195 protein-coding genes and 14 tRNA genes (2 of these 209 only partly in view) are annotated in these 230686 nt (G+C 53.4%); 85 read left to right on the plus strand and 124 right to left on the minus strand.

All coding sequences use genetic code 11. From position 1 onward, the window contains the following. Together pabB and HZS79_RS06760 are read left to right on the plus strand one after the other, a co-directional pair. Positions 1–1354 carry the 3' portion of an aminodeoxychorismate synthase component I gene (pabB, locus tag HZS79_RS06755; RefSeq protein ID WP_179927409.1) on the plus strand. Its footprint begins 5 nt before the window's first position, so the window shows 1354 of its 1359 coding nt (coding positions 6–1359); the start codon falls outside the window, past its left edge; its stop codon occupies positions 1352–1354. 115 nt (positions 1355–1469) lie between these two features. Beyond that, positions 1470–2090, plus strand: a complete 621-nt coding sequence (locus HZS79_RS06760; protein ID WP_162219368.1) for a phosphoadenosine phosphosulfate reductase domain-containing protein — start codon at positions 1470–1472, stop codon at positions 2088–2090. 90 nt (positions 2091–2180) lie between these two features. Here the strand turns inward: HZS79_RS06760 and cysB are convergent, their stop codons facing one another. Beyond that, positions 2181–3155, minus strand: coding sequence for an HTH-type transcriptional regulator CysB (gene cysB / locus HZS79_RS06765; protein ID WP_162219369.1), 975 nt, complete (start codon positions 3153–3155; stop codon positions 2181–2183). 283 nt (positions 3156–3438) lie between these two features. Here cysB and trxA point away from each other — a divergent pair, with 283 nt between their 5' ends. Then, the gene (trxA, locus tag HZS79_RS06770) at positions 3439–3822 is read left to right on the plus strand and encodes a thioredoxin (RefSeq protein WP_162219370.1); all 384 of its coding nucleotides are present in this window, start codon (positions 3439–3441) and stop codon (positions 3820–3822) included. Between the two features lie 142 nt (positions 3823–3964). Here the strand turns inward: trxA and HZS79_RS06775 are convergent, their stop codons facing one another. Continuing rightward, positions 3965–5059 carry an AI-2E family transporter gene (locus HZS79_RS06775; protein ID WP_162219371.1) on the minus strand — a complete coding sequence of 365 codons (1095 nt, stop codon included), beginning with the start codon at positions 5057–5059 and terminating at the stop codon, positions 3965–3967. A 238-nt stretch (positions 5060–5297) separates the two neighbouring features. Here HZS79_RS06775 and HZS79_RS06780 point away from each other — a divergent pair, with 238 nt between their 5' ends. Next, a complete protein-coding gene (locus HZS79_RS06780; protein WP_179927410.1) occupies positions 5298–6128 on the plus strand; it encodes an SIMPL domain-containing protein in 831 nt (276 codons plus the stop codon). On the opposite strand, the gene serS is transcribed toward HZS79_RS06780, so the two are convergent. Beyond that, positions 6067–7344 (minus strand): serine--tRNA ligase, encoded by a 1278-nt coding sequence (gene serS / locus HZS79_RS06785; protein ID WP_162219373.1) that lies wholly within the window; start codon positions 7342–7344, stop codon positions 6067–6069. The two genes, HZS79_RS06780 and serS, sit on opposite strands and share 62 nt — an antisense overlap. Before the next feature lie 259 nt (positions 7345–7603). Here serS and HZS79_RS06790 point away from each other — a divergent pair, with 259 nt between their 5' ends. Together HZS79_RS06790 and ydiJ (HZS79_RS06795) are read left to right on the plus strand one after the other, a co-directional pair. After that, complete coding sequence (locus HZS79_RS06790) at positions 7604–8194, plus strand: DUF4202 domain-containing protein (RefSeq protein ID WP_162219374.1); 591 nt, start codon at positions 7604–7606, stop codon at positions 8192–8194. Positions 8195–8281: 87 nt separating this feature from the next. Further along, positions 8282–11383: a D-2-hydroxyglutarate dehydrogenase YdiJ gene (ydiJ, locus tag HZS79_RS06795; RefSeq protein WP_179927411.1), complete on the plus strand. Its 3102-nt coding sequence runs from the start codon at positions 8282–8284 to the stop codon at positions 11381–11383. A gap of 163 nt (positions 11384–11546) precedes the next feature. Here ydiJ (HZS79_RS06795) and HZS79_RS06800 read toward each other — a convergent pair whose 3' ends face one another. Both HZS79_RS06800 and HZS79_RS06805 read right to left on the minus strand, forming a co-directional pair. Next, positions 11547–12455 carry an amidohydrolase family protein gene (locus HZS79_RS06800; protein WP_246311427.1) on the minus strand — a complete coding sequence of 303 codons (909 nt, stop codon included), beginning with the start codon at positions 12453–12455 and terminating at the stop codon, positions 11547–11549. A 3-nt stretch (positions 12456–12458) separates the two neighbouring features. After that, on the minus strand, positions 12459–13379 hold the full coding sequence (locus HZS79_RS06805) for an alpha/beta hydrolase (RefSeq protein WP_179927412.1): 921 nt from the start codon (positions 13377–13379) through the stop codon (positions 12459–12461). 102 nt (positions 13380–13481) lie between these two features. Between HZS79_RS06805 and HZS79_RS06810 the strand changes: the two genes are divergently transcribed. Beyond that, positions 13482–14450 (plus strand): GlxA family transcriptional regulator, encoded by a 969-nt coding sequence (locus HZS79_RS06810; RefSeq protein ID WP_179927413.1) that lies wholly within the window; start codon positions 13482–13484, stop codon positions 14448–14450. Between the two features lie 37 nt (positions 14451–14487). On the opposite strand, the gene HZS79_RS06815 is transcribed toward HZS79_RS06810, so the two are convergent. The 5 genes from HZS79_RS06815 to HZS79_RS06835 form a co-directional block, all read right to left on the minus strand. After that, positions 14488–15330, minus strand: coding sequence for a nitrilase-related carbon-nitrogen hydrolase (locus tag HZS79_RS06815; RefSeq protein WP_179927414.1), 843 nt, complete (start codon positions 15328–15330; stop codon positions 14488–14490). A 101-nt stretch (positions 15331–15431) separates the two neighbouring features. Continuing rightward, a complete protein-coding gene (locus HZS79_RS06820; RefSeq protein WP_179927415.1) occupies positions 15432–16313 on the minus strand; it encodes a glycine betaine ABC transporter substrate-binding protein in 882 nt (293 codons plus the stop codon). A 37-nt stretch (positions 16314–16350) separates the two neighbouring features. After that, the gene (locus tag HZS79_RS06825) at positions 16351–17094 is read right to left on the minus strand and encodes an ABC transporter permease (RefSeq protein ID WP_179927416.1); all 744 of its coding nucleotides are present in this window, start codon (positions 17092–17094) and stop codon (positions 16351–16353) included. A 4-nt stretch (positions 17095–17098) separates the two neighbouring features. After that, entirely contained in the window at positions 17099–18259 is a 1161-nt protein-coding gene (locus tag HZS79_RS06830) for an ABC transporter ATP-binding protein (RefSeq protein ID WP_179927417.1), read from the minus strand. A 41-nt stretch (positions 18260–18300) separates the two neighbouring features. Then, a complete protein-coding gene (locus tag HZS79_RS06835) occupies positions 18301–18966 on the minus strand; it encodes an ABC transporter permease (protein ID WP_179927418.1) in 666 nt (221 codons plus the stop codon). A gap of 377 nt (positions 18967–19343) precedes the next feature. Between HZS79_RS06835 and ydiJ (HZS79_RS06840) the strand changes: the two genes are divergently transcribed. Beyond that, complete coding sequence (gene ydiJ / locus HZS79_RS06840) at positions 19344–22445, plus strand: D-2-hydroxyglutarate dehydrogenase YdiJ (RefSeq protein ID WP_179927419.1); 3102 nt, start codon at positions 19344–19346, stop codon at positions 22443–22445. A 99-nt stretch (positions 22446–22544) separates the two neighbouring features. On the opposite strand, the gene HZS79_RS06845 is transcribed toward ydiJ (HZS79_RS06840), so the two are convergent. The 6 genes from HZS79_RS06845 to HZS79_RS06870 form a co-directional block, all read right to left on the minus strand. Then, positions 22545–23108 (minus strand): metal-independent carbonic anhydrase family protein, encoded by a 564-nt coding sequence (locus HZS79_RS06845; RefSeq protein ID WP_162219376.1) that lies wholly within the window; start codon positions 23106–23108, stop codon positions 22545–22547. Positions 23109–23253: 145 nt separating this feature from the next. Beyond that, entirely contained in the window at positions 23254–23961 is a 708-nt protein-coding gene (locus tag HZS79_RS06850) for a response regulator transcription factor (RefSeq protein WP_162219377.1), read from the minus strand. Positions 23962–24002: 41 nt separating this feature from the next. Continuing rightward, complete coding sequence (locus HZS79_RS06855; protein ID WP_179927420.1) at positions 24003–25592, minus strand: sensor histidine kinase; 1590 nt, start codon at positions 25590–25592, stop codon at positions 24003–24005. 123 nt (positions 25593–25715) lie between these two features. Next, positions 25716–26519, minus strand: a complete 804-nt coding sequence (gene trpC, locus HZS79_RS06860; protein WP_162219379.1) for an indole-3-glycerol phosphate synthase TrpC — start codon at positions 26517–26519, stop codon at positions 25716–25718. A gap of 8 nt (positions 26520–26527) precedes the next feature. After that, positions 26528–27547 (minus strand): anthranilate phosphoribosyltransferase, encoded by a 1020-nt coding sequence (gene trpD / locus HZS79_RS06865; protein WP_179927421.1) that lies wholly within the window; start codon positions 27545–27547, stop codon positions 26528–26530. 36 nt (positions 27548–27583) lie between these two features. Then, on the minus strand, positions 27584–28156 hold the full coding sequence (locus HZS79_RS06870; RefSeq protein WP_162219427.1) for an anthranilate synthase component II: 573 nt from the start codon (positions 28154–28156) through the stop codon (positions 27584–27586). Positions 28157–28562: 406 nt separating this feature from the next. On the opposite strand from HZS79_RS06870, the gene HZS79_RS06875 reads away from it, so the two are divergent. After that, positions 28563–29477, plus strand: coding sequence for a metal ABC transporter solute-binding protein, Zn/Mn family (locus HZS79_RS06875; RefSeq protein WP_179927422.1), 915 nt, complete (start codon positions 28563–28565; stop codon positions 29475–29477). A gap of 8 nt (positions 29478–29485) precedes the next feature. On the opposite strand, the gene HZS79_RS06880 is transcribed toward HZS79_RS06875, so the two are convergent. Then, on the minus strand, positions 29486–30157 hold the full coding sequence (locus HZS79_RS06880) for a phosphoglycolate phosphatase (protein WP_179927423.1): 672 nt from the start codon (positions 30155–30157) through the stop codon (positions 29486–29488). 171 nt (positions 30158–30328) lie between these two features. Here HZS79_RS06880 and HZS79_RS06885 point away from each other — a divergent pair, with 171 nt between their 5' ends. Continuing rightward, on the plus strand, positions 30329–31627 hold the full coding sequence (locus HZS79_RS06885; protein WP_179927424.1) for an NAD(P)/FAD-dependent oxidoreductase: 1299 nt from the start codon (positions 30329–30331) through the stop codon (positions 31625–31627). Positions 31628–31636: 9 nt separating this feature from the next. Here the strand turns inward: HZS79_RS06885 and rpe are convergent, their stop codons facing one another. Next, complete coding sequence (gene rpe / locus HZS79_RS06890; RefSeq protein ID WP_162219384.1) at positions 31637–32338, minus strand: ribulose-phosphate 3-epimerase; 702 nt, start codon at positions 32336–32338, stop codon at positions 31637–31639. Positions 32339–32545: 207 nt separating this feature from the next. Between rpe and cysP the strand changes: the two genes are divergently transcribed. The 5 genes from cysP (at position 32546) to HZS79_RS06915 (ending at position 37101) form a co-directional block, all read left to right on the plus strand. After that, a complete protein-coding gene (gene cysP / locus HZS79_RS06895) occupies positions 32546–33583 on the plus strand; it encodes a thiosulfate ABC transporter substrate-binding protein CysP (RefSeq protein ID WP_162219385.1) in 1038 nt (345 codons plus the stop codon). A 9-nt stretch (positions 33584–33592) separates the two neighbouring features. Continuing rightward, positions 33593–34447 (plus strand): sulfate ABC transporter permease subunit CysT, encoded by an 855-nt coding sequence (gene cysT / locus HZS79_RS06900; protein WP_162219386.1) that lies wholly within the window; start codon positions 33593–33595, stop codon positions 34445–34447. Then, the gene (gene cysW / locus HZS79_RS06905; RefSeq protein WP_162219387.1) at positions 34447–35274 is read left to right on the plus strand and encodes a sulfate ABC transporter permease subunit CysW; all 828 of its coding nucleotides are present in this window, start codon (positions 34447–34449) and stop codon (positions 35272–35274) included. Before cysT ends, cysW begins: the two co-directional genes overlap by 1 nt. Further along, complete coding sequence (locus HZS79_RS06910; protein ID WP_162219388.1) at positions 35271–36365, plus strand: sulfate/molybdate ABC transporter ATP-binding protein; 1095 nt, start codon at positions 35271–35273, stop codon at positions 36363–36365. Before cysW ends, HZS79_RS06910 begins: the two co-directional genes overlap by 4 nt. Before the next feature lie 142 nt (positions 36366–36507). Further along, complete coding sequence (locus tag HZS79_RS06915; RefSeq protein WP_179927425.1) at positions 36508–37101, plus strand: YajG family lipoprotein; 594 nt, start codon at positions 36508–36510, stop codon at positions 37099–37101. A gap of 74 nt (positions 37102–37175) precedes the next feature. Here HZS79_RS06915 and HZS79_RS06920 read toward each other — a convergent pair whose 3' ends face one another. The 3 genes from HZS79_RS06920 to HZS79_RS06930 all read right to left on the minus strand — a co-directional run bounded on the left by HZS79_RS06920 (position 37176) and on the right by HZS79_RS06930 (position 38874). Continuing rightward, on the minus strand, positions 37176–37808 hold the full coding sequence (locus tag HZS79_RS06920) for a thiopurine S-methyltransferase (RefSeq protein ID WP_179927426.1): 633 nt from the start codon (positions 37806–37808) through the stop codon (positions 37176–37178). Between the two features lie 16 nt (positions 37809–37824). Next, positions 37825–38460, minus strand: coding sequence for a TIGR04211 family SH3 domain-containing protein (locus tag HZS79_RS06925; RefSeq protein ID WP_179927427.1), 636 nt, complete (start codon positions 38458–38460; stop codon positions 37825–37827). 84 nt (positions 38461–38544) lie between these two features. Continuing rightward, positions 38545–38874: a DUF1820 family protein gene (locus tag HZS79_RS06930; RefSeq protein ID WP_162219392.1), complete on the minus strand. Its 330-nt coding sequence runs from the start codon at positions 38872–38874 to the stop codon at positions 38545–38547. Between the two features lie 213 nt (positions 38875–39087). Here HZS79_RS06930 and HZS79_RS06935 point away from each other — a divergent pair, with 213 nt between their 5' ends. The 3 genes from HZS79_RS06935 to HZS79_RS06945 are packed head-to-tail and all read left to right on the plus strand — an operon-like array spanning position 39088 to position 43163. Beyond that, complete coding sequence (locus HZS79_RS06935) at positions 39088–40311, plus strand: ATP-grasp domain-containing protein (protein ID WP_179927428.1); 1224 nt, start codon at positions 39088–39090, stop codon at positions 40309–40311. 30 nt (positions 40312–40341) lie between these two features. Continuing rightward, entirely contained in the window at positions 40342–42372 is a 2031-nt protein-coding gene (locus tag HZS79_RS06940; RefSeq protein ID WP_179927429.1) for a hypothetical protein, read from the plus strand. 38 nt (positions 42373–42410) lie between these two features. Continuing rightward, the gene (locus HZS79_RS06945) at positions 42411–43163 is read left to right on the plus strand and encodes a TlyA family RNA methyltransferase (protein ID WP_179927430.1); all 753 of its coding nucleotides are present in this window, start codon (positions 42411–42413) and stop codon (positions 43161–43163) included. A gap of 39 nt (positions 43164–43202) precedes the next feature. Here the strand turns inward: HZS79_RS06945 and mscK are convergent, their stop codons facing one another. Further along, on the minus strand, positions 43203–46511 hold the full coding sequence (gene mscK / locus HZS79_RS06950) for a mechanosensitive channel MscK (protein WP_179927431.1): 3309 nt from the start codon (positions 46509–46511) through the stop codon (positions 43203–43205). A gap of 219 nt (positions 46512–46730) precedes the next feature. On the opposite strand from mscK, the gene HZS79_RS06955 reads away from it, so the two are divergent. The 4 genes from HZS79_RS06955 (at position 46731) to HZS79_RS06970 (ending at position 48862) form a co-directional block, all read left to right on the plus strand. Next, positions 46731–47753 carry a phospholipase A gene (locus HZS79_RS06955; protein WP_179927432.1) on the plus strand — a complete coding sequence of 341 codons (1023 nt, stop codon included), beginning with the start codon at positions 46731–46733 and terminating at the stop codon, positions 47751–47753. A gap of 80 nt (positions 47754–47833) precedes the next feature. Beyond that, positions 47834–48166 (plus strand): ElaB/YgaM/YqjD family protein, encoded by a 333-nt coding sequence (locus tag HZS79_RS06960; protein ID WP_162219398.1) that lies wholly within the window; start codon positions 47834–47836, stop codon positions 48164–48166. Then, positions 48166–48570, plus strand: a complete 405-nt coding sequence (locus HZS79_RS06965; RefSeq protein WP_179927433.1) for a phage holin family protein — start codon at positions 48166–48168, stop codon at positions 48568–48570. The genes HZS79_RS06960 and HZS79_RS06965 overlap by 1 nt, the downstream gene beginning before the upstream one ends. Next, complete coding sequence (locus tag HZS79_RS06970) at positions 48545–48862, plus strand: YqjK family protein (protein ID WP_162219400.1); 318 nt, start codon at positions 48545–48547, stop codon at positions 48860–48862. Before HZS79_RS06965 ends, HZS79_RS06970 begins: the two co-directional genes overlap by 26 nt. A 58-nt stretch (positions 48863–48920) precedes the next feature. On the opposite strand, the gene HZS79_RS06975 is transcribed toward HZS79_RS06970, so the two are convergent. Further along, complete coding sequence (locus HZS79_RS06975) at positions 48921–50105, minus strand: BaiN/RdsA family NAD(P)/FAD-dependent oxidoreductase (protein ID WP_179927434.1); 1185 nt, start codon at positions 50103–50105, stop codon at positions 48921–48923. A 199-nt stretch (positions 50106–50304) separates the two neighbouring features. On the opposite strand from HZS79_RS06975, the gene HZS79_RS06980 reads away from it, so the two are divergent. Next, positions 50305–51372, plus strand: a complete 1068-nt coding sequence (locus tag HZS79_RS06980) for an efflux RND transporter periplasmic adaptor subunit (protein ID WP_162219402.1) — start codon at positions 50305–50307, stop codon at positions 51370–51372. Further along, positions 51372–54512, plus strand: coding sequence for an efflux RND transporter permease subunit (locus HZS79_RS06985; RefSeq protein WP_179927435.1), 3141 nt, complete (start codon positions 51372–51374; stop codon positions 54510–54512). The genes HZS79_RS06980 and HZS79_RS06985 overlap by 1 nt, the downstream gene beginning before the upstream one ends. A 149-nt stretch (positions 54513–54661) precedes the next feature. On the opposite strand, the gene HZS79_RS06990 is transcribed toward HZS79_RS06985, so the two are convergent. Then, on the minus strand, positions 54662–55090 hold the full coding sequence (locus HZS79_RS06990) for a DUF3617 domain-containing protein (RefSeq protein ID WP_179927436.1): 429 nt from the start codon (positions 55088–55090) through the stop codon (positions 54662–54664). 139 nt (positions 55091–55229) lie between these two features. Between HZS79_RS06990 and HZS79_RS06995 the strand changes: the two genes are divergently transcribed. After that, on the plus strand, positions 55230–55439 hold the full coding sequence (locus HZS79_RS06995; RefSeq protein ID WP_179927437.1) for a zinc ribbon domain-containing protein: 210 nt from the start codon (positions 55230–55232) through the stop codon (positions 55437–55439). Between the two features lie 7 nt (positions 55440–55446). Here HZS79_RS06995 and HZS79_RS07000 read toward each other — a convergent pair whose 3' ends face one another. From HZS79_RS07000 to HZS79_RS07015, 4 genes are all read right to left on the minus strand, one after another. Next, positions 55447–56289 carry an ABC transporter permease subunit gene (locus HZS79_RS07000; protein WP_218927959.1) on the minus strand — a complete coding sequence of 281 codons (843 nt, stop codon included), beginning with the start codon at positions 56287–56289 and terminating at the stop codon, positions 55447–55449. Further along, positions 56286–57197 (minus strand): ABC transporter permease subunit, encoded by a 912-nt coding sequence (locus HZS79_RS07005; RefSeq protein ID WP_179927438.1) that lies wholly within the window; start codon positions 57195–57197, stop codon positions 56286–56288. Before HZS79_RS07005 ends, HZS79_RS07000 begins: the two co-directional genes overlap by 4 nt. 23 nt (positions 57198–57220) lie before the next feature. Beyond that, entirely contained in the window at positions 57221–58405 is a 1185-nt protein-coding gene (gene potA, locus HZS79_RS07010) for a polyamine ABC transporter ATP-binding protein (RefSeq protein ID WP_179927439.1), read from the minus strand. Positions 58406–58499: 94 nt separating this feature from the next. Beyond that, positions 58500–59603 carry an extracellular solute-binding protein gene (locus tag HZS79_RS07015; protein ID WP_162219408.1) on the minus strand — a complete coding sequence of 368 codons (1104 nt, stop codon included), beginning with the start codon at positions 59601–59603 and terminating at the stop codon, positions 58500–58502. Between the two features lie 338 nt (positions 59604–59941). On the opposite strand from HZS79_RS07015, the gene ahpC reads away from it, so the two are divergent. Both ahpC and ahpF read left to right on the plus strand, forming a co-directional pair. After that, entirely contained in the window at positions 59942–60505 is a 564-nt protein-coding gene (gene ahpC / locus HZS79_RS07020; protein ID WP_179927440.1) for an alkyl hydroperoxide reductase subunit C, read from the plus strand. 212 nt (positions 60506–60717) lie between these two features. Then, entirely contained in the window at positions 60718–62274 is a 1557-nt protein-coding gene (gene ahpF / locus HZS79_RS07025) for an alkyl hydroperoxide reductase subunit F (RefSeq protein ID WP_179927441.1), read from the plus strand. A 114-nt stretch (positions 62275–62388) separates the two neighbouring features. Here the strand turns inward: ahpF and HZS79_RS07030 are convergent, their stop codons facing one another. From HZS79_RS07030 to hemA, 5 genes are read right to left on the minus strand one after another with little or no spacing between them, the layout of a single operon-like run. Continuing rightward, positions 62389–63156 carry a HesA/MoeB/ThiF family protein gene (locus tag HZS79_RS07030; protein ID WP_162219411.1) on the minus strand — a complete coding sequence of 256 codons (768 nt, stop codon included), beginning with the start codon at positions 63154–63156 and terminating at the stop codon, positions 62389–62391. A gap of 4 nt (positions 63157–63160) precedes the next feature. Further along, on the minus strand, positions 63161–63661 hold the full coding sequence (locus tag HZS79_RS07035) for an Lrp/AsnC ligand binding domain-containing protein (protein ID WP_162219412.1): 501 nt from the start codon (positions 63659–63661) through the stop codon (positions 63161–63163). Positions 63662–63683: 22 nt separating this feature from the next. After that, on the minus strand, positions 63684–64541 hold the full coding sequence (gene prmC, locus HZS79_RS07040) for a peptide chain release factor N(5)-glutamine methyltransferase (RefSeq protein WP_281373468.1): 858 nt from the start codon (positions 64539–64541) through the stop codon (positions 63684–63686). A 14-nt stretch (positions 64542–64555) separates the two neighbouring features. Then, positions 64556–65644 carry a peptide chain release factor 1 gene (gene prfA / locus HZS79_RS07045; RefSeq protein WP_162219413.1) on the minus strand — a complete coding sequence of 363 codons (1089 nt, stop codon included), beginning with the start codon at positions 65642–65644 and terminating at the stop codon, positions 64556–64558. Beyond that, positions 65641–66951 carry a glutamyl-tRNA reductase gene (gene hemA / locus HZS79_RS07050; protein WP_179927443.1) on the minus strand — a complete coding sequence of 437 codons (1311 nt, stop codon included), beginning with the start codon at positions 66949–66951 and terminating at the stop codon, positions 65641–65643. Before hemA ends, prfA begins: the two co-directional genes overlap by 4 nt. Positions 66952–67180: 229 nt before the next feature. Here hemA and HZS79_RS07055 point away from each other — a divergent pair, with 229 nt between their 5' ends. The 9 genes from HZS79_RS07055 to HZS79_RS07095 all read left to right on the plus strand — a co-directional run bounded on the left by HZS79_RS07055 (position 67181) and on the right by HZS79_RS07095 (position 74513). Further along, positions 67181–68974, plus strand: coding sequence for a tetratricopeptide repeat protein (locus HZS79_RS07055; protein WP_179927444.1), 1794 nt, complete (start codon positions 67181–67183; stop codon positions 68972–68974). A 55-nt stretch (positions 68975–69029) separates the two neighbouring features. Beyond that, positions 69030–69683 (plus strand): lipoprotein insertase outer membrane protein LolB, encoded by a 654-nt coding sequence (gene lolB, locus HZS79_RS07060; RefSeq protein WP_179927445.1) that lies wholly within the window; start codon positions 69030–69032, stop codon positions 69681–69683. Between the two features lie 17 nt (positions 69684–69700). After that, positions 69701–70555, plus strand: a complete 855-nt coding sequence (ispE, locus tag HZS79_RS07065) for a 4-(cytidine 5'-diphospho)-2-C-methyl-D-erythritol kinase (protein ID WP_162219417.1) — start codon at positions 69701–69703, stop codon at positions 70553–70555. A 31-nt stretch (positions 70556–70586) separates the two neighbouring features. Then, positions 70587–70661 (plus strand) — tRNA-Gln (locus HZS79_RS07070). Between the two features lie 58 nt (positions 70662–70719). Next, positions 70720–71661, plus strand: a complete 942-nt coding sequence (locus HZS79_RS07075) for a ribose-phosphate diphosphokinase (RefSeq protein WP_179927446.1) — start codon at positions 70720–70722, stop codon at positions 71659–71661. Positions 71662–71756: 95 nt separating this feature from the next. Then, positions 71757–72398, plus strand: a complete 642-nt coding sequence (locus tag HZS79_RS07080; protein ID WP_162219418.1) for a 50S ribosomal protein L25/general stress protein Ctc — start codon at positions 71757–71759, stop codon at positions 72396–72398. A gap of 177 nt (positions 72399–72575) precedes the next feature. Beyond that, on the plus strand, positions 72576–73157 hold the full coding sequence (gene pth / locus HZS79_RS07085) for an aminoacyl-tRNA hydrolase (protein ID WP_162219419.1): 582 nt from the start codon (positions 72576–72578) through the stop codon (positions 73155–73157). Positions 73158–73265: 108 nt separating this feature from the next. Then, positions 73266–74357 carry a redox-regulated ATPase YchF gene (gene ychF, locus HZS79_RS07090; protein ID WP_162219420.1) on the plus strand — a complete coding sequence of 364 codons (1092 nt, stop codon included), beginning with the start codon at positions 73266–73268 and terminating at the stop codon, positions 74355–74357. Between the two features lie 79 nt (positions 74358–74436). Further along, positions 74437–74513 (plus strand) — tRNA-Met (locus tag HZS79_RS07095). Positions 74514–74578: 65 nt separating this feature from the next. On the opposite strand, the gene HZS79_RS07100 is transcribed toward HZS79_RS07095, so the two are convergent. Continuing rightward, complete coding sequence (locus tag HZS79_RS07100; RefSeq protein ID WP_162219421.1) at positions 74579–75883, minus strand: M18 family aminopeptidase; 1305 nt, start codon at positions 75881–75883, stop codon at positions 74579–74581. A gap of 139 nt (positions 75884–76022) precedes the next feature. Between HZS79_RS07100 and HZS79_RS07105 the strand changes: the two genes are divergently transcribed. Beyond that, positions 76023–78101 (plus strand): carboxy terminal-processing peptidase, encoded by a 2079-nt coding sequence (locus HZS79_RS07105; protein ID WP_179927447.1) that lies wholly within the window; start codon positions 76023–76025, stop codon positions 78099–78101. Positions 78102–78170: 69 nt separating this feature from the next. Here the strand turns inward: HZS79_RS07105 and HZS79_RS07110 are convergent, their stop codons facing one another. The 4 genes from HZS79_RS07110 to HZS79_RS07125 all read right to left on the minus strand — a co-directional run bounded on the left by HZS79_RS07110 (position 78171) and on the right by HZS79_RS07125 (position 79028). Further along, positions 78171–78533, minus strand: coding sequence for a metalloregulator ArsR/SmtB family transcription factor (locus HZS79_RS07110; RefSeq protein WP_340159014.1), 363 nt, complete (start codon positions 78531–78533; stop codon positions 78171–78173). Between the two features lie 160 nt (positions 78534–78693). After that, positions 78694–78769: transfer RNA gene (locus HZS79_RS07115), tRNA-Asn, on the minus strand. A gap of 39 nt (positions 78770–78808) precedes the next feature. Then, positions 78809–78884: transfer RNA gene (locus HZS79_RS07120), tRNA-Asn, on the minus strand. 68 nt (positions 78885–78952) lie between these two features. Further along, a tRNA-Asn gene (locus HZS79_RS07125) sits at positions 78953–79028 on the minus strand. Between the two features lie 198 nt (positions 79029–79226). Here HZS79_RS07125 and miaB point away from each other — a divergent pair. The 5 genes from miaB to lnt all read left to right on the plus strand — a co-directional run bounded on the left by miaB (position 79227) and on the right by lnt (position 84708). Beyond that, positions 79227–80570, plus strand: a complete 1344-nt coding sequence (gene miaB, locus HZS79_RS07130) for a tRNA (N6-isopentenyl adenosine(37)-C2)-methylthiotransferase MiaB (protein ID WP_162218514.1) — start codon at positions 79227–79229, stop codon at positions 80568–80570. An 87-nt stretch (positions 80571–80657) separates the two neighbouring features. After that, the gene (locus HZS79_RS07135) at positions 80658–81749 is read left to right on the plus strand and encodes a PhoH family protein (protein ID WP_162218515.1); all 1092 of its coding nucleotides are present in this window, start codon (positions 80658–80660) and stop codon (positions 81747–81749) included. Next, positions 81746–82207, plus strand: coding sequence for an rRNA maturation RNase YbeY (ybeY, locus tag HZS79_RS07140; RefSeq protein ID WP_162218516.1), 462 nt, complete (start codon positions 81746–81748; stop codon positions 82205–82207). Before HZS79_RS07135 ends, ybeY begins: the two co-directional genes overlap by 4 nt. 112 nt (positions 82208–82319) lie before the next feature. Further along, positions 82320–83213 (plus strand): CorC family transporter, encoded by an 894-nt coding sequence (locus HZS79_RS07145; protein WP_162218517.1) that lies wholly within the window; start codon positions 82320–82322, stop codon positions 83211–83213. Positions 83214–83250: 37 nt separating this feature from the next. Further along, on the plus strand, positions 83251–84708 hold the full coding sequence (lnt, locus tag HZS79_RS07150; RefSeq protein WP_179927449.1) for an apolipoprotein N-acyltransferase: 1458 nt from the start codon (positions 83251–83253) through the stop codon (positions 84706–84708). Positions 84709–84987: 279 nt separating this feature from the next. On the opposite strand, the gene HZS79_RS07155 is transcribed toward lnt, so the two are convergent. From HZS79_RS07155 to prmB, 6 genes are all read right to left on the minus strand, one after another. Continuing rightward, on the minus strand, positions 84988–86469 hold the full coding sequence (locus HZS79_RS07155) for a metal-dependent hydrolase family protein (RefSeq protein ID WP_246311428.1): 1482 nt from the start codon (positions 86467–86469) through the stop codon (positions 84988–84990). A 529-nt stretch (positions 86470–86998) separates the two neighbouring features. Further along, entirely contained in the window at positions 86999–88852 is a 1854-nt protein-coding gene (gene phaC, locus HZS79_RS07160; protein ID WP_179927450.1) for a class I poly(R)-hydroxyalkanoic acid synthase, read from the minus strand. Positions 88853–88947: 95 nt separating this feature from the next. Continuing rightward, entirely contained in the window at positions 88948–89358 is a 411-nt protein-coding gene (locus HZS79_RS07165) for a phasin family protein (RefSeq protein ID WP_162218520.1), read from the minus strand. 155 nt (positions 89359–89513) lie between these two features. Next, complete coding sequence (locus tag HZS79_RS07170) at positions 89514–89924, minus strand: hypothetical protein (RefSeq protein ID WP_179927451.1); 411 nt, start codon at positions 89922–89924, stop codon at positions 89514–89516. Between the two features lie 60 nt (positions 89925–89984). Then, complete coding sequence (gene aroC / locus HZS79_RS07175; protein ID WP_179927452.1) at positions 89985–91076, minus strand: chorismate synthase; 1092 nt, start codon at positions 91074–91076, stop codon at positions 89985–89987. 13 nt (positions 91077–91089) lie between these two features. Then, positions 91090–92049 carry a 50S ribosomal protein L3 N(5)-glutamine methyltransferase gene (prmB, locus tag HZS79_RS07180; protein ID WP_179927453.1) on the minus strand — a complete coding sequence of 320 codons (960 nt, stop codon included), beginning with the start codon at positions 92047–92049 and terminating at the stop codon, positions 91090–91092. 168 nt (positions 92050–92217) lie between these two features. Here prmB and HZS79_RS07185 point away from each other — a divergent pair, with 168 nt between their 5' ends. After that, positions 92218–92781, plus strand: a complete 564-nt coding sequence (locus tag HZS79_RS07185; protein WP_179927454.1) for a Smr/MutS family protein — start codon at positions 92218–92220, stop codon at positions 92779–92781. 18 nt (positions 92782–92799) lie between these two features. Here HZS79_RS07185 and HZS79_RS07190 read toward each other — a convergent pair whose 3' ends face one another. Beyond that, positions 92800–93840, minus strand: coding sequence for a patatin-like phospholipase family protein (locus HZS79_RS07190; RefSeq protein WP_162218525.1), 1041 nt, complete (start codon positions 93838–93840; stop codon positions 92800–92802). 34 nt (positions 93841–93874) lie between these two features. Next, positions 93875–94753, minus strand: coding sequence for an alpha/beta fold hydrolase (locus tag HZS79_RS07195; protein WP_179927455.1), 879 nt, complete (start codon positions 94751–94753; stop codon positions 93875–93877). Between the two features lie 388 nt (positions 94754–95141). Here HZS79_RS07195 and HZS79_RS07200 point away from each other — a divergent pair, with 388 nt between their 5' ends. Together HZS79_RS07200 and HZS79_RS07205 are read left to right on the plus strand one after the other, a co-directional pair. Further along, positions 95142–95552: a LexA family protein gene (locus HZS79_RS07200; RefSeq protein ID WP_179927456.1), complete on the plus strand. Its 411-nt coding sequence runs from the start codon at positions 95142–95144 to the stop codon at positions 95550–95552. Beyond that, positions 95549–96895, plus strand: coding sequence for a Y-family DNA polymerase (locus tag HZS79_RS07205; protein WP_179927457.1), 1347 nt, complete (start codon positions 95549–95551; stop codon positions 96893–96895). Before HZS79_RS07200 ends, HZS79_RS07205 begins: the two co-directional genes overlap by 4 nt. Here the strand turns inward: HZS79_RS07205 and HZS79_RS07210 are convergent. After that, positions 96857–98320: a sodium-dependent transporter gene (locus tag HZS79_RS07210; protein ID WP_179927458.1), complete on the minus strand. Its 1464-nt coding sequence runs from the start codon at positions 98318–98320 to the stop codon at positions 96857–96859. The genes HZS79_RS07205 and HZS79_RS07210 overlap by 39 nt on opposite strands. A 158-nt stretch (positions 98321–98478) precedes the next feature. Between HZS79_RS07210 and HZS79_RS07215 the strand changes: the two genes are divergently transcribed. The 3 genes from HZS79_RS07215 to HZS79_RS07225 all read left to right on the plus strand — a co-directional run bounded on the left by HZS79_RS07215 (position 98479) and on the right by HZS79_RS07225 (position 103263). Next, a complete protein-coding gene (locus HZS79_RS07215) occupies positions 98479–99762 on the plus strand; it encodes a M20/M25/M40 family metallo-hydrolase (protein WP_179927459.1) in 1284 nt (427 codons plus the stop codon). A 931-nt stretch (positions 99763–100693) separates the two neighbouring features. Beyond that, the gene (locus HZS79_RS07220) at positions 100694–101488 is read left to right on the plus strand and encodes a MipA/OmpV family protein (RefSeq protein ID WP_340159015.1); all 795 of its coding nucleotides are present in this window, start codon (positions 100694–100696) and stop codon (positions 101486–101488) included. Between the two features lie 116 nt (positions 101489–101604). Beyond that, entirely contained in the window at positions 101605–103263 is a 1659-nt protein-coding gene (locus tag HZS79_RS07225; RefSeq protein ID WP_179927460.1) for an alpha/beta hydrolase, read from the plus strand. A gap of 47 nt (positions 103264–103310) precedes the next feature. Here HZS79_RS07225 and HZS79_RS07230 read toward each other — a convergent pair whose 3' ends face one another. The 4 genes from HZS79_RS07230 to HZS79_RS07245 form a co-directional block, all read right to left on the minus strand. Further along, positions 103311–105293: a TRAP transporter permease gene (locus HZS79_RS07230; protein WP_179927461.1), complete on the minus strand. Its 1983-nt coding sequence runs from the start codon at positions 105291–105293 to the stop codon at positions 103311–103313. A 104-nt stretch (positions 105294–105397) separates the two neighbouring features. Continuing rightward, entirely contained in the window at positions 105398–106390 is a 993-nt protein-coding gene (locus HZS79_RS07235; RefSeq protein WP_179927462.1) for a TAXI family TRAP transporter solute-binding subunit, read from the minus strand. Between the two features lie 465 nt (positions 106391–106855). Then, a complete protein-coding gene (locus HZS79_RS07240) occupies positions 106856–107542 on the minus strand; it encodes a type 1 glutamine amidotransferase domain-containing protein (RefSeq protein ID WP_179927463.1) in 687 nt (228 codons plus the stop codon). Positions 107543–107650: 108 nt separating this feature from the next. Then, a complete protein-coding gene (locus tag HZS79_RS07245; protein ID WP_162218535.1) occupies positions 107651–108388 on the minus strand; it encodes a MauE/DoxX family redox-associated membrane protein in 738 nt (245 codons plus the stop codon). A 157-nt stretch (positions 108389–108545) separates the two neighbouring features. Between HZS79_RS07245 and HZS79_RS07250 the strand changes: the two genes are divergently transcribed. Continuing rightward, on the plus strand, positions 108546–109331 hold the full coding sequence (locus HZS79_RS07250; RefSeq protein ID WP_179927464.1) for a CLCA_X family protein: 786 nt from the start codon (positions 108546–108548) through the stop codon (positions 109329–109331). 344 nt (positions 109332–109675) lie between these two features. On the opposite strand, the gene HZS79_RS07255 is transcribed toward HZS79_RS07250, so the two are convergent. The 15 genes from HZS79_RS07255 to HZS79_RS07325 form a co-directional block, all read right to left on the minus strand. After that, positions 109676–109978: a type II toxin-antitoxin system RelE/ParE family toxin gene (locus HZS79_RS07255; RefSeq protein ID WP_162218537.1), complete on the minus strand. Its 303-nt coding sequence runs from the start codon at positions 109976–109978 to the stop codon at positions 109676–109678. After that, a complete protein-coding gene (locus HZS79_RS07260) occupies positions 109966–110223 on the minus strand; it encodes a type II toxin-antitoxin system Phd/YefM family antitoxin (protein ID WP_162218538.1) in 258 nt (85 codons plus the stop codon). The genes HZS79_RS07255 and HZS79_RS07260 overlap by 13 nt, the downstream gene beginning before the upstream one ends. A gap of 147 nt (positions 110224–110370) precedes the next feature. Beyond that, a complete protein-coding gene (locus HZS79_RS07265) occupies positions 110371–110787 on the minus strand; it encodes a hypothetical protein (protein ID WP_162218539.1) in 417 nt (138 codons plus the stop codon). Positions 110788–111258: 471 nt separating this feature from the next. After that, positions 111259–111346 (minus strand) — tRNA-Ser (locus tag HZS79_RS07270). A gap of 93 nt (positions 111347–111439) precedes the next feature. Next, the gene (locus HZS79_RS07275; protein WP_162218540.1) at positions 111440–111958 is read right to left on the minus strand and encodes a YiiD C-terminal domain-containing protein; all 519 of its coding nucleotides are present in this window, start codon (positions 111956–111958) and stop codon (positions 111440–111442) included. Positions 111959–111971: 13 nt separating this feature from the next. Further along, positions 111972–112532, minus strand: a complete 561-nt coding sequence (locus tag HZS79_RS07280) for a nitroreductase family protein (protein ID WP_162218541.1) — start codon at positions 112530–112532, stop codon at positions 111972–111974. A gap of 47 nt (positions 112533–112579) precedes the next feature. Further along, the gene (queF, locus tag HZS79_RS07285; RefSeq protein ID WP_179927465.1) at positions 112580–113413 is read right to left on the minus strand and encodes an NADPH-dependent 7-cyano-7-deazaguanine reductase QueF; all 834 of its coding nucleotides are present in this window, start codon (positions 113411–113413) and stop codon (positions 112580–112582) included. Positions 113414–113495: 82 nt separating this feature from the next. Next, positions 113496–114269, minus strand: a complete 774-nt coding sequence (locus HZS79_RS07290) for an ABC transporter permease (RefSeq protein ID WP_179927466.1) — start codon at positions 114267–114269, stop codon at positions 113496–113498. Continuing rightward, positions 114266–115228: an ABC transporter ATP-binding protein gene (locus tag HZS79_RS07295; RefSeq protein WP_179927467.1), complete on the minus strand. Its 963-nt coding sequence runs from the start codon at positions 115226–115228 to the stop codon at positions 114266–114268. Before HZS79_RS07295 ends, HZS79_RS07290 begins: the two co-directional genes overlap by 4 nt. Before the next feature lie 243 nt (positions 115229–115471). Further along, a tRNA-Gly gene (locus tag HZS79_RS07300) sits at positions 115472–115546 on the minus strand. A gap of 47 nt (positions 115547–115593) precedes the next feature. Further along, positions 115594–115669: transfer RNA gene (locus HZS79_RS07305), tRNA-Glu, on the minus strand. Positions 115670–115690: 21 nt separating this feature from the next. Beyond that, positions 115691–115765, minus strand: a tRNA-Gly gene (locus HZS79_RS07310). A 27-nt stretch (positions 115766–115792) separates the two neighbouring features. After that, positions 115793–115868, minus strand: a tRNA-Glu gene (locus tag HZS79_RS07315). A gap of 21 nt (positions 115869–115889) precedes the next feature. Beyond that, positions 115890–115964, minus strand: a tRNA-Gly gene (locus tag HZS79_RS07320). A 25-nt stretch (positions 115965–115989) separates the two neighbouring features. After that, positions 115990–116065 (minus strand) — tRNA-Glu (locus HZS79_RS07325). A 254-nt stretch (positions 116066–116319) separates the two neighbouring features. On the opposite strand from HZS79_RS07325, the gene msrB reads away from it, so the two are divergent. The 4 genes from msrB (at position 116320) to htpX (ending at position 120084) form a co-directional block, all read left to right on the plus strand. Continuing rightward, the gene (gene msrB / locus HZS79_RS07330; RefSeq protein WP_162218545.1) at positions 116320–116718 is read left to right on the plus strand and encodes a peptide-methionine (R)-S-oxide reductase MsrB; all 399 of its coding nucleotides are present in this window, start codon (positions 116320–116322) and stop codon (positions 116716–116718) included. A 113-nt stretch (positions 116719–116831) separates the two neighbouring features. After that, positions 116832–117785, plus strand: coding sequence for a ribosome biogenesis GTPase YlqF (gene ylqF, locus HZS79_RS07335; RefSeq protein WP_179927468.1), 954 nt, complete (start codon positions 116832–116834; stop codon positions 117783–117785). 56 nt (positions 117786–117841) lie between these two features. Then, positions 117842–119089 carry a pyridoxal phosphate-dependent aminotransferase gene (locus HZS79_RS07340; protein WP_162218547.1) on the plus strand — a complete coding sequence of 416 codons (1248 nt, stop codon included), beginning with the start codon at positions 117842–117844 and terminating at the stop codon, positions 119087–119089. 89 nt (positions 119090–119178) lie between these two features. Then, entirely contained in the window at positions 119179–120084 is a 906-nt protein-coding gene (gene htpX, locus HZS79_RS07345; protein WP_179927469.1) for a protease HtpX, read from the plus strand. 81 nt (positions 120085–120165) lie between these two features. Here htpX and pdxB read toward each other — a convergent pair whose 3' ends face one another. Further along, on the minus strand, positions 120166–121338 hold the full coding sequence (pdxB, locus tag HZS79_RS07350) for a 4-phosphoerythronate dehydrogenase PdxB (RefSeq protein ID WP_179927470.1): 1173 nt from the start codon (positions 121336–121338) through the stop codon (positions 120166–120168). Positions 121339–121422: 84 nt separating this feature from the next. Here pdxB and HZS79_RS07355 point away from each other — a divergent pair, with 84 nt between their 5' ends. Then, positions 121423–121704 (plus strand): WGR domain-containing protein, encoded by a 282-nt coding sequence (locus tag HZS79_RS07355; protein WP_162218550.1) that lies wholly within the window; start codon positions 121423–121425, stop codon positions 121702–121704. A gap of 22 nt (positions 121705–121726) precedes the next feature. On the opposite strand, the gene HZS79_RS07360 is transcribed toward HZS79_RS07355, so the two are convergent. Both HZS79_RS07360 and rlmKL read right to left on the minus strand, forming a co-directional pair. After that, on the minus strand, positions 121727–122062 hold the full coding sequence (locus HZS79_RS07360) for a glutaredoxin family protein (RefSeq protein ID WP_179927471.1): 336 nt from the start codon (positions 122060–122062) through the stop codon (positions 121727–121729). An 18-nt stretch (positions 122063–122080) separates the two neighbouring features. Beyond that, entirely contained in the window at positions 122081–124303 is a 2223-nt protein-coding gene (rlmKL, locus tag HZS79_RS07365) for a bifunctional 23S rRNA (guanine(2069)-N(7))-methyltransferase RlmK/23S rRNA (guanine(2445)-N(2))-methyltransferase RlmL (RefSeq protein ID WP_179927472.1), read from the minus strand. Between the two features lie 341 nt (positions 124304–124644). On the opposite strand from rlmKL, the gene rmf reads away from it, so the two are divergent. Then, positions 124645–124854, plus strand: a complete 210-nt coding sequence (gene rmf / locus HZS79_RS07370; RefSeq protein ID WP_009722578.1) for a ribosome modulation factor — start codon at positions 124645–124647, stop codon at positions 124852–124854. A 68-nt stretch (positions 124855–124922) separates the two neighbouring features. Here rmf and HZS79_RS07375 read toward each other — a convergent pair whose 3' ends face one another. The 5 genes from HZS79_RS07375 to HZS79_RS07395 all read right to left on the minus strand — a co-directional run bounded on the left by HZS79_RS07375 (position 124923) and on the right by HZS79_RS07395 (position 133849). Next, positions 124923–125936, minus strand: coding sequence for a quinone-dependent dihydroorotate dehydrogenase (locus tag HZS79_RS07375; protein ID WP_162218553.1), 1014 nt, complete (start codon positions 125934–125936; stop codon positions 124923–124925). Positions 125937–126177: 241 nt separating this feature from the next. Then, the gene (locus HZS79_RS07380; RefSeq protein WP_179927473.1) at positions 126178–131001 is read right to left on the minus strand and encodes an NAD-glutamate dehydrogenase; all 4824 of its coding nucleotides are present in this window, start codon (positions 130999–131001) and stop codon (positions 126178–126180) included. A gap of 175 nt (positions 131002–131176) precedes the next feature. Continuing rightward, positions 131177–132289, minus strand: a complete 1113-nt coding sequence (trmA, locus tag HZS79_RS07385; protein WP_179927474.1) for a tRNA (uridine(54)-C5)-methyltransferase TrmA — start codon at positions 132287–132289, stop codon at positions 131177–131179. Between the two features lie 98 nt (positions 132290–132387). Beyond that, on the minus strand, positions 132388–133194 hold the full coding sequence (gene murI / locus HZS79_RS07390) for a glutamate racemase (RefSeq protein WP_162218556.1): 807 nt from the start codon (positions 133192–133194) through the stop codon (positions 132388–132390). Positions 133195–133303: 109 nt separating this feature from the next. Beyond that, positions 133304–133849, minus strand: a complete 546-nt coding sequence (locus tag HZS79_RS07395; RefSeq protein ID WP_162218557.1) for a hemerythrin domain-containing protein — start codon at positions 133847–133849, stop codon at positions 133304–133306. 268 nt (positions 133850–134117) lie between these two features. Between HZS79_RS07395 and HZS79_RS07400 the strand changes: the two genes are divergently transcribed. Continuing rightward, positions 134118–135452 carry a replication-associated recombination protein A gene (locus HZS79_RS07400; protein ID WP_179927475.1) on the plus strand — a complete coding sequence of 445 codons (1335 nt, stop codon included), beginning with the start codon at positions 134118–134120 and terminating at the stop codon, positions 135450–135452. Positions 135453–135516: 64 nt separating this feature from the next. Here HZS79_RS07400 and lolA read toward each other — a convergent pair whose 3' ends face one another. Beyond that, the gene (gene lolA / locus HZS79_RS07405) at positions 135517–136170 is read right to left on the minus strand and encodes an outer membrane lipoprotein periplasmic chaperone LolA (RefSeq protein WP_162218559.1); all 654 of its coding nucleotides are present in this window, start codon (positions 136168–136170) and stop codon (positions 135517–135519) included. Between the two features lie 194 nt (positions 136171–136364). Continuing rightward, positions 136365–139727, minus strand: a complete 3363-nt coding sequence (locus HZS79_RS07410) for a DNA translocase FtsK (RefSeq protein ID WP_179927476.1) — start codon at positions 139725–139727, stop codon at positions 136365–136367. A 118-nt stretch (positions 139728–139845) separates the two neighbouring features. Here HZS79_RS07410 and aat point away from each other — a divergent pair, with 118 nt between their 5' ends. The 3 genes from aat (at position 139846) to infA (ending at position 141750) form a co-directional block, all read left to right on the plus strand. Then, positions 139846–140598, plus strand: a complete 753-nt coding sequence (gene aat / locus HZS79_RS07415; protein WP_162218561.1) for a leucyl/phenylalanyl-tRNA--protein transferase — start codon at positions 139846–139848, stop codon at positions 140596–140598. 60 nt (positions 140599–140658) lie between these two features. Then, positions 140659–141393 carry an arginyltransferase gene (locus HZS79_RS07420; protein ID WP_162218562.1) on the plus strand — a complete coding sequence of 245 codons (735 nt, stop codon included), beginning with the start codon at positions 140659–140661 and terminating at the stop codon, positions 141391–141393. Between the two features lie 138 nt (positions 141394–141531). Further along, complete coding sequence (infA, locus tag HZS79_RS07425; protein ID WP_007111068.1) at positions 141532–141750, plus strand: translation initiation factor IF-1; 219 nt, start codon at positions 141532–141534, stop codon at positions 141748–141750. A gap of 173 nt (positions 141751–141923) precedes the next feature. Here infA and clpA read toward each other — a convergent pair whose 3' ends face one another. The 3 genes from clpA to HZS79_RS07440 form a co-directional block, all read right to left on the minus strand. Beyond that, the gene (gene clpA / locus HZS79_RS07430) at positions 141924–144203 is read right to left on the minus strand and encodes an ATP-dependent Clp protease ATP-binding subunit ClpA (protein ID WP_162218563.1); all 2280 of its coding nucleotides are present in this window, start codon (positions 144201–144203) and stop codon (positions 141924–141926) included. Positions 144204–144341: 138 nt separating this feature from the next. After that, positions 144342–144713 carry an ATP-dependent Clp protease adapter ClpS gene (clpS, locus tag HZS79_RS07435; RefSeq protein ID WP_179927477.1) on the minus strand — a complete coding sequence of 124 codons (372 nt, stop codon included), beginning with the start codon at positions 144711–144713 and terminating at the stop codon, positions 144342–144344. Between the two features lie 238 nt (positions 144714–144951). Continuing rightward, on the minus strand, positions 144952–147189 hold the full coding sequence (locus HZS79_RS07440; protein ID WP_162218565.1) for an NADP-dependent isocitrate dehydrogenase: 2238 nt from the start codon (positions 147187–147189) through the stop codon (positions 144952–144954). Positions 147190–147478: 289 nt separating this feature from the next. On the opposite strand from HZS79_RS07440, the gene HZS79_RS07445 reads away from it, so the two are divergent. The 9 genes from HZS79_RS07445 to HZS79_RS07485 all read left to right on the plus strand — a co-directional run bounded on the left by HZS79_RS07445 (position 147479) and on the right by HZS79_RS07485 (position 156224). Then, the gene (locus HZS79_RS07445) at positions 147479–148081 is read left to right on the plus strand and encodes a pseudouridine synthase (protein ID WP_162218566.1); all 603 of its coding nucleotides are present in this window, start codon (positions 147479–147481) and stop codon (positions 148079–148081) included. Beyond that, entirely contained in the window at positions 148078–148554 is a 477-nt protein-coding gene (locus tag HZS79_RS07450; RefSeq protein ID WP_246311429.1) for an NUDIX hydrolase, read from the plus strand. Before HZS79_RS07445 ends, HZS79_RS07450 begins: the two co-directional genes overlap by 4 nt. A gap of 73 nt (positions 148555–148627) precedes the next feature. Then, complete coding sequence (gene mnmA, locus HZS79_RS07455) at positions 148628–149776, plus strand: tRNA 2-thiouridine(34) synthase MnmA (RefSeq protein WP_162218568.1); 1149 nt, start codon at positions 148628–148630, stop codon at positions 149774–149776. Next, entirely contained in the window at positions 149773–150411 is a 639-nt protein-coding gene (gene hflD, locus HZS79_RS07460; RefSeq protein WP_162218569.1) for a high frequency lysogenization protein HflD, read from the plus strand. Before mnmA ends, hflD begins: the two co-directional genes overlap by 4 nt. Before the next feature lie 64 nt (positions 150412–150475). Continuing rightward, a complete protein-coding gene (gene purB, locus HZS79_RS07465) occupies positions 150476–151861 on the plus strand; it encodes an adenylosuccinate lyase (RefSeq protein WP_179927478.1) in 1386 nt (461 codons plus the stop codon). A 21-nt stretch (positions 151862–151882) separates the two neighbouring features. Beyond that, complete coding sequence (locus tag HZS79_RS07470) at positions 151883–153064, plus strand: cupin domain-containing protein (RefSeq protein WP_179927479.1); 1182 nt, start codon at positions 151883–151885, stop codon at positions 153062–153064. Further along, entirely contained in the window at positions 153064–153489 is a 426-nt protein-coding gene (locus HZS79_RS07475) for a GNAT family N-acetyltransferase (RefSeq protein ID WP_179927480.1), read from the plus strand. Before HZS79_RS07470 ends, HZS79_RS07475 begins: the two co-directional genes overlap by 1 nt. Positions 153490–153871: 382 nt before the next feature. Next, positions 153872–155470 (plus strand): isocitrate lyase, encoded by a 1599-nt coding sequence (locus tag HZS79_RS07480; RefSeq protein WP_179927481.1) that lies wholly within the window; start codon positions 153872–153874, stop codon positions 155468–155470. Between the two features lie 286 nt (positions 155471–155756). Next, on the plus strand, positions 155757–156224 hold the full coding sequence (locus HZS79_RS07485) for an outer membrane lipoprotein (RefSeq protein WP_162218574.1): 468 nt from the start codon (positions 155757–155759) through the stop codon (positions 156222–156224). Between the two features lie 144 nt (positions 156225–156368). Here the strand turns inward: HZS79_RS07485 and HZS79_RS07490 are convergent, their stop codons facing one another. After that, positions 156369–156650, minus strand: coding sequence for a hypothetical protein (locus HZS79_RS07490; protein ID WP_162218575.1), 282 nt, complete (start codon positions 156648–156650; stop codon positions 156369–156371). A gap of 178 nt (positions 156651–156828) precedes the next feature. Here HZS79_RS07490 and HZS79_RS07495 point away from each other — a divergent pair, with 178 nt between their 5' ends. Next, complete coding sequence (locus HZS79_RS07495) at positions 156829–157311, plus strand: FKBP-type peptidyl-prolyl cis-trans isomerase (protein WP_162218576.1); 483 nt, start codon at positions 156829–156831, stop codon at positions 157309–157311. A 57-nt stretch (positions 157312–157368) separates the two neighbouring features. On the opposite strand, the gene nikR is transcribed toward HZS79_RS07495, so the two are convergent. Beyond that, the gene (gene nikR / locus HZS79_RS07500) at positions 157369–157773 is read right to left on the minus strand and encodes a nickel-responsive transcriptional regulator NikR (RefSeq protein WP_162218577.1); all 405 of its coding nucleotides are present in this window, start codon (positions 157771–157773) and stop codon (positions 157369–157371) included. Positions 157774–157878: 105 nt separating this feature from the next. Here nikR and HZS79_RS07505 point away from each other — a divergent pair, with 105 nt between their 5' ends. The 5 genes from HZS79_RS07505 to HZS79_RS07525 are packed head-to-tail and all read left to right on the plus strand — an operon-like array spanning position 157879 to position 162681. Next, positions 157879–159468 (plus strand): ABC transporter substrate-binding protein, encoded by a 1590-nt coding sequence (locus HZS79_RS07505; protein WP_179927482.1) that lies wholly within the window; start codon positions 157879–157881, stop codon positions 159466–159468. Then, entirely contained in the window at positions 159459–160439 is a 981-nt protein-coding gene (locus HZS79_RS07510) for an ABC transporter permease (RefSeq protein WP_340159016.1), read from the plus strand. The genes HZS79_RS07505 and HZS79_RS07510 overlap by 10 nt, the downstream gene beginning before the upstream one ends. Then, a complete protein-coding gene (locus tag HZS79_RS07515; RefSeq protein ID WP_162218621.1) occupies positions 160436–161236 on the plus strand; it encodes an ABC transporter permease subunit in 801 nt (266 codons plus the stop codon). Before HZS79_RS07510 ends, HZS79_RS07515 begins: the two co-directional genes overlap by 4 nt. A 19-nt stretch (positions 161237–161255) precedes the next feature. Then, positions 161256–162080 carry an ATP-binding cassette domain-containing protein gene (locus HZS79_RS07520; protein WP_162218579.1) on the plus strand — a complete coding sequence of 275 codons (825 nt, stop codon included), beginning with the start codon at positions 161256–161258 and terminating at the stop codon, positions 162078–162080. Next, positions 162073–162681 carry an ABC transporter ATP-binding protein gene (locus tag HZS79_RS07525; RefSeq protein WP_162218580.1) on the plus strand — a complete coding sequence of 203 codons (609 nt, stop codon included), beginning with the start codon at positions 162073–162075 and terminating at the stop codon, positions 162679–162681. The genes HZS79_RS07520 and HZS79_RS07525 overlap by 8 nt, the downstream gene beginning before the upstream one ends. Here HZS79_RS07525 and HZS79_RS07530 read toward each other — a convergent pair. From HZS79_RS07530 to HZS79_RS07545, 4 genes are all read right to left on the minus strand, one after another. Then, positions 162678–163868, minus strand: coding sequence for an MFS transporter (locus tag HZS79_RS07530; RefSeq protein ID WP_162218581.1), 1191 nt, complete (start codon positions 163866–163868; stop codon positions 162678–162680). The two genes, HZS79_RS07525 and HZS79_RS07530, sit on opposite strands and share 4 nt — an antisense overlap. 34 nt (positions 163869–163902) lie before the next feature. After that, positions 163903–164541: a C40 family peptidase gene (locus HZS79_RS07535; RefSeq protein WP_162218582.1), complete on the minus strand. Its 639-nt coding sequence runs from the start codon at positions 164539–164541 to the stop codon at positions 163903–163905. Between the two features lie 106 nt (positions 164542–164647). Then, a complete protein-coding gene (locus HZS79_RS07540; protein ID WP_179927484.1) occupies positions 164648–167113 on the minus strand; it encodes a DUF1266 domain-containing protein in 2466 nt (821 codons plus the stop codon). 243 nt (positions 167114–167356) lie between these two features. Next, entirely contained in the window at positions 167357–167599 is a 243-nt protein-coding gene (locus tag HZS79_RS07545; protein ID WP_162218584.1) for a GlsB/YeaQ/YmgE family stress response membrane protein, read from the minus strand. A gap of 118 nt (positions 167600–167717) precedes the next feature. On the opposite strand from HZS79_RS07545, the gene HZS79_RS07550 reads away from it, so the two are divergent. The 4 genes from HZS79_RS07550 to HZS79_RS07565 are packed head-to-tail and all read left to right on the plus strand — an operon-like array spanning position 167718 to position 171309. After that, the gene (locus tag HZS79_RS07550; RefSeq protein ID WP_162218585.1) at positions 167718–168587 is read left to right on the plus strand and encodes a D-hexose-6-phosphate mutarotase; all 870 of its coding nucleotides are present in this window, start codon (positions 167718–167720) and stop codon (positions 168585–168587) included. A 60-nt stretch (positions 168588–168647) separates the two neighbouring features. Then, positions 168648–168839, plus strand: a complete 192-nt coding sequence (locus HZS79_RS07555; RefSeq protein ID WP_162218586.1) for a hypothetical protein — start codon at positions 168648–168650, stop codon at positions 168837–168839. 56 nt (positions 168840–168895) lie between these two features. After that, entirely contained in the window at positions 168896–170278 is a 1383-nt protein-coding gene (locus HZS79_RS07560) for a YcjX family GTP-binding protein (RefSeq protein ID WP_179927485.1), read from the plus strand. Continuing rightward, on the plus strand, positions 170275–171309 hold the full coding sequence (locus HZS79_RS07565) for a YcjF family protein (protein WP_179927486.1): 1035 nt from the start codon (positions 170275–170277) through the stop codon (positions 171307–171309). The genes HZS79_RS07560 and HZS79_RS07565 overlap by 4 nt, the downstream gene beginning before the upstream one ends. A 68-nt stretch (positions 171310–171377) precedes the next feature. Here the strand turns inward: HZS79_RS07565 and HZS79_RS07570 are convergent, their stop codons facing one another. From HZS79_RS07570 to HZS79_RS07635, 14 genes are all read right to left on the minus strand, one after another. Beyond that, positions 171378–172499 carry an ABC transporter ATP-binding protein gene (locus HZS79_RS07570; RefSeq protein WP_162218589.1) on the minus strand — a complete coding sequence of 374 codons (1122 nt, stop codon included), beginning with the start codon at positions 172497–172499 and terminating at the stop codon, positions 171378–171380. A gap of 184 nt (positions 172500–172683) precedes the next feature. Next, positions 172684–173562: a carbohydrate ABC transporter permease gene (locus HZS79_RS07575; protein ID WP_162218590.1), complete on the minus strand. Its 879-nt coding sequence runs from the start codon at positions 173560–173562 to the stop codon at positions 172684–172686. Beyond that, positions 173555–174469, minus strand: coding sequence for a carbohydrate ABC transporter permease (locus HZS79_RS07580; RefSeq protein WP_162218591.1), 915 nt, complete (start codon positions 174467–174469; stop codon positions 173555–173557). Before HZS79_RS07580 ends, HZS79_RS07575 begins: the two co-directional genes overlap by 8 nt. Positions 174470–174549: 80 nt before the next feature. Continuing rightward, the gene (locus HZS79_RS07585; RefSeq protein WP_179927487.1) at positions 174550–175845 is read right to left on the minus strand and encodes an ABC transporter substrate-binding protein; all 1296 of its coding nucleotides are present in this window, start codon (positions 175843–175845) and stop codon (positions 174550–174552) included. 165 nt (positions 175846–176010) lie between these two features. Then, positions 176011–177483, minus strand: coding sequence for an ATP-binding protein (locus HZS79_RS07590; RefSeq protein WP_162218593.1), 1473 nt, complete (start codon positions 177481–177483; stop codon positions 176011–176013). Continuing rightward, on the minus strand, positions 177480–178205 hold the full coding sequence (locus tag HZS79_RS07595; protein ID WP_179927488.1) for a response regulator: 726 nt from the start codon (positions 178203–178205) through the stop codon (positions 177480–177482). The genes HZS79_RS07590 and HZS79_RS07595 overlap by 4 nt, the downstream gene beginning before the upstream one ends. A 120-nt stretch (positions 178206–178325) precedes the next feature. Continuing rightward, positions 178326–179123 (minus strand): HAD family hydrolase, encoded by a 798-nt coding sequence (locus tag HZS79_RS07600; protein WP_162218595.1) that lies wholly within the window; start codon positions 179121–179123, stop codon positions 178326–178328. 127 nt (positions 179124–179250) lie between these two features. Continuing rightward, positions 179251–181947, minus strand: a complete 2697-nt coding sequence (locus tag HZS79_RS07605; RefSeq protein WP_179927489.1) for a beta-N-acetylhexosaminidase — start codon at positions 181945–181947, stop codon at positions 179251–179253. A 17-nt stretch (positions 181948–181964) separates the two neighbouring features. Then, positions 181965–183371, minus strand: coding sequence for an OprD family outer membrane porin (locus HZS79_RS07610; protein ID WP_179927490.1), 1407 nt, complete (start codon positions 183369–183371; stop codon positions 181965–181967). Between the two features lie 192 nt (positions 183372–183563). Further along, positions 183564–185276, minus strand: a complete 1713-nt coding sequence (gene nagE / locus HZS79_RS07615; RefSeq protein WP_179927491.1) for an N-acetylglucosamine-specific PTS transporter subunit IIBC — start codon at positions 185274–185276, stop codon at positions 183564–183566. Between the two features lies 1 nt (position 185277). Beyond that, on the minus strand, positions 185278–187857 hold the full coding sequence (gene ptsP / locus HZS79_RS07620) for a phosphoenolpyruvate--protein phosphotransferase (protein WP_179927492.1): 2580 nt from the start codon (positions 187855–187857) through the stop codon (positions 185278–185280). Between the two features lie 29 nt (positions 187858–187886). Continuing rightward, entirely contained in the window at positions 187887–188906 is a 1020-nt protein-coding gene (locus HZS79_RS07625; protein ID WP_179927493.1) for an SIS domain-containing protein, read from the minus strand. Continuing rightward, entirely contained in the window at positions 188897–190021 is a 1125-nt protein-coding gene (gene nagA / locus HZS79_RS07630; protein WP_179927494.1) for an N-acetylglucosamine-6-phosphate deacetylase, read from the minus strand. The genes HZS79_RS07625 and nagA overlap by 10 nt, the downstream gene beginning before the upstream one ends. Before the next feature lie 8 nt (positions 190022–190029). Beyond that, a complete protein-coding gene (locus HZS79_RS07635; protein WP_162218602.1) occupies positions 190030–190764 on the minus strand; it encodes a GntR family transcriptional regulator in 735 nt (244 codons plus the stop codon). Positions 190765–191018: 254 nt separating this feature from the next. On the opposite strand from HZS79_RS07635, the gene HZS79_RS07640 reads away from it, so the two are divergent. Next, a complete protein-coding gene (locus HZS79_RS07640) occupies positions 191019–192959 on the plus strand; it encodes an exoribonuclease II (RefSeq protein ID WP_179927555.1) in 1941 nt (646 codons plus the stop codon). Between the two features lie 123 nt (positions 192960–193082). Here the strand turns inward: HZS79_RS07640 and HZS79_RS07645 are convergent, their stop codons facing one another. From HZS79_RS07645 to sdhC, 11 genes are all read right to left on the minus strand, one after another. Further along, the gene (locus HZS79_RS07645) at positions 193083–194219 is read right to left on the minus strand and encodes an extracellular catalytic domain type 1 short-chain-length polyhydroxyalkanoate depolymerase (RefSeq protein WP_179927495.1); all 1137 of its coding nucleotides are present in this window, start codon (positions 194217–194219) and stop codon (positions 193083–193085) included. A gap of 38 nt (positions 194220–194257) precedes the next feature. After that, complete coding sequence (locus HZS79_RS07650; protein WP_009722521.1) at positions 194258–194674, minus strand: ribbon-helix-helix domain-containing protein; 417 nt, start codon at positions 194672–194674, stop codon at positions 194258–194260. 278 nt (positions 194675–194952) lie between these two features. Further along, positions 194953–195825: a succinate--CoA ligase subunit alpha gene (gene sucD / locus HZS79_RS07655; protein ID WP_162218605.1), complete on the minus strand. Its 873-nt coding sequence runs from the start codon at positions 195823–195825 to the stop codon at positions 194953–194955. Then, positions 195825–196991 carry an ADP-forming succinate--CoA ligase subunit beta gene (sucC, locus tag HZS79_RS07660; RefSeq protein WP_009722517.1) on the minus strand — a complete coding sequence of 389 codons (1167 nt, stop codon included), beginning with the start codon at positions 196989–196991 and terminating at the stop codon, positions 195825–195827. Before sucC ends, sucD begins: the two co-directional genes overlap by 1 nt. Positions 196992–197141: 150 nt before the next feature. Beyond that, on the minus strand, positions 197142–198581 hold the full coding sequence (gene lpdA, locus HZS79_RS07665; protein WP_162218606.1) for a dihydrolipoyl dehydrogenase: 1440 nt from the start codon (positions 198579–198581) through the stop codon (positions 197142–197144). Positions 198582–198695: 114 nt separating this feature from the next. Next, a complete protein-coding gene (odhB, locus tag HZS79_RS07670) occupies positions 198696–200255 on the minus strand; it encodes a 2-oxoglutarate dehydrogenase complex dihydrolipoyllysine-residue succinyltransferase (RefSeq protein WP_179927496.1) in 1560 nt (519 codons plus the stop codon). A gap of 38 nt (positions 200256–200293) precedes the next feature. Further along, positions 200294–203128, minus strand: coding sequence for a 2-oxoglutarate dehydrogenase E1 component (locus HZS79_RS07675; RefSeq protein ID WP_162218623.1), 2835 nt, complete (start codon positions 203126–203128; stop codon positions 200294–200296). Positions 203129–203464: 336 nt separating this feature from the next. Further along, entirely contained in the window at positions 203465–204175 is a 711-nt protein-coding gene (locus HZS79_RS07680) for a succinate dehydrogenase iron-sulfur subunit (protein ID WP_162218608.1), read from the minus strand. Positions 204176–204202: 27 nt separating this feature from the next. Beyond that, entirely contained in the window at positions 204203–205978 is a 1776-nt protein-coding gene (sdhA, locus tag HZS79_RS07685; protein ID WP_162218609.1) for a succinate dehydrogenase flavoprotein subunit, read from the minus strand. Positions 205979–205981: 3 nt separating this feature from the next. Then, positions 205982–206329: a succinate dehydrogenase, hydrophobic membrane anchor protein gene (gene sdhD, locus HZS79_RS07690; protein ID WP_162218610.1), complete on the minus strand. Its 348-nt coding sequence runs from the start codon at positions 206327–206329 to the stop codon at positions 205982–205984. After that, on the minus strand, positions 206323–206700 hold the full coding sequence (gene sdhC / locus HZS79_RS07695; protein ID WP_338017236.1) for a succinate dehydrogenase, cytochrome b556 subunit: 378 nt from the start codon (positions 206698–206700) through the stop codon (positions 206323–206325). The genes sdhD and sdhC overlap by 7 nt, the downstream gene beginning before the upstream one ends. Positions 206701–207188: 488 nt before the next feature. Between sdhC and gltA the strand changes: the two genes are divergently transcribed. Continuing rightward, positions 207189–208475, plus strand: a complete 1287-nt coding sequence (gene gltA / locus HZS79_RS07700; RefSeq protein WP_179927497.1) for a citrate synthase — start codon at positions 207189–207191, stop codon at positions 208473–208475. Positions 208476–208609: 134 nt separating this feature from the next. Next, positions 208610–209491, plus strand: a complete 882-nt coding sequence (locus HZS79_RS07705; protein WP_179927498.1) for an NAD(P)-dependent oxidoreductase — start codon at positions 208610–208612, stop codon at positions 209489–209491. A 422-nt stretch (positions 209492–209913) separates the two neighbouring features. Here the strand turns inward: HZS79_RS07705 and HZS79_RS07710 are convergent. The 3 genes from HZS79_RS07710 to gltX all read right to left on the minus strand — a co-directional run bounded on the left by HZS79_RS07710 (position 209914) and on the right by gltX (position 211721). Next, positions 209914–209989: transfer RNA gene (locus HZS79_RS07710), tRNA-Glu, on the minus strand. A 51-nt stretch (positions 209990–210040) separates the two neighbouring features. Continuing rightward, positions 210041–210116 (minus strand) — tRNA-Ala (locus HZS79_RS07715). Positions 210117–210242: 126 nt separating this feature from the next. After that, positions 210243–211721, minus strand: coding sequence for a glutamate--tRNA ligase (gene gltX, locus HZS79_RS07720; protein WP_179927499.1), 1479 nt, complete (start codon positions 211719–211721; stop codon positions 210243–210245). 288 nt (positions 211722–212009) lie between these two features. Between gltX and HZS79_RS07725 the strand changes: the two genes are divergently transcribed. Then, positions 212010–212534 (plus strand): helix-turn-helix domain-containing protein, encoded by a 525-nt coding sequence (locus HZS79_RS07725; protein WP_162218615.1) that lies wholly within the window; start codon positions 212010–212012, stop codon positions 212532–212534. A gap of 7 nt (positions 212535–212541) precedes the next feature. On the opposite strand, the gene HZS79_RS07730 is transcribed toward HZS79_RS07725, so the two are convergent. Further along, positions 212542–213141 carry a hypothetical protein gene (locus HZS79_RS07730; RefSeq protein WP_162218616.1) on the minus strand — a complete coding sequence of 200 codons (600 nt, stop codon included), beginning with the start codon at positions 213139–213141 and terminating at the stop codon, positions 212542–212544. A gap of 400 nt (positions 213142–213541) precedes the next feature. Here HZS79_RS07730 and dusA point away from each other — a divergent pair, with 400 nt between their 5' ends. Further along, the gene (dusA, locus tag HZS79_RS07735; RefSeq protein ID WP_162219502.1) at positions 213542–214567 is read left to right on the plus strand and encodes a tRNA dihydrouridine(20/20a) synthase DusA; all 1026 of its coding nucleotides are present in this window, start codon (positions 213542–213544) and stop codon (positions 214565–214567) included. Positions 214568–214621: 54 nt separating this feature from the next. Here dusA and HZS79_RS07740 read toward each other — a convergent pair whose 3' ends face one another. Both HZS79_RS07740 and HZS79_RS07745 read right to left on the minus strand, forming a co-directional pair. Then, positions 214622–216076, minus strand: coding sequence for a catalase (locus HZS79_RS07740; RefSeq protein ID WP_179927500.1), 1455 nt, complete (start codon positions 216074–216076; stop codon positions 214622–214624). Positions 216077–216271: 195 nt separating this feature from the next. After that, on the minus strand, positions 216272–217303 hold the full coding sequence (locus tag HZS79_RS07745) for a succinylglutamate desuccinylase/aspartoacylase family protein (RefSeq protein ID WP_179927501.1): 1032 nt from the start codon (positions 217301–217303) through the stop codon (positions 216272–216274). A gap of 210 nt (positions 217304–217513) precedes the next feature. On the opposite strand from HZS79_RS07745, the gene HZS79_RS07750 reads away from it, so the two are divergent. Both HZS79_RS07750 and HZS79_RS07755 read left to right on the plus strand, forming a co-directional pair. Continuing rightward, a complete protein-coding gene (locus tag HZS79_RS07750; protein ID WP_162219499.1) occupies positions 217514–218125 on the plus strand; it encodes a TetR family transcriptional regulator in 612 nt (203 codons plus the stop codon). A gap of 63 nt (positions 218126–218188) precedes the next feature. Beyond that, on the plus strand, positions 218189–219121 hold the full coding sequence (locus HZS79_RS07755) for an alpha/beta fold hydrolase (protein ID WP_162219498.1): 933 nt from the start codon (positions 218189–218191) through the stop codon (positions 219119–219121). 42 nt (positions 219122–219163) lie between these two features. On the opposite strand, the gene HZS79_RS07760 is transcribed toward HZS79_RS07755, so the two are convergent. The 8 genes from HZS79_RS07760 to HZS79_RS07795 all read right to left on the minus strand — a co-directional run. Continuing rightward, on the minus strand, positions 219164–219838 hold the full coding sequence (locus HZS79_RS07760) for a hypothetical protein (protein WP_179927556.1): 675 nt from the start codon (positions 219836–219838) through the stop codon (positions 219164–219166). A 202-nt stretch (positions 219839–220040) separates the two neighbouring features. Beyond that, the gene (locus HZS79_RS07765; protein WP_179927502.1) at positions 220041–223232 is read right to left on the minus strand and encodes an efflux RND transporter permease subunit; all 3192 of its coding nucleotides are present in this window, start codon (positions 223230–223232) and stop codon (positions 220041–220043) included. Then, positions 223232–224509, minus strand: coding sequence for an efflux RND transporter periplasmic adaptor subunit (locus tag HZS79_RS07770; protein ID WP_179927503.1), 1278 nt, complete (start codon positions 224507–224509; stop codon positions 223232–223234). The genes HZS79_RS07765 and HZS79_RS07770 overlap by 1 nt, the downstream gene beginning before the upstream one ends. Positions 224510–224586: 77 nt before the next feature. Further along, positions 224587–226062, minus strand: a complete 1476-nt coding sequence (locus HZS79_RS07775; RefSeq protein ID WP_162219505.1) for a TolC family outer membrane protein — start codon at positions 226060–226062, stop codon at positions 224587–224589. A 743-nt stretch (positions 226063–226805) separates the two neighbouring features. Beyond that, positions 226806–228293 (minus strand): xylulokinase, encoded by a 1488-nt coding sequence (gene xylB, locus HZS79_RS07780; protein ID WP_162219494.1) that lies wholly within the window; start codon positions 228291–228293, stop codon positions 226806–226808. Then, positions 228293–229780, minus strand: coding sequence for a mannitol dehydrogenase family protein (locus HZS79_RS07785; protein WP_179927504.1), 1488 nt, complete (start codon positions 229778–229780; stop codon positions 228293–228295). The genes xylB and HZS79_RS07785 overlap by 1 nt, the downstream gene beginning before the upstream one ends. Before the next feature lie 37 nt (positions 229781–229817). Continuing rightward, positions 229818–230438, minus strand: coding sequence for a nucleoside/nucleotide kinase family protein (locus tag HZS79_RS07790; RefSeq protein ID WP_179927505.1), 621 nt, complete (start codon positions 230436–230438; stop codon positions 229818–229820). A 7-nt stretch (positions 230439–230445) separates the two neighbouring features. Then, positions 230446–230686: the final stretch of an L-iditol 2-dehydrogenase gene (locus HZS79_RS07795; protein ID WP_179927506.1), read on the minus strand. 545 nt of this gene lie beyond the right edge of the window; the window shows 241 of its 786 coding nt (coding positions 546–786); its start codon lies off the right edge, out of view; it ends in the stop codon at positions 230446–230448.

The raw sequence follows: 230686 nt of genomic DNA on the forward strand, positions 1-230686 counted from the left end.
ATCGGCGTTGACCATTAAAGCCCTGCCCTACTCTCCTGACCCACTGGAGACGTTTTCCTGTTTGCGACAACGCCCAGGGGCAGTACTGCTGGATAGCGGTCGCCCAACAGCGAATGGGCGCTACGACATCATTAGTAGTGATCCGCTAGCCACACTGGAAGTTATGCCTGACGGCCAAACCAACTTCACGTCAGCGCAGCTTGAGCTCCCTGCGGCACTTACTGGCGATATGACCGCCCAGCAACAGTGGATGCTTGAGCAGTTGCCCAGCGCAGACATACCCAGCGAGCTACCATTTTTAGGTGGCCTGATTGGCTACTGGAGCTATGACCTGGGACGCAATAACCTCGCGATTCCTAGCCGTCACCCCAACGTGACCAATCTGCCATTAGCACGCCTGGGGCTTTACGACTGGTGCATTACCTTTGATCACGAAATGCAAACCGCGTGGCTCATAGCGCCAACGACTCGCCAGCAAGCGGTTTTAAAATGGCTTGCTCAGCCTTCTACAAGTCCCTATAAAAGCTTTCAATTAACCAGTTCCTTCCAGGCTGAACTTAGCCAAGCGGATTACACCGAACGCTTTGATGCTGTTCAGCGCTACATTCGCGCTGGCGACTGCTATCAAATCAACCTTGCCCAACGGTTTACAGCGCGCTACGAAGGCGATGAATGGCAGGCATACCTACGCCTACGAAAAGCAACACCGACGCCCTTCTCAGGCTTTATGGCATGGAAAAACCAGGCGGTGCTCTCGCTTTCCCCCGAGCGCTTTATTCAATGCCGAGACGGGCTGGTGGAAACCCGTCCAATCAAAGGCACACGGCCAAGGGGTAAGTCGCCGGAAGAAGATATCGCCCTAGCAGAACAGCTATTAAGTAGCACCAAAGACCGCGCGGAAAATGTCATGATTGTAGATTTGCTGCGCAATGACTTAGGGCGGGTATGCGCTCCAGGGTCTATCCGTGTGCCGCAGCTGTGTCAGTTAGAGAGCTACCCTAACGTGCATCACCTGGTGAGCGTGGTACAAGGGCAGCTTGCCAAGCATCGCTCGCCACTTTCCCTGCTAACGGCAGCTTTTCCCGGCGGCTCTATTACTGGCGCGCCCAAAGTACGCGCCATGCAGATAATCGATGAACTCGAACCCTGCCAGCGCAGTGTCTATTGCGGAAGCCTGGGCTACATTGATACACGGGGCAGTATGGATACGTCGATTGCAATACGTACCATGGTGGCAGATGCAGGTACGTTACATGTATGGGGCGGTGGTGGACTGGTCGCCGATTCCAAGGCAGAAGAAGAGTACACAGAGACGCTGGATAAAATTTGCCACCTTATTGGCGCTTTGGAATAAAGAATAAAATTCTTAAATCAAAAAGAAATATAAAAGCCAAACCAAACGGTATTGGGGCTGAGCCCCTTCCCTTTGATAGCCTAGTGTCATACTCGACCTTGTAACAGGAGTCAGCATGTCCTCAGCGCTTGACAATATTAACCGCGATTTTGCCAATAACCCCCAAGAACTTATTAAGTGGGCGTTTAGCCAAGGTGAGCGCCCCATCTGCACGACCAACTTCCGGCCATTTGAGGCGGTGATCCTTCACATGGTGACCCAGGTACGCCCAGACACACCGATCGTGTGGATGGATAGTGGCTACAACACGGAAGCCACCTATCAATTCGCCGATGCTTTAATCCAGCGGCTGAATCTAAACATGGTGAGCTTTATTCCTAAGCGAACCCGTGCTCACCGTGAAGCGTTAGAGGGGCCAATGCCAAGCATTGACGACCCACGCCACGCTGCCTTCACGCAAGAAGTAAAGATTGAGCCGTTCGAACGCGCCTTACGGGAAATGCGGCCGGATGTCTGGTTTACCGCGTTACGGGCAGAGGACACTCCAGAGCGGGCCAAAATGCAGCCTGCCAGCCGTAACAGCGATGGCCTTTTAAAAGTTGCACCACTACTACAGTGGACAGCAAAAGATATGTACTACTACTTAGAAGCTCACGACCTACCTAATAATTTCGACTACTTTGACCCCACCAAGGTGGAAGATAAGCGTGAGTGCGGATTGCATTTACAACACTAAACGTGACACCTAGGTGGTAAATGATGAATAGCGCGCAAGCTCAACCACGCTAATGCGCTATTCATCTAACGCTCTTGGGGAAACTTCCGATTAGTACTCTGGGAGCTCCACGCCCTCAAATAGCTCGTGCTCATAACGCGGCCCGGCTGTCAGCGCCTCATCGACACGATCGCGAGTTAAATGCGGAGCAAAACGCGTCAGAAAGTCGTACATATAGCCGCGCATAAAGGTGCCACGGCGGATACCAATTTTGGTCGTTGAGCTAGCAAACAAATGGCTGGCATCCAGCGCGATCAGGTCTTCATCCAACACTGGGTCAACCGCCATATGGGCAACGATGCCAACCCCCATACCCAGTCGCACGTAGGTTTTAATCACGTCGGCATCGGCGGCTGTTAGTACCACATTAGGTGTCAACCCCTGCGCCTTAAATGCATCATCTAGCTGCGAGCGCCCGGTAAACCCAAACACATACGTGACCAACGGGTGTTCGGCCAATGCTTGCAGCGTTAGCGGTTTATCAATTGATGCAAGGGGGTGATCTTTGGGCACCAAAACGCAGCGATTCCAACGGTAACAAGGTAGCAATACTAAATCGGTGAACAGCTCTAACGACTCGGTGGCAATGGCAAAATCAGCCTGGCCTTCGCTCACCATCTGGGCAATTTGCTTTGGTGTTCCCTGCTGCATATGCAATGCAACATCAGGATATTTAAGCGTAAACTCACTAATAATGGGCGGCAGCGCATAGCGGGCCTGGGTGTGGGTAGTAGCAATTGACAAACTTCCTCGGCGCTCATCGCTATGCTCTTGGGCGACTTGTTTTATATTTTCGGTCAGCTTTAATACCTGTCCTGCCAACTCAATGATCGACAATCCCGCGGGGGTGACCCGGGTTAAATGCTTCCCACTACGCGCAAAAATCTCAACGCCGAGCTCATCTTCCAGCAAGCGTATTTGTTTAGAAATACCTGGCTGCGAGGTAAATAAACTCTGTGCGGTGGCCGAGACATTCAAGTTATGTCGATTGACTTCCCAGATATAGCGAAGTTGCTGTAGCTTCATATCCTCACCTTATTATCTATGCAGGAAGCACGTTGACGCGCATCCTCGCGCCACTACCAATTCGTAACACCCCAACAGCACACTGGGCTGACACGCATCAAGGACACTATTTTGAATAAAAAAACATCTTATAATTCACTTATAGTATAAAAAATAGGCGTTACGGACACCCCTTAATTTTTTATCATCGTTGTCAAAACGCCATAGGAAATTTGCCAGCAACCTCCGCGCCCGCTAACATCTGCCAACTTGGCGCGGTGAAAGTGCGCTAGTAAGTCGCGTAATGACCGTTGCTCCATTTGAGGCAACGAACCAGCAAGAGCAACGCAAACGGGAGAAACAAATGGCTAACAATGTTGATGTCACCAACGCCAATTTTGAGCAAGAAGTCCTCAACGCCGAACAGCCTGTCCTGCTGAAGTTTTGGGCCCCCTGGTGCGGTCCCTGTAAAGTAATGGCACCTGTGGTTGATGAAGTAGCCGCCGAACGCGGTGACAACTTAAAAGTGGTTAGTGTGAACGTTGACGATGCACCTGAAATTGCAGCAGAGCAAGGTGTACGCGGCGTTCCAACAGTGATGCTGTTCAAATCTGGAACAAAAGTAGCCTCACTGGTGGGTGCTCAGTCGAAATCGCAGTTGACCCAGTTTATCGATCAAAACGCTTAAACTGCGTTGGGGTTACCGCTGAAAACCAGCGGTAACCCACTGTGATATTTTAGCCATCCAGTCTCACTCCACAGCTATTTCTTCACGGTAACCTCTTTACAACCATCTCCTTACAACCACCTCCCCATAACCCTCTCCGTTTTCACTCCCGCTCTAATGGGGGACGGCTTGCATCTCCAGTGCTTGCTTTACTCTGCCCACCAGGTCCAAGCAAGTGAGCAATCCAGCGGGTTTGCGGGTGGCTATCCAGAGCAATTTTCAATGTCATCGTCAATACCACCGACAGCAGCATGCCGACGGCCCCAAAAATCCACCCCCAAACGACCAGCGAAAGAAACGCCACAAAGGTAGATAGCCCTAACGCCCGCCCCATCACTCGCGGCTCGATCAAATTCCCCAACACAAAATTAATCACCAGATAGGCAGAGGCCAGTAACAGGGCCTGCAATGCACCACCATCCTGGGAAACCAGCAACAAAAGCACCGGCGGTATCGCCGCCAACGCAGAACCAATATTGGGAATAAAGTTAAGCGCAAAGGCCAGTACCGCCCAAAGTAGTGGAAACTGCACGCCCACCGCCAAGCATGAAAGCCACACCAACACCGCCGTTGCCAAGCTAATCACTGTTTTAACTGCCAAGTAGCGTTTCAGCGTTAAGCTAAATTCGCTAAAGCGCTTGAGGCTGGGGGCAGGGTTTTCCAGGGCAAGCGACACTTTCTCCCGGAAATTCAGTGTTTCAAACAGCATAAAAATCACTAACAGTGCCACAATGCTGCCCTGCATAAAGAGACTACCAAGCTCCCCTAGCAATTTTGTCACCCACGATCCGTCGTCCTCCATGGCAAATAAATTACTTAGCTGTTCAGGGTTGATGGCCAACCCACTATTGGCAAGCGCATTCAAAACATCTCTATAGTGCTCATACAAACGCGCCTCAATATCTGGTAGCGCCTCAACAAAGGTGCTAAAGCTATTCACTACCAGCAAACCAATCAAAGAGACAAACCCAACGAGCACCATCAATGCTAAGAAAGCCGAGGTTCGCATCCCTAAACCGTGCCGATGCAGCCATTGAATAGGCGATGTGCACACCACCGCGATAAAAACAGCCAACAGCAATGGCACGATTAAATCAGCTCCTGCCTTCATGCCAGCGACAATCACCACCAAGGCAGCAAGCGCCAAGGTCGCGTTTAAGGGGATACTTCGGTAGTCATCATCCGACAATTTAGACATCGCCTTTTCCCTAGCTTTTATCTATACAGCATGGTCGCTCGGTTGATATTGCACAAACTCTGGCAATAGTGATCCAACTATGAAATTAGCACGCAAACTATGGAAATAGTGAGCAATTGCTTTTTACCACCACTTTGTGAGTGAACTTTACACTGCCTTCCCCTTCAAAGCGGTGTTCTCAGTAACCAGCTAACTTTCAGCTCGCTAGTCGAGCCCCAAAATAGTAAGGAAAGGATTTATGAACACACCCTCGAACTATCTGCAGCGACTTCGTTATAGCATGCTAGGAGGCGCACTACTCGCGCTGCTCGTCGCGCCTTCTGCGCAAGCAGCCCCCGCGCACCCTAGCCTACATGTTCAAGCACAGTCGTGGGTGGAAGTTGAACCCGACAAAGCGACTCTCTCTGCACGGCTGTGGGAAAATACGCCAGCGGTTTCCAACCTTGAGGATACCGACAAAGACGCGCTAAGCGCTGCCCGCGAGCAACTTGAGAATCGTGCCAGCGAGCTGATTAAAGCCATGGAAGACATCGGCATTGAACAACGTGCCATCAATGCTGGATCGCTCAATGTTTATCCTGAACATGTGGCTGGCCCGCGCAATGATGACGGTGAACGGGAAACGCTAACGCGCACCCGCCTAGAGCGCCCATTCAGTGTTGAGCTAACCAATATAGACCAATTGGGCGAGGTGTTTGATGCAATGATAAGTGCGGGCGTGAACACGCTGGACGGTGTTCAGTTTGATCTCCAGGACCGCGACGCCGCTACCGATGAAGCACTTACTAAAGCACTAGAAAAAGCCCGCCACAAAGCGGACTTGATGGCCAGCACACTGGGCGTAAGCATTGGTCAGGTTCAGCGCATTGAAGAAACCCAATCGCCTATCTTTCAACCCCGCATGATGGCCGTACGCGCTGAGAGCGATGCCATGAGCAGTGGTTCTGCTAGCGACTATCGCCCCGGCACCATTCGTATCGATGCCGAGGTCAACGTTGAGTGGGCTCTTAAAGGACAAGACGCTCAAGACCACCCAGGTAGCGTTGAAGAGGAGCAGGAACAGCAATAGAGCCATCCGCCTGCTGGTGGTTTTCAAGCACCGCCAGCAGGCACCGACCCACTGCCAGACCCGAGCCATTCAACGTATGCAGCAACTGTGGCTTTTTAACGTCAGGATGGCGGAAGCGGGCTTGCATGCGCCGCGCCTGAAAATCTTCACAGTTCGAGATTGACGAAATTTCCCGATACGTTTCCTGGCTAGGCAACCACACTTCCAAATCGTAGGTCTTCGCCGCCCCAAAGCCCATATCGCCGGTACACAGCGTGACTACGCGGTAAGGCAACGCCAGCGCCTGCAGAATGGCTTCAGCATGGCCGCGCATCTCTTCCAGAGCTTCATAACTCTTTTCTGGCTCGACAATCTGCACCATTTCTACTTTATCGAACTGATGCTGACGAATCATGCCGCGGGTATCGCGTCCGTGAGAGCCCGCTTCACTGCGGAAACACGGCGTGTGAGCCGTCAACTTCATCGGCAGCGCTGCTTGATCCACAATCTCATCACGCACAAAGTTAGTTAACGGCACTTCCGAGGTGGGAATCAGGTGATACTCGCGCTCATCATCCAGCTTGAATAAGTCTTCGCCAAATTTTGGCAGCTGGCCGGTACCCATTAGCGAATCGCGATTCACCATGTACGGCACATAGCACTCTTCATAGCCATGCTGCTCGGTTTGAGTATCCAGCATAAACTGCGCTAGAGCGCGGTGCAGGCGCGCAATCGGCCCACGCATTACCGCAAAACGCGCGCCGGTCAGCTTAGCCGCCAGCTCGAAATCGAGATAACCCGACTTCTTGCCCAAATCAACGTGATCCAACACCTCAAAATCAAACTCACGAGGCGTACCCCAACGGTGAAGCTCAACGTTATCGTCTTCGCTCTTACCTTCCGGCACGCTTTCATGAGGAAGGTTGGGAATACCACTGATAGCGTCATCCCACTCTTCCTGCACCTCGGCCAGTTCTTTCTTGGCTTTATCCAGGCGCTCACCTAAATCGCTCACCTCATCCAGCAACGGCTGAATATCTTCACCGCTAGCCTTCGCCTTACCAATCGCTTTTGAACGCATATTACGTTCGTTTTGCAGCTGCTCGGTTTGGGTTTGCAACTCACGACGGCGCGATTCCAGCGCTTGCAGTGCCGCTTTATCAAGTTCGAAGCCCCGCCGGGCCAGTTGTTGCGCAGCCGCATCAAGATCACCGCGCAGCAGTTTCGGATCGAGCATGAGTTATCCCTTGGCCTGAAATCAGTGGAACACGGCGTACACCGCCCGTGATGAAAGAGGCCTATTGTAGGCAAAAGCACGGCGTGGAGCTATGGGTGGCTTAATGGGGAGTGATGGCTTGTATGAAGTAAGCATTTTGCTATGGCAAAAGTGAATATTGCTTTAGCGCCTGCCGCCTTTATGTAGCAGGCGCTTTTTTATGGCCTGCCGCTAACCTGCTAGCATGTCGTTAATTTCCCCTAATCATGCGAACTCTCTTATGACTTCTGCGTTTGAACAGACCCTAACGGCCATTGATACGCTTCACGCTCAAGATCCGCGCCAAACCACCCTTGACGATGGTACTACCCTGCCCCAGGAACTTGCCTACGCCCAGCGTATGAGTCATTGGTTAGCACAGTTACAATCTACCCCTACCGAACAGCTGCGTTTGGCAGTACGCGCCCAGCATCTCCAGCGCTGGCTTGTGCCGCGCAGCGATTACCCTGAAGGGCGCATAGGCTATTTAACCTGGCGTCGCGATCAGGGGGAGCGCGCGGGCGATACCACTGCCCAGCTGATGCGCGACGCTGGCTATAGCGCTGCAGACGCCGAACGAACCGCAACGATTATCCGCAAGAAAGGTCTTGGTCGCGATGCCGATGTGCAAGCGCTGGAAGATTGCGCCTGCCTGGTGTTTTTGGAAAATTACTTCGCGGATTTCTCCCGCAAGGTCGAGCACGACCATATGGTGCGTATTGTGCAAAAAACCTGGGGCAAGATGTCACCCCAAGCACATGCGCTTGCTTTGGCACTGCCCATGAACGCGACCAGCGCAGCGCTGGTGAAAGAAGCACTTGGCAGTGCATAAGACGTACCACCAAGATGCAGAGCCGCGGTAGCTGCGGTAAAGTAGCGTATCCCCTATCCGCTCCCAGCAGTGACGGCTTGATCAACTATGATTGCATCTTTGGATTCTCGTACGGCCCCGTTTAAACGCTTGAGCACTCATTACGTGCGTTTCCTCGAAGCCCTGCACGCCCGCGGTTTCGAAGGCGAGATTGCCCCGGACTACGCCAACCGCACGGTGCTGGCAACGGATAACTCGATTTACCAGCGCTTGCCACAGGCGGCGGTGTTTCCTAAGCACGCGGAAGATCTTGAACGCCTTGCCAAGCTAGCCGCTGAGCTGCCCCACCGCGATATTGTGCTCACGCCTCGGGGCGGCGGCACGGGTACTAACGGCCAGTCGTTGACCGACGGTATCGTGGTGGACGTTTCCCGCCATATGAATCAGATCCTCGAGATCGATGTAGAGGCACGGCGGGTACGCGTTCAGGCGGGCGTGGTGAAGGATCAACTCAACGCGGCGCTGAAGCCCCATGGGTTGTTTTTTGCCCCGGAGCTTTCGACCTCTAACCGTGCCACCATCGGCGGCATGATCTCCACCGATGCCAGCGGCCAGGGCAGCTGCGAGTACGGCAAAACCCGTGACCATGTGCTGGAACTGGACACGGTTCTGCTGGGGGGACAGCATCTGCACAGCCGCCCGCTTAGCGCTGACGAGGAGCAGCAGGCCGTTGCGCAATCCGGCATTCTTGGCCGCGTGCATACCACTGCGGCTGAGATTATTGACCAGCAGCGCGATTTGATTGAGGCGAAATTTCCGCCGCTTAACCGCTGTTTAACCGGCTACGATTTAGCCCACCTGCGGGAAGCGCAAGGCCAACTGAACCTGAACAGCCTACTGTGTGGTTCGGAAGGATCGCTGGGCTTTTTGAATGAAGCGGTATTGAACGTGCTGCCGATCCCTAAGCACGCCACGCTGGTTAATGTGCGCTACCCAGGCTTTATGGACGCGCTGCGCGATGCTAAGGCATTGATGGCCAGCAGCGCTCGGCCCACTTCCATCGAAACAGTGGATGACACGGTGCTGCAGCTGGCCATGGAAGATTTTGTCTGGGACAGCGTAGCTGAGTTTTTCCCCGCCACCGGTAGTACGCCGATTCGTGGCATTAACTTGATCGAGTTTAATGACGATGATCCTGAGCGCTTGGCGGAACGGGTACAGGCGTTCACTGACCATTTGAGCCAAGACGCTACCGTTGAGCGTTTAGGTTACACCCTGGCCGAAGGCCGTCCGCAGATCCAAAAAGTCTACGCCATGCGTAAACGCTCGGTGGGCTTGCTGGGCAATGTGCAGGGCGAAAAGCGCCCGATTGCGTTTGTGGAAGATACCGCCGTACCACCGGAGCACTTGGCTGACTTTATTACTGAGTTCCGCGCCGCGTTGGATGCTAGGCAACTTTCATACGGGATGTTTGGCCATGTCGATGCGGGAGTGCTGCACGTGCGCCCGGCGCTGGATATGAAAGATCCTGCGCAGGAAAAACTGATTCGTGAGATTTCCGATGAAGTGGCAGCCCTGACCCAGAAGTACGGCGGGTTGTTATGGGGAGAACACGGCAAAGGCGTGCGCTCGGAGTACGGCCCCAAGTTCTTTGGTGAGCTGTACCCCAGCCTGCAGCGCGTTAAAGCAGCCTTTGATCCGCATAACCAGCTAAACCCCGGCAAGATTGCGTCGCCCGCAGAAGGCCATGAACTAATCGCCAAAGACAGCGACCCTGATCTGTTAACGGTCGATGGCGTCACCCTGCGCGGCCAGTTGGATCGCACCATTGATGAACGTGCCTGGCAGGCCTATGACGCGGCGGTGTACTGCAACGGCAATGGTGCCTGTTATAACTACGACCTTGATGACCCCATGTGCCCTTCCTGGAAGGCTACCCGTGACCGTGTGCATTCGCCCAAAGGCCGCGCCAGTTTGATGCGTGAGTGGCTACGCCTACAAACCCAGGCGGGTATCGATGTGGTGGAAGAGTCGCGCAAGAAAAAAGCCGAAAACGGCTGGGGCTTTGTTAAAAGCTTTCCCCGCCGGGTCATGAACACCGTTAGCAAGCAGCAACACCACGACTACTCCCACCAGGTGTATGACGCCATGGCGGGTTGCTTGGCGTGTAAATCCTGCGCAGGCCAGTGCCCCATAAAGGTCAACGTGCCGCAGTTCCGTTCGCAGTTTTTAGAGGTCTACCACGGCCGCTATTTGCGCCCGCTGCGCGATTACATCATTGGTGGCACCGAATTCATGCTGCCAACGCTTGCCAAGATCGCGCCGCTGTATAACGCCCTACTCAACCAGCGCTGGGTGGACAGCTTGATGCGCAAAGGGCTGGGGATGAGTGATTCTCCGCAGCTTTCCCGTGCCAGCGTGAAAAAGCAGCTAAGGGCTTGGGGCATCGCCGAAGCCACGCCCACCTCCCTGGCACTACTCACTGAGCAGCAGCGCGCTAACAGCGTGATTATTGTCCAGGATGCGTTCACCAGCCACTTTGAAGCCAAGCTGGTGATGGATGTGGTGGAACTGCTGTCGCGGCTGAATCTGCGGGTGTTTGTGATGCCGTTTTCTGCCAACGGCAAACCGCTGCAGGTACAGGGCTTTTTAGGCGCCTTTGAGCGCACGGCGGAAAAACAGGCCAAGCGCCTGCGGGCGTTGGCAGAGTTTGAGGTGCCGATGGTGGGTATCGACCCCGCCATGACGCTGACCTATCGCCAGGAGTACGTTAAATCCTTAGGTGCCGAGCAAGTACCCAACGTGCTGATGCTGCAAGAGTGGCTAGCCACCCGTATTAACACGCTAGCACCTAGCCAGCTTACGCTAACCGACCCTGGCTTTAAGCTGCTGTCTCACTGCACCGAAAAGACCAACGCACCGGGCAGCCCCAACGCCTGGCGGCAGGTGTTTGCGGCATTTGGTTTAGAGCTTGAGCTAATGGCGACCGGTTGTTGCGGGATGTCCGGCACCTACGGGCATGAAACCCGTAATGTCGACACATCGAAGACAATCTACGCCCAATCCTGGCAGCCCCAGGTGGAAGCCAAGGAAAACGCAGGCAAGCTGCTCGCCACAGGCTACTCCTGCCGTAGCCAGGTAAAACGCTACTCAGCACAAACCCTACCCCACCCGCTTCAGGCGTTGTTGGTATGCTTGCGTAGCCGTTAAATCTAAAACGGCTGAATATCAAAAAGAAAACAGCCCCTCATCTGCTAGATAAGGGGCTGTTACTTAAGAAACCTCTGATTAACTATTGCGCTTGACCATAGTGAGCTTTTTCGTTGATTTTTGCCTTGTCTGGTCTGCGCTCATCACATGAATTAGAGACTCCTTAGGCTAAGTCACCAAAGTAAAGCGCGTCTGGATTATCAACCAATATTCGCTTACGTGTTTGTACATCAGGCGCCCAAGATGCAAGTTCATCAAAAAGCGCACCGTCATTTGGCATGGGTACGGAGATATGGGGATGAGGCCAGTCTGAGCCCCAAACACACCTCTCTGGATTCGCTTGGATCAGTTGCTGTGCGAAAGGGACAACGTCATCGTAGGGCGTTTGATCAAGCGAGGTTATGCGGTATGCCCCCGAGAGCTTTACCCAGGCATGGCCATTTTTCAAAGCACGGCAAAGCGCTTGAAAGCCCTCCTGTGCAAGCCCTTTCTCACATGCCATGTGCCCCATGTGGTCTATCACAACGGGAACAGGAAGTTGGCCTATGAGTGTTTCGAAGTTCTCAAATTCAGAAACATCAACAAGGAACTGCAAATGCCAACCCCTTTCAGCCAACCTGTCTGCAAGAGCGGTGACGTCTTTCCAAGATATCCCTCCCTTGAAAAGCATATTAAGCCGTACGCCTCGGAACCCGTCTTCATGCAGTGCATCTAACTTATTATCACTGACACTGCTATCGACAACCGCAACGCCTCGGTAGGCATGACCGCTCTTCCTCAGGCGTTGTAATGCATGACGGGTAGCTGAGTTGTCCACCCCATACACACTTGGTTGCACCAAAATGCCGCGCTGAATACCAAGCGTCTGATGCAGGTGAAGGTACTCCTCTAGCGAAGCATCCGGCGGTGTGTAGGTGCGTCCAGGGTGAAAGGGATACTTCGATGAAGGCCCAAACACATGCGCATGGCAGTCAACTGCACCAGCAGGCACCAAGAAGTGCGGTGCCTTAGGTGATGGATCCATCGGAGCACATTCAGGAATTCCAGCGACACTACCCGTACTGTTTTGCATTACTTACACCACCGCCTTAGCAGCTTGCTCAGTGGCTACATTTGATGCCACCCAATTAGCCACAACTGCTGCAAAACGCTGGAACTTAGGATCATCGTCTAGCATCCATTCGGTGTGGCCACCGTCTGGAAGTAGAAATAATGATTTAGGCCCAGGATAGACTGCATACAACGAATGCGCTTCAGTTACCGGGTGGAGGTCATTTTCCCCACCATGCGCAATGAGTAGCGGTGTGTTTGCAAAACGCTGATCAATATGGGCTTCTGGGTGGAAAGAGACCAATGAATCGGCAAAGTCTAAATCAGACGTCAGCCCATAACCGGGTGTTTTTCGGAGCACTTCGTCAACATACCCTTTGGAAATCGGATCAAGCGGATAAATATCAAACGGATCAATCTTTTGTGCCTCTCCTCCTTGTGCAAGGCGAAGGCGCTCTTGCTTAACGAATTGACGGAAATTTTTCCACCCCAACTCGCCGCGTAGTGCTTTCTGTACACGCACAGCGTCAAAAAAGCCGTTCATGCTGATCAATGCATCAACCTGATCCTCTACCAAACGGTAAGCATCTAACACTAAGCCACCGGCCATGCCCCAGCCAGCAAGAACCAGTGCACGGCCTTCTTGTTCGGCACGAGCCCGCACACGAGTAACGACACTTGCTATATCGCGTACTTGCTCTTCTAACAATACCTTACCGCGCTCACCTTCGCTTTCACCGAATCCGCGATAGTCGAAACCGAAGCACAAAAAGCCTTTTTTGGTTAAAAAACGAGCAAAACGCTCAGGATGGATATGCTTGAGACCAGTAAAGCCGGAGCAGACAATAACGATTGGCGCATGCTCCTGTAGCTTATTTTCTTCCCAGTAGTAAGAACCATCAAGTTTAAAACCATCACTAAAGATTGAGACGCTTTCTGATTGCATGGAGTGCTCCGAAAAATATTCAAGATGTCTATTGAGGCATTGACATCTTGCTATAACGGCCCCATCGTTAAAGACATTAAAACGCCATAAAAGAAAACAATTATGACACGCGACAGGCAGACATCCCGCCCTTTCAGCATTGGCTTCTTGCTTTTTCCTAATTTCGCGATGCTCTCGTTTAGCTCAGTGATAGAGCCATTACGTATCGCTAACCGACTTAGCAACGAACCTGAATATCATTGGGAGCTACTAAGCCTTAATGACCAAGCAGTCATCGCAAGCAATGGTATTGCCTTTACCCCCAGTTTGCCGATGAGCGAATGGCGGCAGCTTGACAGTATTATTTTAGTCGCAGGTTTAGGCACCAATCTTATTGCTGATCAAAGCCTATTTAAATGGTTACGTGAAATTTCACGCAGTAATAAACTTTTAGGGTCTACCTCTACAGGGAGCATTCTTCTCGCGAAAGCGGGTGTATTAAAGAACAAACGCTGTACGATCCACTGGGAAGATCAGGCTAGCCTGCAAGAAGAGTATCCTGAGTTGATTGTTACCCATGAGCTTTTTGAAATCTCAGGCAACATAATGACTTGCTCTGGTGGCACTGCAGGACTCGACATGATGCTCTCATTAATTGAGAGCCAACAAGGAAGTGACTTAGCAAAAAAAATTGCCGAACAGTGCATCCACCCCACCATACGTTCTGCACATGAAATGCAGCGAATGCCCATCGAGGAACTGCTAGGCATTCATAATCCTGCGCTGTCCATTTCAATTAAAATTATGCAGTCACATATTGAAGACCCAATTAACTGTGACAGCATTGCTCAAATGGCTAATATCTCTAACCGGCAGCTGCAACGCTTATTTAAAGATAAATTTTCTCTGACACCCGCAGCTTACTATCTTAGATTGCGCCTTGAGCACGGCGACAATCTACTGCGTAAGACATCGATGAGCGTTTTGAACATTGCTACCGCCACAGGGTTTTCATCAACATCTCACTTTAGCAAATGCTACAGAAAACAGTATGGGCTATCACCGCGTGAACAAAGAAAGTCCCTCAGCTAGCTTAATACACCTGCTCTAGTCAGCCTCACTATCAGGCCTAGCGATAACCAGCCATAAGCTCACGAATCAGTGGTGTATCTGCATCTCTATGAGTGGGCAACTCAAAACGTGCTCTAGCAATATGTGTTCGTGACAGCTCAGCCATAATCAGCATTTCGCGATCTTCTGCTTCAGCAAGCAACTCTCCACGCGGGCCGATAATGCGCGACCCACCCCAGAAGTGGCTTTGCTCCTCTGGGCCGTAGCGGTTGCTCATGATAACTGGTGTACCGTAAGTCATGGCGTAGAAGCGTACATTCAGTAGCCAATTCTCCTCGTTAGAGAAATCCTGACTAACCACGCCGGAAGCCGAATTGATAGGAGCACAGAGCACGGTGGGACGAGGTAGCAGTGCCGCGTGCACTAACGCAGGATTCCATAAATCTGCGCATATTAACGGTGTGCTAGACCAACCTGGACACACCTGCGCCATTGTCAGCTCACTGCCATGTGAAAACCATTTACCCTCTTCCAACCCACCATACGTAGGAAGGTTAAGCTTACGGTGAACAGCAACCAGCTTACCATGTTGTAAAATAGCCAGGGCATTGTAGTACTCACCGGGACTTGCTTCCTCGACAAAACCAACAATGGTCTGCATGCCTTCGCACGCCTTTGCAAGCGCCATCAACCGAGCATCTTCTAATGGCATGGCAACTCTCATCACACTGCTTCCAAGGGAGTACCCCGTCAACGAAAGCTCTGGAAACACTAATAACTCAACGCTTTGCTCCTTTGCCTGTTCTATCAATGAGATATGGCGATCAAGATTAGCGTCTATATCGAAAAGCATACTATTCATCTGCGCAGCAGCCACTTTAAGCTTATCCTGATAATGCATAGCGTATCCCACCAAAAGACTAAGTATCAGTTTAAAAACTGAGCCACTTTAACGAAAAAACGACCGCCCAGAGGCGGTCGTGCTTCACACTAAAATACAGTTTACATCATGTCATGCTGTTCTAAGAACTCTTTAGATACATTTTCAATGCTTTTACGCTCAACATCAACCTGAGCATTAAGCGCCGCCATAATTTCATCGTCTAACAGCGCTGAAAGCTCGTTAAGCTCAGACGCTACATTGGGATGAAGATCCAGTGTTTCCTGACGAACAACTGGCGTTAGTGCATAAGCTGGGAAATAGTCTTTATCATCTTCAAGAACATAAAACCCAAACGCAGGAATACGCCCATCAGTTGCGAACACCAAGCCTACATCGATCTGCCCATCACGAAGTGCCTGATACACAAGCCCTGAATCCATACGACTGATATCACGGCGACCAACATTAAAGTCATAGGCCTCCATCAGCGGGCGCCAACCATCATCCCGCGCATAGAATTCAGCGTTCAGCCCAAATGAAAGCGAGTCACCATCATTAATTGCACTTGCCAACTCAGACAGAGTCGCAATACCGCGTTCTGATGCATCATCTTCTCGCATGGCCAATGCATAAGTATTGTTTGCAGCAGATGGCTCTAACCATACTAGACCTTTTTCGGCATCAAGCTCTTTGACGCGCTCATACGTTTCTTCAGCACTAAGACGTTCAGAGATATTATTGTAGTTAATCAGCGAAGTACCCGTGTACTCCCAATATACATCTATTTGGCCATTCTCTTGTGCTTGCCGAAGTACCGCAGACCCCATACCAGCCCGAGTATTTACATCATAGCCTAACCCTTCTAAATACTGGCTGGTCATGCTCGCTAGAATTTGCTGCTCAGTGAAGTTCTTCCCTCCAACAGTAATAGTGGCAGCGTAAGCAGAGCTGACACCAATGAGCGCGATACTACTTAATACCGATAAGATAGGTTTAATCATTATAGAGTTTCCTATATCAATTATTATTGCGCAGCTGCTACGCGTGCGCAGCTCGACGGGCGGGATTAACCCCGCGGGGTACAACTAAAAAGGCAATACTGGCAATCAAGGCATCAACCATAATGGCAAGCATGGCGGTTGGAATAGCGCCTGCCAACATCATCAAAGGGTTGTAAAGATCGATACCGGTAAAAATCAACTCACCCAGCCCACCAGCACCAATCAGGAATGCTAGCGGCACAGTGCCTACATTGATCGCCAGCGCTGTCCGGATGCCAGCAAAAATGACATACAGTGCATTAGGCAACTCAACGCGGATTAACCGCTGTGCTGGCGACATACCGATACCTGACGCAGCCTCTTTTAGCGCTGGAGATACCCCTTTGAGTCCCGTATAGGTATTTCGTGTAATGGGCAACAGCGTGGCAACAAACAGTGCAAATACCGCAGGCACAACACCGATACCGAGAAGGCTCATTGATAACGCAAGCACAGCTAACGTTGGTATCGTTGTACCAATATTGAGCACCTGCATGCCAGATTCTGCCCAGCGCGCCATACTCGGGCGGGAAAGCAGAATACCTAACGGAATCGCGACGAGGATTGCCAGTGACCCAGAAATGGCTGTAAGCCACAAGTGCTCCATGGTGAGGAACTGAATATCTGGCAAATAGAATATAAACTCTTCAATAACGCCTGTTGCATAGCTCCAAGCTCCGGCTACAAAGATGGCCACCAGGAGCAGTACGCGGAACACCCCTTTAAGACTTTGAATGGGCATTAGCTCACTCCTCTGCCATCGGATCGGCAAGTTCTGCAGTGGCTTGCTGAGTACGGAAACGCGCGCCAAGATGGTGGGTCATTGCACGCTGCGTGATATGCCCACACAAGCGGCCTTCATCATCAACACAAGGCAGCCAAGTGATATCATGCGCAAGCATCAAAGATACCGCTTTACGCAGATCGTCATTAACATTCACGACAGCCGGCACCTTTTGGGCATAGTCATGACAACTGCCTTTACTCACTTGAGCCACTGCGCGCGGGATAATACCAACTGGCTGACGCTCTTCGTTGACCATCACAATAGCATGCTGGTAGCCGCACTTATCGAGCGTTTGCAGCGCACTTTCCAGACTATCGCGGGGTGAAACCGTTTCGAAATTAGTGCTTACAACTTCCCGAACATTGATTAAATTAAGCCGCTTAAGAGCGCGGTCTTCGCCAAGAAATGATTCAACAAAGCTATCTTTCGGCGCGGCTAACAAGGTATCAGGGGTGGCATATTGCACTAAATGGCCGTCACGGAAGATCGCAATGCGGTCTCCCATCTTGATGGCCTCATCAATATCGTGACTAACAAACATGATGGTTTTCTTGAGTTCTTGCTGCATCTTCAAGAACTCATCTTGAATCACTGCGCGATTAATGGGGTCGATAGCTCCGAAGGGCTCATCCATTAACATGACGGGGGGATCTGCGGCTAAGGCCCGAGCGACACCGATTCGCTGCTGCTGGCCACCCGACAGCTCGCTAGGATAACGTTTGAGAAAAGCATCAGGCTCTAGTGCAATCATGCGCATCAGCTCTCTAGCCCTTTCCTTATATTTGGCTTTATCCCATCCAAGCAGCTTAGGCACTATCGTAATGTTTTCCTCGATAGTCATATTGGGGAACAAGCCTATCTGTTGAATGACATAGCCAATATTGCGTCGTAATGTCTGCGTATCCAGCGAAGACGTGTCTTCATCATCGATAAAGACCTTGCCAGAGGTAGGGCGCACGATGCGATTAATCATCTTCAACGTGGTAGTTTTGCCGCATCCGGAAGGTCCCAGCAAAATGCATATCTCACCAGTGGGCACTTCCATATTAATATGATCAGCAGCAACCACCGCGCCTTTTGGTGTATCGAAAACCTTCGTTAGATTATCCAGTCGAATCATGCTGGTATCCTTTTTTGTTAAATGAGGGCTGAAGGGCTACATCAGTTACAGGCAGGCACCTGTTCCATACCCTTGGGCGTCAATCGCTTTTGGAGGTATAGCAGCGCGTAATCAACAATGATTGCCAGAAGACTGACGGCAATGGCGCCTAAGATAAGTTGACGTGGGTCTGACTGAGAAATGCCACGACTAATGAAGGTACCTAGCCCACCCGCGCCTATATAAGCAGCAATAGCCATGACACCGATGTTAAGCACGACCGCCGTGCGCACGCCCGCCATGATCACTGGCACAGCCAAGGGAATCTCAACTTTTTGTAGGCGCTGATTCTGGCTCATACCAATACCACGAGCCGCTTCACGAAGTGCTGGATCGACGTTATTTATCGCGGTATAGGTATTGCGAATAATAGGGAGCTGCGAATATAGCAAAACAGCAATAACCGCAGGCACGTATCCAATACCATGCCCGACGATGGATAAGATCGGTATCATGATGCCAAACAAGGCAATAGATGGGATGGTGACAATAATGGAAGCGATGTAGAGAACAGTTTTCGCCATTTTTTCATTCTTGGTTATGGCAATACCGATAGGTACCCCTGTCAGCGTCGCAATGCCGACAGCTATTCCAACAAGGACAATGTGCTCAATCGTGCGCGCTATAAGCACATCGAAATTAGACACCGCATAATGGATCCACTCCATCTATACACCCCCGATATGTTGTGATTATTAGTAAGCAAATGTATGTCTAGGCTATTGAAATTCAGACAAGGGTACTGGCAATTAAACGACATTAAGCAATAGAAAAACGCCTAATGTGCCAGTTTCTCACCACCCCACCTCTCGAGATGAATTCGCTGCTCAGAAAATATCAGTTTAATAAGCAGCAAGTTAGCAAGTAAACTAACTAGTATCACAAACCACTTTATGCGTTTAACACAATTTTCTAAATGACCGTTTTATGGTCTTAAATGCCTATTTTATCGATGTAGCATCACGCTACTTAACGTAAGCTTGCCCAACTTTTAAGCGCCATAACGGCGTTTTATTTACTTCACTTTAGTGACAAAACATTCATCATGATGGCATTCATTGACTCTCGAAATTCTTCACTTGAACGCCTTACCCCCGATTACCTGCGTTTCCTCGAAGCCCTGCGCGCCCGCGGTTTCGAAGGCGAGATTGCCCCGGACTACGCCAACCGCACGGTGCTGGCAACGGATAACTCGATTTACCAACGCCTGCCCCAGGCGGCGGTGTTTCCTAAGCACGCGGAAGATCTTGAGCGCCTCGCCAAGCTGGCTGCTGAGCTGCCCCACCGCGATATCGTGCTCACGCCTCGGGGCGGCGGCACGGGTACTAACGGCCAGTCGTTGACCGACGGTATCGTGGTGGACGTTTCCCGCCATATGAATCAGATCCTCGAGATCGATGTAGAGGCACGGTGGGGGCGCGTTCAGGCGGGCGTGGTGAAGGATCAACTCAACGCGGCGCTGAAGCCCCATGGGTTGTTTTTTGCCCCGGAACTGTCCACCTCTAACCGTGCCACCATCGGCGGTATGATCTCCACCGATGCCAGCGGCCAGGGCAGCTGCGAGTACGGCAAAACCCGTGACCATGTGCTGGAACTGGACACGGTTCTGCTGGGGGGACAGCATCTGCACAGCCGCCCGCTTAGCGCTGAAGAAGAACAGGCTGAGTGCCAACAGGAAGGCATTCTTGGCCGCGTGCATACCACTGCGGCTGAGATTATCGACCAACAGCGTGAGCTGATTGAAGCGAAATTCCCACCACTTAACCGCTGCTTAACCGGCTACGATCTGGCGCATCTGCGGGAAGCAAAAGGCCAGTTGAACCTGAACAGTCTGCTGTGTGGTTCGGAAGGCTCGCTGGGCTTTTTGAATGAAGCGGTATTGAACGTGCTGCCGATCCCTAAGCACGCCACGCTGGTTAATGTGCGCTACCCAGGCTTTATGGACGCGCTGCGCGATGCCAAGGCACTGATGACTTCAAGCGCGCGCCCAACCTCGATTGAAACTATCGATGACACCGTGTTGCAGTTGGCCATGGAAGACTTTGTCTGGGACAGCGTAGCTGAGTTTTTCCCCGCCACCGGCAGTACGCCGATTCGTGGCATTAACCTGATCGAGTTTAATGACGATGATCCTGAGCGCTTGGCCGAACGGGTTCGCTCCTTTACCGAGCACCTTGGTCGCGATGTGGCCGTCGAGCGTTTAGGCTACACCCTGGCCGAAGGCCGTCCGCAGATCCAAAAAGTCTACGCCATGCGTAAACGCTCGGTGGGCTTGCTGGGCAATGTGCAGGGCGAGAAACGCCCGATTGCGTTTGTGGAAGATACCGCCGTACCACCGGAGCACTTGGCTGACTTTATTACTGAGTTCCGCGCCGCGTTGGATGCTAGGCAACTTTCATACGGGATGTTTGGCCATGTGGATGCGGGGGTGCTGCACGTGCGCCCAGCGCTGGATATGAAAGATCCCCAACAGGAAAAACTGATTCGTGAGATTTCCGATGAAGTGGCAGCCCTGACCCAGAAGTACGGCGGGTTGTTATGGGGAGAACACGGCAAAGGCGTGCGCTCGGAGTACGGCCCCAAGTTCTTTGGTGAGCTGTACCCCAGCCTGCAGCGCGTTAAAGCAGCCTTTGATCCGCATAACCAGCTAAACCCCGGCAAGATTGCGTCGCCCGCAGAAGGCCATGAACTAATCGCCAAAGACAGCGACCCTGATCTGTTAACGGTCGATGGCGTCACCCTGCGCGGCCAGTTGGATCGCACCATTGATGAACGTGCCTGGCAGGCCTATGACGCGGCGGTGTACTGCAACGGCAATGGTGCCTGTTATAACTACGACCTTGATGACCCCATGTGCCCTTCCTGGAAGGCTACCCGTGACCGTGTGCATTCGCCCAAAGGCCGCGCCAGTTTGATGCGTGAGTGGCTACGCCTACAAACCCAGGCGGGTATCGATGTGGTGGAAGAGTCGCGCAAGAAAAAAGCCGAAAACGGCTGGGGCTTTGTTAAAAGCTTTCCCCGCCGGGTCATGAACACCGTTAGCAAGCAGCAACACCACGACTACTCCCACCAGGTGTATGACGCCATGGCGGGTTGCTTGGCGTGTAAATCCTGCGCAGGCCAGTGCCCCATAAAGGTCAACGTGCCGCAGTTCCGTTCGCAGTTTTTAGAGGTCTACCACGGCCGCTATTTGCGCCCGCTGCGCGATTACATCATTGGTGGCACCGAATTCATGCTGCCAACGCTTGCCAAGATCGCGCCGCTGTATAACGCCCTACTCAACCAGCGCTGGGTGGACAGCTTGATGCGCAAAGGGCTGGGGATGAGTGATTCTCCGCAGCTTTCCCGTGCCAGCGTGAAAAAGCAGCTAAGGGCTTGGGGCATCGCCGAAGCCACGCCCACCTCCCTGGCACTACTCACTGAGCAGCAGCGCGCTAACAGCGTGATTATTGTCCAGGATGCGTTCACCAGCCACTTTGAAGCCAAGCTGGTGATGGATGTGGTGGAACTGCTGTCGCGGCTGAATCTGCGGGTGTTTGTGATGCCGTTTTCTGCCAACGGCAAACCGCTGCAGGTACAGGGCTTTTTAGGCGCCTTTGAGCGCACGGCGGAAAAACAGGCCAAGCGCCTGCGGGCGTTGGCAGAGTTTGAGGTGCCGATGGTGGGTATCGACCCCGCCATGACGCTGACCTATCGCCAGGAGTACGTTAAATCCTTAGGTGCCGAGCAAGTACCCAACGTGCTGATGCTGCAAGAGTGGCTAGCCACCCGTATTAACACGCTAGCACCTAGCCAGCTTACGCTAACCGACCCTGGCTTTAAGCTGCTGTCTCACTGCACCGAAAAGACCAACGCACCGGGCAGCCCCAACGCCTGGCGGCAGGTGTTTGCGGCATTTGGTTTAGAGCTTGAGCTAATGGCGACCGGTTGTTGCGGGATGTCCGGCACCTACGGGCATGAAACCCGTAATGTCGACACATCGAAGACAATCTACGCCCAATCCTGGCAGCCCCAGGTGGAAGCCAAGGAAAACGCAGGCAAGCTGCTCGCCACAGGCTACTCCTGCCGTAGCCAGGTAAAACACTACTCAGCACAAGCCCTACCCCACCCGCTTCAGGCGTTGCTGGTATGCTTGCGTAGCCCTTAGCACACAACAAACTGCTATTAACGAAAAAGGGGCTTACACGCGGTGTAAGCCCCTGTTTTTCAATTGGTCTTTCAATGAGCCTGGCAACCGCCAGATGCGTTACTCCGTGAAAGGCAACGATGAATGGTGCAATACGATACGCAGCTCGCCCTCATCGTCTAACTGGTAACCCCAGGTCTTATCAACCATGGTGGTGTTGCCTTCGCTATCCAGAATAGAAACGTTGCCCATGGTCATTGCTGTATCACCACTGATGAAAATCGCCGCGTTATCAATGGTAACTTCCTGCCAGCCTTTCAGCGCAAAGCCGCTGTCGTTGGGGAACTCATCGCTATGGCCCACAAAGTAAGCTAGCGCGCCTTCAGGGGTAGTACGGAAGGTTTGTGGCGCAGCAGCTAGTGTCGGCTTAAAGAGTACTGGCCCCATCTCGTATCCATAAGCACTCTCAATGACGGATTGAGCCAACTCACTAGCGGCCTCTATGCCATCGCTTTCATACGTGTTTGCAATGTTTACCAGTGCTTCGCCCCACGCTTGCTGCGCTGCTAGCACCTGTTCTTCGGTTATATCACCACCTAAATGAGTGACGTTGTTAGCATTGGCTAGTGAAACCGCGCCTACGCTAAGACCTAACACTGCGCCTGTAATAAGAGTCTTGAACATGTTGGTATCTCCATCGTGAATCACTAGAAAGTTACTAGAGCGAACACGTTTAATGTAAGCCAGCCAAGCTTTCATCGAGGTCACCGCAGTATTAATAGCGAAGTAGCGTTTCATTAACACAAGGTGAATAGAATTAACGGCGTCATCACCCAGTCGTCATATCATCAATACGGTAACCGAAGCCGCGCTGGGTTGTAATCAATGAATCACCTGAACCGTGAGCGTCTAATTTGCTGCGTAGCCGACGGATATAAACATTCACGATATTGGTTAGCGGGTCTTCATGAGCCCCCCAGACACTAGCCAGAATCCGCTCTCGACTATAGAGCTTACCTGGCGTCGACATCAATAACTCCAGTATAGCCAACTCTTTTGGGGTTAATTCGATACGATGGCCTCCACGGGTCACACAACGCTGCTCTCGGTCTAGGCAGAGATCTCCCACGCATAGCACTTTGTCAAACACCACGTCATGGCCTTTGTAGCGGCGTGTCAACGCGCCTAGCCTTGCCAACAGTTCTTCAAATGCAAAGGGCTTAACCAAATAGTCATCCGCCCCCGCCTCAAGTCCAGAGACGCGATCCTCGATACTATCAAGCGCGGTAAGCATAAGCACAGGGAATGCAACCCCGGCCGTTCGCAGGTTCCGGCATATCTCTATCCCACCAATATCAGGTAACAGCCGATCCAAAATCACCACGGGCTGTGTATCAGCAGACCGAGCGCATTGAATAATGTGCAGCAGCGCGGCTTGCCCTTCACTAAACGCATCCACACGATGCCCTTCTGCCGTTAAGCCGCGGCTTAGAAAGTCACGAATACGTGGGTCATCCTCAACCATAATAATGTGCATCGTCATTACTCATATAAGCGCTCGAGGCAGTCAAAACAACGCTATGATGCTATGCCTGCAGAGCTGGTACTGGCTGTGTGCACAGGTAGTTGAAGGCGAGCGACACATCCCCCCGCTGAGGAGGCTTCAAGACACAGCTGACCACCATGTAAACGAGTTAATAGCATAGCAATCGCCAACCCCACTCCCTGTCCATCAGGGCGATGATTGCGCGCTTGCACACCTCGATAACCACGCTCGAAAAGCCGCTGGGCGTCTTGGCCTTCCAAACCAATCCCTTGATCACCGATGCACAACTCCCACACCTTTTCACCTTGCTGTTCTTCAATGGTGGCCGTGATGGTGACCACCCCGCCGGGGTAGGAGTATTGAACCGCGTTGTCTAACAATATTCCATACATCTGCTGCAACCGCTGGGCATCGCCTAACACTGTCGCTGCCGCTAACGACTCACTATGCAGGGTTATATTGCGAAGCCTGCCTAATGTGGAGGCCTGACCAATCGCATCCCTTAGAGGCACGCTAGGGTCAAGAGGATGACGCTGCACCTGCCACTCCACGATGTCGCTCCTGGCCATGGTAAGCAAATCGCTGATAACATCCGCCAGATGAGCGGCATCACTGGCAATACGCTGTAATGCCTGACGATACTCGGCTTCGCTGCGTTTGCTTCCTCGCAGCGTAATCTCGGCCTCTCCGCGAATCGACGTTGTCGGCGTACGCAGTTCATGACTGATGTCTTCCAGCAGCTGTTGGCGCTGATTACCTAACTGCTGCAGACTAGCAAGCGCCTGCTCAAGTTCTCGGGTACGTAACTCAACCAGATCTTCCAGGTGCTGCTGTCGATCCTGCTCAGCCTGACGGTGCTGGCTCAATTCATCGGCCATCAGATTCATACGCGCCGCAACACGACCAAATTCATCGCGCATATTTTCATCTAGCCGATGCGTCAACTCACCACGCTGAAAAGCTTTTGCCCCCATTACAAGTTCATGCACAGGCCGCCGCAACGCACGCGCAAAGTACCCAAATACCCCCATAATCGTGAGTGTGAGCGTAATGGTCGCTAATACGGCCCACATAATGAGCTGCTGCAGCGAGCGGTCTGCATCACTACGCTGTTGCGCAAGCAGCGTGCGTTCGCGCGCCAGCGCGTCAGCCAGCACCACTTGTAGGCTTTGCCCATCAACCTGCTCAAACTGTTCGGTAGCTAATGTAGGCGATAGCGCTAAGGCTGTTGTTTCCAACGCTTGGAAAAGCTTGTCGAATGTCACAAGCGCCGCTCTGCGCTCCTCAATTAAGGCGGTCACTTGTTCATTCGTTTGTGTTGTGCGTTCGGCTAATCGATCACTGTTGGTATGTAGCTGCTGTAAGTCAGAGCGCATTTCCTGAAGCAGGAAGTCACGTTGATCAAGGTCAGGGCTGGGGTTATTTTGGGCGTCAACGAGCCACGTTCTCAACCGGTTTTTAGCATCCGAAAAAGCCATAAAACCGGTATGTAAGTCGCTGGAAAGACGGCCAAGCTCTACCTTTTGGCGAGCCCCATCTATTGCCCATATAGCGACACCGCCCTGGATAAACGTAAGCAGCGTCAGTACCAGCAACGCAAATCCAAGGCGACGTTGGAACATAAAGTCATTTCCTGAGAAAAGTTAACAAATTGCCCCATTAGCCACACCAGCGCTTAGCAAGCATGGGCACCGAGCACAAACATTCGCACCTAGCAAACATTGGCACTGTTCGTGGTCACCTCGCTAAAAAAACAGGTTTTTCAGCGCCAGGCCTGGATCCTCTTCTCGCATGAAAACTTCGCCGACCAGAAACCCATTCACATTGTGGTCACGCATGAGCTCCACGTCATCTCGGGTATGAATGCCGGATTCCGTGATGACCGTGACACCTTCGGGGATGCGCGGCAGAAGGTCTACGGTGGTATTCAGGCTGGTTTCAAACGTATGCAGGTTGCGGTTGTTGATACCCACCAACTTCAGATCCAGCGCCAGGGCACGATCTAGCTCGACAGCGTCGTGTACTTCTACCAGTACATCCATGCCTAACGTATTGGCTTGCTGGTGCAGATCGCGCAGTTGGGTGTCGTCGAGGGCAGCCACAATCAGTAAGATACAGTCTGCACCGATGGCACGCGCCTCGGTTACTTGGTAGCCATGGGTAATAAAATCTTTACGAATGATGGGCAGGTCACACGCATCACGGGCAGCGATCAGAAAGTCCTCATGCCCCTGAAAAAAGTCCGCATCCGTCAATACGGATAAGCAAGCTGCACCACCTTCTGCATATCGTTTAGCGATATCCGCAGGATGAAAATCCTCACGCATTACGCCTTTGGAAGGCGAGGCTTTTTTAATTTCAGCGATAACCGCCGCGTCGCCTGCGGCAATGCGGGCATTCAGCGCGTCGATAAAACCACGGGGAGCACTCTGCTTGTCGGCCAGCGCCAGCAGATCTGCTTCAGATACCGCCTGCCGGCGCTCGGCGACTTCTTCGTCTTTACGAGCCAAAATACGCGTTAAAATGGTTGGCGTTGCCTGATCAGTCATTGGATTGTTTATCCTTTAAAGACGCTAGTGAAGTGCGAAAGCTCTTTAAGCTTTTCAAGCGGCAGCTTGGAGGCCTGTGAATCTTGAGCCACTATCACGCCCTCTTTTAAGCTATCAGCCACACCCGCGCAGTAAAGCGCTGCTCCAGCATTGAGTGCTACTATATCCGCCGCTGCACCTTCGCCGCTAAGCGAGTCTTTCACTAACCGCAGGCTATCTTCAGCACTGGTCGCTTTTAGTGGTGTCAGGCTTTGACGCTCAATACCCAGCTCTTCTGGCGTAATGGTGTACTCGGTAATTTCGCCCTCTTTCAGTTCAGCCACCCGCGTAGGTGCAGCCAACGAAATTTCATCTAACCCATCTTCAGAGTGCACCACTAGCACGTGGCGGCTGCCGAGCTTTCGGAGCACCTCAGCCATCAACGGCACTAATTCAAGCGAGTAAACGCCCAACACCTGATTAGGTGCACTGGCGGGGTTGGTCAACGGGCCAAGGATGTTAAACAGCGTGCGCACCCCCATCTCCCGGCGCGGACCAATCGCGTAGCGCATGGCTGGGTGGTGATTGGGGGCAAACATAAAGCCCACGCCTACCTGCTCGATACAGCGAGCCACTTGCTCAGGTTTGAGATCAAGGTAAATACCGGCGATGTCGAAAAGGTCTGCGCTACCCGACGACGAGGAGACGCTGCGGTTACCATGTTTGGCCACATGAGCGCCCCCAGCAGCTGCCACAAAACTAGCCGCTGTAGAGACATTAAACAGGTTCGCACCATCACCACCGGTGCCGACAATATCCACTACGTTTTCGGTGTGCAGCACTACCCGTTTCATCAACTCGCGCATTACCTGGGCAGCCGCGCTAATTTCCTCGGCGCTTTCACCTTTCATGGCAAGCCCCACCAGCAGGCCGCCAATTTGCGCATCGGAGGCTTCACCGGTCATGATCTGGCGCATTAGCGCGTGCATCGAATCGAAAGAGAGGTCTTCGCGGCGCATCACCGCGTTAATTGCATCTCGCATTTGCATGAACAGAAAAGCCCCTAAAGCGTATAAATTTGGCGATCAGCCGCGTGTTAAAAAATTAGCCAATAACGCATGACCTTGGCGAGTCAGTATAGACTCAGGATGAAACTGAACCCCTTCAACATCCAGGCTACGATGACGAAAGCCCATTATCAGCCTTGGTGTAACATCATCGTCTGCTGTCCAAGCGGTGACTTCAAAACAATCCGGCAAGCTTGCTTTATCTACCACTAACGAGTGATAACGGGTCACTTCTAGCGGGTTTTCAAGCCCGCTAAAAACACCTTGCCCACTATGTACCACGGCAGAGGTTTTGCCATGCATCACCTGAGGAGCCCGCACCACTTTACCACCGTAGACTTGTCCAATCGCCTGATGCCCAAGACAAACACCTAAAATAGGCAGCTTACCCGCACAGTGGGCAATCGCCGCCAGCGAAATTCCCGCTTCATTGGGCGTGCATGGCCCCGGTGAAATAACTAAATGAGTAGGCGCTAAGGCGTCAATTTGTTCCAGAGTGAGCTCATCATTGCGATAGGTCATTACCTCAGCATCCAGCTCACCCAGGTACTGGACGATATTGAACGTGAAGCTGTCGTAATTATCGATCATCAACACCCTGGGAAACTTAAGCACTTGATTACCTTAAATATCAACCATGAAATTAGCGAACGTCACCCAGAATGTTACCCAAATTTTCTATCAACTGAGATTTTTCTTTCGGTTCTGGATTGTAACTTTTGGGCATTAGCCCCGCCACGTAGATTTAATAGCGCTACTTTAACACCAATGAGACGCACTACTATTCATATTGTAAAAGAGGCTCGCCCACCAAGCAGGCGCAAAAAATGCAACACGTATTCTCAGCAACTCTGGATGGGTAAAACGTAAGACGCTGCCTTGATGTCCTAGCCTTGGCAACCCTGGGGATTAGAAGTTTGTGTCCCATAATGAAACTGGTAACGAGCCTGTACTGTCTTTATGATCTGCCGTCTTTTTAATATGTTAGGAGCGTGGCATGGACAAGCACCCCCCCTGGATAATCACGCTCTTATTGGTGGCGACGGTTAATAGCACTCCTGCTATGAGTGATTCCTCGTTCAACGTCATCGCCTCGTTTTCAGTGATCGAAGATTTGGTCGAACGGGTGGCTGGCGACACTATTCGTGTTAATACGATCGTGCCCGCTGATAAAGATGTCCACCGCTGGGAGCTGACGCCTCCCAATGTACTTGCCGTCGAAGAGGCTGACATTGTGTTTTATAACGGCTATGGATTAGAGCCGTGGATGCGTCACGTTGAAGCAATGTCAGACGATACGCTCACGCTCATCGCCCTGGCTGAAAATGCAGACTATGCCCCCCTGCCGATCAGCACAGGGCAGTATAAAGACAATCCTGACCCACATATGTGGATGGACCCCAAAGGAGCCGCTGCGTATATCGATGTCATTGCCCACACCCTTTCACAGCACTATCCAGAAAAGGCAGAGGCATTTAACACCCGTGCAGCCAAGGCTCGCGATGCTTTAGCAATGCTAGATCAGCAACTGAAGGAGCGTTTGGATGGTATTCCACAAACCAACCGCGTGCTCTATACCAGCGAAGCGGGCATGGCCTACTTTGCCCGCGCTTATAATTTCGAATACGCCGCTATTTGGGGCGTTAACCACGAAACGTTAGGCAGCGCACATGCTATGGAGACTATGAGTAAGCGTTTAATAGAAAAACGCCCGCCAGCACTGTTTCATGAGAGCACCGCCCCCTCTATCCATATGGATGCGTTAGCCAGGGATGCCGAACTAACACTCAGCGGGCCTCTATATGTGGATGCACTGAGTGCTTCCGACGGCCCCGCTTATAATTACCCTGCTATGCTGCAGCACAACGCCAACCTCCTCCATGAAGCACTTGGCGGTGCTCGCGAAGAGTAGTTAAGAGGTCAGCCCGAGACCAACGCTGGTAGCGAGCTGATCAATACATCTGGCTGGCTGTGCTCAATCGGCTCGCCATGATTATAACCATATGGTACCGCCACAGTAGCAAAGCCAGCAGCCCTGCCTGCAGCTATATCATGACGCGAATCACCGACCATAACACTTGCTGAAGGGGCAATATCTAACTGATGAGCAACATGTAACAGCGGCAACGGGCTAGGCTTTTTTTCTGCCAGGGAATCCCCGCCAATACAGTAGGCAAAGTGCGACTGTAGCTCAAAATGGTTCAAAATCGGTGCGATAAAGCGCGCTGGTTTATTGGTAATCAGTGCCAAAAAGTAGCCTGACTGATGCAGCGCATTAAGTGTTGTTTGTACGCCTGGATAGAGCTGAGTTAGTGCATTGGGAGCAGCCCCATAATGGCGCATAAAGGCCTCGTAGGCCGCTTTTTTTAGCGCCTGATCCGGAGCCCGCTGGAGTGCCCAGGTAAGCGCTCTTTCCATCAGCACCTGAGCACCGTTACCTACCCAATCACACACCTGCTCTTGCGCCGGTATTGGCAGCGCCAAATCACTATGGGTGCGTTGAACCGCTACCGCCAAATCTGGCACTGAATCAATCAATGTACCGTCTAAATCAAACGCAATTAACCGCTTCCCCTGCAAAATGGCATGCACGCTGTTCCCTCCCTATGCAAAAGTAGCGCTGTGTTTAACCATCACCGTCGATCAAAAACAATCGCCACCGTTGTTTGTTATCTTAACCGGTTTGTTATCTTAACCATTTAGTGCGTCGCCAGACATGCCGTAAGGTTCTATGCTGTGGCTACATTAGACTAGGAGAAAGTAATGGCCATCCCCCGAATAGTGATTGTTGGCGGCGGAGCCGGTGGGCTTGCCCTCGCCACTCGCCTTGGACGTACGTTAGGTAAGAAAAAGCGAGCAGAGGTTGTGCTGCTTGACCGCGACACGACCCACGTATGGAAACCACTTTTGCACGAACTTGCGACTGGGGTACTGAACTCCAGCATGGATGAAGTTGATTTCCGAGGGCACTCTTCGGCACACCATTACCGCTACCAGCACGGCTCATTAAATGGCCTGGACCGGCAGAGAAAAGTCATTCACTTAGCGCCACTCCTGGATGACGACAACAACGAGGTACTCCCTGCCCGAGAGCTTACCTATGACTACCTCGTGTTAGCACTGGGCAGTGTTTCCAATGACTTCGGAACGAAAGGTGTTGCCGACCACTGCCACTTTATCGACTCACCCGAGCAGGCAAAGGCGTTTCAGCGCGATATGATCAACACCTTTTTGCGCTATACCGACCCAGAGCTTCGCCAGCATAAAGAGCTGACCATTGGCATCGTCGGCGGCGGAGCGACGGGGGTTGAGCTTTCGGCAGAACTGTTAGATGCCTCCCGCTTACTAAACGCTTATGGCGTGACGGCCACTGACCACCAAACGATTAGCGTGCATCTCATCGAAGCTGCGCCGCGTCTACTTCCTGGCTTATCAGAACGCATCAGCGAAACGGTGCAGCAAGAACTAGAGAAAATGGGGGTAGCCGTCCATGTAGGCACCGCCATTCAAGAGGCTCAGCAGTATCAACTGGTGACCGGCGATGGCGAGGTTATCGAAACCGACCTAAACGTGTGGGCAGCGGGCATCAAAGCACCACCATTTTTGGCTGAACTTGACCTAACCACCAATCAGAAAAACCAAGTTAACGTTCATCAAACCCTGCAAAGCGTCGATGACCCGCATATTTTTGCCATGGGAGACTGCGCCAGCTGTCCTCAAGGCGAAGGCAGCACGGTGCCTCCCCGCGCTCAGGCCGCCCACCAACAGGCAAAATTACTCGCCAAGAATTTAGTTGAACTACTCGATAACAAACCGCTGAAAGACTTCGTCTATCGCGACCATGGATCGCTGGTTTCTCTGGCGCGCTATGATGCGGTGGGCAGTTTGATGCGCAGCTCCGCATCACGCGGTTTATTTCTGGAGGGCTGGCTGGCACGACGAGCCTATGCGTCGCTTTATCGTATGCATCAGCTCTCCATACATGGAGCACCCAAAACGGGGCTGGCGTGGCTGGTGGATAAGCTCAACCGTTACCTAAAGCCCCGTATGAAGCTGCATTAAGCCTCTCGCTTAACCGTTAACCTTTGCCAGCGCTTCGCGTAGCTTCTGAATCACGGAGTCATAACCGTGCCGATCGCTGGCTTGGTGAGCATTGAAAATAGCCGAGCCAGCGACAAAGGTGTCGGCACCCGCAGCAGCGATATCGGCAATGTTGTCTACCTTAACGCCGCCGTCGATTTCTAAGCGAATCGGGAGACCCGAGGCATCGATACGGGCGCGTGCTTCGCGAAGTTTATCCAGCGTATTGGGGATAAACGACTGACCACCAAAACCGGGGTTGACGCTCATCAACAGCACCATGTCGATTTTGTCCATCACATAATCTAAGTACGAAAGTGGTGTTGCAGGATTAAACACCAGCCCAGCTTTACAGCCACCATCACGTATCAGCTGCAGCGAGCGATCAATGTGCTCAGATGCTTCCGGGTGAAAAGTGATGTAGCTCGCCCCTGCATCAATAAAGTCGCTGATCATGCGATCAACCGGCTTGACCATTAAGTGCACATCAATAGGCGCCGTCACACCATGCTGGCGCAGCGCTTTGCATACCATCGGACCAATGGTTAGGTTCGGCACATAATGGTTATCCATGACATCGAAATGGACAATGTCGGCCCCAGCTGCCAACACATTGTCGACTTCCTCGCCAAGCCGCGCAAAGTTAGCGGAAAGAATCGAAGGGGCAATCAGGAAGTCCTGCTCAGCGCTCATAGTGCATTCCTAGGTAAACGGGGAAAGGAAGGCGGATATCTTACCAGAGCCACCCATGAAGCCCCATCCTATAGGCCGCGAAAACAGCGTAAAGCCACACACTCATATTCTAAAATAGAATATAAAACATAATTGTAATTCCACAATCACAGGTTTAACCTTAGCGTCATTGCGATTAAATCGCCCCCAAAATGCCAGGAGTCCCCTATGACGCTATCTACCTTTTTACGCACCGGCTTACGTCGCAACCTGCTGGCGATTGCCGTTGGCACCGCGGTTGCTGGGACGGCTGTTTCCAGTTCAGCCATGGCTCAGGAACGCGAGCTACTCAACTCTTCGTATGATATTGCCCGCGAGCTTTTTTCCGCGATTAATCCTGAGTTTCAAGCATGGTGGCAAGAGGAACACGGCGAAGAGATTGATATCAGTCAGTCGCACGGCGGCTCTTCCGCCCAAGCCCGCGCGATCATGCAAGGTCTACGCGCCGATGTAGTTACCTTTAACCAAGTCACTGACGTACAAGTGCTGGCAGATGCAGGGCTAGTCGCCGAAGACTGGCAGGAAGCGTTCGACAATAACGCGTCGCCCTACTACTCCACCACCGCATTCTTAGTGCGTAAAGGTAACCCCAAAGGTATTGAAAGCTGGGATGATCTTGTTAAAGAAGATGTTCGCATGGTGTTTCCCAATCCGAAAACATCAGGCAATGGCCGCTATACCTACCTAGCTGCCTGGGGCTTTGCGGAAAACGAATTCGACGGTGACGAAGAACAAATTCATGACTTCATGCGCACGTTTCTGCGTAATGTCGCCGTGTTTGACACAGGAGGCCGCGGCGCCACCACCAGCTTTATTGAACGCGGCATTGGTGATGTACTAATCAGCTTTGAGTCAGAAGTTAACAATATTCGCAGTGAGTATGGCAGCGACGACTATGAAGTCATTGTGCCACCGGTCAGTGTACTGGCTGAATTCCCTGTAGCGGTAGTTGGCCCCAACGCTGAACGTAACGGCAACCAAGACCTAGCCCAGAGCTACCTTGAGTATTTGTATAGCGAAGATGCCCAGCGCCAGCTGGCCGGCTTTAATTACCGCGTCCATAACGAAACGGTGGTCGCGGAATTTGCCGACCATTTCCCCGACACAGAGCTGTTTGAGGTAGAAGATGTGTTCGGCAGCTGGGAAGAGGCCATGGAAACCCACTTTGCTGGTGGTGCCCTACTTGATCAACTGCAGCGTCGTTAACGGAGCCTCATGAGCCAGCTTGCAATATGGCGGTCCGGCAGCGCACGCGTGCTGCCGGGCTTTGGCCTTTCTATGGGTATCAGCGTTTTGTTCATTTCGCTGGTACTGCTGCTGCCAATTACTGGCCTGTTTGGCCAGTTGGCAGGGCTTAGCTTTGCCGAGTATTGGGCCATTATTACGGAAGGCCGAGTGGTCGCTAGCTATATGGTGACCATCGGTGCCGCCGCGGTGGCAGCGTTGGTGAATGCGGTGTTTGGGCTGCTGCTTGCCTGGGTGCTGGTTCGCTACGAATTTCCCGGCAAGCGCTTATTAGATGCCTTGATGGATTTACCCTTTGCCCTGCCGACGGCGGTGGCTGGTATCACGCTCGCCACGCTGTACGCTGGCAGCGGCTGGATGGGTAGCCTATTGGAGCCCTTAGGGTTCCAGGTGGCTTATACCTGGGTAGGTATTGCCCTGGCCATGGCGTTTACCAGCATTCCCTTTGTGGTTCGCACCGTACAGCCGGTGCTGGAAGACCTACCTGCAGAGGTCGATGAGGCCGCGATGTCTCTTGGTGCAACCGATGGCGTGGCGTTTCGTCGCGTGATCATGCCGCACTTGTGGCCGGCACTCGTCACCGGTACCGGTCTTGCTTTTGTGCGCTCGCTGGGTGAATTCGGAGCCATTATCTTCATTGCCGGTAACATGCCCTACGAAACAGAAATCACCGCGCTGATGATCTTCGTCAAGCTTCAAGAGTATGACTATGCCGGCGCGTCGGCGATTGCCTCAGTGGTATTGTTCGTATCGTTAGCCTTGTTACTGGCGATCAATATTTGGCAAGGCCGCTTTGTGCGTCGCCTGCATGGAGGGAAGGGATAATGCGTCGGATTGGTGATGCTCCCGCGGTGCGGCGTTTATTAATTGGCACTGCGCTGTTTTTGTCAGCGCTGTTTTTGCTATTGCCATTGGTGGCTATTTTTGCTCAGGCATTCTCCCAGGGCGTGATGGTCTTTTGGGCCAACGTCAGCAACACCTTTACCCTACACGCGATTGGCCTGACGCTGGTCATTGCACTATTGACCATTCCAGTGTGCCTAGTATTTGGCGTCGCACTGGCGTGGCTAGTCACCCGCTTTAGCTTTCCAGGGCGGCGCATTTTGCAGACCCTGATCGATATTCCATTTGCGGTGTCTCCAGTAGTAGCTGGCCTTATATATTTACTGCTCTATGGGCGAAACGGCTGGATCGGCGGTTGGCTGGATGCTTACGACATTCAGCTAATGTTTGCCTGGCCCGGCATTTTAATGGTGACTATTTTCGTTACCTGCCCGTTTGTCGCTCGGGAACTGATTCCGCTCATGCAGGCGCAAGGCTCACGCGAAGAAGAAGCCGCCGTGACCCTCGGCGCTGGCGGTTGGACCACCTTCTGGCGCGTCACGCTGCCCAACATTCGCTGGGCACTGCTGTATGGCATTATTCTTACCAACGCACGTGCGGTAGGTGAGTTTGGTGCGGTTTCCGTGGTCGCAGGGGCTATTCGTGGTAAGACAAACACGCTGCCGCTGCATCTAGAGCAGCTTTATCAGGATTATAACGCGGTGGGCGCGTTTGCTAGTGCCGCGCTGCTAGCGCTTATTGCCCTGCTCACTCTTGCGGCCAAGGCAGGCCTTGAATGGCGCGCATCGCGCCGGGAGGCGTATTTATGAGTATTCGTCTACAGAACATTGCCAAGCACTTTGCCAAAACCCAGGCACTGGAGCCGATTAATCTAGACATCCATGAAGGCGAACTTGTCGGCCTACTTGGCCCGTCTGGCTCAGGAAAAACCACCTTGCTGCGCATTATTGCTGGCCTGGAGACTGCTGACCGCTCCCCCCAGCCAGGCAAGATACTATTTGGTGACCGAGACGTCACCAACGTTCACGTACGCGACCGCCGTATCGGCTTTGTGTTTCAGCATTACGCGCTGTTTCGCCACATGAGTGTGTACGACAACGTTGCGTTTGGCCTCACGGTGATGCCTAGAAAGCGCCGCCCGTCCAGTGGTGAGATTCGCGCACGGGTGTTTAGGCTGCTGGAAATGGTTCAGCTGCAACACTTAGCCAATCGCCTGCCCGCTCAACTTTCCGGTGGCCAGCAGCAGCGAGTATCGCTTGCCCGTGCCTTAGCTGTAGAGCCGGATGTGTTGCTACTGGATGAGCCCTTTGGTGCGCTGGATGCCAAGGTACGCCAGGATCTGCGACGCTGGCTTCGCCGCCTGCATGAAGAACTCAACTTTACCAGCGTGTTTGTCACCCACGACCAAGAAGAAGCGCTAGAGCTATCCGACCGCGTCGTTGTGATGAGCAATGGTCGTATTGAGCAAATAGATACGCCTGAAACGCTCTACCGCTCGCCAAAAAATCGCTTTGTGTTTGAGTTCTTAGGCGACGTTAATCACTTAGAAGGCAAGGTAAGCAATGGCATACTTACCTGCGGCGATGCTCGCCTGAACGTTGATCTACCCGATGGCGACGAAGAGCTATTGCTACGTCCCCACGAAGTGCGCCTTGCCCAGCAACCCAGCGCAGAGAGCCACCTACCAGTGACGATTACTGCTATTTCGCCAGTAGGTGCAGAAGTGCGCGTTGAGCTGGAAGCCGACTGGCTGGCAAAACCGTGGCTTGCCACTGTGCGCCACGCTGATTTCGAACAGCTTGAGATGCGCCGTGGACAGCGTCTGTTTGCTCATCCGCGACAGTGGCACCGCTTTAAAGAAGAGGCTGAAAAGCCCAAGCAACAAGCTCGTGCGGCCTAAGCGTTGGTAGCCCCTGACACTAACGCAGCGCTATACTGGCAGCCAAAGAGGCTCAACCCATTGCTGCTACGGGTATTTTAGTAAAATACTGTGAACAGCCTTAGCGTTTTGTCATCTACCCTTGGTTATAGCGGAGAATCGTATGCGTCGGCGTCATTTTTTACAGCTCTCTTGTGCGCTGCTGGCCAGCATTTTGCTAGCCGGCTGTGCAAGCCCTCAGTATCTTCAACTGAACCCGCAGCGCACTGCCAATGTGCCACAAACCGGCTCTGGCCAGCAGGTCACCGTGGTTGCTGTCGATGCGAGGGAAAGCGAGGTAATTGGAACGCGCTCAGGTGGCAGCATGTCGACTGCGCAGATTACGGTGAGCAGCCATGAATTAATTCCGCGCTTGCAGGAAGAAGCCGAGCGTGCGGTACGCGACATGGGGTTTAGTCCTACACGCGATGCTGCTCAAGGACGCCCAAGTATCACGCTTGAACTCGCAAGCCTCAACTATGCCAAGGGCGAAAGCGGCCAACCGCTCATCGATGAAGCGCGTATTGAAGGTGTGTTCCGAGCGGTGGCTCAAAATAAAGGGACGACTTACACAGGCACTTACACATCACGGCGCACCCAAGGTTATGCCATCAAGCCAGGTGAAGACGCCAACACACGTATGCTCAACGATCTGCTAAGTGATGGTTTGAACCGTGCGTTCAGCGACCCTGAACTTGGCCGTCTATTAGCGCGTTAACCCCTTCGACGAATAAACAAAAAACCACCCGCTATCGCGGGTGGTTTTGTGAGCAGCGCTAAGCGGCAGGCTTACTACACCCGTGGGCCTCGCCGCTCTAATGCCCATACACTCTCACTTCGCCCCCGTTCATCAGGCTCTCTATTTTCGACGAGTTCAACCCGAAAATTAGGCGTCAATAAACGCTGAATTTCACTATCAGGCACACTGAATGGCGGGCCTGCGTCAGCCTCTTCATGGGTCAGTCCAATCAACAAACCTTTTGCCCCAGGAGGTACCAGCTGGGCAAGATGAAATGCATAGCGCTCACGCGTGGCTGGTGGCAGCGCAATCAGCGAGGCACGATCGTAAAACGCGCCGACTTCCGCTGCCTGTTGGATATGCAGGTGGAAGAAATCACCACACCAAAGTTCGACATTACCCTGACGGGACACATCAAATCCCGCCTGGGTATAACGCGACACACCAGCATTACGCTGAGCTAAAAATTGCTCTATGGCTTCTGGCGCCAGCTCAATACCTAACACTGGATAGCCTTTGTCTGCTAGCCAGCGCATGTCCAGGCTTTTACCGCATAGAGGAACAAGCACTTTAGCACCAGCCTCCACGTTAAGCATTGGCCAGTGCTGGATCAACGACGGATGCGTGTCGGATAAATGAAAGCCGATACGCCCCTCTTGCCAGCGCTGACGCCAAGGGTTCTCCATCCCTATTCCCCTCGCTTTAGAACCAACGATCGCGTTTCTTACGGCGGCGCGGCAAATGCGGAACAATTAGCCCTACGAGTAAACCTGCGCCCGCTACACCTCCTCCATACATGAAGTAGCGCATTAGCAAGTCTTCTTCCTGGGTGTCTAGACGCGCTTGCAGTGCACGCACCTGCTGGCGAGACTGCTCTGCTTCACTATCGAGTTCGCGGTTACGCGCTTCTAATTCAATAATCCGCTGTTCACGGACTTCAAGCGTTTCAGTCATTGAAGATACTCGTTGATCCCAAGTATCATTAATACCATCCAGCTCTTGAGTGAGTTCATCTACCTGCGCTTGTAATACCGGCAACTGTTCACGTGCACTGGGGTTTTGCTGTATCTCGCTGCTGAGCACCCATACCGTATCGCCGCTATTGCTGCGTACGCGAGTATAATTGCCGCTTGTTTCAAGCACCTCGACCTGCTCACCCGCATTTAACGTTCCCACAATGCGATAGCCATCAGTGGGACCGCTGCGCACATAAGTGCTTAGCTCATCACTTACCCAGGCTTGGCTATCCGACTGGGCAAAGGCAGGCTCTCCTCCGATACTCAACAACACGCCAACGGCAGCGGCGTAACAACTACTACGAAGTTTATTTACTTGCATGACGTCATGTCCTGATTGTAAAACGCGCGAGGCAGACGAAGCCTACGCGCGTATCGCTCAAAGCGTTGCGCTTGTCTTGGGCGCTTACCCTTCCCCACGAGGCGGCAATGGGAAGGGACGAGGAAACTCTGCGACGCGGGCATCGCTTTTGACAGCTTTTAAAGGGCCTTCACGTTCGACTTCATCAATACGCACAATCGTGTTGAGCGGCAAATAACTACGCTTAACGCCTTCAAAAGTACGCTGCAACTTTTCTGCCCCTGGGTCGACGACAACCCGCGACGCATCGTCAAAGACAAACTCCTCGACTTCAATAAAGCCCCAGAGTTCGCTTTGAAAGATTTCTCTAACGTATAAATCCCAAATTTCACCCTGCTGGTGAACCACCACACGGTAGATCGGCTTGGCCGCCATCTTGGCCTATTCCTCTTGCCATTTGAACATAATGTTAAGCTGCCTAGCCTACCATACTCAGAGGTTCGCTCTTTAGTCTGCACCCATCAAAAGCGCTTATTTTTAGCTATTTTTGCCTTCAGAGGCTGCCAATTGGCCGATGGAAGGCTCTATCGTGTATGGTGAAGTAAGTGGTATGGCAACTTTATTCACTCACCCACAGGAGTCACCATCATGCAAAAGGATCCCAATAAGGGCTATATCGCCCTATTAGGTTGGAGCCTCAATGCGATCGAAGCGGCAGAAAATTTTGACCGCCGCTACATCGTGGTTGCACCCGACTGGGCCGAGGAGTACTGCCAAAAACATGATATTCCTTATGTGCCATGGAATTTTGAGCGCCTTAATGATCGCTCTATCGAAATTGCTGAAACGCTAAAAGAGAAAGGCGTCGATGTAGCAATTCCGCTTTATGAAGAGACCGTAGAGTGGGCGGGCGCGATCAACTCACTGTTGCTCGATAATCCACGCATTTATGGCCAGTCGCTGTTGCTACGCGATAAAGCGCTCATGAAGCGCCGTGCCCAGCTAGGTGGCATTCGCGTGGGTATTTTTGAAGAAGCCCACGATAAAGATGACGTTGTCCGCTTTCTTAAGCGCGTCAACCAGACACTACTCAAGTTGGATGGTGACCCCAATGATCCCATCCACCTGAAAGCATTTGATAAGGCAGGCTGTCTTGGTCACCGTGTGATTCGCACGCCGGATGAAGTCGATACTATCCCTGACGAAGAATTTCCGGTGCTAATGGAGTCTCACCTAGACGGCTGGGAGTTCGCCGTTGAAGCATGGGTTCACGATGGCAAAATCGCTTTCCTGAACATTTCTGAGTACGTGACACTGGGCTATTCGGTGTTTGTACCGGCTTCTCCAGAGCTTGAGAAGTACCGCGAACAAATTACTACGCAAATTGAGAAACTGATCAAAGCGTTTGATATTGAGTTCGGCCTCATTCACCCCGAGTACTTTGTCACCAGCGACGGTGAAATGTACTTTGGCGAAGTCGCTTACCGTCCCCCCGGCTTCAAAGTCTTTGAGCTTCTCGAGCGGGTTTACGGTTTTAACGCTTATCAAGCGTCTATGTTGGTCTTCGATCCTAAAAGCACCAAAGAGGAAGTCGCTGCCTTCTTTCCAAAAGAAGTGGTGGACGCCGATGGTTTCGCGGGTTGCTTTGGCGTATACCCCCGCCGCCGCGTGGTTAGCCGCTTAGAGATTCCTGAAGAAACAGAGGATCACCCTTACTTTGAATCCCATGAGCTAACCCCACCGGTTGAAGAAACCGTCACGAAGCGCACTGCATTTGGCACCCACTGGGGCTTGATATACTTTAAAGGTGAAGATGCGCATACAATTCGTGATCTGCTTAAACGCCAAGAAGACCTCGACTTCTATGTATAATCTCCGCCACGGCTGGGATAAGGAGTCAACGTGACGACCAATCAAGATGCATCTTCTTACCAATACGAAGATGGCAAGCTTAACGGGCTTTTAAGCAAGTTTGATGATGCGGTGCGCCTGCTTTCGCAGGCACCCGCTTTTTCTAAACCGGCCAAGCTGCCCCGCGTGATGGATACTGCGCGTCGAATCTTGATGCAAGAGGGTGGCTGCGCCGCCCTCGAAGCACGCTCGGCGGACTATGAGTCCGCCGGTGTGTTTGCAGGCTCTGACTGGGAAACACCACAATTTCTGGTGCCAACGCTTACCACCTTTTCGCTGAAAAGCGCTGATGCCAATGTGGTGGTCATCGAAGCATTGAGTGAGCTGCGACTTTTAGCGGTCGCCAAAGGTAATTACCTTCACTCACTCGTCTCCCAAGAGCATGCACACCATTATTTAACCCAAGTAATGGCCATTAACCTGTGGCTGTTATTTAACGCACCAAGCGAGGCTGAACGGGAAACCCAGGGGCGATTAGCGACTATCCCCAGGCACCTGTTCAAACATTTAGCCGAGCGCATTGGTTACGAACATGTGATTGATCAGCTGATTGATGAAATCTGGCGTATTTTAAAGCAGCGCCCAATTCAGGTTGATCCCATCAAACAAATGATTACCCAAATTGCTTTGTGCCAAGCAAACCCCGAGATTGATTTAGGTTCCAGCGGCCAAGGCGCCGACAGGCTGGTCAGCTCGCTTTTCGGACCGACCCAAGCCTGCCGCGAAGATCCCGGTGTTGTACTGTATCGTGAACGGCTGGAGCGTATGGATAGCGCTGCCTTACAGGCGGAAGCTACCGGCTTCGCCCGCGCCATGCACGACACAGGGTTAGTATCGCCCTATCACGCGGTACTAATGCGCTATTTGCTTGAGGAAGGTGACCACCTGCTATCAGAGGCATTAGGGCTTTCATCGACTGGTCGTGATTGTCTGCTTTGCTATCGGGAACTTGTGCACGCACTAATCCGCAGTGGTGTTTATCCCGCCACCGCCCAAGCAGTCTATGGTCTGGCACTGCTGCTAGAGCGAGGCATTCTCTATCAACCGCCAGTGGCTCCCGCCATGTGGCGACAGTTGAATTTGCAGCTTTCTGAATGGGCACAAGCACGACTGAGCCTGTCTTATGGTGATGACGCATCACCACGAGCACGTTTAATCGAAGGCGTGCTTTGCATGCTGGGGCTACCGCTAGGCGTTGGTCAGGGCAATAATCCCACCTGCCAGTCGGCAAGAGCACTCTCAATGTGGGCCTATAATGACCCTGACTATCTGCTGCAGATGGTGACCTGGGCTGCGCGTGATGATGAAATCATTATGCATTTCGAAGGTCAGTCAATCTCCTCAATGGAGAGCCTGTCAGGCGTTGCCTCCGAACTCCCGATGGATCTCGACCCAGCCTCATTGATTGTAGTGCCCCATTTGGATCGCATATATGCGGAAATGGGCAGGCGCTGTATTGGCCGAGAAGGCGACCCCCACCGCTGGGTCAACCCAGAGTTTCACGGCTGGTGGTCGGGGAGAGGCTTTAGTATCAATGTTGACGTTGCCACTGGGCAACTGAGCGGTGTGGATAATTTTATCCGCCATTTCTACGCCAGCTATCACCCCTACTACAATGGCAACCAGCCGCTGATACATCCTCAGCCGGCAGGCATCGCGGTGACTGATAGCGCTGCTCGTTTTATTGGCTGGCATGCCATCACAATTTTGCGCGCCTCTTTAGATCCTAACGATACGATGCGGATCTATTTTTATAATCCAAACAATGACAGCGGCCAGGATTGGGGAGATGGTGTAAAAGTAAGTACCGCCGGTAACGGTGAGCGCTTTGGTGAAGCTTCTCTACCCTTTGATCAGTTCACCTCAAGACTGTATATCTACCATTATGACCCCTTGGAACGAGGCGAACTAGCGGTAGTAACAGATGAGGAGTTAGATAGCGTAAAAGGCTATCTTCATCGTAGCTGGGGAGCCTCTCGCGTCCCTCCCACCGACCTCCAAGCTGACCAAGGGCCGCAATGAACGCGACCTGACAACATCACTTATTTCACATGACAACCATGATACGACTTGACCAATTGCTGGTTAGCCAAGGGCTGGCCAGCTCACGTACCCGTGCTCAGCGTCTTATCCGCAACGGACGCGTTTACCTTCAAGATGGTACGCCGCTAAGTAAGCCTTCCGAGAAATGGTCCACTGACACTGTACTGCAAATTGAAGAAGACCCCGAAGAACGCTATGTTTCTCGCGCTGGTTTAAAGCTGGAAGGTGTACTCAGGGCACTTAACATGCGTTTGGATGGGCGTGGGGTACTGGATATAGGCCAATCCACGGGAGGCTTCACAGACTGCGCTCTACAGTTTGGCGCTAACCATGTGATAGGTGTTGACGTTGGTCACGGACAGTTGGCGGAGGCGCTGCGTGACAACCCACGCGTAACTTGCCTAGAGGGCTTAAATGCCCGCAGCATGAGCTCATCTCCAGCGCTTCAGCAAGCACTGACTGAACACCCTATCGATCTTGCGGTGATGGACGTTTCGTTTATTTCGCAAACATTGATTTTGCCCGAAATCGCTACTCTTCTCCCTTCGCAAGGCCAACTGCTCTCGCTGATTAAGCCACAGTTTGAACTTGATCCTGGGGCGTTAGATAAGCGCGGCATAGTGCGCGACCCTACTCGTTATAGAGAAGTGGAGCAAAAAATACGCGCGGCCTGCCTGAATGGTCGCCTAGCCATTAGTCATTGGCAGGAAAGCCCGATTACCGGTGGTGACGGCAATCGGGAGTTTTTACTGCTGGCCTCTAAACGTTAAGTTAAGGCCTAATTTATGGTCTAAGTTAAGCTCTAAAAATTAAGCTCTAGGGCCGCTTAGGTCGGCAGGTGGCAAGCGCTTAGCTGACTGCACCTTCACTGACTCGCCTTGGTCTCGGTGTAGCCAGACATCCATCTGCTCGAAAGCGATCCGAATACCTGCCTCACGGAACAGTTCATCAACACGGCAATTAATTTCATCGGAAGCATGCAAGCGATCTAATAAGTCGTTCACAAAGATGCGAAGCTCAAAATTGAGGCTATGTGGCCCATAGCTAAGACAAAAAACCTGAGGTTCAGGATCCTCTAGTACTCGCTCATTCTCAGCCGCCGCCTGGTGCAATAGACGGTGGACCAGCGGCAAATCAGAACCATGGGTAACACCATAGGTCAGCACTACCCGAGTGACATTATCCGATAACGACCAGTTAATTAGCTGGTCGGTCACAAAGGTTTTATTGGGGATAATAATTTCTTTGCGGTCAAAGTCAGTCACCGTCGTAGCCCGAATACGAATTCGGCTAACGGTGCCGTGGAGATTCCCCAGTGTAATCGTGTCACCAATCCGGATAGGACGCTCAAACAGAATAATCAGCCCCGATATAAAATTGGCAAATATTTCCTGAAGGCCAAATCCCAACCCCACACTCAGCGCTGCAACTAACCACTGTAGCTTGTCCCAGGACACACCCAGCGTCGCCAGTGACATCACAATGCCGGTGCCAACAATAGTGTATGAAAGCAGCGAACTGATCGCATAGGCACTGCCCTGCTTTAGCACTAAACGTGAAAGCACCATGACTTCCAGCAGGCCTGGCAAGTTACGCGCCATAATAAACGTAACTGCAATGACAAGCAGCGCCATAAATACATCGGAGATCGACAGCGCATCACCTACCAAGTCACCATCTGTAACATCCCAGATAGAGACTTGGTCTAGATAACCCAGTACGGCAAGCAGATCCGCCCAGACGAGGTACAGTAATGTACTGAACCCAATCAACAGAATAAGCTTCGAAAGGCGCAGTGACTGGGTGTTGATTTTTTCCATATCAAGAGGCGGCTCTTCAACCACCTCTAACCCGCCTTCTGCCCCTTCTTGTACTTGGGCAGAACGCCTGGCAAGCGCGCGACGGTAAGCCAGCCTCCGCGCCGCTACCGCTAAACTCCGCACGACGGTGGCTTCTACCACGACCCATAAACCCAGCAGATAAAGAGTAATTGCAAACCGTGCCACAAGCCGCAAAGCGGTATATTCATAGCCCCATGCGACTAATCCCAGTAGCATCAATGGTACGGATGCCATCGCCAAACCAAGCACAAGACGAAACAACCGGACTCCAAAAATGGGCACATGCGCTAATATCAGCTGCGCTAAAATCCAGCTCATTGACAACAAACCAGCCGCAAATAAGCCTATTGCCACCGGTCGGAGCGCCAGAGGTGTTTCCATTTGCCCCGAAAGTGCTGCAATGGCCACGACCGGCACCAGTGCAAGCCCTAATCTACCCAGTAGCCTACGTAACAGAGCATTGTAGGCAGGGGCCCAGGTAAAGTGGCGTTCTGCAACACCATCGGGCACTAACAAGCGACGCCCCAGCGCGATGACGCCCCAACTTAGCGCTAATTGCAGCAAGGCAGGCGAGACACTGTTTGCCAGCGCTCCTTCTGTGGTTCGAAGCGCAATGCCAATGCTGGCTAAGCCAAGCGGGCCCGGCAAGGCTAACAGCGCATTTAGAAGAACCGCCTTAGTGGTGTGCAACTGTGTGTCGCTTTTCAAACGACCAATTTGTGAGTGAATCAGCGCTAAGCGCTTTTTGATTTTTCGCCGAAGTCCAACCAGCAGCAAACCGACAAGAAACACCGGCGCCCCCACTAGCATGCGCCAGGAAAAACCTTCCCACTGCGTCGGTAAAATCGCTCGCCATTCACCGTCGCTCCACTCTTGGCTCAGGTTGTGGGGCAATTGACGAAGCCAGTTCAGATCGAGTGGACGGCTATTCGCCACCCAAAACAGCTGCTCATCGATGGTGGCACGCAGTTCACGTGTGGTATTTAACAGCTGCTGCTGGTTTAACTGCAGCTCAATCGCGGCGCTTAATAAGCTACCGTAGGATTGTTCCAGTTGTTCTACCAGCTCACGACGCGATTGATAAAGTCGAGAGAGTGAATCGACAAGGCTAGGCGTGACTTCCACACCCGCTTCCTGTAATCGCTGAGTGGCTAGGCGCTCCCCGTGACGAAGCTGGTCTCGTTGACGAATGAGATCAAACTGCTTCAAGCGAAGGTCGGCGATTTCATCTTGCAAGTCACGACGAGGCGCCACCACAGGTAGCGACTTGCGCTGTTCACGCAGAATGCGTGATAACAGCTGACTGCCGCGAATCGCATCCATCTGTTCATTCAAGCTTCGCTGAAGCTGACGAACTTGATCCAACTGACGCTGGGCATCGATATTCTCGCGAACAATACCGTTGGCTCGGTCAGTTGACCGCAATAGCTCAAGACTCAATGCTTGGTTAATCTGCTGCGCGCGCAGCACAACAGGGTGCCCCTCGGCTATCAGTGGATCGTCTCGAGCAGCATCGGCAATCGCTTGCTCTGACAGCAGCCGACGCTGACGATCAATCACGCCTTGCAATAGGCTGAGCTGCTGCTCCTGCTGGCTTATTTGTAGTTCGGTTAAATCTCGACGCTGCTGAGCCAGCTCACGTAGCCGACTGTTGGCACTGAGCTCACGCTGATGCAAGTTAACTTCTCGCTCAACTAGTGCACGTTCCAAACGCCACTGAATGAGCTGTGCGTCGTTTCGTGCCGATAGCTGCCGATCAGCAAGCAATGCTTTTCGCTCATCAAGTTGGCGACGCAGCGTTTCCGTACGCTGCAGCCCCTCAGAAATAGCCTGCTGAGCACGCTCCGGCAGCGTTTGAGCCGCCAGTAACTGTGAGTTAATTTCTGCTAATTGACTTTGCAACTGCTGTAATTCAACCACCGCTTCTGCCTGCTGAGCCTCTAGAGCTTCAAGCGGCATGTCGCTGAGATTATCTACCGACAGTTGCTGGCTAGCCTCTTCGGCATCGATTAGCTCGCGCTCCAGGCGAAGCAATAACTCAGGTGCCTGTTCAATGCGCTGCTCCAATGCCTCTAATCGCTCTTCAGCCGCCTTAAGACGCTCATAGGTTTGCAGGGCTAACGCTAAGGCATCCTTATCTCGACTCTGCTGAGCTGTTAGCTCACCCTCTTGAGCCTCAAGCTGCGCTAAACGCTCAGCTAGCTGAGCCTCCGTGGGGACTTGATCGAGCATTGCCGCCTGAGCACTGCTGATACTTAGCAGCACTATTAGTAGCATGCATAGCAACTTGATAAAGCACTTCACAGCATTGTTGACCACGTTACGTATGCCTCATCAACATGGATATTTATCCATTCAAGAAAGGTCTTCATTGTCAGGTGTTATCATTGCTTACGCAATCTATCGCCACCGGCGAAGACGAAGTGTTGACTTACACGGTGGGCATGTATAGAAACGACTCAGATAACTGCCCCCTATCACTTGCGAGCCCTATTGATGGTCACTCGAAAACTGCTGTTAACCAGCCTAGTCGTTATGCTGGCCGCTGAAACGTTCAGTCACAATGCCTTAGCCGCTTCACGAGAAGCTATCGAGGCGCGTATCCATGCCCTCGACACCGAACGTGATCGACTGCACCGAAAACTGCAGCAAATTGACGCACCCACACAAGGATTTCCCGTTGAGCATCTTCCCGAAGAAGTCGCGCTTGAAGATCTAAGCGATCGCCGCCAACTGGAACAAGAATCGACCCGCAACCCGTTTGCCATTACTACCCATCGGGCAAACTACATATTTCCGATCAGCTATAGCTCGAATCAAAATGTCGAAAATTTTCGCAACGTAACGGAAGATAGCTCTCCTGACAGTACGGAAGTGAAATTTCAATTTAGCGCTAAATTCAACTTGGCTGAAAATGTCTTTGGCGATATTGGTGATGTCTATTTTGCTTACACCCAGCGCAGCTGGTGGCAGGCATACAACACTGATGCATCTTCCCCTTTCCGTGAAACCAACTACGAGCCAGAAATCTTCATCGATTTTGATAATGCTTGGCGCGCACTAGGGTGGGTGAATACCCGCAACCGGATTTCCTTTAATCACCAGTCGAACGGCAGATCCGATCCTTTATCACGGAGCTGGAACCGCGTTTATATGGAAAACACCTTCCAGCGTGGTGACTGGGCATTAACACTGGCCCCTTTTTGGCGTGTGCCTGAGTCCGAAAATAGCGATGATAACCCCGATATCAAGCGTTTTATGGGCTATGGCGACATTCGCCTTGCCAAGCGTCTACAAAACAATCATGAAGTAGAAGGTTTATTGCGTGGTAACCCAAGTGCTGGTAATTACGGCACACAAATTGACTACAGCTGGCCAGCTTTCAACAGCCTTCGCGCACATGTCCAGTATTACTACGGTTATGGCGAAAGCATGATTGATTACAACAACCGTTTACACAGAGTCAGCATTGGATTTAGCTTAAATCCTCTGTTCAGTGCTACGGGGCTGAACCGCTAGCGGTCGAGGTTGTCTTATTGATGACGACTGCTATGCTGGAGTTGTCACTTATTCATATTCACTCGTCAAAGGATGACATCATGGCTAAACGCAATACTGATACTTCTGCTCGCGCCGATCAGCTGAAGGAAGACCTCCGCCACCTGAGTGAAACTGTCGAGGAACTGATGAACGCCACGTCTAAAGATGCAAGTGGCGAAATGCATGAGTTGCGCGAGCGTGCAGAGCGTCGACTGAAAGATACCCGAGCACGCTTGGAAGCGCGTGGTGAACGACTGTATGAAGAAACCCGCGAAACGCTTTCTGAGCAAGTTGATTGCTGTGATCGCTATGTACGCGAAAACCCGTGGACCAGCATCGGTATTGGTGCAGCTACCGGTCTCGTCTTAGGCATGCTGCTCGGACGTCGCTAATGGCTTTGGGGCCAACCCAACGCGTATTTTCCGCCGCCAAACGCCTGCTAAAATCACTGGTTGCTAACGGTGAAACCCGCCTGCGTTTGGCGGTTTTAGAATTAGAGGAAGAGCGCGCACGTCTATTGACCCTGTTGCTACTAGCAGGAGCAAGCTTACTTTTGCTGCTCCTTGGAATAGCGACACTCACTGCATTAATCGTGGTGTTATTCTGGGATACCTATCGGCTTACTGCGATTGGTGTTAGCGCACTAGTATTAATTTCATTTAGCTTTTTGCTTGCATTCATTGCTATTCGCCAAGCAAAGCAGCACACGCTTTTGAAAGAAACACTGAAGCAGCTTTCTGCTGATCGTGCCCTGTTGGAGGTCAATGAGGATGACTCGCCCCAGCATCGCCACTAACCCTACCAACGGTAACCCGTCACTCAGTCGTGCTGAACGTAAGGCAGCCCTCCTGGCAGAGTTAGAGCAGCAGCGTATCGATATACTCGTCGCTAGCAACCAGCTTATTGACACGTCAGCACCGCTGGACAATAACTGGCAACGCCTTAAGCTGCCTGTTTATATGATTGGCGGTGTTGTTGCTTTCCGCGTTCTACGCCACCCAGGTAGCGTAATGACACTAGGAAGAAAAGCGCTTGCAGGCTACATGCTGCTACGAAAATTCAAGTTATTGGCTAAGATAACGTCCTAGCGCTATGCCGTTACGGAGTACTTTGCACCGTAACGGCTTTCCTAGTGAGTAGTTAATTTCAACAAGCCTGCCCACATGCCACACCACTCGCCCAAGCCCACTGGAAGTTATAGCCCCCTAGTTCGCCTGTTACATCAAGCACTTCACCTATAAAGCGCAGCTGCGGTAAGGCTTTAACTTCAAACGTTTTCGATGAAATAGCGTCGGTATTGACACCGCCCATGGTGACCTCAGCGGTGCGCCAGCCTTCCGTACCTGCGGGTTTTAATGACCACTCATTAAGCCGCTGCGCCCAAACAGCTAATGCTTCATTGCTGTATTGCGCCAAGGGTTGGTCGAGGTCACGCCCGGGATACCACTCTAGTAGTGCCTGTACAAAGCGTTTCGGAAAACGTTCGCCCAACCAAGTAGACAGCTGACGCTTAGGTGTTTCAATGCGCGCCTTACGCAGCGCAGCATTCGCATCCTCACCAGGGAGTAAGTTGATCTCAATACTCCCCCCCGGTTGCCAAACACTAGAGATTTGCAGCATCGAAGGGCCGGAAAGGCCACGGTGGGTAAACAGCATAGGCTCGACAAAACAGCGCTCGCCACAGCTCACCGCTGATGCCAAGCTAACGCCTGAAAGCCCAGCTGCGCGCTCTTTCCAGGTATCGCTTAACGTGAACGGCACCAATCCAGGTCGCGTTGGTAAAACTTCGATACCGAACTGGCGAGCAAGGTCATAACCGAACCCAGTAGCTCCCATCGTAGGAATCGACAAACCGCCCGTCGCCACTACCAGCACGCCAGCCTCAATAGCTCCCATAGACGTTGCCAAACGCATGCTCTCACCTACCCGCTCTACCCAAGAGACTGATGTATTAAGCGCGACTTCTACGCCTGCCCATTCACACTCAGTGAGTAGCACTCTGACAACCTCTTTCGCCGACTGGGCGCAAAATAGTTGTCCGGGCGCTTTTTCGACATACTCAACGCCATGGCGCTCCACCAATGCCACAAAATGCTCTGGCCGATAGCGTTTTAAGGCAGAAATACAAAAATAAGGATTTTCTGAGTAAAAGTGCCCAGGCGTGGTATCAAGGTTGGTAAAATTACACCGCCCCCCTCCGGACATAAGAATTTTTTTACCTGCCTTGTTAGCATGGTCAATCACCAGAACACGTCGTCCTGCATAGCCAGCCTGAGCCGCACACATTAAACCTGCGGCACCAGCACCAATGACCACGACGTCGTAGACCATAAATAAGGCTCCAAGAAAGAAAAGGGGAATATTTTAGCAGGTAAATTACGGGGCAATCCTGTACATTTAAAAAACAAATGTACATATTACGTACAACTGCTTTTTTGCATTGAATGGTAGTGATGTTGCAATAAATTCGTCAGTCACCGTTATTCAGCAAATACTTTTTCACTACTTTTATATTAACGTTGAGATATCCATGCCCGTTAGTAAACGTACCTTATGCTGTTGCTTACTGCTGTTAACATGGGCTGGCCAAGCGGTAGCACAGCCACAAACGCCAGTGATAGGCCATTACGCAGAAATGGCCACATGGTCCGACCCCCTTGAGGCGCTAGGCACGCTTCGTGCTGATGAAAGCGTGACGCTTTCGGCGACAGTGACTGAAACCATTGCTGACATCAATTTCCAAGATGGCGAGCAAGTAGATCGTGGGCGCCTGCTTATTCGCCTAGAAGATGCCGAAGAACAGGCACAGCTAAGGGCTGCACAAGCCATCAGCGATGAGCGTAGAAATGCATTAGATCGCGCGGCACAATTGCAGCAGCGAAATTTAGCACCACGGGCGGATGTGGAAGACACTCAGGCTAGACTACGGCAAGCCGAAGCAGATGCTCAGGCGCTAGAAGCACGGCTGGCTAATTATCGGATACATGCTCCTTTCAGTGGCCGTGTTGGTTTTCGCAACGTGAGTGTCGGCACTCTTGTCACACCTGGCATGGACTTAGTCACCCTGGATAAACTAGACGTCATGAAACTTGACTTCACCGTCCCTGAGGTCTTTTTGGGGCGTCTTTCCACTGGTCTGAAACTCAGCGCCACCACCGCAGCCTTTCCAGATGAGGTATTCAGCGGCGAAATTGCCAGTATCGGCACGCGTGTTGACCCTGTGTCCAGAAGCGTCAGCGTGCGCGCCGAGCTTGCCAATCCGCATATGCGATTACGCCCTGGCATGCTGATGGAAGTGATCGTCCAACAGCGCCAGCGCGAAACACTTGTACTGCCTGAGTCTGCCATTGAACCCAGCGGCAACCGCCACTTTGTCATGCTGATTCACCAACATGACGAAGAGCATCGCCTCGAACGCCGAGAGGTTTCTATTGGGGAGCGTCGACACGGCGAAGTGGAGATACTTGAAGGCCTGGATCCAGACAGCCTAGTGGTTATCCATGGATTACAGCTTGCCCGTGACGGCCAATCCGTTCGGCTGTTGGGGATCGCCGATGAAGAAACAGATATTCGCACGCTGCTGGAGGCTGACCGTTAATGCGTTTATCAGATATTTCAGTTCAGCGGCCAGTGCTGGCAATGGTGATTGCAGCACTGATTATAGCCTTCGGGTTGATGGCACTTAATCGCCTGCCGCTGCAAGAGTATCCAACGGTTGATCCGCCTATTGTCAGCATTGATACACGCTACTCCGGCGCCTCAGCAAGCGTCGTGGAAACACGTATTACACAAGTTCTCGAAGATCGTATTGCAGGCGTTGAAGGCATTGAACTGATCACGTCGCAGAGCGAAGACGGACGTTCACGTATCGAAATTGAGTTTTCACTTAGTCGAGACATTGATGCTGCTGCAAACGATATACGTGACCGTATCTCGGGGGCCCTACGAAACCTACCAGATGATGCGGATAACCCCGAGGTCACCAAGGCCGACAGTAGTGAAACGATTGTGATATGGCTCAGCCTGTCGGGAGAAAATTACTCGATTACTGAATTAACCGATTACGCCAACCGGTTTTTAGTCGATAGCCTCTCGGTCCAGCCAGGCGTTGCTCGGGTGCGCGTTGGTGGCGGGCGCGACTATGCCATGCGGGTATGGCTCAATCGCAATGCAATGGCCGCACGAGGATTGACAGTAGGTGATATCGAGGATGCACTACGCGCTGAAAACGTCGAGTTACCAGCAGGCTCCCTAGAGTCCGCCGATCGCCAGTTTATCGTACGTCTGCCCCGTAGTTTTGCCACCGCCGATGACTTTAAGCGTTTAGCACTTAATCAGAGCGAGAACGGCTATTTGGTACGCCTGGCAGATGTCGCCAGGGTGGAAGTTGGCTCCGTCGAAGACCGATCCGTTTTCCGAGCCAACGGCGTCCCGATGGTCGGGCTGGGCATGATTATGCAGTCTACCGCTAACGTGATTGAGCTATCAGAAGCCGTACAGCAAGAGATGGAGCGACTACAGGGAACGCTGCCTGAAGGGATGTCACTGAGTCTCAACTTTGATGCCTCAGTCTTTGTATCGGGTGCGATCCGCCAAGTAGTCATGACGCTATTTATTGCCATGGGGCTAGTTGTTGTGGTGATTTTTCTCTTCTTGGGCAATCTACGCACCACACTCGTCCCTGCCGTAACCGTTCCTATTGCCGTTATTGGTGCCTTTACGGCCCTGGCAGCCATGAACTTCTCGATCAACCTCCTAACGCTTCTTGCGCTAGTGCTGGCCATTGGTTTGATTGTTGATGACGCCATTGTCGTACTGGAAAACATTAACCGGCGCATGCATGACTACGGCGAAACACCATTGGTCGCCGCCTTTCGTGGAACACGGCAAATCGCCTTTGCCGTCATTGCAACCACGTTAGTGCTGGTAGCGGTGTTTGTGCCACTCAGCATGCTGCAGGGAGATATTGGTCGATTATTTTCGGAATTCGCCCTCACCATGGCGGCGGCGGTTGTGGTCTCGACACTTCTGGCACTCACCCTCACCCCCATGATGGCCTCAAAAATCCTCAAACCCGGTATGCACGACAGTCATATTGGCAGAGCTGTTCAATGGTTACTTAGCAAGACTCAGTACCATTACAAATGTGCACTTGAGGTCGTTTTGAAGCTTAAATGGCTAGTCGTTGCACTGTTTTTCCTGTTGATTGCTGCCACTGCTTGGCTTGCGACTGAGCTACCCAATGAATATACGCCGCAAGAGGATCGCGGTAATTTTATTGTGCTCGTTAATGGCCCAGAAGGCGCCACATTCGACTACATGATGGACTATATGGACGAAATTGAGGCTAGGCTCGCGTCCTTTGTTGAAAGCGGAGAGTTTGAGCGCGTTGTGGTACGCGCCCCTCGGGGGTTTGGCAATATTGAAAACTTCAACAGCGGCTTCATCATTATCAACATGGCCGATTGGGGCAGTCGCCGCAGCGCCTGGGAAATTATGCCCGACGTCCGCCAGACACTCAGCTCATTACCCGGCGTGCAAGCGTTCCCGGTCATGCGCCAAGGGTTCGGTCAACGTACCCAAAAGCCTGTGCAGTTTGTACTAGGAGGCGGTACTTACGAAGACCTAGCACGTTGGCGCGACACGCTCGTCAATCATGTGCGCGAGGATAACCCGCGACTTACCGCGCTTGAGAGCAATTACGATGAGACCCAGCCTCAGCTTCGTGTCGATATCAACTATGAACGCGCTGCAGCACTAGGCGTTACGGTTACCGAAATAGGCCGAACGCTTGAAGTGCTACTGGGGGGCCGCAATGTTACCCGCTACGTCGATGACGGCGAAGAGTATGATGTCATTTTGGAGGGGGATCGAGGTCGCCAAAATAGCCCCCGCGCACTGGACAATATCCAGGTGCGGTCTGCACGCTCAGGGGAACTGATCCCTCTTGCCAGTTTGGTCACACTGTCTGATTTTGCGGGTGCTAGCACGCTGAACCGTTTTGACCGCGTACGCGCCATTACGATTGAAGCCAACTTAGCGGATGGCTACCCGTTAGGTGAGGCACTGGCGTATTTGCAAGAGACGGCTGACACTATTCTTCCGGAGGAGGCACAAACAAACCTAGCGGGTCCTTCGCGTGATTTTCAACAGGCTAGCGGTGCCACTACCTTCCTGTTGGTACTGGGTGCTGTCGTGGTGTTCCTGGTGCTGGCCGCTCAGTTTGAGAGCTTAATTCACCCGTTTGTGATTATGCTGACGGTGCCATTAGCCATGAGTGGCGCCCTGCTTGCCCTTCTGCTCAGTGGGCAGTCACTCAATATCTATAGCCAAGTGGGGCTGGTGTTGTTGATAGGCCTAGCCGCTAAGAACGGCATTTTAATCGTGGAGTTTGCCAATCAGCTGCGCGACCAGGGCCAAGCATTCCGCTCTGCCTTAGTTGAAGCGTCAGTGACTCGCCTGCGGCCCATTCTGATGACCGCAGTCACCACCATGGCGGGAGCGATACCACTCATCGTATCAAGCGGGCCTGGGGCCGAGTCACGCTTGGTCATTGGTACAGTGATTATGGCGGGAGTTGGTTCTGCCACCCTGTTTACGCTGTTTGTCGTGCCCGTGGCCTACGACCTTCTCGCGCGCTACTCAGGCTCACCAGGAGCCGTCAAACGCCAGCTAGAAGAAGAGATCGCCAACGCCCCAACAGCGTATCAGCCGCCGATTGATTCACCACCGCGCTAACCTTAGAAGGAGTGGTTGATCCTGGCCTTTTCTCGACAACCATGCCCAGCACACAAAGGGCGCTTTTTAAAGCGCCCTTTGTGATCAACGTTGTAAACAAAAATGCTGCCAACAAAAACGCTGTGAAACAACGCAGCGTTAGCGTTTACTTACTCGCAATTACCAATCCGCTCACCCTCAATCACAGTATTCATCGTCAGTTCACCCATCGGTGACTGGGTGAAAATATCCACTGTGCCCTCAATTTTCTCGCCCATAAAACGCATCTCGCCATTGATGGTTGCTTCTCCACCTTCAGCGCGGCACATCATGCTATATTCAAGGCCGTCGGCATTCATATCTTGATTAAGCAGTTCACAGCCTTCTTCTTCTTCAATAAAACCGAACTCTGCGCCCTCCAGTTCTTCCTGGGTAATACACTGGCGCTCTGTTTCGGTTTGATCTGGAATCTGCATATCACCATCCATACTGGTGACGCTGACAAATTCCCACTCGCCCGGCGTGACATTGGGTGTTGCGGCTAGGGCGACCACCGGGAGTGTCAACGCTGCAGTTACTACTATGTTACGTATCATCATCGCTCTCATCTCTAGGTTGCTTAAGGAGTCCACTATCATCCTACCTGATTCATTTCTCGCATGCCTGGCCACTCGACACACTGCTACACTGTTTCTTTAAAATCTAGCTGCTTTAAGACCTATACCATAGGAACGAACGATGCATGACGACGCCTTGGTAAATCACGATTTCCACTGTCCCTACTGCGATGCGCCCCTCACCTTTGTGATTGATACGTCCCAGGGTAGTCATGACACTTGGGAAGACTGCCACCAATGTTGCGCACCGATTCAATTGCATATCATTGTTTCACTTGTGACCGGCGAGTTGGAAACGGTCTTAACCGGACGCGATGACGAAGTGTTATAAGCATTCATCAAATGCTATCGACCTGCTTTAGCTGCGCCCTTCGCTTTGCCTCACCTCGGCGCATGAGGTACCACGCTAAAAACGTTACCAGCGATACCGCCAAGATAATCAGTGTAGCAAGCGCATTAATTTTCGGTGATACACCCATGCGCACTGACGAAAACACCACCATCGGAAGTGTATTTGCACCAGGGCCGGAAACAAAGCTGGCAATGACCAAGTCATCCAGTGAAAGCGTAAACGCCAGTAGCCACCCCGCGGCTAAGGCGGGAGAAATCACCGGCAGAGTAACCAGAAAGAACGTCTTCACTGGTGGAGACCCCAGATCCATCGCGGCCTCTTCAATAGACCGGTCAATCTCACGCAAGCGCGCCGCGACCACCACCGCAACATAAGCACTGCAGAAGGTTGTGTGGGCAATCCAGATGGTGGCTACGCCCCTATCTGCAGGCCATCCGATTAGCTGTGCCATTTGTACAAACAACAGCAACAAGGAAAGCCCTGTAATCACTTCCGGCATTACCAGGGGGGCTGTCACCATGCTTGACAGCACCGTTTTACCTCGAAAATGGCCGTAACGAGTCATAACAAATGCGGCTACCGTCCCCAGGCAAACGGCCATACTGGCGGAAAAAAAGGCAATTTTCAGGCTTGTCCATACTGCCGCAAGTATTTGCCGATCGCGAAATAGCTCCCCATACCATTGCGTGGAGAAGCCAGCCCACACGGTGACTAACCGTGAAGCATTGAAGGAGTAAACCACCAACACCACCATCGGCAAATAGAGGAACAGAAGGCCCAATATCAACATCACCGTGGTAAAACTTGGGCGCCGACTCAGCAGCATCATTCTTTTAGCTCCCGAGACTGGTAGCGGTGGAACCACACAATAGGCATCAGTAGTAGTAACAGCATCACCATGGCCAACGCAGATGCTACCGGCCAATCACGATTTAAGAAGAATTCCTCCCAAAGCACCTTACCGATCATCGCGGTATTGGGGCCACCCAACAATTCAGGAATGACAAACTCCCCCACTGCAGGGATAAATACCAACATGGATCCCGCAACAATGCCGCCCATTGAGAGCGGAAGTGTGACGTTAAGAAAGGTATTAAACTTGTGCGAACCAAGATCTGATGCAGCCTCTAGCAATGCACTATCCAACCGCGCTAGATGGGCATAAAGCGGCAACACCATAAACGGTAAATAGGCATACACAATGCCAATAATGACCGCAAACTGGGTATTCATCATACGCAGCGGAGAGCTGATCAAACCGATGCCCATCAAAAAGTTATTGATCAATCCGCTGTTACTCAGAATGCCCATCCAGGCATAAACTCGGATTAAAAATGACGTCCATGAGGGCAGCATGACCAACAGCAGCAAGATAAGCTGCCAACGACCAGGGGCACGTGCCATGGCATACGCCATTGGGTAGCCAATCAGCAAACAAACGGTGGTCGAAATAAATGCTGTTTTAATAGACCCCCAATACGCTGCCACATAGAGCGAATCCGACAACAAAAACAAATAGTTGCCCAGACTTAGAACAACTTTCAGTGTTTGGTTGGCGTACTCAACCAGCGGCCCGTATGGCGGGATGGCAATCACCGCCTCCGAAAGGCTGATTTTTAGGACAAGTGCAAACGGCAACAAAAAGAATAGCGTAAGCCACACCAGCGGAAACGCAATGACGGCACGACGGCCTAACTGCATCCGCTTAGTAAGGCCTGTAAGGCGGGATGGCATCATCGTCGACAATCTCCTAGCGGGCATCAGCGGTTCAGCACGATAGCGCTATGGTCTTCCCAATAGACATAGACGCTATCCCCCCAGGTCGGACGATCCCCCCGCCGCTCGGTATTCGCCATACTCACTTTAATCAATTGCCCCGAAGCCGTGCGGACGTAATAAAGTGAGTAGCCCCCTAGATAGGCAATATCATCAACGTTTCCCGCCTCCCAATTGTATTCTCCTGAAGGTTGCTCACGGGTTAACCAGATTTTCTCCGGGCGCACTGCGGCCCAGGCGCGGCGATCCACCGCTTGGGTAGTAATGCCGTGATCAATATAGATTGGCCGAGACAACGCAGGAGCTGCAATAAGGCAGTGATCCGCCGCATCTTCAATAATCTCTCCTTCAAACAGATTTACCGTACCGACGAATTCCGCCACCATACGGCTGGCAGGACTTTCATAAATATCTACCGGAGAGCCGACCTGTTCGATCCAGCCATCAGCCATAATCGCAACACGGTCAGCCATGGTCATGGCTTCTTCTTGATCATGGGTAACCATTATGCAGGTAACACCTACCTGCTCAATGATCTCAACAACCTCGAGTTGCATCTCAGTGCGCAGCTTTTTGTCTAGCGCTCCCATCGGCTCATCCAGCAACAGCAGTTTGGGACGTTTGGCCAGCGAACGCGCAAGCGCGACCCGTTGGCGCTGTCCGCCGGAAAGCTGGTGCGGTTTACGCTTAGCGAAGCGCTCCATGTGCACAAGCTTGAGCATTTGAGCCACACGTGCATCAATCTCAGCCTTAGGCAACTTATCTTGCTTAAGCCCAAACGCGATGTTTTGCGCTACCGTCATATGGGGAAATAACGCATAGGATTGAAACATCATGTTGATTGGACGCTTATGAGGCGGCATCGTGGTAATGTTTTCGCCGCCTAGTAAAATCTGCCCTTCACTCGGTGTTTCAAACCCTGCCAACATTCGCAGCAACGTCGATTTACCTGACCCTGACCCACCTAACAACGCGAAAATTTCGCCGCGTTTCACCTGCAAGCTCACATCATCTACCGCCAGAGCATCGTCAAAACGCTTACTTAAACGCGTTACCTCAAGAACAATATCTTCAGCAAATCTAGGCGTTTTTCCCTGGGTACGCGGAGAAGCGGGAAGAATTACCGACGAAGAGGATGATGGCTCGTTCGACAGGGACGTAGTGACCATGCGCCACTCCCATCAAAAGGCCCGGCAGCCGGGCGTTAAAAATGACAGCGAGCCAAGTCAATCTTGGCTCGCTGTTAGTTAGGCACTGATAAAATTAACGACCTGCTTTAACGCGGTTCCAAATGCGAGTGCGAACACGCTGAACGGCTTGGGGCTTTTCCGCTATGACATAAAGGTTTTCCATCACCTCATCACTTGGATAGATCGCCTGATCATTAAGAATGTCGTCAGGCAAGAATTCATTGGCCGCAGCATTGGGGTTAGCGTAGCGCACATAATCGGTAATTTCGGCGGCAATCTCGCCTTCAAGAATAAAGTTAATAAACGCATGTGCATTATCGGGATTGGGTGCATCCGCTGGCACCGCCATCATATCGAACCATAGCTCAGCGCCCTCTTTAGGAATACTGTAACCAATGGTGAAATCACGCCCCGCCTCTTCAGCACGGTCGGCCGCTTGGAAAACGTCTCCAGAGTACCCCGCTGCCACACAGATATCGCCATTCGCTAGATCAGTCACATAGCGAGAGGAGTGGAAATAAGTCATATTATCGCGCACAGAGGCGATCAAATCCCCCGCGGCTTGTAGGTCTTCCGTTTCATTACTATGCGGATCAAGTCCCAGATAGGCTAGCGCCGGTGTCAGCATTTCGGAGCCAGAGTCAAGCATCGATAGTCCGCACCCGGCCTTGGCAAGCTGCGTGGTAATATCGGTATCAAAAAGCAACGCCCAACTGTCTAATGGCGCATCCTCACCAAGGATGTCAGTAACACGCTCAACGTTATAGCCAATTCCATTAGTTCCCCACATGTAGGGCACTGAGTAGCGGCTACCTTTGTCTACAACGTCCAGTTTTTTCAGAAGCTGGCTATCAAGATTGTCCAGATTGGGGAGTTTTGCGTGATCAAGCTCCTGGTATGCCCCCGCCTGAATCTGGCGTGTCAAAAAATAAGTAGAAGGAACCACTACATCGTAGCCAGACCGGCCAGACAAAAGGGCAGCGTCTAAAATTTCATTGCTGTCGTAAACATCGTAGATCACGTCGATGCCGGTGCGCTTAGTAAACTTCTCAAGCGTTTCTGGTGCAACATAGTCTGACCAATTATAAACTCGCACTTCGTTTGCTTGGGCAGTTGCAGCCGCTACGGCAAAAGAGATGGCCGTAACGGCCACTGAAAGTTTGTGAACATTCCCCACTTCAACACTCCTTATAAAAACCGGTATCGCCCAATATCTATTCACTTACCGCCGTGTCATGGACACTCGCGACCTACGTAAAAACACTAAATACAGCAATTACCATCATGTAAGCCGTGCAAATTTTGAGGCGCCGTGGCACCTACCGCAAGCCTATGTGAAAAATTCTTGTATTCTGCGCTACATGACCCCACCTCTAAGCTAGCCAGATGCCAACAGAGTAAATAGCCATACACTATTGGACAGATGGTTTTTTTCAATTTTAGCTATTAGTCGTAATTCGCTACTATTGCAGCAGCTTTTTCGACTGCCATTCACTTGTTATGGAGACGTTCTGAATGTCCTTGATCAACACTGAAGTAAAACCGTTTAAAGCCACTGCGTATGTGAACGGCGAATTCGTCGATGTTAGTGATGCTGATCTGAAAGGCCAGTGGTCTATTTTCTTCTTTTACCCAGCCGATTTTACCTTTGTTTGCCCGACTGAACTTGGCGATCTAGCTGACAACTATGCTGAGTTTAAAAAGCTGGGCGTTGAAATCTACAGTGTTTCTACCGATACCCACTTTACTCACAAAGCATGGCACGACAGCTCTGAAACAATCGGCAAACTGCAGTACCCGATGATCGCTGATCCAACGCTGCAAATTTCTCGCAACTTTGAAGTACTGATCGAAGAAGCAGGCCTTGCTGAGCGTGGCACTTTCGTTGTCGACCCAGACGGTAAGATCCAGATCGTTGAAATCAACGCAGGCAACATCGGCCGTAATGCTGAAGAACTGCTGCGCAAAGTAAAAGCTGCTCAGTATGTTCGTGCCAACCCAAATGAAGTATGCCCCGCTAAATGGAAGGAAGGCGAAGAGACGCTTGCTCCGTCTCTGGACCTTGTAGGCAAAATCTAAACTGCCTGATGCTGCCTTGCAGGGATCATTCTCTCGGGCAGCACAACACCCGGGCGCCAAGTCCGGGTGTTATTTATTAAGTGCTTGTTTTAATTGCCCACTTTAATGCACGAACCTATTCTCCCTTGTGTCTTTTTCGACACCGTGGCTGCTCACGGTATCGTCACGCTATAGGTTGAGAACCTGATGTGCACGACAAGGAAACCGCTGTCATGTTGGACGCCAATTTAAAAAATCAGTTGAAAGCTTACCTAGAAAAAGTGACTCAACCGTTCGAGATCGTTGCGTCCCTCGATGACGGTGCCAAGTCACGTGAACTGCTAGGCCTGCTGGAGGATATCAGCACCCTAAGCGATAAAATTACGCTGCATACCGACGGCCAGGACAATCGCACGCCGTCATTTGCCATTAACCGCCTCGGAGAAGAAACCGGTGTGGTATTTGCTGGCATTCCCATGGGACACGAGTTCACTTCGCTGGTTCTGGCGTTGCTGCAAGTGGGTGGTCATCCCCCCAAAACATCGGATGACGTATTAAACCAAATCAAGGATCTCGAGGGCGACATGCTATTCGAGACCTACTATTCGTTGTCTTGTCAGAACTGCCCAGATGTTGTCCAAGCACTCAATCTGATGGCGATTTTCAACCCCAATATCCGCCACGTCGCCATCGACGGTGCTCTGTTCCAGGATGAAGTAGAAGCGCGGGAAATTATGTCGGTTCCCAGCATCTACTTAAACGGCAAGCCGTTTGACCAAGGCCGCATGACGCTTGAGCAGATACTGGCGAAAGTCGATACAGGCTCTGCCGAGCGTGAAGCCAAAAAGCTAACTGATAAAGCCGCTTTCGATACATTGGTGATTGGTGGCGGTCCCGCAGGTGCTGCTGCGGCTATTTACTCAGCACGTAAAGGTATCAATACAGGTGTCGCTGCTGAGCGCTTTGGTGGTCAAGTCGCCGACACAATGGGCATTGAAAACTTTATCTCGGTAACACACACCGAAGGCCCAAAACTGGTTAGTGCTCTTGAAGAACATGTCAAAGAGTACGAAGTTGACGTGATGAACCTGCAGCGCGCCACGTCATTTAAAGCGGCTGAAACAGAAAGCGGCTTACACGAAGTGACCTTTGAGTCAGGTGCCAAGCTGAAAAGTAAAACACTGGTCCTGGCAACCGGCGCCCGTTGGCGCGAAATGAATGTGCCGGGCGAGCAAGAGTATCGTAACAAAGGCGTTGCCTACTGCCCCCACTGCGATGGCCCACTATTCAAGGGTAAGCGAGTGGCAGTCATTGGTGGCGGAAACTCAGGGGTTGAGGCAGCTATCGACCTAGCGGGTATTGTAGGGCATGTCACCCTAGTAGAGTTTATGGGAGAAATGCGAGCAGACGCGGTACTACAGAAGAAGCTTAAGAGCTTGCCTAACGTTGACATTATCCTCAATGCACAGACCACCGAAGTGACCGGTGATGGCAGCCGTGTAAACGGTCTAGTGTATAAAGACCGCAGCACCGATGAAACTCACACTATCGCGCTGGAAGGTATTTTTGTACAGATTGGTCTGGTGCCTAACACCGAATGGCTGAAAGGCTCGCCGATCGAGATGTCGCCCCGTGGAGAAATCATCGTCGATGCCCATGGTATGACTTCCGTACCGGGCGTGTTTGCCGCAGGTGATGTCACGACCGTGCCGTATAAACAAATTATTATTGCCATGGGCGAAGGTGCAAAAGCCTCACTAGGTGCTTTTGACTATTTGATTCGCCAATAATCTGATTCGACATTAACTAGCCTACTGGGTGGACCCCCTGCTGCCCTTTAGGCTGTTTCCTTTGACGTAAAGACCGTGACGTCACGCCCGCTACCCAGCGGGCGTTTTTTTTATCTATGCGTTGGTAGGATGGGCATGGCCACACACTAAGCAGTCAGGGTCGCGCGGTACTTGAAAATGACGCCACTGGCCGCTCAAACCCTCGAAGGTAGCAAGTCCTTGATGTGGCTTTCCCGCCCCACTCAACAGCTTAAAAGCCTCGATTGCCTGAAAACAACCAATTAACCCCACCAGAGGAGCCATCACACCACTCTCCGCGCAGCTTAACGCTTCGTCGTCGTTTTCACTAGGTGGATATAAGCACGCATAACAAGGGCACGCAGGGTCGCGAGGATCAAATACCGCTAGCTGTCCCGAGAAACGAATCGCCGCTCCCGAAACAAGCGGAATACCTGCCTGCTGTGCGGCTGCGTTAATTGCGTAGCGGCTTGAAAAGCGATCCGTGCAATCCAGCACCACATCTGCCGACGCCACTAGCGCCAACAGCGCCTCGCCATCGGCGTGCTGCGCCAACGCAATGACATGGCATTCCGGATTGAGCGCCTGCATGCTCGCTTTTGCAGAATGCGCTTTATTGGCGCCGATACTGGTTTGTTGATGAGCAATCTGACGCTGCAAATTCGATAGTTCTACCGTATCTGCATCGGCAACAGTGATTTTACCAACCCCCGCAGCTGCCAAATAAAGTGCCGCCGGCGATCCAAGCCCACCCGCTCCGATGATCAGCGCATGGGCGCTGCGTAAGCGCTCCTGCCCCTCAATATCAACCTCGGGCAGCATAATTTGGCGGCTATAGCGCAGTAGCGCCTGATCATCCATCATCGGCTTACTTATCCTCAAATTCCTCGAAATCGGGTATGTGTAAATTAAAGCTCTCTTTCACTTCTTCCATTACCACATAGCTTTTGGACTCTTTTACCCCAGGCAGCGTTAGCACCACATCACCTAGTAGCTGGCGGTAGGCAGACATCTCAGGAATCCGGCACTTCAAAATGTAATCAAACTGGCCGGATACCAGGTGGCACTCCTGGATTTGCGGCAGCTTCTCCACCGCTCGGCGAAACTCATCAAACACGGCAGGCGACTGAGTCTCCAGGCTTATTTCCACAAATACCAGCAGATTGGCCTTGAGAGCACGAGGATCAAGAATGGCCTGATAGCCACGAATAATGCCGGCGCGCTCAAGGCGTTTAACGCGCTCCAAACAAGGGGTTGTGGACAAACCGACCTCAGCGGCAAGATCCACATAGGAGATTCGCGCGTTTTCCTGCAGACAGCGCAAAATTTTAAGGTCGATACGGTCCAGCGTTCTATTTTTTGGTTTCATGGCAGGATCCATTACTGATGAATCAGGCAGTTATTAGAAGTTTCCCCAGGGTAACCCGTTCATGACCGCCCACGTCTCGCACACTTTCAACGCTTTGAAAACCAGCACGTACCAGCGCTTCGCGCACGAGTTCTGCTTGCTGATAACCATGCTCCAGAGCCAGCCAGCCACCGTGGGAAAGATGGCTGCGCGCGGTGGCAATCAGATGCCGTAAATCAGCCATCCCATCAGCACCAGCGACCAACGCTGATAGTGGCTCAAAGCGCACATCCCCCACATCGAGATGAGGGTCGTCCGCCGCAATATAGGGCGGATTACTCACGATAATATCAAACGTAGTGGCCAGCGAAGGCGGCGAAAAGGCGCTAAACCAGTCGCTGGCTACGAAGGTTGCGTTAGCAATACCCAGCGATTGCGCATTGCGCGCGGCAAGCACCACCGCTTCTGGACGAATATCCGCCCCCATTATCTGCCAGTTAGGTTTTTCGCTGGCAAATGCAAGCGCAATTGCCCCCGTGCCTGTACCTAGATCAAGCAGCCTTCCTGCGGGTGCCTGGGCGCGCTCCAGTACGGCTTCCACCAGGGTTTCAGTGTCGGGCCGCGGGATCAATGTGTCTGGCGATGTTGCAAGCCGTAACCCCCAGAACTCCCGCTCACCCGTTAAGTAGGCCACGGGCTGCCCTTGAGCTCGAGCCGCCACCAGCGCATCAAAGCGCGCATGCTCCCAGGTAGGACAGTGGCGGTCACCCCAGGTGTACAGCCAGGTACGGTCATGGCCCGTAGCGTGACTGAGTAGTACTTCAGCATCAATCCTGGGTGAGGATGAACCTGCCTGTTGCAGACGAGTCGTCGCCCGCCGCAATAGCGTATCAAAAGTCAGAACCTCAACACTCATTAAGCGTCCTGAAGGGCTGATAGCTGCTCGGCTTGGTATTCGTGAATCAGCGGTTCAATCACATCATCAAGCTGCTCACCGGTAATAACTTCCGTTAGCTTATAGAGCGTCAGGTTAATACGGTGGTCGGTAATCCGGCCTTGGGGAAAGTTGTAAGTACGAATGCGCTCACTGCGATCTCCCGAGCCGACCAGGGAGCGCCGAGCGTCTGCTTGCTCCTGGCGCTGTGAGTCAACCGCATTGCGTTTGAGCTTGGCGGCCAGTAACGACATCGCCTTGGCGCGGTTCTTATGCTGGCTTCGCTCTTCCTGGCACTCCACCACCACACCGGTAGGCAGGTGAGTAATACGAATAGCAGAATCAGTCGTGTTAACGTGCTGACCGCCCGCACCGCTTGAACGGTAGGTATCAACACGTAAATCCGAAGGGTTAATATCGACATCGCCGACGTCGTCCACCTCGGGCATGACCGCCACCGTGCAGGCAGACGTATGTATCCGCCCTTGCGATTCCGTCGCGGGCACACGCTGAACACGGTGCGCACCAGACTCAAATTTCAAGCGCGCATAGACGCCGTCGCCTTTCACCCGGGAGATAACTTCTTTGTAACCACCCTGCTCACCATGACTTGCACTGACAACTTCAACGCGCCAACCACGCTTTTCAGCGTAGCGTGAGTACATCCGAAACAAATCGCCAGCAAAAATGGCTGCTTCATCACCACCGGTGCCCGCGCGCACCTCTAAAAACACGCCGCGGCCATCATCGGGGTCTTTGGGCACCAGCAAGCGCTTCAGCTCGATATCAAGAGCTTCAAGCTGCTCGCGCCCATCGCTGATTTCCATTTCCGCCAGCTCGCGCATATCGGGGTCGCTGTCGCGGCTTAATTGCACAGCTTCTTCTATGCTTTTTTCCACGTCACCATAGCGCTGCCAGGCGGCTACCAGCTCTTCTAATTCGGAGTACTCACGAGAGTAGTCACGAAAACGCTGCTGATTATTAATCACCTCAGGATCCGACAGCAGCATGGCCAACTCTTCAAAGCGGTCGGCAAAGCTGTCTAGGCGTTGGCGCAAAGTCTCTTTCATGCGGGCGTATCATCCTTCTGGCGTTTTACCAAGGGCTTGGGCTGCTCAAATGCTGGCTTGGGCGGCAGCAATAGGCATGGTGCAGCACTTAGCAATTCGTGGTTTTCCTGGGAGGCGGCGTCGCGCAAGGCCAGTGTCGGCTGATGCATCAAGCGATTCGCTAATTGATGCGCCAAGCGCTCAATCACCTTAGCAGGGTCTTCTCCCTTCGCCAGACGCTCCAGGGCCTGCTCGCGCGACTTATCTCGAATAGCCTCACCATGGCATCGATAGTCGCGAATCATTTCACCACCGCGACGAATTCGGCGCTCATGCTGCCAACTTCCCACGCCGTGTTCGATTAATGACTCGGCCTGATCAGCAGCAACTTGACGATGGCGCCGATTCTCTTCGATGACCTCTTCAAGGTCATCGACGGTATAGAGGAAGACATCCGCAAGCTCACCGACTTCTGGTTCGATATCTCGCGGAACAGCTATATCCACCATAAAGACAGGACGATGACGGCGCTTTTTTAACGCCCGTTCGACCATGCCTTTACCCAAAATGGGTAGCGGAGAGGCGGTGGAAGAAATAACGATATCCGCACACTCCAACGCATCAGGGATCTCTGACAATGTGATTGCCGAGCCTCCCAGCGGTGCAGACACCTGCTCAGCACGCTCGCGGGTACGGTTAGCCACCGTTAACTGGCGCACCCCCGCTTCATGCAGGTGGCGCGCTACCAACTCAATGGTTTCTCCCGCACCAATTAATAGCGCTCGGGCACGGCTGAAGTCATCAAAAATGCGGCTCGCCATACTGACGGCAGCATACGCCACCGACACTGGATTTTTGCCAATGCCTGTTTCTGTACGCACTTGCTTGGCCACCGCAAAGGTATGCTGGAATAGCCGCTCAAGTTCGCCACCCAGACCATTGGCTTGGCGCGCTTGCTGATAAGCTTCTTTCAATTGGCCAAGTATTTGCGGCTCGCCCAACACCATTGAGTCAAGCCCAACGGCAACGCGCATCAGGTGTCGTGCGGCATCGTTATCAAGATAATGGTAGGCACAGCGGGCAAGATCCTCGACGCGCAAATTATGAAAGCGTCCAAGCCAGTCTAAGACCGCTTGCTCTCCAGCGGCATCCGTCACGCAATAGAGCTCAGTCCGGTTGCACGTTGAAAGCACCGCCGCTTCGCTAATTTGTGGCAGGCCACGCAGCTGTGCCAACGCACTTTCTAATTGCGTTGGCGTAAAGGCAACCTGCTCGCGTACGGCCACGCTGGCGGTACGGTGATTTATTCCCAGGGCAAGAAGCGTCATGCGTTATGCGTCTTCGCTAGTGGATCGGTCGTCACGTTATTTGTCGATCTGAATGTCGGGAGCCTGCTAAAGCAAGTCTGAGAAGCGGCTCAGCATAATGAATTGCGCCGCCCTATCTATTTTCAAGGAGTAATATTCTACCACAGCACAGCATGTTCTGGCGCACACCACTTTGCCGCAGGCATCCAAGCCGCTATGCTGAACACTCGGCCACCTGATCGAGAATCGCATGCCTCTTCGCGCGACACTACTGGGTTACCCTCTATCACTATTGGGTTTCCCCCTTTTACCCTTGGCCACCACGCTATTACTGAGCGGCTGTCAGCTTTCGCCCTCATTCAATAATGGCGGATCGGAGGCTCTTACACGCGACCCCATGCTCTCAGCACCGCCAATTACCCGCGGGCTTGACGCGGCGGGGTTGCGTACACTGCTTGCTGCAGAGTTAGCAGGCCAGAGAGGAGATTACCGTTTAGCCGGCCAGGGCTACCTGGAAGCCGCCAAACGGTACAACACGCCCGCACTAGCCGAGCGCGCCACATTTGCCGCACGGTTCGGCAGTGACATAGCGCTAATGGAAGCATCCGCACTACGCTGGCGCGAGCTCGCCCCACAGGCGGAGCTGCCTAACCGGCTGCTGGCAACGCTCTCTTTACAGCGCGGTGACTGGCTCGACAGCCTGGAACAACGCCTGGCCATTACCCAAGCAGATGGTAATGGTGAAATAGCGGCGTTTTCTGAGGTCGCCGTGGCTGAAGAGGCTCCTTTGAGCTTACTGATTCAGCCACTGCGCGCGTTCATAGACCAACCTAGCGCCCAGCAGTATGAGTTTTATGCGGATGCTTTGCTTGGCGCCGCATTGATTGAAGCAGCACTTGGCAATACGCGCCTTGCCCAGCAACATCTAGACCAAGTGGCCCAGCGTGAGCCCGAGTCCGCCTCTTTATGGCTTGCTAAGGCACGCTTGGCGCTAGAGGCAAAAGACCACCGGGGGGCACAACGGGCTGCTCGACAGGGATTGCGACTAGCCCCCGATGACGTTCGCTTTATTCTAATGCTGGCCCAGGCGGAAATTCGCCTCAACAATATTGCCGCCGCAGAAGAGCAGACTGACGCGCTGCTTGACAGCCATGGCGGCAATGAAGAACTGCGTATTGCATTGGCTCAGCTGTACTTAGAAGAAGGCCACGACGCCCCTGCCTTTAGGCTGCTGCAACCACTCATCGGACAACCGGTCGTGCCCGACCTTGCCTATTATCTACTCGGGGCTATCGCTCAATCTCAGGACGAAGTTGATAACGCGCTTCTCTATTATCGGCAAGTACGCGACGGAAGCGAATTTCTCCCTGCCCGTGCAGCCGCTGCGCGTATGCTCATCGACCACGATCGCCTGTTAGATGCCCGCGCCATGTTGCGCATTGAGCGTATGCGTCATGACGCTTACTTTGACCAGCTTGTCATGCTGGAAATACAGCTACTGGATGAACTCAGCCTGTATGAAGATGCCACGAACCTTCTCAACAGAGAGATTACACGCACGCCAGATGACACCAGCCTGCTTTACCTCCGCGCAATGCGCGCCTGGGAAATGGGCGACTTTGATGGTATGGAGCAAGATCTCAGCCACATTTTACGCATCGAACCTGACCATGCAAATGCGCTGAATGCCCTTGGCTATACATTGGCAGACCTTAACGTACCAGGTCGCCTTGAAGAGGCTCGCGACCTGATTGAGCGCGCCTACGAAGCCGACCCTAACAATCCAGCAATACTCGATAGCATGGGCTGGGTCTACTTCCGCCTAGGCAAAACGGAAGAAGCACTCGCGTGGTTAGAGAGTGCTTATGCACAAATGCCAGACCAAGAAATTGGCGCGCATTTAGCCGAGGTTCTCCATACGTTAGGACGTAGCGATGAAGCACGGCAGCTGATCGAGCGAATTCTCTTACGCGTCAACCATCATCCACAAATTGATGATTTACTTGAACGCCATCCTGAACTAACGCCGCCAAGCACGCCCTAACCCCCCACTGTTTATAATGAATACTTTTACGCTGCAATGACATGGAGCCCTGTATATGTTGACCACATTACTACCCACGAAACGATTAACGCTATCTTCCCGCACCCTCCGCTTATGGGTGGTCGGCACGGCACTACTTGCCCTTGCCGGTTGTGCCAGCCAAGCACCGATTGACGAAGGTGGCCGCCAGGCGGGCCAGTGGGAGCGCCAGCAAGCAGACGTTGAAGCGTTTGACACATGGACATTGGTGGGTAAAGCGGGGCTTCGTACTCCTCAGGAAAACACCAGTGCCAACCTGGACTGGAACCAGCACCCGCATTACTTCCGCATGCTCATAAGTGGTCCTTTTGGGGGCGGCCGCAACGTCCTAGAAGGTCGCGAGGGACGCTTTTCACTAACCAATAGTGACGGCCGTTTCGAAGCGGAAACCCCAGAAGCATTAATGGAAGAGCAGTTAGGCTGGGCACTGCCTGTAAGCGCCATGCCTGACTGGGTGCGCGGCCTGCCAGGGGATCATGCCAGCTATCATTTGGAAACAGATGAACTAGGCTTCCCTAGCTTCCTCCAGCAGGATGGCTGGGATATCGACTATCGCGATTGGGAACAAGTCGAAGGCATGTGGCTCCCTCGTCGCTTGGTGATGACGTATGGCGATGTGCGCATTACGCTGGTCGTGAATCAGTGGCAAGCGTCTAACCGAGATTCATAAGTTAATAGTGAGCCTGCATGTCCACCGCCTCAGTCACACTTCCAGCGCCTGCCAAGCTAAACCGCATGCTGCACATCGTGGGCCGTCGTGAAGACGGCTACCACGAGTTACAGACGATTTTTCAGATGATCGACCTGTGCGACCAACTCAGTTTTACGCCAAGACGTGACGGTGTTATTACTCTGACTCATCAAATAAACGGGGTTGCGCAGGACGAAAACCTAGTCGTACGAGCGGCTCGCTTGCTTCAGCAGGTTAGCGGCACCACGATGGGCGCATCTATTACCATCAACAAACAACTGCCTATGGGTGGTGGCCTCGGAGGGGGAAGCTCGAATGCAGCGACCACGCTGGCCGGGTTAAACCACCTATGGAAACTTGATTTGAACAATACCGCACTTACTGAACTAGGATTAACCTTAGGAGCAGATGTTCCGGTATTTATTCACGGCCACAGCGCCTGGGCTGAAGGAGTGGGCGAAAAACTGACGTCAATCACGCTGGATACCCCGTGGTTTGTTGTCATTCATCCCCGTGTCAGCGTCTCAACACCCGCAATCTTCCAAGACTCAGAATTGACACGCGACAGCCTCCCCATTACTATGGCGCGCGCACTGCAGGGGGGAGCGCCGGAGTGGCGCAACGACTGCGAAGCCATCGTCAAAAAACGCTATCCGCCAATTGCGGAAGCCCTTGACTGGCTCGCGCAGCATGCACCTAGCCAGCTGACCGGTACTGGCGCCTGCTTGTTTGCGGCTTTTGAGTCACAGCAAGCCGCACAAGCCGTCGCTAAATTAGCTAGTCAGCATTGGCGCTCGTGGGTAGCACGCGGGCTCAACACCTCTCCCCTACAAGATGCTCTGGGCTGCTGAAAGCGCCCGGTCATCGCATTAGGTTTCCTGTTGGGGTATCGCCAAGTGGTAAGGCACCGGTTTTTGGTATCGGCATTCCCAGGTTCGAATCCTGGTACCCCAGCCAACCTAATTATGATCTGCGTTTTCTCCCCTGATCCCCAACACTGCAAAGGTGGCTGCGCGTGTCAAAATTGATGGTTTTCACCGGGAATGCCAACCCCGAACTCGCTCAAAAGATTGCCGAGAGCTTAGACAGCCGTATGGGTAATGCTACGGTAGGTCAATTTAGCGACGGCGAAATCGCGGTCGAGATCAATGAGAACGTGCGTGGTAAGGATGTGTTCATCCTACAATCCACCTGTGCCCCCACGAATGACAACCTGATGGAACTGATCCTGATGGTCGACGCCCTGCGTCGCGCCTCGGCTGCCCGTATTACGGCAGTAGTTCCCTACTTTGGTTATGCACGTCAGGATCGTCGCGTACGCTCCGCCCGCGTTCCCATTTCAGCGAAAGTCGTTGCTGACATGATGGTAAAAGCTGGCGTTGACCGCGTGATGACCATGGACCTGCATGCAGACCAGATTCAAGGTTTCTTCGACGTACCGGTTGATAACGTCTACGGCTCACCTATTTTGCTGGACGACATTGAGCGTCAGAACTATGACGATCTAGTCGTGGTGTCACCTGACGTTGGCGGCGTTGTACGTGCACGTGCGATTGCTAAGCAGTTAAACGCTGACTTAGCCATCATTGATAAACGTCGTCCCCAGGCCAACCAGGCCCAGGTGATGCATATTATTGGTGAAATTGAGCATCGCACTTGTGTCGTCGTCGATGACATGATTGATACCGCTGGCACGTTATGCAAAGCCGGTGAAGCGCTGAAAGCACATGGTGCTGCACGTGTTGTTGCCTACGCAACACACCCGATTTTGTCTGGCCCAGCGGTCGACAACATCACCAACTCTGTACTGGACGAGGTTGTCGTGACCGACACTATTCCGCTTTCAGACGTCGCCCGTCGAAGCGGAAAAATTCGCCAGTTGAGCGTTGCCGGTCTCATTGCGGAAGCTATCCGCCGAGTGAGCAACGAAGAATCCGTCAGCGCAATGTTCCACTAAGCGCTTGACGTCACAGCCCCTACCGGGGCCCTGGAAACGTCGTCGTCTGGTCGCGGGCGGCGGCGTTTCCTTACTTAAACTAAGAGGCAAATTCCATGTCTGATTTTATCCTGAAAGCTACCGTTCGTAACGACCTGGGGAAAGGTGCGAGCCGCCGCCTGCGTCGTGCGAACCAACAAGTACCAGCGGTCGTATACGGCGGTGAAAAAGGCGCTCAGTCTATCTCTGTAGAAAAAACTGCGTTCTACAAAGCGATTGAAGACGAGTCCTTCTTCTCCTCGGTTATCAAGCTGGTTATCGAAGGCACAGAAGAGCAAGTGGTTGTTCGTGACCTGCAACGCCACCCCTTCAAGCCGCTGTTGACTCACGCCGACTTTATGCGTGTTGACGCCACTCACGAAATCACCATCAATGTGCCGCTGCATGTCGTTGGTGAAGAGAAGTGTGTCGGCATCAAAGATCAAGGTGGCGAATTGCACACTCTGGCCAACGAAGTCGCTATCAGCTGTTTGCCGAAAGATCTTCCGGACTTCCTGGAAATTGACATCAGCAACGTCGAGCTGGGCACCACCCTTCACCTGTCCGACCTGACCTTGCCAGCTGGCGTAACGTCAGTTGACCTGTCTCACGGTGAAGAGCACGACAACGCCATCCTAAGCATCACCAAAGTGAAAGTGCGTGGCGGTGATGAAGAAGAAGGCGACAGCGAAGGTGAAGAAGACACCAGCGCTGAGTAAGCAGTGGTTAAAGTAAGCTTTGCCAGAGGCGCTGCCAGCTGATGCTTTTCAGCGCCGCCCTGGGGCATGTTTACATGCCCCAGGGATGATAAAATCAAGCGCTTCGGCGCTTGATTTTTTTTTGCGGTCTGACGCGACGTCAAAAATTTCTCCTGGAAATTTTTTGGAGGTGGGAAAATGAGCCAGGTAACGGCCATTATTGGCCTGGGCAACCCCGGTGCAGAATACGATGCAACACGGCATAATGCGGGCTTTTGGCTTGTAGAGGCCATTGCGCGTAGTGCACATACAGAACTTCGTCCCGAAAAAAAGTTTTTAGGTCTGTATGCCAAAGCACGCATTGGCGACCATGAGCTACACCTACTTAACCCCACCACCTTTATGAATCGCAGCGGCGCTTCCGTAGCAGCGCTCGCACAGTTCTTTAAGCTCGCACCTGACAACTTATTGGTCGCTCACGATGAGCTCGACCTTCCACCAGGGCAAGCACGCTACAAAACTGGCGGTGGCCATGGCGGTCATAACGGCCTGCGAGACATCATTAGCGCCTTAGGCAACCAAAAACAGTTTCACCGAGCAAGAATTGGCATTGGCCACCCTGGGGAAGCACACCAAGTCGTTAATTATGTGCTTGGCCGGCCTGGCAAAACCGACAGGGAAGCCATTGAGAGCGCTTTGGATGCGTGCCTAGCAACGTTGCCACTCGCACTCTCTGGCGACTGGGCTAAAGCCATGAACCGCCTTCATAGCGTAAAATAGCTGCACACTTTATAAGCACCTTTAAAATCAGGCGTTCTATCACGCCCTTTTTTCAATATTGGCAGGCGCTTCCCTTGTTGCGCTGCCCTAGCGGCCAGGAAGTAATTTATGGGCTTTAACTGCGGTATCGTCGGCCTACCTAATGTAGGCAAATCCACGCTTTTTAATGCGCTGACCAAATCAGGCATTGATGCAGAAAACTTTCCGTTCTGCACCATTGAGCCTAACGTAGGCATCGTACCCATGCCTGACCCGCGCCTTGATAAGCTTGCGGAGATCGTCAAGCCTCAAAAAGTACTGCCGACCACGATGGAGTTTGTCGATATCGCAGGCTTAGTCGCTGGGGCGTCCAAAGGCGAAGGCTTAGGCAACAAGTTCTTAGCCAATATTCGCGAAACCCAGGCTATCGCCCATGTCGTGCGCTGCTTTGATAACGACAACGTGATTCACGTCGCCAATCAGGTGGATCCGCGGGCGGATATTGAAACCATCAACCTGGAATTAGCGCTTGCCGATCTGGACACCGTCGAAAAAGCCAGCCAGCGCCTGGTGCGCTCGGTAAAAGGCGGCGACAAAGATGCCACTGCCACCAAGGCCATTCTTGATCGCATCCAGCCGCACCTCGCTGAAGGCATGCCACTGCGCAGTTTTGGTCTTGATGAAGATGAGAAGCGACAGATTAAGAGCTTTGGCTTCTTAACGCTCAAGCCCACGATGTACATTGCCAACGTTAATGAAGATGGGTTCGAGAACAACCCCTACCTCGACATCGTCAACGAGATTGCCGCCGAAGAGGGTGCAGCAGTGGTGCCGGTATGCAACCAGCTAGAAGCTGAAATTGCCGAGCTAGATGACGAAGAGCGCAGCATGTTCCTAGCCGAAATGGGCATGGAAGAACCGGGACTCGATCGCGTTATTCGTGCAGGCTATGCCCTGCTTGGTTTGCAAACGTACTTCACTGCTGGCGTTAAAGAAGTACGCGCCTGGACAGTGAAAGAAGGAGCCAGCGCCCCGGAAGCCGCAGGCGTGATTCACACCGATTTCCAGAAAGGCTTTATCCGCGCCGAAGTCGTTGCCTATGAAGACTTTGTCTCACTTAACGGCGAACAAGGCGCTAAAGATGCTGGAAAATGGCGCTTAGAAGGCAAGGATTACATCGTCAAAGACGGTGATGTCATCCATTTCCGCTTTAACGTCTAATAAGCAACCGTTTGACAAGAAAAAGAAAGAAACACTTGACGGGCGGCGGGTCCCTGAGTAATATTCGCCCCCGTTGAATGGCTACGTAGCTCAGCTGGTTAGAGCACATCACTCATAATGATGGGGTCCCCTGTTCAAATCAGGGCGTAGCCACCACACGAATAGTAAAAGCCCGCTGACACAGTCAGCGGGCTTTTTTCGTTAATAAGCGACAGCAATGCTCAGCGCAATTCAGCACGGTTCAAAAACACCGTCAACGCCTGAGTCAAATAATCAACATCGCGTGTTCCAGCAGTTTCACGAATAGAGTGCATAGCCCACTGAGGAAGCCCTACATCAAGGGTCGGCACGCCAACTTCTGTGGCCGTAATTGGCCCAATTGTGCTTCCACACCCCATGTCGGCTCGAGTAACAAACGACTGTACCGGGACATCCGCCTCGCGACACACATCACGGAACAGCGCCCCCGTTACGCTATTAGTGGCATAGCGCTGATTGGCATTCACCTTGATCACTGGACCACCATTAATGGCTGGACCATGACGCTCATCGTGCTTGTCCTGGAAATTAGGGTGTAAAGCGTGGGCATTGTCGCAAGAAATCATCAGTGACGATTGAATTAACTGAATCAATGACTCTTCAGTAGCACCACCCACTTGAGCATTCAAACGCTTCAGAACGTCACCCAAGAAAGGCCCCTGAGCACCACAGGCGCTCGCACTACCCACCTCTTCATGGTCGTTAGCCACCAGTACTGCCCCTTGACTCGCATCGCACTCCAGCAGCGCCTCCAGGCCGACAAAACATGACAGCAGGTTATCTAATCGCGCGCTAGCGATTAACTCTTGATGCAATCCCACCAACGACGGTGGCTGAACATCGTAAAACCCTAACTCGAAGTCGACCACGTCAACGGCGCGCAGGCCATGCTGCTCCTCTAGCCACTTGGCCAATAAATCATCAAGCTGAGCACTATCACTTTGCATTAATACCGGTGACATTTGCGTCTGGGGATTAATCTCACGCCCCGCATTCACATCACGATCCATATGAATAGCTAAGCTGGGAATCATCGCCACAGGGCGATCAACGTTTAACAACACACTTTCCAAACGGCCGTCAGCGTGGCGCACATGGACACGCCCTGCCAAGCCTAAATCGCGATCAAACCAAGGTGCCAATAACACGCCACCGTACAATTGAACGCCTAACTGCAACCAACCCGCTGCATACTGAGTAGCGTTGGGCTTCAAACGCAGCCCGGGACTATCCGTATGCGCCCCCAGCATACGCAGGCTAGCTAGCTTTCCGACCGGTAATTGAAAAGCAATAATAGATGAGTCGTTACGCGTGACGTAATAACGCTTGCCTGGCGCAAGCTGCCAGCTCGCCGTCTCCTCAAGACACTCAAAACCCGCCTGCTCCAAACGCTCTGCCATACAGCGGGTCGCATGCCATGGCGTGGGCGACTGACGTAAAAAGTCACACAGCCTGGCTGAGCGCTCTGCGTTGAAAGCCTTGGACATAGAAATCCTCATAACCGTAATGATTGAGTCTCACAGGCTAAATGACCTGCTACAATGCTCCCTCGGCCTATGCAACTCATAGGCTATCTGCGTGTCTAGGGAAGAAGATAGTGTACACAAATCCGGGAGAGCTTGACTGATGAGCTTGTTTGCAACGCTTTCGCGCTCGGTTGCGCTTGCCGTCATGCTGGTTATCACCAGCCCGACAGCGCTGGCACAAATTGCGCCGACCGACGAACAACGCCAAGCAGCAGTGGAAATTGCGGATTCACTCCGCTATGGACACTATGCTGATACTAACTTTGACGAACAGTGGTCTCAGGATGCTTTTCAGCGCTATCTAAACATCCTGGATGGCCAGCGCTACTACTTGCTGAGCCGTGACATCGAGCCATATCGCCATTTAGAGCACGGCATGGCTGAGGCGCTGTTCAGTGGAGATCTTGACGATGCCTTCTCACTATACAACCGCCTAAATGAAAGACGCACCGCTCGTTTCGAGTGGCTACTGGAGCGCTTGGATGAAGGCCTATCATTTGAGTTCGAAAGCGATGAGCGCCTGGAAGTAGACCGTGAAGACAGCCCCTGGGCAACCCGCGAAAGCGAGCTGGATGAGCTATGGCGCAAGCGGCTCAAAAACGACGCGCTGACGCTGGCTTTAACTGACCAGGATGATGAGCAAATCGAAAACAATCTGCGTCAGCGCTACAAAGGCCAGCTATCACGCCTGCGTCAAACAGAGTCAGAAGATGTTTTCGGACTCATCATGTCTGCTGTCGCTAGCACTATCGACCCCCATACAGGCTATCTCTCCCCTCGCCAGAGTGAATCATTTGATATTCAAATGAGCCTTTCACTTGAAGGGATTGGCGCCGCACTGCAATCAGACGGCGAATACGTCAAAGTCGCCAGCTTGGTTCCAGGGGGCCCTGCTGACCGTGCTGGTGTGCTGGAACCCGCTGACCGAATCATCGCAGTTGGCCAGGAAGATGGCGAGATGGTCAACGTTATCGGAATGCGTCTAGATAACGTTGTCGACTTGATCCGTGGCCCGAAAGGCTCTGTAGTTCGCCTGGACGTCGTACCCGCTCAAGCGGTTGACATGACCCGCTCACAAGTCGTCGAAATTACCCGTGATACGGTCAGCCTGGAAGACCAAGCAGCGAGTAGCGAAGTGATTGAGGTGGAGCGTAACGGCCAACCGCATCGCATTGGAGTTATCGACATCCCCACGTTTTATGTCGATTTTGACGCCTGGAAGGCGGGTGAGGAAGAGTACCGCAGCACAACTCGCGATGTAGCGCGTGAAATCGAAAAGCTTAAGCAAGAGGGCGTCGAAGGGATTGTCCTAGACCTTCGCAACAATGGTGGTGGCGCACTGCAAGAAGCCAACTCACTCATTGGCTTGTTTATTGACCGAGGCCCCACTGTCCAGGTTCGTGATGCTCAAGGGCGCATTCAGCTCTATGGCGACACCGAAGCCGGTACAGTTTACGATGGCCCGCTCACTGTACTGGTCAACCGCATCTCTGCCTCAGCGTCAGAAATTTTTGCCGGTGCCATACAAGACTACGGTCGCGGGATCATCGTGGGCAACCCCACCTTTGGGAAAGGAACCGTGCAAACCTTGAACGATCTTAGCCATGGTCAAATCAAGCTAACGCGGGCCAAGTTTTACCGCATATCCGGCGACAGCACCCAAAACCGCGGCGTTGAGCCCGATATCATCTTTCCAAGCCTGATCGACCCAGAACGTATTGGTGAAAGCAGCCTAGATAACGCGCTGGCATGGGATACCGTTCAAAACGTTCAGTACCGCCGCTATGGCGCACCTGAAAGCGTTCTACCCGAACTGATTTCCCAGTATGAACAGCGCGCCCAAGGCAACCCAAACTTCCGCTATCTCGAGCGTCAGTCAGCTCTGGCCCGCCAGCTACGCGAACAGCACACCAGCGTCAGCCTGAATCGCGAACAGCGACAACGGGAGCTGGAGGCACAAGAAGCCGAGAAGCTCTCTCTTGAAAACCAGCGTCGCCGAGCGCTAGGTCTGACGGAACTAGAAGAGTGGATGGACGCGCGCAGCAGCGCCGACAATGATGACGAGGCAGACAGCGAAGAAGACAAGATGCCCGTGGATCGCGCTCACGTGCTGGAAGCTGCGGAAATTCTACTCGACTATGCGCACTTGCAAGAAGAACGCCGCATGGCGAAACGCTAACCCGCTTTCGCTGCATGCTAACGCAAAACGCCAGCCCTCGGCTGGCGTTTTTTATTTAAAAATAGCAAGTTAACAGAGCACTTCTCGTCGCGTTGGCCGATCCCCCATCTGCACCAAGCGTTTCATCAGCGCATTTAGCCGCCCGCGACTACCCTCGGCACCAGCGTCAATAATCTTTTGCGCCCAAGGCGGCAACTGAGGCGCCAAGCAATAATAGACCCACTGCCCCTCTCGCTGGTCGACAAGCAACCCACACTGGCGCAACTGAGCCAAATGCCGCGACACTTTAGGCTGAGACTCTTCCAAAGCGTAGGTCATTTCACAAACGCACAGCGACCGCTCCTTCGCAACCAAGAGCACCAACATGAGGCGTGTTTCGTCACTTAAACACTTGAACACCTGCAACGCATGCAGGCTGGCAGCTTTTCCCACGGGCATCTTCCCAACCGATGAATAACTGAAATAGTTTATACGCCACTGACCGCAAGACACAAAAAACGCCCAGAGGCCACACATGGCTTTGAGTATCGTTATTCATGGGACAAAAGCAGCTAACAGGAGAGATATAAATAGAATAGGAATAGAATACAAATGGCTCCCCGAGCAGGACTCGAACCTGCGACCCAATGATTAACAGTCATTTGCTCTACCAACTGAGCTATCGGGGAACATTGATCGTACGCAACAAGACTAGCAGAACAGCAACTTGGCTCCTCGAGCAGGACTCGAACCTGCGACCCAATGATTAACAGTCATTTGCTCTACCAACTGAGCTATCGAGGAACATGTTATTTTGCTGCTGTGTTTAAAGCGGAGCCACTGAAAACAGTACAAAACCGGCTTCAGTATATTGGCTCCTCGAGCAGGACTCGAACCTGCGACCCAATGATTAACAGTCATTTGCTCTACCAACTGAGCTATCGAGGAACTGCTCAAACACGGTGCGTAGTATACTGATTGAAACGCTCGGGTCAAGTATCGATTATGGACGAACGCTAGCCCCAGGTTTCTTGTGTCCGTATAATGCCGCCATTCAATGGCAGCGCGTTACACTGCCTATTACGATTGCATTCATTGTTTTCATTCATCCCTCGTCCCCCGACGACTCATAGATGACAGGTACCGATGGCGAAGAAGCTCTTTATCAAAACGCACGGCTGCCAAATGAACGAGTACGACTCCTCGCGTATGGCGGACCTACTCGGCGAATCTCACCAGCTGGAATTGACCGATAACGAAAAAGAAGCTGACGTTATCTTGTTGAATACTTGTTCTATTCGCGAAAAGGCGCAGGACAAGGTATTTCACCAACTGGGTCGCTGGAAAAAGCTAAAAGACGCCAACCCCGATCTAGTGATTGGCGTTGGCGGCTGTGTGGCTAGCCAGGAAGGTGAAGCGCTGCGCAAGCGCGCGCCCTTTGTCGATATGATTTTTGGCCCGCAAACGCTTCACCGCGTGCCCAAAATGCTGGATGCACGCAATAATAATCAGATTGCGGCTGTCGATGTCACCTTCCCGGAAATCGAAAAATTCGATCACCTGCCGCAGCCGAAATCTGATGGCGCAACCGCCTTTGTGTCTGTCATGGAAGGTTGCTCAAAATACTGCACGTTCTGTGTGGTGCCCTACACGCGTGGCGAGGAAGTCTCCCGCCCTTTTGAGTCGGTTATAGATGAAGTTATTCATCTAGCCGATCAGGGTGTACGAGAAATTAATCTGCTAGGCCAAAACGTGAACGCTTATCGCGGTGAAAACGACGATGGCGATGAGATCGACCTCGCCGAGCTGATCGCCTGCGTTGCCGCTGTGGATGGCATCGACCGCGTGCGCTTTACGACGTCTCACCCGGTGGAGTTCACCGATAGTCTGGTAGATGCCTTTGCCGAGATCCCTGAGCTGGTGAGCCATTTGCATCTACCAGTGCAGTCGGGCTCTGATCGTATTTTAAGTGCGATGAAGCGCGGCCATACTGCCGAAGAGTACATCGAGAAGATGGAGCGTATTCGCGCCAACCGCCCGGATATTAGCTTTTCCTCTGACTTTATTATTGGCTTCCCTGGCGAAACCGAAGAGGATTTCGAAGCGACGATGGATCTGATTCACCGTATCGGCTTTGATCACTCGTTCAGCTTTGTTTACTCAGCACGCCCGGGCACCCCTGCATCTGGCCTGCCAGATGAAACGCCGGAAAGTGTCAAAAAGCAGCGCCTCGCTATTTTGCAGGAGCGTATTCTGCAGCAGGCGGCTCAGATCAGCCGTCGCATGGTAGGTACTACCCAGCGGGTTCTGGTATCCGGTTTTTCACCGAGAGACCCAGGTCAGCTCTCAGGTCGCACCGAAAACAACCGCGTCGTTAACTTCCGCGCGGCCAACCCAACAGAACTGATCGGCTACTTCGTCGACGTGGAGATTACCGAAGCGCTGCCCAACTCATTGCGCGGCGACCTCGCCTCTTCCGAGCGTTATTAACTGCTCACTTATCCTAGGTAATTGCCCCAGCACGACTGGGGCAGTAAGCTGAGTCTCACATACATCAACTAAATGGGTTTCTTACTCTTGAGCCAGCCATCACCTCAGGCCAATCGCATTATCACCCTAAGCCTTGAACCCAATGACCCGCAGCGGCTAGCCAGCCTTTGCGGCCAACAGGACGAGCACCTAAAGCTGATTGAAAGCCGCCTGGACGTGACCTTGCGCAATCGCGGCAATGTGTTTCAGCTGGCCGGTGCCGCCAACCGCATTAAAGCGGCTGCTAACGTGCTTGAGCACCTTTACCGTGAAACTGCGGCAGAAGAGCTTGAAGCAGACACAGTTCATTTATTCCTTCAGGAATCTGGCCTGGAAGCGCTAGAAGAAGAGGACGATAATGAAAGTGGCGGCGATGACGTGATAATGCGCACACCGCGCACCATGATCAAGCCTCGCGGCCTCAACCAGCAGCGCTACGTGCAGAGTATCCGTGAGCACGACATCAACTTCGGCATTGGGCCTGCCGGTACCGGAAAAACGTACTTAGCGGTAGCTGCGGCGGTAGAAGCACTAAACCAACAGGAGGTACGTCGCATTCTGTTGGTGCGCCCAGCGGTAGAAGCTGGCGAAAAACTTGGCTTTCTACCTGGCGACCTTGCCCAGAAAATCGACCCTTACCTGCGCCCGCTGTACGACGCACTGTATGAGATGATCGGTTTTGAACAAGTTGCCAAGCTCATTGAACGTCAAGTGATTGAGATTGCTCCGCTGGCCTATATGCGTGGACGTACGCTGAACAATTCGTACATCATTCTGGATGAAAGCCAGAACACCACGCCGGAGCAGATGAAGATGTTCCTGACGCGGATTGGCTTTGGCTCAACGGCGGTGATTACCGGTGACATTACCCAGGTAGACCTGCCCCGCGGACAGCGCTCTGGTCTTTCACAGGTGCTGGATGTGCTGAAGGACACCCCAGGGATTGGCGTCACTCACTTTGCCGCTAAAGATGTCGTACGTCACCCACTGGTACAGCGCATTATTGAAGCCTACGACGAATTTGAATCCCAACAGGAAGTGGAAGAAAGGGCTCGTCGTGAAGTGCGCCAGCAAGAACGTGAGGCTCGTATGCAAGCACTTGAACGCAGCAGTGAGCGTACGGGAGACACCCCACGATGAACAACATCGTGATTGATCGCCAGGCAGCTATCAACGAGCCGTCGCTTCCTACTCTGGAGCAGCTCACCCATTGGGTGAGCTGTGTGTTTTCGCACCATCCAGACGATGAACGCCGGGAGCTCACCATCCGCTTTGTGGATGAAGCGGAAAGCCAAGCTCTCAACCGTGATTATCGTGGTAAAGACAAGCCGACCAACGTGCTTTCGTTTCCTTTTGAGAACCCTCCTGGTGTCTCCTTACCTTTGCTAGGTGACTTAGTTATTTGTCACGCCGTAGTCACACTGGAAGCGAATGAGCAGCAAAAATGCTTGGAACATCACTACGCACATATGGTGGTGCACGGCACCCTGCATTTAATGGGCTACGATCATGTTGAAGAGCAAGAAGCAGAGCGCATGGAGCAGTTAGAGCGTGAGCTATTAGCTACTCTCGATATTGCTGATCCTTATCATGAGTAAGCTGTTACCCTGAGCGATAACATCTTGCGGGGTGGTGCGCACTCCCACTCAGTGATAAAACGACTAACTGTCTGTTCGTAATTATCTGCACGTAAAAGAGAGATTTGACGTAATGAGCGAAGACCGATCGAGCAACCCCAATCAAAAATCCTGGCTCGAGAAACTCTTTGGTGCCCTTTCCGGAGACAATGACGAACCCAGCTCGCGGGATGAGCTGATGACGTTTTTACGCCACACGGCTGGAAAGCTGAAGCTTGACCAAGACGCTATTATGATCATTGAAGGCGCGCTTGAGATCAGCGACCAGCAGGTGCGTGAAATATTGATTCCACGCTCTCAGGTCTCGGCCATTACCCTCGACCAAACCAGCGACGGCTACTTGCCATTAATCCAGGAAACAGGGCACTCTCGCTACCCAGTTATTGGTGAAAATCTCGACGATGTTAAAGGTATTCTGCTGGTTAAAGACTTACTGCCTCTGCTTTCCCAAACCCAAGAAAGCCGCGATGCCTTTAAGCTGGAAGACGTACTACGCCCAGCCATGTTCATCCCCGAATCTAAGCGCTTAAACAGTCTGCTTAAAGAGTTCCGCGACACCCATAATCACATGGCAATTGTGGTTGATGAGTATGGCGGCACCGCCGGCATCATTACCATTGAAGATATCCTTGAGCAGATTGTGGGGGATATCGAAGATGAGCACGATACCGATGAAGAGGACGATATCCGCACGTTGGAAAACGGCCACTTTGCCATTCGTGCCCTCACGCCTATTGAAGATTTCAACGAACGCTTCGGCACTGAATTTTCCGATGACGAATTCGATACCGTTGGCGGCCTTGTGATGCAACAGTTCGGCCATCTACCTAGCCGTGGCGAACACACTAACCTCGGCGGCTGGCAATTCATCATTCTTAATGCAGACAATCGGCGTATTCGCTTGCTGGAAGCTTATCGTGATAACGAAAGCGACAAGGACACCGATGCCGACACTAAAGACGGCTAGCTAACCACCCACTTCAACCTGCCGATAGGATATCACCATGGGGTTGACGCCCACTTTCGCCTTACAGTTGCTGGCTGCCCTTGTGGCTGGTGGCTTTACCACGCTTACCGCTTCACCGTTTGAATTATGGTGGCTAGGGCCAGTCGCCATTGCCCTTTTGTATGTTGGCCTGCACACGCTAAGCCCTGCTCAGGCGGCCCTTAAAGGCTGGCTTTATGGTGTTTCACTCTTTGCCAGCGGTACCTCATGGGTCTATGTCTCGATTCATGATTATGGCTACACCGGCATGCCATTGGCGGTATTTTTAACGGCACTCTTCGTGGCCGTACTGGCGCTTTTTTTTGCAGGCACGTTCTGGCTCTATCGGCGCTTCTTTGGCCCTCGCTGGGCATTACTCACCTTTGCCGGTGCCTGGGTGCTCGGTGAGGTGCTACGCACCTATTTATTTACCGGCTTCCCGTGGTTACTCGTCGGCTCTAGCTTCGTGGACTCTCCGCTAGCCAACTGGGCTCCCATAGGCGGCGTTTATCTTCTTTCACTACTGGTGGCTCTCACCGGCACCCTGGGGGCAGAACTGTTACGCCGCCAGTGGTGGGCAGCGCTTCCACTGGCAGCTATTTGGCTCACACCCATTGTACTACCTACACTGTGGACCACTCCGGTTAGTGAGCCGACTCGGGTTGCCCTGCTACAGGGTAATTTACCCCAGCTGTTAAAGTGGACGCCTGAAGGACAGCGCGTTGCCGCCAACACCTACAGCGATTTAACTCGTCGTGTAGCTGACAACGCTGATCTTATTATATGGCCTGAAACAGCACTGCCCATGATCGATAGTCAAGCACGCCCAGTGCTAGAGCGTGTACAGGCAAATTTACCACCTGATACGGCACTATTAACTGGCATTGTCCAACTCGATGAAAGCAACCGCTACTTCAACAGCGTGATCGGTGTTGGCAACGTAGAGGGCAGCTATCAAAAAGAGCACTTGGTGCCCTTTGGCGAGTATCTGCCACTTGAAAGCGTGCTCCGTGGCGCTATCAACTTCTTTGACCTGCCCATGTCGAGTTTTTCTAAAGGCGCTTCTAGACAAACGCCTATGCAAGCGGCAGGAGTGACGATTGGTAATGCCATCTGTTATGAAATCATCTACCCACAACTGGTAGCGCGCCGCGCAGCAGACAGTGGCGTGATAGTCACGGTATCTAACGACACATGGTTCGGCGCCTCTATTGGTCCTCACCAGCACCTGCAAATGGCTCGCCTGCGTGCCTTGGAAAACGGTCGCTATGTGGTACGTGCCACCAGCAACGGCATCACAGCCATTATCAATCCCCGTGGTGAACTGGTCGCCAGCGCTCCGCAGTTTGAAACCACGTACCTTACTGGGGAGTTCCGCGTCATGGAAGGACTCACGCCATTTACTCGCACAGGCAGCTGGCCCGTGTGGTTATTCGCAGGCTTGCTACTGTTACCGGGCTTGATGCGCAAGCGTTAACGACCAGGAGGCCGCTTGTAGTGGGCGATGGCGGCGTAGCCGCCCTTGCTAACCAGGCAAATCAGTTGAATCATCGCTGAAGTGTCGAACCAAAGCTAAAGCCCCCTCCCACAATATCCGAGCAGCCAAGTGCTTATGCATACGCTTGCGAGGATTTAGCTACTATCGAATCAGTGGTTATCTATGATAAGTGCCCGCTTAATTTTATTCAGGCACTTATCACCAGATAATAAAACATCGCTTTAATAGAAAATTTTTAAGAATTATATTCAGCGTTTTTTATAGCTGCTCTTTATAAATTCGCCCACCTTTCATAATCATTCGCAAGTTGCTCTCAGGATCGTTCAGAAACTCAAGGTCACGACTTGGGTCACCATCAACGACTAATAGGTCAGCCAGTGCTCCAGGCTCGATACGGCCAATGACACCTGGATACGGGTTGCGTGGCCCCGATAGCGACAATAAATCACCGTTGTGGCTAGTCGCCATTGCCAATACGGTTAGCGGATCATAAAAGCGCGTTAGCTTAGCTAGCTGACGCAGCTGATTCGGCGTATTTTGAGGGCTAAAAAGAATGTCGGTTCCCCAGGCGGTTTTTACATCAAAGCGCTGTGCCATTTCATAAGCGCGAACGGTGCCTTCAGCCACTTGGCGCTGAGACTCTCGGCGTGCCGCATCAGGATAAACGTTGGCATCTTCATCTTGTAAGAAAGGCTGGAGGCTCCACCACGCGCCCTCTCCTGCCATCATTCTCACCGACTCTTCATCAGCTAGCTGGCCATGTTCAATAGACTTAACGCCCGCGCGCAGAGAGCGTTGAATGCCTCGGGGCGTATAAACATGCACCATTACGTAGGTACCCCAGTCGTCGGCTGCTTCAACCGCAGACCTCAGCTCTCGCTCAGTAAACTGGGTACTGTCTAACGGGTCGTAAAGCGATGCGACGCCGCCGCCAGCCATCAACTTAATCTGAGAGGCCCCAAGCATCAGCTGTTCACGCGTACGTCGCAGAACCTCTGCTTCACCGTCCGCAATGACTGAAACACCTTGCCGCTCCGCCTCGCTCAGTGGTGTAGTACTGCCGCGGGGAACATCATGGCGCATTCTAAAATCACCGTGCCCCGATGTTTGAGAAATCATCGCCCCTGCTGGAAATATCCTAGGGCCATTAACAATGCCTTCATCAATAGCGCGCTTAAGCGCAAACGATGGCCCACCTACATCCCTAACCGAAGTGACCCCGCGCATAAGCGTCCTTTCTGCTTCTCTCGCTGCGACCAAATGCACATAGCCGATATCAGCTGTCATAGCCTCCATCTGAGAGATCGCCGCTAAGGTGGTATGCCAATGCGCATCTATTAACCCTGGCATTAAGACACGACCACCACAATCAATGACATCGACACCTTCCATCTCGCCGCTGCCATCGAGAATAGCGTCGATACGACCATTCTCTACCCGTACGGACACGCCGTCACGTAGCGGCCCACCATGACCATCAAACAGCTTTAAGTTAGTTAATAACACGGGGCCATCATGAGCTTTTGGCTGCTGTCCGACAGCAAAAGGTACGTGAAGCCCTGCAAACAGCGCCATCACTGCCGCCGTTCCGCCAAGCATTTGACGCCGAGTAATATCCGCCATCACACGCTCATGGAAACGCTGCAGCACCGGTGAACCACAACTGCACGCGCCATGGCGGTGGTGAACGTCAGTATCAGTAAGAGCTGGCGACAATGAAAAACGTGCGGTTGGCTGCATGAGTAGCGCCTCGGTTAGTAGTTTAAGCGTCAAACTGCGCGACTTCGTCCAAGTTAAACCTAATGTACACTACTGGCGATTAAGATAGTAAAAAACGCATTACAAGTAATAATATATCTGTCTTTTTATTGCAAATTAGCAACAAAACTTAGCCTGCCAGCATCAACTTTCACCAAACCAAAAGGATCAACGAACTACCAACAAACATATAATACCAAGAGACAATAATAGGAAGTGAGGCGCGGCTAGTAGCTCAGGCATCGCTATGTAGGCATCATGTCGGTTGATGTCCATAACATCTTGAAGCAACAGCATCACTGGTCAATACCGAACAGTTTAATCGCGACACTCTTGGGGAAAATAGACCAACTAACAGTCCATAGTGCGGGAGATTTAGCGTGGAACGTTTAGTGCAAAATATGGTTCAAGTCACAATCTGTAGTGGATGGCCGAGTTAGGAACCCCTTCTAACACTAACCATCCTCTACAGTGTTTCACCCAACGTGACTAACAGCTGATCGTCAGGCAGTTATTGCGATGCCGGAATCTCACCTAACACTTCCGGAATGGTCATCTTCACGTAGCGTCCAGGTGCGCTTTCAATCACACTTAGCTCACCGTCTCCAGGCTGACGCGCAGGTACCATCTTCTCAGGGGTAGGATCCGCATAGCCATTCTCAGTTACCCAAGCCTGCCAGTGTGGCCACCAGGAACCTTCATTAAAGGTCGCCCCTTCCTGCCATGCTTCATGTGTTTCAGGCAGCGCGTCGTTCGTCCAGTAGCCGTACTTATTTTTATGCGGAGGGTTCACGATACCCGCAATATGACCAGAACCGCCCAGCACAAAGGTTACCGGTCCCTTGGGCAACAGCGCGCCATAATACGTGCTGTTCCATTTAGCGATGTGATCTTCTTTTGTGGAGATGAAGTAGCTCGGAGCGGATACTTTGCGCAGGTCGATCTTTACCTCATCCAGTTCGATACCGCCTGGCTCAACTAAACGATTTTCCAGGTACATATGGCGCAAGTACCAAGCATGGGTACCTGCGGGCAAGTTAGTGCCATCGGTATTCCAATACAGCAGGTCAAACGCGGCAGGTGCCTCACCTTTGAGATAATTATTGATGTAGAACGACCAGAAAAGATCGTTTTCGCGCAATAAGTTAAAGGTATAAGCCATTGAGCGACCATCTAAATAGCCTTTCGCCTGCAGCGTTTGTTCAATCCCATTCACCACGCGCTCATTAAGAAATACACTGATGTCGCCTGGATCTCGGAAATCTTGTAGCGTCGTCATGTAGGTCACTGACTTCACTTTACGACCACGCCGCGTACTGGTGAGGTAGGCCACCGTTGACGCGGTTAGCGTACCGCCGACGCAGTAACTCAGCAGATTGACCGACTTCTCACCACAGGCTTTTTCGATCGCTTCCATCGCGCTGATCGGGCCCATCTGCATGTAATCTGCCCAAGTGATATCCCGCTGCTCTGGGCCGGGGTTACGCCAGGAAATCAAAAATACCGTATGCCCTTGGTCCACCATCCATTTAACCAACGAATTATCTTCACGCAAATCAAGGATATAGTACTTATTGATCCACGGTGGAACGATCAACAGCGGTGTTTTGAAGGTTTTTTCCGTGGTTGGCGTATACTGAATCAGCTGAATTAGCTCATTTTCGTAGACCACTGCACCTGGGGTGACGGCAATGTTATCGCCTACCCCGAAAGCAGTACGATCGGTCATCCGCACGTTAATGCCTTCGGCGGAATTAGATAGGTCTTCTCGTAGGCGCGCCAGACCATCGATTAAGTTTTGGCCGCGAGTTTCCGCTGTGCGGCGCATCACTTCTGGGTTGGTAGAAGCGAAATTAGTCGGCGACATAGCGTTCACTAACTGACGGGCATAGAACGCCAAGTTGCGCTTTTGAACAGGGTCTAACCCATCAAGGTCGCCAATGAGCTCTTCTACCATCTGCGAAAACAGCAAATACTGCTGCATGATCGCCATGTAGTAAGGCTCTTGTGTCCAGGCGTCGTCTTTAAAGCGGCGATCACCTTTCGCAGGCGTTACCAATGGCGTTACCTGTTCGCCAGACATAGCACGCAGACCTTGCTGCCATAGTAGCCACTGGTCTTGCAGCAGACGCGACTGAGTTTGCCACAGCAGGTTGGGGTTACTCATCAGCGACTGCGCGGCCGCTTCAAAACTTTCGCGCATATCACTTTGAACGGAGTCAGCAGCTTCACTAGGAACCATCCGGGACAGCAAGTCTTCAAGCAGACCTTTGTACTGTTCACCGATATCATCAAGCTGCGTCTTCCATACTTCCAGCTCTTCTAGAGAAACGCCTTGAGACGGCATTTTCCACCCTGACTGCATACTTACTCTCCCCTCACCTGCTTGGCGTTATAGACACCCAGGCGCATCATCCAAAAGAACGCGGCGCCTTTAGGGCGCCGCGAACACTCGTGCGTTTAGCTTTTACGTGAAGATTGACTGGAGGCTTTCGCAGGCTGTTCGCCTTTCGCGGCAGCCGTCGCTTGCTCGTTCATTTTCTGACCGGCTTCGCTGAACAGTTTTTCCATTTCGGATTTAAACTGCATGCTCATTTCGCCCATCACCCGAGCATCTTCCTGCATTTGCTGAGAAAGCTCGTTCATCACTTCGGCTTGTTTGGTGCCGAAATCACGCAGGCCTTCTGCATCGTTAATTTCAGTCGCGCTACGAATCCGCTCGGTCCCCATTTGGCTGTAGCGTTTCATCGCTTCCAGCTGGTATTGGGTCATCTTTTCCATGTTGTTAAGCATCAACGAATTCATCTTACGCATTGGCTCGAACATTTTACGAGTTTGCTCGCTGAAGGCATCCATCATTTTATCTTGCATAGTAATTGCTCCTGTCTCTCATTCCTTGGCATGAGCCTGGAGTGGCTCATCACATGGCAAAATTGCTGCACTGCAAAAAAGAGTAATCGCTGCATTGCTGCTTTGCAACATTCTTAGCAACACGTCAACAACGCTACACATTTCACATTACATTTCTACCCTTTAGCGCGAGAGCGCGAAGAGGCGGTTGCTTTCGCTTTGGAGCTTCTCGCACTTGATGCGCTTTTTCCTGACGCCGCTGGCTTAGCTGCCTCTTGGGACTCGCCTTGATTTGTGTCGCCATCCTGTTCGGCACTGCTGCCTGAGGTTCCCGCTTTGCGCAACATATCCAACATCATCTGTTGATACGTGCCGAAATTAGCCAGCCCCTGGGAAACCCCCTGCTGCATCATTGGCTGTTGCAGAAAAGGTCTCATTAGATTCATGGGATCATAGCCATCTACCCCAGATTCCATTTGCCGCTGAATGTTTTCCAGCAGGTTTTGCTGAAACGCCTCAACATCCGGCAACCCTAGCGATTGGCGAAACTCATCCGGTGTCAGGTCAAATTCAACGTTAATTTTCATAGGCGGCTCCTTAACCATCTTCCTAGAGTGTAGCAGCGTTACGCCAAGCGCACCGTGCTGTTATTGTTGTTCTAAACGCGGCGTATCAACGCTAACATCGCCATTCTGTCCGCGGTGCCGCAGCCAGTGGTCTAGCAGCGTTATTGCCATCATCGCCTCGGCGATAGGCGTCGCGCGAATACCGACACAGGGGTCGTGGCGGCCTTTCGTTATTACCTCAACTGGCTGGCCATGTACATCAATTGAGCGCCCGGGGGTGGTAATACTTGATGTTGGTTTCAACGCTAAACGGGCAACGATAGGCTGGCCACTGGAAATCCCCCCCAGTACGCCACCTGCGTGATTAGACAGAAACCCTTCGGGTGTCATCTCATCACGGTGTTCGCTGCCACGCTGAGCAATACAGCCAAATCCAGCACCTATCTCTATTCCTTTTACCGCATTGATGCTCATTAAGCCATGCGCCAGATCAGCATCTAAGCGGTCAAATACTGGTTCGCCCAAGCCAACCGGCACACCGTCGGCAATCACAGTGATTTCCGCACCCACGGAGTCTTGGTCTCGACGCAGCTGATCCATGTAGGCTTCAAGCTCAGCCACTTTGTCCGGGTCGGGGCAGAAAAAGGCGTTTTCACCCACTGCATCCCAGGTTTTGAATTCGATGTTGATGGGCCCCAACTGGCTCATATAACCGCGAATTTGTATCCCTTGTGCTGCCAGCACTTTTTTGGCAATGGCGCCAGCGGCAACACGCATTGCGGTTTCCCGCGCACTAGAACGACCACCGCCCCGATAATCGCGATGACCATACTTATGGTGGTAAGTATAGTCAGCGTGGGCGGGACGGAATTGATCTTTAATTTTAGAGTAGTCTTTGGAGCGCTGGTCGGTGTTCTCAATCAGCAGACCAATCGACGTACCCGTAGTTTTGCCCTCAAACACGCCGGAAAGAATTCGCACCTGGTCTGGTTCTTTGCGCTGTGTGGTATGCCGAGAACTGCCAGGGCGGCGACGATCTAAATCGTGCTGCAGGTCTTCTTCACTGATCGGTATGCCAGGCGGGCAGCCATCAACAATCGCGCCTAAAGCAGGGCCGTGGCTCTCACCAAACGTGGTAACGGTAAATAGCTTGCCAAAGGTATTGCCAGACATGGGCGTTAGTTCCTCACGCAAAAGACGCCGCATGGGCGTCGAGTTCAGCGGCGCTCAAGGCAAAAACGCCCTGGCCGCCACGCTCGAATTCAAGCCACATAAAGGACACTTCGGGGAAAGCAGCCTCTACATGGCGATCAGAATTACCAACTTCAACAATCAGCCAGCCTTCATCAGTTAAGTGCTGCCGTGCTTCACGCAAAATACGCCGCACAATGTCCAGACCGTCTCTGCCAGACCCCAAGGCCAGCGCAGGCTCGTGGCGGAACTCGGCAGGCATGGTGGCTAAATCACGCTCATCGACATAGGGCGGATTAGAAACAATCAAATCAAAGCGCTGACCTTCCAGGCCGTTGAACACATCGGATTCAACGGCGCGGACGCGATCACCAACGTCGTGGCGGGTAATGTTCTCACGGGCAACGGCCAACGCATCTTGGCTAATATCCGCCAACGCAACGTCGCAGGTAGGCAGTACCAACGCTGTGGCAATGCCAATACAGCCAGAGCCCGTGCATAAATCCAGCACACGGGCTGGCGGCTCTTCGGGGAACCATGCAGCAAAGCCATCTTCGATCAGCTCAGCAATTGGCGAGCGCGGAATTAATACGCGCTCGTCAACGCTGAACGGGAAACCGGCAAAAAAAGCTTCGCCCAGCAGATAAGGCAGCGGGCGGCGGGTGGTCACGCGCTCTCGCGCCAAGCGAATGATGCGCTCGCGCTCTACCGGCAATAGCCGTGCGTCCAGTACCGCAGGGTCAACGTTCCACGGCAAGTGAAGAGCGCCTAAACAGAGTGCAACCGCTTCATCCCAGGGCGATTCGGTGCCATGCCCATAGTGCAACCCTGCCAGGTAGAACTCGCTGGACACCCAGCGCAAATAGTCGCGCAGTGTAAAAAGCTCACTTACCAGTGCCGGCTCTGGCAGCGAAAGCGTTGAGTGGGAGGTCTCATTATTGAGGTGCGTGGTCACAGCGGCTCCTGGCGTATAAAGGTTTATGAAAGGATTGTACCTTTGACGCTGCTTGGTTCACAGCGCATGGTCACTGAGCCTGGTTCACAAGCACGTCAGGCTCGCTATACTGTGCGCTTCTCAATTATGCTTATTTGTTAACACTTCATTTCTCTATCTGAGCCGACCATGACGCGACACCTGCCCAATGACGACGACATCAGTGCCTTTCGCCAAGCGCTGCAGGCGGCAGGTGTGCGCCGCATTGCTAGCAACCAAGCCGACCCCGGCAAGCCTAAACGCAACGACGATGCCCAGCAGGCACGTCGACGAGCTGCAGTAGAAAGCAACACGCTGCAAACCAGCGGACGCACGTCCGATGGTCGCGTCGAGGCGGTACGCCCTTCAGAATATTTAGAATTTAGCGTACCTGACCTCCCCTGGCGCACCTTTAGCCAGTTAAAGCGTGGCCAAACCGCTTGGCAGGCAGGGTTGGATTTACACGGTTACACCTTGGAAGAAGCTCGGATTGAGCTTGAAAGTTTTCTACGCGACGCTGCCACACAAGGCATGCGCTGTGTATTGGTGGTACATGGCAAGGCCTGGGGCACCACATCAGATTTTCCGATACTTAAAAGCCATACCAACGCATGGTTAAGAGAGTGGCCCGGCGTCTTGGCGTTCTGCTCCGCCACCGATATCGATGGCGGCACGGGGGCGGTATATATTCTGCTACGTAAACGCGGGCAGTAGGCTGCACTTTCGCCACGTTTACTCGGCTGCATCCGAGGCAATACCAGGCATCCTGCGCTTCAGTGCCTCATCGGCAAGATGGCGACCCAAGCGAATTAATTCGTTAGCACGATGAAATTCATAGGCACTGCAGACAGTTTTGGGAATTTCGATCAATACATCCGGCGGATAGCCCGCGATTTTATACTTCGCGAGCGCTGCCTGGGTGATATCAAACGACTCTAGAATCATATCGAGCTTTCCCCACTCGCGCTTACCGCGCAGGTCAACGGTTTCATCAACGTCGCCCTCTTCACCACTGCTGCCCCCCAGCCCATCCCACAGACGCCGCGTAGTGGCACGCACTTCATCCATCCAGCCACCGATATTGGCATCACGATCACGCTCTGACTCGGTGCGGCTATCGTTACAGTCTTCGCCAGGCAATAGCTCTTCTAATGATACCGGCTGGGGGCTATGGGCGGTTACGTTAACCGCCACCACGAAATCTGCTTCGTGGGCGGCCAATATCGGCATCATCGGCAACGGGTTCAGCAAACCACCATCGACGAGTACCTGATCACCGGCATGCACCGGCGTGATTACCCCTGGCACTGCGATAGAGGCGCGAATTGCCTGGAGCAACGGGCCATTTTGAAACCACACTTCACGCTGGCGAACCAGATCTGTCGCAACGGTCGTCACGGGAATTGGTAGATCTTCGATCAGCGTATCGCCCACCAACTCCTCTAGCTTGCTCATGACTTTGCTCGCTCTCATCGCGCCCATCGGACTCCAGGTCACATCAACAAGCTTGAGCACATCCAGATAATCCAGATGACAGACCCACTCTCGGTACTCAGGCAGTTTACCAGCGGCATAGATACCAGCGACAAGCGCCCCCATGGAGCAACCAGCAATAGAGATAATCTCAAAGCCGCGTGCTTCCAATGCTTCAATAACACCGATATGGGCATAGCCCCTGGCACCACCGCTGCCCAACACCAGCGCAACCTTATTACCGTCCTTAAATCGGTGGCTTGCCACGGGGGCCGCCGTTATATGTGTTACTTTCTTCATCGTCGTCTTCCTAGCGCTGGCCAATAGGTACCCGCTATACCTGATGCTGGATTATCTCAGCCACGTGACGAACCGCCTGGGGTTCAAGGTGCAAATGATGGCCACCCGCTAGCACATGGCGCGTTAATTGAGGCACCGCTTGGCGCGCTTTTTCGGCCCACACGCGGTCACCCATAATGCCCAGCTCTCCTTCTATCAATAGCACTGGGGCTTGGATCTCCGCCAGTAATGCCAACACCTGCTGGGGAGTAAAACGAACGAGTGACGGCTTTAACAAACGGCTATCGGTGCGCATTTGCACATGCCCATCGGCAGTAGCTTGGGTGTTACGCTCAACGAGCGGTGTTGCAGTGATGCTATCCAGCGGCGTGACACCGCCTGCGACCCGTGCGGCTACCGCACTCTCAACGTCTGGGTAGCGGGGGGCGCGGGAAAGCGGCCGACGATACGCGACAAGGCCTTTGCGCAGCTGGCCAGCAGTTTCTTCCGCAGGCGTGTTAAGCGCTCCTAAACCGTCTAGTAGAATTAACTTTTCTACTCGTTCTGGCAAGGCCGACGCCACCAAACACGCCACTGCCGCCCCCATGGAGTGGGCAAGCAATGTTGCCTTTTCAACTCCTAATGATTCCATGGTATCCAGCACATCGTGGGTGTAATCCCACAATGCATAATCGCTTCCTGCAGACGCATGGGCCGAATGCCCGTGGCCACGAAAATCGATGGCAACAATACGAATATTCAGCGCCTTCACTAACAACGGCGCTAGCCGAGTAAAACTTGCTGCATTATCTAGCCAGCCATGTAGTGCCACCCAAGTAGGCGCATTGGCGCGCCCCCAGCTAAGTGCCGCTAGCCGCCCCTGGGCAAGGGAGAGCGACTGCGCAGCGGTACCCGCACGGGTCAATTCGTTCATAAACAGGTTCTCTTTAAAGCCGGATAACCGAGCAGTGTCATATTCGTCAGATGACGCTCTACAGCGTAAACGTTACCATGCTAAGCGCAGCGCATCTGCTGCTTTTATGCGGATATCGTTCGCTTGCTACTACTGTCTCGTATTGCTCTTAACGATGATGACCAACAGGAAAATGGCTATGAAACCACGTCGTGACACCCGCGCCCGCAATCTTGTGTTCTTGATTACCGTGATAAGTGCCTTGGTGGTTGGCCTGTGGCTTGCCCGCTAAGTCAATAGCGCCCCAAGCACCCAGCCCCGAACGGCGCTTGCAATTTCTCCTTCATGAATAAATACTGCTTATATACACTGTATATAAACACACTATTTATTCATGAGGATGCCGACGATGCCGTTAACCTCTCAGCCGCTGCCCTTTCCACCGCTATACGGCCGTGCTGGGTTTAGCGGCTTTCCCTCACCTGCCCAAGATTACGAACCACGCACACTAGATCTCAATGAGCGGCTGATTAAAAACCCCGCCCAAACGTTCTACCTCACGGCCACAGGCGACAGCATGGAAGGCTGGGGAATCTTCGAGGGCGATTTATTGGTGGTTGATCGCAGCATACCGCCCCGTTTAGGGCATATTCTGGTCGCCATGTTTGAAGAGGAAGTGCTGATAAAGCGCTATGCGCTCTATCAAGGCACGCCACATCTTTGTTCGGCACATCCTCACTACCCACCGCTCCCCCTAGAAGAGACGGACTGCCAGCTATGGGGCGTGGTGCGCGCCGTGGTGCATGAGTATTTGCCATGATTGGCCTTGTTGATGCCAATAATTTTTATGTTTCCTGCGAGCGTGTTTTTAACCCCGCGCTTGAAGGCAAGCCCGTTGGCGTGATGTCGAATAACGATGGCTGTGTGATTGCCCGCTCGGCCGAAATGAAAGCGATGGACATCCCCATGGGCGCTCCCTCCTTCCAGCTGGAAGGCCTGCGCCGACAAGGAAAAATTCATTTACTGTCATCTAATTACGAGCTTTATGGCGATATGTCTGCACGACTCGCCCAGCTACTGCGGGATGCCTGCCCAGACGTCGCGCCTTACTCCATTGATGAAATGTTTATCTACCTGGATGGCTTCAGCGACGCTCAATGCCAAACGCTCGGGGAAGTCGTGCGCCGCCGTATTCGCCGCTATTTAGGGTTGCCCGTGTGTGTAGGGCTTGCACCCACCCATACGCTAGCCAAGCTCGCTAATCACGTGGCTAAAAAACAGTCTCACTACCAGGGTGTCTGCCTACTTACTGCCAACAGCCCGACCACAGCGGCACTGCTTAAACAGTTACCGGTGAGTGACGTATGGGGCGTCGGCAGACGCATAGCAGAACGGCTTGCGGTGAGCGGCATTCGCACGGCATGGCAGTTACGGGAGTGCGACCCGAAGCAGCTACGCAAACGATTTTCCGTGGTGCTTGCGCGTACAGCGCTAGAGCTACGTGGCACCTCCTGCTTGGAAATGAATGCGCTAGAGCAGCCACGTCAGCGCATCATGACGTCACGCTCCTTTGGTAAAGCCACCGGCGTAAAAGCGGAACTACACGCAGCGCTGCGCCGCCATGCCCAGCGTAGTGCTGAAAAACTACGCCAGCAGAAAAGCCTTACCCGCGCCGTGCTGCTGTTTTTAACTACCAACCGCCACCGTAAAGACCAGCCTCAGCTTGCGCCTAGCGCGATGATTCCCCTGGCGTCACCAAGCGACGATACGCGTATTATTTTAGAGGCCGTACGCGAAGGGCTTGAACAGATGTATCGGCCAGGTTTCCAGTTTATGAAAGCAGGCGTCATGCTGTTGGACTTAGTGGATGCGCAGCAGTATCAGCTTTCACTGCTGCGGCCCTCAACCAAAGCGCACCCACACTTAATGAACACCGTCGACACCATTAATCAGCGCATGGGGCAAGACACGATTCGCTTTGGAATGACGGAGGCAGAGGCACCGTGGCAGTTGCGCTGCGCGCACCGTTCTAACCGTTACACCACCTGTTGGGACGAACTCATGGAGGCAGGCACCCACCCTGGCGCCATTGCGGCCGCCAGGGTGAAGCGTGAACAACAGCAGTTAGCGCGAGCGCAACGCTTGGCGCAGCCGCGGGCTTAACGCTTCTCCGACCAGCGCAAAAATCACCAGAATCGCCAGTAGCACCGGCCAATGAACAGCAAACGACACTGGGTAAAGGCCCAGCGCGTCCACAAAAATGACCAGAATGCCCAACGGGCTGACGTAACGCACCATGGTCAGCCATAGCGCATAAGGCAACGGCGCAAGACCTAGCTCGTCGCGGAATGTCTCGCTTTTCAGCACAAACCCCGCCAGCAGCACCATGCCCAGACCACCCAGCGGCATCATCCAGCGCGAGGTTAAATAATCCAGCCAGTCAAAGAAGTTTTTACCCGCCAGTGTCCAATCAGCGCCCAGGTTAAACGACAGCATTGCCAGCGTACTGATCAGCCACAGTACAATACCGGTCGCCCAGGACGCTGACTTACGGGTCATGCCTTTGTTATCGCATAACCACGACACGGTAGCCTCAACCATAGAAATAGACGAGGTCAACGCCGCCATTGAAAGCATCAGGAAAAACAGAATGCCAAATAGCGTGCCCATCGGCATCGCCTGGAAGGCCAGCGGCAGGCTCATAAAGATCAGCCCCGGCCCTTCACCAGGATTCATACCGTTAGCAAAAATCACTGGGAAGATCGCCAGCCCCGCCATCAGCGCAACAACGGTATCGGCAATCGCCACGCTTACCGTGGTGCGGCCAATCGAGGCCCCTTTAGGCAGGTAGCTGCCGTAGGTAAGAATCGCCCCCGATGCCAACGACAACGTGAAAAAGGCGTGACCCAGCGCCGCCAACATGCCTTCACTCGAGAGGCTCCCCGCATTGAACGAGAACAAAAAACGCACTGCCTCGCCAAACCCACCGGAAAACACCCCGAAGATAATCAGCAGAACGAGCATGAGCACCAGCCCAGGCATCATCCAACTGACATTTTTCTCAATCCCCTCCTGCACACCTTTGCCCACAATCAGCATGGTGAGTAGCGTTACCAGAGTGCTCCAACCGCCCAGGGAAAACGGGTTGGCGTTATTAGCACTAAACACAGCAGCCATGTCATCAACGCTGCTGCCCGCCAAACCGCCGGTGAGCATTTTCCATAAATAGGAGAACGACCAGCCCGCTACCACGACGTAAAATGACAAAATCATAAAGCCGCAGAGCATGGCCATCCAACCAATCAGCGACCAGGCAGAGGAGCGGCCAGACTCATTGACAACGCGCCGTATCGCATCAATTGGGCTGCCACGGCCACGGCGACCAAAGGCGATTTCGGTCATCATCACTGGTACGCCAACGGCTAAAATGCACGCCAAATAGACCAGCACAAAGGCCCCACCGCCATACTCCCCGGTGATATAGGGGAATTTCCAAATATTGCCAAGCCCCACCGCCGAACCGGTGGCTGCCAACACAAATCCCCAGCGGCCCAGCCACTGAATGCGAGGTTGCCCAGAAGACGCCATGACCTTCCCACCTTGTCAGAAAAAAGCGCCTATCCTAGTGGATTTTATCGACAAAGCCCAAGACTCTTGTCGCCCCAAGACAACTCGCAAAGCGCATCTGAATCAAGAATCTGGCAGACTAGTGGGTGATAAACACCACCCAACGGAGAGTGCTTAACATGAGCAACAGCGCCAACCCCTGGACGCAGCCAATGCCCGACGCGCAGTTCAACATCATGCGCGATATTCTTGCCGCCCCAAGCCCAGTGGGCCTGGAAGGCGCCATGACCTACGGTGTGCTGAAGCCTTACTTTGAAAGCTTCGCGCCAAGCGACTGGCATCTGCATCAATTTAAAGGCAATGCTGGCGTAGTGCTGGATACCCATCCTGGCCGCGATGACATGTTCAAAGTGATGATCATCGGCCACGCGGACAAAATCCGCATGCAGGTTCGTTCTATTGGCGAAGACGGCAAAATCTGGATCAACACTGACTCCTTCTTGCCTACCGTACTGATCGGCCATGAAGTGAAGCTGTTCAGCGAAGACCCCGACGCCCCCGGCAGCTACCGCTGTATTCAAGGCGGCACGGTAGAAGCCCTGGGCGCTATCCACTTTTCTGACCCTGCCCAGCGCGATGGCAGTAAAGGTATCAAGAAAGAGCAGATCTACCTGGATCTGCAAATCCATGGCGAAAATAAAAAACAGCAAGTGCTGAACTTGGGTGTTCGCCCGGGTGATTCGATTATTTTCGACCGCCCTATTCGCCCTGGCTTTAGCCCGAACACCTTCTACGGTGCTTACCTGGATAATGGTTTGGGCTGCTTTGTTACCGCAGAAGTGGCGAAGTTAATCGCAGAAGCCGGCGGCACCGAAAAAGTGCGCGTGCTATTCGCCATTGCCAGCTACGAAGAAATTGGCCGTTTCGGCAGCCGTGTATTGGCTGGCGAATTAAAGCCAGACGCACTCATTGGCGTAGACGTTAACCACGACTACGTGGCCGCCCCCGGCATTGGCGACAAACGCATGCAACCGCTGGAAATGGGCAAAGGCTTCACAATGGCGGTAGGTTCTATTGCCAGCGAACAGCTCAACCGTATTATCGCCAGCGCCGCAAAAGAGCAGGATATTCCCCTGCAGCGGGATATCGTCGGCGTGGATACCGGCACTGACGGCATGGCTGGCGTGCTGGCCTCTATTGATAGTGCAGCCACCTCGATTGGTTTTCCAATTCGCAACATGCACACCATTTCCGAAACTGGCAACACCCAGGATGTGCTCGCAGCGATTCATGCGCTTACCCACACATTAAAAGCGCTGGATGCCCTACCCAACCTGAAACGGGAGTTCTTGGATAACCACCCACGGCTTGACCAAGCCAGCCCGCTTAGCCATCAGGGTAGCGACAAGCCTGATAATGACGAAGACAAAAAAACCTCAAAGCCAAAAAAAGCGAAAAAGTAGCATCATAAAAAGCTAGTGCAGCCAAGCACTAGCGTAAAAAAACCCCGGCCATTGCTGGTCGGGGTAGTAGTATTTCCTCCGTAATCCTTCTTCACGAACGTCCTGTTCGTGCATCCATGGTTTAACAAGCCTTCCTGCTTGCTCTTGCTCCCTAACACCTTCCTTGTGTTACTGCTCACCATGAACCGTATATATGTCAAAAACATTAACCTGAGATAAAAAATCACGTGTTTTGATTTTTTCTCCACTTACAGACCAACTAACAATTAGCCTGCTTATAAAAATGGCGAACGAGCAGAATGCTGTTTATACTTTTTAAACATCGTCACAGATGCATTTCTACACGGACGTTACCACGCTTGAACCCATTAACCCTATTGCGGCAGGAGGTTAGCGTGAGACATATCATGATCAGCCCGACAGTTTACGGTGTAGATATCATTTGCCGTCACTGTGGTAATGCAGAATCCTCGAAAACATCGTACCTAAAACGGTTTCGTCTCGAGGGCACTGGAAAAGACAGCGTTACGCTGCGTTGCTTGAGTTGCCAAACGGCGGTATCCACCCCGATAAGCATGCTCAGCGCTCTGTTTTACCATCACGCTTGCTAGCAGGTGGTGGGCTTCATAAAAAAACCCCGGGCATCGCTGGCCGGGGTTTTATCAGGTCCTCCCTAATCTTCCTTCACGAACATCCTGTTCATGTGTCCTTGTGCACCGCAAGCACTCCCTGCCTGCACTTCCTTGTAACGCCTTCCCTGCGTTACACACACAGTGCGCCCTATAGCCATGGATTTATCTAACCTAAGATATGAAACAGTAAAAAGTTTGCACTACCTCCGCGCCAAGCGCTTAGAGCGCTTGCAGTGGCTTGAATCAAAAACATACAATCACGTACGTTTACCAAACAAAACTAGACAAAAGGCCGCCCCGTGACCGCTATCGCTTTCTGCTCGACACCAAGCCCTCTTCGCCAACACCTCACCACGTGGCTAGCCGCAGCTTTCGGGCTCGCGCTAGCCACCCCCACCTTCGCGGAAAGCTGGAGCGGCAGCATAGGGGCGGGAGCTACCTATGCGCCTGATTACCTAGGTAGTGATGATTACGAAACTCGGCTACTGCCTGTTCTAAATCTCAGCTACGGGGATCAGCTGTCGATTAGCCCCCGTACGGGTATCGAATGGCACGCCATCCGCGAGGGCAACTGGACTGTTTCGCCATTTATTGGCTACACCTTTGGGCGCAATAATAAAGGTGACATAAGCCACTTTGAGAAAGTAAGCGGTGGCGCCACCCTTGGCCTGCGTGTGAGCTACCAAGAGGGGTTCTGGCGCTACAGCCTCGCTGGCAGCACGCCCGTGAGCGGTGATGTGGAAGGCGCTAAGTTTTCAGGTACCGCCGCACTAAGAATGCCGGTGAGTGAGCGCATGTTAATGACACTATCGCCAAGCATTACGTATTCAAATGAGAAATGGACCGAATCGCTATTTGGTGTTTCTGCACAAGACAGTGCGCGAAGCGGCGTGGCGGCCTACTCACCAGATAGCGGTCACTGGCGCTTGGGTGCCAACGCCAGCCTTAGCTACTCCCTAACGCCTGAATGGACAGCCACCGGCTTTGTGGGCGCGGCATATCTCACTGGTAGCGCTGCCGACAGCCCGATTGTTGATGAGTTGGGCAGCAACTGGCAAGCCCTCACAGGAGTATCACTAAGTTATCGTTTTTAAAACTATCACCTCTAAAGTCGGCCGTTTTTAACATCGATCGCTTTTGATACTGGCAGTTGACACTATCTTTATTATATAAGATTTTAATGCATCGCTTCATAACTTGAGAGCAAGCAATGGATAATAGCGCCAAGCGACTAGGGAAGGTCTTAAGCCTTAACCGCCTTTCGGGAACAGGGTTAGTGCTAGCAACGTTATTTTTTGCCCTCTCGTTAACCCCCAGTTTAGTTCCTCGTCCGCTGGTGGCCCAAGGCATTGTTTCCGGGCTTAGCTTTGCAGCAGGTTATGCCCTTGGTGTGATTGGCCATACGCTTTGGCGCTACCTACACTTGCCAGAGCCCAACCCCACATTAGAACGCTATCTGAAATGGCTCGCGGCGCTAGCCTGTTTGGGCATCTCAATTATTTTTCTTTGGCGTGCTGCTGAGTGGCAGGACAGTATTCGCCAGTTAATGGGCATGACTCCAGCTGAAGGCACTCGCCCGCTCTCTATTGCGCTCATTGCACTGGGCGTTTTCGCATTTCTGCGTATTATTGGTTTACTGTTCAAGCGTACCTTCAAACTGCTTTCTCGCAAACTTGCCCACATACTCCCCCGCCGCACAGCCTATGTATTGGGAACGGTCGCTTCTTTCGCACTATTTTGGATGGTCATTGAAGGCGTACTCTTTACCTACGCATTGCAAGTGGCTGACCGTTCCTATCAAGAAATGGATGAGATATTCCAGGATGACCTCGACCCACCTGACGACCCCATGAAACCCGGAAGCGCTGACTCTTTAATTAGCTGGGAAGCGCTGGGTAGCCGAGGCAGGCGTTTTGTCACTAATGGCCCAACCGATGTTGAAATCAGTGAGTTTCTAGGCGAACAAGCCCTAGATCCGATCCGCGTCTACGTAGGCCTCAATGCTGCCGACACACCCACTGACCGAGCCAAACTTGCTCTTGAAGAACTGATTCGCGTAGGTGGTTTTGAACGCTCTATGCTGGTGCTAGCCACGCCCACCGGGCGCGGTTGGATAGATCCCGGCTCTCAAGACCCCGTGGAATACCTTCACCGAGGCGATATAGCGACAGTAGCTGCACAGTACTCCTACCTTCCCAGCCATCTGTCGCTTATTTCGGAAGCGGAATATGGCGTCGAAAATGCGCGTGCGCTGTTCACCACCATCTATGATTACTGGTCTGCAATGCCCCAAGATGAACGCCCAAAACTGTACCTGTTTGGGCTGAGCCTGGGCGCGCTTAATTCAGACCTCTCATTTGATTTATACGACATCATCAATGATCCCTTCCACGGCGCACTGTGGAGCGGCCCCCCCTTTCGCAGCGATACATGGCGTAATATTACCGCCGACCGCGATCCAGGTAGCTCTGCATGGCTACCCACGTTTCATAATGGCAACGTGGTTCGCTTCATGAACCAATACCAAGGGTTGGATGAAGTCGAAGGCGAATGGGGAGATTTCCGTATTGCCTACCTGCAGTACGCCAGCGACCCCATTACTTTTTTTGAACCAGATGCTTTCTGGCGCGAGCCCGAGTGGATGCGTGATCCGCGAGGCCCCGATGTTTCACCGCAATTGCGCTGGTACCCAGTAGTGACCATGCTGCAGTTGCTAGCCGACTTAGCCACCAGCAGCGCTCCGCCAGGCTTTGGACACGAAATTGCAGCGGAACACTATATTGATGCCTGGGTAGCACTTTCTGAGCCACCCGACTGGGATGAGCAGGCGCTCAACCGCCTACGTGAGCGCTTTGCCCAACTCCATTAGCGCTTCAGCGGTAGTCGCTGAAGAAGGCGGGGCTGGCCGACCGAACATTACACTACGGGAGTTCCCACAGCTGTGCGATGGGCACGTAGATTCAGTATCATCGCCGCAAGCGTCAGCGCCAACCCGGCGATGTTGGTCTCCCACCCAGGGGTGATCAACATGAACGCACCCGCGAACGCCATAACCCGCTGCGCCACACTCAACCCGGTGGCAAAGTAATTAATGGTCGCGGTAGCTAACGCCAGCACACCGATAGCTTTAACCGTGGCAACCAGCATTATTTCCAGCGGCGTGCCCTCCAATAGCAGCTGCGGTGAATAGACAAACATAAAGGGAATCGTGAAGGCCACCCAGCCAAGCTTCATCGTATCGGGTACCGCACGAGTCCAGCGAATCTCAGCAATCGCCGAGGCCGCATAAATTGCAGTGCAAACGGGGGGTGTGATTGTTGCAAGGATTGCAAAGTAGAAGGCGAAGAGATGGGCATGCAGCGCAGGTACATCCAATGCGATTAATGCAGGTGCAGCTAAGGAAGCCGACAACACGTAGGCCGCCGTAGTGGGCATTCCCATGCCTAAAATAATGCAGGCCAGCATTGCCATAATCAACACTAGAAACAGTGATTGCCCCCCGAAAAACACCATCATGTCCGTGAACTTCACGCCGATGCCAGTAGCGGAGATCATCGATACGATGATCTGTGCAACAAAGGCCAACACCGCCATCATCGCCAGGCTAATACCCGCCTTGCGCAGAATTTCGAGGAAGATCAGGCATTTTTCCTTTAACCCAAACTCCCAGTTGACGAAGAAGAACACGATCAACGTAGCCAACACCGCCTGTGAACCAGCATAGGCAATCGAGTAGCCCGACATAAGAAACCAGATCATCAGCCCGATGGGCATAATGAGCTGTAGAAAGAACATGATAGTGAAGGTTGCCCGAGCACCAGGGATACGTTCGGCAGGCACTGGTGCGATTCCTTCCTTGCGAGCCGATAGGTGGATCACCCAGAAATTGCCCAGATAGAACAGTATCGCGGGAATGATCGCCGCCATCACAATGGTCAAATAGGGAATGCCCACAATTTCGGCCATAACGAAGGCACCCGCCCCCATAATCGGCGGCATCAATTGACCACCGGTGGAAGCAGTAGCCTCAACGCCAACGGCAAACTCGCGCCGATAGCCAAGTTTGCGCATCATCGGAATGGTTAACGATCCAGTAGCGGCGGCATTAGCCATACCTGAACCAGAGATCGTTCCCATCAAGCTAGAGCCTATCGTCGCCACTTTGGCGGCCCCGCCCACCTGCCGTCCCGCTAGCACTAGCGCTGCGTTCATGAAAGCCTGTCCACCTCCAGTCCCCATGACGATCAGACCGAACAGGATGAAGATAGAGATCACGGTAGCCGACAGCCCCGGCAACATGCCCCATAGTCCACTGTCAGCCATGAACAGTCGGCTGGCCATCCGCTCCGGCGAAAACCCCGCATGCCCCCAGGTGCCGGGGATTAGATGCCCCAGCATTGCATATGCCAGCGCCGCCAATGCAAGGATCACTAGGCTCCACCCCAGTACCCTGCGGCAAGCCTCCAGGAATACACCTACCGCCATTAGCGTCAGCACTAAGTGATGTGTCTCAGGAAATAGCCGCGCTCGAAACATGTCCTGCCAGTTCAACAGCACGTATCCCATTGGCAGGATAGCGCAGACGATAAGCGCCCAGTCATACCACGGCAACGTGCTATATTTACGCCCCGGCCGTAGAGAGAAAAAAGCCAGCGCCAGCACCACCCCAAACAGACCATGTAGCGCCCGTTGCTGCATGTGCGGCAGGTTACCGAAATAGGCTGTGTAAAGGTGGAAAGAGGAAAACGCGACCGCCACCCCAGCAAAAAACCACCCCTGCCATCCCATCAGCATACGATCAGTGCGGCCTTCTTCATCGATAGATGTATCCACCTCAGCCAACCGCGCAGTCTCATCGGAATGACTTGGCGACTCTGTACCGTTTTTGTTCTGAGCCATGAAACGCATCCTTTCGTATCGAACAGCGAGCCTAGAGAGACCCGCAGACCCGCTATTCCTGGTTTAAAACAAGCACACCTTACTGGGCGCAAACCGATGTAGCGTTATTCATCGAACTCGGGCGGAATAATACTCTCTGGCACCTCAATATCCTGCTCTATCAACCACCGCACCACGCCAGCATGCAGCGGAATATTGGAAGCCAGCGTGAGCTCCACGAAATCGGGAGGGTTGCCACCTGGGTAGATCGCCTCCATCGCCTCACCCGAGCCAAACGTTGCCTCGGCCAAGTCATAGGCCATCTGCTCGGTCACGGAATCAGACCGAGCAAAGTAGCCATAGGCAAGGCCCTTGGCGATCACAGGCTCAGTCTGGTTGGCATAAACACCGGCGGGCACCTCGAAGGTTAAGGCCAAACCGCTGTCCTCGATCATCTGAGCCTGTTCCGGCGAGAAGCCGATCATGTTGATATCAAGAGTGGCCTGCAGCTCCTCAATCAATGAGTCTGGTTGATCGATCGCACCCGACGTTTTGAAGAAGCCGTCTATGCGGCGATCGCGGAAGAAATCTGCGGCATCCGACATCCCTGCCTGCTGCCAATCGGGTTCGATACCCATTTTTTCGAACAGCGCCATCGTCACATCTTCGGTTGCCGAGCCCAAACCACCGGGGTTGATACGCTTACCAGCCAAATCCTCTACGGTCTCTATGCCGCTGTCGGCATGAACTGCTAGCACATTCGGCGTCGCTGCTAGAATAGCGATGGCGCGCAAGCTGTCATTGGCTCGCCCCTCCCAATCACCAGTCCCTTCCATCATTGCCTGTAGGGCAAGAAAGTTGGCAATGCCCATCTCAGTCTGTCCAGCGTGAACCATTGCCTGGCTATCGGCGGCACCACCAGTCTCGATCACCGAGATGTTCATCGCATCAGAACCGCGGTTGGCCATCGTGGCAAGGCTGGCGTAAAAGCTGTACCAGCCCGACGACGACGCAGTCGTAGCGAAACCAATTTGCTCCTGCGCGGCGGCAGGTGCGGCGACGGCGAGCGCCAATGCACTGCCAACAAGTAACGTACGGATGGGGCGTTGCTGAGCCATAGATATTCTCCGGTTGGCTGAGAAATCATCGATTGTTTAAATGCGCTCACTCCCTACAACGAGCTACTCAATACTCCACTAGCTTGCACGCCATTGACTCTCTGATACCAGCCTCAGCCGTTTTCCAAACAGGCTTATTAAGTCACTTTAGAGGAGGGCGTTTGAAGGTTTAAAGTTTGAGGCAAACGTGAACGCACGTTTTCATACCTAGCGAGGTGCTCTACGTTCAAAACGACGTTTGTACGGATATAAACCAAGCTTGAAATTAAGCGGTGGCCTCATTCCAGCTTGTCATCTTGGAGCGCACCGCCAGCTAACGCGGTATCAACGAAGAGGGGTTGACTAAATTTAGAATCGATAAGCGGGGAGCGTCTCCTTTACCGCCAGCAGCTCTTTTAAGCATAAAAAAACGGCGAGCACTATGCCCGCCGTCACTGGTAGTAATAAACAACAATATCGCGCGACTTAACGCGCCAGCCATGCCATTAGCGCTTCGGCGGTGGCTGCTGAGGAAGGTGGGTTCTGACCAGTAATCAGCTGTCCGTCCTCACGCACGTACGGCGTAAAGTCGTCTGCCTTGCTATAAATACCACCACACTGCTGCAGCGCATTTTCCACCAAGTGCGGCACAATATCGGTCAGGCCGACCGCATCTTCCTCGCCATTGGTGAAACCTGTGACCTGGCGCCCTTTTACCAGCGGTTCACCACTGCTATTTTTCGCATTCACCAACACGATAGGCGCGTGGCACACCGATGCCACTGGTTTTCCCTGAGCAATAAAATTTTCAATCAGTTGGATAGAATCTTTATCGTTCACTAAGTCCCACAGCGGGCCATGGCCGCCTGGATAAAACACCGCATCAAAGTCACCCGCATTCATGTCCACGAGACGATGTGTCGATGCTAACGCCGCGTTGGCTTCATCATCTTGCTTAAAGCGCCGCGTGTCATCGGTCTGGCTATCGTCTGCGTCACTTTTCGGGTCAAGCGGCGGCTGACCGCCCTGCGGCGAGGCAAGTGTTACTTCTGCGCCCGCGTCTTTAAACACATAGTATGGCGCGGCGAGTTCTTCTAGCCAAAAGCCGGTTTTTTCGCCGGTATCGCCTAGCTGATCATGAGAGGTCAGCACCACCAAAATACGCTTGCTCATCTAATGACTCCTAATTGTGAAGAGTACGATAGCGTTGTGCGTTCACTACCTTACCTTGGGGCGTGTTTTCTTGGTTGCAAGGCGCGCCACCTTTTCTGTTCACGTGCGCTATAGCAAACTTTTCAGTGGCATCCATAGCCCCATAGCGACCATAACAAGGTTTTCCGTCAGCGAGATAAAGCCCAGCGGCACATTGCTATTACCACCAGCGCAGGCGCATTTTAATTCTCGCTTATCGATATAAACCGCCTTAATCACCGACACGGCCCCCACCGCGCCAATGAACAGCGCCAGTGGAGCCGCCAGCCAGATCAATGCCCCGGCCAACATCAAGACACCCGCAAGGGTTTCCGCATAAGGATAAACATACCCATAGGGCACATAACGCTTGGCCAGCAGATCGTAGTTAAGAAACATGGTGCTAAAACTTTCCACGTCTTGAAGCTTCTGCAGCCCGAGTAACACCATGGCGGTGGCCACTGCATATTCGGGTAGCCGCGCGGCGAATAACGTGCCGTGGGCCAGCCAACTAATTGCTAAACCAATCAACAGCGCCGTGGCAAAAATAGCGATCACTGGCCGATATGAGGTTTCTTGAGCACTCGGCACGCTTAACCCTAAATATTCGCGCACCTCTTCATAGCCACCGATGCGCTTATCACCAATATACGTTTGCGGCGTCGTATCGACCTGCTCTTTCGCTTTAAAGGCATCGGTTTCATCACGGGACGTTAATGGGTGATCGTGCACCTCGTAGCCCTTACGCCGCAGCAATGAAACGGTTTTCAAACCAAAGGGGCACTGATGCGCATCCGTTTTCATACGATAAACATGTGCCGTTGCCATATCCTCTCCCTGTTATGCAACAAAGTGCAGCCCATCATTCGCTGCCTAGGTATAAGGGTAGACACCTTAGCCAGTCTTGCCGAACAGCCTTTGGCGCTTGCACGTTGCCTTCGATAAGATAGCGTGGTGAATGTCTTTTTATTCCAGCGAGCACGCCGTGAGCATTGAAGCGCGAGAGTTTTATCGCCAAGGGCCAATGCACCGCCCAGAGCATGCCAGCAACTTTGCGCTGATCCGTCGTCAGTTCGATTTTCGCTCGATTGAAATAGGCCGTTGGGTGACTACCGCAGAGCGCGACCGCGCCGCCGAGCTTTTCCACGATGCGCTATGCGATTTAATGCTGATCCTGCACGGCAATGAAGCGCTGATTTCACTGCGTGGCTCGTTAGCCCTGCAGTACGGCAGCGGCGGCAGGCCCGGCGTTTCCGCCCACTACGACCCCAGCCAGCGTAGCTTTTCGCTCGCCAAGAATGCGGGGCCTGGCAGCATTGCCCACGAATGGTTTCACGCCTTCGATCACTACATTGCCCAGAAGTGTTTTAACAATGTGCCAACTAGCGCCTTCGCCTCAGCGGCATGGCTAGCGGATGCAGCCCCGATTCACCACCCGCTCAACCAGCGCCTACTCGCCTGCTTTCACGCCATTCTGCTTCACCCCGACGGCCAGCAACCCAGCGCGCTTTTCAACCACTCCGCCGCCATGGACAAAGCGCACGGCCAGCTCTATTACAGCAAGCCAGAAGAGCTATGCGCCCGAGCCTTTGAAGCCTTCGTGCAAGACGCCAGCATCAAAAACCACTTTCTAGTCAAAGGCACCAAAACCTCCCCCGAGGCAGAACGTGGCCTTTACCCACAAGGCGAACAGCGCGAACGTATCAATGCGTTGTTCAGCGCGTATTTTTCAACCTTGGGGAAAGCACTGAGCAAAGAAAGCGGGCCGTAAAGCAGCGAAGTGTGTGAAAGCACGCAATGGCGACTACGCTTCAATGACACACATTTCTCAAAGGAAGAGAAAAATGCCATCTACTACTACCATTGTCGTTATCATTGTTGTGATCGTTGCCGTCGCAGGGATAGGTTTCAGCGGCGTCTTTTCCTTTTAAGGGGGAGTGATACCAGCCTCACCGCGCCTACCTTTAACCCCACAAATTTCCTCTGTTGCTGAAAAGCACCTCAAAAACCCCGTGGGTTCTTTATCACATTTCAGAGACCAGATGCTTGGGGCATTGGACATGGCTATCACAGGTTTTTAACGCCGAAGCGGAGACAAAGGAGTGACCTGCCTGGTTAGCTGTTCCCAAGCATGAACGCACGAAGCTGCCGCTCCTCTCGCATGACATAGAGGACGAGAATCCGCTTCTCATCCTCACGATAAAAAATGCGACACGGTGAAACCACTACCTCCCTGTATACCGAATCAGGGAGCTCTGGAGGAATCCGTCCGGATTGAGGAAAATCTTCCAAACGCTCGGTGTTTTCAAAAACCTCCTGGACCAAATGACTTGCAGCAGCAGGGTTATCCAGGGCAATGTACTCAGCGATGGCATCCAGTTCCTGAAGGACAGGCTCCGTCCAGATTACTTCAGCCATTTACTCATTTTCTCCCTAGCCCCACTTTGGCTGTACGTTCTTCCCTCAAGTACAGCACGCTCTCCTCGTGAGAGCCCCTCAAGCAGCGCAAGTCGGCGCTGCATAAACTCGTAATCCTGCACATCGACCAGGTAGGCGGATGGCTGACCATGCTCCGTGATCAGTACCGGCTCTTTAGACAAGTGCAGATCCGCCAGAATCTTTGTGGCCTGGCGCTTGAGGTTAGTAACAAGCTCAACTTTCATGGCTCACCCTGAATCAGACTAACAGTGACACTATAGTATCACTCTCCAGGTGGGACAATCACAGCTAGCACCGCCAACACGCGCGGCCTTGTAGTGGAGGCGAAGCCGTAACGAAAAGGACGTCGCCGTGCTTGGCTTGGTTATGTTTCATTTGAGCGCCAAACACACACCCAGAATCCCCAGTCCGACACTTATTACTGCCAGCCATGTTGCAAGACGGACCACAACTTGAGGATGTCCTGTACTTGCTCGAAACTTCCCCCAGGGTCCATTCGAACCTGAAACCTCAAGGCCATGATTTTGATTGGTTTCAATGCCACCAAGACGATTGCGGTACCAACCATTCATGACTATCGTATGCCCATTTTGGCTGATACTTACTCGCGGACTTTTGTTGTAATCCTTGATGAAGTTTTCGTCCATTTCCAGAGCTTCGCAGTACACCACTTTATTATTCACCTTGCTACGAATCTTGACGATTGAGCGAGGCGCAAAGTCATGCTGGCTAAGCCATACCCAGCCTTCATTCATGTCCGCGCGAGTTGCAGCTAATACTTTGTACACGGCTTACCCTTCTGAAACATAACAGTTTATTAGTGCGCATGCGTATTTTTCTGGCGACCGCCAATCCCAAATTCCATCTTCAATCCATTGAAATTTATAAAAATAACACACGACTGGGCAATAAAGGCTGCTAGAAAAATGCGCGTGCGCGTTAACATTGTCGTTAGCCTTTTAAACATTGCGTATAAACACAAGCCAAAAAAATGTAAGCCACTGCTTTATATTTACTTACAAGTAAATTCTCTGGAAAAATAAGCATTCATATTTCAAACCCTTCCAGACAAACACGCATAGCGAGCAAAACACCCCAGCTACTCACCATTCTTAAGAAACAAAATAGCAAAGCCCCCATGCTTGTCACCTTGTATGGGCGAAAACAGGACTAACGTAGCGTAAACCGCATGTGGATAACATAAATGGCAGGCACAAAAAAGCCCGCTGATGGCCTCAGCGGGCTTTTTCTATATTCTGTGGCGGAGGGGGAGGGATTCGAACCCTCGAAGCCTTTCGACTTACACACTTTCCAGGCGTGCTCCTTCGACCACTCGGACACCCCTCCGCGTTTTTGCTCGGCTGTTAAGGCGCTGCCTTTCCCAACAGAACGGCGCATATTCTATGGTCTAAGGCCTAAAATAGCAAGCCTTTTAAAGATTTAAGCAACGGGCAGTACAGCGTAGCGCCCGCTGGCTTCTAGGCAAAGCATGTCGCCACAGTAGAGCTGCTGGGTGAGTGCAATGCTGCCTTTCCCCCGCGCGTGCAGCTTTTCTGCTAGCTGTTCTGGGCCTTGGGGGTCGCTGGGAGTACAAATAATGCGGTAGTCGCTAGTGACTGGCGCAAGGAAGCGCTGGCTGGCTTCGGCTACCACCACATCTTGTGCCCGCCCCTGGGCACGCAACCATAGCGTTACCCAACACCAGCCCTGCAGCGTGGTTTGTGCCGTTAGCGCGCCGCCGAAGCCTGTGCCTTTGTCGTTTAGGTTCGGGCTAAGCGCCAGTTGCCACGTCAATGCCCCGCCCTCTTGAGAGGCGCTTTGGAACATACTCTGAATACCCAGCGCACCCACCATTGGAATCGCCTCCCCTAGCCACTGCTGAAAGGCGTCAAGGTCTTCCTGGGTCTTAGGGAGTGGCAAACGGGGGTAAGGCACACCTGGTTGGCGTGACTGGCTCATCACCTGCTCCTCGTTAATCCCAACGCTCTACAAAGTCAGCTTGATTATGCTGTGCTAGTGGCTTGTGGCGGCCTGCCAGGCTACCCAGATAGATAAAAGCAACTACTTCATCTTCTTCACCCAGTTCTAGCCCTTTACGCACCACGGGGTCAAAGGCGTACTTGCCACTGCGCCACATGGCCCCTAAACCTAGCGCGTGGGAAGCCAACAAAATACCGTGGGCGGCGCATCCGGCGGAAATCACCTGCTCCATTTTCGGCACGCTGGGAATATCTGGGGTGACCTTGGCAATCACAGCAATGATCATCGGCGCACGCAGCGGTTTTTTACGCGCGGAATTTAGTGTGTCGTCGCTGACGCTGGGGTCTTCTTGGAACTCCGCTTCTGCAAACAGCTCACCCAGGCGCTCGCGCCCTTCACCGATAAATTCGATAAACCGCCAGGGGCGCAGCTCTTTATGGTCTGGGGCGCGCAGCGCGGCTTGGTAGATAGCGCTGAGCTGTTCGGCACTGGGTGCAGGCTCGGCGAGCTTGCCCATGGAACTGCGTTCGTGAAGCAGCGTGAGTGCGTCCATTATGACTCCCCTTTTATTGATCGTTGGGCGCTAGGTTAGCGCCGTTGCTACTGCCTTGCTAGGCGCAAGGGGCTGGGCGGCGTTAAACCAGGCGTTGCTCGCCATGGGCTGATATCAAGCCCACCACGGCGTACATAACGTGCCAGCACCAGCAGCTTTTCAGGCTTAGCCAGTTGCATCAGGTCGGTAAAAATATGCTCGACACAGTGCTCGTGAAAGTCCTGGTGCTGACGATAACCGATTAGGTAGCGCAGTAGCCCTTCACGGTCGATTTTAGGGCCTTTATAGCGAATGAGAACACTGCCCCAATCGGGCTGGCCGGTCACCGGGCAGTTAGATTTAAGCAGATGGGAGTACAGCGTCTCCTCGACGATCTCTTCTCCTACCACCAAATGCGCGGCGCTGGGGGTGTAATCACTGATGTCGATATCCAGGTCATCCAGGCACTCGCCCGGTAGGCGTTGGGGGGCAAGTTCGGCGTCATCGACTGCCAATAGTTCTACGCTAACGCGAGCCCCAGCCGCCGTGGCTAAGTCGCGAAAAAGCGTGCTTTGCACCTCTTCTCGGCTGGTAAAGCGCGTTTGGTTCAGGCTATTGAGATAGAGCTTCCAGGATTTGGACTCAATCAGGTTAGGCGAATCAGCGGGCAGACGAAAACGGGCAACCGCGACGATGGGTTTACCACGGCCATTCAGCCAGGACACTTCAAAGGCGTGCCACTCATCTTCCCCCACAAACGGCAGATTATTGTCTTCAATGCCTAATGGGGCACGGTTCGCAGCACGGGGAATAGGATACAAAAGCCCTGCGTCATACTGCTCTGGGTAAGCGGAATCGCGCCCCAGGGGCGCGTGTTCTAAGGTATCGGGGCGATGTGCCATGACTTGCTGCTCTCTATATTAGTACTTATGGGTGCCGTCTATCTGTGCCTATTGAGTGCCCTCTACTGGGGCTATTACATGATTAACTGCGAATACCTTTGCCGCGTTCTAGCATGGTGAGTGCCACCATAAACAGCGCGAAAATAAAGGCAACAATGGCGGCTAGCGCCCAGCCTACCGGAATATCGGAAACGCCCAAAAAGCCGTAGCGGAAGACATTCACCATATACAGTATCGGGTTGAGCATGGAGACGCCTTGCCAGAAATCGGGCAGCATCGAAATCGAGTAAAACACGCCGCCCAAGTATGTCAGCGGGGTCAAAATAAACGTCGGTACGATGGAGATATCGTCGAATTTATTAGCAAACAGCGCGTTAATAAAACCGCCGATCGAAAACAGCGCCGAGGTGAGCACCACCACCAACACCGTGAGCAGTGAATGCTCGACCGTTAAGCGGGTAAAAAACAGTGAGACCAGTGTGACAATGAGCCCAACCCCCAGGCCACGCGCCATTCCACCCAGCACAAAGCCAGATAAGATCACCCAGTTAGGCATCGGCGAGACCATCATTTCTTCAATAGAGCGCTGAAACTTATTGGAAAAGAAGCTCGACGCCACGTTGGAGTAGCTGTTGGTAATCACAGACATCATAATCAGCCCAGGCACAATGAAGTCCATGTAGCTGAAGCCGTCCATTTCGCCAATGCGCGAACCGATCAGGTTGCCAAAAATAATGAAGTACATCGCCATGGTAATTGACGGCGGCAGTAAGGTTTGCGGCCAAATCCGCGTAAAGCGCTTGATCTCTTTAAGCACTAGGGTCCACAGGGCGATGAGGGTTTGCGTTGCATTCATGCCCGCGCCTCCTGCTGCTCACGCTGATCAATCGCTTGCTGGCTGCTTTCCACCATGGAAACAAACATCTCTTCTAAGCGGTTGGCACGGTTGCGCATGGAAACCACGGTTATCCCCTGCTCGCTTAAAGCACTGAATACGTCATTAAGTTGCTGGCCACGATGAATCACCAACGCTAGCTGAGAAGGCTCTATCTGCTGTACTTCAAACCCTTCAATAATGGGCGCTTGCTTCACCGGTGCAGCAAGGTCCAGCAAGAAGGTTTCAGTGTTCAGCTCCGCCAGCAGCTTGCGCACGCTGGTGTTACGCACAATTTCGCCGTGATTGATAATGGCAATATTCCGGCACAGGCTCTCAGCTTCTTCGAGGTAGTGTGTGGTGAGAATAATAGTGGTACCTTCATCGCGGTTAATGCGCCGCATGTATTCCCACATACTGCGGCGCAGCTCGATGTCTACGCCTGCCGTTGGCTCATCAAGAATCAACAGTTTTGGGCGGTGCATCAGCGCACGGGCAATCATCAATCGACGCTTCATACCGCCAGAAAGCATACGCGCACTGCCGTTGCGCTTATCCCACAACCCGAGGTCGTTAAGCAGTTGCTTTGCACGGGGCAGCGCCTCTTTGCGGGTCATACCGTAGTAACCCGCCTGGGCCAGCACGATATCAATCACCTTCTCAAACTGGTTGAAGTTGAACTCTTGCGGAACCACGCCAAGCTGATATTTGGCTTTAGCGAAGTCTTTGTCGGTATCGATACCAAAAATCGACACCTTCCCCGCCGACTTCTGTACCAGTGAGCACACCGCGCCAAGCGTGGTGGATTTACCTGCACCGTTAGGCCCCAGCAGCGCAAAAAAATCGCCCTGCTGGACGTCTAAATCGATACCTTTTAACGCGTGAAAGCCGTTGCCATACACTTTAGTGAGGCCACGGATAGACAATGCCGGTTCGGCCATGAATATGTCCTGTCAGCAAATGGGGAGCACGAAAACGAGCTAGGAGAAGGAATATCGGGGCAATCGTATATTTTTCAAGCCGCTTGAAAGACAGCCACGCAAAAATATCGCCAGTTAATGTGCGATGCAGTACCCAAACAGTAAGAGAAGGTAAAAAGAAAATGTTTGCTTTGATCAGGAAAGGAGACAGACTGGGCTGGCGTTCCAGCTCTCGCCTCTTGGCAACTATATAGAACCGTTGTATGGAGCGGGAAAGGAGATTCGAACTCCCGACCCTCGCCTTGGCAAGGCGATGCTCTACCACTGAGCTATTCCCGCGACGCAAACGGTGTTGCAAAAAAGCAGTACTACGAAAAAGTGCGAGATGGCGTCCCATAGGGGGTTCGAACCCCTGTTACCGCCGTGAAAGGGCGGTGTCCTAGACCACTAGACGAATGGGACGTTGTAAGCATATTGAATGCTTGGAGCGGGAAAAGAGATTCGAACTCTCGACCCTCGCCTTGGCAAGGCGATGCTCTACCACTGAGCTATTCCCGCTTAATCTGTATTACTCGCAAATCGGATTGGCGTCCCATAGGGGGTTCGAACCCCTGTTACCGCCGTGAAAGGGCGGTGTCCTAGACCACTAGACGAATGGGACGCTGTAAGCATATTGAATGCTTGGAGCGGGAAAAGAGATTCGAACTCTCGACCCTCGCCTTGGCAAGGCGATGCTCTACCACTGAGCTATTCCCGCAATTCCGATACCTTAACGATGAAAGTGGCGTCCCATAGGGGGTTCGAACCCCTGTTACCGCCGTGAAAGGGCGGTGTCCTAGACCACTAGACGAATGGGACGTTTCATTGCCTCGTCGAGGTGGCGCGTATATTACTCAGCCGCTGGCGAGCTGTCAAGCAGTCTGAAATCAAAACGCTTTTACTGGAGTGAATAGCGTCTTCGAGATGGCCGACGCGGTGCGCTGGTTCATCAAAGTGCTTCTTTTCGCACATGCTGAACCAGCGCAGGTTAGCTATTGTCACTCTGATGAGTGATACGCTAGCCTGCTTAGTAAGCCTCTGTTTAACGGTAACCAGAGGGAGAGGAGACCTCCATGGCGAAAATAGAAAAATCCCCCGATGAATGGCGCAAGCAACTCACCCCTGAACAGTACCGCGTGGCGCGTGAAAAAGGCACTGAACGCCCGTTTAGCGGTGATTACCAGGTCAGTAATGCCCAGGGTATTTACCACTGCGTTTGCTGCCATGCGCCGCTATTTGAAAACGAGCACAAATTCGATGCAGGTTGTGGCTGGCCAAGCTTTGACCGCCCATTGGGTAAACGCTGCGTCGAAGAGCATCACGACACCTCGCAGGGTATGCAGCGTACGGAAGTCGTCTGCTCGCACTGCGACGCCCATCTGGGACACGTGTTTCCTGATGGCCCCCCCGAGACAACGGGTTTGCGCTACTGCATTAACTCTGTGTCGTTAGAATTTCACCCTGACGAATAACCGCCACTAAATCCTCGATCAACACCAGCAAGGCGGGTGCTACAATGGCTTCCCGCTTTTTTGTGCTTGTATTTTTGTGCTTATATTTGTTTTGCGCTAATTAGGAGAAACCCATGCTCGGCTGGTTCCCCGGACATATGAACAAGGCCCGCCGCCAGATAAAGGACGCGCTGCCAGAAATTGATGTCGTCATCGAGGTACTGGATGCGCGCCTGCCCTACTCTAGCGCCAACCCCATGCTAGCCGAGCTAACGCGTCATAAGCCGGTACTCAAAATTCTTTCTCGGGCGGATCTTGCCGACCCTGAGCGCACTGCTGAATGGGTAGCCTTTTTCGATGCCCAGGAAGACACCCGCGCGCTGGCAATTACCACCACCAACACACGCGAACTGAAGAAAATCCCCAAGCTATGCCACGAGCTGGCGGGCGCAGTGCGCGCTGATCGAGATGTGCGCGTGATGGTGATGGGTATTCCCAACGTAGGGAAGTCGACACTGATCAACGGGCTTGCTGGCCGTAAAATTGCCAAAACCGGCAACGAACCCGCCGTCACCAAGCGCCAGCAAAAGGTGCGTATCGACGGCCGCGTCGCGCTGATCGACACCCCTGGGGTGCTATGGCCGAAAATTGAAGACCAAGCCAGTGCCTACCGCTTGGCCGCCAGTGGCGCCATTCGTGATACCGCGATTGAATATACCGATGTCGCTATTATTACCAGCGCGGAGCTTGCCAAGCGCTACCCCACAGAATTAACCGCTCGCTATAAGCTAAAGGCGTTGCCCACCTATGAGGTGCCTATAGCGCAAGACGTGGATGCTGATGGCCCTCAAAAGCCTGATTTCTTAGCTATTGCCGGTTTTGACGGACACGCCATATTGAAAGAGATCGCCGGGAAACGCGGCGGCTTACGCCCTGGCGGCGAGGCCGACCTACACCGCGGTGCCGAAGTGCTGCTTCACGAACTACGTGATGGAAAGCTCGGTAGACTCACCCTGGAAACGCCAGACGACATTCCTCCGCCACCACTACAAAACGACGAAGACAGCTCGGTACAATCCGACGCATAATGAGCTAATCATCGTTAACACTCACGGCCACTGGACATATTTGGATATCACACCTCATGGACACCCCACAGCCTACAGAATCGCACACGCTTAAAAAATCACACAAACTGCATAACGTCTGCTACGACATTCGCGGCCCAGTGCTTGACCACGCCAAGCGCCTGGAAGAGGAAGGCCAACGAGTTCTGAAGCTCAACATTGGTAACCCGGCACCATTTGGTTTTGAGGCGCCGGAAGAGATCCTTCAAGACGTGATGCGCAACCTGCCCACTGCCCAGGGCTACTGTGATTCCAAAGGTCTCTACTCGGCACGTAAGGCAATCATGCAGGAGTGCCAACGTAAACAGATACCCAACGTCGGCATCGAAGATGTTTATATCGGCAATGGTGTTTCCGAGCTGATTGTGATGGCTATGCAAGCGCTGTTAAACGACGGTGATGAAGTACTGATCCCTGCTCCCGATTATCCGTTGTGGACCGCTGCAGCACATCTATCCGGTGGTCACGGTGTTCACTACCGGTGCGATGAGCAAGCTGACTGGGCACCTGACATGGCTGACATCCGTGCCAAGATAACCAGCCGAACACGTGCTATTGTGCTGATTAACCCCAACAACCCCACCGGTGCGGTCTACCCACCCGAGGTGGTTCGGGAGGCTCTGGATATCGCCAAAGAGCATCATCTGGTGGTATTTTCTGATGAGATCTACGACAAGATTCTCTATGACGGTGTTGAGCACATCTCAACAGGCGCGCTGGCCGATGATGACCAGTTAGTGATCACTATGAACGGGCTGTCAAAGAGCTACCGCTGCGCAGGTTTCCGCTCAGGCTGGATGACCCTCTCCGGTACGATTGCCAAGCAGCGCGCAAAAGACTTTATTCAAGGGCTGACCATGCTGGCCTCTATGCGCTTGTGTGCCAACGTACCTGCTCAGCACGCCATTCAAACAGCACTGGGCGGCTACCAGTCAATCAATGATTTAATATTGCCAGGCGGGCGTTTGCTGGCCCAGCGGGATATTACCGTAGAGAAGCTAAATGCCATTCCCGGGGTTTCCTGTGTAACGCCAAAAGGAGCGCTTTACGCCTTCCCACGCCTAGACCCGAAAGTATTCAATATTAAAGATGACCAGCAGCTGGTGCTGGACTTGTTGCTCCAGGAAAAAATCCTGCTGGTGCAAGGCACCGCCTTCAACTGGCCAGAGCCTGATCACGTGCGCATTGTCACACTTCCCTGGGCCGACCAGCTCGGTGATGCCCTGGACCGTTTTGCCAACTTCCTGTCCCATTACCGTCAATAAAATCGGGGACTTGAAACTGTCATCCATTGCACGTATCTAAGCCATCATTCCACTGACGCTTTTATGACCTTTGACGGAGAACCCAAACGATGATGCGGATTGTTCTTTTCTTGGCTACCAACCTGGCGGTGGTACTGGTGGCCAGTTTTACGCTGCGACTCTTTGGCGTAGAAGGCTACCTACGCAGCCAGGGAATCAACTTTACTGGCTTGCTGATCTTCTGCTTTATTGTGGGTATGGCAGGCTCAATCATTTCGTTGTTTATGTCGAAGTGGCTGGCAAAGCGCTCGACGGGCACGGTGATTATTGAAACTCCCTCTAACGCTACTGAAAAATGGTTGGTTGATACCGTTGCCGAGCTTTCCCGCGAAGCAGGCATTAAAACGCCTGAAGTGGGGATTTTTCCTGCCCAACAGTCCAACGCCTTTGCTACTGGCTGGAATAAAAATGAGTCGCTGGTAGCCGTCTCGGCGGGCTTGCTCAACCGAATGCGCCCGGAAGAAGTACGTGCAGTGCTGGCTCACGAAATTGGTCACGTTGCCAACGGGGACATGGTGACTCTGGCGCTCATTCAAGGTGTCGTGAATACCTTCGTGATGTTCTTTGCCCGCGTGGTGGCTCACTTAATCGATGGCTTCTTAAAGAGCCGCAGCGATGGTGAAGGCGGCCTGGGCTTTATGGGCTATTTTGCTGTCGTTATCGTCGCAGAGATTGTCTTTGGCATAGTTGCCTCCGCCATCGTGGCGTGGTTCTCGCGCTTCCGGGAGTACCGTGCTGACGAAGCCGGCGCACGCTTAGCAGGCACTGGTGCCATGGTCAATGCGCTGGCTCGCCTGAAAGCAGAAACTGAAATGCCTGACCAAATGCCAGACACCATGCGCGCTATGGCCATTACTAAAGGCCAAACCCGCTCACTGGTTGAGAAAATGTTCGCCAGCCACCCGCCGCTGGATGATCGTATCCGTGCGCTGAAAGAAGCGGCTTATCGCCAATAAGCTTTTCCGCCACGACCTAACGAACAAGGCCCGCAAATGCGGGCCTTGTGCTCTCTACATCTTCGCGCAGCCATCCCACCGTTAAGCGCACCGCACCTGAAAGCCAGCAGCTAGCAACGGCGCTTCCAATACCGTCGCACCGTTCTCCAGCACGACGGTAAGCGTCGCAAACTCTCGGCGCAACGGGTAGTTCGCCCGGCAGTGGTCAAAGCCCTTTTTGATACCTTGCTTTCGAACCTGGCGGTGCAAGGCATCGTGGTCGCGGCGCACATCGTACACCGCGCGTGCGCAAAGCCGCAGCGCATCTTCTACCGGCAGGGCCTGCTGTAACGTGAGCTCAGCAAGCGCTGGCGACGGGCACAGTTCGCTAAAACGTAACTGACTTGGCCGGCCGATATGCTGAGCTAATGCTTGCTGAATCATCCAACTGCCGCGGAGCTTGCCATCCAGGCTATGCCCGGCAATGTGCGGCGTTGCAAGCGCCACCAGGTCACGCAATCCTGCGTCTATTTCTGGCTCGCCTTCCCAGACATCCAGAACAGCCGTGATATCACCCTTACCTGCTAAGCGGCTGCGTAGCGCCAGGCCATCAATGCAGTCGCCCCGCCCGGCATTAAGCAGTACCGTTCTTGGGGCCAGGTCGTTAATACGTTCCGCGTTAAGCAACTGATAGGTGGCATGGGGACCTTCTTTTACCAGCGGCGTGTGCAGGCACAGCACGTCGCAACGCTCAATCACGCTATCCAACGAGACAAACTTACTCGCCCTTTCTTCTGCACGCTCTTGTTCTACATGCTCTTGTTCTGCTCGGGGCGGATCACACACTAGGGTTTCCACACCCAGCGCCTGCAAGCGCCGCTGCAAACGGCTACCCACGTTGCCCGCCCCCACGATACCCACCGTACGTGCCAGCAACGACCAACCTTCTCGCTCACTCACTAACAACAGGCTGCTAAGCACGTAATCCACCACGGCTTCGGCATTGCAACCAGGGGCGCTGGCAAAGCCAATGTCGCGCTCGCTTAACAGCGCGCGGTCGATATGGTCGGTGCCAATGGTGCAGGTACCCACAAAGCGCACTGGGCTTTGTGCCAGCAGCGCTTGGTTTACCTGGGTAATCGAGCGCACTATCAGTGCATCGGCATCCGCCACATCAGTAGCGCGAATCTCTCGCCCAGGCAACCGATGTAACGTGCCAAAGGGGACAAAGCACTGGTCAGCGGCGGGAATGTTAGCGTCGATAACAAGTTTCATAGGCGTTTTAGTATCCGAGCTTTACAATATGCCCGCCACGGCTGGATAGGCAGGCGTGTTCGAGGGCATTTTAAGGAGAGTGTTGTGATCGTACGCTGGGAAACCGACCATGACTATGTGTTGGTTCATATTCACCAGGACATGTTTGGCGACTGGATTTTTAGCCGCGCCTGGGGGCAGATTGGCACTCAGTTTGGCGGGCTAAAACACCAATTGGCAGATACCCTGGAACAAGCACAGATGTGGCTGGAGGATGAGACCACCATCCAAACCTCGCGGGGATTTCGCAAGGTACTTGAAGCCGCCGATCATACACCGGAAGGACAGGAAGCCATGCGACAGCTGTCACTGCTTGATGCACTGTGATGCATGCCCCCAGCCCTAACCGTTAACCTAAGAAGCGTCGTCCGCTACGCTGGTGCGCGCCAACGGGTGACGCACTCTCGGGCGGCGTGGTGAGCGCCGCAAGGGACGCCTCGTCCAACCAACCGCGATCGCGCAGCCAGTCACTCAGACGCACTAAATCAAATCCTCGGTCTAACTCAACCCCGTCGTTATCCACCAACACAGGGATGCGTATTCCATAACGCTCTACCAGGGCGTCGTCGTCGCTGATTTCAATGTGATGCAGCGACACGTCTTGATTGGCCAACGTTACCACTAGCGCTTCTAATTGAGCGCATAAGTGGCAGCCTAACGTTGTGTAAATTGAGAGCTGAATCATAGCCGATCTCTTTATGCCTTACGCTTTATGCCGTAGCAAAAACACGTGGTGCAGATTGGTTCGCCGCTGAAAATCAGGGTCAAAGGTACGCGACGTAATATCTTCCACCACATAACGCTCAGCCAGTGCCTCATCCAGCTTAAAGCGCCGCTGGTTATTCGAGAACACTAACGTGCCACCGTGGGCCAGGCGCGCCATGGCCAGCTCCACTAGCCGTGGGTGGTCGCGCTGAACATCCAGGGTGTCGCGCATTTTCTTAGAGTTAGAAAACGTCGGTGGATCCATAAAGATCAGGTCAAACTCCGCATTGGCAGTTTCCAGCCAGCGGAAACAATCATCCCGCACCATACGATGTAGCCTTGGATCCAGCTTGTTCAGCGCGAAGTTATCCCGTGCCCAATCAAGGTAGGTATTGGACATATCAACGCTGACACTGTCGCTTGCACCACCCAAGGCTGCCTGCACGGTTGCCGTGGCGGTGTAGCAAAACAGGTTCAAGAAGCGCTTGCCGCTGGCCATCTCGTTAAGCAGGCGGCGCACTGGGCGGTGATCCAAAAACAGACCGGTATCCAAGTAGTCACGCAAATTCACCCACAACCGAGCGTCACCTTCCTGCACTTCAAAGCGTTCGCCGCTGGCGTCGCGCTTCTGGTACTGGGCGCTGCCGGTTTGTCGCTCACGGCGCTTTATATAAATCTTGCTTGGATCAACATCGAGCGCTTCGGGCAGCACTTCAAGTGCATCAAACAGACGCTTTTGAGCCTGGGCGGGGTTAATTGAGCTAGGCGCCGCATACTCTTGAACATGCACTCGGTCACCGTAACGGTCGACTGCCAGCGCGTATTCCGGCATGTCAGCATCGTAAACACGATAACAAGCTTCACCGCTCTTCTTTAGCCACTTTTTCAGACGTTTTTGATTTTTCGCCAGACGATTAGCAAACATCTGAGCATTTTCCGACACTGCAGACTTGGCAATAGCGCTTACTTGCTGCGCCACTTCACCATTTTCTGAGACAGATAAATCGCTGACATTATCAGGCTGGCTTGCCGTGTGACTGGCAATATCCATCAGCAGCAACTTGGCATCCAGCGCGCCATTTTTCAGCGCGTACTGCTTGTGAGCGCGCAGCCCCAGGCGGTGGCCTAGGTCAGGGTTGCCGGTAAACAGCGCCAGCGTCCAACCTGGAAACAGTGCTTTCGCCTTTTCGCCAAGCTGAGCGTACAAACGCACTAACTCAGGTAGCTCGCCTAAGCGCTCGCCATAAGGCGGGTTAGTAATCAGCAGTCCTCGCTCGGCGGTCATTGTCTCTGGCCTTGTTAGCTGGCTGAGACTTTGCCCATACAAGGTAATTAGCGCAGGAATGCCTGCACGCATGGCGTTAGCTTTTGCTGCAGTCAATGCCGCCGGACTTTGATCAAAGCCCACCAGCGCCGTTTTACAGCGTTTACGGCCAATAGAGGCTCGTGCTTCAGCTTCGCGCTTTAGCTCTTTCCACAGCGGCTCGTTGTGCCCTGCCCAGCCTTGAAAACCGAAGCGCTCCCGATTGAGGTTAGGCGCTTGGTCGGCGGCCATTAGCGCCGCTTCAATCAGCAACGTGCCAGCCCCGCACAGTGGATCTAACAGCGGCTCACCGGCTTTGGCGCGTTCGGGCCAGCCTGCACGCACCAGCAGCGCAGCGGCTAAGTTCTCTTTTAGCGGCGCATGGCCCACATCACGGCGGTAGCCTCGGCGATGCAAACTTTCACCAGAAAGGTCAATCCCCAGGCTTAAATTAGCGCGGTGCAGATGGGCATAGATGCGCAGGTCAGGCGTTTTGGTATCGACATTGGGACGCTCCTGGCCTGCCAGCTGCAGCGAATCAACAACGCCATCTTTTACTGTTTGGGCACCAAAGCGGGTGTGGCGAATGTGGTCGCTACGGCCATGAAAATCTACCGCCAGGGTTTTGCCAGGCGTTAAGTGCTGTGTCCAGGGAAGCCGAGCAACCACATCGCGCACCTGTTCGGCGGTATCGATCATCGATTCCCGAGCCAGCAGCAAAATAATTCGGTTGGCCAGACGGGACCACAGACATACGCGATAGGCAGTTTCTAGATTAGCGGAAAAATATACCCCCGCTACTGTGGTTTTACCTGGCGTGGCACCTAGGGCTAATAATTCATCCGCTAGCAGGCCTTCGATGCCTTTAGGGCAGGTCGCCAGGAGGTTTAAACAGGCTGTTTGGCTCGACTCGGTCATGTTAATCGCCGCGCGTAAGAGCGCGATATTCCTATATATGGCAAATGAGTTTACGTCTTATGACAATTTGATGGTCGACAAGTGACCCCATCATGAGCTAACAATAAGAGTGTAGCTACTGAAAAACGCATGCGTTGTTTGTCAGGGTTCTGTTAGCAACTTGCTTTCTAGATCCCTAGCTTGTTGAGTCTGCCGCTTTGCCTGTTCAGCACGTGAGTGCTAGACACTAGCGTTGAGTGGCGGCTTGCCGAGGTTATCTATCGAAATAGCACTGATGCAAATATAGCATTTTGCCCAGCATGCTTTTCTTATCAAAGGCTTTCGTGAAAAGAGGTTAGCCAATGAAACGACAAAAACGTGATCGCTTCCAACGGGCTTATGTTCACGGCTATAAAGCAGGTATTACGGGTCGCTCCCGAGATGACTGCCCCAGTCAAGATGTTAATTTACGCGAATATTGGATGAGTGGTTGGCGTGAAGGTCGCGGTGACCAGTGGGATGGGATGACCGGCGTTTCCGGCATTCATAAAAACCCCATGGTGATGACCTAGTTTTTACCCTTTTACACGTTACTTTCGGAGTACTGAGCCCGCTGACAGGCGGGCTTTTTATTGCTCTTTTATTGCTGCTTCAACGCCTCGGCACACGTTTTTACCAATCCAGGGCCTTGGTAAATCAGGCCTGAGTAGAGCTGCACCAAGTCCGCGCCAGCGGCAATTTTAGCGCTTGCCGCCTCACCACTATCAATACCACCTACACCAATAATAGGCAGTGTTGGCAACTGCGCGCGTAGCAGGCGAATCACCCTATTAGAAGCTTCAAATACGGGCTTACCGGAAAGCCCGCCCGCTTCTTCTGACTGTGGGTCACTTTTTACGGCCTCACGAGATACCGTGGTATTGGTCGCAATCACGCCATCCAGCGCATTACGCGCAATACTACCGGCCACCAACGCGACCTCTTCTTCGCTCATATCTGGCGCGATTTTAACCAGCAGGGGCACCTTACGGCCTAACTCGGCATCTAGCACTTGGCTGCGCGAACGAATAGGCCCTAATAGCTCATCCAGCTGCTCACCGAATTGCAACGTTCGCAGCCCTGGCGTATTAGGCGAGGAAATATTAACCGCAATATAATCCGCCACGCTGTGAACCGCGTCTAGACAGAGCAAGTAATCATCGAGCGCGTTTTCAACAGAGGTGGTCAGGTTCTTGCCAATATTAACCCCCACGACACCGCCGTAATGGCGTTTTTTCACTTGTGCAACAAGATGCTCAACCCCTTTGTTATTAAACCCAAAGCGGTTAATGATGGCGTCGTGACCCGCAAGCCGAAAGAGACGTGGCTTTGGGTTGCCTGGCTGCGCCTTGGGCGTCACAGTACCTACTTCTACAAACCCAAAGCCCAATGCGCCCAGCGCATCCAGGTGGTCGGCGTTTTTATCCAGCCCTGCAGCAAGGCCTACCCGATTACTAAAACGCAGCCCCATCAGCTCTACGGGGTCATTCACTGGCTTACCATATACCCGCTGCACACCACCGACTCGGTGTAGCGCGTCTAACGCATTCAGCGCCAACCCGTGAGACGTTTCAGGGTCAAAGCGAAACAGCAGCGAACGGGCAAGGTTATACATCAGCGAGACTCTCCTAAACAGCGAGTGGGCATGGGGCAGGCATGGCGCGGCGCGCAGAGTATAGCGCACATCACATTGTCTTCGCAGCGCTGAGCAGCGAGAAAGAGACTAAAATGGGTAGCTATCTCAAGAACTATCTCAAGAACTATCGCAAAACAAACCACAAAAAAAACCGCGCCCTGGTTAAGGGCGCGGTAGGTGGTGTTACCCATCAAGCAAGGTGGTAGTGCTAGCGTGTGAGTTACGCTTCGCTGTCGCTTTCAGCTAGGTCGACCAGTTCACGCACGGCCACAGCAAACAGTGCAAAGCCGCCCTCACTGCCACCGCGAACTTCATCAATCAAGCGACACCAGCGGCGGTGCAGCTCGGCGTGCTGTTCCAGCCACTGGGCAACGCGCTCCTGGGTGTCACGGCTACCTGCGTCCAGTTTCAGCACGCTGGTGGTTAATGCCAACTGCTGGCGGTCGATATCGTCACGGAAGGTTTCCCGTGCCTGAGCCTGCCACGCGTCGCGCACTTCCAGCTGGGTCACCTGTTGGATCATCCAGGGGAGCTCTAAACGGCTGCCGATTTCGTAGAACACTTCGGCCACACGCTGAGGCTTCTCATTGGTAATACGCGCAGCTTGAATAATGCCTAAGCCTGCGTAAAGGCTTGGTGCAGCGGCGACTGTTGTCGCTAACGCTTCAGGCACACCCGCAGCTTGAAGTTCGTCACACCGCTCACGCCATGCGGCCTGCTCTTCACCGCTGAGCAGCTCACCGATACTTTCTTGCAGCTGAGCCAAGCGCGGGCCGAAGTATTCAATGGCATCTTGGGTAGACAGCCCCATATGCTGACGCAGGAACCAACGCGTCGCCCGGCGGATCATACGCATCAGATCCAGCATCATGGAGTACTGCACACGGTTCGGCACCTGGTTGTCCAGCGCTTCAATCTGTTCCCACAAAGACGTCAGATTGAACGCGTCTCGGGCAACCACATAAGCGCGGGCAATGTCAGCCCTGCCAGCACCTGTTGAGTCCATCAGGCGGCGAACGAACACAATCCCCATATGATCAACTAGATCGTTGGCCACCTGGGTAGCCACAATTTCACGCTTCAGACGGTGGTCATACATCTCGGCCTGGTAGCGCTCAGTCAAGACGTTAGGGAATAAGCGCTCTAGGTGACGATGAATATAGGGATCATCCGGCACATCGGAGTTGATCAAATCGCCTTTCAGGGTGCTCTTCGCATAAGAGATAAGCACAGACAGCTCCGGCAATCGCATACCCTGTTCGTGACTGGCGCGCTCTTTAAGCACGTCATCAGCAGGCAGGAACTCCAGTTCACGATCGATTTGGCCAGCTGACTCAAGCTCGCTAATAAAGCGACGGTATGGCCCCATGCCTTGCTGAGAAAGAATTCCCGACAGATCCAGCGCCTGGGTTTGACGATAATTATCAAGGATAACCAGGTTGGCGACTTCTTCTGTCATATCTGACAACAGCTGGTTACGCTGCTTGTCAGTCATGTCACCACGTTTCACCACTTCGTCGATCAAGATCTTGATATTGACCTCATGGTCGGAACAGTTAACCCCACCCGCATTATCGATAAAGTCAGTGTAAACACGAACACCGTTGGCAGCCGCTTCCATTCGACCACGCTGGGTAAGCCCTAGGTTGCCGCCCTCACCCACTACGCGGCAGTTCAGTTCAGCGCCATTAATACGCAGCGCATCGTTGGCTTTATCGCCCACGTCAGCGTCGGTTTCATCGGAGCTTTTTACATAAGTACCGATACCGCCGTTCCACAACAGATCAACCTTCGACTTCAGCATGGCGCGAATCAGGTCGTTAGGCGAAAGGCGCGTCTCTTCGATACCAAATACCTGCTGCATCTCTGGGGTAATCAGAATCGATTTGGCGCTGCGACTAAAGATACCACCACCCTGTGAAATCAGCTCGGCATTGTAGTCTTCCCAGCTGGAGCGAGGAAGGTTGAACAAACGCGTCCGCTCGGCGAATGAGGCCTCTGCATCAGGGTTCGGATCAACAAAAATGTGCATGTGGTTAAACGCGCCCACTAGCTGGATTTTATCCGACAGCAGCATACCGTTGCCGAAGACGTCGCCAGCCATATCGCCAATGCCTACCACCGTGAACAAATCTTGCTGGGTATTCACGTCGAGATTCTTGAAGTGGCGCTTGACCGACTCCCAGGCACCACGCGCGGTAATCGCCATTTTCTTGTGGTCGTAGCCGTTAGCACCACCCGAGGCAAAGGCATCTCCCAGCCAATGGCCGTACTCAACAGAGATCTCGTTCGCGATATCAGAGAAGGTCGCGGTACCTTTATCCGCGGCCACCACAAGGTAAGTATCGTCATCATCATGACGTACGACATTTTTTGGCGGCACCACTTCACCACCTACTAGATTATCAGTGACGTCTAGCAGCGCACGAATAAAGATTTGATAACAGGCAATGCCTTCTTTTTGCTGGGTCTCTCGGTCAGCGTTTTCCGGCATGCGCTTGCATACGAAACCGCCTTTCGCACCCACTGGCACGATGACCGCGTTTTTCACTTGCTGAGCTTTGACTAGGCCCAACACTTCCGTACGGAAATCTTCGTGGCGATCTGACCAGCGCAACCCACCACGAGCGACTTTACCACCACGCAGGTGAACACCTTCTACCCGCGGCGAGCAAACAAAAATCTCAAACGCTGGGCGCGGCTTGGGCATGCCGGTGACTTTCGACGGTTCCAGCTTATAGGCGATGTAGTCTTTAACTCGCCCATCATCAGCTTTTTGATAATAGTTAGTACGCAGCGTAGCTTGAATAAGTTCCATAAAGCGGCGCAACAACTGGTCGTCGTTAAGACTGGCAACACCTTCCAGGTGCTCATTTAAACGATCGATGCAGTCATCAGCACTGCTGGGTTGGCGCGCGGGATCAAACCGCAGCCTAAAGAGCTCAACCAGCGCCTGAGTAATAGCTGGGTAGTTGACCAGCGTCGCCGCAATGTAGTCTTGGGACATACCAAAACGGATCTGCTTCAAATACCGAGCATAGCCACGTAGCATGGCCACTTCACGCCAATCAAGCCCTGCGCCAATAATCAGGCGGTTGAAAGCATCGTTATCGGCCTCGCCAGCCCAAATGCGCTTGAAAGCTTCACTGAACGCATCACGCATGTCACTAAGGTTAATACCCTCGCGACTATGCTCTAATTCAAAATCATGCACCCAGTAGCGCTGCTGAGGGGCATTGATATCGTAGGGGCGCTCGCCTATCACACGTAGCCCTAGGTTTTCCATCATCGGCAGCACATCTGAGAGCGGTATCTGCATCTCACGATGAAACAGCTTCAGGTTCATACCGCCCGCCTGTTCTTCCAGAGGCCGGTAGAGCGACAGTGACAGATCTTCACCATCATCCAGATTTAAGAGATGCTGAACATCGAATACGGCACTACGGGCATTGAAGTCTTCACGATAGCTCGCCGAGAACGCATCTTGAAACTTATCAATCAGACGATTAGCACGCTCTTCACCAAACCCTTCGATCATTGCCGACTGTAGTTCGTCACGCCAGCTACGTGCCAAACGAGCCACCTTACCTTCCAGGCGCTTAAGGTCGTACTGGCTTGGCCCATCACCATTAAAACGCAGAATAAGCTGGATACGTGCCAGCACCGACTCTGACAAGTAGGTGTTGAAGTCACCAAAGTGGGCGTCTAGTTCGTCACACAACATCCCTTGAATGCGTTGACGCAAATCGGTTGAGAACACATCCCGTGGCACGAACACTAAACAGGAATAGAACTTACCGCTAACATCGGCACGGATAAACAAGCGTACCTGACGGCGCTCGCGGATATTGAGAATACCCAGTGAAGTGCTAGCCAGAGCTTCTGTGCTGATCTGGAAAAGGTCATCACGGGGATAGACTTCCAGCACTTGTAACAGCTGCTTACCGTTATGCCCTTGGGGGTTAAAGCCGGCAATATCCATCACCGCTTTCAGTTTACGACGCAGCAGTGGGATATTACGCGGTGACTCGTTATAAACCGTGGACGTAAACAGGCCAAAGAAGCGGCGCTCACCAACTACGTTGCCGTCATCATCATAGCGGTCAACGGTAATATAATCGGGGTATGTGGGGCGATGAACCCGCGAATGGTGGGCACTCTTGGCAAACGATAGCAGCTGTGGAACCAGCACGAAGCCATTGTACTCATCGACCCCCTCTTCAGTACGGATACGCTCACAATAGCGGGGTTGATCAAGACGAAAAACGCCCAGCACGCTATTGGGATCGCGCTTTAGTTCATTACCATCTAGCAGGTATTCGTCATAGCCCAGGAAGGTAAAGTTGTCTTTCAGCATCCACTCTAGAAAGGCGATTGCCTCTTCGTGGTCATCGGGATCGATTTGCGGCGGGCAGTTCTTCTCTAGCTCTTGAATAGCGGCAGCAATCTGGCCGCACATCGGATCAAAGTCGCCTACCGCCGTTCGAACATCACGCAATACCTCGTGAAGGTTATGCTCAATCTTGGCGAGTAACTGAGGATCAGAGTGACGATCCACTTCGATGACCATCAGTGATTCACGTGCTTCCGGTGCGTTTTCATCTTTCGGAGAGGTCAGCGTTTTGAGCTGATGCTGCCCATCCCGCGCCACGGCAAACACCGCATTTTGGATAGCATGAACCGTCAGGCCACGACGGTTGAGCTCAATTCGTACCGAGTCAACCAAAAATGGCATGTCTTCATGCAAAACCGCCACAAAAGTGTGGGTGGACTGCCAACCGTGCTCTTCAAAATCGGGATTGAAGATACTCACCTTGGGATTTTTGGGGTCGTGATGCTGCAAAAACTGCCAAATCGACAGTGTGGCGCCATACAGGTCGTCTAACCGCCGATCCACCAAGTCTTCTACTGGAACAGTGGCGTAAAAGTGACGAGCAAACGCTTCGATATTCTCTGCTCGGGCTGGCTCAAGTCGTGCTTCTAATCGCTCTTGTAGCTGTTTTAAAAGATCCCGCCGACTCTCTTCAATCGCAACGTAATGCATCCATCACCTCGACTACCTGGGGCCATCATTTAGGCCATAAAAACGAAGGACAATAGGCCTTTAGGCCGCTCTTGTTGTTAGCTTACGCTACCGATGCTCGACTCCCTAACCATCTGACAGGTTATTCATGGTGTATGCCGCTTATGCATCATAAGCACTATTGACAAGTTCACACTTATTCAGGATCACGCCGTACTAGCAAAACACCACATTCACAATGATCGGTAAACGGAAACTGATCAAACAGCGCAAACCGCTCGATGCTGTGTGTCTGAGTCAGTATGGTTAAATTTTCAGCAAGTGTTGCCGGGTTGCATGAAATATAGACGATCTGGTCGTATTCGCTGATTTGATGACAGCTTTGCGCATCTAAACCTGCTCTTGGCGGATCAACCAACACTGTGGAAAAATCGTACGCTTCCAGCGACATCTCCGTCACGCGCCGCCCTGTTTTCTCGCCTTTTAACGCGAGCGCAAACTCTTCTGCTGACATTCGAGCGACGTGGGCATTAGTAACACTGTTAGCGTCCAAATTGACATTGGCGCTAGCAACGGAGGTGCGGGATATTTCGGTGGCCAACACACGGCGAAAGTTATCCGCCAGAGCAATGGTGAAGTTGCCATTACCGCAGTAAAGCTCTACCAGATCTTGATCCTGACGACCGGCAGTGGCTTCCCTCGCCCAACTCAGCATTGTCTGGCAAATGTGTGCATTAGGCTGGGTAAAGCTGTTCTCCACTTGCTGATAAACCAGCTCGCGGCCATCTACCGTTAAGCGCTCCCAAACATGATCACGAGTCAGCACCAGGCGCTGCTTGCGGGAGCGGCCAATAATCATGATGTCTAACGCTTGCTCAAGCGCGCGGGCCTCAGCCTCCCAAGCCTCGCCTAGCGGGCGATGGTAGATCAGCGTTACCAAAGCTTCACCGGACAGCGTGGTTAAAAACTCCACCTGAAACAATCGACGGCGTAGCTCGTCGCTGGCCAAAAACGCGTCGCGCAGGCGAGGCATCAGCGCATTGATATGCGCACTGGCAACTGGGAACTGATCCAAGCGCACAACGCGTTTGTTTTTAGGGTTGTCTGGATCGACCTCAAACATGGCATAGAAAAGGTCATCATCTTCGTGCCAAATCCGAAACTCGCAGCGCTGCCGGTAATGACTGGGCGGCGAGGGATAGACGTCAAGCGTCGGCGTGGTAAATGCCGCAAAAGTCTGTTCCACGTAGGCTTGCTTTTCGGCAAGCTGTTCGGCGTAGCGTTCGGGGTCTACAACGGGGATCGCCAAGGTGACTCCTCTTGGAAGTAGCTAATGTGAAGTAGGTAGTCTTAAGTAGTTAATATCAATAAAAAAACAGATGCTCTAATGAAGCAGGTTAACCAGCATTAGGCACCGTCAATTTTAGAAACGGTCAATAACTGCGGCGATTGAAAACCATAACGCGCTAACCCTTTTATGAGCCGTGTCGCTGGCGCTGTTGTAAAGCAGCGTCCATCGGGGGTATTACTGACTAAGCTCGGGGCTACCTGGCCTACTCGACGGGCAATGGCATCACCAGAATCTACCCATATTAGAGGACTAGGAGATAGTGAGACCAACATGGGTTTTAACAGTGGGAAATGGGTGCAGCCAAGCACGACCGTATCAAGTGCTGGGGCACACTGAGTAGCCTGCCATAAGGGCAACAACGCTTGCTGCAAACGCTTTTCATCAAGCGGCGCTCCTGACAGCCATGCTTCCGCTTCCGTGACCAGCGCATCAGCGGCCACCTTCGTTACGACACAGTCACTCGCGAAATTATCAATTAGCGCTTGCGTATAGGGCCTATTGACGGTTGCTGTGGTCGCTAGCAAGCCGATATGGCGCGTCTGACTGCTCCGCGCAGCTGGCTTGATGGCGGGTACTGTACCGACAACCGGAATATCCAGCGTTGCGCGTAACCCTTCTAGCGCTAAGGTGCTGGCCGTGTTACACGCAACCACCAAGACGCTTGCCTGACAGGCATCCACTGCCGCTTTGCATACCGATACAATACGTCTAGAGAGCGTCACGTCATCACGCAAACCGTAGGGCAGCCAGGCATTATCGCAGGCATAGCACATGGGCAACTCGGGATAGTGTTGGCGGAGCGCGTGGGCAACAGAAAGCCCTCCCACGCCCGAATCAAACATCAGCACAGGCCCTGACTTCATTGTCCACCTATCCAGTACACGCTATACATGCTAAACCTCCCAGACCGCCAATAAAAACGGGGCGCTAGTTTAACACGCCCCGTTACGCTCTGACCGTTCAGCTTTCATGCTATAGCGATGGCACCTCAGCACCACGCAGCTCGGCATACAGATCTGGATAAGCTAACTGCAGGCGCTCCAGCTCTTTTTCAGCGCTTTCTGGCAACGCTTGGCGCAGCTCTTCCATATCCTCTGGGCTGAAGTGCTTATCGATGAGCGGGAACAAGCCCTCTCTCTCATCTCGAAGGTAAGCACGGTGTGTATCAAGATACGCTTTCAAGTCATCTGCAAAGCGATCCATTGGAAGTACATTATCCATTAATATCATGTCAATATCATTGGATAAGCGGGATAAGCGCGGCTTTAATTTACGATAATCACTGGCCATTTTCTCCATCAAAGGAAGGTGCTCCGGTGCTTGCTCCTGCAAGCGCTCAACGCAGATTTTCTCTAGCGGTGACGCAAAGCCATCCATGTAGGACAATATGTAATCCACCACCTCACGCATCAGTTGAAAATCGGGGCGCTCACCGCCAGCCAGGGTTTTGTGTTTGAGATTTAGCACATGGAGCATTCGCGCCATATTGGCATGATCTAGACGCAGTTGGTTTAACATCTTGCCGCCTCCTTTGTAAGTGTTATACCCGTCGCCTCTTCCCTTGCAAAGCGTAGGCACGTGATCATGAGCTGAGTTCAACTACACTGGTGCTAATCGATACCATGCGCCACAGACATTACCTTGGCAAGCGATCAACTATCGATTGAGTATGCCCAAAGGTAGCCTGACGTAACATTATTTACCACTGACACTGATTAATCGTAAATTGTTCAACGACTAGATTCACGCCGGAAGTTGATAGGGAAAGGTGATAGGGAAATTTTATATGGATCTTTTTGACCGACAGCCGCTCACTACGGGAGAAGACGCTCCTCTTGCTTATCGTATGCGTCCGTTGACGCTTGACGATTATGTCGGCCAGCAGGCATTAGTCGGGCCTAGCAAGCCGTTGCGACGGATGGCCGAGTCTGGCGTGGTGCGCTCAATGATTTTGTGGGGACCACCTGGTGTTGGAAAAACGACTCTAGCGGAGTTACTAGCGCATGCCTCAGGCGCACACCTTGAGCACTTAAGCGCTGTCATGGCTGGCGTCAAAGAGCTTCGTTTGGCTGTTGAGCGTGCTCAACAGCGCACGTCGCCTACGCTTCTCTTCTTAGATGAGATCCATCGTTTAAACAAAAGCCAGCAGGACGCACTGCTCCCCCATGTGGAATCTGGCCTACTGACGTTAATTGGCGCCACTACGGAAAACCCTTCTTTTGAAGTCAACTCGGCTCTGCTGTCCCGCGCGCGAGTCTATGTGCTGAAGCCGCTGACCCACGACGAACTTATCCAAGTGCTATACCGAGCACTCACCGACCCACAGCGAGGTTTGGGAGAGCGCCGGATTGACGTGGAAGACGGTGTATTAGATGCGCTAGCCCATGCCAGTGCCGGTGATGCACGCCGTGCGCTGGGGCTGCTAGAGACTGCCTGCGACTTTACCGAGCAACACAGCGAACGAGAAGTACTTCACAAAGCAGTGTTGGCAGATGTTGTGGGGCATCAATCGAGTGCCTTTGATAAGCAGGGGGACGCCTACTATGACCTGCTTTCAGCACTGCATAAGTCGATTCGCTCATCGCGTCCTGATGCTGCCCTGCTCTATATGGCACGTTTCATACAGGGTGGCGGCGACCCACTGGATATCGTACGTCGTTTAACCGCCATTGCTTCAGAAGATGTCGGCAATGCCGATCCACGTGCACTACCACTAGTGATTGCTGCTTGGGATGCTTATTTGCGTTTAGGTGATTACGAAGGTCAGCGGGCCATTGCCCATGCCGCGATTCACTTAGCGGCTGCTCCAAAAAGTAACCGCATTGACCGCGCCTGGAAGGCCGCGCAACAGTATGTACAACAGCAACCCCAACTGGAAGTGCCTAGCTACCTCCGCAACGCCCCTACCAAACTGATGGAGGAACTGGGGCATGGGGAAGGCTATCGCTACGCGCATAATGAAGCCCATGGCTATCCTGCTGGCAGCGCCCATGACTGCTGGCCAGATGGGTTAGCCAAAACACGTTTTTATGAACCGAGCAGCTTTGGTCAGGAAAAACGCTTTGCTGAAATAATGGCATGGCGGGAACAGCGCGACCAGGAGGAAGATCAGGCACCCTAGGGTGCCTGAAGTGAGTAACACGGAGCGTAAGGATTCTGGCTTACAGGCCACAATCCTTTATAAATCACATTCCTTCGCGGATAACATCCGTACCGTCAGGAATCTCGAAATCAAACAGGCTGCGGTCAATATTACCGTTGCGAGTAATATCGCTGAAAGTAATTGCCGTACGCTGCCCAGTACTGTCCATCATCCAAAGCTCGGTCAGGATCTGATCATCAAACACCATACTCAGCTCTTCAAATAGGGTGTCTGCTGAGATGGGGATCAGCGTAAACACGTCATCACCATCCTGCTGCTCATGAAACACATCATAGCTTGCAGTGAGCTCACCGGTACTACCCGATAACAACAACGCCGGGGTATGTGTAACTCGATCATCCATCGCTTGAATAGTGACTTGCTCAAGGTCAGGATCGTAGAGATAGACATCCTGGCCATCTGACACCACTACTTGCGAGTAAGGTGCTTCGACCTCCCAGCGCAGCATGCCAGGGCGCGACAGCCACATTTCACCACGCGCGCTTTGCAGGCGATCGCCACTGCCATCTAAAATCTTTTGCTCAAAGGACGCTTGATAGTTTTCAAGAGGATCAAGCCGCTCGGTAAGGCGTTCGGCAGCATCGTTTGCCCACGCGATTGGCGCCGCAAAGGTTAAGCCTAACGCGCTGGCAGCGAACATCAGCGATGACGAGCGTCGAGTATGATTATCGCGCATTTACTATTCTCCCTAGGCAATCATTGCCGTATAGCGGATGAGGCAAGGAGCGTTAAGACGTTCCGTGTAGTGACTCAGACGTAAAACGCGCCGCAGGGTTTCACCAGCGGCGCGACTTTCACGCTTATTGCATGATTGGCTTAAACACTAGCACCTATTTCAAGAGCCTATTCTAGCACTTATTGATAAACGCTTTAGTGGCCTACCGGCGGTGGTGCTAACACCTCACGGGCACCATTGGTACCCATGGATGTCACAACACCCGCTCCCTCCATGGCCTCAACAAGACGGGCCGCTCGATTGTAGCCAATTTTGAAGCGCCGCTGAACAGCAGAAATGGAGGCTCTGCGTGTTTCAGTCACAAACTGAACCGCCTCATCGTAGAGCGCATCCTGCTCGGCATCATCACCATCCACACCCTCAGCCTCCAGGCCGGTCAGAGCATCAGCAGACACACCGCCTGACAAAATTTCTTCAATGTACTCAGGCGCGCCACGACGCTTCCAGTCATCTACCACCCTGTGCACTTCATCATCATCCACAAAGGCACCATGAATCCGGTTAGGTGGCCCAGAGCCAGCAGGTAGGTAAAGCATATCGCCATGGCCTAGCAGACTCTCAGCACCGCCCTGATCAAGAATCGTGCGCGAATCAATCCGCGACGATACCTGGAAGGCCATACGTGACGGAATATTCGCTTTAATCAGCCCCGTTACCACATCAACCGATGGCCGCTGGGTGGCAAGAATGAGATGGATACCTGCCGCACGTGCTTTTTGTGCCAGACGAGCGATGAGCTCTTCAACTTTCTTGCCAACAATCATGAACATGTCGGCAAACTCATCGATGACTACAACAATATAGGGCAGCTTTTCCAGTATCGGTGGCGTTTGATGCATTTCCCAGGGCTGTGGCTCCCAAAGTGGATCAGCCACCTGCGCCCCAGCTTGCTCGGCTTCATCAAGACGGGCATTGAAACCGGCAATGTTACGCACCCCCATTGCCGCCATTAGCTTATAGCGTCGTTCCATTTCCGCAACGCACCAGCGCAAGCTGTTGGCCGCTTCTTTCATGTCGGTAACGACAGGTGCCAAAAGATGTGGAATGCCGTCGTATACTGACAGCTCCAACATCTTGGGATCGACCATAATCAGTTTTAGTTCGCTTGGCTTAGCCTTAAGCAACATGGAAATCAGCATGGCGTTGACGCCTACTGACTTACCGGAACCGGTAGTACCCGCAACCAACAGGTGGGGCATTTTACCAAGGTTAGCTACTACTGGACCGCCACCGATATCCTGACCTAACGCCATGGTTAGTGGCGAGTTCTCTTGCTGGTAACGGTCGGAATCAATCACTTCACGCAGACGAATCATGGCCCGGTTTGGGTTAGGTATCTCAATCCCCACCGTTGGTCGTCCTGGGATCACCTCAACCACACGGACGCTTTTCACCATTAACGAGCGCGCCAAGTCTTTGGCAAGGTTGCTGATTTTAGATACCTTGACACCCGCTGCTGGCTTAATTTCAAAGCGCGTAATAACCGGTCCTGGCCATGTGTCCACGACTTCCGCCTTAACACCGTACTCGCGCAGCCTCACTTCTAACAGCTCAGCCATGTCGGCGAGCTGCTCATCGGTATAATTAGGCTGATATGGCTCAGGCGGCGTCAGCAGCTGAAGACTGGGCACATCGCCTTCCGGCTCATCGATTGTTTCGAATGCTGGACGCTGGCTTTGCAGGTGCTCAACGGTCCACAGCGCTGGCCCATTATCCGCATCTTTCTCTTCTAGCTCACTTGGCAACGTCGACTCTTGGTGAACGCCAGAAGCCACGGGCGCTACTCCTGGTTCTGGCAAGTCGTCTTCGTCATCCCATACCGGTTCCGGTACCACTTCTGGCACCCGCTCATACCGCGGCGCAGGTGCTGCGGGTGCTGCAGGTGCTGCAGGTGCTGCAGGTGCTGCAGGTGCTGCGTGATGATAAGCATCATCACGAGGCGCAGTAACAGGTGCCTGCTCGGGTATGTACTCCGACTGTTCAGGGGCAGGAGCCGACGCATGCTCAGGCTCATCAATATGCTCAAGCTCGTCAACACGCTCAGACTCGTCAACACTCGGTGCCGCTTCATTTCGCGGGCTTGTAAACGATGCAAATGATGCTGCCTCAGCTTCTTGGCGAATAGGCCCGATGCCAGGAATATTGCCAGGAGCAGTGTCATCAGATACTGGCGTAGACTCTTTAGCTGATAGTGAAATCGACGGGGCTGTCTCATCACTTTCGTCGTTGGCACGCACCGCAAACGCATCCTCATGGGGTTCGCTGAGCTTGCTTACAACGGCATCTGATTTCGCAGCACGCATCTCTTCAGCTGTCGCTGTTTCTTCTAGCGGCGTTGAAGGTTGTTCGGGCTCAGCTGAACGGCGAACGTTTTCAGGTGGTTCTGCTTCGGGGGCTGGTTTGTCAGCAATGGCATCAGGCTCCCGGATACTACTTTCAGTGGCGCTATTCGCTTTCTCTTCAGGCTGGCTTGCAGCCGGCACTTCCACAGAGGGCGCTTTAGTGGTTTCTTGAGGAACGCTCTCAGGCGTGTCCTTAGCAGATAGTGCACTTGAGAATGCCGCAGCCTGCCAGGGAATAGAGGTATCCGTGGTCGCTGAAAAACTAGGCTCACGCCGCACGCGACTACCTTCACGGGCTGGCTCTGCCCTGCGATCCGACTCGCCATGGTTCGCCCGTATTGCACTACTCTCCTGCTGAACTGTTTTGAACTCAGAAAGAGGTTTCTCTTTCACTTTTTGGGCGGCCACTTTTGCTGCTGCGCGCGCTGCTGCTCGCTCTGCTCGTTTTTTGCTTCCCTTAGCGCGGCGAGCATTGATCCAGCCTCCTAACTTACATAGGCGGCTACCCAGCTCATCTGCCACCTGCAGCCATGACATTCCGCTGAACAGCGGGAAGCCTACGAGTATGAGTGCAGCAGAAATTAAACCAACGCCACCACCACTTACCAACGGTTTAAGCGTGTTCACTAAGCCTTCGCCTAATATACCGCCGGAAGCATAGGGCAAAATGCTGTCAGGGCTGTAAAAATGCAGCGCCCCTAGCATGGTAGTGCCGAAAATAAGCAGCACCAGTCCGCCAGAGTGCACAGCAATCGCTACTGGGTCGATTTCAAATCTGACTTGGCGTGAGCGCATAAGCCACCAGGCGGCATAGCCAAACATACCCGGCCACCACAACGCACTAGCCCCCAGCAGCGAATAAAGCACATCTGCAAGCCAGGCTCCGACAGCGCCCATCCAGTTGCGCACCTCAGTTTCCGGCCCCTGATATGACCAACCAGGGTCGGCAGGATGGTAACTAAACAGCGCGAGTAATAAGAATACACACAGCGCCAGCAAAACGACGACGACACCTTCCCGTGCCGAGCCTTGCAGGCGCAGGCCAAACCGACGAGCCTTGTCCTTTGCGGCTTTAACCCGCCCTGAAGTGGCTGTCGTTGATGGTTGACGCGAGTTACGTTGCGTTCGCTTGTCTACCGCCTTATTTACTTTCAAGCGATTCTCCCTTTACACCTCGATGGTGCCTTTAATCCACTTGCGAGTTTGCATCATACCGAGCATCCTTTCGCAGTCACAGAGCTTCTACTGCAGAGCTAAGTAACCGGAGCAAACGATGCTACCTTGGCTTTCATCGCCACAACCTGCCTTTCCCTCTACCGAACTAGCCCTGGATACACCTAACGGGCTTCTTGCCGCAGGCGGAGAGCTTTCTCCCCACTGGTTAGTTAACGCATACCGGAAAGGAATTTTCCCATGGTATAGCGATGATGACCCTATTTTATGGTGGAGCCCAGATCCACGTATGATATTGCAGCCAGCAGACTTCAAGCTGCGTCGCAGTCTTGCTAAGCGCCTGCGTAATGGTGGCTTTGTCGTGACTCTGGATCAACAGTTTGAAAACATTGTTAAAGCATGCGCCGCCCCTCGCCATGGAGAGCCCGGCACCTGGATTAACCCAGATATGCGCCACGCTTACCAGCATCTCCATGCGTTAGGCATTGCCCACAGCATAGAAGTACACCTAGAAGGCCAGCTGGTTGGCGGGCTTTATGGGCTAGCAATGGGCCCTGTGTTTTTTGGTGAATCCATGTTCTCAAAGGTACCGGATGCTTCTAAAATTGCCCTGGCTCACTTGGCTCGTGCGATGCAGCAACATGAGGGTAAACTGATCGATTGCCAAATGCACACACCACACTTGGCCAGCCTGGGTGCTACAACAGTCGCCCGCGCGTCGTTCATCAACTATCTTGAGAAGTGGCTGCCCGAAAAGGCATTTGGCTTAACACACTTGGCCGATGAAACACTTACTGTACCCGAGTCACCGTGGCTTCACGACATTGCTTCGACCCATCACTCGGAATGGTAAACGTATTCACACTAGCCGTATTCAAACCAGCGGTATTCAAACTAAGCAAGGAGGCAAGCCGTGAGTAGTAACGCTCCTCGCCGCCCAGTGCGGGATTTGCGCTTCTTCCTAACTGTTCCTCATGCCTGCAGCTACCTTCCCGGCCACGAGGCAACAACGCTCTTTTTGGACCCCCAGGAGTCCCCCGTTCCAGGCGTATATGACTCGCTCGCTTTACTAGGGTTCCGTCGTAGCGGTCGCCACTTGTATCGCCCTCACTGCGAAGGTTGCAATGCCTGTCGCTCGGTACGTATTCCAGTTAACGACTTTAGCCCCAACCGTACCCAGCGCAAAGTTTCGCGACTCAATACCGATATTTCGACACGCGTTGTGCCTGCACGCTATGACGCAGATCATTATGCACTATATGCCGACTATATTCGTTTACGCCATGCCGATGGTGACATGTACCCCCCAAGCCGCGAGCAGTACCGTACGTTTTTGACACTTGACGAACCTTATGCACACCTATTGGAAATGCATTTAGACGGAAAACTTGTCGCGGTAGCAGCTTTTGATCAGTTGGAGCACGGGTTATCTGCCATTTACACCTTCTTTAATGTTAACAACAACCTAGAAAAGCGATCACTTGGCACCTTTGCTATCCTGAAGCTTGTTGAGCTTTGCCGTGAGCAAGCCCTCCCCCACCTCTACCTTGGGTACTGGATCGAGGAGTGCAGGAAGATGCGTTATAAACGCGCTTTCTCACCAATAGAGGTTCTTGATGGGCGACATTGGCGGCCTTTAATTCGCTAAACTTGCCAGCTTTTTTGCCTTGCTGGCAGGCTTACGGCACAATATAGCGCTGCTTGCTGGGCACACGTCATTTGACGCGGCCCATTTAAGTGACTATTTACCTAAACCGCTACGTTAAATAAGTGAGGATCTGCCTATATGGCACGCGAAGATCATATTGAAATGGAAGGTGTTATTGTTGATACCCTTCCCAACACCATGTTCCGTGTTGAGCTGGAAAACGGCCATGTCGTTACCGCTCACATCTCTGGCAAGATGCGTAAAAACTACATTCGCATTCTGACAGGCGACAAGGTAAAGGTAGAGCTAACGCCCTACGATCTTTCAAAAGGCCGTATTGTTTACCGCTCGCGCTAAGCCTTAATAACGCCTTCAAGCAAACACTGCCCGCGCATGCACGCAACATGACTGCAAGCACAGCGTAAGTACGGCGCCGCTCAATGGAAACGACAACGCCCCGTCGATGACAGGGCGCTGTGCTTTAGTGGTGCTTAGGCTTTAGTGAAACTTAGGTGAACTTAGCGCTCTTTTTAGGGCGCGTCCGCCATCTCTGGCTCTGTCGACAGATGCAGCTCGCCTTCCTCAAGGTTTACATGCACGATGCCGCCCTGCTCAGCCAACTCGCCGAATAGGATCATCTCAGCCAGCGGTTTTTTCAGTTTCTCCTGGATCAGACGAGCCATGGGACGAGCCCCCATATCCGGATCGTAACCTTTTTCCGCCAACCAATCTCTCGCCGTATCATCGACCTCAAGCTGTACCCGTTTTTCATCCAACTGTGCCTGCAGTTCGATGAGGAACTTATCAACGACATTGCGCACAACGGTGGTCGGCAACGCATGGAACTGAATAATGCCGTCCAGGCGGTTACGGAACTCCGGTGAGAAAGTGCGCCGAATCACTTCCATTGCATCCGTAGAGTGGTCTTGACTCTGGAAGCCGATAGAGCGACGCGACGCCTGCTCAGCCCCTGCATTAGACGTCATAATCAGGATAACGTGACGGAAATCCGCCTCGCGGCCATTATTATCCGTCAAACGTCCGTGATCCATCACCTGTAGCAACAGGTTGAACACTTCAGGGTGTGCCTTCTCAATCTCATCTAGCAGCAACACACAATGCGGCTGCTTAGTGACAGCTTCGGTTAACAGACCACCTTGATCATAGCCGACATAGCCCGGAGGAGCGCCGATCAAACGTGAAACGGTATGTCGCTCCATGTATTCCGACATATCAAAGCGTACTAACTCGATACCCATGATATGGGACAACTGCTTAGCAACCTCGGTTTTACCCACACCAGTAGGACCTGCAAACAGGAAACTACCAACGGGTTTGTCTGGCGATTTCAGCCCCGCCCGAGACAGCTTAATTGCTGCCGAGAGCGTATCAATCGCCTCGTCTTGACCGAATACCAACATTTTGAGATCACGGTCGAGCTTTTCTAGTAACTTACGATCAGAACTAGAAACGCTCTTCGGTGGGATACGCGCTATCGATGCAACCACGGCTTCCACTTGTTCCACATCAATAGTGTGAGCCCGCACTTCCGGTGGCAGCATGCGCTGATGGGCGCCAGCCTCATCAATCACATCGATGGCTTTATCTGGGAGGAAACGGTCATTGATATAACGATCCGCCAGGCGTGCCGCACTCTCCAACGCACCATCGGTATATTTCAGCTCATGGTGCTCTTCAAAGCGCGAGCGTAACCCTTTGAGAATTTTGATGGTATCGTCCACGGAAGGCGCTAGCACATCGACTTTCTGGAAGCGTCGGGCCAGAGCGCGGTCTTTCTCAAAAATACCGCGAAATTCTTGGAAAGTCGTCGAGCCAATACAACGTAGCTCACCGGAGGAAAGCAAGGGCTTCAACAGATTAGATGCATCCATCACGCCACCCGAGGCAGCACCTGCGCCAATGACGGTGTGAATCTCATCAATAAACAGCACCGCATTGGGCTGCTTACGCAGCTCGCCAAGCAAGCTTTTCAGGCGTTTCTCAAAGTCACCACGATACTTGGTACCTGCCAATAACGCGCCCATATCCAATGAGTAAACCACCGCGTCGGCAATGACTTCCGGTACGTCTTCTTCAACGATACGCTTGGCCAAACCTTCAGCGATAGCGGTTTTGCCAACACCAGCCTCACCGACCAGCAGCGGGTTATTTTTACGACGGCGAGCAAGAATTTGCACCACGCGCTCAAGCTCATGGTCGCGACCAATCAGCGGGTCAATTTTGCCTTGGCGGGCCTGCTCGTTCAGGTTGGTTGCGTAACCAGTTAGCGGATGCGCAGCGCCTTCTGCACTCCCTTCTTCTGCGTCATCACTCTCTTGAGAAGACGGCGATGGCGAGGTGGGACCATGACCAGAGACTTTGGAAATACCGTGGGCAATATAATTGACGGCGTCTACCCGCGCCACGCTCTGCTGCTTGAGAAAGTATACTGCTTGGCTCTCTTGCTCGGAAAAAATAGCGACCAGTACATTAGCGCCTGTGACTTCGCTCTTACCTGATGACTGTACGTGGAATACCGCACGCTGCAGCACCCGCTGAAAACCAAGCGTTGGCTGCGTTTCACGATCCGACTGGCTTTCTGGAATCAGTGGCGTCGTCGAATTAATAAAATCTTGCAGATCGGAGCGCAGTTTATCCAGATTCGCTCCGCACGCTTTTAGCACGTCAACTGCTGACGCATTATCCAGCAACGCCAGGAGCAGATGCTCAACGGTCATAAACTCGTGGCGCTTTGAGCGAGCCACGGTGAATGCCGTGTTCAGGGTCAGTTCAAGTTCTTTACTCAGCATGTCAGTCCCCTTTTCGCTGCTACCTAGGGCGTGTCGCCACCTAGGGGTTGCGTCGGATCAGTTTAATCGACCGGCACTTTCAACATCGGGTACAAATGGCGCTCTTGCAAGCCCCATCGTTAGTTTTTTTCAACGCTTTCAGTCTGCGGCTTCAATATCGCACATCAAAGGATGCTCACATTCGCGGGCATATTCATTGACTTGGTAACTTTTTGTTTCGGCAATATCCCGAGTAAAAATACCGCACGTGGCTTTACCTTGCGTGTGTACTGCCAGCATAACTTGCACGGCTTGCTCACTGTCCATGTTGAAAAAGCCTTGTAGCACTTCAACCACAAACTCCATGGGAGTGTAATCGTCGTTGTGAAGCACCACCTTATATAAAGGCGGTCGGGCAAGTTCCGGTTCAGCGGGCTGAACCGCCAGATCATCATCATACTCAGGTGCATCAGGGCGGCTCACCTCTGCTTGCAGGGTTGGCACCACACATGAAATGTTTAAATTGGGCATAAGCAGCAAGGTTTATCGTCTCTTAGCTGGCGGTGGCGTCTTACGGTGCTTGGACTCGTCCATCTAAGCCTAACTCACTATCGTAGGACGCCTATTGCCAGCAAGGGTTCATGGAAAATACAAAATTAGCATACTAAATAAGACAAAAAACCCTCGCCCACTAAGGCGGGCGAGGGATATCACAGCGTTTTCATTCGCGTTGCCCAGCGACAGCGCAAACTGCTTGTGATTTCAGACCTTAACCGTTCGCGACCATCGCAAGGGCTTCGTTGAGTGTCTTACTCGGGCGCATGACTTGACTAGCCACTTCTCCATTCGGGTGGTAGTAGCCTTTAAGATCCACTGGCTGCCCTTGCACGCTATTCAGCTCGTCAATGATCGTAGCTTCGTTAGCTTTCAGCGTTTCTACCAAACGGGCAAAGCGTGTTTTCAGTTCAGCGTCTTGATCCTGAGCTGCCAATGCTTCTGCCCAATACAGCGCCAGATAGAAGTGGCTTCCACGGTTATCAAGTTCACCCACTTTGCGTGAAGGTGATTTGTTGCTTTCTAGGAACTTGCCGTTCGCTTCATCCAACGCTTTCGCCAGCAACTTAGCACGGTCATTGTCAAAACGTTTGGCGAGGTGCTCCAAAGAAGCAACCAGAGCCAGGAACTCACCAAGGCTGTCCCAACGTAGATGATTCTCTTCAAGCAACTGCTGCACGTGTTTAGGTGCGGAACCACCAGCGCCCGTTTCAAACAGGCCGCCGCCATCCATTAACGGAACAATAGAGAGCATTTTGGCACTGGTGCCCAGCTCTAGAATCGGGAATAGGTCAGTCAGGTAGTCGCGAAGGATATTGCCCGTCACCGAGATCGTATCAAGACCACGAATCACACGCTCAAGGGTGTAACGCATCGCCCGAACCTGGGACATGATATGGATCTCAAGCCCAGCAGTGTCGTGATCCTTAAGGTACGTTTTGACCTTCTTGATCAACTCGTTCTCATGCGGGCGGTAAGGGTCAAGCCAGAACACCGTCGGCATACCAGAATCACGGCAGCGCTCGACGGCCAGCTTCACCCAATCGCGAATCGGTGCATCTTTGACCTGGCACATACGCCAGATATCACCCTGCTCCACATTCTGCGACAGCAGTACTTCACCTGTATCCAGGTCGGTGATGTTAGCAACACCATCTTCCGGCACTTCGAAGGTCTTATCGTGTGAGCCGTACTCTTCGGCTTTCTGCGCCATCAGACCAACATTAGGAACGGTGCCCATAGTTGCTGGATCAAACGCACCGTGCCATTTACAGAAGTTGATCATCTCCTGATAGATACGCGCGAACGTCGACTCAGGCATGACGGCTTTGACGTCCTTGAGACGACCATCAGCACCGTACATCTTACCGCCAGCACGGATCATCGCCGGCATTGAAGCGTCAACAATCACATCGCTGGGCGAGTGGAAGTTGGTGATGCCGCGAGCCGAATCAACCATTGCCAGCTCTGGGCGCTTGTCATGGCACGCGTGTAGGTCACTAATGACTTCATCACGTTGGGATTCTGGCAAGGTCGCAATTTTATCGTAAAGATTAGCGATGCCGTTGTTAACATCGACACCCAACTCTTTGAAGAGATCGCCGTGCTTCTCAAAGGCGTCTTTGTAGAAAATCTTGACGCAGTGCCCGAACACAATCGGGTGCGAGACTTTCATCATCGTCGCCTTGACGTGCAGTGAGAACATCACGCCGGTCTTGCGTGCGTCCTCGATTTCACGCTCATAAAACTCCAGCAGTGCTTTCTTGCTCATAAACATGCTGTCGATGATTTCGCCTTCCAACAGCTCGACCCGGGGCTTGAGCACCTTGGTTTCACCGCTGGCGGTGATCAGCTCCATCTTGACGTTGCGGGCACGATCCAAAGTCATCGACTTCTCACCGTGGTAGAAGTCGCCACTATGCATGTGCGAAACATGGGTACGCGACGCCTGGCTCCACTCCCCCATAGAATGCGGGTACTTACGCGCGTACTCTTTGACAGCCTTCGGGGCACGACGGTCGGAGTTACCTTCACGCAGAACGGGGTTAACCGCACTGCCTTTGACTTTGTCGTAGCGCGCTTTAATATCTTTCTCTTCGTCGCTGCTTGGCTCGTCAGGGTACTCAGGCAGCTTGTAGCCCTGCTCTTGCAGCTCTTTGATCACAGCCCGCAGCTGCGGCATGGAAGCACTGATGTTGGGTAATTTGATAATATTGGCTTCAGGAACCTTGGCTAACGCACCTAATTCCGCCAAGTGATCTTCAATACGCTGCTCTTCTGTTAAGTAGTCGGGGAACAGAGAGAGAACACGAGCCGCCAGGGAAATATCCCGAGTTTCTACCTCAATACCAGCAGCGTCGGTGAATGCATCAATAATCGGTAGCAAAGAGTATGTCGCGAGCGCAGGCGCTTCGTCGGTGAGCGTGTAAATGATCTTCGGCGTTTTAGACATTTTGCGTTAACCTCTTTTTTCTATCGCTGTGATTATAAAGATCCTGAGCGACGCGACTCATTCAACGAAAAACCATGCCGCGAAGCAGGCGGGGCCATTATAGTTGGCTTTCCCGGTTATCAATCGGTGGTTCTTACGGTAGTACCTACGACGGTTCTTTCAGTGGTAATTATGGCAACTCCAGCACGACTCAACCGCTGTTCAAGAGCTAGCTCAGAAGTATACCAGCGCTGCATTTTAATCGCATGAGAGATTGTCGACAAATCAAGGGCGACCCCTAAAAGAGCTTATGAGCACCTTATATTTATTGCATAAACCCTATCGCATGCTCTCTCAGTTTACCGATCAACAAGGCCGTAACACATTAGCCAATGTTATCGATGTGCCTGGCGTGTATGCCGCAGGTAGGCTTGATTACGACTCGGAAGGCCTGCTGCTATTGAGTGATGATGGCAGCCTTATCCACCGCATCGCCCACCCGCGTCACAAACAGCCTAAAACCTACTGGGTGCAGCTCGAAGGGAATATAAGCGATGCCTCGATTGACGCGCTCAAGAACGGCATCCTCCTTAAAGATGGCCCCACCCAACCTGCAAAGGTACGCCGTATTAAGCCACCTCTTATTGCGGAGCGTGACCCCGCCATTAGTCCCAAGCGTCATCCGGTAACCAGCTGGATTGAGCTAACCATCACCGAAGGACGCAACCGCCAAGTGCGCCGCATGACTGCCCACGTGGGCTTCCCTACACTGCGACTGGTGCGCGCGGCGATAGGTCCCTGGCAGTTGGGCGACCTCTCCCCCGGAGAGTGGCGCACAGAAACGCTGCATGCTCCTCGCCCTACTAGCCCTCCCAAACACAGAGCCCCACGCAAGCACAGGCGCTCCACATGAGCAACGCAATGACTAAGGGAAATTCGATTAACAACGGAACTATTCGAAATACGGTCGCCTGCGTTATTCAGCAAAACGAGCGTTTTTTAATGGTGGAAGAAGACCGCGGCGACACGCAGACAGTTTTCAACCAACCGGCCGGGCATATAGAGCCAGGTGAAGGGCCTCTGGCAGCCGTGCTCAGAGAAGTACAAGAAGAAACTGCTTGGCAGGTCACACTAACCAGCTACCTAGGCCTGTATGTGTTTCATACCCCCGAAGGCCTTACCTTTCATAGCCACGGCTTTATTGCGACGCCTGATGTGTTACTTACATCGCCGATTGATAGCGATATCACGGCGACTCACTGGCTGACACTGGATGAAATCAGCTCACTCGATGCTGCCGGCCGGCTTCGCAGCTCACTGGTACTCAAGCGTATTAGCGACGCTATTAGCGACCGTAGCTATCCCCTCACGGTGATTCAGGAGTGAAGCACTCGAAGCACCAAGCTCCCATCGTGTATAATTAGCGCCCAACTGCCCACCACTTCAACTGAGGATGCCAATGACATCCACCCATGGCACGTCTACTCATGAAGCGTCCGAGGCCGACACCCCAAAAGTAATTGTTGGCATGTCGGGCGGCGTCGATTCATCGGTTTCCGCTCTCCTTCTACTCCAACAGGGGTACGAAGTTGAGGGCTTGTTTATGAAGAACTGGGATGAAGACGACGGCACCGAATACTGCACGGCAAAAGAAGACCTTGCCGATGCCGAGGCGGTGTGCACGAGGCTAGGTATCAAGCTGCATACCGCCAACTTCGCTGCCGAGTATTGGGACAATGTATTTGAGCATTTCCTGGCAGAGTACAAAGCAGGCAGAACGCCTAATCCCGATATTCTGTGCAACCGAGAGATCAAATTTAAGGTTTTTCTTGAATACGCCGAAATGCTGGGCGCCGATAAAATTGCGACCGGACACTATGTGCGCCAAGGGGTTCGTGAAGGTCGCCCACGTCTGCTAAAAGGCTTGGATAGCAATAAAGATCAAAGCTATTTCCTGCACGCAGTGCCTGAAGCGGCGATTGCACGCACCCTGTTTCCTGTCGGCGAGTTGGAAAAACCCGCCGTTCGGGCACTGGCTGAACAGCACGATCTCATTACCGCCAAGAAAAAAGACTCTACCGGCATTTGCTTTATCGGCGAGCGCCGCTTCCGCGACTTTTTGCAGCAATACCTACCCGCACAGCCCGGCAATATTGAAACACCCGAAGGCGACGTTATTGGCAAACACATGGGGTTAATGTACTACACCCTTGGACAGCGTCAGGGGTTAGGCATTGGTGGCCTAGCCAACTATTCGGAAGACCCTTGGTACGTAGCGGCCAAAGATCTGGAGCGCAATGTGTTGATTGTCGTCCAAGGCAAGCACCATCACCTGCTGTTTAGCAATGCTCTGGCCACTGAAGCGATGGATTGGGTAGCAGGCGAACCGCCTGCCTCGCAGGGCCGTTTTACCGCCAAGACCCGCTACCGTCAAAGTGACTGCCCGTGTGAAGTCCAAGCGTTGCCCGATGGCTCTGTCGAGGTGGTTTTTGATGCCCCCCAATGGGCGGTGACACCTGGCCAGTCATTGGTACTTTATGATGGTGATATTTGCTTAGGCGGCGGTGTTATTCGCGCCACTTGGAACACGACGGAGGCAGCCGCATGAGCGCCACCCCCATTCACCGTGCACCCGATTCCCAAGCCGCCCGCCAAGCACTGGCACTGGCTGGTGTCTTTCAAGCGGCAAGCCTAGTAGATGAACTAGCGCGTACCGGACAGGTTGACCCCCGCGCCTGGGAAACGCTGATTAACGCGACGGTCGACACTAACCCAGATAGCTTTGAAGCCATCTATGGCGGCCACCCCAACAACCTGCGCCGAGGACTGGATACGCTGGAAGCGCTGGTTGGGCGCAAGCAGGCTAACCCCGTGGTATTGCGCTACGGCTTTTCACTGCTACTGCTAATGAATAAGCTGCGCACTGATCGCCATATGATGGATTTGCTTGGCCAAAAGCTGGCCCGTGTTGAGGGGCAGGCAGAGCATTTCGGCAGCACCCATGAAAATGTCATTGCCAGCCTTGGCGAAGCCTACCAAGAAACCATTTCGACGTTCAAAACCCGTATTGTCGTGCAGGGCGACCCATCGTTACTGCAAACACCTATGATGCCCGAGCGGGTGCGCGCCTGCCTGATGGCAGGCATTCGTTTTGCGCTACTGTGGCATCAACAAGGCGGGCGTCGTTGGAAGCTGGTCTTCCAACGTAAAGCATTAAGGCAAGCTCTGGACAGCCTCGGCTGACCCGCTTGCGACACCCAGACACATCTTCGACACATTGACTTTCGACCACCCTGGAAACCAAGCCATGCAACTCTCTGCTTTGACCGCCCTCTCTCCCGTTGACGGCCGCTACAGCGCTAAAGCTGCCGCGCTTCGTGAGCATTTCAGCGAATTCGGCCTCATCCGTGCTCGCGTGATTGTGGAAGTGCGCTGGCTGCAGCGCCTTGCTGACCACAGCCAAATTGTCGAAGTACCGCCGCTTTCAGCGGAAGCGACTGCCTTTCTTGAGCAGCTGATTCGCGACTTTTCTGTCGAAGATGCCGAGCGCATCAAAGAAATTGAGCGAACCACTAACCACGACGTCAAAGCGGTTGAGTACTTCTTGAAAGAGAAGATTGCTGGGCAACCCGAACTCAACGCAGTCACCGAATTTATTCACTTCGCCTGCACCAGCGAAGACATCAACAACCTTTCTTACGGCGTCATGCTGGCAGATGGCCTTAAAGCCATTCTGCCTACCCTGCATGAAGTGGCAGATGAGATTGCCAAGTTGGCCATTGCCCATGCGGCCCAACCGATGCTTTCGCGCACCCACGGACAAACCGCCAGCCCCACAACGCTGGGCAAAGAAATGGCCAACGTGGCCTACCGTTTGAAGCGCCAGCTCAAGCAAATTGAACGTGTTGAGATTCTGGGCAAAATTAACGGTGCCGTGGGTAATTACAACGCTCACCTCACGACTTACCCAGATATTGACTGGGAAGCCAACGCGCGTACCTTCGTGGAAGGCTTGGGCCTAAGCTTCAACCCCTATACCACACAGATTGAGCCGCACGACTACATTGCCGAGCTTTTCGATGCGGTTTGCCGTTTCAACACCATTTTGATCGACTTTGATCGCGACGTATGGGGCTATATTTCGCTGGGTTACTTCAAACAGCGCACCATCGAAGGCGAAATTGGCTCATCCACCATGCCGCATAAAGTTAACCCGATCGACTTTGAAAACTCGGAAGGTAACCTGGGGCTCGCTAACGCGGTGCTTGGTCATTTAGCACAGAAACTACCGATTTCACGCTGGCAGCGCGATCTGACAGACTCCACTGTGCTGCGAAACCTAGGCGTGGGCCTGGCTTACGGTCTGATTGGTTACCATGCAAGTCTCAAAGGCATCAGCAAGCTGGAAGCGAACCCAGAGCGCCTTGCAGAAGACCTGGACAACAGCTGGGAAGTGCTCGCCGAGCCAATCCAAACGGTAATGCGTCGTTACGGCATCGAAAAACCCTACGAAAAGCTAAAAGAACTGACCCGTGGCAAGCGGATTGATCAGGCAGGCTTTGCTGCCTTTATTGATACGCTCGAGCTACCTGAGCCGGTTAAACATGAGCTGAAAGCGCTCTCTCCTGCCAGCTATATTGGTAATGCGAAGGCACAAGCCGAAGCACTTAACCAGCGGCTTGCTGCACTCTAAACGACGCCCTAGGATAACGCCATGAGCCAACACGATAAGCCACTTACTTTACTCGGCGACTTAACACCCGAAGATTTCTTAGCCAACTACTGGCAACAGAAGCCGCTGCTGATTCGTGGCGCTATCCCCGATTTCATTAGCCCCATCGACCCTGATGAGCTCGCCGGGCTTGCCTGCGAACTCGGCGTGGAAGCTCGTCTGGTGGAAGAAAATGGGCCAGAGGGACCCTGGCAGGTTTCCCATGGCCCGTTTGACGACGCGACCTTCGAGCGACTGCCGGAAGGCAACTGGAGTCTGCTGGTTCAGGCGGTTGATCACTACGTGCCGTCAATCGCTGCGCTCATGGATGAGTTTGACTTTCTACCCCGCTGGCGGCTGGATGACATCATGGTGAGTTATGCACCACCTGGAGGCAGCGTCGGTCCGCATATTGACCAATATGATGTTTTCTTGCTCCAAGCCAGCGGTCAGCGCCGCTGGCAACTAGGCAGCAAGCAGCCTGACAACGCGCCGATCATTCAAGGCATCGACTTACGCATCCTTGAAACGTTCGAGGTCGAAACAAGCTCCGACTGGACCCTGGCGCCGGGCGACATGCTCTACCTTCCTCCCGGCTGGGCCCACCATGGCGTTAGCCAAACCGACGACTGCATGACCATTTCGGTCGGTTTCCGTGCACCTTCAGCCGATGAGGCCATCACCTCTTACGCCGATTATGTGGGTGAACAGTTATCTGATTCTCAACGTTATAGCGATGCAGGCATGACCCCCGCCCAGCATCTGGGTGAATTAGACGACGACGCCGTCGAGCGTATGCGCCAATTTGTGCTCTCCACGCTGGATAAGCCCGAACAAGTGGCGCAATGGTTCGGGCGAGTGATGACCCAGCCGAAGTATATTGACCAAGTAGTCCCCCTTGAAGAGCCAATGAGCGAAGCAGAGCTTGTAGCGCAGCTACAAGAGGGCGAACCACTCCTTCATATGCCGGGTTCTCGCGTTGCCTGGCGCAGCGATGCCAACGGTACCACGCTATTTGCCGATGGTGACGGGCACGCCTGCTCAGAGGAGCTGGCTAAGCGGCTTGCTGACCCCACCCCCATGTATGAAGACGTACTCGACCTTGACGGTGCCGCTGCGCTCATCACTCAACTTGTGAACACTGGCAGCCTGGGCTTTATGGGCGAAGAGGAGGATGAGGAGTAATGGTGCCTGCCACCACCATTGTTAGCGGCCACTGGGAGGCGCTCAAAGATGCTGCCTCTCCCATCCGCCGCGTAGTGTTTATTGACGAGCAGAACGTGCCTAAAGAAGAAGAGTGGGATGGCCGAGATGAGGAGTGCATCCACTTCTTGGCCACTGTTGAGGGCACGCCGGTGGGCACTGCTCGCCTGCTACCGGATGGACATATTGGGCGTGTTGCCGTCCTTGCCAGTTTTCGCGGCTCTGGCATTGGCTACCAGCTAATGGAGGCCGCCATACGGGCTGCCAAATCAGCAGGCCATACCAGCGTAGCGCTAAGCGCTCAGCTACACGCTCTCGCTTTCTACGAGCGTTTAGGGTTTGTCACCCACGGCGATGTATTTATGGATGCCGGAATACCTCATCGAGAAATGGTATTGACGTTTTAATCACCTTACTCGTTCTGAAGCCCTACGATAACGCCACCTCTGTGTGGCGTTTTTTGTGCATATTGCTACCCATCTGACGAAAAACCACTACACAAACAGGGCGCCATAGGGAGCCGCTGTAGTCGAACTACAACCACACCTGCCCCCAAGTGACAATTGTTGAATGCCCTATTCTCGTTGATAGTAACTGCATCACGGCGTTATCGACTGTCGCAAGCGTCTTTACCACCTTCGACGTTAGTGTGTTAGACGTTTGGTTCAAAGACGATAGACGTAGAGACAGCGCCGTAAAATTCAATAATGCTGAACACAACTTCGCAGGTGCAGCATAAGCGTCAGCTAATCTTGCGAACAGCTATCACGACCCCAGAGGAAACAGCTTATGTCAGGACTGCTCGAAGATATCAAAGCAATGGCCCAACTGCGCGAAGCTCAAGGCGGCAAATGGGAAGCGATCAAACCTGAATACGCTGCACGTATGCGTGCCCAAAACCGTTTCCACACGGGCTTAGACATCGCCCGCTATACTGCCAAAATCATGCGTGAAGACATGGCAGCCTACGATGCTGATACCTCTCAGTACACGCAGTCCCTGGGGTGCTGGCATGGCTTTATTGGTCAGCAAAAGCTGATTTCCATCAAAAAGCACTTCGGCACGACTAAGCGACGTTACCTGTACCTTTCTGGCTGGATGGTGGCCGCTCTACGCTCAGAGTTTGGCCCGCTTCCCGACCAGTCAATGCATGAAAAAACCTCTGTTGCCGACCTCATTGAAGAGCTTTATACCTTCTTAAAGCAAGCCGATGCGTGGGAGCTCAACCACCTGTTCCGTGCTTTAGACGACGCAAAAGAAGCAGGCGACAGCACTAAAGAGCAAGAGCTGATCAGCAAAATCGACAACTACGAGACGCACATCGTACCGATCATTGCCGATATTGATGCTGGTTTCGGTAATGCTGAAGCAACGTATCTGCTGGCTAAAAAATTCATCCAAGCGGGCGCTTGCTGTATCCAGCTTGAGAACCAGGTTTCCGATGAGAAGCAGTGCGGCCACCAAGATGGCAAAGTCACCGTTCCCCACGAAGACTTCCTGGCAAAAATCAATGCGGTTCGTTACGCCTTCCTGGAGCTTGGTATTGAAGACGGCGTTATCGTTGCCCGTACCGACTCACTAGGCGCAGGCCTGACTCAGAAAATCGCCGTTACCAATGAGCCTGGTGACTTGGGTGATCAGTACAACAGCTTCTTAGATGGCGACGTTATTGAAAACGCTAGCGACATTAACAACGGCGACGTGGTTATCAAACAGAACGGCAAGCTAGTGAAGCCTAAGCGTTTAGCGTCGGGTCTCTACCAGTTCAAGCCAGGTACCGGTGAAGACCGTGTGGTGCTGGACTGTATTACTAGCCTGCAAAATGGTGCTGACTTACTGTGGATCGAAACCGAAAAACCCCACGTTGGCCAAATTGCCAGCATGGTTAATCGTATTCGCGACGTCGTGCCTGATGCCAAGCTGGTTTACAACAACTCACCTTCGTTTAACTGGACACTCAACTTCCGGCAGCAAGTATTCGATGCGTGGGAAAAAGAAGGCAAAGACGTATCTGCTTACCAGCGCGATCAGCTGATGAGTGTTGAGTACGACAACACCGAACTTGGTCAACTTGCCGATGAGTGGACCCGCAACTTCCAGCGCGATGCCGCTCGCGAAGCCGGTATATTCCACCACTTAATCACTCTGCCGACTTACCACACCGCCGCGCTGTCTACCGACAACCTGGCTAAAGGCTACTTCGGCGATGAAGGTATGCTGGCTTACGTTGAGGGCGTTCAGCGCCAGGAAATTCGCCAAGGTATCGCCACCGTCAGACACCAAGACATGGCAGGCTCTAACATTGGCGATGACCATAAGGAGTTCTTCCATGGTGATGCAGCCCTGAAAGCCGGCGGTAAAGACAACACCATGAATCAGTTCGGCTAATCACTTGCTTAGCAACACACAACAGGGGGCTGCATGCCCCCTGTTTTTTGCGTTTCTCTCAGTACCCCCCTTCTCATCTACCCTCTCTCAATGAATGATGCACATTTTTGCACATTGCTTTCTTAATACTTGTCTACAATTCATAGTGTGATCTTTTACCTGGATGACTAGTCAAAGCGTTATACTTGCGTTATGTTCTTAGCGAACACCGTTCTATAACTAGCTCAGACATTACCTATTATTGCTGCTTTGCAGCCATGCGGGCCGAGAAACATTGGAGATTTTAATGAAACGTATACTACCTATTGCCGCACTAAGCATTCTTACGCTAGCAGGCTGTGCTAACACCGCTCCTTACTCTGGCGATGTATACCGTGGTAACCAAGCACAAACAGGCCAAAGCGTCGCCTATGGTACTGTGGTTGCCGTGCGCCCAGTGCAAATTCAAGCAGATAGCCGTACCGGCAACATACTCGGTGGTGGCGGTGGTGCTGTTATCGGCGGTCTACTTGGAAGCCAAGTGGGTGGCGGTTCAGGTCGCCAGCTAGCGACTGTAGCTGGCGCGCTAGGCGGTGCGGTTGCCGGTACTGCAGCGGAAGATCGCGCAAACCGGATCAATGCGCTGGAGATGGAAATCCGTCGTGATGACGGCACCGATGTCATTGTCGTACAAAGTGCCGACCGCCAATTCCAGGCAGGACAACGGGTTCGCTTGATTGGTAGCGGAGCTAACTTGAGCGTCGCCCCCTACTAATCACCGATATTTATCAACCACAGATACTTATCTGTTACACCAAAAAACGCCTGGCCAAATGAATGGTCAGGCGCTTTTTTTGGAACGGCGTCTTGGTCAACAAGCAGATATTTCAACAAGCCATTTAATTAAGTCTCTACTTAATTAATGAGTCGTCTTACTGCTTGCCCAACTTGCCAGCTTTGCGATAACCAAACCAATAATCGCCAGCAGAATGACTACCAGCAATATATCCACTGGGCGAACCATCGTCGTTGCGCCCAGTATCGCTAATGCCAACACCCATATATAGCGGTTTTCACCATGGGTCTTTAAAACCTCAGGCAGCATCTTATCCAAGCCTTGGCTAACACCACTATCCCAGCGCTTATTCGCAAAGTAAGCAATTAGCGCAAATGTGATAACCCAGATAAAGAAGATCGTCATAACCAACTCCGGTGAAGGTTGTCTTAAGGGGGAAAAGAGGTTGACGTAGGGTATCCTCGGACTCTCGTCGGCGCAATAGCGCCAAAGGTGTGGGGGCAGAAAAAGCCCGTTTACCCCCTGACAAGCCAGCTCTCACGCGTTACCATGTTGGGACATGCACTCACCGAAAGGTTATTTAATGCAAATTGCGCAAAACTCGGTTGTCGCGTTCCACTACACTCTGACCAACGATGCAGGTGAAGTGCTTGACAGTTCCGAAGGCCGTGAGCCACTGACGTATCTCCACGGTGCTGGCAATATTATCCCAGGCCTGGAAAAAGAGCTTGAAGGTCGTTCTGCTGGCGACAAACTGAACGTAAAAGTAGCACCCGAAGAGGGCTACGGCGAAGTTCAAGAACAGCTGATGCAAGAAGTACCCCGCGATGCGTTCCAAGGCGTTGAAAGCATCGAGCCTGGCATGCAGTTCCAAGCGCAGACCCAGGGCGGCCCATTGATGGTTACCGTTAAGAAGGTTGAAGGCGATACCGTTGTTGTCGATGGCAACCACCCGCTGGCGGGACAGCACCTCAACTTTGATGTTGAAATTGCTACTGTCCGCGAAGCGAGCGAAGAAGAAGCCGAGCACGGTCATGTGCACGGTGAAGGCGGCGTTGAGCACTAATCACTCAATGCATGCTGTAAATAAAGGGCGGCCCTCGGGTCGCCCTTTTAATTTGCGCTACTGCTCTTCGGGAATTAACACCAGCTGCCCGTAACGCACGCTGCGCGATGACGTCACCTCATCGGAAAACTGCTTTAGCGCGCTGCCCTGCCCTTTTAATAGCGCCACTTCCAGACAACTATCATGATTAATGTGCACATGGAGCGTCGATAACGTCAGATCGTGATGATCGTGAGAATGACGGGTTAAGCGTTTAGATAAATCTCGCGCCGCGTGATCGTACACATATACCAGTGCTCCCATGCACGGTGCCTCTGGTGCAATCTCTTCTTTAGCCTGCTTTAAGCCGCTACGTGTTAAGTCACGAATCGCCTCCGAGCGGTTCTGGTAGCCACGCATCCGCATTAGCGCATCCACTTCGCTTAGCAACTCCTCATCGAGCGTTACCGTCACTCGTTGCATGTTATCTCCCTAGCTGGCATTCAATTGGATAGCAGCTCAACCACTTTCGGCTCAAAAAGTATGATGTTATTGTTAAAACATCATACTCACTCAAACGGCCATCTTATGCATTGCGACTACCGCTTCATCTTACCGAGTCTAGCCGCAGCATGCTTGGTGCTAAGCCCGCCACTGGAAGCAAAAGAGCAGTTGGTGCTGGCGATAGGCGGAGAACCAGAGCAAGGCTTTGACCCGCTGCTTGGTTGGGGCCAATACGGCAACCCGCTGTTCCAATCAACACTACTCACCCGAGGGCGCGACCTCAACGTAGATGCTGGGCTTGCCACCGCATGGTCACTTTCAGAAGACCGACTTACCTGGACACTCCGACTACGTAGTGATGCTCGCTTTGCCGATGGAACCCCACTCACCGCAGCGGATGTTGCCTATACTTTTAATGCTGCCGCCGCAGCCGGTGGGCGCGCCGACGTCAGCGCACTCAGTAAAGCATACGCCATTGATGACCACACAGTTGAACTAACACTAACGACACCGCGGATTACTTTTATTGACCAGCTGATGACCCTAGGTATCGTTCCTGATGCCCAGCGGGAAAACGGCTATAACGAAGACTATGGCAGGAAGCCGCTTGGCTCAGGCCCTTACCGTTTAGTCGAGTGGCAAGAGGGTGAGCAACTGATTGTCGAGCGCAATCCCTATTTTTATGGCCCAACACCAGCGTTTGAACGGTTGGTGTTTGTGTTTACCGGCGAAACCTCGACGCTAAGCGCCGCCCAGGCGGGACAGGTTGACCTTGCCTCCGTGCCCCCCGCTCTAGCAACCAAATTACCCGACCATATGCATCGCGTGGTAATGGAGAGCGTTGATAACCGCGGCATTTTATTCCCAATGCAGCCGGACTTAGGCAATCGCGCGCCCTCAGGGGCCCCCATTGGCAACGATGTGACATCTGATCTCGCTATTCGCCAAGCAATCAACCTGGCGCTCGACCGAGAAACGCTGGTGGATGTTGCACTGAACGGCTTTGGCCGACCAGCCTTCAGCCCAGCCGATGGTTTGCCCTGGAGCCTTGACGATGAAGCATTGACCGCGCCTGACCTCGAGCGCGCCAATGCCCTACTCGACACCGCGGGCTGGGAGCGCCGCCAAGATGGGATACGCTATAAAAATGACCTGCCCGCCCGTTTCCGTTTGACCTACCCTGCCAGCGATACCACCCGCCAACTGCTAGCCCAAATAAGCGCCGAAATGGTACGCCCCCTGGGGATTGAGGTGCAGCCTACAGGGCGTCACTGGGACGAGATCCAACGCGAGGCACTACACCAAGACGCCATTGTGTTTGGCTTCGGCAGCCACAGCCCACAAGAAGTTTACTACCTGTTCCACAGCCAGCATGCTGGCTTTGGTTTTTACAACAGCGGTTATTATGCCAATAACACCGTTGATAGCCACCTAGAGTCTGCCCAGGCAGCCGCTAGCGTTGAACAAGCGAATAAGCACTGGCGAGACGCCCAGTGGGACGGCGATAGTGGCTACGGATTTAGGGGCGATGCCAGCTGGGCGTGGATGGTCAATCTTGACCACGTATATGCTGCCGATGCGTGCCTGGATGTCGGGGAGCTGGGCGTTGCCCCTCATGGTCACGGATGGCCAATCACCGCGAACCTGCTGGAATGGCGCTGGACGTGCGATTAATCCAACAGATAGCGAGCCGGCTAGTGCGGCTTATCCTGGTATTGCTCTGCGTGGCGGCCGTGTCGTTTGGGTTGATCATGCTTTCTCCAATCGACCCAATCGATGCCTACCTCGGCTCTCAAATGGCTCAGGTAAGCCCTGACCAACGCGCTCTCATTGCCGAGCAATGGGGCTTTGATGCGCCGCCTGCTGCTCAATTTAGCCGTTGGCTAAGCCAGTTGCTAAGCGGCGAGTTGGGATGGAGTCATATTTACAACCAGCCAGTCAGCGACGTCATTAGCCAGCGCTTTCAACGCTCGATATTACTGCTGGGCAGTGCCTGGCTACTTGCTCTGCTTGTCGGCTTTGCGCTGGGCATTATCGCCGGTGCTAAAGAGGGCTCATTACTAGACCGCCTGATTTGCGGCTACGTCTATGTCACGGCATCCACCCCTACCTTTTGGCTCGCCATGCTGGCACTGTTGCTGTTTTCCGTTTATCTCGGCTGGATGCCTACCTGCTGCGCGGGCCCCACGGGCGTTGTCAATCAGGATGTCAGCACGCTCACCCGACTACATCACTTGATACTACCTGTCGCCACACTGGCTCTGCTGGGCATCGCCGCCATCACCCTGCATACGCGCGCGCGAATGGTGGCTCTCATGCGTTCCGATATTGCCCTGCACGCCTTTGCCCAAGGCGCCACTCGCTTCGATATTGCTTGGCGGCACGGCATTCGTCACGCCAGCCTTCCAGCAATAACCCTCGCCTTTGCCTCACTGGGCGAGCTATTTGGTGGCTCTATACTCATAGAACAAGTGTTTGCCTACCCAGGGCTTGGACAAGCTACCGTTGAGGCCGGACTACGTAGCGACGTGCCGCTTCTATTAGGAATAGCGCTGTTTACGGCACTGTTTGTGAGTATTGGCAATCTGATCGCCGATAGTCTCTACCAACTTATCGATCCACGCATCTCCAAGGAGCAGCCATAATGAGCGCGCAGCCTCGCTTTGCAGCGGCTGCCTACTGTGGCCTGTTCTTTATGCTATTGGCAATACTGGCAAGTAGCGCATGGTGGCTAGGAAACAGTCCATCACAGATGCAGTTTGACGCACGACTGATGCCTCCCAGCACCAGCCACTGGTTAGGTACCGATGCACTTGGTCGTGAGCTGTGGGCACGCACAGTGGCAGGATTGCGGCTGAGCTTTTGGGTGGGGTTAAGTGCTGCACTGCTAGGAACGGCCATTGCGCTAACGTTAGCCGCTGTTGCAACCCTTTCGACGACGCTCAATGCCATCATTAGCTTACTGATCGATACGCTCTTAAGCGTACCGCATCTCATTTTACTGCTGCTCATTGCATTTGCCTTAGGCGGCGGCACCCAGGCCGTCATTATCGCCGTCGCCTTTACCCACTGGCCCAGCTTAACCAGAGTACTGCGTGCCGAGCTACTGACGGTGCGCCAGGCTCCCTATGTGGCTATTTCTCAGGGGTTTGGTAAGCGCCGTGGATTCATTTTAGTGCATCATTTACTACCCCACGTGTTTCCACACTGCATCGTCGGCGCATTACTGCTGTTCCCCCATGCCATTTTGCATGAAGCTGCGCTGACCTTTTTGGGGGTCGGGCTAGACCCAAGTCAGCCAGCGATCGGGGTATTATTGGCTGACGCCATGCGCTATTTAACGGCGGGCTACTGGTGGCTGGGCGTGTTCCCAGGGTTGGGGTTACTACTCATGGTGCTATGTATTGACCGCTTAGCATTTCACTTAAGGCGAGCGCTGTAGAGGCCTATAGGAGCGTGTAATGCTGCAGATTAACCAGCTCAACTTGCAACTTCCCCACTATCGGAAATGGTGGCGCCGAGAGTGGGCAACCTGTATCGAAGACGTAACATTCGACGTACAGCCAGCAGAAATACATGCCGTCATTGGTGCATCTGGCGCAGGAAAAAGCCTGCTCGCCTCCACGATTATGGGATTATTACCTGAAGGGGCGAAGGCGACTGGTCAGCTCTATTTTGATGGCAACTTATTAACCAGTGAACACCAGCAACGACTCAGAGGTCACCAGTTAGCACTCATCCCACAATCGCTTAACGCGCTAGACCCTCTGGTTCGCAGCCAACGCCAAGTAAGCTGGGCAGCCCGCCGAGCGGGAAATCCCCATACCGTGGCTTGGCAGCTCGCTCGAGAAGCATTATCCCACTATCAGTTAGACCGCGATGCCCAGCGGCGCTATCCCCATGAGCTTTCTGGCGGCATGGCGCGGCGTGTCTTAACCGCCATGGCTCATGTAAGTCGGGCCAACCTGATCATTGCTGACGAACCAAGCGTAGGCTTAGATCCGCAGCAACGTAATCGCGTACTGGCCGCGCTTAAAGCATTAGCCTTGGAAGGCAAAGCGGTGATACTAATCACTCACGACCTGCGCCACGCGCTACCTATTGCCGACCGTGTCACCATCATGCGTCAAGGCCGCTCAGTCGAAACCACCCAAGCCAGCGCATTCCAAGGCCAAGGGGAACAACTGCAGAGTACATATGCAAGAGCGCTGTGGCATGCGCTCCCCAACAATGCCTTCAGCACCTCCCCCACTCGCCTATCATCCAAGGAGCCCACCCTTGCTTGAGGCTCGCCAACTGCAATTTGGCTTTCGTTCCAACGTGCCGCTATTAGAAACGTTATCACTGCGCCTTGAACACGGCGAGTGGCTAGGGTTAAGCGGCAACTCAGGCGCCGGGAAATCAACCCTGGGCAAGCTCCTGGCAGGTCTGTTGACACCACAGCATGGCGACGTCTATGTGGATAACAAACCACTAACGCAACGCGGACTACGGCCGGTGCAGTGGCTGGCGCAATCACCAGAGCTTGCGGTCAATCCACGCTGGCGAGTAGGAAAGACGCTACGCGAAGCCTGGACACCATCGGATGCATTGATACAGGATTTTGGTATCCGACGTGACTGGCTTGAACGCTTGCCCAACGCACTATCAGGCGGTGAGCTACAGCGTATTTGCGTACTGCGCGCCCTAGCGCCAGGGGTGCGTTACCTAATTGCTGACGAGATATCGACAATGCTTGATCCGATTACCCAGGTAGAACTGTGGCAAGCACTCAAACAGCATGCCAGGCACCATCAGCTCGGCGTGCTGGTGATTAGCCATGACGCCGCGCTTCTAGAGCGCTTATGTACCCGACGTGTTCATTTAGCAGGAGGCGTATTAAATTAACGACGCACGACTCGACGCTCAAAACGCCATAAACTAATGCCAATTGCCAGTGGCACGCAGAGCAGTAGCCATGAACCAACCACTACCCCCTGCCACTGTGACCAGCGCCAAAACGGCTCCAGCCAAAACCCACCCACGCTGGCCCCTAAATAATAAAACACCAAATAGAGCGCCGATGCACTACCCCGCGCGCCCTGAGCATAGCGGCCTACCCAACTGGAAGCCAACGAGTGGGCGAGAAAAAAACCAAACGCATTGATCGTTAAACCAATAATAATCAGCGTCAGTGAGTTCGCCAACGTCACCGCAGACCCCACCATTAAAATAGCGACACCGGCACTGATACATCCCCCAGGAGAAAATCGCTCGGCTAACCGCCCCGACACAGTAGAACCAAACGTACCGCCCAGATACGTCAGAAAAATCAGCCCTAAGCTGCTAGCCGCTAATTGATAGGGCTCGCCCGCCAGACGAAAAGTAATGTAACTGTATTGATTGATAAAAATAAGAAAGTTAATACCGCCCAAACAGTAAGCTGCCAGCAACAAAGGGGAACGCAAGTGGCTGAGCAAGTCTGTCGCTGCTTGGCGAAACTGAAAAGGCTTAGGGGTAAATGCCTTGCTATTGGGCAACAGTCGCCAAAACACAACGCAGCCAACCACCGTCATCACACCCACAGCCAAAAACGCTGCTGTCGTGCCACCTAAGGCCGCCGCTCCGCCGCCCACTACGCGCCCGCTGATACCACCAAGCGAATTGGCCCCAATATAAAGACCAACGGCGCTTAACAACGCGGGCTTATCAAACTCATCGCCCATCCATGCGATGGCCACTGCTGGCAGCCCACCCAGCACAAAGCCCTGCAGCAAACGCAGTAACAGTAGACTTTCAAACGTAGGAGCAAAGGCTAGCGCAAGAGAAAGACAGCCCGCTAACAGTAACGTGATGCGCATAATGGCTTCTCGGCCAATCGCGTCAGAAAGAGGACCAAATACCAGCAGTGCGAACGCCAGCGAAAGCGTCGATACGGACATCAACAGGCTGACGCCCAGTGTCGACACGCCATAGGCATCTTTCAGCCCAGGTAGAAGAGGTTGCGGCACATATAAATTAATAAACACAAGAAACGACCCTAAGCATAGGGCCGCTGTCGCGCGCCACCAGGCGCGCGTTTTAGCTTCAATCATGCCATCCCCAACGTTAAACGCTGTATGGTGACACTCACTGCATGAAACGGTCACCTAGCTGGGCAAGGTTAGTTGGCTCCAGAGCACGCCTAGACTGCCAGTAGTAGCGTTTCCAGTAGCTATTATTCAAGTTAGAAATAATCACACCCTGGGAAGAAGACGCATGTAAAAAGCGGCCATCCCCTACGTAAATCCCCACATGATTATAAGGCCCAGGGGGACGGAAGAAGACCAGATCGCCCGCCTGCAGCTCTTGGCGGTCGATCGGGCGTCCCTCATGCACTTGATCACCCGTCGTGCGTGGAAGCTCTAAATTAAACGTATCAAGAAATACATTTTGTACCAGTGCCGAACAGTCGATTCCACTGTCTGAGCTACCACCGATGCGGTAGGGCGTTCCAGCCCATCGCTGATGCTGCTCTAACAGCGCTTGGCGAATGAGTGTAGGTGGAGGTGTCTGAAGGCTACGCACTTGGCCATTGGAGTGTTTCGCAGGAGACATTGCAAGATGCTCCCCCTTCGCCAATCCCGGCAACGCCAACGAGAAGTAATCTTCAGGTGGCTCCATGCTCTGGCGCGAGGCAGAGCCAGCACAACCAGTTAAAACAGCAACAACAGCACAAACACTTACAACACGGACAGCGGTCACAGCGGGGTGTGGCAACGCAACCATGCAACTAACCTCGTAAAAGTAAAATTGTTTAAACAAAACAGAGCATGAAGAAACTCATTTTTTCAAACCCTGAACTATAAGCTAATTACTCTATGTTTGGCGAGCATCAATGTAAGATTCGTTGATCGCCTGGCAACGTATCAATATGCAGCGGCGCAAAATGGCGCGGCTTATTGCCTGGAAAGTCAAGGCTCGCCCAAGGCCCAGCCAATATTGGCGCACCGCACAACCACGCCACTAATGCCTGCCGAAACCCCGCTAAAAAGCTTTCTCGTTCAGGTGTTTCACCCATAAAAAACGAAAACCCTGCGTACATACCGGCAGCATACTCCTGCCAACCTGAATAGTGGCTGGCAGCCAGCAAATAAGCCCGATCAAGCACCACGGCAAACGCTTGTTTATCTAGCCACCCCAATTGACGTGCCGCAATGGCTAAGTCCACCAACTGAGCAATATCCCAAGCAGCCATGTCTACGTCATTACAGCTGTCTTCATTGTCCCGAACACGACGTAATCGCAGCAAATGATGGCGCTCCTCTTCAGCACAATCACCCGACTCGATAATCGCTATTTCCGATGCCAGTCGTTGTTCATTAAGCGTGTAGGGGGCGTAATTAATCTGGTACTCCTGCCGGTCCCCCGCCTCCAGCATAAAGGTTAAGAACTCCTGCATGTCGTCAGCACTGCTCAGGTGATAATGGCTTTCCACCCACTCACGAATGTCCGCACACTCACGTGGGCTCTCAAGCTGAGGCTCACTCCATACCGCGCTATTGAGCGGCCCTACCAGCGACATCGCAGTAAAATGGCTTAACGTGGGACGTTCACCGGGTTCACACCACGCATCAGGGCGCCAATCTAACCAATGAAACAGGCTGCCTGGGTCTTCCAGATGCCAGGCGATTTCGTTAATAAGCGAATCGTGCTCTGGCTCAGGCAGGCAACTTTCCCAAGCAAACCATGCCTCTAGCAGACGCTTGGGCGTCGCGTAAAAGCGGCACAGGCAGCTACGCAAGGCGCTTGCATACGCCATCAGCGGCTCGCGCTCAAACAAGCTGCTATCCAGCGCCATATGCAGGTAAAACGCGAACTTCTCCGCCATGTGAATAGTGGCGGCATGGCGGCTAACCCCTTTTACCGCATTACGCTGCTTTAGCTCATCAGGCGTAGGTTGGCCAAAAGATGTCTGTGACGGCGGCATAACGCCGTGCACGGCATCTGCGGCAAGCTGATTAAGATGGTGCGCCTGGGCAGGTAACCAATAGCGAGCCAATGCTTGGTGGCCTTCATCCGCATGAAGCCCTAATGAATCCTGGAGATATAACGCCGCATCCGCACGACGCTGCTCTGCAATAGGAGCGGAGGGGTTGAGCTGGCGCAGCATGACATCAGGCTCGCGTACGCCTGCCAATGCCAGCAGCCAATGGTGCGGCGTATTGCGCCACTGGTTAATCCGCTGGCGTGACGCACTGCGGGTAGCGTCATCCAGCAGAGCGCTTAGCGGATGCTTCCAAGGGCTATGAGGTGCATGCATGAGAAACTTATGTCGAGCACTGGGCGTCATGCCACGCCGATCTACTCCCTCAAATAGACTTTGGCCACGCATGTAGGCTTTCAATATGGCATGCCAATCATGGTAGCGGTGGCCGATCAAGTCCGCGGCATGTCCCGCTAAATCATCAGCCTCTTCCTGGCTTAACCAGCCACAGCAAGCCCCTGCCCAGGCAAGTTCCACCACCCGCAGCCAATCCCAGGCAGCCCACTCTAACGGTTCACCTTGATTGATAAAGGTGACCAGCACCGGTGCGTAAGGCGCATCATTGATGGCCCCTCGCTGCCACTCCTGACGCTGAGCATTATCCATCGTCAAAAGTTCACGTGCTTCTATGTCCCAACGCTGACGCTCACCCTGGGCACTTAACCAAAGCATTACCTCTAATAATTGCTCACGGTCATGCACTTGCCAAATTCGAGCAAGCCATTGATCGGCATCGGGCCAATCCGCAGCACTAGCGGGGTAGCTAAGCACAGGGCGAAATAGAGCACATAGCCGCCACGGCTGAGCCGCGGGGCTTTGCGGCCACAGCGAAGATGGTGCAGGCAACGTCGCTAGTGCTTCCTCAAGGACTTCCCAAGTGACCCCTTCGCCTTCGCTTTCTAGGCCAGCTAACGCCTGGCAAGCATCAATGAACCGATCATCCGCCCCTGTTTCCCAGCCCTTTGCCCCCAATGCACGACGGAGGTCAGTCAGCCAGGCGCGGAGGTCACTATACTCCGACGTAATACGTCGTGTTAGGTGATGCGCCCACGTGTACGCCTGAGCCTGAGTCAGCCAGCCAGCCCCCCCCGCCAGGGCCGCCCACTCTAATGCCCCTAACAATCGGTCAGCGTCACCAGCGGGCGCATCCAAGGCGAAAACAAGCTGATCGGCCAGCTCTCCACGGTGGATAATGCCCAACTGGAGCAGGCGTTGTTCTGCTGCAACGGCATCCACTGACAATGGATGAGGCGTGAACGCCCAATCACACAGAACAAGCTGTTGAGCCCACCAGGCATTTAGTGCGTCGGCCAAAAGACACCTCGAAAAAACATAACGCTATCAACAAAAACGAAACAAGATGAAGCAGCCTTAATTAAAGGTCGCTACAAAAGTGGCATCGTTAAGATGACATAGTGTAACGGAAAGTGGCGCTAAGACCGATAGAGAAGAGAAGTTAAAACGAGGGGCTAAAACAGTGAAAGTAAAACAGTGAGAGTAAAAACAACACCGCCCGGCACAAGGCCGGGCAGCAACTGATGCTCTGGGATGGCAGCGCTAAGCGCTTTTGACTTTACTAATTACCCACAACAACACAACAGCGCCAACGGTTGCCGTTACCAGCGAGCCGATAAAGCCGCCCGCTTGCAAACCTAGCAGGCTGAACAAAAAACCGCCCAGCAATGCGCCAACAACACCGACACCGATATTACCTAAAATACCAAAACCACCGCCACGCATGATGTTGCCAGCGATCCAGCCAGCCAAACCACCAATAATTAACCACGCAATAAAGCTCATAGTGCCTCCTTGGTTTTCACTGTGCTCAGGGTTTTACCTTTAACCTATGCTTGTCCTACCATAGCACACGGCGCTACTGTTTCGCCCACTTGATGCCACTTCCCCATTAGGAAACGTTATGATCCCAGACTCCCTCAAGCAGCTGCTTAGCAATATTGATGGCCAGCAACAAACTACCTGGGAAGGGCGCGAAGTAGCGCTATTCAAGATGGCCTGGGGGGAAATGGCAATCAGTTTGCAGGGTGCTCAAGTACTGCATTTCCAACCTGCAGATGACAGCAATTGGCTTTGGGTAACGCCCACGCCTCAGGCGCTGCCCAGCGCGATTCGTGGCGGCATACCACTGTGCTGGCCCTGGTTTGCCGACGACCGTTATGCCGATGAAAGCCCTGATCGTAACGGTCCTTTTCACGGCCTTGCTCGCCACGCCCATTGGCACCTGGATGCGGTTGACGATCACGCCGAAGGCATTGAGGTTCACCTCTCCCCTGTTGAACGCCTGCATAGCCAGCTAACCGCACGAGTGGTCATTCAGGCCAACGCCCAGCGCTTAAACGTTGAGTTAATTAGCGAAAACATTGGCGATGCGCCGATCAAAACCAGTGGCGCGCTGCATACTTATCTAGCAGTGAGTGATACCCACCAATGCCGTTTGGAAGGGCTGACTGGCGCACGCTACCTAGACAAGCTGCGCGACTTTGCCGAGGACCAACAGCAAGGCACACTAGCCATTCGTGGTGCAGTCGATCGCATCTATCACACCAATGAAGCCGTGTTGTTAAATGACGGACAACGCACTCTGCGCATTGCCAAACAGTCCAGTGACTCCACCGTGGTATGGCACCCTGGCAACGAGCTACCAAATGATACGCCCTCTGACGTAGCGCGCCATTTTCTCTGTGTCGAAGCCGCCAACACCCGCTTGGATCCTGTATGGCTAGTACCTGGAGCCCAGCACCTGTTAGGTACGACATTAAGCCGCGGTTAGCCTTTGGTTGATTAATAACTTGGTATTGTACGCATCACATGGCTTTAATAAGGAGCTTACATGAACCCTCAAGACATGCTTGAGGCGGCCACGCTTGTGTTTAACCTAATTGGCATGGTGGTGTGCCTGGTGGGGCTTACCCTTGCACAAAAGATGTCTCGGCGATGGCCTGGTTATGTTATTGCGGTCATCGGCTTTCAAATTGCGACGATGCCGTTGTTTTATCAACTGGTTCTTATGTTGCGTCAATAGCCCGTCGCCCTGGCTCGTGTCGCTTCATACCCTGTCATTCTCAAGAGACATGCTTTATGCGCCAGCCATTAAGCCGCGAACTTAGCAATCTATTAGAGCGAGGCCGTGATCGGCAATTGCGGCTGGCCGTAACGGGGCTATCCCAAGCAGGAAAAACGGCGTTTTTAACATCGTTGGTCAACCAGCTACGCCACGCAGGGGTGGAAGCTCAATTAGATTTACTGCCGGCTGCCCGTGAGGGACGACTGCTAGGCGCCCAACGCCTGAACCAACCCGACCTTGGCATACCACGGTTTCCCTACGACCCCGGCATGGCGGCGCTGCGTGATACCCCACCCCGCTGGCCAGAACCCACCCGCGGCATTAGCGAACTGCGCTTACAGCTACGCTACCGCCCTGCCCAACAAGGTTGGTTTACCCCAGACATTGCCCACGTAACCCTCGACTTGTTCGACTACCCCGGCGAGTGGCTGCTGGATTTACCCCTTCTGCAGCATACGTTTTACAGTTGGTGCCAGTCTCAGCAAGCAGGAGCGCACCGGCAAGCACTTTTTAGCGAATGGTTGGCTGAAGTAGAACGCCTAGACCCCGCCGCTGAAGCCGATGAAGCCAAGCTGGCAGCCCTTGCCGATGCCTATGCCAAGGGCCTGCGCCGAGCCAAACAGGCCGGCTTTTCCGATCTTCAACCGGGGCGTTTTTTGCTTCCAGGTGAGCTAGACGGCGCGCCGGTTCTGCAGTTTTTTCCGCTGCCTGAATTGAAAGCGCCAAAAGAGACCTTGGAAGCACTACCCGACACCAGTATTTACGCCACCTTGGCAGCACGCTTTCGCTACTACCAACAGCAGGTGGTACGGCCCTTTTATCGTGACCACTTTCGCCGCTTTGATCGCCAAATTGTATTGGTGGATGTGCTCGGCGCGCTTAATGCAGGGCCGGAACGCTTTGAAGACCTTTCCAGCGCCCTACGCCAGTTGATGCAAAGCTTTGATTACGGGAAACGTAGCCTACTCACGCGTCTATTTGCGCCAAAAATTGACCGTCTCGCCATCGCCGCGACGAAAGCCGACCACGTAACGCCTGACCAGCACGGCAATGTTGTGCAGCTGCTGGAGGCGTTGCTTGCTGAGCCGCTTAAAGACCTACGCTTTGCCGACATTCCGGTGAAGGCATTGTCACTAGCCGCCATACGCGCCACCGATGCCAGGGAAATACTCCACGAAGGGAAGCGCACGCCCGCGCTAAAAGGCACTACCCTTGAAGGCGAAGACGTACTGGTCTACCCAGGAGACGTGCCCAACCGCCTACCAAAACCCGACTTTTGGCAGCAGCAGGGCTTCGATTTCCCCAGCTTTCGCCCGATGCCCGTTGACAGCGAAGCGCTTTCACACATCCGCATGGACGCTGCTATCGACTGGCTGATTGGAGATAAACTGATATGAGCAACCCTCAGCCACGCCGAGATTTCCAGGCGGATGAATCCGTCCCCACGTCAGAGCCACTACGGCAGCGTGAGAGCTTTGCCGCGACTGAATCGCATCAGCCCCTAACTACCCAGGCAGAAGTAAAAGCGCTTCCGGATGAGAGTCTGGGCAGGCCACGCAAGCGGCGCTGGGGGTTACTGTTTGCCTTCGCAGGTGGCGCTACCTTAGGCACCGTAGAGCTTGCCACCGGCATTCCAGAAGCGCTTACCCAATCGCAATGGATGTCGATGGCTTGGCAACTGTTTGGGATCAGTCTGATTGGGTTGGGCGGCATCTCATTACTAAAGGAGCTGGTTCGGTTACGCCGTTTAAAGCGCCACGACCAACTACGTCGTGACTTAGCCGAACTGCCACAACGCTCTACCAAACAAGCCCAATCCATGGCAGAGCAGCTGAAGCGCCAACTAAAACTGAGTGATGACGACCCGCATTGGCTGGCGTTCCAACGGGCTTGCCAACCACACCACAGCGGTGAAGAGATACAGACATTACTGCGTTACCACTTGCTGGTGCCCCGCGACCGCGAAGCCCAGCGCCTAATTACCCGTATGTCCGGCGAAACCGCCATTATGGTGGCTATCAGCCCGCTGACGTTAGTGGATATGGCGCTGGTGGCCTGGCGTAGCCTCGCCATGGTCGACAGACTCTGTCGACTTTATGGATTGGAGCTAGGCTATGCCAGTCGCTTGCGGCTTTTTCGCAATGTGCTGCACAACATGGCCTTTGCCGGTGCCAGCGAACTGGCCACCGATGCCAGCATGGATATGCTCTCACTTGACTTGGCAGGCAGGCTTTCCGCTCGCGCAGGTCAGGGCTTGGCCACCGGCCTATTGAGCGCCCGTTTAGGACTACGCGCTCAGCGCCTATGCCGCCCTGTTGCCTTTACCCCAGAAGAACAGCCCAAGCTGGCCGATCTCCGCCAAGACCTGTGGCGGCAAATCAAACGGCTGGATAAAGACACTGCCTCCGCCACGCGTCCTCAAAAGTAAGCGGATTTCGTAAGCAACGCCCCCTCCCAAAAAGTAGCGCTGAATGCCTTTGTGGGAGGCCAACCTATTTACGCCAAGCGCTGTTCAGTCTCGGCATCAAACAGCACAGCGCGGGCCATATCGACGCGTAGTGACAAGCGTTCGCCTGGCGAAATTGCGCATTTAGGCCCTACCCTGGCAGTGATTTCCTGCTCGCCCAGCGGTAGGCGCAGCAGGATATCGGCACCGGTAGGCTCAACGACGCTTACCTTGGCCTCCATTAACGTCCCTTCCGCCTGCTCACTCAGCCGCACATCCTCTTCGCTGAAGTGTTCTGGCCGCAGCCCGAGAATAATCGGCTTATTCAGCTGTTCCACGAGCCCTGCTGCGTTGCGTTCAGAGGGCCATGGCAGCAGGACATCGTCTTCGTCAGGGGTGGCGATACGCAGTGCATAACCACCGACCGCCGTTTCCAACGTCGCGTGAATAAAGTTCATCGATGGTGAGCCCATAAAGCCCGCGACGAACATATCGACTGGGTTGTTATAGACCTCATCGGGACTGCCAAGCTGAAGAATATGACCATCGCGCATGACGGCAATACAGTCAGCCAGGGTCATTGCTTCAACTTGGTCATGGGTGACGTAAACAATCGTGGTGCCTAAGCGCTGGTGGAGCTTTTTAATCTCGGTGCGCATATCTACCCGTAGTTTTGCGTCCAGGTTTGATAGCGGCTCGTCAAATAGATACACCTTGGGTTCACGGGCCAACGCCCGCCCCATGGCCACCCGCTGGCGCTGACCACCGGAGAGCTGGGCTGGCTTACGTTCCAGCAGGTGGGAAATTTGCAGCAGGTCGGCCACGCGCTCTACGGCAGCGACACGCTCAGCTTTGGGCACCTTGCGCATTTCCAGGCCAAAGCTGATGTTTTGCCGCACGGTCATGCTGGGATAAAGCGCGTAGGACTGAAACACCATGGCAATATCCCGCTCAGCAGGTGTGCGCCAAGTGACGTCTTCGCCGTCGATATAGATATTGCCGCTAGTCACCGGCTCCAGCCCGGCGATGGCATTCATCAGCGTGGATTTACCACAGCCAGATGGCCCCACCAAAATCAGGAACTCACCGGAGTCAATCGAAATGCTGACATCTTTCAGCACCCGCTCGCTGCCGAACTCTTTGCGCACGTTGTGAATTTCTAACGCTGCCATAATGAAAATCCCATTGTAAAGCGACTGACAAACTCCACTTAGTTGGATCGGTCAAAAGCAGCCCGTAGCGGGGGTCTTTCGCCATGGATGGCGAAAGTAGCGCCCATGGATGGGTTCACAGCGCCCCCGCCGAGGGCTGCTTCTGACCGTCTAGAAATGGTTGCTGCCATTCACTTAGTTGTTATTAGCCTTTTACGGAGCCTGCCGTCAGCCCGCGCACGAAATACTTTCCGGCCAGCACATACACCACCAGCGTTGGCAGTGCTGCAATCATTGCGGCGGCCATATCGACGTTGTACTCACGCACACCAGTGGACGTATTCACCAGATTGTTGAGCGCCACCGTCACCGGCTGGGTGTTGTGGGCCGAGAATGCCACGCCGAACAGAAAGTCGTTCCAAATCTGGGTGAACTGCCAAATCACCGACACCACAATAATCGGCGCGGAAACCGGCAATAAAATGCGCCAGAAAATACGGAAAAACCCCGCGCCATCCAACTTCGCCGCCGAGACTAGCTCGTTAGGAACCCCGACATAAAAATTGCGGAAAAACAGCGTAGTGAAGGCGATGCCAAAGACCACATGAACCAAAATCAACCCTGCACGTGAGCTAGACAGTCCCAGCCAGCCCAGGGTTTGTGCCATCGGTAGCAGCACCACCTGAAACGGGATAAAGCAGCCAAACAGCATCAGCGCGAAGACCAACTCAGAGCCTTTAAAGCGCCATTTGGTCAACGCATAGCCGTTTAGCGCTCCAACCGTGGTGGAAATCAGCACCGCAGGAATCACAATCGCAAAGGAGTTCCAAAAATAGCCACCTACCCCTTCACAGCGCATACCGGTACACGCTTCTCCCCAGGCCTTCGTCCAGGGTTCAAGGGTTGGATTTTGCGGCAGTGACAGCAGCGTTCCCGCGCTGATTTCACTCAACGGCTTGATAGAGGTCATCAGCATGACGATCAGCGGCAAGGCATAAAACAGTCCCGCCACAATAAGTACGCCATAAAGCACGACACGCAAAAGCCGTGCGGCGGGCGTTTGCCGACGAATCACGTTAGCCATGTTTACGGCTCCTTAGTTCGGAATAGAGGTAAGGAATCAAAATAGCCAGAACGCCGCCGAGCATTAACATGGCGCTGGCGGAGCCAAGCCCAATCTGGGCACGGTTAAAGGCATGGGTGTACATAAAGGTGGCCGGTAGGTCGGTGGCGTAGCCAGGCCCGCCGCCGGTTAACGCTACCACTAAGTCAAAGCTCTTAATCGCAATATGGGCCAGAATCATCACCGCGCTGAACACTACCGGGCGCAGGCAAGGCATCACTACTCGCCAGTAAATGCGCGGTAGGCTAGCACCGTCTAACTGAGCCGCTTTGACGATGCTGTCATCGATACCCCGAAGCCCCGCCAAAAAGAGCGCCATCACAAAGCCAGATGCCTGCCAAACCGCAGCAATCACCAGGGTATAAATCGCCATATCCGGGTTAACGATCCAGTCAAAGCGAAACGACTCAAATCCCCAGCTTTGCACCATCGCCTGGATGCCCAACTGCGGGTTGAGTAGCCACTTCCACACCACACCGGTGACGATAAACGACAGCGCCATGGGGTAGAGATAAATCGTGCGCAACGCACCCTCTTGGCGAATTTTTTGATCCAATAAAATTGCCAGCAGTGCGCCAATCACCAGGCAAATCGCAATAAACAGCACGCCAAATACCATCAGATTGGTAGAGGCTACCCACCAGCGTTCGTTGGCCATCAGCCGCGCATACTGTCCAAAACCAACAAAGTCATAGCTTGGTAGCATGCGTGAGCTGGTTAGAGAGAGCACAAAGGTCCACAGCATAAAGCCGTAAACAAAAAACAGAGACACCGCTACAGAAGGGGCAAGCACCAAGCGTGGCAGCCAGGCTTGCAGCCAGCCAGACGCCGTCGGCTGCACGGCTGTGCGCGTCGTGGGTTCACTCATGAGATAGTTCCTCGCCAGTCAAGCTTGCGCCGCCGTTGCAGCGGCGCTTATTACGTCACTTGCAATAAGTACGCAGTGGCTTAAAAAGAGGCAGTTTCAGCCGCACTCACCAACCGTCGAGCGGCTTCTTCGGCAGGCATATTGGTATCGTTAAAGTAGTTCGTCACGACATCAAAGATTGCTCCCTGAACATCCGCGCGTACCGCCATCCCGTGAGCCATACTGGGGACTAAACCACCTTCATCAGCGGAGCGCTGAAAGTCAGCAAGCGACTGCTGGGCACAGCGGTCGAACTCACTCATATCTAGATCGGGCCGCGCAGGAATGGAGCCTTTGGCGAGGTTAAAGGCTTCCTGAAAAGTCGGCTCTAACACTAAGCGCGCCAGGGTTTGCTGGGCATCACGTTCAGCATCGTCGGTAACACGGAACATTGCCAGGCTGTCGATATTAAACGTAAAGGCGTCTTCAGTACCGGGGGCGGCAGCACACAGATAGTCTTCACCAGCGGTAAGGCCTGCGGCGGTGAACTCCCCTTTAGCCCAGTCACCCATTAGCTGAAAACCTGCGACACCTTCAATCACCATCGCGGTGGCAATGTTCCAGTCGCGGCCTGACATGCCTTGATCCATCAGCTCGCGCAGACGCTTAAAATCTTCAAGTGCCGTAATCATCTGCTCCCCACCCAGGGCTTCAGGGTCTAGCTCCACCAGAGCCTGCTGGTAAAACTCGGTGCCTTGACTGCCCAGCACGACACTTTCAAACACCGTCGCGTCTTGCCATGCTTGGCCGCCATGGGCTAACGGCACAAAACCAGCTTCGCGAATGGCTTCACCGGCGGTAAATAGCTCTTCAAGCGTGGTAGGCATCTCAACGCCTGCCGCGTCTAGCACGTCAGGATTGGCCCACAGCCAATTAACTCGGTGAACGTTCGCTGGTACGGCAACGTACTGGCCGTCGTAACGCATAATATCGGCAACAATCTCAGGCAGCAGGTCGTTCCAGTCTTCAGCAGTGGCGACGTCGTCTAAATCACCCAACAGGCCAAGTTCGCCCCACTCTTGAATTTCAGGGCCTTTAATTTGCGCGGCGGAAGGCGGGTTGCCAGACATTGCACGAGATTTAAGTACCGTCATGGCGGTTTCACCACCGCCACCAGCCACGGCAAAATCCTGCCAGCCATAGCCTTCAGCTTCCATTAATTCTTTGAGAACGTTTGCCGCGCGGGCTTCACCGCCGGATGTCCACCAGTGCAGTACTTCCACTTCGGTAGCTTGGGCGGCGCTGGCCGCCATGGTGGTACCAGCCACCAGAGCTAACGCGAGTGCGGATTTTTTAAATGTGGGGACGTTAAAAACGGGCATATTGGTAATCGGCATGAATAGCTCCTGCTGTTGTTATTGTGCTGTTGTTTTTGTGCTTATGAGATGTCGTTGCTGATGATCGATTGAACGACTCACAGCAGAGTACGCCACCCAGGCACACAACGGGAGTTACCGAGTCCTGCATAGTCTTGGCAATTTATTAATAGTGTTAGGGTTTTATTACAAGTCAGTAACACTTGTTTGGCGCGGTAGCGTTAACGTGGCCACCAACCCACCAGACAAGTGGTTAGATAAGACAATATCGCCCCCGTGGGCACGAGCAATATGCCTGGCGATGCCAAGCCCCAGACCGCTTCCACCAGTGTAACGGCTTCGGGAGGCTTCCAGACGCACAAAAGGTGAAAACACTCGGGAAAGCTGCGCATCAGGAATGCCGGGGCCATTATCATGAATGCGCAACGTCACAATCCCCGCCTGCTCTTCCAGCGTTACGGTTGCTTTCTGGCCATAAAACACTGCGTTTTCAAGCAGGTTTGCCAAGCAGCGCTTCAGTGCCAGTGGCTTAACGGTCAGTGGTAACACAGTGCCATAGAGTGACACTTCGCCCCCGTGCAAACGCAGCCCTTCGGCAATTTCCAACAGCAGCGCGTTAAGATCCGTGGGCTGCGGATCTTCATGCAGGTCCAGTCCTTTTACCGAGGCCAGTGCGCCTTTGACCAGCTCACTCAACTCATCAAGCGAGGCACAAAAACGTTCGCGCTGAGCGGGGTCATCGAGCATTTCAGCCCGCAGTCGCAACCGTGTAATGGGGGTTTTAAGATCATGAGAAATCGCCGAAAACAGCCGCTCGCGCTCATCAATCTGTTCGCGAATACGCCGCTGCATACGATTAAAGGCTGCCGCGGTGGCGGCCACTTCTTTAGGGCCGCTCTCTTTGAGTGGCGGACTATCCAAGTCATCGCCCAGCTGGCGTGCCGCTTTTGAAAGCCGCGCCAACGGGCGAGTCACACTGGTAATGCCCAGTAGGGAAAGCGCTAACACGCTGAGCAGCACCAACACGCCAACTAATAAACGCTCTTCAGAAAGCCAGCGATAGCCGCTAAAAATATCTGGCACGCCAAGCAGTGTGGCCACGTAAAGCCAAGTATCGGGGGCTAGCTCCAGTTGCACCACTAAGATAGGTGGAGACAGTGGCTCCATTAACAAACTGTGCTGCCCCCATCGGGGTGGTAAATCATAAAGCAGCACTTCGTTATTAAAGACGCGCAAGGTTTCCGGGCGGGAAAACTCCACCACCACATCATCAATGGAGAGTTGTTGGGTCAAAATAGAGCGCACATTGTCTACCACCACCTCTTTTTCTGGGCCGCTGCCAATATCTTCGACTGGAATGCGCCGCTCATTCACGCTGACAAAAAAGCGCGTGCCGCCCATGCTACGTAGCTGATCTAGCACAATATGGCGGTAATCTACTGGCAGCGAACGGAAAAATCGCATGGTTGAGGCAATACTGAAGGCCATGTTGCTGGACAGCTCATCTAACTGTTCAAGCTGACTGGCCCGCACCTGGGAAGTCCACAGCGCATAGCTGGCCGCTTGAGCGGCCAGAACGCCCGCAATCATAATAATCACAAAGCGCCCGCGTAGACTGCTGGGTAACCAACGTGCGAGCTTGCGCTTTACGCCTTTCACGAAGTGGGTTCAACCTTGGCGGTCAGCACATAGCCAGCCCCGCGCACAGTACGAATCAGTTGAGAGTGCTGCGCATCCTCCCCCAACCGCTGGCGCAAGCGGCACACATGTACGTCAATCGAGCGATCCAGCGGTGGTGCTTCACGACCGCGGGTCAATGTGTAGAGATCGTCGCGGGTAATGACCGTGGCAGGCCGCTCCAGAAACACCTGCAGTAGTTGAAAATCTGCGCCGGAAAGTGCGGTCCGAATACCTTCCCGGTCAATCAGTTCGCGGGTCATGCGGTCAAGTTGCCAGTCACCAAACCTCACCCAGCGAGCCTCTTGGGCTGTCGCGACAGTTGCTGCAGGACGGGCTCGGCGCAGCACCGCTTTAATCCGCGCCAGCAGCTCGCGAGGATTAAAGGGCTTAGCGATATAGTCGTCAGCACCCAATTCGAGTCCCAAAACACGGTCAGTATCATCGGCACTGGCGGTGAGCATAATAATCGGTATGTCGCTGGTTTTGCGCAGTTCTCGGCAGATGGTAAAACCGTCATCCCCCGGCATCATAACGTCAACAATCAACAAGTCTGGCGTTTGCTTGGCCAGTTGCTGATACAGCGAATCCGCCCCGTCGGCGGTCAGCACTTGATAACCGTGACGCCCTAAATAGTCTGCCAGTAGTTCGCGAATTTCCAAGTCGTCATCAACGACCATCAAGGTAGCAGGCGTGGTAGTCATGGTAGCAAAGCGCCCCTAGGTTATTATCACTCGTTATTATCGTTGTCGGGGCTAGATGATGGTGGAGTGGCCGCGCTATCGCAAGCGGCCATCGACCAAGGTTGCAGCGCGAAGCGTTTGTTACAGCCCAAAGCGCTGTTTCAGCCACTCGGCAACGGCGGCTTCGCCATGGTGGCCGATACGTTCAGCCCCCTTTATACGATCAAATAGCGCCGGGTGGGCATTGGCCATTACCTGAGCCTCCCCTGCCAGGTTAAGCATTTCGGTATCGTTCAGGTTATCGCCAAAGGCCAAACACTCTGCCGGTGTCAGCTTTAACGTTTCCAGCAGCGCCGTTAAGGCCGCGCCTTTATTGACGCCACCGGCCATGATTTCCAGAGCATCCGTGGTGGAGTAAGTAATATGTAAACTCTGCCCACATGCTTGATGGGCCTGCGCTTCCAGTTGCGCTAATGAATCTGGGTCGCCCAGATAGAGCACTTTACCAACACCCTTGGCATCCATCTCTTCCGGCGGCACGACCTCGTAAGTAAAGCCAGTCGATGCATGCAATGACAGTAGATGTGGTGCCTCGGCATCGACATGCCAACCGTTTTCACGGTAAAGGCTGAGCCGCACCTGGGGCGGGCGCGGCAGCTGAATAAGTGTTTCGGCATGGGCTGGTTCAAGATGCGTCGCGCTCAACAGCGTGCCAGCGGGGTCGTGAGTATACGCCCCGTTGGTACTGATCAAATGGATCGGGATATCCAACTGATCGCGAAACACCCGCATATCGTTATAGTGACGGCCAGAAGCCAGCGCGACATGATGACCTTGCGTTACGAGAGCCCGAAGTACCTCTATGGTGCTTTCGTGCAGCCGATGGTCGCTGCCTAACAGCGTACCGTCAAGGTCGGAAACGATAAGGCGTGATGTCATGGTGCACTCCTGATGATAGAGCTTCTCAGCTTATCCGATTACGCTTGCCGCTCCCAGCCGGATTAAAGACACTCAAAGCCCTCTAAGGCAACGCCGCCTTGAAGGGCTCTCGCTACCTTCACGGCGGTTAATTTAGCGTCACGACACGGCTCTGCCGCTGACCGTTGGCACTGATACTGCGCAATAGCACTGTGTTTTCCACCTCGGGTTGCGCGTTGTCCTGATAGACCAGCCAGCTCGCTCCGTCATCCAAGGAGTATTCAATCGTCACTCCCGGCAGAGCGACATTGGCTTCTAGCCTACCCGCTTCGATTCGGGCCCCTGGCAACGGCAGACGATAAGCGATTCCATCGCGATCCAGCCGTGGCAGGACGTGCTGGCCAAGCAGGTTGGCAAAGCGCTGCCAGTCCTCGGTCAACGTCTCATGGTCGACGAAGGACGTCTCGCCACCGGCGAACGCCTGACCAGGTCGATAATCGAGCTCCCACTCGGCTCGGTGCCAAGCTCGCTCGGCTAACGCCAGCAGGCGTGGAAAGGTCATGTACTCCATCTGGGCTTCACTGCGCACCGTCTCCCCCCAGGCCTGGGCGGAAATTCCCCGAGCGCCCTGCCACCCCTCAACGCTTTCGGCACGGAAGGTGTCGCCATCTCGATCAACCGACGTCTCGGCATTTTGCGCCAGATTATCGGGGGCAAAGGAGAACACCTTGCGGGTATCGGTGAAACGCGTCGCCCAGTAGTAGCCCCGTTCGTGTGGATTGACTTCATAGGGCATGTCGAAGTAGAGATAATCTGGGCTCGAAAGAATCACCTCATAGCCCCGCGACTGCCACTCCGCCACCGACTGACTGCCGCCCCAAAACAGCGGGTCCCAGAAGTTGACCGCTACCTGCGGCGTAGCAAACTCTGCGGCGGACTCCACATGCTTAAGACCGTCCTGCCAGGCCGACATCCGAGCAATCCCGTAAGTATCGGCGAGCTGGCTGACCTGTATGGCAAAGCGGCTCGGTAACTCCTCAACAGAAGCGACTTCTCCACTGGCAATTTTCTGCTGGCAAATTGGTGACGCTTCCCAGGGATGGTGCTGGTCACGCTGGTCGATGGTTCCTCGCCAGTCGACCGCTTCTTCGGCATCGATATCCTGAAAACCATTACCCAGCAGGATATTTTTGGCTTCATCACCGCCAAAGTGCCAGTTAGCCAATTCCTGGCCTGCCTCTTGGTGCATCGATACCACTTCGCCCATTACCTTATCGACAAAGCGGTGCGTCGACTCAAGGCAGGGATTGAGGTAGCTACGGCGGTCATAGAGCTGAACCGACAGCGTGTTGGACGTGTCTTCGGGGTCGATTAATCGATACTCATTGGCTGCCACACTATCGCCCTCCTCCAGCAGCCGATGATGCCGCGCCTCCATAGCCACAACGGCGGCGCGAGCGTGAGCTGGCATATCGATCTCAGGCACTACCTGAATATGACGTGCCTCGGCATAGCGAACAATATCGATATAATCCTCTCGGGTGTAGAAACCGCTACCGGAGGTATCGGCCGCTGGCCCTGAGCCTAGCTGGGGCAACAGGCAGCGTGTTTCCGTCAGATCATGACAGCGCTTGCTGCCTACTTCGGTTAACTCCGCTAACCCTGGGATCTCCAGCCGCCATCCCTCATCATCGGTGAGATGGAAATGGAAACGATTGAGCTTGTAGGCGGCCATTTGGTCGAGCAAACGCAACACTGAGGCCTTGTCTTTGAAGTTCCGCGCCACGTCCAGCATGAAGCCGCGGTAGTCGTAACGCGGAGCATCATCAACATCCATCGCTGGCACTAGCCCTGTTTCATCCGTGGCCGCTATTAGCGACTGTACAGCGTAGAAAGCCCCAGCGGCGTCAAAGGCCAGAATATCGGCACCTGACTCATCGAGCTGCAGGCGATAGCCCCCTTCCCGTGCTAGTGCGTCATCGAGGGCGTCTGAATCAGAGACTAAACGAGCGCGAATCACCAGGCCGTTTTCACCTTGGCTGACGGGGATGTCGAGCCGTTCGAAGCGCTCCCCCAGTGCAGTTAGGCTGGCCTCGCTAAGCATTGGCATCACCAGGCTGACCCCTTCAGACAGATCGAGGGTGGTCTCTCCCAGGCGAGACGACCGTGGTGTCGGCAAAATGGCCCCTCGCAATGCGTCGGCTGCCAATGCAGTAGCTGCAGCGTTCCGCTCGAAGCGTGTCTCAGCTGTCATCACCACGTTGCGATCCTCCGGCGTGCGCATCAGCAACTCGCCTTCGGGTTCATCAACGAAGTTCGTCAGCACCTCGTCACGGGTATTATCGATAACCGCTGTTTCATCACCTACCGCTAGGTACCAGTTGGGCATCACATCGGTCATGAATAGCTGCCAGTACTCACCCACGATGGGAATTTCCAGGCTCTCGCCAGCACCCAGCCCAGTAAAGGCGTCATTAGGCTCAAGCCGATGAAGATCACCAGTGATGCGTGTCAGCGCCAGTCCAGGGTGATCCATCTGCAGCAGGCGGCGAATACTCGAGAAATACAATCCCCAGTCGCTCGCCTCAATGGCCTCATCCGAGGTGTTGGTCAAGAGAATTGTAGCGGTAAAACAGGCAGCATAATCCGCCCCGAGCTTCTGGCAGTCGATATCATGCGCCTGGGGTTGGTTGGCGGTTATCGTGTACTGCACATCCAACCGCTGTGCCAAGTCTTGGGCAGACGACGCGCCAAGCTGTGTGGCTTCACTGGCCTGGACAGCCGCCGAGTTGATTGCGATCCCGACAGCCAGTGCCGTTAGGACCTTCATTGTCGATGTTGTCATTGTTATCACCTCAAGCATTACAGAATCGAGAAAGGAGCCACGACCATGAACTTGATGTCGTGTTCATCCTGAAAGGCGTTTTTAAAGCCGCCATCCCCCCAGGAGGCGTAGTCGGTGCGGTTGTCGTAGCGGGTGTAGTGCAGCTGAAAGCGCGTGCCCTCGGCCCAACCATTCTGAACCTTGTAGTGCACGTCAAAATTCCAAGCAGACTCGCTGAGGCGGCGTTCGGGATCCTCGAAACCTGAGTAGGGACGCGCACCCCAGCCATAGGCATGGGCGACGCCCAGCGACCAACCGGGCAAATGCCACCCCTCCAGGCCATAGGTAACACCGGCGTAGAGAGACTTCTCACCATCGTGGTTCCAGTCGGATCGAGCATCCCACCAGACATCCATGCGTCCGTTGGACGACGCATAGGGGGTAGTCATCCTCGGCAGGAAGAAACCCTGAGCACCCGGCGCATGCACCCAACTGAACTCGAGCCGCCAATCGAAGGCACCCCGTTCATAGTGAGCAGTAAGCACCTGTTGCCAGGCAGTGCCATCATAGACATCGTTGGCTGAGCCATCGTCATGACGGTCACTGGCGGCGTAGGCCTGGTAACTCAATCGCAGCGGGGCATCGTTTAGATGGGTGGCATAAGACACCTTGCCGAACCCTTGATCCATATAACCCTGGGCTTGCCCAAACGCTGCCTCGACCATCAAATCATCGGTGACCTCGTAGCGCGCGCCCAGCGAGTGCAGGTAGTCGATTGTCTCTCCGTCAGCTTGGCGGAACTCGTAGAAACGTTGGTACCAAGGGGCCTTGTAGCGATCGGCATGAAAATAGCTCAGCGACAGGCTACCGACCTGAGCGCCAAGCTCGCCTCCGCGATAAGTGCCCGGCAGGAAGGACCAGTTAGGGGCGATAACACTGGTACCTTGAGGCTGCAGATACCCCAGCCGCCCCCACATATCGCCAAACTTCAACTTGAGGGCAGCCCGGTAAAGGCTGGCACCATTCGTCTCCTTGCCGTCCCAGCGCTCCTCCCAGAGCGTACTCGCTGGGCGGAAATTAAACTCCGTACCCTGGTGGCGGTTCTGAAAGTCATAGGCGGCAAAGGCGGCTAGATCCAGTCCCACAACTCCCCCCGCATAACCACTTGAGAAGTCGACGGCCAGATTGGCGGTAGAGTGCTGCAGGTTGGAAGCGTAAGACCCTGGGCTGCCCTCACCATCGGGTCCCATGCCTCCCTGGCGACGATCACGGTCTCGGTAGATATAAAACAGAGTGGTCTGAAGACTGGCCTCTTCCATAAAGCCCTGTGGCTCACTTGCAGAGGACGTCAAAGGAACCAGAGATAAGGTGCCGATCATGGCTAGTTGACCGAAGCGACCTAAAGGTTGCCCTGTTTGGGGCGTAAATATGCTTGATATCAGCATGGCAGTACCCGCTTGTTGTTGATTTTTTATTGAGCTTTGCAGTGATATGCACGTTTTTAAGACGCGCGGGGGTCTGTGAGGCAGCGCAACGCTGCCCCATAAACAAGGATCTATGACGTAGAAATCTTGGCTAAGTCGCCACGGATATCCGTTACTCGGCAGCTGCCGAGTAACGGATGTCGCTTGGGAGCGTTAGGCTCTCAGTGAATGCGCGATAGCAGCCGCTTGAGCGCCGACGACCAGATGCCATGTATTACCGCTCAACGACTGGATGCCTCTACATCCCAGTTGCTCCAGTGCCTCACCATCAAGGCGGGAACCATCGGCTAGCTCAACACGCAGGCGTGTCTGGGCCTGGGCCTCCAGCCGTCGAACGTTGGCATCGCCACCTAAAGCAGCCATCCAGCGCTGGGCCACCTCGGCGGGCAGTGCAGTCGGTTGAGAAGGATTTATGGGGGGAGTCGTTCTATGGGCAGCGGAGTTGCCGGAATCAAGCGCCGCTCCCCCCTGCTTGAGCGCTTGTCGAATCTCATCTGCGACACCATCCGCAATGGGGCCCATCACCACCTGGAGACCACCACCTTGAAGACGCATGATCCCCCGAGAGCCCAACGACTTCAGGGCCGGCTCATCGATCGCCTCAGGATTCTCCAACACCAAGCGCAACCGAGTGGTGCAGGCACCCACGCTTTGCAGGTTGCTCGCCCCACCTAACGCTGTGACAAAAGCAGGGCCACGCTCGCCTAATGGCGTTGGGGCTGCTGCAGGTCCCGCACTTTCCGGCTCGCGACCTGGGGTCGGTAGATCAAAGCGGATAATGGCCCAGCGGAATACCGTGTAGTAAAGGGCGAAATAGGCGAGGCCCACAGGCAACATCAGCCAGCCATTGGTGGAGAGGCCATAAGAGAGTGCGAAGTCAAAAGCACCTGCGGAGAAGGTAAAGCCAAGCTTCACGTCCAGCCAATGCAGCAATGCCATGGAAACGCCCGTCAATACAGCATGTAAGCCGTAAAGCACCGGTGCCAGGAACATAAACGTGAATTCGATGGGCTCGGTGACACCGGTCAGGAAAGCCGTCAACGCCAGCGAAAGTAACAAGCCACCCACCTGGGCACGGCGTCCTTTTGGTGCTGCGTGGTACATCGCCAGCGCCGCTGCCGGTAAACCAAACATCATTACGGGGAAGAAACCGGTCATAAAGCGCCCTGCTGCGGGGTCGCCAGCAAAGAAGCGGTTTAAGTCGCCGTTGGCCACTACCCCAGAGGCTGTCTCGAAACTACCGAAGACAAACCACACCAAGCTATTAAGCACGTGGTGCAAGCCAGTGACGATCAATAAACGGTTGAGCATCCCATACACAAAGAGGCCCAGCTCACCCGCGTCGATCAGCCACTGACCGAGAGAATCGATACCGTGCTGAATGGGTGGCCAGACCACCCCGAAGGCAACTCCTAAGGCCACCGCGGCCAGGCCCGTGGCAATAGGTACAAAGCGCCGTCCGCCGAAAAAGGCCAAATACTCAGGTAGCTGAATCGCCTGATAGCGGTTATAGAGCAGACCTGCCACGCTGCCAATAATAATGCCCGCCAGCACCCCCATATTGATTTCGGGGTTAATCGCGGCAAGCACAGCATCCAGCACCAGGTAGCCGATCACCCCGGCCAGACCGGCGGCACCGTTATTGTCACTAGCGAAGCCCACTGCCAGGCCGATAGCAAAGATCAACGCTAGGTTTGCAAAGATCGCCTCACCGGCACTGGCGATAAAGGCGATATCCAATAGATCGGGCTGGCCCAAACGTAGCAACAGGCCAGCAATAGGCAGTACCGCGATGGGCAACATCAGGGAGCGACCGAGCTGCTGCAGTCCGCCCATCAGGCGGGAACCGAAGGTCGTGGAAGACATCTCAGCACCTCTCAAGGGTCGTTGTTGTTGTGATAGTTTCAGTCGGCTGGGCTAGCCACTCTCCAAGCCGCCCACGTACCGCACCTGCGCCGTCTAAGGCCAATAACACAGGCAGTTCGGCAGCCAGTGCAGTAACATCCAAGCGGCGCAGTGCCGCCTTCACCGCAGGCACACGAGCAGGTTCCACAGAGAGCTCATCGATTCCCAAAGCCACCAACAAGGGCGCGGCCAAGTCGTCACTAGCGGCTGCACCGCACACCCCCACCGGACAGTGCCCCTTCGCGCCCTCCACGGTGGTCTGAATAAGCCGTAGCACGGCAGGATGCAATACATCGGCTCTAGCGCTAAGAGCAGGATCCTCGCGATCCATCGCCAAGGTGTACTGAGTCAGGTCGTTGGTACCGATGGATAAGAAGTCCGCTTCCGTAGCCAGACTGTCTGCACAGAGCGCAGCACTAGGCACTTCGATCATGGCGCCGAGGCGAGGTCGTGAGTCGAGCCCCATTTCACTGGCCAGTGCTTCCAGGCGCTGGCGCACTTCGCGTAGTTCTCCAACCTCGCTGACCATGGGCAGCATGATATGCAGTGCTTCTAACGGTGTGACGCCGAGCAACGCCCGAAGCTGGGTTTCCAGCAGTTCAGGGTGGCTGGCCCACAAACGGGCACCCCGCACGCCCAGCGCCGGATTAGGCACTGACGGCAAGCGCAGATAAGGAAGCTGCTTATCCGCACCGATATCCAGAGTGCGAATAATCACCGGCTTACCACCTAAGGCCTCCAACGCGGCCTGATACTCGTCACGTTGGGTGGTCTCGCTGGGGGCACTGTCTCGCTCCAGAAAAAGAAATTCGCTGCGCAGTAACCCCACGCCATCGGCACCATTCGCCGCGGCTAGGCGCGCCTCCTCCGCGCTACCAACATTGGCGTAAACCCCAACCTTGCGACCATCGCGAGTGATGACTGTCTCGAAGGCCGCTGATCTTGCCGTCTCGGCATCACGGCGAGAGATGTCAATACGCTCTGTCACCTCGGCCCATTGGGTCGAACTTGGCGTCAGCACCAGTCGACCGTCCTCAGCATCTAGGATGACCCCTTCATCTGGGGCGTCGTTAACTGCCTTCATCAAGGCCGACCCCATGGCCACTAGACAGGGAATGCCTCGGGCGCGCGCCAGAATAGCCACATGTGACGTTGTGCCCCCGCCCGCGAGACAAAGCCCTGCAGGATGTAGGGCAGCAACGGCCACTAGCTCCGAAGGTGTCAGTTCCTCAGCGGCGACAATGGCCCCCTCAGGTAGCTCAGGGAGTACCGCTTGCTGGTCATCACTTAGCTCTGCCATCACACGGCGCTGCAAGTCGCGTAGATCAGCAACCCTGGCGGCAAGCAGCGTATTTCCGCTCACCGCAAGCTGTGCGGCTTCAGCCCCCAACGCCTCTCGCCAAGCATGACCAGCGCTATGCCCTTCGCCAATGAACTCCCCAGCTGCCGCCACTAAATCGGGGTCTTCCAGCCAAGCACCATGGGCAGCAAAGATTTCCGCCTCGGCGCTCTGTCCCTGACGCGTCGCTTGCGCTTCAGCTTGGGCTAGCGCCTCGCCAACTCGCAGCAGCGCCTCTTTCAAGCGAGCCGTCTCAACGGCTTCGCCCTCACCCATCAAGGGCACGGTGGGTAGCGGCAATTGATATGAGACAAGCGGGCCGATGGCTAAACCAGGGCTAGCCACTAAACCAGCCAGCTCACCCTTTTTAAGTGTCACTGCAGTTAACGTAGAGGATGGCGGCGCGCTGTGTTCCTCCACCTCGGGAGTGGTCAACAGCCGCTCGGCGGCGTCTAGCGCTGCCTCAGCTGCTTCTCCCTGGACAATCAGTGTTAACGCGGCGCCATCTGTCAGGCCCAGATTCATTAATGCGCTAAGGCTATCGGCACTAGCGCTGTTAACGTTGCCGGTTGATCGCTCATGCTGCACCGTCAGACTAACACTGTGCTCCCGAGCGATGGCGCGAAGGCGTGCGGCGGGACGGGCATGTAGCCCCGATGCTAGAGCCAGAATCACACGACGCTCAGCTAACGGCCCATCAGCACGCGTATCAGCAAGTTCAACGGCGGTGCGGGTTAGCACCAGTAAGGGTTCACCTAGTGACACCCGCTCACCCTCGCGGTGCTTCGGTGGCAGCAATTGCCAACCAGCCGCTTCGGTAATCACCAGCGGGGTAATCAGCGCACTTGCCCCCCGCGCTAACGCATCGGCATCGAATCGGCACATCGGGTCGCCAGCGCGCACCTGATCACCTACGGTGACCAAAGGCTCAATACCTTCCCCTTTTAACTCAACCGTATCCAAGCCAAGGTGAAGCAGTAACTCAACGCCTGCCTCGGTTTTCAGGGTGAATGCATGATGGGTACGAGCGCACTGCACCACGACACCGTCACAGGGGGCGTGCAGGCACTCGCCCAGCGGGTCAATCGCGATTCCCTCGCCCAGGGTTAAACCAGCGAAGACCGGGTCGGGCACCGCTGTTAGGGGTACCACAACCCCCGCCACAGGGGCCTGAAGGGTTATGGATTGATTAGAATCTGCCATGGGAAAGCTCCCAATATTGTTGTTATACGTTACAAGGTGCAGGTGATTTTATTGAGGTGCCGAGGACGATCTGGGTCGCTTCCTCGAGCCGCCGCAAGGCCAGCCACCATTTGGTAAAAACTCTGGATCACCGACAGTGGCTGCAGATCCTCATGACCAGCATCTACCAAGGTCAAATTGCGCTGTACGACGCTTTTGTCTGAGGCCAGCACGACTTGGGCACCGACACTCTTGAGCCATTCGGTTAACTCCAGCAAGCCAGCTTGCTCGGGTCCTGGTGGTGCGAATACCAACACTGGATAACCAGGACCGATCAACGCCATCGGGCCGTGGCGAACTTCAGCACCGCTAAAGGATTCAGCTTGAATGGCACAGGTTTCTTTAAACTTGAGTGCCGCTTCCTGAGCGACAGCAAGGCCCGCCCCACGACCAATCACCATCATCTTGTCGGCATGCAACAACGCCTCGATGGCGGGTGACCAGTCCGTCGCCAGAGCCTCGCTTAAACGCCCAGGCAGTTCATCCAGAGCGGTGAGCAACAGACGGTCCTCTTGCCAGTGACCGATGAGCTGCGCCATGGCAGAAAGCGTGGCCAGATAGCTTTTGGTGGCGGCCACACTGTTCTCTTCTCCGGCATAGAGAGGGATTTCACTATCACTGGCCGCGCCCAGGGGCGACTGCGGCGTATTGACTAACGCAATCGTTCGAGCCCCAGCGGCAGCCAGCGACTGCTGCGTAGCCACTAGGTCAGGGCTTTGTCCCGATTGGGAAACCGCCAATGCTAACTGCCCCGTTAGCCGCCAAGGCGCCTTAGCCAGCGTGGTCAGCGAAGGAGGCAGCGAAGCCACCGGAATGCCTTTACGCTTCATGCATTGGTAAGCAAAGTAGCTGGCAGCGTGGTCGGAACTGCCCCGCGCCACGGTAACCGCTGCGGCAGGCTCGGCAAGGCGCAAACGCTCACCTAGGGCAGCAAGCACCGGCGCATTACGCTGCAGCTGGCCGCGAATGCGTTCAGGGGCATTGCGGGTTTCTTCAAGCATTAGAGACATCGAGAGGCTCCTTGGACGTTTCCAGAGACTTGGCGACCTTCGAGATAGACCGCTTGGAGTTGAAGTTCGGGGTCAAGGACGACCAGATCCGCCAATGCGCCCTCTTGCAGGCGGCCGATATCATCGATCCCCAGGAAATCGGCGGGGAAACGTGACAGGCGATCCGAGGCATCCGCCAGGGTAAGGCCGAGACTGACAAAGTTACGTAACGCCTGATCCATGGTTAGCGTACTGCCTGCCAAGGTGCCGTCAGCCAAACGCACACCACCCAGACACTTAGTGACGGTCTGCTCACCCAGGCGGTAATCGCCGTCAGGCATGCCTGCTGCGGCAGTGGCATCGGTAACTGCGTAAAGGTTCGGGATACAGCGCAGGGCCGTGCGGATAGCCCCCGGATGCACATGTAAAAGATCGGGTATTAACTCGGCGTACTGCGCATGGGCGAGTGCTGCACCTACCATCCCAGGTTTACGGTGATGCAAGCCGGTCATGGCATTAAACAGGTGAGTAAACCCACAGGCTCCATGAGCCATCGCCTCAACGCCTTCTTCATAGCTGCCAAGCGTATGCCCTAACTGAACCCGCACGCCCCGCTCGCTAAGATGGCGAATTAACGCATAGTGCCCGGCTAACTCAGGAGCAAGTGTTAGCAAGCGGATGGGAGCCAAAGCACACAGCTCGTCCAGTTCCTCAATCACACCATTACGCGCATGGGGGGGCTGAGCCCCTAGCTTGCCGGGATTGATATAGGGACCTTCCAAATGAACGCCCAATACCCTGGCTGCGTCCGGATCCTGGGCTTCCATATAGTGGGTGATATCGCATAGCACCTGACGAATCTGGGCATCTGGTGCCGTCATGGTGGTAGCAAGCAATCGGGTGGTTCCAAAACGCACATGAGTGCGCGCTAAGGTGGCAAGTGCCTCGCCGCCCTCCATGGTGTCGGCGCCACCACCGCCATGCACATGCAAATCTATAAAACCGGGAATAATGCGCGAATGGTCGTTAGTGGCGGGGTCTACTGGGTCGCCATCAATGCGCCTGATACGCCCCTCTTCCCAATGAATCTCTCCTAGGCGCCAGCCCTCGGAGGTGAGGATATTGCCAAATCGCATACAACCTCCTAGCGGGTCAGTTCGACCATAAAGTCGTAGTAGTCTGTGCGGCAGTAGGTAATGGTGAGCTCCGCGGGGGTGCCATCAGAGAGATAGCCGAGTCGCGTCACTTTGAGTAGCGCCTGGCCTTCTGGCACCTCAGCGAGCGTCGCTAACTCTTCACCTGCGTTGATGGCAGTCACATGCTGTAAGGCACGTGCTATGCCTTTGCCACTGGCTTCCAGAACGGCATAAAGAGACGTGTCTACCGTGAGCGGATCGGGCAGTACCGAGACGGGTAGGCAACTTTCCTCTACCGCCATTACCACCCCATCGGCCAAGCGCAGGCGTTTGAGGCGCGCGACTTGGGCATCAGCCCCCAGACTAAGGCGCATGCTCTCTTCTGCACTGGGGTTGGCCAGTTTGCGCTCTAACCAATGAGAGCTCGGCGTAAAACCGCGCTGGGTCAGCAGCTCGGTAAAACTCGATAGCCGTGACAAGGACTGATTCAGACGGGGGGTAATAAAGGTGCCAGAACCACGGCTACGACGAATGAGCCCCAGCTCATCTAGTCGATCTAACGCCTTACGAGCAGTAATTCGAGAAACCGCTAAGCTCTCGGCCAAGTTGCGCTCAGAAGGCAACGCCTCGCCAGCTTGCCAAGCACCTGTATCAATAGCTTGTTCAAGCTGGCGCGCTAACTGCTGATAAAGCGGTGTAGCGCCCTGAGGGTCCAGGTGCAGCTGAGTAAAGCGTGGATCCATGAGTATCTCCCAGTAGACAGCATACCAATTAGATACCACTATAGACCCAATAAGATACCAATCAAATACCAATTAGCTACAACTATGGTTGAATAGTGGTGTCCGCTTTGCTCAAGAAGGCGATAACACGCTCACAAGAGTGCACGCAGACCGTTGATAGTTTGGGGCCAAAGCGAACTTCAGGGTGACCACGATTGGCGCGGCCTTTGGGAATCCGTATAGTGGCAGGCTACTCTCGCCAACTGATTGAACACATGCTGCAAAACAACTCATTGCTTGCCCAGCTCAAGCAACAGATCCGTGACACCACCCCACGCGCTGAAGGGGTGATTAAAGCCACCGAGAAAGGGTTCGGTTTTCTTGAAACCGATAGCGGTGAATCCTATTTTGTGCCGCCCCCCGCCATGAAGCAGGTACTGCACGGCGACCGCGTTGAGGCGGTGATTCATGAAAACGGCGATAAAAAGTCCGTTGAGCCTGAAAAGCTGATCGAAGCTGGGCTTGACCGCTTTGTTGCCCGTGTTCAGAAGCGCGAAGACCGTTTAGCCGTTGTGCCCGACCATCCGTCGATTCGCAACGTGCTAAAGGCGCGTATCAAGAACAACCTGGATGAAGCTACCATTGCTGATGGCGACTGGGTTGTCGCTCGACTGGTACGCCACCCGCTGAAAGAGAATGATCGCGGCTTTTTCGCACAAATTGACGAACTGGTGGCTAAGTCCGATGACCCCACCGTTCCGTGGCGCGTTACTCTAGCCCGCCATACGCTGGAACAGGAGTGCCCAGACGCAGGTACCGAATGGCCACTGCATGATGAGGGTTTGCCCCGTGAAGATCTCACCGCGCAGCCCTTCTTCACCATCGATGGCGAAAAAACCCGCGATATGGACGACGCGCTACACGTGGAAGCACTGGAAAGCGGCGGTTGGCGGCTGAGCGTTGCCATCGCTGACCCGACTGCCTACGTCGAAGAAGGTCACGCGGCCGATCTTGAAGCGCGTACCCGTGCTTTTACGGTTTACCTACCGGGCCAGAACGTAACGATGCTACCTGAACAGCTGGCGGACGACCTCTGCTCGCTATGGGAAGGTCAGGATCGCCCTGCTCTTGCCTGTTCACTGGACATTAATGCTGATGGCAGCCTGGGTGATTACCGTTTCTTTGCTGCTAACGTGAAATCCCACGCCAAACTGGCCTATGATCACGTTTCCGACTGGATTGAAGGTCAAGGTGACTGGGCTCCCGCCGACAATATCGCTGAGCAGCTGAAAGCACTGCGTGATTTGACTGAGGCACGGACCGCTTGGCGCAACGAGCATGCCCTGGTATTTAAAGATCGTCCGGACTACGTTTTCGACCTGGACGAGGCCGGCAACGTACTGGGCATTCGCACCGAAGATCGCCGCATCGCCAACCGCATGATTGAAGAGTCGATGATTGCCGCCAATGCTTGCTGTGCGGATTTCCTCGCCAAGCATATTGGCCACGGCATCTTTAATGTGCATCGCGCCTTTGAGCCTGAAAAAGCCGAATCTGCTCAAGAATTCTTGGCAACTCAGGAAATCGAGGTCGCCCAGGAAGCACTGACTGAGCTGGCTCATTACAAAGAGCTAAAGCGCGCCCTGGAAAGCCGTGATGATGCCTGGCTGGATGCGCGTCTGCGCCGCTTCCAAGGCTTTACCAGCATGTCAGCTCAACCTGGCCCGCACTTCGGCCTAGGTTTACCGGCTTACGCCACCTGGACGTCGCCTATTCGTAAGTATGGCGATATGGTAAATCACCGCTTGATTAAGCGCGTGCTTAAAGGTGAACAGGCTCCCGCGGAAGCCAGCCAGCAACTCACTGAGCAGCTCACTGAGCGTCGCCGCCTGAATCGTATGGCAGAGCGCGACGTAAAAGATTGGCTCTACGTACGCTACTTAACCCCAGCCGCTCAGAATCAAGACACCTTCGACGCGGAGATCATGGCGATCAACCGTGGCGGCATGCGGGTACGCCTGCTGGAAAACGGTGCCACCGCCTTTGTACCCGCCCCGCTGATGCACAGTGATCGAACCAAAGTGGTCATCGATGACAAAGAAGGTCGCATTCAGATTGAAGGCGAAGAGCGCTACAAGCTGGGCGACAGCCTGCGCGTTGCGCTAACAGAGGCCCGCGAAGAAACCCGTTCGCTGGTAGCAAAGCCGACGGCGTAAAACTTTCTATATAAACCACTTATAGAAACTTGCTAGAAAACCGGCTAGATAACTGGTTAGGTAAACAACAACGGCGCCTTACGAGCGCCGTTGTTGTTTTTGTGCGGCAGTCACTTACTACCTTTAGCTAGGCTGCTGATGCTGCATGAAAAAGCGCAGCATTTCCTGCGTGGCATCTGGGCCTTTAGGATCGGTATAGCTACCCTTCACGCTACCCCCGGACCAGGCGTGGCCTGCTCCGTGTACCTTCCACTGCTCCAGGCATGGCTTACCCGCCGCATCATGATGCGTGGTACGCGTGTAAGCATGGCCATTGGCGGCTTTTCCCTTCTCTACCGTTGGCTTGTTGGCACCGCCTGCGGGACGCGATGCACCGTACTGAGCGGCAACACGATCCGCGTTATTGGGGTGTACGGTCGTATCGCGGTCGCCATGAAAGATAATCACTGGCACCTCTGACGCCCACTCGACACCCGTCTTTTTACCACTGTTACCGAGCGGCCCTGTGCCACCTTGCATGGCGCCCAGTGCATCGGGAAGACTTTTTGCGACACCGTGGGGCAGCCCTGAGTGAACACCCACCGCTGCAAACAGATCCGGATAGGTCATCGCTAACGTCGTCGCCATGGCCGCACCCGCTGATAGCCCCGCCACATAAACTCGGCTCGCATCGAGCCCATGGGTGTCTATCACCTGGCGGGCCATGCCAGCCAGAATCGAAGGCTCTCCTCCTTCACGCTGCTGGTCTTCCGCTTTAAACCAATTCCAACATTTGGAGTTGTTAGCACTTACCGGCTGAGCTGGATAGAGTACGCAAAATTGCTGAGTTTCAGCCAATTGGTTCATGTTGGTTCCAGCCGCAAAGTCATCGGGATTCTGTGTGCAGCCGTGTAGCATAACCACCAGCGGCAATGCCTGCCCCTTATGGCCACTGGGGATATACAACTTGTAATCACGCGAGCCAGCATGGCTAGAAAACCGCCCAGCCGTAAACGCACCCGCGCGGGGTTTCCGGCCGTGACCATATGCAGACGAAGAGGCTCTCGATGTTGGCCTTGATTTCGATACAGAGCCATCTTCGTCGACAACCTCACAGGTTCCCTCAAAGATCTTGCCACCCTGGTAGGGCTTGACTGACGCTTCTTCCCCCTTCGACTCAGGTATGGCGCCCTGGAGAAGTGCCATGGCTTCATGCAACTTGCCTGCGCGCGTCAGTCGCGTCGCTTCTTCCATTCGCTTATTCATAGTGGCGCCGATCATGGTCAATACCCCAATTCCGCTATGCGGTGGTGAGTAATTCAGTGGATTCGGTCTGCCAGAGCGGCCTTCACCGCCTTACTGGCATGCAGAGCACCTAGCACCACAACCGACTCGATAGTGGCGCGAGCAAGCTCCGGCGTTACGTCGTCAGCAATGCTGGCCAACCCCAGAACTTGAATCTGCAGCTTCTCACCTGCCGACTGCAGCGCCTCCAAGTTCTCTCGGCTGTAATGTTCAAGCCCCAGTACGAACGACTTACGGGTTACGGTTTCCCTAACCACCTCGGCATGTGTCGCCAATTGGTTACGAATGGCCGTGCGAATCAGGTCGGTACGGTTTGAATAAAATCCCTCCTGGACCAACAGATCGATTTGCCCTAAATCGACTACCCCAAGGTTAATGGTGATTTTCTCACTGGAGTCACCGGACTTGCGGCGCAGTTCATGCACGCTCATGTGAAACCTCTCACGATTCTCATTGTTGAATATCGTTTCTGGAAAGCCAGACTATTAAAAAGGAATCCAACAGCCATCCAATAGCCATCCAATAGCCATCCAATAGCCATCCAATAGCCATCCATATGGATGGTATAATAAGCTTGTATGCGCAATAGTCAACAAGCGGACAAAACAAGACGCGGGGAATGAAAGCGAAATAGCGGGGTAACATTGGGCAGGCAAAAAAAAGAGCACCCGGAGGTGCTCTCTTCTAGCATGCATGGTTAAGCAAATGCTTACCAGCCAGTCACTTCTTTCAGTGCATCGCCGATCTCAGCCAGAGAACGCACGGTTTTAACACCGGCATCTTCCAGGGCAGCAAACTTCTCATCCGCAGTGCCTTTACCGCCAGAGATGATTGCGCCCGCATGGCCCATACGCTTGCCAGGAGGTGCAGTTACACCGGCAATGTAGGAAACCACAGGCTTAGAAACATTAGCTTTGATGTAAGCCGCTGCTTCTTCTTCAGCCGTACCACCGATTTCACCGATCATCACGATCGCTTCAGTTTTCGGGTCTTTCTCGAACATTTCTAGAATGTCGATGAAGTTAGAGCCCGGGATCGGGTCACCGCCGATGCCTACACAGGTAGACTGGCCGAAACCATGGTCAGTTGTCTGCTTGACGGCTTCGTAAGTCAGGGTGCCCGAACGCGACACGATACCGACTTTACCCGGCTGGTGAATGTGACCCGGCATGATGCCGATTTTACATTCGCCAGGCGTAATAACACCTGGGCAGTTCGGGCCGATCAGCTGCACGCCCAGCTCGTCGCATTTTACTTTTGCTTCGAGCATATCCAGTGTCGCGATACCTTCGGTGATGCACACGATCAGCTTGATACCCGCATTAGCGGCTTCAAGAATCGAGTCTTTACAGAACGGTGCCGGAACGTAGATCACGCTGGCTTCCGCACCGGTTTTCTCAACCGCTTCTTTCACGGTGTTGAAAACGGGTAGGCCCAGGTGCGTCTGGCCGCCTTTGCCCGGCGTAACACCACCGACCATTTGCGTGCCGTAGGCAATCGCCTGCTCGGAGTGGAACGTGCCCTGGCCACCGGTGAAACCTTGGCAGATGACCTTGGTGTTCTTATCGATCAGGATGCTCATTACTTGCCCTCCGCTGCTTTTACAACCTGCTGAGCCGCGTCGGTCAGACTGGTAGCAGCGATGATGTTCAGACCGCTAGACGCCAGTTTTTCAGCGCCCAATTCAGCGTTGTTACCTTCCAGGCGCACAACAACCGGAACGTTAACACCGACTTGTTCAACAGCACCGATGATACCTTCGGCAATCATGTCGCAACGAACGATACCACCGAAGATGTTCACCAGAACTGCTTTGACGTTGTCGTCAGACAGGATGATCTTGAACGCTTCTGCAACGCGCTCTTTGGTCGCGCCGCCGCCAACGTCCAGGAAGTTAGCAGGCTTGCCGCCGCTCAGGTTGACGATGTCCATGGTACCCATGGCCAGGCCAGCACCGTTAACCATGCAGCCGATGTTGCCATCAAGCGCTACATAGTTCAGTTCCCACTTCGCCGCATCGGCTTCACGCTGATCTTCCTGGGAAGGATCGCGCATCGCCTGAAGGTCTGGATGACGGTACAGCGCGTTGCTGTCGAGTCCCAGTTTTGCGTCGAGGCAGTGTAGGTTGCCTTCGTCGGTAATAACCAGCGGGTTAATTTCTAACAGTGCCAGATCTTTGTCATGGAACAGTTTAGAAAGACCCAGGAAAATCTTAGTGAACTGCTTAATCTGGTCGCCTTTTAGGCCCAGAGCAAATGCCAGTTCACGCGCTTGGTAGGGCTGTGCGCCAACCAGCGGATCGATTTCAGCTTTAAGAATCTTTTCCGGCGTCTCTTCAGCAACGGTCTCGATTTCTACACCGCCTTCGGTAGAGGCCATGAAGACCACGCGACGGGTAGTGCGGTCAACGACTGCGCCAAGATACAGCTCATCAGCGATATCAGTGCAGGTCTCAACCAAAATCTTAGCAACCGGCTGACCTTTTTCGTCAGTCTGGAAGGTGACTAGGTTCTTGCCTAACCACTGCTCGGCGAAGGCTTTCGCTTCGGCCGGATCTTTAATCAGCTTAACGCCGCCCGCTTTACCACGGCCACCAGCGTGAACCTGGGCTTTAACTACCCACATGTCGCCGCCGATCTTTTTGCACGCTTCTTCGGCTTCTTCGGGTGTGTCTACGGCAAAGCCTTTAGACACTGGTAGACCATAATCAGCAAACAGCTGTTTGCCTTGATACTCGTGAAGGTTCATCGATTCATGCCATTGGTTGCATGTGACTCGAACGATGACCCGCTTCTTTATAAGAGCGGGGCATCCCCGTACCTTCGACCCTGTTTGTTATCTCACAGGGCCGAAAGTGTTGCGCCACCTGACGGTGGCGCTTGGTTGTTGCTTAGCGAATTATTTACGCTTCTTACGGTTAGCCATATGAATGGCATGGCCTTCTACCGCAAGTGCTGCTTCGTGCACGGCTTCAGACATCGTCGGGTGTGCATAGCAGGTCAGGGCTAGGTCTTCAGCGCTGGAGCCGAATTCCATTGCAATCACGCCTTGAGCAATCATCTCACCCGCATGCTGACCAACAATATGCATGCCGAGAATACGATCAGTTTCCGCATCGGCGATAATCTTGGCGCTGCCTTCGGTGGCATTGTTCGCCATCGCACGCCCACTCGCCGCGAACGGGAAACTACCGGTCTTAACTTCAATGCCCTTGGCTTTGGCATCTTGCTCGGTCATACCGACCCATGCCACTTCCGGGAACGTGTAGATCACGTTCGGAATCGTGTCGTAGTTCATCTCGGCTTTGTGGCCAGCGATGATGTCAGCGACCATAATGCCTTCTTCAGACGCCTTGTGTGCCAGCATGGGGCCACGCACACAGTCACCAATGGCGTAAACACCCGGTACATTGGTACGGCACTGATCATCAACGAAGATAAAGCCACGCTCGTCCAGTTCAACGCTGACACCATCAGCAATTACGCCTCTAGTGTACGGACGGCGGCCAACACAAACGATCAGTTTGTCGAAGGTCATTTCCTGTTCGCCATTGGCGTCGGTGTACTTCACAATGACTTCTTCGCCATTGGTTTCCGAACCAGTCACGCGGGCATTCAGTTTAATATCCAGACCCTGCTTCTTAAGCAGTTTCTGTGTTTCTTTCGCGATCGCCGTGTCGACCATCGGCAAGAAACTATCCATTGCTTCCAGAACGGTGACCTCGGAACCCAAACGGTTCCAAACGCTACCGAGCTCCAGGCCGATAACACCAGCACCAATAACGCCCAGACGTTTCGGCGTATCTTGGAAATCCAGCGCGCCAGTGGAGTCAACGATCAAGCCTTCGGTTAGCGGCGTCGGTGGGATTTCAACCGGCACAGAGCCTGCAGCAATGACGATGTTATCAGCGTCGTAAGCGGTGGTGTTGCCATCCAAGTCAGTGACTTCGACTTGCTTGCCGGAAACTACTTTACCGGTACCTTCAATGGCAGTAACACCATTGGCCTTGAATAAACCAGAGATGCCGCCGGTCAAGTTCTTAACGATCTTGTCCTTGCGAGCCATCATTTTCTTGACGTCCATGGTGACGTCACCGGCATTGATACCCATGTCGTCGAAATCGTGCTTGGCTTCGACGAACTTATGCGAGGCTTCAAGCAACGCTTTAGACGGGATACAACCGACGTTCAAACACGTACCACCGTGAACGACATTGCCTTCTTTACCAATCCATTTTTCAACACAGGCGGTTTTCAGACCCAGCTGCGCAGCGCGAATAGCCGCTACGTAACCACCAGGACCTGCACCGATAACGATCACATCAAACTTATCAGCCATGTTGGCTCCTTTAACTTGGTTTGCCTTCCCCCGTTCTGGTCTAAACCGGGCGGAAGGCAGTGTGCGATTGCATGAGAACGCTAATACATAGCAGAGGCGGATCAGCGCGCTCTGTTATACGTCCAGCAGCAAGCGTGCAGGATCTTCCAGCAGCGCTTTAATCGTAACCAGGAATTGTACAGCGTCTTTGCCATCGATCATGCGGTGATCATAAGAAAGCGCCAGATACATCATCGGGCGAATCTCAACCTTACCGTTAACCGCCATCGGGCGATCCTGGATTTTGTGCATACCCAGAATAGCAGTCTGTGGCGGATTGATGATCGGGGTCGACATCAAGGAGCCAAACGTGCCGCCGTTAGTGATGGTAAAGGTACCGCCGATCATGTCGTCCATGCCCAGCTTACCGTCACGACCACGCTTACCGAAATCAACAATCGTTCTCTCAACGTCGGCAATTTTCATGCTGTCGGTGTCACGCAGTACCGGCACAACCAAGCCACGATCCGTTGATACTGCTACGCCGATGTCCTGATAGCCGTGATAGACGATATCGGTACCATCAATAGAGGCGTTAACGTCCGGGAAGCGCTTGAGTGCTTCAGAGGCCGCTTTCACAAAGAAGCCCATAAAGCCCAGTTTAATATCGTGAGCTTTGAGGAACGTATCTTTGTATTGCGCACGCAGGGCCATGATTTCAGTCATGTCCACTTCGTTGTACGTGGTCAGCATGGCAGCCGTTTGCTGCGCCTGAACAAGGCGCTTAGCAATCGTTTGACGCAGACGCGTCATCGGCACACGTTTCTCAACGCGATCACCTTCCACCGCCGGTGCAGCAGCGGCTTTCGCAGGAGCCGCGGCCTTCGCTGCTTTTTTGGCAGAGCCATCTTTCACTGCTTTTTGCACGTCTTCTTTCAAGATACGGCCACCTTTGCCGGTACCTTCAATCTTGGAAACGTCCAGGTCATGCTCAGCAACCATTTTCCGAGCCGCAGGAGCTAGGATTTTATCACCAACTTTCTCATCTGAGCCTTCGTCATCGCTACCCGCAGCGCTGGAAGAAGAAGCACTGCTGCTCTCTTCGGCACCACCAGCACCTTCGGTAAAGACGGCCAGCACTGCTTCGGATTCAACCTGGCTGCCTTCTTCGGCTTTAATTTCTGCCAGTGCGCCATCGGCAGGAGCCACAACTTCAAGCACCACCTTGTCGGTTTCGATGTCGGCCAGCACTTCATCGCGCTTAACCGCTTCGCCCACTTTCTTGTGCCACGTTGCCACGGTGCCTTCCTGGATAGACTCAGGGAAGCTGGGGGCTTTCACATCGTATTGCTTACCACCACTGGCTTTTTTATCTTCTTTCTTATCGTCTTTTTTCGCTTCGGACGGTTTAGCGCTGGCCTCGTCAGAAGGTTTCTCTTCTTTGCTGCCAGACTTACTGCTTTCACCAATTTTGCCCAACACCTGCTCTGACTCAACCGTATCGCCCTCTTCGGCCATAACGTCGGTCAGTGTACCCGCTTCCGGTGCGACGACTTCGAGCACCACTTTGTCGGTTTCGATTTCAACAATCAGCTCGTCACGTTCAACGCTGTCACCCGGCTTTTTATGCCATGCGGCCACAGTGCCCTCGGCAACGGATTCCGGAAAGGTTGGCGCTTTGATATCAGTAGCCATGTCGTTTCCCTTATATGTTCTCTAAACCCGGTGGGCGCTTATAGGTTAAAAGCGTCTTCCACCAGCTGGCGCTGCTGTTCAGTGTGGACGGACATATAGCCCGCTGCCGGCGCGGCAGAGGCAGGACGTCCTGCAAATTTCAAATCACGTCCGAAGCCATCTTTCAGCATATCGGCCACTGCGCGCATGTGGTGCTGACTTGAATACCAGGCGCCTTGGTTCAGCGGCTCTTCCTGGCACCACACGATGTCTTCCACATTGGCATACGCCTGGAGCACTTCCAGAAGCTCTTCTTTCGGGAAGGGATAGAGCTGCTCAAGACGAATAATCGCCGTGTCATGCCGCTCGTTTTCTGCACGCCAGTTGGCTAGGTCGTAGTACACCTTGCCGGCACACATAATAACGCGCGTCACCTTTTCTGCCTCAAGATTCGCCTGATCCGGCAACACCATGTAGAACTTGCCGTGAGCGAGGTCTTCAAGGCTAGACACTGCTTCTTTATGGCGCAACAGCGACTTTGGCGACATAACCACTAGCGGCTTACGCAGTGGGCGAATGACCTGACGACGCAACAGATGGTAGATCTGTGCGGGGGTAGTCGGCACACACACCTGCATATTGTGCTCAGCGCACAGCTGCAAGAAACGTTCTAACCGTGCAGAGGAGTGCTCGGGCCCTTGGCCTTCATAGCCATGAGGCAGCAGCATCGTCAAACCGCACAAGCGTCCCCATTTGGTTTCACCAGAGGAGATAAACTGGTCAACGACCACCTGGGCACCGTTGAAGAAGTCACCAAACTGGGCTTCCCAAATGACTAAGTCGCCCGGCGCTGTCGTGGCGTAGCCATACTCAAAAGCCAGAACCGCTTCTTCCGAAAGGAAGGAGTCGTGAATCGTAAAGCGCGGCTGCCCGTCTGACATATTCTGCAGCGGCACATAAGTAGAACCATCTTTCTGGTTATGCACTACCGCGTGACGGTGAGAGAACGTACCGCGACCTACATCCTGGCCGGTAATACGAATCGGATGGCCTTGGTCCAGCAACGTGGCATACGCCAGTGTTTCGGCGAACCCCCAGTTAAGCCCCATGCCTCCCGCTTGCATTTTACGGCGATCTTCGTAGATCTTAGCCACCTGACGCTGCACATCCACCCCGTCGGGGATGTCACACATTTTCGCTGCCAGCTGCTGCAGACGCTTCATATCAAAGGTTGTGTCTGCATCCCCTGTCCATTCGTGACCCAGGTAGGGTGCCCAGTCCACAAATAGCGAGGTATTAGGCTCTTGTACCAGCGCATTTGCCACATGGTTACCTGCCACAAGATCATCGCGGTAGGTTTCAACCATGGCCTTGGCGTCTTCTTCTGAAAGCACGCCCTGCTCCACCAAGCGCTGTGCATAGAGCGTACGCGACGATGGATGGTCTTTAATTTTGGCGTACATCATCGGCTGGGTGCCGGATGGCTCGTCGGCCTCATTGTGACCACGACGGCGATAACATACTAAGTCGATAACAACGTCTTTCTTGAACTGCTGACGGTAATCAAGCGCCACTTGGGTCGCGTGAATTACCGCATCGGGATCATCGCCGTTAACATGAAAAATCGGCGCCTGAACCATCTTAGCGATGTCAGTACAGTATTCGGTTGAGCGCGCATCCAAGGGGTTCGACGTAGTAAAACCAACTTGGTTGTTAATCACGATGTGTATCGTGCCACCGGTTTTATAGGCACGGGTTTGAGACATCTGGAATGTCTCCATCACCACACCTTGACCAGCAAACGCAGCATCACCATGAACGTTAATTGGCAGTACTTTATTGCCCTCGTCGTCGTTACGACGATCTTGACGGGCGCGTACCGAGCCTTCCACTACCGGTGCGACAATTTCCAGGTGCGAAGGGTTAAACGACATGGCCAAGTGGACTTCGCCACCAGGTGACATAACGTTTGAACTAAAGCCCTGATGGTACTTAACATCACCAGAACCACGCTCGATGACCTTTTTGCCGTCGAACTCATCGATCAACTCAGCGGGATTTTTACCCAAAATATTGACCAACAAATTGAGACGACCACGGTGGGCCATACCAATAACGACTTCTTTAGTACCGTAACCGCCTGCGCGTTGGATCAGTTCGTCCATCATTGGCACAAACGATTCGCCGCCTTCCAGACCGAAACGCTTGGTACCTGGATATTTGGACGCCAGGTAATTTTCCAAACCTTCCGCTGCAACCAAACGTTCAAGCACATGCTTGCGCACGTCATCGCTGAACTTAGGCGCACTGCGCACCGATTCGAAGCGTCGCTGTAGCCAGCGCTTCTCTTCAGTATCCACAATGTGCATGATCTCGCAGCCGATAGAGCGACAGTAGGTCTGCTCCAGCGCGTCAACGATCTCACGCAACGGTGCTTTATCAATGCCTAGGAAAAACGATCCAGTTTGGAACTCGGTGTCAAGATCAGCCTTGGAGAGCTGATGAAATGACAAATCGAGATCAGGGACGGGGGTGGGATTACGCAGCCCTAGCGGGTCGATATTGGCCTTTTGATGACCACGGAAGCGGTAAGCGTTAATCAGCTGCAGGACTTTTACCTGCTTCTTGTTCTCACCGCTATCTGCAGCGGCGGCTACCCGTCCTGGGCGACTTTCACGACCCAGTTGGTAGAACTGATCACGCGTGGGGCTTAGTGGAACATCGTGGGAGGCACTGCCCTCAGGACGTGGCAGCTGATCAAAATAGCTGCGCCACTCGTCTGAGACAGAATCAGAATCGGCGAGGTACTGCTCGTAAAGCGCTTCCACGTAGTGGACATTGCCACCACTAACGTGAGAGGAACGCCACATCAACTCCATTATGCCTTGTTGCATCTCTCGGTCACCCTGCACTGATGGGGTGGTATCGGTATCGCTGCACTCGCGCAACGACATCGCTATTGCCCTGCCGGCGGGGCGGGACATATGCCGGCGGCGCCGACCGAAGGCCGGAAGCCCTGTTCATACTACATGTTTTATAACACGTTTCATTATCAGTTCATGCTCAAAAGCCGGTACTCATGGCACCGGCTTTTAAACTTGGCTGATTATGAGTGCGACGCACTGCCGCACCACATAACGCCCCTATGATAACAAGCGAAGCGCCACGATTTAAGTGGCTTTGTGCAGCAACTTACGCAGCGCTCGCATTTTTTTCATATGATTAGGCGTTTACGTGGCATCAGCCAGCAACATTTCACGAATTTTACCAATTGCACGGGTCGGATTGAGCCCTTTCGGGCAAACGGCAACACAATTCATGATGCCGCGGCAGCGGAATACAGAGAACGGGTCTTCCAGGCTCGTCAAGCGCTCACGCGTGGCAGTGTCGCGACTATCGGCAAGGAAGCGATAAGATTGCAGCAGACCAGCTGGCCCTACAAATTTATCTGGGTTCCACCAGAACGATGGGCAAGATGTTGAACAGCATGCACACAAAATACACTCGTACAGGCCGTCTAACTTATCGCGCTCTTCCGGTGATTGAAGACGCTCGATAGCCGGTGCAGGGGTGTCGTTTTGCAGGTACGGCTGAATACGCTCGTACTGCTTATAGAACAGCCCCATATCCACAACCATATCGCGAATAACCGGTAGGCCTGGCAACGGGCGCAGCGTCAGCTTGTTGCCTTTCACAACATCTGACAGCGGCGTAATACACGCCAAGCCGTTCTTACCATTCATGTTCATGCCGTCGGAACCGCACACGCCTTCACGGCAGCTGCGACGAAACGCAAGCGCGCTATCCTGCTCTTTCATCAGATGCAAAACATCTAGCACCATCAGATCGCGACCCTTGGTATCGACCTGAAACTCCTGCATATAAGGCGCGGAGTCGGTTTCCGGATTGTAACGGTATACGGATACCTGAAGATTGGACATGGTGACTCCCTCTCGTCAGTGCGGAGATTAGTAGGTGCGAACCTTAGGCTCGAACGTATCAACAGTTTTCGGCTTAAAGTTCACGTCGCGCTTCTTCAGCTCTTTCGTGGCCGGGAAGTAGAGCGAGTGCTTCAGCCAGTTGACATCATCACGGTCAGGATAGTCGTAGCGCGAGTGCGCGCCGCGGCTTTCGTTACGCTCAAGGGCAGCAATCGCCGTTGCTTCTGCCACTTCCATTAAGTTATCAAGCTCCAAGGCTTCAACACGGGCAGTGTTAAAGGTATTGGACTTGTCAGGTAAATGAGCATTAGCAATGCGGCTGCGCAGATCCGCTAGCTTTTTGACACCTTCCTGCATGTTTTTCTCTTCACGGAATACACCGAAAGAGTTCTGCATGATGTCTTGAAGCTCTGCCTTCAACTCAGGAATGCTCTCACCGCCTTCATTAGACTCATTCCAGCGGTTGATGCGCTTCATCGCTGCATCGATGTCAGACTCGGAGGCATCCAGGTACTCGATACCTTCGTTCAGAGCGCCTTCAATAAACATACCCGCCGCACGGCCAAACACCACCAGATCCAGCAGGGAGTTACCGCCCAAGCGATTAGCGCCGTGAACAGAAACACATGCCGCTTCGCCACAGGCAAACAAACCGTTAATGATATGGTCGTTGCCACTTTCATCCTGGGTAATCGCCTGACCATGAATATTGGTCGGAATACCGCCCATCATGTAATGGCAGGTAGGCACTACCGGAATCGGGTCTTTAGCTGGGTCGACATGGGCAAATGTCTTAGAAAGCTCAACGATACCCGGCAAACGCTTACCAAGGACTTCTTCGCCCAGGTGGTCAAGCTTCAAGAAGACGTGATCGCCTTTCTCGCCACAGCCGCGGCCTTCCAGAATTTCCATGACCATAGAGCGTGCCACTACGTCACGGCCGGCCAGGTCTTTGGCGTTCGGTGCATAACGCTCCATGAAGCGTTCGCCATCTTTATTGACCAGATAACCGCCTTCACCACGGCAACCTTCCGTTACCAGGGTGCCCGCACCGTAAATACCGGTCGGGTGGAACTGCCACATTTCCATATCCTGCATCGGGAAACCAGCACGCAGCGCCATGCCAATGCCATCGCCAGTGTTGATCAAAGCGTTGGTCGTAGACGCATAGATACGCCCTGCACCACCCGTCGCTAGAACCGTGGCCTTCGATTTTACGTGGACAACTTCACCGGTCTCGATGCACATAGCGATACAGCCCACTACATCACCGTTGCTATTTTTCACCAGATCGACCGCGTACCACTCATTCAAGAACGTGGTGTTGTTCTTGAGGTTGTTTTGGTAGAGCGTGTGAAGCAGCGCATGGCCAGTACGGTCAGCCGCTGCACAGGTACGTGCTGCCTGACCACCTTCACCAAAATTCTTTGACTGACCACCAAACGGACGCTGATAAATACGGCCGTTATCGAAGCGCGAGAACGGTAGCCCCATATGCTCAAGCTCAAATACCGCTTTCGGGCCTTCTGAACACATGTACTCTGCCGCGTCTTGGTCAGCAATGTAATCGCCGCCTTTGACGGTGTCATACATGTGCCAGCGCCAATCATCGTCTGGATCTGAAGAGGCGATCGCACAGGTAATACCACCCTGAGCAGAAACGGTGTGGGAGCGAGTCGGGAACACTTTGGACAGTACGGCTGTCTTTTTACCGGACTTAGCCAGTTCAAGAGCAGCGCGCAGGCCGGAGCCACCGCCACCAATGATAATGGCATCAAATGTCAGGCTACGAAGGTTAGACATAGATCAAGCTCCCCACAGAATTTGAATGCCCCACACCAAATAGACGAAGATGGCCAGAATAATCAGGGTCTGGACACCCACGCGCAGGCGAGTGGACTTAAGGTAATCGGTGGTGACCGTCCACAAACCGATCCAGGCGTGTGCTGCAATAGAAACAAAGGCTAGCAGCGAGAAAATACGCATCCAGGTTTGGGCGAACAGTCCACTCCAGGCGTAGTAGTCCAGATTGGGATTAAACAGCAAGTAGGCAACGATAAAGACGGTATATAAAGCCAGAATTACCGCAGAAACGCGCTGCATTAGCCAGTCGGATAACCCGCTACGGCCAAAACTTGTGATGTTGGTTACCATACCCAAACTCCTGCCAAAATGATCAGAACAGCACTGACCACGACAGTGATCTGTGCTTTTTTCACGCCACCTTCAAGGGTCACGCCAATATCCGCATCCATTAACAGGTGCTTTACGCCTGCTACAAAATGGAATGCCAATGCGGACAACAATCCCCAAGCGATAAATTTGGCGAAAAAGTTATTGGCTAATGCGTTGCTAACGGCATCAAAGCCAGCCGGAGACGATAGTGATTTACCCAGCGCCCAAAAAGCGAAGATCAGGCCAACGAACAGGATGACACCCGTAATACGGTGTGTAATCGACGTTAGCGCCGGTAGTGGGAAATGTATCGTACTAAGATCTAGGTTTACGGGTCGTTTGCTATTCACGGCGTTATACACACTCTCTTGGCCCACTCTGCGACAGGTCGGGCATGGCCCGAGCGGGCGGTGGTTGCTGGAAGGGGCTCGGCCGTTGCCAAGTCGGGCACGACCACCTATCTGCCGGTCGCGCGCCGTGGATTATAAGAACCTTCGCCCCTGCTGACAAACCGAACTCAGGCTTAACTCGACTATGGTGCAAGAAAATTGCCGCCAACCTGAGTCGATTTTGCGATGCAGCATGGTTATAGTGACAGGAGACTGATGGTTTGATAAGCCCAATAACGTATCGTCAACACCCTGACACTTCGTTACTATGGACTCCCTTCTAATCATATACAAAAATTAAACAAAACAACAATATCTGTACAAGGATACCTAGCGTTTCGGCTAATTGACAAAATGTCGCACGCTTCTATAGTAGGCGAGCCTTTTTGCCGGCGCGGTATGCGAAACAATGACCTTACGTCCCAAACCGAATTCGAAAGGAGGCCAGCATGGCTGACAGGAAAGCAACATTGACGGTAGACGGTATAGATAAACCGATCGATCTACCCATGTATTCCGGCACACTTGGCCCCGACGTCATCGACGTACGCAGCCTCGGTGCTGAAGGCCTGTTCACCTACGACCCCGGCTTCATGGCCACTTCTTCCTGCCAATCCGCGATTACCTATATTGACGGCGGCAAGGGCGTACTGCTGCACCGCGGCTACCCCATTGATCAACTGGCTAAAGAATCCAACTTTGTCGAAGTTTGCTACACCCTGCTATTCGGTGAGCTGCCCAACGACGAGCAGTACGCTGATTTCGAATCACGTATTCGCAATCACACCATGGTTCACGACCAAATCAACAACTTCTTCAAAGGGTTCCGCCGCGACGCGCACCCAATGTCGATTCTATGTGGCGTTGTTGGCGGCCTAGCAGCCTTCTACCACGACCACATGGATATCACCCAAGAAGAAGATCGCGTTATCAGCGCTGTTCGCTTAATTGCGAAAATGCCCACCTTGGCAGCTATGTCGCACAAATATAACGTTGGTCAGCCATTTAACTATCCGCGCAATGATCTGAGCTATGCAGAGAACTTCCTCTACATGATGTTCAGCAACCCATGCGAAGAGTACAAAATCAATCCGGTATACGCGAAAGCCATGGACCGCATTTTTATGCTGCACGCGGATCATGAGCAAAACGCCTCTACCTCTACAGTGCGCCTAGCAGGCTCAACCGGTGCTAACCCATTCGCCTGTATCAGTGCAGGCATCGCGGCACTTTGGGGCCCAGCACACGGCGGTGCGAACGAAGCCGTACTGAATATGCTTGACGAAATTGGCGACGACTCTGAAGAAAACATTCAGCGCTTTGTTGATAAAGCAAAAGATAAAGACGACCCCTTCAAGCTGATGGGCTTTGGCCACCGCGTCTACCGCAATTTTGACCCGCGCGCCAAAGTAATGAAAGAGACCTGTGATGAAGTACTTGCTGAGCTTGGCTTAGCCGACGATCCACAGCTCAAAATCGCCAAGCGCCTTGAGCAGATTGCCCTGGAAGATGAGTACTTCATCGAACGTAAGCTCTATCCAAACGTCGATTTCTACTCCGGCATCATTCTCAAAGCGATGGGCATTCCGACCAATATGTTTACCGTCATTTTCGCGGTATCTCGCACCATTGGCTGGATCTCTCACTGGCATGAAATGCTCAGCGAAAGCTACAAAATTGGCCGCCCGCGCCAGCTCTATATCGGTCACGATATGCGCGACTATCCTAAAAAATAACGCCGCGGTAACAACGCAGCGTCACTAGGATAATAAAAGGCCACCCACGGGTGGCCTTTTGCTTATCGTAAATTCACGTCTCTCTATAATTAATGTTCCCCACACACTACCCCCACATACAAACAAGGTGCTCTATGCGAACGATCACTACTGTTGCCTTTATTGGCCTGGGCGTTATGGGTTACCCCATGGCAGGACATCTCGCCAAACAAGGGCTAACAACTCGCGTTTACAACCGCACAAGCAGCAAAGCGGACGCCTGGGCAAAAGAGTACGGCGGCACCGCCCACGCCACCCCCAAAGAGGCCGCCGAAGGCGCTGACCTTGTCTTGGTATGCGTTGGGAACGACGATGACGTCAGACAAGTTACGATTGGCACCGACGGCGTTTTGAGCAGCATGGCAACCGGTTCCTATCTCATTGACCACACCACCGCCTCTGCAGACCTAGCCTTAGAGCTAGACACCACCTGCCGCGAGCAAGGCGTTGCCTTTTTAGACGCTCCCGTCTCCGGCGGACAGCAAGGGGCAGAAAATGGCGCGCTGACAATTATGTGCGGTGGCGACCAAGCACACTTTGATAGCGTTCAACCGATTCTTAATCACTACGCACGCGCAGTAACACTCATGGGCAGTGCCAGCAGCGGCCAGCTTACCAAAATGGTCAACCAGATCTGCATTGCGGGCTTAGTACAAGGTCTTGCCGAAGGACTGCATTTTGCTGAGCAAGCAGGACTTGATCAGCAGCAGGTGATTGACGTGGTCTCAAAAGGAGCCGCTGGTTCCTGGCAAATGGAAAACCGCCACAAAACCATGATCGCCAATGAGTATAACCACGGTTTTGCTGTGGACTGGATGCGCAAGGATTTAGCCATTTGTTTGGAGCAGGCACGTAGACTCAATGCCACCCTCCCAGTAACGGCGCTAGTGGATCAGTTTTATGCCGACGTGCAGCGTATGGACGGAGGACGCTGGGACACTTCATCGCTCTTGAAGCGCTTACAAAAGCCAGAATAATACTTGACTTTTAGGTGGCTGCGGCTCGAAAAGGGTTTTCCACACTATCTGTGGATAACCCTGTTCACAACCACTAGAAAACGTCCCACAATCGCCATGAACAGTGACCCAGCCTTAAATTGGTCATTTTTTGATCTAACATAAACCATTGATTTTAAAGACTTTAAGCTAAATCACTGATTCATTAAGACAACACCCGAGAGTTGTACACAACCACTTTCACAAACTTGCAAAAGTGGACAAGTCAAGCACAAAATCACCAAAAAACAGCAGTAATGGGAATGATTCCAAAAAAACAAGAACGCAAAACACAGCAGATGAGAGACCTCACTGCTATCTTCAAATCATGCGCATGAGTGACAATTTGCAGATGCTATGCAAATTTAAAAACTGGGGGATAAACATCCTTGAAGAGCAGGAGGTGGCGTCCCATAGGGGGTTCGAACCCCTGTTACCGCCGTGAAAGGGCGGTGTCCTAGACCACTAGACGAATGGGACGTTTTAACCTGAAATACCGTCTACGTATTCAATAATGAGCGGCGTCATTATTGGTGGAGCCTAGCGGGATCGAACCGCTGACCTCAACACTGCCAGTGTTGCGCTCTCCCAGCTGAGCTAAGGCCCCACATGTCTCGAAGACGGAGCGTATGTTACTGATTACGCCCGCCTTCGTCAAGCCTATTAGATACCGGAAGCACCAATTCTGTTAACAACCAGCAGAATGCGCCTCCTCTGTGCTCTTTAAAGTCCGTTAAAGTGCCCGAAACTCTTTCTCGAAGCGCTTTGCTTGCTTCTTGGAAACACCGCCCAGCACTTCAATGGCACTGCGTAGGCGTGCCCGCGTCACGTCTGATCCCAAAATTGCCATCGCATCCATCACCGAGGTGCTCGACGTACTCCCCGTAATGGCAATAAAGACCGGGGCTAGGAAGGCCTTCATTTTAATATCGAAGTGCTCAGCAAGCACTTTAACCTCGGCTAAGAGCACCTCTTTTGACCAAGCAGGCACTACCTCAAAACGCCACACCAAGAACTGCAGTAGCTTCACTAACTCTTCTTTCTCAAGCTTCACGCTATCAAAGTCGTCTTCCGTTAACGCAGGCAGCCCAGAGAAAAAGTGCCCCGCCAGCGGTATTACCTGGGAAAGCGTTTCAACACGAGGACGTACCTGAGGAAGTATTTGCTTCACATACTCCTCATTGAATGCCCACTCCCGAAGCGCAAGAAGCAGCGCATCGTCATCTAAATCCTCACGAATATAGACGCCGTTCAACCAGGTCAATTTTTCCAAATCAAACACCGGCCCACCTAACGATACCCGCTGAATATCAAATTCAGCCATCATATCTGCCAAGCTAAACTTCTCGCGCTCGTCAGGCATCGACCAGCCCATCCGCCCCAAGTAGTTTGTGACTGCCTGGGGTAGGAAGCCCATCCGACGATAGTAATTAATCGACGTCGGGTTCTTCCGTTTGGAAAGCTTAGATTTATCAGGGTTACGCAGTAGTGGCATATGGCACAGCTGCGGCATTTCCCAACCGAAGTATTCATAAAGCAGTTGATGCTTAGGCGCCGAGTTAATCCACTCTTCACCACGCAGCACGTGGGTGATTTTCATCAGATGATCATCAACCACGTTGGCTAAATGGTAAGTCGGCATGCCATCCGACTTCAGCAGAATTTGCGCATCTACCTGGGCCCATTCAACTTCAATAGTGCCACGTAGCATGTCACGAACGACACAGACTCCTTCACTCGGTACGTTCATACGCACCACATAAGGCCAGCTCTCTTGCTCACGGCGCGCCTGTTCAGCCGGATCAAGCGCCAGGTCAGCAGGCTTTAACGCCAACTGCATGCCGGCTGCCTTTCGCGCTTCACGCAGCTCATCAAGCTCTTCACTAGTGCGGTAACACTTAAATGCATGCCCTGCATCGATCAACTGCTGAGCATACTGCGCATAAATATCCCCTCGCTCGCTCTGACGATAAGGGCCATGAGGGCCACCTACATCCGGGCCTTCATCCCACTCCAGGCCAAGCCAGCGCAAAGAATCAAGAATCATTTGTTCTGATTCAGCAGTAGACCGCACCCGATCAGTATCTTCGATGCGCAGAATAAACTGGCCGCTATGCTGGCGCGCGAAGCAAAGGTTAAAAAGCGCTATGTAGGCAGTGCCTACATGGGGATCACCCGTTGGGGAAGGCGCGATACGAGTACGTACGGTCATCAAGATGTCCTTTTGGCAATAAAGCGTGGCGACATTATACGCACCCTAGATACAACCAACAGTACTCAACAGGGAACGAGTTTGACTTAAAAGCGTCAGATCAATAGCCGCTAAGGCCTTAGATGGGAAGATGCGCGTTAAGGCACAATCGCTTAGTATGGCGCAGTACGTTTAGTTCGCATTCGTGCCTGAAAATGCGTCTCGCATCTTCAAGTATGCTCAAAGCGCCACCTAATGCGGTGGAAGTACATTAAACGAGCTTGTTTGGCTCATCGATAGGAAAATGAAATGGAATCGCTAGGCTCACGTATCAAACAACTGCGGCTTCGGGCCAAGCTCAACAAAGCTGCCCTTGCACGTAAAGTTGGCGTGTCAGATGTCACCATTTCTTACTGGGAGTCTGGTGCGATCAAACAAATCGGCCATGAACGCTTAGTTGCGCTCGCCGATGCTCTTGATTGCTCCTTGGCCACCCTTTTAGAAGGCGACAGCGCACCGCCGCTATTAACCCTGACTCATACTGGCCCCCTCCCCTGGGAACAGGTTCAGGCAACAACAATGACGGTACCTCATCACTTGGCGTTGAACATTGATTGGAAAGCGCCTTGTGTCATGGTTACCCCCAGTGCAGAAACGGATTTTACACCGGTATCAACAGGTGATTTAGTGCTATTAGGTCCTACGCATGTGTTTCACAAGGCGGGGCATTACCTAATTCAGCGTGAAGACAGTTTTGTTATTGAGCACTTCTCCAAAGCGCCCAGTGACATTACGATTCATGCCGTACTATTAGCGCATTGGTCTCCTGCCTAAAGCATCCTTACCTCCCCCAATCCTCAATATCTTCAACCACGTCCACCTGGTCGCGCGTACGTCTTGGTTCACTCCCCACTAAGAAACGCCGCGAGTAGGTGGCCACCTGGCCTAACCCATGGCGCGATTGGCTCACCAGATCTCCTGCTAGATATTCCCCCTGGGAGCCAATTCGTGCCTGCACCACACCAGGCTGAACACTCGCCTCGGAAAGCTGAACACGCACAATATACCCACCATCAGGCAAGCCACTGCCTGAGCCAAAAGGCCCTGTCGCGAACTGCCCATCCATAACAGTCGTACGAGACTGCCAGCGCACGCTGCTAAGCTCACGCTCTACGATCACCTGAATTCTCGACTCATCCGGCAAATTAGTTTCGCCTTCAACCATCAGACGACGATCCGGCCGTAGAGCCGCACGCGTCGACATTGTTACCTCTAAAGGCTCAACCGTCTCTTCGGCCTCTACAGGCTCCGGCGAAGCCGCTGGATTTTCACTGGTTGTTTCAGGCTGAACATCGGCTGGCTCCTCGTCCTGCCCGCCGCAGCCTGCCAGCAGCAAGGTACTCACTAACACTATACTGATACCACTTAGTGTCTTATGCATAGAGACTCCTCGACAACGAAATATCAGCTTACCACTGCCTAGCTCTCATCACATTGAATTAGACCGCAAAATAAGCAAAGTACTGCATGGCCTACAAAACTTATACAAAAACTAATCGCAAATAGCACGACCAACGAAACACATCCCATCATTTCGTCGCTAATCTGCCTGAAATATCAGAATAAAACACTGCACCGACCGACTGCCAGAAACACCGCTAACGCTAGCCAGCGACACGAGGCCGCCTACCTAGCGTCATACACAAACTGAATGACGGTGGTTTCGGGGACTTGCTTTGTACTCAAACCCGCTTTTTGCGTACAATCGCTCGCCAACGACTCCCCCGCTGTTAAGCAACCACGACTGGCTTATACCGCATCGAATGATGCAAGTGATTGATATGACTAAAACAAGCCCAGCAGACGCGGCGCGTCTATTTTCTGTCGCGCCTATGATGGATTGGACAACCCGCGATTATCGCGCGTTTGCACGCACGTTAACCAAGCGGACATTGCTGTACACCGAGATGGTGACCACCGGTGCCATTTTGCACGGGTCGCCGCGTGAGCGCTTTTTGGGTTATAGCGATGTTGAGCATCCGATTGCATTGCAGTTGGGCGGCAGCGATGCGGGCGAGCTTGCCGAGTGCGCGGCCATTGCCGAGGCGTGGGGTTACGACGAGGTCAATCTGAATGTCGGCTGCCCCAGCGACCGAGTGCAGAACAATATGATTGGCGCTTGCTTGATGGGCTACCCCGAAAAAGTGGCGGCGGCAGTGAAAGCCATGCAGGCGGTGGTGTCGATTCCGGTCACGGTGAAATGCCGCATCGGGATTGACGACCAGGATGAAGATGCTGACTTGGCGAGGTTTATTGAGATCGTGGCGGATGCAGGATGCAACGTCTTTACCGTTCACGCGCGTAAGGCCTGGCTGCAGGGTTTGTCGCCTAAACAGAACCGTGATGTGCCGCCTCTGAACTACCCCCGCGTGCACCGTTTGAAGCAAAGTCATCCAGAGCTGCATATTGGCATTAATGGGGGTATCAAAACCCTTGCCGAGTGCAAAGCGCAGCTTGAGCACGTAGATAGCGTGATGGTGGGTCGCGAGGCGTATCAAAACCCATGGCTACTCGCCGAGGTAGATGAGCAGCTGTTTGGTGAAGCGGGGCCTGCACGCACACGCTTGGAGGCGGCTAACGCATTTCGCCCTTATATTCAGCAGCGGTTAGATGAAGGGGCGAAATTAAATCACATTACCCGCCATTTGCTGGGGCTTTTTCAGGGCTGTCCAGGCGGAAGGCGCTTCCGTCGTCACCTGTCGGAACATGCCCATAAAGAGGACGCGGGGCTGCGTCTTTTCGATGAGGCGCTTAGCTTAGTTCGCGAACCCGAGGCAGAGCCAGAAGCGCTGCAACCCACGACCTAGTTGGGCGGTGAGCTGCCTGTTAAACGCCTAGCGGCTCGCTAGGCGCAAACTCTCCTATTGATTGCGAACACCTTGCTCAATGCGTTCACCAACCTCTTGATCAATAGCGCGCCAGTAGTCAAAGGCACGTGCTAACACGGGTTCGGTGACGCCACCAGATAAGTGCCCGACAACGTTCGACACCAAGCGATCACGCTGGGCATCATCCATGACCTGGCGTACCAACGTATGGGCTTGGTTCCAGTCGTCGTCATCCTTTCTTAGCGTATAGGCCGCGCGCACAAACTGCCCGTCCGTCGACCACACGGCATCTTCCGGATAGCGCTGGGCATCAGCTTTCGGCCCGCCTTTGCTATTGGGCGTGTAAACCGGATCGGTGGAGTGCTGGATACGCATGGCGCCGCCCTGGCTGTAGCTATGCACGGGGCATCTGGGCGTATTCACGGGGATATGCCTGTAGTTTACACCTAGGCGTGCCCGGTGAGCGTCTGCATATGAAATAGAGCGCGCCAGCAACATTTTATCCGGCGACAGCCCAGTACCCGGCACCATGTTGTTAGGCTCAAACGCCGCTTGCTCAATTTCGCTATGGAAATCCGTGGGATTACGATCAAGCGTCAGCTTACCAACTTCGATTAATGGGTAATCTTTATGGGACCACACCTTGGTTAAATCGAAGGGGTTAACGCGATACGTTTTGGCATCATTGAACGGCATAATCTGCATCTTGAGCGTCCACGTGGGATAGTCGCCCCGCTTTATGGCTTCATACAAGTCTCGGCGATGATAATCAGCATCGCTCCCCGCCATTTGGTCCGCCTGCTCCTGGGTCATGCATTTGATACCTTGGTCGGTTTTGAAATGATACTTCACCCAAAACCGCTCGCCCTCTGCATTGACCCACATGTACGTATGGCTGGAGTAACCGTTCATATGCCGCCATGTGGCAGGCACCCCACGATCGCCCATCAACCATGCCACTTGGTGGGCTGACTCAGGCGCTAGCGTCCAGAAATCCCACTGCATATCGTGATCGCGCAAGCCATTATCCGCACGGCGTTTTTGCGAGTGGATAAAGTGCTGGAACTTCATTGGGTCGCGTACAAAAAACACGGGGGTATTGTTACCCACCATGTCGAAATTGCCCTCTTCGGTATAAAACTTAATCGAGAAGCCACGCGGGTCGCGCCATGTGTCGGGGCTGCCGCTCTCCCCTGCGACGGTCGAAAAGCGGATCAGTACATCGGTCTTAGTGCCCGGGTGTAGAAACTTGGCTTTGGTGTACTGGCTAACATCTTGGGTCACTTCAAAATGACCAAACGCACCGCTCCCTTTTGCGTGAGGCTGGCGGTCGGGAATCATCTCACGGTTAAACGCTGCCATTTGCTCCATCAAATAGTGATCGTGCATCACAATCGGACCATCTGGACCTACCGAAAGCGCATGCTCGTCACTTGCAACCGGAATACCTGAGTCGTTGGTGGTGGGATACTGGCTATCACTGCTCATTACACTTCCTCCTTGTCACATTCGACATGGCACGGTCTGTGCCACTGGAAAAAGGCCGCTTGCAACAGGCTATATTAATATCAGCTAAAGCGACCACCCCTCAGGTATAGTCAATTCAAGTGCATCGCGCCATCCATAACACGGATTCAATGACCAGTGCGCATGTGCTAGAAAGCATCAGTACGCGGTATCACATCAATACATGGCATCCGACTGGGGCGTCAGGCTTGATTGAAAATTCTCAATCGCTGTTTCAGCTTCTTCAATCTCATCAAAGCGTGCGATGTGATACAGCGCTTCACCTTCGTTCGCTAGTGGCAGGCGGCTCATGCCGATAACAATACCGTCGGCCATGGCCAGCACTTCGCCTTCATCGTTACCAAACGGGTCAGCCACTTTACCAAGCACCTCGCCTTTCGCCACTCGGGCACCTAGGCGCACCTTGGGGCGCAGAATACCGTCGATAGGAGCCCTCGCCCAGCTAGAGCCATTGGCTAGCTCAGCAGGCATTGGTGAGCGGCGGCGCTGTTCGCCTGTCAGCATGCCTAAGCGTCGCATCACGCGCAAAACACCCCGCACGCCGGGGGCAATAGCCCACTCATCAAAGCGTAGTGCCTCGCCTGCTTCATAGGTAAGCACAGGAATACCGCGATTCTGAGCATAGTGACGCAAACTACCTTCACGTAGCTCTGCATTAAGCACAACGGGGGCACCAAACGCATCGGCCATGCGTTCCGTTTCACTACCTGGCTGGAGCTGGGCACGAATCTGAGGGAGGTTAGTCCGGTGAATAGCACCGGTATGCAAGTCGATAATATGCGTGGCGTGATCGACAATTTCGTCACGGAACAGAGCCGCAATACGCCCCCCTAACGAGCCCTTTTCACTGCCTGGGAAACAACGGTTTAAATCGCGCCGGTCCGGCAAGTAACGCGTTTGTTGTAAAAACCCAAAAACGTTGACCACCGGTACTGCAATGAGCGTGCCCCGCAAACTGCTAATCGCCTTAGAACGCAGCAAACGACGAACAATCTCTACCCCATTAATTTCATCACCGTGAATCCCACCACACACCAACATAACCGGCCCGTCTTTACGTCCATGCACCACCTCAACGGTGATATGCAGCTGTGTGTGGGTATATAGGCGTGCCACAGGCACATCAATTTGTAAGCGTTGACCAGGCATTACAGTATGTCCTGCCAGGGTAAAAGGTACTCGCGCCATGCTGACATCCCTATAACGTGCGTAATGACAGTTACGTTTCGAAACAGCGTTTCCAAATAAATCTTATACGCTTTTTAGTGGCAAATAACGAGTTTACTAACCCACGCTATTAACTTGAGTTACTAACCATACAGTTTTGAATGTAAAAAGTGGCGCACATACGATAAAATGTGACTATCCCGTGTCACTTATTTTGAGGTTACGTTTTTTATGGCAAGAAAAACCAAAGCGGAGGCTGCGGCAACTCGCGAAGCGCTGTTGGATGCGGCTGAAGAAGTGTTTTTCGCAAAAGGCGTAGCTCGCACGTCGCTGGAACAAATTGCCCGTCACGCTGACCTGACGCGCGGTGCCGTTTATTGGCATTTTAAAAATAAAGGCGACCTTTTTATGGCATTGGTAGAGCGTGTTCGCATGCCCTTCCAATCATTAATGGAAGAGGTCAACAATGCCGACCCAACCGTCTCCCCATTAGAAGCCATCAGGCTTGCCTGCCATGCAGGCCTAGACCGTTTAGAGCAGCCGTCACATCAGCGCATTTTGTCAATTCTTCTGCATCGCTGTGAGTTCTTTAGCGATATCAATCCGATTCAGATGCAAGATGAGATCGCAGACGAGTGTTTCGATGAAATGCTGTCGGTATTTCAACTGGCTCAGCAGCAGCAGTTGCTACGCAATGATCTCACCCCCGACGTGGCAACGCGGCTTATGCAGGCGGCACTGGGTGGATTATTCCACGATTGGCTACGCAACCCTGAGGCTTTTTCACTGCGCGAGCGTGGTGGTGAATTGATCGATACATTAATCACGATGATGCAACGCTAACCGACCTCGCTGCAACGCAGCAATAGCCCTATACTGAGCGAATCGTCAGCATAGGAATATGTTATGGATGCATTAGAATTTGTTCGTGTCCGCGAACTTGATATCGCTGTTCGTGTTTGGAATCCCGATGCTCCCCGCACGCTGATTGCATGGCACGGCCTTGCTCGCCACGGCGGCGACTTCGAAGCCCTGGCTAATCAGTTAGGCAACGAATGGCGTATTCTTGCGCCGGATACGCCCGGCCGCGGCCTATCCAGTTGGTCACTGTTTCCAGCCCACGATTATCTTTACAGCCACTACATGACCGTGGCGATCGCCGTTTTAGATCACTTCCAGCTAGAACAGGTCGACTGGCTAGGCACGTCCATGGGTGGGTTATTGGGCATGCTATTGGCAGCTGATGAGCAGCATGGGCAGCGATTCTCTCGACTTATCCTTAACGATGTTGGCCCCGAGCTAAATAAAGACGGCCTGCTCGCCCTCTCACGTTATTTTAGTATGACCCACCGCTTTACCAGTTTTTCCGACCTTCGAGAAGAGTTAACACAGCACTATGCAAGCTTTGGAATTACCAGCGATGAAGAGTGGCGAGCATTAGCGCTTGGCAGTGCACGGCGACTACCTGATGGCGGGTGGACCTATCACTTCGACCCTCGCATTGGCGAGCAGTTTATCCATGATACGCCGCGAGACACATGGGCCGATTGGGCGAACATTCGCTGCCCCGTGATGGTGGTTCGTGGCGCCGAATCAACGCTGTTGGATGCCGAAACGCTGCCACGCATGAAAGAGGTGCAACCTGGCCTCGTTACCTATACCGCTCCCGATTGCGGCCATGCCCCTATGTTCAATCGTCCTGATCAAGTAACCCCGCTTCGTCAGTTTCTCGACACGCCGCTGGCCTCTTTCCCAAGCAGGAAACCTACCAAAACCGCAACAGCTTCATACCTCATTGGTCAATGGTTCGTGAAGCAGTGGCGGCGCTTATTTGGTTAGCCTGTTTTGGTTAGTTAACTTTAGCTCTTCAGTCTAATACGGCTAAATGGAATAGCCATTCGAGTGGTGTTTGCGGCGCAAGCGCAATTTATTCAAACGAACGCGCGTATCTAAATATTGCTGTTCAATCACACTGCGATACGCGTCTTCTCCGACAAGATATTTCACTAGCACTCGGCGCTCGCCAAGTTGCGGGCAGTCTCCTTCTTTACAGTGCAACCTAACTACGCTGCTGGGTTCATTTTCTAGTTGAGCAGATGCGTATTCACTACTCTGGCGTTCTGAGACCACCACGGTGGCACCCAATAAGCAACGCTGCTGGAACGGTTGATAGCGATGGAGCGCACGCTGTAATGAGTGGCACATGGCGGCGGCCACCGGAGACGCAACCGCGAATGACATCCACAAAACGAGCACGCCGACAGGCACCCGCAACATACCCAAAGATAACCAGCGAAGGGCTATTAGCTCGATAGCTAGCGAAATGGCACCCGCGAAAAGCACCAAAACGCTTAACGCAAGCGTGGCAGGCACGCCCGCAAAGCCGAGTGACACCAGCGTGCTGGCCATATGATCGTCGCGCAGGCTGTCACGCTCAAACAGCTCCAGCGGCGCAAGCCTGATTAACACCAGCAGCCAGTAGAGCGCTACCAATGCCAACAAAACGGTAAAGACAATCGTTGGAAATTGCAGTGCAGCAGAAACAAGTGATTGCATCATGGCGTGTTCTCCTCCAGACAAAGCCTGGTAGTGTTTTCGCTTGACGTTATCTTTATTAGCACAAGCTAAAAACAGGGGTCTCTTTTAGCGTAGACCACCTTACGCGTTTATGTGATTAGCTATATTGCCCCTGATCATTTACCCACAAAAAAGCGGGCACCATGAAGACATGGTGCCCGCTAGCAGTTGCTAAACAGCGTTACGGCTGGTCGTGACCTAACGCTGCCTGCTCGTTATCACGCCCTTGGTCGGGGTGGCGCTTGTGATAGAGCCAATCAGACACCGTGGCAATCATTGCGTAGAAGCTTGGAATAAACAGGCTTCCTAGTATCGCAACAGAGGCCATACCTACCGCTACGGTGGTCCCTATGTGGTGACTGCTCACATCGCTGGCACCAGTGGCCAGTGCCAACGGCAAGGTCCCGAAGATAAAGGCCAGTGAGGTCATGACGATAGGACGGAAGCGTAATTCCGCTGCGGTAATAGCGGCTTCGCGGATCGACTTACCCTGCTCTTTTCGCTGCAGCTCAGCAAACTCAACGATCAGTATCGCGTTCTTGGCTGCCAGTCCCACGACGACCAGCATCCCAATCTGAACATAAACACTGGTATCTAACCCACGCAGCGCAATCCCTCCAATACCTCCCAGGAAAGCAAATGGCGTAGCAGTCAGCACCGCCAGAGGAAGCGACCAGCTTTCGTATTGCGCCGCCAAGATCAGGAAGACCATAAGAATACCGAACACAATTGCCAGCGTTGCGGTATTGCCAAGGTTAGACTCTTGGTACGCGGTACCTGTCCAGCCCATTCCCCAGTTAGAGCCAAGGGTATCCTGCACCACTTCCTCCATCGCCTGAATAGCTTCAGCCGAACTGAACCCAGGCGCAGCGCCACCTTGGAATTGCGCGCCAGCATACACGCCAAAACGCGAAACCACAGAAGGCCCGACCTGGCGTTCTAGGGTGACAAATTCAGAAAGCGGTATACGCTCGCCATTGCCACCTCGCACATACACATTGCTGACGTCATCGGGTGTCTTACGGAATTCATCCTCATTCTGCAAATAGACCTGGAAGTTGCGGTTTTGGTAACTGAAGAAGTTAACAAAACCATTACCAAAGGTATTTGAGAGAGCCGATGAAATATTCTCCAATGCCACCCCATAACTCAGCGCTTTCTGCTGGTCGATTTCAGCACGGTAAGAAGGCACGTTGACGTTGAAGGTTGAAAAAACGCGGTTTAACGCTGGGTGCTGGTTTGCAGCCCCCATAATTTGCAATGACGCTTCGTAAAGCTCGCGAGGCGATGCACCATCAAACGACTGCAGGTAGCCCGTAAAACCGCCCGTCGTCGAAAGCCCCATGATGGGCGGCACGTTAAATGCCATGGCAGAACCACCATCGATACTGGCGCCTAACTGCATGATTTTTCCAACTAGCTGATCAGCCGTCAGTTCCCGCTCCGCCCAGGGGTGCATATTGACAAACATAATGCCACGCGCGGTATTCACCGCACTTGAAAGGATGTCATAGCCTGCCACCGCCGAGGAGTACTGCACACCTGGGATGTCTTCAATCGCAGCACTCAGCTTGGCCATATAGTTTTGAGTACGATCCAGCGACGCGGCATCGGGGAGCGATACACTGACCAGCACAATTCCTTGATCCGTCTCTGGCACCAACGTAGCTGGCGTATTGATATACAGCCAGTAGGAGCCTACGCCGGTCATCACTGTTAGTGCTAATGCCAACACCCAAAAACGCACTAACTTCTTCACAAACCACATATACACGGCGGTAAAACCGGCAAAAAAGCGGTCAAACAAGCGCAGCGGCGTGGTAATTGCGCGCTTAAACGCCGACTGCTTGGTTTTATGCAGGTTGTGTTTGATGAAGATAGCAGAAAGCGCCGGTGTAAAGGTCAGCGCCATTAACGCAGAGAGCGCCACCGATATCGCCACGGTAATCGCGAACTGCTGATAGATTTGCCCGGTAAAACCACCTAAAAAAGCCACCGGCACAAATACCGCGGCCATAATGAGCGAGGTGGCAATCACCGGGCCACCCACCTCTTTCATCGCGCGAATAGTCGCGTCACGAACAGAGATATCGTCCTCTTCGCTGAGCACGCGCTCGACGTTCTCCACCACCAGTATGGCGTCATCTACCACGATGCCTATCGACAGCACCAAGGCAAACAGGGTTAGCAGGTTGATCGAAAAATCAAACAAGTAGAAGCCAGCAAAGGTGCCGATAACGGATACCGGCACCACCGACATCGCAATCACCGTAAAGCGCCAGTTCTGCAAGAAGATAAACAGAATAACGATAACGATCAGGAACGCTTCGATGAAGGTCTTCAGTACCGTTTCCACCGATGCATCAATGAACAGCGTAGTGTCGTAAGGCGTTACATACTCAAGCCCTGGCGGGAAACGTCCCGACAGCTCCTCCATCGTCGTACGTACTGCCTCCGCTGTTTCTAACGCGTTGGCTCCTGGCTGCTGGTTAATAATAATAGGCGTCATGGTGGCGCCGTTTAAGCGCGCATCGACCCCATAAAACGATGCCCCCAGTTCTATACGCGCCACGTCTTCCAGGCGCAGTGAAGAGCCATCTGGGTTAGTGCGTAGATAAATATTACGGAAGTCGTCAGTATCTGATAAACGCCCACCCGCGGTAATCGTATACGTGTAGGCGCGCGGTTCACTTTGCGGTGTTGCGGCTAAGTTACCTGCTGGAATTTCAGTATTTTGCGCGCGAATGGCGCTGGCCACCTCACTGGGCGTAAGGTCGTACTGAGCTAGCTTGTCGGGATCCATCCAAATACGCATGGCGAACTCACCGCCACCTAGCACTTCCGCATTCCCGACGCCCGGCACTTGGCGCAGTTCGTCAAGAATGTTAAGCGTGGCGTAGTTCTGCATATAAACGTTGTTGTAATCGCCACTCGGTGACGTCAACGCCACCAGCATCAGAATTGAATCTGAACGAAGCGAGACACTAACCCCTTGGGACTGCACCGCTTCGGGCAGCCGTGAAAGTGCTCCTTGAACCCGATTGTTCACGTTGATGGTGTTAATATCACCGTCAGTGCCAATATTAAACGCCACGCTCAAGCTCATAAGACCGTTATCGGCGCTATTTGAGGTCATGTATAGCATGTCCTCAACGCCGTTAATGGCTTCCGCAAGCGGTGCAGCCACCGTTTGCGCGACGGTTTCAGCATCAGCCCCTGGGAACTGAGCCTGTACTGAAACAGTAGGAGGCACCACGCTGGGATACTGCTCAATCGGCAGTATTCGCATGGCCATTGTGCCGACCAGCGTCAGGATAATCGCCAGCACCGTGGCGAAAATCGGACGACTGATAAAGAAGTTAGAGAAACTCATTATGGTGCGCCCTCTTCCTCTTCATCTGCCGGCAGATCACCAGCACCTTCCGTCATTTCGGCAGCCGCTTCAGCCTGTTCCTGCTGCTCTTGGGCATCTGCTTCTTCAACGTCGTCAACGATGGCTTCTGCATTGCCATCAAAAGCAACGGGATCAATCACAACTCCAGGCTCAATACCTGCTGGGTCACCTACGATAACGCGCTCACCTTCTTCCAAACCATCAACAATGATTTGCCAAGGGCCAGCGACATCGCCTAGCTGGATGTTGCGCTCACGTGCCTTGTTCTCTTCGTCCAGCACAAACACCCGCGGCCCCATCAGCCCTTGAGTGACAGCAATCTCGGGCACAGCGATAACATCGAAGCGCTTCAAGCCATCTAAACGCACACGCACAAACTGTCCGGGCAAGATCGCACCATCTGGATTCGCAAACGTTGCCGCCGCCTGAACAGTACTGGTTCCCATGTCCACACGAGAACTGAGATAGTTCAGTTGCCCTTCAAGCTCGGAACCACTGCCACCACTCACACCCGGCACGCTAAGACGAGCGGTAATCGCGGACATATCGCCAACGTTTTGAAGCTGACGACGCAGCTCGAACGCATCGCGTTGAGGTAACTGGAAACGCACCTCAAGGGGGTCAAGCGGGGTAATGGTCGCAAGTTCGGTTCCTGACGTAACCAAGTTACCAATATTGATTTGGCTTAAACCAATCATGCCTGAGACAGGAGCAGTAACGCGGGAGTAACCAAGATCGAGATTAGCGCTGGTTAACGCCGCCTCTGCCTGAGCAACGCGCGCCTGTGCGACACGCTGATCAGCCAGCGCTTGATCGTATTGCTGTCGGCTAACGGAGTTTTGGCTTAGCAACTGTTCGAAACGCTGAGCGTCACGCTGAGCTCGGGACATTTCAGCACGGGCGCTCTGTAAGTCAGCCTCACGCTGATTAACCGTTGCCTGATAAAGGTCAGGTTCAATGGTGTATAGCCGGTCGCCTCGTTCAACCAACTGCCCTGGCTCAAAATGACGCTCTTCCAGAAAACCATTTACCCTTGCCACCAGCGTTACTTCGCTATCACTACGCAGTAGCGATGGGTACGATTTATCCAGCGGTATATCCTGCCGAGCAATATCCGCCACTTCGACCGAATGAGGGGGCGCTTCCTGTTGCTCGGCCTGCTGTGTCTCAGGCTGCTCCTGACCGCAAGCCGCTAACGCCAATGCAGCTATCAGCGCCATTAGACTCGCTCTACCTGAGTGAATCGTCTTCTTCATACATCGGTTTCCCATTACTCTTTTTCACATTGACGGATAGCAACACAGCACTGTACTGGCCTAGCGTTTTATGACACCTAAGCGCCGGGCGTAGGGGGAGCGCCAATATCCATTGCACGTTGGTAGGCGTCGGGCTCACCACTTTCGGGGAGCGTAAAGTTCACTTCATCTCCGGTTAACCACGCATTCACTTCTTCAATCGCTGCAACATCTAACAGCCCCGCCTGTTGGCGCAATGACAATAAATTCACCACGTAGTCATAGCGTGCTTCTGCGTAGTTGGCGATAGCGTTGTAAAGATTTTGCTCAGCGTTCAAAACATCCACGATGTTGCGTGTGCCCACCTCGTAACCGGCCCGGGTCGCCTCAAGGGCACTGCGATTAGAGACGATGGTCTGTTGGCGGGCTTCTACGGTTTCGACGTTATTACTCACCTGGGTATACAGTGAGCGCACCTGCTGGATGGTAGTACGGCGCTGAGACTCGAAGTCGTATTGGCTACTTTCAAGCTGGAAGGTACCTTGGCGAATACGAGCGCTGGTGCTGCCACCGGTATAAATAGGCAAGTTCGCCGAGACACCCACTTGACTTGACGTGTTGTAGCCACTGACCAGATCACTATCGCTGTCGGTATACCGGTAATTGGCAAACGCCTGCACCGTTGGCATACGTCCGGCACGAGCCAGCTCAACGCCAACGCGAGAAAGCTCGATACCTGCCTGCTGAGCCAACACTTGAGGGTTACGTTCTAGCGCCTGTTCTACCCAATAATTGCGGTCGGCGGGCGTAGGCAACGCAATCGGCATGTCGTCGCCTAGTGCATCAATACTCGGGTAGCGTTGGCCTGTAAGTTGCTCGAGCACTTCAAACGCCACTTGTAGATTACTTTCAGCCGCAATGCGATCTGCACGGGACTGGTCGAAACTTGCCCTAGCTTCTTCTACCGAGGTAATAGCGATGAGGCCTACCTCAAACTGTTCACGAGCTTGCTCTAACTGGCGGCCAATCGCACGCTCTTGGGCAAGGCGAGCCTCCAATACTTCATGAGCACGAAGAATATCAAAGTAAGCGCTCGCAACATCGATTAGCAATTGCTGTTCGGTGGCTGCCAACACATACACTTGCTGGTCAATCTGACGCTCCGCCTGATTAACTTCTTGCTGCGTGACCGCGTTGAATAGCGCTTGTGTCGCCTCAAGGGTCAACGAAGCGGTGTTAAAACTGTCATCGCCACCAACGCCCCCCGCACCTTCAGCCCCCCCGACACCAGCTCCCATCGGTCTTGCGGATGACTGACTCTCATATTGACGGTTATGGGCAACATTACCTGATGCATTCACCTGAGGCAGCAAACCACCACGTACAACATCACGACCCGCCTCAATACCGGAAAACTCAGCACGTGTAGAAGCCAATGCTGCGTTGTTATCGAGCGCATCTTGAGTGATTGTCACCAGATCAGCGGCCTGAGCAGGCACAATAAACGATGAGGTGAGCACTGCTAAGAGCAGGGGGCGAAAAGGGGCATTGACTGCCCAGTGTGCCAGTCGCATAGGATTGCCTCTAGGTGTCAACGAAATCAGCGCGGTTAACGCGCCATGATGAAAGAGTGGCATTATAGTTACATTCATGTATGTATGCCAGACTTGAACTTAGTCTAAATGTGTGGACAGTCTCGCTCTAAAAGCCTACTCACTTACCTTAGTTCAAAGCGCTATGGGTATGCAGTTTTTAGCGCTACATTTGCACCACGTGAACCTTGAGCCAATCGCGCTGTAGCTAATGTCATAACACGCTGACTGAAATGAGCACTCGAAACTCCCAACAAAATAAAATGGCAATTTCCTTCCTAAACAAGGAGTTAAAAAAGCGAAAAAACCAGCGCTACCGCCATTATTTCTCCCGCAGGTGCGGACATACAACGCTCTTCGACGCTGCGATACCCTGATAAAAATCACAGCAGATGATTAAGCAGTGGATAAAGCTTGCAATCATGTTGCTAGCTGGCCTGCTTGGCGCTCAATTCGGCTGAGCAACGCGACATCCAGCTAGTTTAATTTAAAAGGCAGTAAACGCCGTTCGCGCTTAATAACGAAATGGCCTTAGCAGGTAGTTAATGCGTCAACAGCGGCTATATCACCAACACTGAGTGACTGAGGCTTATCAGTGATGATCAATCCCAGCGTCTCTAGCAGGTCGCGCAAGATGACATCCATGACGCTCTCCACTTAAGCGGGGCATGTACCCTCTGTGTCTATCTCTAAACGGTACAAAGCAGAGCAGCATCTTTTCCGCATTATTTAATACTATGACGCTGAGCAAGCGTATCGCGATAACGCTGATAAATCGCCTCATAGGCAGTAACACGCTCAGCATCTGGGTCAGCAAGGGAAGCGGCATCCAGGTGCACCAAACGCTCACAGAGCGATGCCAAGGTAACGCCCTCCTGGTGTAAATCGCACCACGCCGCTTGAATGGCCGCACCTAATGCAGCAGCGTCGGTAATTTCTGGGCAAATTACCTGGGTATTAGTAATATCGGCCACCATTTGCCGCCAAACGGGGCTTTTGGCACCGCCGCCAATCAACCGAATTTGGCTTGTGTCGGCGGCTAGCTCGCCTAGTAGTTCCAGTCCATAACGCAGGCCAAAGGTAGCGCCTTCCATCACCCCTCGGCATAGGTTGGCCTGGGTCATATTAAGGCTTGTCAAGCCAAGAAAATCGCCAGTCGCATTGGGCAGCATCGGCACACGCTCGCCGTTAAAAAATGGCAGTACAATCACCCCGTCAGCGCCAATCGGGGCGCTTGCCACCTGCTCGCTGAAGGTAGCCAAATCCAGCCCGAACAACTCACGTACACGGGTAGTCGCAGAAGTAACGTTCATGGTGCAGATTAACGGCAGCCACCCCCCATGGCTGGCACAGAAGTTGGCCACCATGGCGCTGTTGCACACCACCGAATTAGGTGAGTAGGCGCACACTGTGCCAGAGGTACCTAAACTAAGCGTCACCAGCCCCTGAGTAATATTACCGGTGCCAATGGCGCCCATCATGTTGTCGCCGCCACCAGATGACACCACCACGTTATTGCTAAGCCCCAACTCTTGTGCCACAAGTGGGCGCACTCGCCCGGCCGGCTCGTGCGCCTGGATAAGACGAGGTAGCACACGCTCAGGGTCGAGTTCCGGCGCAATGGCTGCAAATACTTCTTTCTGCCAGCATTGGGCACGGGTATCGAAATAACCGGTGCCCGACGCATCTCCCGCCTCAGTGACACACTCGCCGGTCAGCCAGAAGTTAAGGTAGTCGTGGGGCAGTAGCAGAGTGGCTATACGCTGGTAGGCATCCGGGTGATTCTCGCGCAACCACGCTATTTTAGACGCGGTATAGCCAGTCTGTAACACTAGACCAAGCTTCTCCAGACAGCCCGTTTCGCCTCCAAGTCGGTCGACTAAATCGCTGTTTTGAGCACTGGTTTCGGTATCGCACCACAGTTTAGCGGGATACACCGGCACACCATCCGCATCCAGTGCCACCATGCCGTGCTGCTGTCCGGAAACGCCAACCCCCCGCACCTGCTTGGTATCAATGCCAGAACGCTCAATCGCTTGAAAAAAAGCCCCTTTGAGCGCTGCCAGCCACTCCGCGGGTGCCTGCTCTCGGCGGCCATGCTCTCCCTCTTCTAGGCTATGAGGACGACTGCCTTCCCCCAGGATCACACCACGCTCCACATCCACTACCACGACTTTAGTACTCTGCGTACCGCAATCTACTCCGATATACATCACACCGTTCCTTTGGACGCGACCAAAGCCTCAAGAGTAGCCCGAGCTCCTCGTTCATGCAGCGACGTCAATGTCTTTAAATAAGCGTGTAGAAAGCGAGGCTGATCAGCCAAGTCACCAAACAGCTCGCGGTTCTCAACAAACGCAGCGGGATACGTGCGGTTGCTGGCAGCAATGGCCATCAATGGCTCACGCAGACGGTCCACAATATCGATAGCCTCTCCCTGTTCATCGACGCCTTCAGCGTAACGTGCCCAACTGGCGACCACGGCGGCGCTGCGCTCAACCTCACCTCCCTGGGCAAGCTGCTGGCGAATGACTGGCACGAGCCACTTGGGAATGCGATCAGAGCTTTCAGCACATAGTCGTACCAGAGTGTCTTTAATTTGCGGGTTGGCGAAGCGTTCAATCAGGGTCAGCCGATAAGCTTCTAAATCCACCCCTGGCACTGGCGCCAGCGTAGGCGTGCCCTCTTCACGCATGTAGCTCAGCAAGAACTCGACAAACAGCGGGTCTTGGCACACTTCATGGGCGTAGCGGTAGCCTGCCAAATAGCCGAAGTAAGCGAGCGCCTGATGGCTAGCGTTGAGCAGTCGTAGCTTCATCAGCTCATAAGGCTCTACATCATCGACAAGCTGAACGCCTACTTTCTCGAACGCTGGGCGACCCAAAGGAAAGTGATCTTCCAGCACCCACTGGGTAAATGGCTCACATACCACTGGCCAAGCATCCTCAACATCAAACCGCTGGGCCAGCTCGTCGATATCCACGGGCGCTGTCACTGGCGTGATGCGATCCACCATGGCATTGGGAAACGCCACTTCGGCAGCTAGCCAGTCGCCAAGTCCCGCGCTGCGGGCACGGGCGTAGGCGCTGAACATGCGTTTGGCCACATCACCGTTGCCTTGAATATTGTCACAGGACATCACCGTAAAAGGTGCAATGCCCCGCGCGCGGCGACGAACCAGAGCTTCCACCACTAAACCAAAGCTGGAGGAAGGTTGCTCTGGGTGGGCGAGATCTTTCCGCACCTGTGGAGAATCCAGATTGAACTCTCCGGTCACCGGATGGAAGTTGTAGCCACCCTCCGTCACGGTGAGCGACACAATCTTGATGGCGGGATCAGCCATTTTTTCGATCACTGCTTCAGGGTCTGTCGGAGCAAACAAGTAATCCACCATACTGCCGATCACACGGGGCTGATACTCGCCGTCGGGGTGCTTCACCACGAGCGTATAGAGGTAGTCTTGCGCCGCAAGAGCCTGCTGCATGCGCTTATCACCTGGCATTACGCCCACGCCCACAATGCCCCATTCAAACGCCTCCCCCTGGTTCATTAGCGCGTCAAGGTACATCGCTTGATGGGCACGATGAAAACCACCGACGCCAATATGCACGATGCCTGGCGTCACGGACTGCCGATCATAAGAAGGCGTCTCAACCGCCGCGCTAAGGGCACCCATGTTGTGATTATTAAGCAGGGTCATCGTCACTCTCCGGGTCATTGGTTAGGAACGCCGCGACCTAGCGCCAGCGCTGGTCAGGTGGCACGCTGCCGTTTTTTACCAGTTCAGCGTTAAGCATGTCTTTTTGATGAGCTCGCTCGAGGGCACCGATATGATCTTGGCCCATGCAGAGCCAGCGACTCACCAACCGCTCAACCAGCACGGTATCGTCCACATCGATAAACAGAGTCCAGTCGAACAGCTTGTGCAGCGCCCGCCAGGGTTCTTGATCCAGCAGCAAGTAATTACCTTCTACAATCACAATGCGGTGCGCTGGAGTAATCAACCGCCCTCCGGCTCGAGCGAGATCCAGCGGTCGGTCAAACACAGGCACCGCTACCGGTTGATCACCGCGACGAATGCGCACTAAATCATGATGTAAGCCACCCACATCGAAAGTGTGCGGCGCACCTTTCAACGGCAGTTGCTCATCACCCAACACGGCGTTATCGAAGTGGTAGCCATCCATCGGAACCACGGCTGCCTGCCCTGGCCTCTGCCGATTAATCGCATCGCATAACAGCGCGCTGCGATAAGACTTTCCTGCCCCAGGTGGTCCCGCCAGGGCAACCATAAAGCGTGCTTTGCCTTCGGCGGCATCCAATAGCTGGTGACTTAACGAAACAAGGCTAGGGATCATAGGTGTCTCAACTCATCCAGTTGCCACCATCAACGTTGAGCGTCTGGGCAACGACGTAGTCACTATCCTGACTCGCAAGAAACACGGCCGCCCCAGTGTGGTCTTCCGGCAATCCCATACGCCCAAAGGGCACAGATTCGCCAACCAAACGCTTTTTTTCGCCCAGCGGGCGGTTCTCGTAGCGCGCAAACAGTGCATCGACTTCTTCCCACATCGGCGTATCCACTACGCCCGGTGCAATGCCGTTC

It is taken from the genome of Vreelandella zhaodongensis (assembly GCF_013415115.1).
Taxonomy (GTDB): domain Bacteria; phylum Pseudomonadota; class Gammaproteobacteria; order Pseudomonadales; family Halomonadaceae; genus Vreelandella; species Vreelandella zhaodongensis.

Bases quoted from the DNA above. Each gene is read 5' to 3' on its own strand.
- HZS79_RS06760 (WP_162219368.1), top strand. From the start codon at position 1,470: ATGTCCTCAGCGCTTGACAATATTAACCGCGATTTTGCCAATAACCCC.
- cysB (WP_162219369.1), bottom strand. From the start codon at position 3,155: ATGAAGCTACAGCAACTTCGCTATATCTGGGAAGTCAATCGACATAAC.
- trxA (WP_162219370.1), top strand. From the start codon at position 3,439: ATGACCGTTGCTCCATTTGAGGCAACGAACCAGCAAGAGCAACGCAAA.
- HZS79_RS06775 (WP_162219371.1), bottom strand. From the start codon at position 5,059: ATGTCTAAATTGTCGGATGATGACTACCGAAGTATCCCCTTAAACGCG.
- HZS79_RS06780 (WP_179927410.1), top strand. From the start codon at position 5,298: ATGAACACACCCTCGAACTATCTGCAGCGACTTCGTTATAGCATGCTA.
- serS (WP_162219373.1), bottom strand. From the start codon at position 7,344: ATGCTCGATCCGAAACTGCTGCGCGGTGATCTTGATGCGGCTGCGCAA.
- HZS79_RS06790 (WP_162219374.1), top strand. From the start codon at position 7,604: ATGACTTCTGCGTTTGAACAGACCCTAACGGCCATTGATACGCTTCAC.
- ydiJ (WP_179927411.1), top strand. From the start codon at position 8,282: ATGATTGCATCTTTGGATTCTCGTACGGCCCCGTTTAAACGCTTGAGC.
- HZS79_RS06800 (WP_246311427.1), bottom strand. From the start codon at position 12,455: ATGCAAAACAGTACGGGTAGTGTCGCTGGAATTCCTGAATGTGCTCCG.
- HZS79_RS06805 (WP_179927412.1), bottom strand. From the start codon at position 13,379: ATGCAATCAGAAAGCGTCTCAATCTTTAGTGATGGTTTTAAACTTGAT.
- HZS79_RS06810 (WP_179927413.1), top strand. From the start codon at position 13,482: ATGACACGCGACAGGCAGACATCCCGCCCTTTCAGCATTGGCTTCTTG.
- HZS79_RS06815 (WP_179927414.1), bottom strand. From the start codon at position 15,330: ATGCATTATCAGGATAAGCTTAAAGTGGCTGCTGCGCAGATGAATAGT.
- HZS79_RS06820 (WP_179927415.1), bottom strand. From the start codon at position 16,313: ATGATTAAACCTATCTTATCGGTATTAAGTAGTATCGCGCTCATTGGT.
- HZS79_RS06825 (WP_179927416.1), bottom strand. From the start codon at position 17,094: ATGCCCATTCAAAGTCTTAAAGGGGTGTTCCGCGTACTGCTCCTGGTG.
- HZS79_RS06830 (WP_179927417.1), bottom strand. From the start codon at position 18,259: ATGATTCGACTGGATAATCTAACGAAGGTTTTCGATACACCAAAAGGC.
- HZS79_RS06835 (WP_179927418.1), bottom strand. From the start codon at position 18,966: ATGGAGTGGATCCATTATGCGGTGTCTAATTTCGATGTGCTTATAGCG.
- ydiJ (WP_179927419.1), top strand. From the start codon at position 19,344: ATGATGGCATTCATTGACTCTCGAAATTCTTCACTTGAACGCCTTACC.
- HZS79_RS06845 (WP_162219376.1), bottom strand. From the start codon at position 23,108: ATGTTCAAGACTCTTATTACAGGCGCAGTGTTAGGTCTTAGCGTAGGC.
- HZS79_RS06850 (WP_162219377.1), bottom strand. From the start codon at position 23,961: ATGCACATTATTATGGTTGAGGATGACCCACGTATTCGTGACTTTCTA.
- HZS79_RS06855 (WP_179927420.1), bottom strand. From the start codon at position 25,592: ATGTTCCAACGTCGCCTTGGATTTGCGTTGCTGGTACTGACGCTGCTT.
- trpC (WP_162219379.1), bottom strand. From the start codon at position 26,519: ATGACTGATCAGGCAACGCCAACCATTTTAACGCGTATTTTGGCTCGT.
- trpD (WP_179927421.1), bottom strand. From the start codon at position 27,547: ATGCAAATGCGAGATGCAATTAACGCGGTGATGCGCCGCGAAGACCTC.
- HZS79_RS06870 (WP_162219427.1), bottom strand. From the start codon at position 28,156: ATGATCGATAATTACGACAGCTTCACGTTCAATATCGTCCAGTACCTG.
- HZS79_RS06875 (WP_179927422.1), top strand. From the start codon at position 28,563: ATGGACAAGCACCCCCCCTGGATAATCACGCTCTTATTGGTGGCGACG.
- HZS79_RS06885 (WP_179927424.1), top strand. From the start codon at position 30,329: ATGGCCATCCCCCGAATAGTGATTGTTGGCGGCGGAGCCGGTGGGCTT.
- rpe (WP_162219384.1), bottom strand. From the start codon at position 32,338: ATGAGCGCTGAGCAGGACTTCCTGATTGCCCCTTCGATTCTTTCCGCT.
- cysP (WP_162219385.1), top strand. From the start codon at position 32,546: ATGACGCTATCTACCTTTTTACGCACCGGCTTACGTCGCAACCTGCTG.
- cysT (WP_162219386.1), top strand. From the start codon at position 33,593: ATGAGCCAGCTTGCAATATGGCGGTCCGGCAGCGCACGCGTGCTGCCG.
- cysW (WP_162219387.1), top strand. From the start codon at position 34,447: ATGCGTCGGATTGGTGATGCTCCCGCGGTGCGGCGTTTATTAATTGGC.
- HZS79_RS06910 (WP_162219388.1), top strand. From the start codon at position 35,271: ATGAGTATTCGTCTACAGAACATTGCCAAGCACTTTGCCAAAACCCAG.
- HZS79_RS06915 (WP_179927425.1), top strand. From the start codon at position 36,508: ATGCGTCGGCGTCATTTTTTACAGCTCTCTTGTGCGCTGCTGGCCAGC.
- HZS79_RS06920 (WP_179927426.1), bottom strand. From the start codon at position 37,808: ATGGAGAACCCTTGGCGTCAGCGCTGGCAAGAGGGGCGTATCGGCTTT.
- HZS79_RS06925 (WP_179927427.1), bottom strand. From the start codon at position 38,460: ATGCAAGTAAATAAACTTCGTAGTAGTTGTTACGCCGCTGCCGTTGGC.
- HZS79_RS06930 (WP_162219392.1), bottom strand. From the start codon at position 38,874: ATGGCGGCCAAGCCGATCTACCGTGTGGTGGTTCACCAGCAGGGTGAA.
- HZS79_RS06935 (WP_179927428.1), top strand. From the start codon at position 39,088: ATGCAAAAGGATCCCAATAAGGGCTATATCGCCCTATTAGGTTGGAGC.
- HZS79_RS06945 (WP_179927430.1), top strand. From the start codon at position 42,411: ATGATACGACTTGACCAATTGCTGGTTAGCCAAGGGCTGGCCAGCTCA.
- mscK (WP_179927431.1), bottom strand. From the start codon at position 46,511: ATGCTACTAATAGTGCTGCTAAGTATCAGCAGTGCTCAGGCGGCAATG.
- HZS79_RS06955 (WP_179927432.1), top strand. From the start codon at position 46,731: ATGGTCACTCGAAAACTGCTGTTAACCAGCCTAGTCGTTATGCTGGCC.
- HZS79_RS06960 (WP_162219398.1), top strand. From the start codon at position 47,834: ATGGCTAAACGCAATACTGATACTTCTGCTCGCGCCGATCAGCTGAAG.
- HZS79_RS06965 (WP_179927433.1), top strand. From the start codon at position 48,166: ATGGCTTTGGGGCCAACCCAACGCGTATTTTCCGCCGCCAAACGCCTG.
- HZS79_RS06970 (WP_162219400.1), top strand. From the start codon at position 48,545: ATGACTCGCCCCAGCATCGCCACTAACCCTACCAACGGTAACCCGTCA.
- HZS79_RS06975 (WP_179927434.1), bottom strand. From the start codon at position 50,105: ATGGTCTACGACGTCGTGGTCATTGGTGCTGGTGCCGCAGGTTTAATG.
- HZS79_RS06980 (WP_162219402.1), top strand. From the start codon at position 50,305: ATGCCCGTTAGTAAACGTACCTTATGCTGTTGCTTACTGCTGTTAACA.
- HZS79_RS06985 (WP_179927435.1), top strand. From the start codon at position 51,372: ATGCGTTTATCAGATATTTCAGTTCAGCGGCCAGTGCTGGCAATGGTG.
- HZS79_RS06990 (WP_179927436.1), bottom strand. From the start codon at position 55,090: ATGATGATACGTAACATAGTAGTAACTGCAGCGTTGACACTCCCGGTG.
- HZS79_RS06995 (WP_179927437.1), top strand. From the start codon at position 55,230: ATGCATGACGACGCCTTGGTAAATCACGATTTCCACTGTCCCTACTGC.
- HZS79_RS07000 (WP_218927959.1), bottom strand. From the start codon at position 56,289: ATGATGCTGCTGAGTCGGCGCCCAAGTTTTACCACGGTGATGTTGATA.
- HZS79_RS07005 (WP_179927438.1), bottom strand. From the start codon at position 57,197: ATGATGCCATCCCGCCTTACAGGCCTTACTAAGCGGATGCAGTTAGGC.
- potA (WP_179927439.1), bottom strand. From the start codon at position 58,405: ATGGTCACTACGTCCCTGTCGAACGAGCCATCATCCTCTTCGTCGGTA.
- ahpC (WP_179927440.1), top strand. From the start codon at position 59,942: ATGTCCTTGATCAACACTGAAGTAAAACCGTTTAAAGCCACTGCGTAT.
- ahpF (WP_179927441.1), top strand. From the start codon at position 60,718: ATGTTGGACGCCAATTTAAAAAATCAGTTGAAAGCTTACCTAGAAAAA.
- HZS79_RS07030 (WP_162219411.1), bottom strand. From the start codon at position 63,156: ATGATGGATGATCAGGCGCTACTGCGCTATAGCCGCCAAATTATGCTG.
- HZS79_RS07035 (WP_162219412.1), bottom strand. From the start codon at position 63,661: ATGAAACCAAAAAATAGAACGCTGGACCGTATCGACCTTAAAATTTTG.
- prfA (WP_162219413.1), bottom strand. From the start codon at position 65,644: ATGAAAGAGACTTTGCGCCAACGCCTAGACAGCTTTGCCGACCGCTTT.
- hemA (WP_179927443.1), bottom strand. From the start codon at position 66,951: ATGACGCTTCTTGCCCTGGGAATAAATCACCGTACCGCCAGCGTGGCC.
- HZS79_RS07055 (WP_179927444.1), top strand. From the start codon at position 67,181: ATGCCTCTTCGCGCGACACTACTGGGTTACCCTCTATCACTATTGGGT.
- lolB (WP_179927445.1), top strand. From the start codon at position 69,030: ATGTTGACCACATTACTACCCACGAAACGATTAACGCTATCTTCCCGC.
- ispE (WP_162219417.1), top strand. From the start codon at position 69,701: ATGTCCACCGCCTCAGTCACACTTCCAGCGCCTGCCAAGCTAAACCGC.
- HZS79_RS07080 (WP_162219418.1), top strand. From the start codon at position 71,757: ATGTCTGATTTTATCCTGAAAGCTACCGTTCGTAACGACCTGGGGAAA.
- pth (WP_162219419.1), top strand. From the start codon at position 72,576: ATGAGCCAGGTAACGGCCATTATTGGCCTGGGCAACCCCGGTGCAGAA.
- ychF (WP_162219420.1), top strand. From the start codon at position 73,266: ATGGGCTTTAACTGCGGTATCGTCGGCCTACCTAATGTAGGCAAATCC.
- HZS79_RS07100 (WP_162219421.1), bottom strand. From the start codon at position 75,883: ATGTCCAAGGCTTTCAACGCAGAGCGCTCAGCCAGGCTGTGTGACTTT.
- HZS79_RS07105 (WP_179927447.1), top strand. From the start codon at position 76,023: ATGAGCTTGTTTGCAACGCTTTCGCGCTCGGTTGCGCTTGCCGTCATG.
- miaB (WP_162218514.1), top strand. From the start codon at position 79,227: ATGGCGAAGAAGCTCTTTATCAAAACGCACGGCTGCCAAATGAACGAG.
- ybeY (WP_162218516.1), top strand. From the start codon at position 81,746: ATGAACAACATCGTGATTGATCGCCAGGCAGCTATCAACGAGCCGTCG.
- HZS79_RS07145 (WP_162218517.1), top strand. From the start codon at position 82,320: ATGAGCGAAGACCGATCGAGCAACCCCAATCAAAAATCCTGGCTCGAG.
- lnt (WP_179927449.1), top strand. From the start codon at position 83,251: ATGGGGTTGACGCCCACTTTCGCCTTACAGTTGCTGGCTGCCCTTGTG.
- HZS79_RS07155 (WP_246311428.1), bottom strand. From the start codon at position 86,469: ATGCAGCCAACCGCACGTTTTTCATTGTCGCCAGCTCTTACTGATACT.
- phaC (WP_179927450.1), bottom strand. From the start codon at position 88,852: ATGCAGTCAGGGTGGAAAATGCCGTCTCAAGGCGTTTCTCTAGAAGAG.
- HZS79_RS07165 (WP_162218520.1), bottom strand. From the start codon at position 89,358: ATGCAAGATAAAATGATGGATGCCTTCAGCGAGCAAACTCGTAAAATG.
- HZS79_RS07170 (WP_179927451.1), bottom strand. From the start codon at position 89,924: ATGAAAATTAACGTTGAATTTGACCTGACACCGGATGAGTTTCGCCAA.
- aroC (WP_179927452.1), bottom strand. From the start codon at position 91,076: ATGTCTGGCAATACCTTTGGCAAGCTATTTACCGTTACCACGTTTGGT.
- HZS79_RS07185 (WP_179927454.1), top strand. From the start codon at position 92,218: ATGACGCGACACCTGCCCAATGACGACGACATCAGTGCCTTTCGCCAA.
- HZS79_RS07190 (WP_162218525.1), bottom strand. From the start codon at position 93,840: ATGAAGAAAGTAACACATATAACGGCGGCCCCCGTGGCAAGCCACCGA.
- HZS79_RS07195 (WP_179927455.1), bottom strand. From the start codon at position 94,753: ATGAACGAATTGACCCGTGCGGGTACCGCTGCGCAGTCGCTCTCCCTT.
- HZS79_RS07200 (WP_179927456.1), top strand. From the start codon at position 95,142: ATGCCGTTAACCTCTCAGCCGCTGCCCTTTCCACCGCTATACGGCCGT.
- HZS79_RS07205 (WP_179927457.1), top strand. From the start codon at position 95,549: ATGATTGGCCTTGTTGATGCCAATAATTTTTATGTTTCCTGCGAGCGT.
- HZS79_RS07210 (WP_179927458.1), bottom strand. From the start codon at position 98,320: ATGGCGTCTTCTGGGCAACCTCGCATTCAGTGGCTGGGCCGCTGGGGA.
- HZS79_RS07215 (WP_179927459.1), top strand. From the start codon at position 98,479: ATGAGCAACAGCGCCAACCCCTGGACGCAGCCAATGCCCGACGCGCAG.
- HZS79_RS07225 (WP_179927460.1), top strand. From the start codon at position 101,605: ATGGATAATAGCGCCAAGCGACTAGGGAAGGTCTTAAGCCTTAACCGC.
- HZS79_RS07230 (WP_179927461.1), bottom strand. From the start codon at position 105,293: ATGGCTCAGAACAAAAACGGTACAGAGTCGCCAAGTCATTCCGATGAG.
- HZS79_RS07235 (WP_179927462.1), bottom strand. From the start codon at position 106,390: ATGGCTCAGCAACGCCCCATCCGTACGTTACTTGTTGGCAGTGCATTG.
- HZS79_RS07240 (WP_179927463.1), bottom strand. From the start codon at position 107,542: ATGAGCAAGCGTATTTTGGTGGTGCTGACCTCTCATGATCAGCTAGGC.
- HZS79_RS07245 (WP_162218535.1), bottom strand. From the start codon at position 108,388: ATGGCAACGGCACATGTTTATCGTATGAAAACGGATGCGCATCAGTGC.
- HZS79_RS07255 (WP_162218537.1), bottom strand. From the start codon at position 109,978: ATGGCTGAAGTAATCTGGACGGAGCCTGTCCTTCAGGAACTGGATGCC.
- HZS79_RS07260 (WP_162218538.1), bottom strand. From the start codon at position 110,223: ATGAAAGTTGAGCTTGTTACTAACCTCAAGCGCCAGGCCACAAAGATT.
- HZS79_RS07275 (WP_162218540.1), bottom strand. From the start codon at position 111,958: ATGAGCCAGTCACGCCAACCAGGTGTGCCTTACCCCCGTTTGCCACTC.
- HZS79_RS07280 (WP_162218541.1), bottom strand. From the start codon at position 112,532: ATGGACGCACTCACGCTGCTTCACGAACGCAGTTCCATGGGCAAGCTC.
- queF (WP_179927465.1), bottom strand. From the start codon at position 113,413: ATGGCACATCGCCCCGATACCTTAGAACACGCGCCCCTGGGGCGCGAT.
- HZS79_RS07290 (WP_179927466.1), bottom strand. From the start codon at position 114,269: ATGAATGCAACGCAAACCCTCATCGCCCTGTGGACCCTAGTGCTTAAA.
- HZS79_RS07295 (WP_179927467.1), bottom strand. From the start codon at position 115,228: ATGGCCGAACCGGCATTGTCTATCCGTGGCCTCACTAAAGTGTATGGC.
- msrB (WP_162218545.1), top strand. From the start codon at position 116,320: ATGGCGAAAATAGAAAAATCCCCCGATGAATGGCGCAAGCAACTCACC.
- ylqF (WP_179927468.1), top strand. From the start codon at position 116,832: ATGCTCGGCTGGTTCCCCGGACATATGAACAAGGCCCGCCGCCAGATA.
- HZS79_RS07340 (WP_162218547.1), top strand. From the start codon at position 117,842: ATGGACACCCCACAGCCTACAGAATCGCACACGCTTAAAAAATCACAC.
- htpX (WP_179927469.1), top strand. From the start codon at position 119,179: ATGATGCGGATTGTTCTTTTCTTGGCTACCAACCTGGCGGTGGTACTG.
- pdxB (WP_179927470.1), bottom strand. From the start codon at position 121,338: ATGAAACTTGTTATCGACGCTAACATTCCCGCCGCTGACCAGTGCTTT.
- HZS79_RS07360 (WP_179927471.1), bottom strand. From the start codon at position 122,062: ATGATTCAGCTCTCAATTTACACAACGTTAGGCTGCCACTTATGCGCT.
- rlmKL (WP_179927472.1), bottom strand. From the start codon at position 124,303: ATGACCGAGTCGAGCCAAACAGCCTGTTTAAACCTCCTGGCGACCTGC.
- rmf (WP_009722578.1), top strand. From the start codon at position 124,645: ATGAAACGACAAAAACGTGATCGCTTCCAACGGGCTTATGTTCACGGC.
- HZS79_RS07375 (WP_162218553.1), bottom strand. From the start codon at position 125,936: ATGTATAACCTTGCCCGTTCGCTGCTGTTTCGCTTTGACCCTGAAACG.
- HZS79_RS07380 (WP_179927473.1), bottom strand. From the start codon at position 131,001: ATGCATTACGTTGCGATTGAAGAGAGTCGGCGGGATCTTTTAAAACAG.
- murI (WP_162218556.1), bottom strand. From the start codon at position 133,194: ATGAAGTCAGGGCCTGTGCTGATGTTTGATTCGGGCGTGGGAGGGCTT.
- HZS79_RS07395 (WP_162218557.1), bottom strand. From the start codon at position 133,849: ATGTTAAACCAACTGCGTCTAGATCATGCCAATATGGCGCGAATGCTC.
- HZS79_RS07400 (WP_179927475.1), top strand. From the start codon at position 134,118: ATGGATCTTTTTGACCGACAGCCGCTCACTACGGGAGAAGACGCTCCT.
- lolA (WP_162218559.1), bottom strand. From the start codon at position 136,170: ATGCGCGATAATCATACTCGACGCTCGTCATCGCTGATGTTCGCTGCC.
- aat (WP_162218561.1), top strand. From the start codon at position 139,846: ATGCTACCTTGGCTTTCATCGCCACAACCTGCCTTTCCCTCTACCGAA.
- infA (WP_007111068.1), top strand. From the start codon at position 141,532: ATGGCACGCGAAGATCATATTGAAATGGAAGGTGTTATTGTTGATACC.
- clpA (WP_162218563.1), bottom strand. From the start codon at position 144,203: ATGCTGAGTAAAGAACTTGAACTGACCCTGAACACGGCATTCACCGTG.
- clpS (WP_179927477.1), bottom strand. From the start codon at position 144,713: ATGCCCAATTTAAACATTTCATGTGTGGTGCCAACCCTGCAAGCAGAG.
- HZS79_RS07440 (WP_162218565.1), bottom strand. From the start codon at position 147,189: ATGTCTAAAACGCCGAAGATCATTTACACGCTCACCGACGAAGCGCCT.
- HZS79_RS07445 (WP_162218566.1), top strand. From the start codon at position 147,479: ATGAGCACCTTATATTTATTGCATAAACCCTATCGCATGCTCTCTCAG.
- HZS79_RS07450 (WP_246311429.1), top strand. From the start codon at position 148,078: ATGAGCAACGCAATGACTAAGGGAAATTCGATTAACAACGGAACTATT.
- mnmA (WP_162218568.1), top strand. From the start codon at position 148,628: ATGACATCCACCCATGGCACGTCTACTCATGAAGCGTCCGAGGCCGAC.
- hflD (WP_162218569.1), top strand. From the start codon at position 149,773: ATGAGCGCCACCCCCATTCACCGTGCACCCGATTCCCAAGCCGCCCGC.
- purB (WP_179927478.1), top strand. From the start codon at position 150,476: ATGCAACTCTCTGCTTTGACCGCCCTCTCTCCCGTTGACGGCCGCTAC.
- HZS79_RS07470 (WP_179927479.1), top strand. From the start codon at position 151,883: ATGAGCCAACACGATAAGCCACTTACTTTACTCGGCGACTTAACACCC.
- HZS79_RS07475 (WP_179927480.1), top strand. From the start codon at position 153,064: ATGGTGCCTGCCACCACCATTGTTAGCGGCCACTGGGAGGCGCTCAAA.
- HZS79_RS07480 (WP_179927481.1), top strand. From the start codon at position 153,872: ATGTCAGGACTGCTCGAAGATATCAAAGCAATGGCCCAACTGCGCGAA.
- HZS79_RS07485 (WP_162218574.1), top strand. From the start codon at position 155,757: ATGAAACGTATACTACCTATTGCCGCACTAAGCATTCTTACGCTAGCA.
- HZS79_RS07490 (WP_162218575.1), bottom strand. From the start codon at position 156,650: ATGACGATCTTCTTTATCTGGGTTATCACATTTGCGCTAATTGCTTAC.
- HZS79_RS07495 (WP_162218576.1), top strand. From the start codon at position 156,829: ATGCAAATTGCGCAAAACTCGGTTGTCGCGTTCCACTACACTCTGACC.
- nikR (WP_162218577.1), bottom strand. From the start codon at position 157,773: ATGCAACGAGTGACGGTAACGCTCGATGAGGAGTTGCTAAGCGAAGTG.
- HZS79_RS07505 (WP_179927482.1), top strand. From the start codon at position 157,879: ATGCATTGCGACTACCGCTTCATCTTACCGAGTCTAGCCGCAGCATGC.
- HZS79_RS07520 (WP_162218579.1), top strand. From the start codon at position 161,256: ATGCTGCAGATTAACCAGCTCAACTTGCAACTTCCCCACTATCGGAAA.
- HZS79_RS07530 (WP_162218581.1), bottom strand. From the start codon at position 163,868: ATGATTGAAGCTAAAACGCGCGCCTGGTGGCGCGCGACAGCGGCCCTA.
- HZS79_RS07535 (WP_162218582.1), bottom strand. From the start codon at position 164,541: ATGGTTGCGTTGCCACACCCCGCTGTGACCGCTGTCCGTGTTGTAAGT.
- HZS79_RS07545 (WP_162218584.1), bottom strand. From the start codon at position 167,599: ATGAGCTTTATTGCGTGGTTAATTATTGGTGGTTTGGCTGGCTGGATC.
- HZS79_RS07550 (WP_162218585.1), top strand. From the start codon at position 167,718: ATGATCCCAGACTCCCTCAAGCAGCTGCTTAGCAATATTGATGGCCAG.
- HZS79_RS07555 (WP_162218586.1), top strand. From the start codon at position 168,648: ATGAACCCTCAAGACATGCTTGAGGCGGCCACGCTTGTGTTTAACCTA.
- HZS79_RS07560 (WP_179927485.1), top strand. From the start codon at position 168,896: ATGCGCCAGCCATTAAGCCGCGAACTTAGCAATCTATTAGAGCGAGGC.
- HZS79_RS07565 (WP_179927486.1), top strand. From the start codon at position 170,275: ATGAGCAACCCTCAGCCACGCCGAGATTTCCAGGCGGATGAATCCGTC.
- HZS79_RS07570 (WP_162218589.1), bottom strand. From the start codon at position 172,499: ATGGCAGCGTTAGAAATTCACAACGTGCGCAAAGAGTTCGGCAGCGAG.
- HZS79_RS07575 (WP_162218590.1), bottom strand. From the start codon at position 173,562: ATGGCTAACGTGATTCGTCGGCAAACGCCCGCCGCACGGCTTTTGCGT.
- HZS79_RS07580 (WP_162218591.1), bottom strand. From the start codon at position 174,469: ATGAGTGAACCCACGACGCGCACAGCCGTGCAGCCGACGGCGTCTGGC.
- HZS79_RS07585 (WP_179927487.1), bottom strand. From the start codon at position 175,845: ATGCCGATTACCAATATGCCCGTTTTTAACGTCCCCACATTTAAAAAA.
- HZS79_RS07595 (WP_179927488.1), bottom strand. From the start codon at position 178,205: ATGACTACCACGCCTGCTACCTTGATGGTCGTTGATGACGACTTGGAA.
- HZS79_RS07600 (WP_162218595.1), bottom strand. From the start codon at position 179,123: ATGACATCACGCCTTATCGTTTCCGACCTTGACGGTACGCTGTTAGGC.
- HZS79_RS07605 (WP_179927489.1), bottom strand. From the start codon at position 181,947: ATGACAACATCGACAATGAAGGTCCTAACGGCACTGGCTGTCGGGATC.
- HZS79_RS07610 (WP_179927490.1), bottom strand. From the start codon at position 183,371: ATGCTGATATCAAGCATATTTACGCCCCAAACAGGGCAACCTTTAGGT.
- nagE (WP_179927491.1), bottom strand. From the start codon at position 185,276: ATGTCTTCCACGACCTTCGGTTCCCGCCTGATGGGCGGACTGCAGCAG.
- ptsP (WP_179927492.1), bottom strand. From the start codon at position 187,857: ATGGCAGATTCTAATCAATCCATAACCCTTCAGGCCCCTGTGGCGGGG.
- HZS79_RS07625 (WP_179927493.1), bottom strand. From the start codon at position 188,906: ATGTCTCTAATGCTTGAAGAAACCCGCAATGCCCCTGAACGCATTCGC.
- nagA (WP_179927494.1), bottom strand. From the start codon at position 190,021: ATGCGATTTGGCAATATCCTCACCTCCGAGGGCTGGCGCCTAGGAGAG.
- HZS79_RS07635 (WP_162218602.1), bottom strand. From the start codon at position 190,764: ATGGATCCACGCTTTACTCAGCTGCACCTGGACCCTCAGGGCGCTACA.
- HZS79_RS07640 (WP_179927555.1), top strand. From the start codon at position 191,019: ATGCTGCAAAACAACTCATTGCTTGCCCAGCTCAAGCAACAGATCCGT.
- HZS79_RS07645 (WP_179927495.1), bottom strand. From the start codon at position 194,219: ATGATCGGCGCCACTATGAATAAGCGAATGGAAGAAGCGACGCGACTG.
- HZS79_RS07650 (WP_009722521.1), bottom strand. From the start codon at position 194,674: ATGAGCGTGCATGAACTGCGCCGCAAGTCCGGTGACTCCAGTGAGAAA.
- sucD (WP_162218605.1), bottom strand. From the start codon at position 195,825: ATGAGCATCCTGATCGATAAGAACACCAAGGTCATCTGCCAAGGTTTC.
- sucC (WP_009722517.1), bottom strand. From the start codon at position 196,991: ATGAACCTTCACGAGTATCAAGGCAAACAGCTGTTTGCTGATTATGGT.
- lpdA (WP_162218606.1), bottom strand. From the start codon at position 198,581: ATGGCTGATAAGTTTGATGTGATCGTTATCGGTGCAGGTCCTGGTGGT.
- odhB (WP_179927496.1), bottom strand. From the start codon at position 200,255: ATGGCTACTGATATCAAAGCGCCAACCTTTCCGGAATCCGTTGCCGAG.
- HZS79_RS07675 (WP_162218623.1), bottom strand. From the start codon at position 203,128: ATGCAACAAGGCATAATGGAGTTGATGTGGCGTTCCTCTCACGTTAGT.
- HZS79_RS07680 (WP_162218608.1), bottom strand. From the start codon at position 204,175: ATGTCCAATCTTCAGGTATCCGTATACCGTTACAATCCGGAAACCGAC.
- sdhA (WP_162218609.1), bottom strand. From the start codon at position 205,978: ATGTCTAACCTTCGTAGCCTGACATTTGATGCCATTATCATTGGTGGC.
- sdhD (WP_162218610.1), bottom strand. From the start codon at position 206,329: ATGGTAACCAACATCACAAGTTTTGGCCGTAGCGGGTTATCCGACTGG.
- gltA (WP_179927497.1), top strand. From the start codon at position 207,189: ATGGCTGACAGGAAAGCAACATTGACGGTAGACGGTATAGATAAACCG.
- HZS79_RS07705 (WP_179927498.1), top strand. From the start codon at position 208,610: ATGCGAACGATCACTACTGTTGCCTTTATTGGCCTGGGCGTTATGGGT.
- gltX (WP_179927499.1), bottom strand. From the start codon at position 211,721: ATGACCGTACGTACTCGTATCGCGCCTTCCCCAACGGGTGATCCCCAT.
- HZS79_RS07725 (WP_162218615.1), top strand. From the start codon at position 212,010: ATGGAATCGCTAGGCTCACGTATCAAACAACTGCGGCTTCGGGCCAAG.
- HZS79_RS07730 (WP_162218616.1), bottom strand. From the start codon at position 213,141: ATGCATAAGACACTAAGTGGTATCAGTATAGTGTTAGTGAGTACCTTG.
- dusA (WP_162219502.1), top strand. From the start codon at position 213,542: ATGACTAAAACAAGCCCAGCAGACGCGGCGCGTCTATTTTCTGTCGCG.
- HZS79_RS07740 (WP_179927500.1), bottom strand. From the start codon at position 216,076: ATGAGCAGTGATAGCCAGTATCCCACCACCAACGACTCAGGTATTCCG.
- HZS79_RS07745 (WP_179927501.1), bottom strand. From the start codon at position 217,303: ATGGCGCGAGTACCTTTTACCCTGGCAGGACATACTGTAATGCCTGGT.
- HZS79_RS07750 (WP_162219499.1), top strand. From the start codon at position 217,514: ATGGCAAGAAAAACCAAAGCGGAGGCTGCGGCAACTCGCGAAGCGCTG.
- HZS79_RS07755 (WP_162219498.1), top strand. From the start codon at position 218,189: ATGGATGCATTAGAATTTGTTCGTGTCCGCGAACTTGATATCGCTGTT.
- HZS79_RS07760 (WP_179927556.1), bottom strand. From the start codon at position 219,838: ATGCAATCACTTGTTTCTGCTGCACTGCAATTTCCAACGATTGTCTTT.
- HZS79_RS07765 (WP_179927502.1), bottom strand. From the start codon at position 223,232: ATGAGTTTCTCTAACTTCTTTATCAGTCGTCCGATTTTCGCCACGGTG.
- HZS79_RS07770 (WP_179927503.1), bottom strand. From the start codon at position 224,509: ATGAAGAAGACGATTCACTCAGGTAGAGCGAGTCTAATGGCGCTGATA.
- HZS79_RS07775 (WP_162219505.1), bottom strand. From the start codon at position 226,062: ATGCGACTGGCACACTGGGCAGTCAATGCCCCTTTTCGCCCCCTGCTC.
- xylB (WP_162219494.1), bottom strand. From the start codon at position 228,293: ATGTATATCGGAGTAGATTGCGGTACGCAGAGTACTAAAGTCGTGGTA.
- HZS79_RS07785 (WP_179927504.1), bottom strand. From the start codon at position 229,780: ATGACCCTGCTTAATAATCACAACATGGGTGCCCTTAGCGCGGCGGTT.
- HZS79_RS07790 (WP_179927505.1), bottom strand. From the start codon at position 230,438: ATGATCCCTAGCCTTGTTTCGTTAAGTCACCAGCTATTGGATGCCGCC.